This is a genomic window from Streptomyces sp. NPDC111507, assembly GCF_055638955.1.
Genome location: NZ_JBVKBU010000005.1, coordinates 1 through 226068, shown reverse-complemented (window position 1 = coordinate 226068; position 226068 = coordinate 1). Strand labels below are relative to the sequence as shown.

The 226068-nt window shown below is 70.3% G+C and carries 200 protein-coding genes, 1 tRNA gene, 13 pseudogenes and 1 riboswitch (1 of these 215 only partly in view); of the genes and pseudogenes, 115 read left to right on the top strand and 99 right to left on the bottom strand.

Annotation, left to right across the window (positions count from 1 at the left end):
* Positions 1-1262 carry the 5' portion of an aa3-type cytochrome oxidase subunit I gene (gene ctaD / locus ACZ7M2_RS22220; RefSeq protein ID WP_471596709.1) on the bottom strand. 424 nt of this gene lie to the left of the window's left edge, so the window shows 1262 of its 1686 coding nt (coding positions 1-1262); the start codon lies at positions 1260-1262; its stop codon lies off the left edge, out of view.
* Positions 1263-1367: 105 nt separating this feature from the next.
* Here ctaD and ACZ7M2_RS22215 point away from each other — a divergent pair, with 105 nt between their 5' ends.
* Positions 1368-1931: an RNA polymerase sigma factor gene (locus ACZ7M2_RS22215; protein ID WP_471596708.1), complete on the top strand. Its 564-nt coding sequence runs from the start codon at positions 1368-1370 to the stop codon at positions 1929-1931.
* A complete protein-coding gene (locus tag ACZ7M2_RS22210) occupies positions 1924-2910 on the top strand; it encodes a CU044_5270 family protein (RefSeq protein ID WP_471596707.1) in 987 nt (328 codons plus the stop codon). Before ACZ7M2_RS22215 ends, ACZ7M2_RS22210 begins: the two co-directional genes overlap by 8 nt.
* A 75-nt stretch (positions 2911-2985) precedes the next feature.
* Here the strand turns inward: ACZ7M2_RS22210 and ACZ7M2_RS22205 are convergent, their stop codons facing one another.
* Both ACZ7M2_RS22205 and ACZ7M2_RS22200 read right to left on the bottom strand, forming a co-directional pair.
* Positions 2986-3837, bottom strand: a complete 852-nt coding sequence (locus tag ACZ7M2_RS22205; RefSeq protein WP_471596706.1) for a bifunctional 5,10-methylenetetrahydrofolate dehydrogenase/5,10-methenyltetrahydrofolate cyclohydrolase — start codon at positions 3835-3837, stop codon at positions 2986-2988.
* A 23-nt stretch (positions 3838-3860) separates the two neighbouring features.
* Positions 3861-3947: riboswitch (ZMP/ZTP riboswitch) on the bottom strand.
* A gap of 17 nt (positions 3948-3964) precedes the next feature.
* On the bottom strand, positions 3965-4918 hold the full coding sequence (locus tag ACZ7M2_RS22200) for a hypothetical protein (RefSeq protein ID WP_471596705.1): 954 nt from the start codon (positions 4916-4918) through the stop codon (positions 3965-3967).
* Positions 4919-4977: 59 nt separating this feature from the next.
* Here ACZ7M2_RS22200 and ACZ7M2_RS22195 point away from each other — a divergent pair, with 59 nt between their 5' ends.
* Positions 4978-5592, top strand: coding sequence for a MarR family winged helix-turn-helix transcriptional regulator (locus ACZ7M2_RS22195; protein WP_471596704.1), 615 nt, complete (start codon positions 4978-4980; stop codon positions 5590-5592).
* A 24-nt stretch (positions 5593-5616) separates the two neighbouring features.
* Here the strand turns inward: ACZ7M2_RS22195 and ACZ7M2_RS22190 are convergent, their stop codons facing one another.
* On the bottom strand, positions 5617-5982 hold the full coding sequence (locus tag ACZ7M2_RS22190; RefSeq protein WP_095850866.1) for a nuclear transport factor 2 family protein: 366 nt from the start codon (positions 5980-5982) through the stop codon (positions 5617-5619).
* Positions 5983-6154: 172 nt separating this feature from the next.
* Between ACZ7M2_RS22190 and ACZ7M2_RS22185 the strand changes: the two genes are divergently transcribed.
* The gene (locus tag ACZ7M2_RS22185; RefSeq protein ID WP_471596703.1) at positions 6155-6445 is read left to right on the top strand and encodes a hypothetical protein; all 291 of its coding nucleotides are present in this window, start codon (positions 6155-6157) and stop codon (positions 6443-6445) included.
* 134 nt (positions 6446-6579) lie between these two features.
* On the opposite strand, the gene ACZ7M2_RS22180 is transcribed toward ACZ7M2_RS22185, so the two are convergent.
* Positions 6580-8334: an ABC transporter ATP-binding protein gene (locus tag ACZ7M2_RS22180; RefSeq protein WP_471596702.1), complete on the bottom strand. Its 1755-nt coding sequence runs from the start codon at positions 8332-8334 to the stop codon at positions 6580-6582.
* A 511-nt stretch (positions 8335-8845) separates the two neighbouring features.
* Here ACZ7M2_RS22180 and ACZ7M2_RS22175 point away from each other — a divergent pair.
* Together ACZ7M2_RS22175 and chvE are read left to right on the top strand one after the other, a co-directional pair.
* Positions 8846-9047, top strand: a pseudogene (locus tag ACZ7M2_RS22175) (hypothetical protein); the annotation flags it as partial.
* Between the two features lie 93 nt (positions 9048-9140).
* Entirely contained in the window at positions 9141-10229 is a 1089-nt protein-coding gene (gene chvE / locus ACZ7M2_RS22170) for a multiple monosaccharide ABC transporter substrate-binding protein (RefSeq protein ID WP_352045188.1), read from the top strand.
* 261 nt (positions 10230-10490) lie between these two features.
* Here the strand turns inward: chvE and ACZ7M2_RS22165 are convergent, their stop codons facing one another.
* The 4 genes from ACZ7M2_RS22165 to ACZ7M2_RS22150 form a co-directional block, all read right to left on the bottom strand.
* Positions 10491-13268 carry an alpha/beta hydrolase gene (locus tag ACZ7M2_RS22165; protein ID WP_471596701.1) on the bottom strand — a complete coding sequence of 926 codons (2778 nt, stop codon included), beginning with the start codon at positions 13266-13268 and terminating at the stop codon, positions 10491-10493.
* A 367-nt stretch (positions 13269-13635) separates the two neighbouring features.
* On the bottom strand, positions 13636-15549 hold the full coding sequence (locus tag ACZ7M2_RS22160) for an SMI1/KNR4 family protein (RefSeq protein WP_471596700.1): 1914 nt from the start codon (positions 15547-15549) through the stop codon (positions 13636-13638).
* 106 nt (positions 15550-15655) lie between these two features.
* Positions 15656-15892 carry a hypothetical protein gene (locus ACZ7M2_RS22155; protein WP_471596699.1) on the bottom strand — a complete coding sequence of 79 codons (237 nt, stop codon included), beginning with the start codon at positions 15890-15892 and terminating at the stop codon, positions 15656-15658.
* Between the two features lie 44 nt (positions 15893-15936).
* Positions 15937-17076: an inorganic phosphate transporter gene (locus ACZ7M2_RS22150; protein WP_471596698.1), complete on the bottom strand. Its 1140-nt coding sequence runs from the start codon at positions 17074-17076 to the stop codon at positions 15937-15939.
* A 771-nt stretch (positions 17077-17847) separates the two neighbouring features.
* On the opposite strand from ACZ7M2_RS22150, the gene ACZ7M2_RS22145 reads away from it, so the two are divergent.
* The 4 genes from ACZ7M2_RS22145 (at position 17848) to ACZ7M2_RS22130 (ending at position 20822) form a co-directional block, all read left to right on the top strand.
* Positions 17848-18039: a hypothetical protein gene (locus tag ACZ7M2_RS22145; protein ID WP_471596697.1), complete on the top strand. Its 192-nt coding sequence runs from the start codon at positions 17848-17850 to the stop codon at positions 18037-18039.
* A gap of 31 nt (positions 18040-18070) precedes the next feature.
* The gene (locus tag ACZ7M2_RS22140; protein ID WP_352045195.1) at positions 18071-19156 is read left to right on the top strand and encodes an S-(hydroxymethyl)mycothiol dehydrogenase; all 1086 of its coding nucleotides are present in this window, start codon (positions 18071-18073) and stop codon (positions 19154-19156) included.
* Entirely contained in the window at positions 19156-19785 is a 630-nt protein-coding gene (locus ACZ7M2_RS22135) for an MBL fold metallo-hydrolase (RefSeq protein WP_352045196.1), read from the top strand. Before ACZ7M2_RS22140 ends, ACZ7M2_RS22135 begins: the two co-directional genes overlap by 1 nt.
* A 122-nt stretch (positions 19786-19907) precedes the next feature.
* Entirely contained in the window at positions 19908-20822 is a 915-nt protein-coding gene (locus tag ACZ7M2_RS22130; protein ID WP_471596696.1) for an SDR family oxidoreductase, read from the top strand.
* 2 nt (positions 20823-20824) lie between these two features.
* On the opposite strand, the gene ACZ7M2_RS22125 is transcribed toward ACZ7M2_RS22130, so the two are convergent.
* Positions 20825-21361, bottom strand: a complete 537-nt coding sequence (locus ACZ7M2_RS22125) for a hypothetical protein (protein WP_471596695.1) — start codon at positions 21359-21361, stop codon at positions 20825-20827.
* Between the two features lie 18 nt (positions 21362-21379).
* Between ACZ7M2_RS22125 and ACZ7M2_RS22120 the strand changes: the two genes are divergently transcribed.
* A complete protein-coding gene (locus ACZ7M2_RS22120) occupies positions 21380-22156 on the top strand; it encodes an SDR family NAD(P)-dependent oxidoreductase (protein WP_471596694.1) in 777 nt (258 codons plus the stop codon).
* Here the strand turns inward: ACZ7M2_RS22120 and ACZ7M2_RS22115 are convergent.
* Positions 22122-23540, bottom strand: coding sequence for a pyridoxal phosphate-dependent decarboxylase family protein (locus ACZ7M2_RS22115; protein ID WP_471596693.1), 1419 nt, complete (start codon positions 23538-23540; stop codon positions 22122-22124). The two genes, ACZ7M2_RS22120 and ACZ7M2_RS22115, sit on opposite strands and share 35 nt — an antisense overlap.
* A 180-nt stretch (positions 23541-23720) precedes the next feature.
* On the opposite strand from ACZ7M2_RS22115, the gene ACZ7M2_RS22110 reads away from it, so the two are divergent.
* Positions 23721-24416: a L,D-transpeptidase family protein gene (locus ACZ7M2_RS22110; protein ID WP_075028209.1), complete on the top strand. Its 696-nt coding sequence runs from the start codon at positions 23721-23723 to the stop codon at positions 24414-24416.
* Positions 24417-24444: 28 nt separating this feature from the next.
* Here ACZ7M2_RS22110 and ACZ7M2_RS22105 read toward each other — a convergent pair whose 3' ends face one another.
* Entirely contained in the window at positions 24445-25647 is a 1203-nt protein-coding gene (locus ACZ7M2_RS22105) for a Gfo/Idh/MocA family protein (RefSeq protein ID WP_471596692.1), read from the bottom strand.
* A gap of 184 nt (positions 25648-25831) precedes the next feature.
* On the opposite strand from ACZ7M2_RS22105, the gene ACZ7M2_RS22100 reads away from it, so the two are divergent.
* Positions 25832-27004 (top strand): ROK family protein, encoded by a 1173-nt coding sequence (locus tag ACZ7M2_RS22100; protein WP_471596691.1) that lies wholly within the window; start codon positions 25832-25834, stop codon positions 27002-27004.
* A gap of 103 nt (positions 27005-27107) precedes the next feature.
* On the top strand, positions 27108-27296 hold the full coding sequence (locus tag ACZ7M2_RS22095; protein ID WP_060896602.1) for a hypothetical protein: 189 nt from the start codon (positions 27108-27110) through the stop codon (positions 27294-27296).
* A gap of 119 nt (positions 27297-27415) precedes the next feature.
* On the opposite strand, the gene ACZ7M2_RS22090 is transcribed toward ACZ7M2_RS22095, so the two are convergent.
* Positions 27416-28798 carry a S1 family peptidase gene (locus tag ACZ7M2_RS22090; protein WP_352045204.1) on the bottom strand — a complete coding sequence of 461 codons (1383 nt, stop codon included), beginning with the start codon at positions 28796-28798 and terminating at the stop codon, positions 27416-27418.
* 115 nt (positions 28799-28913) lie between these two features.
* On the bottom strand, positions 28914-29744 hold the full coding sequence (locus tag ACZ7M2_RS22085; RefSeq protein WP_471596690.1) for an SAM-dependent methyltransferase: 831 nt from the start codon (positions 29742-29744) through the stop codon (positions 28914-28916).
* Positions 29745-29881: 137 nt separating this feature from the next.
* Between ACZ7M2_RS22085 and ACZ7M2_RS22080 the strand changes: the two genes are divergently transcribed.
* A complete protein-coding gene (locus ACZ7M2_RS22080; protein ID WP_471596689.1) occupies positions 29882-30643 on the top strand; it encodes a type 1 glutamine amidotransferase domain-containing protein in 762 nt (253 codons plus the stop codon).
* Positions 30644-30658: 15 nt separating this feature from the next.
* Here ACZ7M2_RS22080 and ACZ7M2_RS22075 read toward each other — a convergent pair whose 3' ends face one another.
* Positions 30659-32005 (bottom strand): NAD(P)/FAD-dependent oxidoreductase, encoded by a 1347-nt coding sequence (locus ACZ7M2_RS22075; protein WP_471596688.1) that lies wholly within the window; start codon positions 32003-32005, stop codon positions 30659-30661.
* 229 nt (positions 32006-32234) lie between these two features.
* Between ACZ7M2_RS22075 and ACZ7M2_RS22070 the strand changes: the two genes are divergently transcribed.
* Both ACZ7M2_RS22070 and ACZ7M2_RS22065 read left to right on the top strand, forming a co-directional pair.
* Positions 32235-32873, top strand: coding sequence for an HAD family acid phosphatase (locus tag ACZ7M2_RS22070; protein ID WP_403704356.1), 639 nt, complete (start codon positions 32235-32237; stop codon positions 32871-32873).
* Between the two features lie 44 nt (positions 32874-32917).
* Positions 32918-33304: a PPOX class F420-dependent oxidoreductase gene (locus tag ACZ7M2_RS22065; RefSeq protein WP_471596687.1), complete on the top strand. Its 387-nt coding sequence runs from the start codon at positions 32918-32920 to the stop codon at positions 33302-33304.
* A gap of 194 nt (positions 33305-33498) precedes the next feature.
* On the opposite strand, the gene sigJ is transcribed toward ACZ7M2_RS22065, so the two are convergent.
* The 3 genes from sigJ to ACZ7M2_RS22050 are packed head-to-tail and all read right to left on the bottom strand — an operon-like array spanning position 33499 to position 35685.
* Complete coding sequence (gene sigJ / locus ACZ7M2_RS22060; RefSeq protein WP_471596686.1) at positions 33499-34431, bottom strand: RNA polymerase sigma factor SigJ; 933 nt, start codon at positions 34429-34431, stop codon at positions 33499-33501.
* A 7-nt stretch (positions 34432-34438) separates the two neighbouring features.
* Positions 34439-35263 carry an SDR family oxidoreductase gene (locus ACZ7M2_RS22055; protein WP_471596685.1) on the bottom strand — a complete coding sequence of 275 codons (825 nt, stop codon included), beginning with the start codon at positions 35261-35263 and terminating at the stop codon, positions 34439-34441.
* On the bottom strand, positions 35260-35685 hold the full coding sequence (locus tag ACZ7M2_RS22050; protein ID WP_471596684.1) for a hypothetical protein: 426 nt from the start codon (positions 35683-35685) through the stop codon (positions 35260-35262). The genes ACZ7M2_RS22055 and ACZ7M2_RS22050 overlap by 4 nt, the downstream gene beginning before the upstream one ends.
* 303 nt (positions 35686-35988) lie before the next feature.
* On the opposite strand from ACZ7M2_RS22050, the gene ACZ7M2_RS22045 reads away from it, so the two are divergent.
* From ACZ7M2_RS22045 to ACZ7M2_RS22035, 3 genes are all read left to right on the top strand, one after another.
* Complete coding sequence (locus ACZ7M2_RS22045) at positions 35989-36513, top strand: hypothetical protein (protein ID WP_403704365.1); 525 nt, start codon at positions 35989-35991, stop codon at positions 36511-36513.
* A 356-nt stretch (positions 36514-36869) separates the two neighbouring features.
* Positions 36870-37850, top strand: a complete 981-nt coding sequence (locus ACZ7M2_RS22040; protein ID WP_471596683.1) for a pectate lyase family protein — start codon at positions 36870-36872, stop codon at positions 37848-37850.
* 36 nt (positions 37851-37886) lie between these two features.
* A complete protein-coding gene (locus tag ACZ7M2_RS22035; protein ID WP_471596682.1) occupies positions 37887-38693 on the top strand; it encodes a pectate lyase in 807 nt (268 codons plus the stop codon).
* A 62-nt stretch (positions 38694-38755) separates the two neighbouring features.
* Here the strand turns inward: ACZ7M2_RS22035 and ACZ7M2_RS22030 are convergent, their stop codons facing one another.
* The gene (locus ACZ7M2_RS22030; RefSeq protein WP_107096582.1) at positions 38756-39184 is read right to left on the bottom strand and encodes a Zn-ribbon domain-containing OB-fold protein; all 429 of its coding nucleotides are present in this window, start codon (positions 39182-39184) and stop codon (positions 38756-38758) included.
* A gap of 132 nt (positions 39185-39316) precedes the next feature.
* Complete coding sequence (locus ACZ7M2_RS22025; RefSeq protein ID WP_471597009.1) at positions 39317-39991, bottom strand: TetR family transcriptional regulator; 675 nt, start codon at positions 39989-39991, stop codon at positions 39317-39319.
* 482 nt (positions 39992-40473) lie between these two features.
* Here ACZ7M2_RS22025 and ACZ7M2_RS22020 point away from each other — a divergent pair, with 482 nt between their 5' ends.
* Complete coding sequence (locus tag ACZ7M2_RS22020) at positions 40474-41415, top strand: LAETG motif-containing sortase-dependent surface protein (protein WP_471596681.1); 942 nt, start codon at positions 40474-40476, stop codon at positions 41413-41415.
* A gap of 258 nt (positions 41416-41673) precedes the next feature.
* Positions 41674-42930, top strand: a complete 1257-nt coding sequence (locus tag ACZ7M2_RS22015; RefSeq protein ID WP_471596680.1) for a glucarate dehydratase family protein — start codon at positions 41674-41676, stop codon at positions 42928-42930.
* Between the two features lie 30 nt (positions 42931-42960).
* Here the strand turns inward: ACZ7M2_RS22015 and ACZ7M2_RS22010 are convergent.
* A pseudogene (locus ACZ7M2_RS22010) lies at positions 42961-43380 on the bottom strand (SDR family NAD(P)-dependent oxidoreductase); the annotation flags it as partial.
* Position 43381: 1 nt separating this feature from the next.
* Between ACZ7M2_RS22010 and ACZ7M2_RS22005 the strand changes: the two are divergent.
* Positions 43382-43609 (top strand): annotated as a pseudogene (locus ACZ7M2_RS22005) (LysR family transcriptional regulator); the annotation flags it as partial.
* Positions 43610-43670: 61 nt separating this feature from the next.
* On the opposite strand, the gene ACZ7M2_RS22000 reads toward ACZ7M2_RS22005, so the two are convergent.
* Together ACZ7M2_RS22000 and ACZ7M2_RS21995 are read right to left on the bottom strand one after the other, a co-directional pair.
* A complete protein-coding gene (locus tag ACZ7M2_RS22000) occupies positions 43671-44240 on the bottom strand; it encodes a GNAT family N-acetyltransferase (protein WP_471596679.1) in 570 nt (189 codons plus the stop codon).
* A gap of 231 nt (positions 44241-44471) precedes the next feature.
* The gene (locus ACZ7M2_RS21995) at positions 44472-45464 is read right to left on the bottom strand and encodes a phospholipase D-like domain-containing protein (protein WP_471596678.1); all 993 of its coding nucleotides are present in this window, start codon (positions 45462-45464) and stop codon (positions 44472-44474) included.
* Between the two features lie 368 nt (positions 45465-45832).
* On the opposite strand from ACZ7M2_RS21995, the gene ACZ7M2_RS21990 reads away from it, so the two are divergent.
* The 4 genes and pseudogenes from ACZ7M2_RS21990 to ACZ7M2_RS21975 all read left to right on the top strand — a co-directional run bounded on the left by ACZ7M2_RS21990 (position 45833) and on the right by ACZ7M2_RS21975 (position 49432).
* Positions 45833-46618, top strand: a complete 786-nt coding sequence (locus tag ACZ7M2_RS21990) for a hypothetical protein (protein WP_471596677.1) — start codon at positions 45833-45835, stop codon at positions 46616-46618.
* 43 nt (positions 46619-46661) lie between these two features.
* Positions 46662-46964: pseudogene (locus ACZ7M2_RS21985) on the top strand (bifunctional serine/threonine-protein kinase/ABC transporter substrate-binding protein); the annotation flags it as partial.
* A gap of 464 nt (positions 46965-47428) precedes the next feature.
* A complete protein-coding gene (locus tag ACZ7M2_RS21980) occupies positions 47429-48274 on the top strand; it encodes an MIP/aquaporin family protein (protein WP_471596676.1) in 846 nt (281 codons plus the stop codon).
* Between the two features lie 35 nt (positions 48275-48309).
* Positions 48310-49432, top strand: a pseudogene (locus ACZ7M2_RS21975) (FGGY family carbohydrate kinase).
* A gap of 136 nt (positions 49433-49568) precedes the next feature.
* Here the strand turns inward: ACZ7M2_RS21975 and ACZ7M2_RS21970 are convergent.
* Both ACZ7M2_RS21970 and ACZ7M2_RS21965 read right to left on the bottom strand, forming a co-directional pair.
* Positions 49569-49883 (bottom strand): hypothetical protein, encoded by a 315-nt coding sequence (locus ACZ7M2_RS21970; protein WP_471596675.1) that lies wholly within the window; start codon positions 49881-49883, stop codon positions 49569-49571.
* Positions 49884-50232: 349 nt separating this feature from the next.
* Entirely contained in the window at positions 50233-52473 is a 2241-nt protein-coding gene (locus tag ACZ7M2_RS21965; protein ID WP_471596674.1) for an MMPL family transporter, read from the bottom strand.
* Positions 52474-52677: 204 nt separating this feature from the next.
* On the opposite strand from ACZ7M2_RS21965, the gene ACZ7M2_RS21960 reads away from it, so the two are divergent.
* Positions 52678-53337 (top strand): TetR/AcrR family transcriptional regulator, encoded by a 660-nt coding sequence (locus tag ACZ7M2_RS21960; protein WP_471596673.1) that lies wholly within the window; start codon positions 52678-52680, stop codon positions 53335-53337.
* Here the strand turns inward: ACZ7M2_RS21960 and ACZ7M2_RS21955 are convergent.
* The 7 genes from ACZ7M2_RS21955 to ACZ7M2_RS21925 all read right to left on the bottom strand — a co-directional run bounded on the left by ACZ7M2_RS21955 (position 53289) and on the right by ACZ7M2_RS21925 (position 59281).
* Positions 53289-53723 (bottom strand): hypothetical protein, encoded by a 435-nt coding sequence (locus tag ACZ7M2_RS21955; RefSeq protein ID WP_471596672.1) that lies wholly within the window; start codon positions 53721-53723, stop codon positions 53289-53291. The genes ACZ7M2_RS21960 and ACZ7M2_RS21955 overlap by 49 nt on opposite strands.
* Positions 53724-54006: 283 nt before the next feature.
* Positions 54007-54819, bottom strand: a complete 813-nt coding sequence (locus ACZ7M2_RS21950; RefSeq protein ID WP_471596671.1) for an acyl carrier protein — start codon at positions 54817-54819, stop codon at positions 54007-54009.
* Between the two features lie 303 nt (positions 54820-55122).
* Positions 55123-56871: a bifunctional phosphatase PAP2/diacylglycerol kinase family protein gene (locus tag ACZ7M2_RS21945; RefSeq protein ID WP_471596670.1), complete on the bottom strand. Its 1749-nt coding sequence runs from the start codon at positions 56869-56871 to the stop codon at positions 55123-55125.
* A 505-nt stretch (positions 56872-57376) separates the two neighbouring features.
* Complete coding sequence (locus ACZ7M2_RS21940; protein ID WP_471596669.1) at positions 57377-57766, bottom strand: luciferase domain-containing protein; 390 nt, start codon at positions 57764-57766, stop codon at positions 57377-57379.
* A gap of 166 nt (positions 57767-57932) precedes the next feature.
* The gene (locus ACZ7M2_RS21935) at positions 57933-58070 is read right to left on the bottom strand and encodes a hypothetical protein (RefSeq protein ID WP_471596668.1); all 138 of its coding nucleotides are present in this window, start codon (positions 58068-58070) and stop codon (positions 57933-57935) included.
* Positions 58071-58130: 60 nt separating this feature from the next.
* Positions 58131-58583 carry a hypothetical protein gene (locus ACZ7M2_RS21930; protein WP_471596667.1) on the bottom strand — a complete coding sequence of 151 codons (453 nt, stop codon included), beginning with the start codon at positions 58581-58583 and terminating at the stop codon, positions 58131-58133.
* 17 nt (positions 58584-58600) lie between these two features.
* Positions 58601-59281: a DUF6445 family protein gene (locus ACZ7M2_RS21925; protein ID WP_097289449.1), complete on the bottom strand. Its 681-nt coding sequence runs from the start codon at positions 59279-59281 to the stop codon at positions 58601-58603.
* Between the two features lie 208 nt (positions 59282-59489).
* Between ACZ7M2_RS21925 and rpmF the strand changes: the two genes are divergently transcribed.
* The 3 genes from rpmF to ACZ7M2_RS21910 all read left to right on the top strand — a co-directional run bounded on the left by rpmF (position 59490) and on the right by ACZ7M2_RS21910 (position 61085).
* Positions 59490-59660, top strand: coding sequence for a 50S ribosomal protein L32 (gene rpmF / locus ACZ7M2_RS21920; protein WP_352045231.1), 171 nt, complete (start codon positions 59490-59492; stop codon positions 59658-59660).
* 1 nt (position 59661) lies between these two features.
* The gene (locus ACZ7M2_RS21915) at positions 59662-60624 is read left to right on the top strand and encodes an ATP-binding protein (RefSeq protein WP_471596666.1); all 963 of its coding nucleotides are present in this window, start codon (positions 59662-59664) and stop codon (positions 60622-60624) included.
* Between the two features lie 68 nt (positions 60625-60692).
* Positions 60693-61085: an SCO5389 family protein gene (locus tag ACZ7M2_RS21910; RefSeq protein WP_352045233.1), complete on the top strand. Its 393-nt coding sequence runs from the start codon at positions 60693-60695 to the stop codon at positions 61083-61085.
* Between the two features lie 24 nt (positions 61086-61109).
* Here ACZ7M2_RS21910 and ACZ7M2_RS21905 read toward each other — a convergent pair whose 3' ends face one another.
* Complete coding sequence (locus ACZ7M2_RS21905) at positions 61110-63527, bottom strand: SpoIIE family protein phosphatase (protein WP_471597008.1); 2418 nt, start codon at positions 63525-63527, stop codon at positions 61110-61112.
* Between the two features lie 220 nt (positions 63528-63747).
* Between ACZ7M2_RS21905 and ACZ7M2_RS21900 the strand changes: the two genes are divergently transcribed.
* On the top strand, positions 63748-64506 hold the full coding sequence (locus ACZ7M2_RS21900; protein WP_471596665.1) for a peptidoglycan-binding domain-containing protein: 759 nt from the start codon (positions 63748-63750) through the stop codon (positions 64504-64506).
* Positions 64507-64572: 66 nt separating this feature from the next.
* Here ACZ7M2_RS21900 and ACZ7M2_RS21895 read toward each other — a convergent pair whose 3' ends face one another.
* Both ACZ7M2_RS21895 and ACZ7M2_RS21890 read right to left on the bottom strand, forming a co-directional pair.
* Positions 64573-65427: an alpha/beta fold hydrolase gene (locus ACZ7M2_RS21895; protein WP_471596664.1), complete on the bottom strand. Its 855-nt coding sequence runs from the start codon at positions 65425-65427 to the stop codon at positions 64573-64575.
* Positions 65424-66377 (bottom strand): alpha/beta hydrolase, encoded by a 954-nt coding sequence (locus ACZ7M2_RS21890; RefSeq protein WP_471596663.1) that lies wholly within the window; start codon positions 66375-66377, stop codon positions 65424-65426. Before ACZ7M2_RS21890 ends, ACZ7M2_RS21895 begins: the two co-directional genes overlap by 4 nt.
* Before the next feature lie 266 nt (positions 66378-66643).
* Here ACZ7M2_RS21890 and ACZ7M2_RS21885 point away from each other — a divergent pair, with 266 nt between their 5' ends.
* Together ACZ7M2_RS21885 and ACZ7M2_RS21880 are read left to right on the top strand one after the other, a co-directional pair.
* Positions 66644-67366 carry a hypothetical protein gene (locus ACZ7M2_RS21885; RefSeq protein ID WP_471596662.1) on the top strand — a complete coding sequence of 241 codons (723 nt, stop codon included), beginning with the start codon at positions 66644-66646 and terminating at the stop codon, positions 67364-67366.
* A gap of 196 nt (positions 67367-67562) precedes the next feature.
* Positions 67563-67916 (top strand): annotated as a pseudogene (locus ACZ7M2_RS21880) (hypothetical protein); the annotation flags it as partial.
* A gap of 363 nt (positions 67917-68279) precedes the next feature.
* Here ACZ7M2_RS21880 and ACZ7M2_RS21875 read toward each other — a convergent pair.
* Complete coding sequence (locus ACZ7M2_RS21875) at positions 68280-68945, bottom strand: nitroreductase (RefSeq protein WP_471596661.1); 666 nt, start codon at positions 68943-68945, stop codon at positions 68280-68282.
* Between the two features lie 134 nt (positions 68946-69079).
* Here ACZ7M2_RS21875 and ACZ7M2_RS21870 point away from each other — a divergent pair.
* A pseudogene (locus ACZ7M2_RS21870) lies at positions 69080-69555 on the top strand (SDR family NAD(P)-dependent oxidoreductase); the annotation flags it as partial.
* Between the two features lie 83 nt (positions 69556-69638).
* Here the strand turns inward: ACZ7M2_RS21870 and ACZ7M2_RS21865 are convergent.
* Positions 69639-70319 (bottom strand): GntR family transcriptional regulator, encoded by a 681-nt coding sequence (locus tag ACZ7M2_RS21865; RefSeq protein WP_471596660.1) that lies wholly within the window; start codon positions 70317-70319, stop codon positions 69639-69641.
* Between the two features lie 92 nt (positions 70320-70411).
* Between ACZ7M2_RS21865 and ACZ7M2_RS21860 the strand changes: the two genes are divergently transcribed.
* The 3 genes from ACZ7M2_RS21860 to ACZ7M2_RS21850 all read left to right on the top strand — a co-directional run bounded on the left by ACZ7M2_RS21860 (position 70412) and on the right by ACZ7M2_RS21850 (position 72514).
* Positions 70412-70948, top strand: coding sequence for a YbhB/YbcL family Raf kinase inhibitor-like protein (locus tag ACZ7M2_RS21860; RefSeq protein WP_471596659.1), 537 nt, complete (start codon positions 70412-70414; stop codon positions 70946-70948).
* A gap of 58 nt (positions 70949-71006) precedes the next feature.
* A complete protein-coding gene (locus ACZ7M2_RS21855; protein ID WP_471596658.1) occupies positions 71007-71870 on the top strand; it encodes an SCO6745 family protein in 864 nt (287 codons plus the stop codon).
* A gap of 239 nt (positions 71871-72109) precedes the next feature.
* Positions 72110-72514 (top strand): actin-binding ADF family protein, encoded by a 405-nt coding sequence (locus ACZ7M2_RS21850; protein WP_471596657.1) that lies wholly within the window; start codon positions 72110-72112, stop codon positions 72512-72514.
* Between the two features lie 118 nt (positions 72515-72632).
* Here the strand turns inward: ACZ7M2_RS21850 and ACZ7M2_RS21845 are convergent, their stop codons facing one another.
* Together ACZ7M2_RS21845 and ACZ7M2_RS21840 are read right to left on the bottom strand one after the other, a co-directional pair.
* A complete protein-coding gene (locus tag ACZ7M2_RS21845; protein WP_471596656.1) occupies positions 72633-73157 on the bottom strand; it encodes a P-loop nucleotide/nucleoside kinase family protein in 525 nt (174 codons plus the stop codon).
* Between the two features lie 246 nt (positions 73158-73403).
* Positions 73404-73856: an Lrp/AsnC family transcriptional regulator gene (locus ACZ7M2_RS21840; protein ID WP_352045244.1), complete on the bottom strand. Its 453-nt coding sequence runs from the start codon at positions 73854-73856 to the stop codon at positions 73404-73406.
* A 146-nt stretch (positions 73857-74002) separates the two neighbouring features.
* Here ACZ7M2_RS21840 and ACZ7M2_RS21835 point away from each other — a divergent pair, with 146 nt between their 5' ends.
* Entirely contained in the window at positions 74003-74938 is a 936-nt protein-coding gene (locus tag ACZ7M2_RS21835; protein ID WP_471596655.1) for a DMT family transporter, read from the top strand.
* Between the two features lie 316 nt (positions 74939-75254).
* Positions 75255-76184: a helix-turn-helix domain-containing protein gene (locus ACZ7M2_RS21830; protein ID WP_471596654.1), complete on the top strand. Its 930-nt coding sequence runs from the start codon at positions 75255-75257 to the stop codon at positions 76182-76184.
* Here ACZ7M2_RS21830 and ACZ7M2_RS21825 read toward each other — a convergent pair.
* Entirely contained in the window at positions 76159-76656 is a 498-nt protein-coding gene (locus ACZ7M2_RS21825) for a peptidoglycan-binding domain-containing protein (RefSeq protein ID WP_471596653.1), read from the bottom strand. The genes ACZ7M2_RS21830 and ACZ7M2_RS21825 overlap by 26 nt on opposite strands.
* A gap of 231 nt (positions 76657-76887) precedes the next feature.
* Here ACZ7M2_RS21825 and ACZ7M2_RS21820 point away from each other — a divergent pair, with 231 nt between their 5' ends.
* Positions 76888-77895 carry a helix-turn-helix domain-containing protein gene (locus tag ACZ7M2_RS21820; RefSeq protein ID WP_471596652.1) on the top strand — a complete coding sequence of 336 codons (1008 nt, stop codon included), beginning with the start codon at positions 76888-76890 and terminating at the stop codon, positions 77893-77895.
* Here the strand turns inward: ACZ7M2_RS21820 and ACZ7M2_RS21815 are convergent.
* Complete coding sequence (locus ACZ7M2_RS21815) at positions 77796-78218, bottom strand: hypothetical protein (protein ID WP_471596651.1); 423 nt, start codon at positions 78216-78218, stop codon at positions 77796-77798. The two genes, ACZ7M2_RS21820 and ACZ7M2_RS21815, sit on opposite strands and share 100 nt — an antisense overlap.
* A 409-nt stretch (positions 78219-78627) precedes the next feature.
* On the opposite strand from ACZ7M2_RS21815, the gene ACZ7M2_RS21810 reads away from it, so the two are divergent.
* From ACZ7M2_RS21810 to ACZ7M2_RS21785, 6 genes are all read left to right on the top strand, one after another.
* Positions 78628-79191 (top strand): hypothetical protein, encoded by a 564-nt coding sequence (locus tag ACZ7M2_RS21810; RefSeq protein ID WP_471596650.1) that lies wholly within the window; start codon positions 78628-78630, stop codon positions 79189-79191.
* 464 nt (positions 79192-79655) lie between these two features.
* Positions 79656-80579: a hypothetical protein gene (locus tag ACZ7M2_RS21805; RefSeq protein ID WP_471597007.1), complete on the top strand. Its 924-nt coding sequence runs from the start codon at positions 79656-79658 to the stop codon at positions 80577-80579.
* Positions 80580-80861: 282 nt separating this feature from the next.
* Positions 80862-82121, top strand: a complete 1260-nt coding sequence (locus ACZ7M2_RS21800) for a TolB family protein (RefSeq protein ID WP_471596649.1) — start codon at positions 80862-80864, stop codon at positions 82119-82121.
* Between the two features lie 112 nt (positions 82122-82233).
* Positions 82234-83526, top strand: coding sequence for a TolB family protein (locus ACZ7M2_RS21795; protein ID WP_471596648.1), 1293 nt, complete (start codon positions 82234-82236; stop codon positions 83524-83526).
* Between the two features lie 21 nt (positions 83527-83547).
* Positions 83548-84042: a hypothetical protein gene (locus tag ACZ7M2_RS21790; protein WP_471596647.1), complete on the top strand. Its 495-nt coding sequence runs from the start codon at positions 83548-83550 to the stop codon at positions 84040-84042.
* Between the two features lie 330 nt (positions 84043-84372).
* Entirely contained in the window at positions 84373-84594 is a 222-nt protein-coding gene (locus tag ACZ7M2_RS21785) for a hypothetical protein (protein WP_471596646.1), read from the top strand.
* Between the two features lie 114 nt (positions 84595-84708).
* Here ACZ7M2_RS21785 and ACZ7M2_RS21780 read toward each other — a convergent pair whose 3' ends face one another.
* Positions 84709-85248, bottom strand: a complete 540-nt coding sequence (locus ACZ7M2_RS21780; RefSeq protein ID WP_471596645.1) for an HAD domain-containing protein — start codon at positions 85246-85248, stop codon at positions 84709-84711.
* A gap of 23 nt (positions 85249-85271) precedes the next feature.
* On the bottom strand, positions 85272-86171 hold the full coding sequence (locus ACZ7M2_RS21775) for a LysR substrate-binding domain-containing protein (RefSeq protein ID WP_471596644.1): 900 nt from the start codon (positions 86169-86171) through the stop codon (positions 85272-85274).
* A gap of 147 nt (positions 86172-86318) precedes the next feature.
* Here ACZ7M2_RS21775 and ACZ7M2_RS21770 point away from each other — a divergent pair, with 147 nt between their 5' ends.
* Together ACZ7M2_RS21770 and ACZ7M2_RS21765 are read left to right on the top strand one after the other, a co-directional pair.
* The gene (locus ACZ7M2_RS21770) at positions 86319-87329 is read left to right on the top strand and encodes an aldo/keto reductase (protein WP_471596643.1); all 1011 of its coding nucleotides are present in this window, start codon (positions 86319-86321) and stop codon (positions 87327-87329) included.
* A 29-nt stretch (positions 87330-87358) separates the two neighbouring features.
* On the top strand, positions 87359-87772 hold the full coding sequence (locus ACZ7M2_RS21765; RefSeq protein ID WP_471596642.1) for an SRPBCC family protein: 414 nt from the start codon (positions 87359-87361) through the stop codon (positions 87770-87772).
* 254 nt (positions 87773-88026) lie between these two features.
* On the opposite strand, the gene ACZ7M2_RS21760 is transcribed toward ACZ7M2_RS21765, so the two are convergent.
* Positions 88027-88767: an SDR family NAD(P)-dependent oxidoreductase gene (locus ACZ7M2_RS21760; RefSeq protein WP_471596641.1), complete on the bottom strand. Its 741-nt coding sequence runs from the start codon at positions 88765-88767 to the stop codon at positions 88027-88029.
* Between ACZ7M2_RS21760 and ACZ7M2_RS21755 the strand changes: the two genes are divergently transcribed.
* Positions 88766-88909 carry a hypothetical protein gene (locus ACZ7M2_RS21755; RefSeq protein WP_471596640.1) on the top strand — a complete coding sequence of 48 codons (144 nt, stop codon included), beginning with the start codon at positions 88766-88768 and terminating at the stop codon, positions 88907-88909. The two genes, ACZ7M2_RS21760 and ACZ7M2_RS21755, sit on opposite strands and share 2 nt — an antisense overlap.
* 42 nt (positions 88910-88951) lie before the next feature.
* Positions 88952-89566, top strand: coding sequence for a dihydrofolate reductase family protein (locus ACZ7M2_RS21750; protein WP_471596639.1), 615 nt, complete (start codon positions 88952-88954; stop codon positions 89564-89566).
* Between the two features lie 63 nt (positions 89567-89629).
* On the opposite strand, the gene ACZ7M2_RS21745 is transcribed toward ACZ7M2_RS21750, so the two are convergent.
* On the bottom strand, positions 89630-90628 hold the full coding sequence (locus tag ACZ7M2_RS21745; RefSeq protein WP_471596638.1) for a trypsin-like serine peptidase: 999 nt from the start codon (positions 90626-90628) through the stop codon (positions 89630-89632).
* A gap of 326 nt (positions 90629-90954) precedes the next feature.
* On the opposite strand from ACZ7M2_RS21745, the gene ACZ7M2_RS21740 reads away from it, so the two are divergent.
* Positions 90955-91863: a hypothetical protein gene (locus ACZ7M2_RS21740; RefSeq protein WP_471596637.1), complete on the top strand. Its 909-nt coding sequence runs from the start codon at positions 90955-90957 to the stop codon at positions 91861-91863.
* A gap of 541 nt (positions 91864-92404) precedes the next feature.
* On the opposite strand, the gene ACZ7M2_RS21735 is transcribed toward ACZ7M2_RS21740, so the two are convergent.
* The 4 genes from ACZ7M2_RS21735 to ACZ7M2_RS21720 form a co-directional block, all read right to left on the bottom strand.
* Positions 92405-92602, bottom strand: coding sequence for an MmyB family transcriptional regulator (locus ACZ7M2_RS21735; RefSeq protein WP_471596636.1), 198 nt, complete (start codon positions 92600-92602; stop codon positions 92405-92407).
* 149 nt (positions 92603-92751) lie between these two features.
* Entirely contained in the window at positions 92752-93150 is a 399-nt protein-coding gene (locus ACZ7M2_RS21730; protein WP_471596635.1) for a VOC family protein, read from the bottom strand.
* Between the two features lie 271 nt (positions 93151-93421).
* Positions 93422-93495 (bottom strand) — tRNA-Met (locus ACZ7M2_RS21725).
* Positions 93496-93886: 391 nt separating this feature from the next.
* Entirely contained in the window at positions 93887-94507 is a 621-nt protein-coding gene (locus ACZ7M2_RS21720; protein ID WP_471596634.1) for a LysE family translocator, read from the bottom strand.
* 230 nt (positions 94508-94737) lie between these two features.
* On the opposite strand from ACZ7M2_RS21720, the gene ACZ7M2_RS21715 reads away from it, so the two are divergent.
* From ACZ7M2_RS21715 to ACZ7M2_RS21700, 4 genes and pseudogenes are all read left to right on the top strand, one after another.
* Positions 94738-94947: a hypothetical protein gene (locus ACZ7M2_RS21715; RefSeq protein WP_075030206.1), complete on the top strand. Its 210-nt coding sequence runs from the start codon at positions 94738-94740 to the stop codon at positions 94945-94947.
* Positions 94948-95364: 417 nt separating this feature from the next.
* Positions 95365-95475: pseudogene (locus ACZ7M2_RS21710) on the top strand (3-oxoacyl-ACP reductase); the annotation flags it as partial.
* Between the two features lie 541 nt (positions 95476-96016).
* Positions 96017-96220 carry a cold-shock protein gene (locus ACZ7M2_RS21705; RefSeq protein WP_060899524.1) on the top strand — a complete coding sequence of 68 codons (204 nt, stop codon included), beginning with the start codon at positions 96017-96019 and terminating at the stop codon, positions 96218-96220.
* A 103-nt stretch (positions 96221-96323) separates the two neighbouring features.
* On the top strand, positions 96324-96827 hold the full coding sequence (locus ACZ7M2_RS21700; RefSeq protein ID WP_471596633.1) for a hypothetical protein: 504 nt from the start codon (positions 96324-96326) through the stop codon (positions 96825-96827).
* A gap of 33 nt (positions 96828-96860) precedes the next feature.
* Here the strand turns inward: ACZ7M2_RS21700 and ACZ7M2_RS21695 are convergent, their stop codons facing one another.
* From ACZ7M2_RS21695 to ACZ7M2_RS21680, 4 genes are all read right to left on the bottom strand, one after another.
* Positions 96861-98132 carry an IS110 family RNA-guided transposase gene (locus ACZ7M2_RS21695; RefSeq protein ID WP_471596632.1) on the bottom strand — a complete coding sequence of 424 codons (1272 nt, stop codon included), beginning with the start codon at positions 98130-98132 and terminating at the stop codon, positions 96861-96863.
* Between the two features lie 295 nt (positions 98133-98427).
* Positions 98428-98712: a hypothetical protein gene (locus ACZ7M2_RS21690; protein WP_471596631.1), complete on the bottom strand. Its 285-nt coding sequence runs from the start codon at positions 98710-98712 to the stop codon at positions 98428-98430.
* A gap of 26 nt (positions 98713-98738) precedes the next feature.
* Positions 98739-99308 carry a hypothetical protein gene (locus ACZ7M2_RS21685; protein ID WP_471596630.1) on the bottom strand — a complete coding sequence of 190 codons (570 nt, stop codon included), beginning with the start codon at positions 99306-99308 and terminating at the stop codon, positions 98739-98741.
* A 322-nt stretch (positions 99309-99630) separates the two neighbouring features.
* Positions 99631-100299, bottom strand: a complete 669-nt coding sequence (locus tag ACZ7M2_RS21680; protein WP_471596629.1) for a Type 1 glutamine amidotransferase-like domain-containing protein — start codon at positions 100297-100299, stop codon at positions 99631-99633.
* A 225-nt stretch (positions 100300-100524) separates the two neighbouring features.
* Here ACZ7M2_RS21680 and ACZ7M2_RS21675 point away from each other — a divergent pair, with 225 nt between their 5' ends.
* The 5 genes from ACZ7M2_RS21675 to ACZ7M2_RS21655 are packed head-to-tail and all read left to right on the top strand — an operon-like array spanning position 100525 to position 107918.
* Entirely contained in the window at positions 100525-101028 is a 504-nt protein-coding gene (locus ACZ7M2_RS21675) for a hypothetical protein (RefSeq protein ID WP_471596628.1), read from the top strand.
* Positions 100998-102416 (top strand): hypothetical protein, encoded by a 1419-nt coding sequence (locus tag ACZ7M2_RS21670; RefSeq protein ID WP_471596627.1) that lies wholly within the window; start codon positions 100998-101000, stop codon positions 102414-102416. The genes ACZ7M2_RS21675 and ACZ7M2_RS21670 overlap by 31 nt, the downstream gene beginning before the upstream one ends.
* Positions 102413-103864, top strand: a complete 1452-nt coding sequence (locus ACZ7M2_RS21665) for a vWA domain-containing protein (protein ID WP_471596626.1) — start codon at positions 102413-102415, stop codon at positions 103862-103864. Before ACZ7M2_RS21670 ends, ACZ7M2_RS21665 begins: the two co-directional genes overlap by 4 nt.
* A gap of 59 nt (positions 103865-103923) precedes the next feature.
* A complete protein-coding gene (locus tag ACZ7M2_RS21660; RefSeq protein ID WP_352050774.1) occupies positions 103924-105036 on the top strand; it encodes an ATP-binding protein in 1113 nt (370 codons plus the stop codon).
* A 32-nt stretch (positions 105037-105068) separates the two neighbouring features.
* Positions 105069-107918: a DUF5682 family protein gene (locus tag ACZ7M2_RS21655; protein ID WP_471596625.1), complete on the top strand. Its 2850-nt coding sequence runs from the start codon at positions 105069-105071 to the stop codon at positions 107916-107918.
* 40 nt (positions 107919-107958) lie between these two features.
* Here ACZ7M2_RS21655 and ACZ7M2_RS21650 read toward each other — a convergent pair whose 3' ends face one another.
* Positions 107959-109311, bottom strand: a complete 1353-nt coding sequence (locus ACZ7M2_RS21650; protein WP_471596624.1) for an SGNH/GDSL hydrolase family protein — start codon at positions 109309-109311, stop codon at positions 107959-107961.
* Between the two features lie 322 nt (positions 109312-109633).
* Between ACZ7M2_RS21650 and ACZ7M2_RS21645 the strand changes: the two genes are divergently transcribed.
* The gene (locus tag ACZ7M2_RS21645; RefSeq protein ID WP_471596623.1) at positions 109634-112609 is read left to right on the top strand and encodes an aminotransferase; all 2976 of its coding nucleotides are present in this window, start codon (positions 109634-109636) and stop codon (positions 112607-112609) included.
* Positions 112610-112617: 8 nt separating this feature from the next.
* Positions 112618-113649: a LacI family DNA-binding transcriptional regulator gene (locus ACZ7M2_RS21640; protein WP_471596622.1), complete on the top strand. Its 1032-nt coding sequence runs from the start codon at positions 112618-112620 to the stop codon at positions 113647-113649.
* A 194-nt stretch (positions 113650-113843) separates the two neighbouring features.
* On the opposite strand, the gene ACZ7M2_RS21635 is transcribed toward ACZ7M2_RS21640, so the two are convergent.
* The 7 genes from ACZ7M2_RS21635 to ACZ7M2_RS21605 form a co-directional block, all read right to left on the bottom strand.
* Entirely contained in the window at positions 113844-114758 is a 915-nt protein-coding gene (locus tag ACZ7M2_RS21635) for an aminoglycoside phosphotransferase family protein (protein ID WP_471596621.1), read from the bottom strand.
* A gap of 363 nt (positions 114759-115121) precedes the next feature.
* Complete coding sequence (locus ACZ7M2_RS21630; RefSeq protein ID WP_471596620.1) at positions 115122-116111, bottom strand: alpha/beta fold hydrolase; 990 nt, start codon at positions 116109-116111, stop codon at positions 115122-115124.
* Positions 116112-116298: 187 nt separating this feature from the next.
* A complete protein-coding gene (locus ACZ7M2_RS21625) occupies positions 116299-116655 on the bottom strand; it encodes a DUF6204 family protein (protein WP_471596619.1) in 357 nt (118 codons plus the stop codon).
* A gap of 158 nt (positions 116656-116813) precedes the next feature.
* Positions 116814-117545: a 2OG-Fe(II) oxygenase gene (locus tag ACZ7M2_RS21620; RefSeq protein WP_471597006.1), complete on the bottom strand. Its 732-nt coding sequence runs from the start codon at positions 117543-117545 to the stop codon at positions 116814-116816.
* A gap of 20 nt (positions 117546-117565) precedes the next feature.
* Positions 117566-118075 (bottom strand): methylated-DNA--[protein]-cysteine S-methyltransferase, encoded by a 510-nt coding sequence (locus tag ACZ7M2_RS21615; protein ID WP_471596618.1) that lies wholly within the window; start codon positions 118073-118075, stop codon positions 117566-117568.
* Positions 118076-118314: 239 nt separating this feature from the next.
* Positions 118315-120264 carry a phosphatase PAP2 family protein gene (locus ACZ7M2_RS21610; protein ID WP_471596617.1) on the bottom strand — a complete coding sequence of 650 codons (1950 nt, stop codon included), beginning with the start codon at positions 120262-120264 and terminating at the stop codon, positions 118315-118317.
* A gap of 298 nt (positions 120265-120562) precedes the next feature.
* The gene (locus tag ACZ7M2_RS21605; protein WP_471596616.1) at positions 120563-121468 is read right to left on the bottom strand and encodes an N-acetylglucosamine kinase; all 906 of its coding nucleotides are present in this window, start codon (positions 121466-121468) and stop codon (positions 120563-120565) included.
* A gap of 331 nt (positions 121469-121799) precedes the next feature.
* Between ACZ7M2_RS21605 and ACZ7M2_RS21600 the strand changes: the two genes are divergently transcribed.
* The 6 genes from ACZ7M2_RS21600 to ACZ7M2_RS21575 all read left to right on the top strand — a co-directional run bounded on the left by ACZ7M2_RS21600 (position 121800) and on the right by ACZ7M2_RS21575 (position 130068).
* Positions 121800-122933, top strand: coding sequence for an ROK family transcriptional regulator (locus tag ACZ7M2_RS21600; protein ID WP_471596615.1), 1134 nt, complete (start codon positions 121800-121802; stop codon positions 122931-122933).
* 274 nt (positions 122934-123207) lie between these two features.
* Entirely contained in the window at positions 123208-124536 is a 1329-nt protein-coding gene (locus tag ACZ7M2_RS21595; RefSeq protein ID WP_471596614.1) for an ABC transporter substrate-binding protein, read from the top strand.
* Positions 124537-124652: 116 nt separating this feature from the next.
* Positions 124653-125564: a carbohydrate ABC transporter permease gene (locus ACZ7M2_RS21590; protein ID WP_471596613.1), complete on the top strand. Its 912-nt coding sequence runs from the start codon at positions 124653-124655 to the stop codon at positions 125562-125564.
* A complete protein-coding gene (locus ACZ7M2_RS21585; protein WP_471596612.1) occupies positions 125561-126463 on the top strand; it encodes a carbohydrate ABC transporter permease in 903 nt (300 codons plus the stop codon). Before ACZ7M2_RS21590 ends, ACZ7M2_RS21585 begins: the two co-directional genes overlap by 4 nt.
* 2 nt (positions 126464-126465) lie before the next feature.
* Complete coding sequence (locus ACZ7M2_RS21580) at positions 126466-128184, top strand: hypothetical protein (RefSeq protein ID WP_471596611.1); 1719 nt, start codon at positions 126466-126468, stop codon at positions 128182-128184.
* A 51-nt stretch (positions 128185-128235) separates the two neighbouring features.
* Positions 128236-130068, top strand: coding sequence for a hypothetical protein (locus ACZ7M2_RS21575; RefSeq protein ID WP_471596610.1), 1833 nt, complete (start codon positions 128236-128238; stop codon positions 130066-130068).
* Here ACZ7M2_RS21575 and ACZ7M2_RS21570 read toward each other — a convergent pair.
* The gene (locus tag ACZ7M2_RS21570) at positions 129998-130696 is read right to left on the bottom strand and encodes a nucleoside/nucleotide kinase family protein (protein WP_471596609.1); all 699 of its coding nucleotides are present in this window, start codon (positions 130694-130696) and stop codon (positions 129998-130000) included. The genes ACZ7M2_RS21575 and ACZ7M2_RS21570 overlap by 71 nt on opposite strands.
* On the bottom strand, positions 130693-131007 hold the full coding sequence (locus tag ACZ7M2_RS21565; protein ID WP_471596608.1) for a DUF6191 domain-containing protein: 315 nt from the start codon (positions 131005-131007) through the stop codon (positions 130693-130695). Before ACZ7M2_RS21565 ends, ACZ7M2_RS21570 begins: the two co-directional genes overlap by 4 nt.
* 145 nt (positions 131008-131152) lie before the next feature.
* Here ACZ7M2_RS21565 and ACZ7M2_RS21560 point away from each other — a divergent pair, with 145 nt between their 5' ends.
* The gene (locus ACZ7M2_RS21560) at positions 131153-131305 is read left to right on the top strand and encodes a hypothetical protein (RefSeq protein ID WP_164331877.1); all 153 of its coding nucleotides are present in this window, start codon (positions 131153-131155) and stop codon (positions 131303-131305) included.
* Positions 131306-131372: 67 nt separating this feature from the next.
* Here the strand turns inward: ACZ7M2_RS21560 and ACZ7M2_RS21555 are convergent, their stop codons facing one another.
* The 7 genes from ACZ7M2_RS21555 to ACZ7M2_RS21525 all read right to left on the bottom strand — a co-directional run bounded on the left by ACZ7M2_RS21555 (position 131373) and on the right by ACZ7M2_RS21525 (position 137564).
* Positions 131373-132593 (bottom strand): serine hydrolase domain-containing protein, encoded by a 1221-nt coding sequence (locus ACZ7M2_RS21555; RefSeq protein ID WP_471596607.1) that lies wholly within the window; start codon positions 132591-132593, stop codon positions 131373-131375.
* A gap of 121 nt (positions 132594-132714) precedes the next feature.
* On the bottom strand, positions 132715-134007 hold the full coding sequence (locus ACZ7M2_RS21550) for a CAP domain-containing protein (RefSeq protein WP_471596606.1): 1293 nt from the start codon (positions 134005-134007) through the stop codon (positions 132715-132717).
* Positions 134008-134081: 74 nt separating this feature from the next.
* Entirely contained in the window at positions 134082-134402 is a 321-nt protein-coding gene (locus ACZ7M2_RS21545) for a DUF1232 domain-containing protein (protein WP_471596605.1), read from the bottom strand.
* 88 nt (positions 134403-134490) lie between these two features.
* A complete protein-coding gene (locus ACZ7M2_RS21540; RefSeq protein WP_471596604.1) occupies positions 134491-134925 on the bottom strand; it encodes a VOC family protein in 435 nt (144 codons plus the stop codon).
* 45 nt (positions 134926-134970) lie between these two features.
* Positions 134971-135876 (bottom strand): MBL fold metallo-hydrolase, encoded by a 906-nt coding sequence (locus ACZ7M2_RS21535; RefSeq protein WP_471596603.1) that lies wholly within the window; start codon positions 135874-135876, stop codon positions 134971-134973.
* 50 nt (positions 135877-135926) lie between these two features.
* Complete coding sequence (locus ACZ7M2_RS21530) at positions 135927-136307, bottom strand: hypothetical protein (protein WP_471597005.1); 381 nt, start codon at positions 136305-136307, stop codon at positions 135927-135929.
* 333 nt (positions 136308-136640) lie between these two features.
* Entirely contained in the window at positions 136641-137564 is a 924-nt protein-coding gene (locus tag ACZ7M2_RS21525; protein WP_403698795.1) for a MurR/RpiR family transcriptional regulator, read from the bottom strand.
* 290 nt (positions 137565-137854) lie between these two features.
* On the opposite strand from ACZ7M2_RS21525, the gene ACZ7M2_RS21520 reads away from it, so the two are divergent.
* Positions 137855-139006 carry a glycoside hydrolase family 88 protein gene (locus ACZ7M2_RS21520; RefSeq protein ID WP_471596602.1) on the top strand — a complete coding sequence of 384 codons (1152 nt, stop codon included), beginning with the start codon at positions 137855-137857 and terminating at the stop codon, positions 139004-139006.
* 53 nt (positions 139007-139059) lie between these two features.
* On the opposite strand, the gene ACZ7M2_RS21515 is transcribed toward ACZ7M2_RS21520, so the two are convergent.
* The 4 genes from ACZ7M2_RS21515 to ACZ7M2_RS21500 all read right to left on the bottom strand — a co-directional run bounded on the left by ACZ7M2_RS21515 (position 139060) and on the right by ACZ7M2_RS21500 (position 144844).
* On the bottom strand, positions 139060-140352 hold the full coding sequence (locus ACZ7M2_RS21515; protein WP_471596601.1) for a ThuA domain-containing protein: 1293 nt from the start codon (positions 140350-140352) through the stop codon (positions 139060-139062).
* Positions 140353-140378: 26 nt separating this feature from the next.
* Positions 140379-142613, bottom strand: coding sequence for an RICIN domain-containing protein (locus ACZ7M2_RS21510; protein WP_471596600.1), 2235 nt, complete (start codon positions 142611-142613; stop codon positions 140379-140381).
* A gap of 49 nt (positions 142614-142662) precedes the next feature.
* A complete protein-coding gene (locus ACZ7M2_RS21505) occupies positions 142663-144051 on the bottom strand; it encodes a ricin-type beta-trefoil lectin domain protein (RefSeq protein ID WP_471596599.1) in 1389 nt (462 codons plus the stop codon).
* 274 nt (positions 144052-144325) lie between these two features.
* On the bottom strand, positions 144326-144844 hold the full coding sequence (locus ACZ7M2_RS21500; RefSeq protein ID WP_471596598.1) for a DUF2231 domain-containing protein: 519 nt from the start codon (positions 144842-144844) through the stop codon (positions 144326-144328).
* A 206-nt stretch (positions 144845-145050) separates the two neighbouring features.
* Between ACZ7M2_RS21500 and ACZ7M2_RS21495 the strand changes: the two genes are divergently transcribed.
* A complete protein-coding gene (locus ACZ7M2_RS21495; RefSeq protein ID WP_471596597.1) occupies positions 145051-145707 on the top strand; it encodes a TMEM175 family protein in 657 nt (218 codons plus the stop codon).
* Between the two features lie 133 nt (positions 145708-145840).
* Here the strand turns inward: ACZ7M2_RS21495 and ACZ7M2_RS21490 are convergent.
* Positions 145841-146107, bottom strand: a pseudogene (locus ACZ7M2_RS21490) (cholesterol oxidase substrate-binding domain-containing protein); the annotation flags it as partial.
* 239 nt (positions 146108-146346) lie between these two features.
* On the opposite strand from ACZ7M2_RS21490, the gene ACZ7M2_RS21485 reads away from it, so the two are divergent.
* From ACZ7M2_RS21485 to ACZ7M2_RS21475, 3 genes are all read left to right on the top strand, one after another.
* Complete coding sequence (locus ACZ7M2_RS21485) at positions 146347-147330, top strand: aldo/keto reductase (RefSeq protein ID WP_471596596.1); 984 nt, start codon at positions 146347-146349, stop codon at positions 147328-147330.
* Between the two features lie 535 nt (positions 147331-147865).
* Entirely contained in the window at positions 147866-149038 is a 1173-nt protein-coding gene (locus tag ACZ7M2_RS21480) for an FAD-dependent oxidoreductase (protein ID WP_471596595.1), read from the top strand.
* Positions 149039-149287: 249 nt separating this feature from the next.
* On the top strand, positions 149288-151729 hold the full coding sequence (locus ACZ7M2_RS21475; RefSeq protein ID WP_471596594.1) for a GH92 family glycosyl hydrolase: 2442 nt from the start codon (positions 149288-149290) through the stop codon (positions 151727-151729).
* A gap of 51 nt (positions 151730-151780) precedes the next feature.
* Here the strand turns inward: ACZ7M2_RS21475 and ACZ7M2_RS21470 are convergent, their stop codons facing one another.
* A complete protein-coding gene (locus ACZ7M2_RS21470; RefSeq protein ID WP_471597004.1) occupies positions 151781-152770 on the bottom strand; it encodes a hypothetical protein in 990 nt (329 codons plus the stop codon).
* Between the two features lie 277 nt (positions 152771-153047).
* Between ACZ7M2_RS21470 and tgmA the strand changes: the two genes are divergently transcribed.
* Both tgmA and tgmB read left to right on the top strand, forming a co-directional pair.
* Complete coding sequence (gene tgmA, locus ACZ7M2_RS21465; RefSeq protein ID WP_060896220.1) at positions 153048-153239, top strand: putative ATP-grasp-modified RiPP; 192 nt, start codon at positions 153048-153050, stop codon at positions 153237-153239.
* A 15-nt stretch (positions 153240-153254) separates the two neighbouring features.
* On the top strand, positions 153255-154199 hold the full coding sequence (gene tgmB, locus ACZ7M2_RS21460; protein ID WP_107424559.1) for an ATP-grasp ribosomal peptide maturase: 945 nt from the start codon (positions 153255-153257) through the stop codon (positions 154197-154199).
* Positions 154200-154302: 103 nt separating this feature from the next.
* On the opposite strand, the gene ACZ7M2_RS21455 is transcribed toward tgmB, so the two are convergent.
* From ACZ7M2_RS21455 to ACZ7M2_RS21435, 5 genes are all read right to left on the bottom strand, one after another.
* Positions 154303-155511 (bottom strand): ABC transporter substrate-binding protein, encoded by a 1209-nt coding sequence (locus ACZ7M2_RS21455; protein ID WP_471596593.1) that lies wholly within the window; start codon positions 155509-155511, stop codon positions 154303-154305.
* A gap of 103 nt (positions 155512-155614) precedes the next feature.
* On the bottom strand, positions 155615-158152 hold the full coding sequence (locus tag ACZ7M2_RS21450; protein WP_471596592.1) for a branched-chain amino acid ABC transporter ATP-binding protein/permease: 2538 nt from the start codon (positions 158150-158152) through the stop codon (positions 155615-155617).
* A 30-nt stretch (positions 158153-158182) separates the two neighbouring features.
* The gene (locus tag ACZ7M2_RS21445) at positions 158183-159052 is read right to left on the bottom strand and encodes a branched-chain amino acid ABC transporter permease (RefSeq protein WP_352050810.1); all 870 of its coding nucleotides are present in this window, start codon (positions 159050-159052) and stop codon (positions 158183-158185) included.
* Between the two features lie 70 nt (positions 159053-159122).
* The gene (locus ACZ7M2_RS21440) at positions 159123-160502 is read right to left on the bottom strand and encodes an FAD-dependent oxidoreductase (protein WP_471596591.1); all 1380 of its coding nucleotides are present in this window, start codon (positions 160500-160502) and stop codon (positions 159123-159125) included.
* Between the two features lie 184 nt (positions 160503-160686).
* Positions 160687-161724, bottom strand: a complete 1038-nt coding sequence (locus ACZ7M2_RS21435; protein WP_471596590.1) for an NAD(P)-dependent alcohol dehydrogenase — start codon at positions 161722-161724, stop codon at positions 160687-160689.
* Between the two features lie 126 nt (positions 161725-161850).
* Between ACZ7M2_RS21435 and ACZ7M2_RS21430 the strand changes: the two genes are divergently transcribed.
* The 17 genes from ACZ7M2_RS21430 to ACZ7M2_RS21350 all read left to right on the top strand — a co-directional run bounded on the left by ACZ7M2_RS21430 (position 161851) and on the right by ACZ7M2_RS21350 (position 176759).
* Positions 161851-162651 (top strand): SDR family NAD(P)-dependent oxidoreductase, encoded by an 801-nt coding sequence (locus ACZ7M2_RS21430; RefSeq protein ID WP_471596589.1) that lies wholly within the window; start codon positions 161851-161853, stop codon positions 162649-162651.
* A 10-nt stretch (positions 162652-162661) separates the two neighbouring features.
* A complete protein-coding gene (locus tag ACZ7M2_RS21425; RefSeq protein ID WP_471596588.1) occupies positions 162662-163852 on the top strand; it encodes an acyl-CoA dehydrogenase family protein in 1191 nt (396 codons plus the stop codon).
* Positions 163853-163949: 97 nt separating this feature from the next.
* Entirely contained in the window at positions 163950-164738 is a 789-nt protein-coding gene (locus ACZ7M2_RS21420) for an enoyl-CoA hydratase/isomerase family protein (RefSeq protein WP_060896214.1), read from the top strand.
* A complete protein-coding gene (locus ACZ7M2_RS21415; RefSeq protein ID WP_471596587.1) occupies positions 164723-165094 on the top strand; it encodes a Zn-ribbon domain-containing OB-fold protein in 372 nt (123 codons plus the stop codon). Before ACZ7M2_RS21420 ends, ACZ7M2_RS21415 begins: the two co-directional genes overlap by 16 nt.
* Positions 165091-166239, top strand: coding sequence for a thiolase family protein (locus ACZ7M2_RS21410; protein ID WP_471596586.1), 1149 nt, complete (start codon positions 165091-165093; stop codon positions 166237-166239). The genes ACZ7M2_RS21415 and ACZ7M2_RS21410 overlap by 4 nt, the downstream gene beginning before the upstream one ends.
* A 22-nt stretch (positions 166240-166261) precedes the next feature.
* Positions 166262-167473 (top strand): acyl-CoA dehydrogenase family protein, encoded by a 1212-nt coding sequence (locus ACZ7M2_RS21405; RefSeq protein WP_471596585.1) that lies wholly within the window; start codon positions 166262-166264, stop codon positions 167471-167473.
* Positions 167470-168438, top strand: a complete 969-nt coding sequence (locus ACZ7M2_RS21400; protein ID WP_471596584.1) for a phosphotransferase family protein — start codon at positions 167470-167472, stop codon at positions 168436-168438. Before ACZ7M2_RS21405 ends, ACZ7M2_RS21400 begins: the two co-directional genes overlap by 4 nt.
* Before the next feature lie 12 nt (positions 168439-168450).
* Positions 168451-169665 carry an acyl-CoA dehydrogenase family protein gene (locus tag ACZ7M2_RS21395; protein WP_471596583.1) on the top strand — a complete coding sequence of 405 codons (1215 nt, stop codon included), beginning with the start codon at positions 168451-168453 and terminating at the stop codon, positions 169663-169665.
* Complete coding sequence (locus tag ACZ7M2_RS21390; protein ID WP_471596582.1) at positions 169662-170438, top strand: SDR family oxidoreductase; 777 nt, start codon at positions 169662-169664, stop codon at positions 170436-170438. Before ACZ7M2_RS21395 ends, ACZ7M2_RS21390 begins: the two co-directional genes overlap by 4 nt.
* The gene (locus ACZ7M2_RS21385) at positions 170435-171214 is read left to right on the top strand and encodes an SDR family NAD(P)-dependent oxidoreductase (protein ID WP_352050820.1); all 780 of its coding nucleotides are present in this window, start codon (positions 170435-170437) and stop codon (positions 171212-171214) included. The genes ACZ7M2_RS21390 and ACZ7M2_RS21385 overlap by 4 nt, the downstream gene beginning before the upstream one ends.
* On the top strand, positions 171211-172029 hold the full coding sequence (locus tag ACZ7M2_RS21380; protein WP_471596581.1) for an enoyl-CoA hydratase-related protein: 819 nt from the start codon (positions 171211-171213) through the stop codon (positions 172027-172029). Before ACZ7M2_RS21385 ends, ACZ7M2_RS21380 begins: the two co-directional genes overlap by 4 nt.
* Positions 172030-172145: 116 nt before the next feature.
* Entirely contained in the window at positions 172146-172772 is a 627-nt protein-coding gene (locus tag ACZ7M2_RS21375) for a TetR/AcrR family transcriptional regulator (protein ID WP_471596580.1), read from the top strand.
* Between the two features lie 111 nt (positions 172773-172883).
* A complete protein-coding gene (locus tag ACZ7M2_RS21370) occupies positions 172884-173234 on the top strand; it encodes a nuclear transport factor 2 family protein (protein WP_352050823.1) in 351 nt (116 codons plus the stop codon).
* A complete protein-coding gene (locus ACZ7M2_RS21365) occupies positions 173231-173605 on the top strand; it encodes a nuclear transport factor 2 family protein (protein ID WP_471596579.1) in 375 nt (124 codons plus the stop codon). Before ACZ7M2_RS21370 ends, ACZ7M2_RS21365 begins: the two co-directional genes overlap by 4 nt.
* Before the next feature lie 10 nt (positions 173606-173615).
* Positions 173616-173936, top strand: coding sequence for an EthD family reductase (locus ACZ7M2_RS21360; RefSeq protein ID WP_471596578.1), 321 nt, complete (start codon positions 173616-173618; stop codon positions 173934-173936).
* A gap of 94 nt (positions 173937-174030) precedes the next feature.
* Complete coding sequence (locus tag ACZ7M2_RS21355) at positions 174031-175707, top strand: class I adenylate-forming enzyme family protein (RefSeq protein ID WP_471596577.1); 1677 nt, start codon at positions 174031-174033, stop codon at positions 175705-175707.
* Positions 175704-176759, top strand: coding sequence for an MBL fold metallo-hydrolase (locus ACZ7M2_RS21350; protein WP_471596576.1), 1056 nt, complete (start codon positions 175704-175706; stop codon positions 176757-176759). The genes ACZ7M2_RS21355 and ACZ7M2_RS21350 overlap by 4 nt, the downstream gene beginning before the upstream one ends.
* An 11-nt stretch (positions 176760-176770) precedes the next feature.
* Here the strand turns inward: ACZ7M2_RS21350 and ACZ7M2_RS21345 are convergent, their stop codons facing one another.
* Together ACZ7M2_RS21345 and ACZ7M2_RS21340 are read right to left on the bottom strand one after the other, a co-directional pair.
* Positions 176771-177520: an SDR family NAD(P)-dependent oxidoreductase gene (locus ACZ7M2_RS21345; protein WP_471596575.1), complete on the bottom strand. Its 750-nt coding sequence runs from the start codon at positions 177518-177520 to the stop codon at positions 176771-176773.
* A gap of 23 nt (positions 177521-177543) precedes the next feature.
* Positions 177544-178347, bottom strand: coding sequence for an SDR family NAD(P)-dependent oxidoreductase (locus ACZ7M2_RS21340; protein ID WP_471596574.1), 804 nt, complete (start codon positions 178345-178347; stop codon positions 177544-177546).
* A 187-nt stretch (positions 178348-178534) separates the two neighbouring features.
* On the opposite strand from ACZ7M2_RS21340, the gene ACZ7M2_RS21335 reads away from it, so the two are divergent.
* Entirely contained in the window at positions 178535-181807 is a 3273-nt protein-coding gene (locus ACZ7M2_RS21335) for an amidohydrolase family protein (RefSeq protein WP_471596573.1), read from the top strand.
* Here the strand turns inward: ACZ7M2_RS21335 and ACZ7M2_RS21330 are convergent.
* From ACZ7M2_RS21330 to ACZ7M2_RS21320, 3 genes are all read right to left on the bottom strand, one after another.
* Complete coding sequence (locus tag ACZ7M2_RS21330) at positions 181799-183433, bottom strand: serine/threonine protein kinase (RefSeq protein WP_471596572.1); 1635 nt, start codon at positions 183431-183433, stop codon at positions 181799-181801. The two genes, ACZ7M2_RS21335 and ACZ7M2_RS21330, sit on opposite strands and share 9 nt — an antisense overlap.
* A gap of 164 nt (positions 183434-183597) precedes the next feature.
* Positions 183598-184833, bottom strand: a complete 1236-nt coding sequence (locus tag ACZ7M2_RS21325; RefSeq protein WP_471596571.1) for a 4-hydroxybenzoate 3-monooxygenase — start codon at positions 184831-184833, stop codon at positions 183598-183600.
* A 121-nt stretch (positions 184834-184954) separates the two neighbouring features.
* Positions 184955-188230, bottom strand: a complete 3276-nt coding sequence (locus tag ACZ7M2_RS21320; RefSeq protein WP_471596570.1) for a family 78 glycoside hydrolase catalytic domain — start codon at positions 188228-188230, stop codon at positions 184955-184957.
* Positions 188231-188443: 213 nt separating this feature from the next.
* On the opposite strand from ACZ7M2_RS21320, the gene ACZ7M2_RS21315 reads away from it, so the two are divergent.
* Together ACZ7M2_RS21315 and ACZ7M2_RS21310 are read left to right on the top strand one after the other, a co-directional pair.
* Complete coding sequence (locus tag ACZ7M2_RS21315; RefSeq protein WP_471596569.1) at positions 188444-189928, top strand: serine hydrolase domain-containing protein; 1485 nt, start codon at positions 188444-188446, stop codon at positions 189926-189928.
* A 470-nt stretch (positions 189929-190398) separates the two neighbouring features.
* Positions 190399-191424, top strand: a complete 1026-nt coding sequence (locus tag ACZ7M2_RS21310) for an alcohol dehydrogenase (protein WP_471596568.1) — start codon at positions 190399-190401, stop codon at positions 191422-191424.
* Between the two features lie 9 nt (positions 191425-191433).
* Here the strand turns inward: ACZ7M2_RS21310 and ACZ7M2_RS21305 are convergent, their stop codons facing one another.
* Entirely contained in the window at positions 191434-191637 is a 204-nt protein-coding gene (locus ACZ7M2_RS21305) for a hypothetical protein (RefSeq protein WP_471596567.1), read from the bottom strand.
* Between the two features lie 352 nt (positions 191638-191989).
* Between ACZ7M2_RS21305 and ACZ7M2_RS21300 the strand changes: the two genes are divergently transcribed.
* The 4 genes from ACZ7M2_RS21300 (at position 191990) to ACZ7M2_RS21285 (ending at position 196125) form a co-directional block, all read left to right on the top strand.
* Positions 191990-193219: an NAD(P)/FAD-dependent oxidoreductase gene (locus ACZ7M2_RS21300; RefSeq protein ID WP_471596566.1), complete on the top strand. Its 1230-nt coding sequence runs from the start codon at positions 191990-191992 to the stop codon at positions 193217-193219.
* Between the two features lie 161 nt (positions 193220-193380).
* Positions 193381-194754, top strand: coding sequence for a rhodanese-like domain-containing protein (locus ACZ7M2_RS21295; RefSeq protein ID WP_471596565.1), 1374 nt, complete (start codon positions 193381-193383; stop codon positions 194752-194754).
* Between the two features lie 262 nt (positions 194755-195016).
* Entirely contained in the window at positions 195017-195376 is a 360-nt protein-coding gene (locus ACZ7M2_RS21290; RefSeq protein WP_471596564.1) for a rhodanese-like domain-containing protein, read from the top strand.
* The gene (locus ACZ7M2_RS21285; protein WP_471596563.1) at positions 195373-196125 is read left to right on the top strand and encodes a sulfite exporter TauE/SafE family protein; all 753 of its coding nucleotides are present in this window, start codon (positions 195373-195375) and stop codon (positions 196123-196125) included. Before ACZ7M2_RS21290 ends, ACZ7M2_RS21285 begins: the two co-directional genes overlap by 4 nt.
* Before the next feature lie 25 nt (positions 196126-196150).
* On the opposite strand, the gene ACZ7M2_RS21280 is transcribed toward ACZ7M2_RS21285, so the two are convergent.
* Complete coding sequence (locus ACZ7M2_RS21280) at positions 196151-196432, bottom strand: metal-sensitive transcriptional regulator (protein ID WP_060900068.1); 282 nt, start codon at positions 196430-196432, stop codon at positions 196151-196153.
* A gap of 73 nt (positions 196433-196505) precedes the next feature.
* Between ACZ7M2_RS21280 and ACZ7M2_RS21275 the strand changes: the two genes are divergently transcribed.
* From ACZ7M2_RS21275 to ACZ7M2_RS21265, 3 genes are all read left to right on the top strand, one after another.
* Positions 196506-197078, top strand: a complete 573-nt coding sequence (locus ACZ7M2_RS21275; protein WP_471596562.1) for a rhodanese-like domain-containing protein — start codon at positions 196506-196508, stop codon at positions 197076-197078.
* Positions 197079-197236: 158 nt separating this feature from the next.
* A complete protein-coding gene (locus tag ACZ7M2_RS21270; protein ID WP_352050186.1) occupies positions 197237-197611 on the top strand; it encodes a roadblock/LC7 domain-containing protein in 375 nt (124 codons plus the stop codon).
* A 200-nt stretch (positions 197612-197811) separates the two neighbouring features.
* The gene (locus ACZ7M2_RS21265; protein ID WP_471596561.1) at positions 197812-198171 is read left to right on the top strand and encodes an ArsR/SmtB family transcription factor; all 360 of its coding nucleotides are present in this window, start codon (positions 197812-197814) and stop codon (positions 198169-198171) included.
* A 33-nt stretch (positions 198172-198204) separates the two neighbouring features.
* On the opposite strand, the gene ACZ7M2_RS21260 is transcribed toward ACZ7M2_RS21265, so the two are convergent.
* The gene (locus ACZ7M2_RS21260) at positions 198205-198765 is read right to left on the bottom strand and encodes a TetR/AcrR family transcriptional regulator (RefSeq protein ID WP_471596560.1); all 561 of its coding nucleotides are present in this window, start codon (positions 198763-198765) and stop codon (positions 198205-198207) included.
* 210 nt (positions 198766-198975) lie between these two features.
* Here ACZ7M2_RS21260 and ACZ7M2_RS21255 point away from each other — a divergent pair, with 210 nt between their 5' ends.
* The gene (locus ACZ7M2_RS21255; RefSeq protein ID WP_471596559.1) at positions 198976-199410 is read left to right on the top strand and encodes a carboxymuconolactone decarboxylase family protein; all 435 of its coding nucleotides are present in this window, start codon (positions 198976-198978) and stop codon (positions 199408-199410) included.
* 162 nt (positions 199411-199572) lie between these two features.
* Here ACZ7M2_RS21255 and ACZ7M2_RS21250 read toward each other — a convergent pair whose 3' ends face one another.
* The 3 genes from ACZ7M2_RS21250 to ACZ7M2_RS21240 all read right to left on the bottom strand — a co-directional run bounded on the left by ACZ7M2_RS21250 (position 199573) and on the right by ACZ7M2_RS21240 (position 204020).
* A complete protein-coding gene (locus ACZ7M2_RS21250; RefSeq protein WP_471596558.1) occupies positions 199573-199926 on the bottom strand; it encodes a VOC family protein in 354 nt (117 codons plus the stop codon).
* Between the two features lie 725 nt (positions 199927-200651).
* Positions 200652-203762, bottom strand: coding sequence for an alpha-N-acetylglucosaminidase TIM-barrel domain-containing protein (locus ACZ7M2_RS21245; RefSeq protein WP_471596557.1), 3111 nt, complete (start codon positions 203760-203762; stop codon positions 200652-200654).
* 33 nt (positions 203763-203795) lie between these two features.
* Positions 203796-204020: a hypothetical protein gene (locus tag ACZ7M2_RS21240; RefSeq protein WP_471596556.1), complete on the bottom strand. Its 225-nt coding sequence runs from the start codon at positions 204018-204020 to the stop codon at positions 203796-203798.
* Positions 204021-204256: 236 nt separating this feature from the next.
* On the opposite strand from ACZ7M2_RS21240, the pseudogene ACZ7M2_RS21235 reads away from it, so the two are divergent.
* Positions 204257-204544: pseudogene (locus tag ACZ7M2_RS21235) on the top strand (zinc ribbon domain-containing protein); the annotation flags it as partial.
* Between the two features lie 21 nt (positions 204545-204565).
* On the opposite strand, the gene ACZ7M2_RS21230 reads toward ACZ7M2_RS21235, so the two are convergent.
* The 3 genes and pseudogenes from ACZ7M2_RS21230 to ACZ7M2_RS21220 form a co-directional block, all read right to left on the bottom strand.
* On the bottom strand, positions 204566-206431 hold the full coding sequence (locus ACZ7M2_RS21230) for a DUF4091 domain-containing protein (RefSeq protein ID WP_471596555.1): 1866 nt from the start codon (positions 206429-206431) through the stop codon (positions 204566-204568).
* A 15-nt stretch (positions 206432-206446) separates the two neighbouring features.
* Positions 206447-209464, bottom strand: a complete 3018-nt coding sequence (locus ACZ7M2_RS21225) for a TIM-barrel domain-containing protein (RefSeq protein WP_471596554.1) — start codon at positions 209462-209464, stop codon at positions 206447-206449.
* Between the two features lie 320 nt (positions 209465-209784).
* Positions 209785-210147, bottom strand: a pseudogene (locus ACZ7M2_RS21220) (SIS domain-containing protein); the annotation flags it as partial.
* A gap of 340 nt (positions 210148-210487) precedes the next feature.
* Between ACZ7M2_RS21220 and ACZ7M2_RS21215 the strand changes: the two are divergent.
* Together ACZ7M2_RS21215 and ACZ7M2_RS21210 are read left to right on the top strand one after the other, a co-directional pair.
* A complete protein-coding gene (locus tag ACZ7M2_RS21215) occupies positions 210488-210712 on the top strand; it encodes a hypothetical protein (RefSeq protein ID WP_471596553.1) in 225 nt (74 codons plus the stop codon).
* Positions 210625-210807 (top strand): ABC transporter permease subunit, encoded by a 183-nt coding sequence (locus tag ACZ7M2_RS21210; protein ID WP_471597003.1) that lies wholly within the window; start codon positions 210625-210627, stop codon positions 210805-210807. The genes ACZ7M2_RS21215 and ACZ7M2_RS21210 overlap by 88 nt, the downstream gene beginning before the upstream one ends.
* Positions 210808-210876: 69 nt before the next feature.
* Here ACZ7M2_RS21210 and ACZ7M2_RS21205 read toward each other — a convergent pair whose 3' ends face one another.
* On the bottom strand, positions 210877-211665 hold the full coding sequence (locus ACZ7M2_RS21205; protein ID WP_471596552.1) for a DeoR/GlpR family DNA-binding transcription regulator: 789 nt from the start codon (positions 211663-211665) through the stop codon (positions 210877-210879).
* Positions 211666-211843: 178 nt separating this feature from the next.
* Between ACZ7M2_RS21205 and ACZ7M2_RS21200 the strand changes: the two are divergent.
* From ACZ7M2_RS21200 to ACZ7M2_RS21170, 7 genes and pseudogenes are all read left to right on the top strand, one after another.
* Positions 211844-212496 (top strand): annotated as a pseudogene (locus ACZ7M2_RS21200) (class II fructose-bisphosphate aldolase).
* Between the two features lie 159 nt (positions 212497-212655).
* Positions 212656-215346 carry a SpoIIE family protein phosphatase gene (locus ACZ7M2_RS21195; protein ID WP_471597002.1) on the top strand — a complete coding sequence of 897 codons (2691 nt, stop codon included), beginning with the start codon at positions 212656-212658 and terminating at the stop codon, positions 215344-215346.
* 778 nt (positions 215347-216124) lie between these two features.
* Entirely contained in the window at positions 216125-216814 is a 690-nt protein-coding gene (locus ACZ7M2_RS21190; protein WP_471596551.1) for a hypothetical protein, read from the top strand.
* A 399-nt stretch (positions 216815-217213) separates the two neighbouring features.
* Positions 217214-217378, top strand: coding sequence for a hypothetical protein (locus ACZ7M2_RS21185; protein ID WP_471596550.1), 165 nt, complete (start codon positions 217214-217216; stop codon positions 217376-217378).
* Positions 217379-217930: 552 nt separating this feature from the next.
* Complete coding sequence (locus ACZ7M2_RS21180; RefSeq protein WP_471596549.1) at positions 217931-220021, top strand: ATP-binding SpoIIE family protein phosphatase; 2091 nt, start codon at positions 217931-217933, stop codon at positions 220019-220021.
* A 619-nt stretch (positions 220022-220640) separates the two neighbouring features.
* Positions 220641-221462: pseudogene (locus tag ACZ7M2_RS21175) on the top strand (FAD-dependent oxidoreductase).
* A gap of 38 nt (positions 221463-221500) precedes the next feature.
* A complete protein-coding gene (locus tag ACZ7M2_RS21170; protein ID WP_471596548.1) occupies positions 221501-222706 on the top strand; it encodes a cytochrome P450 in 1206 nt (401 codons plus the stop codon).
* A 617-nt stretch (positions 222707-223323) separates the two neighbouring features.
* Here the strand turns inward: ACZ7M2_RS21170 and ACZ7M2_RS21165 are convergent.
* From ACZ7M2_RS21165 to ACZ7M2_RS21155, 3 genes are all read right to left on the bottom strand, one after another.
* On the bottom strand, positions 223324-223722 hold the full coding sequence (locus ACZ7M2_RS21165) for a hypothetical protein (RefSeq protein ID WP_471596547.1): 399 nt from the start codon (positions 223720-223722) through the stop codon (positions 223324-223326).
* Positions 223723-224649: 927 nt separating this feature from the next.
* Positions 224650-225420, bottom strand: a complete 771-nt coding sequence (locus ACZ7M2_RS21160; RefSeq protein ID WP_471596546.1) for a polysaccharide deacetylase family protein — start codon at positions 225418-225420, stop codon at positions 224650-224652.
* Entirely contained in the window at positions 225329-225919 is a 591-nt protein-coding gene (locus ACZ7M2_RS21155) for a BP74-related protein (RefSeq protein WP_471596545.1), read from the bottom strand. The genes ACZ7M2_RS21160 and ACZ7M2_RS21155 overlap by 92 nt, the downstream gene beginning before the upstream one ends.
* Positions 225920-226068: the final 149 nt, after the last annotated feature.

Genomic DNA, 226068 nt, shown 5'->3' with positions numbered 1-226068 from the left:
ATCTTGCCGGTGAACTTCGGCCACCAGAAGTGGAATCCGGAGAACATCGCGAACACGACCGTACCGAAGATCACGTAGTGGAAGTGCGCCACCACGAAGTACGAGTCCGAGACCGGAAAGTCCATCGGCGGCGAGGCGAGCATCACACCCGTCAGACCGCCGAAGACGAAGGTGATCAGAAAGCCGGTCGCCCACAGCATCGGGGTCTCGAAACTCAGCGACCCCTTCCACATCGTGCCGATCCAGTTGAAGAACTTCACGCCTGTCGGTACGGCGATGAGGAACGTCATGAAGGAGAAGAACGGGAGCAGCACGCCACCGGTGACGTACATGTGGTGCGCCCACACGGTCACGGACAGACCGGCGATGGAGATCGTCGCGGCGATCAGGCCCATGTAGCCGAACATCGGCTTGCGGGAGAACACCGGGACGACTTCGGAGATGATGCCGAAGAACGGCAGGGCGATGATGTACACCTCCGGATGGCCGAAGAACCAGAAGAGGTGTTGCCAGAGCAGGGCACCACCGTTGGCCGCGTCGAAGACGTGGGCACCGAACTTGCGGTCCGCCTCCAGCGCGAACAGGGCGGCGGCCAGCACGGGGAAGGCCAGCAGCACCAGCACCGCGGTGAGCAGCACGTTCCACACGAAGATCGGCATGCGGAACATCGTCATGCCGGGAGCGCGCATGCAGATGATGGTCGTGATGAAGTTGACCGAGCCGAGGATCGTGCCGAAGCCCGAGAGCGCCAGACCCATGATCCACATGTCGGCGCCGACACCGGGCGAGCGGACCGCGTCCGACAACGGCGCGTAGGCGAACCAGCCGAAGTCGGCCGCTCCTTGAGGCGTCAGGAACCCGCCCACAGCGATCAGCGAGCCGAGGAGATAGAGCCAGTACGCCAGCATGTTCAGCCGCGGGAACGCCACGTCGGGTGCGCCGATCTGCAGCGGCATGATCCAGTTCGCGAAACCGGCGAACAGCGGCGTCGCGAACATCAGCAGCATGATCGTGCCGTGCATCGTGAACGCCTGGTTGAACTGCTCGTTCGACATGATCTGAAGCCCCGGCCGGGCGAGTTCGGCGCGCATCAGCAGCGCCATCACCCCGCCGACGCAGAAGAAGCCGAACGCCGTGACCAGATACAGCGTGCCGATCGTCTTGTGATCCGTGGTGGTCAGCCACTTCACCGCGGCGGGTCCAGGACGCCGCGCACGCGCGGGAAGCGCTGTGGGCGGCGTCGTCACTGTGGTGCTTTCCATGCCCCGCCTGTGTCCGTCGTCGGCCCCGCCGTCACACTTGAAGGAAGCGACGAGCGTCACACCCGCACCTGTGACGATCGCGCACCTGCCGGACACCTACGGATCATGAGCAACGACGAGACCTTCGCCGCTGCCTATCGCGAGCACTACTGGGCGGTCAGCCGCTACGTGGCGAGGCGACTGGACGGCCGGAGCAGTGATGTCGAGGAGGTGGTGGCGGAGGTCTTCACCGTCGCCTGGCGGCGCCGGTCCGACCTCCCGCCGTCCCCGCTTCCCTGGCTGTACGGGGTGGCACGCCACTGCCTGGCCAACGCCGTACGCGGCTACGGGCGCCGCCGCAGGCTCCTCGACCGGATCGGCAACGACGAGAGCGCGCACGGCAGACAGGTCGTCGACAGCCCCGACTCCGCGTCGCCGGGCGACTGGGTGCACGAGGCGCTGGCCCGGCTCTCCCCGGCCGACCAGGAGGTACTGCGCCTCACCGCCTGGGAGGAACTCGGCATCGACGAGGTCGCCGTCGCCCTCGGCTGCGGCAGCCGCGCCGCGGCCATGCGCCTGCACCGAGCCCGCCGCCGGCTCAGAGCCGAGATCGACCGTACGCACATCACCGTGGCCGGCGGCACCGCTTCGCCCCGCCGCGACGCCCCGAAGGAGCACGGCCATGGCTGACGAACTCGACATCCTGCGCCGCGCCAACCCGGTGCCGGTCACCGACCCCCGCTTTCACGACCGCCCCCTCGACCAGCACGCGCAGCGCCGCCTCAACCACCTGCTGCACGGGGAACGGCAGCGCACGAGCCCCCGTCCGCTGCGCCGCTGGGTCTGGAGCGTCGGCACCGCGGCCGCCGTCGGTGTCGTCGTCCTGACGCTCACGCTGTCGGGATCGACCACCACCCCGGCCGTGGCCGCACCCCGCCCGCTGCTCGTCGAGGCGGGCTCCACCCCGGTACCCCTGGACCGGCTCGCCGACCGAGTGGCCGCGTCCGCGGGCTCGCAGCGGCTCGTCCAGGGCACCCACGTACAGACCTGGAGCATGAGTCTGACCTCCGGGCCGGGGGCCCGGCCGCCGATCACCCTCCCCGAGGAACGCGTGGTCCGCTGGAAGGCCGACGCCAGTCACACGGAACTCGTCGTGGCGACCGACCCCCGTCATCCGGGCAGACCGGTCGTCACCGACGCCGACCCCGTCCCCCGCACGGTCGAGGACGGGCACGTCCTCAGCCGGCGGACCTACCCGCCGAGCTGGAGCGACGCCCCGCCGGTGGCCCGGCCGCCGCACGACGCCGAGCGGCTGCGCGCCTACCTCGAGGAGACCGACCGCATCGAGGCCATGGGTACGTCCCAACTTCTCGACGCCGTCGCCGAGTTGCTGAACAACTGGACGCTGGGCGCCCGTGAGGACGCCGCGCTCGTCCGCGTCCTCGCCGACGCGAAGGGCCTGCGCCCGGCCGGAGCGGTCACCGACCGGCTGGGCAGGCAGGGACAGGCGTACGTGTACGAGGACACCGCGCACTCCGTGCGCCGGATGCTGGTCCTCGACCCGAGGAGCGGCACCGTACTCGGGATCGAGGACACCGTCACCAAGGACGATCCCGAGTACGGCGTCAAGGCCGGGGACGTGATGTCGTACAGCGCGTGGATGCGTTGAGCGGACCGAAGTCCTGTGAGCGAACCCAGAACGCTGTAGCGGAATCCCCAACGCGGTAGGCGAGGCCGAAGCGCTCTACCGGAGGCCGAGTTGGCGCTCGGCCCCGGTCACGGTCTGCTCCAGCAGGACCGCGATCGTCATCGGGCCGACACCGCCCGGCACCGGCGTGATCAGCCGGGCCCGCTCGCGGGCGGTGTCGAAGTCGACGTCGCCGACGTTCCCGGCGTTGTAACCCGCGTCGATCACGACGGCTCCCGGCTTGATGTCCTCACCGCGGATCAGCCGGGGCCGGCCCACGGCGGCCACCACAATGTCCGCCTCGCGGACGACCGACGAGAGACCGGTCGTCCGCGAGTGGCAGTACGTCACCGTCGCGTCGCGTCCGAGCAGCAGCATCCCGACCGGCTTGCCGAGGATCGCGCTGCGGCCCACCACGACGGCGCGCCGGCCCGCCGGGTCGACGTCGTACGCGTCGAGGAGCCGCATGATGCCGCCGGGGGTGCAGGACACGAACCCCGGCAGCCCGAAGCTCATCGCCGCGTACGAGCTGAGCGTCACCCCGTCGACGTCCTTCTCCGGCGAGATGGCCTCGAACGCCGCCCGCTCGTCGATGTGCGGTCCGACGGGGTGCTGGAGCAGGATGCCGTGCACGGTCGGGTCGCCCGACAGCGCCTTCAGCGTGTCGACCAGCTCGGCGGTGGTGGTGTCGGCGGGCAGGGCGACGTGCCGGGACTCGATGCCGGCCTTGCGGCTGCGGTTCTGCTTCATCCGGACGTAGGTGACCGAGGCGGGATCCTCGCCGACCAGCACCGTCGCGAGACACGGCGACATCCCCGTGCGTCCGGAGAGTGCGGCCGAGCGCTGCGCGGTCTCCTCGACGACGCGGCGCGCGAGACCCGCGCCGTCCATGAGCTGGGCCTGGGACATGAGCTACTCCTGAGCGTCGTTGACACAATCGCCCAGGCGCGCGGCAAAGACCCGTTCGTCAGGCCGCTCCCCGGTGGTATTCCACCTCAGCGCCAGTCACGGCCCGCGACCAGGGTAGCTCGTACGATCAGCTGCCCGACTCGGCGGGAGCGGGCGGCGCCGTCGGGTCGACGCCGGCCAGGAACCCCCTGGCCTGTGCCTCGGTGGTCACGGCGCCGATGGCCCCGGCCCAGCGGGCGATCTCGCGGACCAGCGCGACGGCCCCGGCCTCATCGCCCGCGTCGCGCGCCATCACCGCCAGGAGCAGTTGCTGCGAGAGAGTGCCCGGGACGGTCCCGGCCCGGGCGCCGAGCTCGGTCGCCCTGCTCCAGCGCTCCCGTGCCCGTGCGTGGTCACCGTGATCGTGGTCGTGATCGCCGAGGTGCCGCAGCGCTTCACGGACGAGTAGATCGTCACCGCAGTCGTGTGAGCCGCCGGCTTCACCTGCCGCATCCGTTGCACCTGCCTCACCCGCTTCACCGGCGCGCAGCGCGGCTTCGTAGTGGCCGGGCGCGACGTCGCGCTCGGCGCAGAGATGGTCGGCGACGAGGCCCAGATACATCTCGGCCCAGCCCCGGCGCACCTCGTCCGGGGCCCGGCCGCGGAGCCGCTCGGCGTGTGTGCGGAGGGCGGTCGGCGCGTCCGGGTCCTTGCCTTCGGGTCCGACACGGAAGGCACCGTCGACGCGCACCTGCCCGAGGTAGCCGTGGCGCAGCCGGAGGAAGTCCAGATCCCAGCGGATGCCGGAGTGCGCCTCATCTGCGGGTTTCCCGCCGAGGCTCGCGATGAGGACCTCGACGCATTCCTCGGCGGCGGCGAGTCGTGGCCCCGCCAGGGCGGTCCCGCCGAACCAGTCGCTCTCCAGGGCGACTTCGGCGGCGGCCACGGCGAGGCGGGCACGGGACCTCGGATCGTTCGCCTCGGCCGAGTCGAGCAGGCGCGTAGCGCGTTCCCAACGAGCGCCGATCCTCAACTCCCTTGCTACGGCGATGAGTTCACCGAGCGGTACGGCCGTACGAAGGGTACTTGCGGTGTTCGTCATGGCAGGGAAAGTAGTAATCAGAAAAACTATCCACAAGAAAACTATCTACGGAGTGGCGCATGGAAGACGTGAAGGCGGGAGATGTGAAGGCGGAAGAGTCGAAGTCCGCGCGGGGGCAGGCGTCCGCGGCGGACTCGGTCGACCGGCACGTCGCGGTCTGGGCGAAGGAACTCGACTGGATGGACCCGGTCAAGGAGGAGATCTTCGTCCGGCTCGCGATCCTGGCCCGGCACGCGGCTCAGGCCCGCCGGGACGTGCTCGACTCCGACGGCCTGCAGCACTGGCAGTTCAAGGTGCTGCTGATGCTGCGCAGACTCGGCCCGCCCTACGCGGCGAGCCCCTCGCAGCTCGCCGACATGCTCGGGCTGACCCGCGGCGCACTGTCGGCGCGGCTGGGGCCGATGGAGGACGACGGGCTGATCGCCCGTACCCACCACACGGCCGACCGGCGTCGCGTGGAGGTGCGGCTCACCGACGCCGGATACGCCGCCTTCGAACAGCACGCGGTGTCGGAGGACCGGGGTGAGAACGCGCTGCTCGCAGTACTGACCCCAGCAGAGAAGCGGACGCTCGCAGACCTGCTGCGGAAACTGGTCGTGGCAGCAGAGGCCGCTGCGAGCGCGAGCGGCCCATCGCGGCCTTCGCCGAAAAGGTCCAGGTCAGGCGAGAGTTGATCTGGACCTTCGGCCAGTTCCTTCCTACTCGTCCCATGCCTGGAGCAGCGTGTGTTCGACGATCTTGCCGTCCCGCAGCGAGATCATCGAGCTGGCGAGTACCCGCACGCCGTCCGGGTACTGGCAGGACTCGGTGAACGCGACGTGGTCGCCCTGGACGACACACTCTTCCAACTTGTGGGTCATGTCGCGGCTGTAGACGTCGTTGAGCATCTCGGCGATCTCGCCGCGACCGTGTTTGATCATCGGGTGGCTTGGCTGGGTGTTGCGGTCGACGATGGTCATTTCCGCGTCGTCCGCGTAGAGCGACAGGAGATCCGCCGCACTGTGTCCTTCTATGCCCCGGCGTAGCGCTTCGGTGTCGAAGGCGGGGCCTGCCATGGTGCCCATGTCGACCTCCTCGGAAGGCCGCGGTCCACCAAGGGGGGGACCGCGAAGGGCCTCTCTACCGAGCCTCCTCCGCCCCATGGCCCACGGCAAGCCCAGCCGGTGGGATGCGCCTCTCGGGTGAGGAGCGGGGGACGGCCGTGACCGCGCGCCGTCCGGGACCGTTGCTGCAAGCATGATCTCAACACGACGTATGGTCGCCGCCGTTGGTCTCGCCGTCGGTGTCACGGGTCTTGCCGCGCCGATGGCGTCCGCGGCCGAGGCCCCGGACGCGGGGAAGCTGAACCCGGTCACCCAGCTCGACGCGCTCGCCGTCAGCGACATCCCCGCGGAGCACCAGGCCGACATCCCGCGCGTCTCCCAGCAACTGGGCGGGCTCAACCGCCTGAACGACCTCAACCAGTTGCACCAGGTCACCGACCTGGTCGCACCCGTCACCGGAGTCCTCCCGGGCCTCCAGGCCTAGGGCCTGTCCTTCGGGTCGGGCCTCGGCCTGTCCGCCCGTGTCTGCCCCCGGCACCCCGTGCCGGGGGCAGACACTTGTGTCCCGGGCCGAGCGAAGGAAACTTCGTACGGAGAACGCGCGGCGATCCGCTCGCCTCAGCCCGCCGTCGCGAGGAACTGGGTCGCGGCCAGCTCCGCGTAGAGCGGGTCCCCGGCCACCAGTTCCCGGTGGGTGCCCACCGCGCGTACGCGGCCCGCGTCCATGACGACGATCCGGTCGGCCATCGTCACGGTGGACAGCCGGTGCGCGACCACCAGGACCGTGGTCGTGCGGGCCACGTCGGCGACCGTGTCGCGCAGCGCGGCCTCGTTCACCGCGTCGAGCTGCGAGGTCGCCTCGTCCAGGAGCAGCAGGCGGGGGTGGCGCAGCAGCGCGCGGGCGATCGCGACCCGCTGGCGTTCGCCGCCGGACAGCTTGGTGCCGCGGTGCCCGACGAGTGTGTCCAGGCCGCGCGGCAGCCGGGCGACCAGCCCGTCGAGCCGCGTCGTCTTCAGCACACGCGTGACATCGGCGTCGTCGGCCTCCGGGTTGCCCAGCAGCAGGTTGTCGCGCAGGGAGCCGGACAGGACCGGCGCGTCCTGCTCCACGTACCCGATGGCCGACCGGAGCCGGGGCAGGTCCCACTGCTCCAGGGAACGGCCGTCGACCGTGATGACGCCCGCCTCGGGGTCGTAGAACCGCTCGATCAGCGAGAACACGGTGGTCTTGCCGGCACCGGAGGGGCCGACGAAGGCGGTCATGCCGCGGGCCGGGACGGAGAAGGTGACGCCGTGGTGGACGTACGGCAGGTCGTCGGCGTACCGGAAGCGGACGTCGTCGAAGGTGAGCGCGGCCGGCGCGGCGCCGGGGGTCGGCAGTGGCGCGGGCAGCGCGTCCGGTTCGGCGGGCAGCCGCAGCGCCTCCTGGATGCGGGCGAGCGCGGCGGCGCCGGTCTGGTACTGGGTGATCGCGCCCACGACCTGCTGGATCGGCGACATCAGATAGAAGACGTAGAGCAGGAAGGCGACCAGCGTGCCGACTTCGATCGCGCCGGTCGCGACCCGTGCGCCGCCCACCGCGAGGACCGTGATGAAGGCGATCTGCATCGCGAGACCGGCCGTGTTGCCCGCGGCCGCCGACCACTTGGCGGCCCGTACGCTCTGCCGCCAGGACTCCTCGGCCGCCGCGTGGATGGTCTGCTCCTCCCGGTGCTCGGCACCCGACGCCTTGACCGTGCGCAGCGCGCCCAGGACCCGCTCCAGCGAGGCGCCCATCACGCCCACGGCGTCCTGCGCCTGCTTGCTGGCCCGGTTGATGCGGGGCACGATCACGCCGAGCACCGTGCCCGCGCACAGGATCACCCCCAGGGTGACGCCGAGCAGCACCACGTCGACCAGGCCCATCATCACCACCGTCGCCACCAGGGTGAGACCGCCGGTGCCGATGCCCACCAGCGAATCGGTGGTGACCTCGCGCAGCAGCGTGGTGTCGGAGGTGATGCGGGCCATGAGGTCGCCCGGTTCGCTGCGGTCCACGGCCGGTATCCGCAGCCGCAGCAGATACGAGGACAGGGCGCGCCGCGCGCCGAGCACCACCGACTCGGCGGTGCGCCGCAGTACGTACGAACCCAGCGCTCCCACCGCGGCGTTGGTGACCACCAGCGCCGCCATGCCGATGAGCGCCCGCCCGATGGGCCGGTCGTGCGACAGGTCGTCGATGAGCCCCCGCGCCACGAGCGGCAGCACCAGACCGGTGGCGCCGGTCGTCAGCGCCAGCAACGCGCCCGCCAGCAGCGCCCATCGATGCGGTCGTACGTACCCGAGAAGCAGCCGCCAGGCGGGCGGTCCGGCGTGCGGCTCTGCGATGCTCACGGTGCTCCTAGCGGGAGTTCGGCGCGGAGCATTCAGGCTACGTCGGAGGGGCCCCCGGAGGGGAACGGCCACCCGGTGCCAGAGGCTGCTTCGCCTGCCTCACCAGTGGCGCAGTCCTGCGAGGGAGGCCAGGTCCGAGCGTTCCGGCAGCGAATCTCCCACACCTTTCCGGAATCCTTACCGGTCCTCCCCCGTTGACACCCCCGCGCTCGCCCTCCTAGGGTCACGCCTACGTTCCGAACGTGTGACGACATTTCGAACGGTTGAAAGGCAAGTGCCCTGTGCATCACCGGAGTTGGAACACGTGTGGACGTAACCCCGCGGCGCGGCCCGGCATGCGTTCAGGTGCACGCCGGCAGAGGGGCCACGCGGATCGGCAAGACCCGGATGCCTGGGCCGCGACGCGTCGATCGGCGATCCGCGAGGCACCGAGGCTCCTGAGTCCCGACTCCACAATGTTGCGGAGAACCTGACCGTCGGTCACCTCGTCAGGGAATACTGATGGCTCACTCCCATGGAGATGTGCACCAAAGACCCCGACGACCTCGGCGGCCGCGTGCGGATCTGCAAGGTCGCCGAGCTGATCCGCCGCGGCGCACCGCTCCACCTCAGGTTCGGGCTGTTCAGGGCGCCCGGGATCCACCCGTACGGCACCCATACGCGGGGACCTCATTCCGGCTGCGGCACGGCAGCGACTCGCGCTCGGCCTGCTCCTCGCCGCCCGGCTCACTCCACCGCCGCCTTCTCACAGACATCTGATACGCCGTCATCTTTCTCAACGACGAGAAGAACTAGGAACGATCACCATGCGCAATCGCAGAGCCGCCTTCGCCGCCATCGCCGGAACTGCCTCCGTCGCCCTCACCATGTCAGCCTGCGGCGGCCAGAACAGCACGGGCAGCTCCAAGGGCGGCACGATCGGCATCGCCATGCCGACCCAGGCCTCCGAGCGCTGGATCACCGACGGCAAGAGCGTCGTCAAGGACCTGCAGGCCAATGGGTACAAGACCAAACTGGTCTACGGCGAGAACGACCCGGCGACCCAGGTCTCGCAGATCGAGAACCTGATCACGCAAGGCGTCAGCGCACTGATCATCGCGGCCATCGACAACAAGTCGCTGAACAAGGTGCTCCAGCAGGCCGCCGACGCGAAGATCCCGGTGATCTCCTACGACCGGCTCATCCTCGGCACCAAGAACGTCACCTACTACGCCTCCTTCGACAACGAGCAGGTCGGCCGGCTCCAGGCCCGCTACATCATCGACAAGCTCGGCCTGGAGAACGGCAAGGGCCCGTTCAACATCGAGCTGTTCGCCGGCTCCAGCGACGACAACAACACCAAGTACTTCTTCAGCGGCGCGTTGCACCTCTTGCAGCCGTTCCTGGACAGCAAGCAACTGGTCGTCCAGTCCGGCGAGACCGCGCTCAACCAGGTCACCACCCTGCGCTGGGACGGTGCCACCGCGCAGAAGCGCATGAACAACATCCTCGCCACGTCGTACAAGACCAAGAAGGTGGACGCGGTCCTGTCGCCGTACGACGGCATATCCATCGGCGTCCTGGCAGCGCTGAGGGCGGACGACTACGGCTCCCTCAGCAAGCCCCTCCCGGTCATCACGGGGCAGGACGCCGAACTGGCCTCGGTCAAGTCGATCGTTGCGGGTCAGCAGGCGCAGACCGTCTACAAGGACAGCCGACTGCTCGCCGATGTCGCCGCAAACATGGTCGACGACGTGCTCAACAAAAGGAAGCCGCAGCTCAACGACACCAGGACCTACGACAACGGCGCCAAGGTCGTGCCCGCCTACCTGCTGCAGCCCATCAGCGTCGACAAGACCAACTACGACAGTGTTCTGGTCGCGGGCGGCTACTACACCGACGCCGAACTCAAGTAGCCGAACGGCCATGGCCTGTCATGCCGCGGCCTCGGCACCGTAGCGCAGGCCGTCGAAGAGGAGTGCGGTGCCGCGTACCGCGCCGTCTCGCCGGCCCTCCTCCCTCCCGGTTGCGCCGTGTGCCGGCGCGCCATGGACATGGGGCACTTCCTTCGGATCGACGGATCCCAGGTGTTCGTGATCCAGCGGGCTCCCCGCCGATCCCGTGGCGACACATAGGGGGCATGGACCACCCTGTCCATGCCCCCTGCGCGGAGCGGTTTACGGTGCGTCCACCACCGTGCCCGTCAGTACGGGATGGCCGGGAAGGGGTTCGGCGTTGTCGTCGGTCAGCGCGAGGCGTAGCGACTCGGCCGGCTCGGCCAGTTGGTCCGTCACCGTCGGCACGGTGAAGTCGGCTGTGGTGGTCCCGGCCGGGATGTCCGTCCCCAACCACAGGTCCGCCCGGGAGAGTGCGCGCTCCGGGTCGGGGAGCTCACCGGCGCGGTCCATCAGCCACTGCGGGTCCACGTCCTTGGTGGACAGTTCGGCGCCCTCGGTGACCGGAAGCACCCGCATCGGCTGCATGATGTCCACCTCGGCGGGCTCGGAGAGCGAGATCCGCCACGTCAGCGTCCCTCCCTCGGTCACCCGGTCCGTGACCGGCGTCAGGGTGACCGCGGGCGCGGGGTCGTCGTTCACCGCGGTGACCCCGCCCCGGTACGAGCCGATGACGGCGCCGCGCACGGCCTTCGCGACCACGTCGTACTGCTCGTCGTAGCCGAAGCGTGTGTCGCCCTTCACCTTCACGGGCACGTCGATGGGGGCGCTGCCCGGCCATACCGTGACCAGCTTGTCCTCGGCCTGTCCGGTGTCCGGGTCGAGGACGGAGAAGCGGACCGTGCCGCTGCCGTGCCCGGAGACCTGGACCGGGATGTGGTAGCTGAGGGTGCCCGAGTCGCCCTCCTTGACGGTGAGTCGGCCGATGTCGACGCGCGGCAGTGTCGCGGTCCTGGCCGCCGGGGTGCCGGGGGCCCAGCCCCAGGCATCCATCAGCCAGGCCTGTCCTGACGGTGAACGCGGGCTCAGTTCAAGGGACTTGACGTGCCTCAGGTCGAGGCCGGCGCGGGTGGCCGCGGTCAGCGGGACGCGCAGCTCGCGCGCCCAGTAGGAGGCGGTGCGGTCGGTGCCCGGCAGTCCGTCGACCTGGACCTGGCCGAGCTCGGCCCGGCGGCCGTCGGAGTCGGTGACGGCCACGTCCAGCTCGGTGCCGGTCGTGTTCGGCGGCACGAACACACGAAGCGCAAGGCTCTTGGCGCCCGCGAGGGACACCGGAGCGGCGGGGCGGACCTTTGTCGCCGCGCCCGGCGCCGACCACTTCAGCGCGACCGCGCCGCGACCGGCCTCCTTCTCCGTCCACCACCGCGCGAAGTGCGGCGACCTCCCCGCGGCGTCGGGGTCGAGGCATGCCACGGCCGGGTCGGGGTCGAGCGCCGAGCACAGCCTGCCGCCGGTCACCTGCACGGGGGCGTCGGGCAGGAAGCCGCCCGTGCGGCGCGCGCCGACCGCGTGGGTCAGCACGCGGGCCGGGTCGGCCGAGGGGGCGCGTCGGCCCGAGCCGTCGAGCAGCGGGCGCACCCGGTCGTCGCCGGTGACGAACAGCCGCGCCGCGGCGGCGATGTAGGTGGCGCCCGCCTGGTGCTGCTGGTCGGCGGTCAGCCGGGTGCGGGCGCCCGTGGAGCACACGGGGTCGGGCCGCTGTTCCGGGTCGTCCCAGAAGTCGTCGAAGGAGGGTGCCTCGGACTTGCCCGGCGTCCACTCGGTGTTGAAGAAGTTGTGGTTGGCGCCGACCACGTAGACGGCGCTGTGCAGGGCGGTGCCCCGGCTGACCCCGCGCGTCCCGTCGACGTACACCTCGCCCTGGAGGTCGGAGACGTCACCGTCGCAGCCGGGGAGGATCGTCGTGGACGGCACGTCGGCCACCGGATTCTGGCCGAAGATCGTCGGTCCGATGAGGACGGTCCCGCGGATCTTCCAGCGCACCGGGCCGCGGTAGCCGTCCTGCGCGGCGGGCGGCGGGTAGAGGCTGTCCATGGCGGCCCGGTTGACGCCCTCGCCGCCGCGCGAGTGGCCGACGAGCAGCACGCGGGACAGGTCGGCCTGGGCCGCGTCGGGCACGGCCGCCGGGGCGGTGCCCGGGTGGGCGGCCCAGCCGGCCCACTTGGCCAGGTGCCGGCGCACCAGCGAGGAGCGCGCCTGCGCACCGCCGTCCTCGACGTCCCCGTCCTGGCCGTTGATGCCGTTCGCCGAGATCGACACCGTCACATAGCCCTGCGAGGCCAGCAGTCTCTGGTCCTTCAGGTAGCCCTTGTGGCTCGGGATCGGCTGGGTGCCGGCCGAGCAGGGCCACTCAAGGGTCACGTCGTCCTCGGACCCGCCCGGTTTGAAGCAGGTGGCGTGGCGGCCGTGGAGGAACAGGGCGAGCGGTCGCCTGCCGGTGGCGCCGGTGGGCGCGACGACGACGGCCTGCATCTCGACCGGCTGGGCGAAGCCGGGGAGCTTCACCGGGTCGAGGTGGTACTCGCCGGTGACCGTGCGGTACCCGCCCGGCCTGCCCGGGTCCACGGAGTTCGCCGGGAGTGGGGCCGGGGGCTGGGCGGCCTTGAGGGAGTTCTTCGGTTTCTTGCCGGTGTTGTCGGCGGGCGCGTCCAACCGGCGCCCGGCCGCCAGGACTTGAAGGTCCTTGAGCGGGGTGGCTCCGTGGAGAGCGAGCCGGAACGTGTGGCCGTCCTTGGCCGCCTTCGGTATGCCGAGCAGTTGGCCGGCCGCGCGGAACTCGACACGGGCGTCGCCCACGGGCACGGGCCTGTCCGACCGCCAGACCAGCTCACGCGCCACGCCCTTCCCGGTGACGCGCCAGCCCGGCGGCAGTGGGCTGTCCACCTTCTGCGTCAACGGCTGTACCTTCGTCGGATGTTGGGCCTGGGCCAGTCCCGGTGAGCCCGCCAGGGCCGCGAGAACGGCCACGACGGTGACCGCTGTGCGCCGCGTACGGTTCAAGGATCCCCTCCTCACACTTCGAGCGCGGGCGCCCCGTCGATACCGGGAGCCCCTCGCGCCTCGAAGGAAGAGAAACGGGACCTGTGGGTTGCCTGTGCCAGGGAAGTGTGCCCGCGCAGGACAAGAATCGGGTCACCGGAGACTCCCCCCTCGCGGTTGCCGGAAAGCGCCCCCTCCATGGGTCGAACTCCCCCTCTCCGCACGGCCGTCGTCGGCACCGGCCACCGCGCCCGCATCCCCGGCACTGCCCGGGGGCACCGGCGACTCCCTCACCGTCTCCCTTGCCCACCGCTTCAACCCCGGCCGCGTGCGCACCGCCCCTTGGCCTCACGGACCGGCATCCCGCCACGGCGGCCGGCGGATGGCGTCAGGGCCGCGCGCGGACCACGCCCAGCGTCACATAGCCCTCGCCGGGTCCCGGCGGCCGGTTCCACGGCCGGGTCCGGAAGCTGTGGAGACGTCCGCGACTGAGGGCGAACCGGGGCAGCAGCACGCCGAACTCGGCGGCAAGGGCCTCCAGGGCACGGCGCTCGCCCAGCCGCTCGGCGTGCGCGTCGTCCTGCGGGAAGAGACGGTCCGGGTCCAGCGCGATCGGCACGGACCCCCGTCTGCTCACCGAGGTCCCCCGGACGGTGAACGCGTACCGCTCCTCGCCGTTGTCCGTGACGGACAGATGGAAGACACCGGGACGGTGAAGGCGGCCCGGCTCGCTCCACACCGTCACCGCACGGGTGCCCCGGGAAGCGGCGATGCCCGGGGAGACGAACCACCGCTCGTCGAAGGACCCGCCCGGCCGTGGCTCGAAGGCGAAGCTCCAGCCGGGGCCCGCCCGGCCGACGGCGGCCAGCGCCTCGTCCTCCCAGGTCACGGCGCGGTTGCCGGGGAAACGCGTGCGCGAGTCCCACAAAGTCACCGGCGCGTTCAGTACGGCGTTGTCGGGGGCGCCGATACGACCGGGCAACTCGGCCGGCTCCACTGACTCCACGAGGACGAAGCGGTAGGACACCAGGAAGTTGCCGGGATCGCCGTCCGCCAGCCACGCCAGGCCCGGCGGATCCAGGTCGGCCGCGGGAGCCGGTGCGTCGCCCCGCTGCCCGGCCCGGGGTGTGGCCAGCAGTTCCCGGCCCCGCTCCGGGGTGATCAAGGGGCCGAGGAGCGGGTCGGCGCACAGGCCGACCGGCGCGAGGTGCTCGGGGCCGATCGGCCGCCACTCGGGCAGCGCGGCGCGCAGGGTGCGCCAGGCCGCGTCCCCGTCGCCCCAGCGTGCCAGCTCCCGCGCCTCCTCCACGGCACGGCCGAAGGGGCCTTCGGCCGTGTAGCGGAAGGTGCCGTCCCCCACCTGCCGCAGGATCTCGCCCGCCGCCTCGCGCACCTCGTCGGAGGTACCCCTCAGGTGGTGGGCCGACGACGGGCGGTCCCGGTGGTGCCGTACGTCCTCGGCCGCCAGCACGGCCAGAAACTCGGGCGCGTACAGCGGGTCGGCCGTGAGCGCCGGGAAATACACCATGTAGGTCTCCCCGAGCAGCCGACGGATCTGGTCGCGCAGCCCCGTCGCCCAGGGCCTGCCGTACGCGATCGCCTCCGCCAGGGATGCCGAGGCCCGCTCGTACCTCCCGCCCAGCGCGTCCAGCCGCGCGGCCTCGACGGACGCGTCCAGGGCCCTCGTCGTCGCGTTGACGAACTCCGCCCCCGCCCGCTCCGAGCGGCTCACCTGCAGGCGGTGGAACTCGCGGTACATCGCCTCCATGAACGCGCCGAACGACGCGTACCGTTGCGGAGGACTCGCGTGCCACGACGCGTAGCAGTACACCGCCCACTCGCCGGCGTCGCCCACGTCCCCCGGGTCCAGCAGCACGTAGACCGCGTCCGACTCCACTTCCAGCTGCAGCGCGCGCTCCCACATCCCGGCGAGCAACACGTCCTCGGGCGTGGGGTCCTCGTCCAGATCCCCGGGAAAGTACTCGGCCAGGCCCGCCGCGTCCTCGTGCCGGCGCACCGCGTCGATGCCGGCGAGCAGCCAGACGAAGCCGCCCGCGTGCCGCCAGCCGTCGCTCACCGCCAGAAACGTCCGGTACGAGGGCGGCAGCCGGTGCCCGAGCCGCTCCTCCAGGGCGCGGATGCGCTCCTCGGACGCGGGCGGGAACCCCAGCCAGCGCGTACGCAGAGGCTCCTCGTCCCACACGTGTCGCTCGCTCGCCGGTGCGCCGGGGTCCTGTGCGTCCGCCCATTCCTGGCTCCAGCGCACCAGGAAGGACCGCCAGTCGTCCATGAGGTCCGTCATGTCGGCGATCCTGCCAGCCGCCACTGACAACGCCCCGGCTGTCTCAGGCAGTTCGGGTCAGCAGGCCAGGCCTCGGGCCTGGAGGAGGCCTCGGGTACGGCGGATGTCAGCCACCGATGATCAGGGTGAGCCCGTAGACGGCGACCGCCAGGCACGCGCCGAAGCACAGCACCGCTGCCACGGTGGCCGTCCGGTTGGCACCGCGGGAGCGTTCCCCGCCGTGGCCTCCGCCGTCGCCACGGGGCTGGGCGGCGACACCGAGGGAGAACAGCACCACGGTGAGCAGCGTGATCCCGAGGCTCACACCGAACACGCCGCCGAGGGCGGCCCAGTCGATGTCCATCGTGGTGCCTCCTTTCGCTGCCGGACGGGATGGGCGGCCGGCTCTCACGCCGCAGGCTGTTGCACGCACTCGGCCGGCCGGGCGGGCAGTTCGTTGACGTTGTCCGGAGTCACGGGCCGGTGGCGCGACAGGGCCCAGAACCCGGCCGCCGCCGCGGCCGCGACGGCGGCCACCAGGGCCACGCCCGCGGTGCCGTGGCCGGCGGTCCAGGCCGCCGCGCCGCCCACGGCCGCCGCCGCGGGCAGCGTGAGCAGCCAGGACAGTGCGATGCGCCCGGCCACACCCCACCGCACCTGGGCCAGCCTGCGGCCCAGGCCCGCGCCCAGGATGCTGCCGGTGCACACCTGCGTGGTCGACAGGGGGAATCCCATGTGGGACGAGGCGAGAATCACGGCCGTCGCGCTGGTCTCGGCCGCGAAGCCCTGCGGCGCCTCGATGTCGGTGAGCCCCTTGCCCATGGTGCGGATGATGCGCCACCCGCCCGTGTACGTGCCGAGCGCGATCGCCGTTCCGGAGATGAGTACCACCCACCAGGGCGGCGCGGAGTCGTGGGCGAGCGCCCCGGTCGAGATGAGGGCCAGGGTGATGACCCCCATGGTCTTCTGCGCGTCGTTGGTGCCGTGGGCCAGCGCCACCAGCGACGCCGAACCGACCTGCCCCCGGCGGAATCCTCGCCGCGCCTGGTCGGGGGCCGTCCGCCGGGTGATGACGTAGGCGAAGTAGGTCGCCAGCAGGGCCACGACACAGGCGACGAGCGGCGAGACGACGGCGGGGATCAGGATCTTCTCGACGATCGCTCCGAACTGCACCGCGGATGTGCCGGCGCCCACCCACACCGCGCCGATCAGCCCGCCGAACAGCGCGTGCGACGAACTCGACGGCAGCCCGGCGAGCCAGGTCAGCAGGTTCCACAGGAGAGCGCCGACCAGCCCGGCGAAGATCATCACCAGGGAGACCTTGGCGTCGTCCACGATGCCGCCGGAGATGGTCCTGGCAACCTCCGTGGACAGGAACGCGCCCGCCAGATTCAGCGCTCCCGCGACGGCGACGGCCACGCGTGGTCTCAGGGCCCCGGTGGCGATCGACGTCGCCATCGAGTTGGCCGTGTCGTGGAACCCGTTGGTGAAGTCGAAGGCCAGGGCCGTCAGGACGACCACGACGAGGAGGAACGAGACGGTACCCACGGGGGGACCTCCGAAGACAGGACGGCCCCCACGTCCGCCGTGCCGCCCCCCGCCCGGACGTCTTCCACGCTAGGCGGCTCCTCCCGGGCCCGCGACCGGGGGCCCGGCCGGGGGCCCGGCTCACGTCGGCCCCGGCGCCGCTCACGCGGTCGCCGAAGGCCGGTCGCCGGGCGAAGCGCCGCCACCCTTCCGATCAGCGCGAGTTCGGCCGCCGCGCCGTGCGTCCGTCGCCGCCCTGACCGGTCTCCAGGGCACGGCCTCGACGAGGTGGGGCCGCCGGTCCTGGACGTCGTGGCCCACGGCGACCGGGCGTACCTCCACATGTCCCACCCGTCCGAGCCGCGCGCGGCGACGGGCGGCTTCGCGGTCGTCCGCGAGGCCGGCCGTCGTGGTGCTCGCCGTCGGCGCGAGCCTCGACCCGGTGCCGCGCCCCACCGGGGGGTGCCACCACGGGGCAGGATCTCGCGGATGTCGTGCTCGCCGAGCCCTCCTGGCGCGGCACATCCGCCCAGCACGTCGCCGAGACGCTCGTCCATGTCCGGGACCGCCCGTCCTGCTCCCGTGAACCGCTGTCCGGTGGCCGTCGTCGGCCGGGGGCCAGGCGGGGCTGTCGGTCGGCTACTGCCTGCACGAGCGCGGTATCGAACACGTCGTCCAGGCGCACCGGGTCGGCCACGCGTGGCGCGAGCGCCGCTGGGACTCGTTCTGCCTGGTCACCCCCAACTGGCAGTGCAAACGGCCCGGTCACCCCCGCGCGCCGCGCGTCCCGATGTGCGGCTGGTGATCGCGGGCGGCGAGACCCTCTTCGACTACCGGACGAGGCGGGAGGCCCGGGCCGCCGGACTCGGCGTCCAGCCGGTCGTCCGTGATCTGCCCGTCCTGCGTGAGGTCTTCGGGTCCGCCGCCCGTCACCTGGCGTTCTACCGTCAGGTTACCGGCGGGTCACACCGTAGGGTCGGTTGACGAACGTCGATCTACGGAAGGGTTCACCACCATGGCGCAGGAAGTACGTGGCGTGATCGCCCCGGGCAAGAACGAACCGGTGCGGGTCGAGACCATCGTCGTGCCGGATCCGGGGCCGGGAGAGGCCGTGGTGAAGATCCAGGCGTGCGGGGTCTGCCACACCGACCTGCACTACAAGCAGGGCGGCATCAACGACGACTTCCCCTTCCTGCTCGGCCACGAGGCGGCCGGGATCGTGGAGTCGGTCGGCGACGACGTCACGGACGTGGCTCCCGGCGACTTCGTCGTCCTCAACTGGCGTGCGGTGTGCGGGCAGTGCCGGGCCTGTCTGCGCGGGCGGCCCTGGTACTGCTTCAACACGCACAACGCCAAGCAGAAGATGACGCTCAAGGACGGCACCGAACTGTCCCCGGCCCTGGGCATCGGCGCCTTCGCGGACAAGACCCTGGTCGCCGCCGGACAGTGCACCAAGGTCGACCCCGCGGTCTCCCCGGCGGTCGCCGGTCTGCTCGGCTGCGGGGTGATGGCGGGCATCGGCGCCGCCATCAACACCGGCAACGTCGGCCGCGGGGACTCCGTCGCCGTCATCGGCTGCGGTGGCGTCGGCAACGCCGCGATCGCCGGAGCCCGGCTGGCCGGCGCCGCGAAGATCATCGCCGTCGACATCGACGACCGGAAGCTCACCACCGCCTCGAAGCTCGGCGCGACCCACACCGTCAACTCCACCTCGGCCGACCCCGTCGAGGCGATCCAGGGACTCACCGGCGGCTTCGGGGCCGACGTCGTCATCGACGCGGTCGGCCGCCCGGAGACGTACCAGCAGGCCTTCTACGCCCGCGACCTCGCCGGCACGGTCGTCCTCGTCGGCGTGCCCACCCCCGAGATGAAGCTCGAACTGCCGCTCCTCGACGTCTTCGGACGCGGTGGCGCCCTCAAGTCGTCCTGGTACGGCGACTGCCTGCCCTCGCGCGACTTCCCGATGCTCATCGACCTGCACCTCCAGGGGCGGCTGGACCTGGACGCGTTCGTGAGCGAGACGATCGCCCTCGACGGGATCGAGGCCGCCTTCGAGCGGATGCACCACGGTGACGTGCTGCGTTCGGTGGTGGTGCTGTGATGAGCGCCAGGATCGAGCACCTTGTCACCTCGGGCACGTTCTCGCTCGACGGCGGCACCTGGGACGTCGAGAACAACGTGTGGATCGTCGGCGACGACCACGAGGCGATCGTCATCGACGCCGCACACGACGCCGACGCCATCGCCGCGGCGGTGGGCGACCGGCGGCTGCTGGCCATCGTGTGCACCCACGCCCACAACGACCACATCGACGCCGCGCCCGCCCTCGCCGAGCGCACCGGCGCCACCATCTGGCTGCACCCCGACGATCTGCAGCTGTGGAAGCAGACCCACCCCGACCGGCTCCCCGACGCCTGGCTGCAGGACGGGCAGGTGATCGAGGCGGCCGGCGCGGACCTGACCGTCCTGCACACACCCGGCCACGCCCCGGGCGCGGTCTGCCTCCACGACCCGGGCCTGGGCACCGTCTTCACCGGTGACACGCTCTTCCAGGGCGGGCCCGGAGCCACCGGGCGCTCCTTCTCCCACTTCCCGACGATCGTCGAGTCGATCCGCGAGCGCCTGCTCACCCTCCCGGCCGACACGGTCGTCCGCACCGGGCACGGGGACTCGACCACGATCGGTGCCGAGGCCCCGCATCTGGAGGAGTGGATCAAGCGCGGTCACTGACCGGGCGGGCCCGTCGCGACACACCAGCGAATCACGACAGGAGATGTCCGGCTTCCGAGGGACGCTCGTGGGGACAGACGGGCGAAGGCAGCCCGTGATCGCCACGAGCACGGAGGTCGGACATGCCAGGGCCGTTGGACGGCAGGGTCGCGCTGGTCGCGGGAGCGACCCGAGGAGCCGGCCGGGGAATCGCGGTGGAGCTCGGCGCGGCCGGCGCCACCGTCTACGTCACCGGACGCAGCACGCGCGAACGGCGCTCCGAGTACGACCGCCCCGAGACGATCGAGGACACGGCGGACCTGGTCACCGCGGCCGGAGGCGTCGGCATCGCGGTGCCCACCGACCATCTGGTCCCCGCTGAGGTCGCGGCCCTGATCGCCCGCATCGCGGACGACCAGGGCCGCCTCGACGTCCTCGTCAACGACGTCTGGGGCGGCGAGAAACACTTCGAGTGGGACACCCCGCTCTGGGAGACCGACCTCGACCAGGGCCTCGGGCTGCTGCGCCGGGCCGTCGAGACGCACGCGATCACCAGCCACCACGCACTGCCCCTGCTGCTGCGCACCCCCGGCGGCCTTGTCGTCGAGATGACGGACGGCACCGCCGAGTACAACCGGGACACCTACCGGGTCTCCTTCTTCTACGACCTCGCCAAGGCGTCCGTCCTGCGCATGGCGTTCTCCCTCGGCCACGAACTCGGCCCGCGCGGTGCCACCGCCCTCGCGCTCACCCCCGGCTGGCTGCGCTCGGAGATGATGCTCGACACCTTCGACGTCCGCGAGGAGAACTGGCGGGACGCCCTCGAGCGCGTCCCGCACTTCGCCATCTCCGAGACGCCCTTCTACGTCGGCCGCGCCGTGGCCGCGCTGGCCGCCGACCCGGACGTCGCGCGCTGGAACGGCCGCTCGCTCTCCAGCGGGCAGCTCGCCCAGGAGTACGGCTTCACCGACCGCGACGGCAGCAGGCCCGACGCCTGGCGTTATCTCGTCGAGGTCCAGGACGTGGGCGGGCCGGCGGACGCGACGGGGTACCGGTGAACTCAGGTGGGGCGCACCGGCACCAGCGGCCAGCGCGCGGAGTGGCCCGGGGGCAGCGTCAGATCGTTCCGCACGGCCGCGTAGTAGCCCTCGCGCCCGGCACGCTGGCGCTCCAACAGGGTCTGCCATGCCTGCGGGTCACGCGTCCCGTCGCGCAGGAACTGCTCCATCTCCATCACCCTGACCACCCACGTCCGGGCCCGCTCCACCACCTCCGGACTGCCCAGGAGGATCAGCGTCTCCCCGGACGGATCCCGCGCGAGGGTGGCCTCGGCCAGCAGCGGCTCGGCCTCCTGCGGGGACAAGGGGTGCGGGTGCGGGTCGTTGCCCAGGTAGGACGCCACCCGGTAGGTCAGAGTGACGCTCTTCTTGAGCGACCGCGCGTAGTCGGCGTACACCGCGAGCCGCCGTTCCTCCCAGCGGGCCGTCTGCTCCCGACGGAAGCGGGCCCGATCGCCTCGCACGATCGCCAGATACGAGCCGAGGGCACCGATGACCACGCCGATCAGTGCCGGAAGTTGTTGTATGAACGCGGACATGGGCGCACGGTATCCGTCATGAGGCGCTTTGAAGGATACGGAGTTCTGATCACGGGCGCGGCCCGCGGCATCGGCGCGGCCACCGCCCGCCGGCTGGCCGAGGAGGGCGCCCGGGTGCTCGTCACGGACGTCGACCGGGCCGAGGCGGAGAAGACGGCCGCCTCGATCCGTGAACTGGGGGCGCAGGCCGAGGAGTTGGCGTGTGACGTGGGGGACCGGGCGGCGGTGGAGACGGCCGTCGCGTACGCCGTGGACTCCTTCGGCTCGCTCGACGTCCTGGTCAACAACGCGTACGGGTGCTCTCCCGACGCCCCGCTCTTCGAGAACGAGCCGGACGAGGTGTGGGCCCGTGACCTCGACCTCACCCTGACCGGCGCATACCGCTGCAGCCGCGCGACCCTCCCGCACCTGGTGGCCTCGGGCCGGGGCGCCATCGTCAACATCGGTTCGGTGAACGGCATCCAGGACTTCGGCAACCATGCCTACAGCGCGGCCAAGGCGGGCCTCATGTCCCTCACCCGCACCCTCGCGGGGCACGCGGCGTCCCGTGGTGTGCGGGTCAACCTGGTCGCACCGGGCACGGTCCGCACCCCGGCGTGGGAGGGCCGCGACGGCGATCTCGCCCAGGCGTCGGGGATCTATCCGCTCGGACGGGTCGGTGAACCGGACGACATCGCGGCCGCCGTCGCCTTCCTCGCCTCCCGGGACGCGGCATGGATCACCGGGACCACGCTGTGCGTGGACGGCGGCCTCACCGCGGTCAACACGGGTTTCCGTAGCGCGGTGAGGCCGTGAGAGCGGCCGACCGCAGGACGGAGAACACCCTCTCGGTGTCGGCCTTCGTCGTACGCCAGTTGCTGAAGGCGGCCCGCAGTCCCTGAGTCCCCGCGTACACGGTCGGCGTCACGTAGGCCTCGCCCGAGGCCGCGACCGCCGCCGCCAGCGCGTGCACCCGCTCCGGCGTGGGGTCGTCCGCGAGGGTGAAGCAGACGACGTTGAGCCGGACGGGCGCCAGGAGCCGCAACTCCGGTACGTCCGTGATGCGTTCGCCCAGCAGCCGGGCGAGCGCGATGTTCCGCTCGACGATCTCGCGATGCCCCTCGCGTCCGTACGCCATCAGCGAGAACCACGCCGGAAGCGCCCGCAGCCGACGCGAGTTCTCCGGTGTGAGGTGCAGGAAGTCGGGGTCGCCGGTCGGCAGGCCCAGGTACGGGGACTCGTTGTGGAAGACCCGGACCTGGAGATCCCGGCGGCGCGTGAACTGCACGGCCGCGTCGTAAGGGACGTTGAGCCACTTGTGCAGGTCGACACAGACGGAGTCGGCCGCGTCGAGCCCGTCGACGAGATGCGCGTACGACGGTGACAGCGCGGCGAAGCCACCGAACGCCGCGTCCACGTGCAGCCAGAAGTCGTACCGCTCCTTGAGCGCGACGATGGCCCGCAGATCGTCGAAGTCGACGGTGTTCACGGTTCCGGCGTTCGCCACGACGACCGCCGGGCGCCCGTCGAGCGCCTCGAGGGCGGCGGCCAGCCGCTCGACGTCGACGGCCTCACGGTTCCCGGGCAGCACCGGCACCGTGCGCAGCCGGTCCCGGCCGATGCCGAGCACGGACAGCGCCTTGGTGACACTGGAGTGGGGGGAGCCGGACAGCACGTCGACCGGTCCGAGCGCGGCGGCGCCCTCCCGTGACACGGACACGCCCAGCCGCTCGCCGAGCCACTCCCGCGCGATCGCCAGACCGACCGTGTTCGAGACGCTCGCGCCGGTCACGAACGCCCCGCTGTGTGCCTCGCCCAGTCCGAACAGCTCGCGCAGCCAGCCCACCGTCTCTTGCTCCAGCGCGCTCGCCGACGATCCGCCGCCGCCGGACACGTTCTGGTCGTACGCACCGGTCAGCCAGTCCCCGGTGAGCGAGGCGGGCGTCGCGCCGCCGGTGACGAAGCCGAGGTAGCGGGGCCCCGCGGAACCGGAGAATCCGGGCGCCCAGCGCTCGGCGAACCGGCTCAGCGCCCCCTGCGCGCCGTGCCCCTCGGCGGGCAGGGGCTCGGGGTCGGGCACCTTTCCGGGGTGAGCGACGGGACGCCCGTCGAGTCCGTCCACCTCCCCGGCGGCGAAGTCACGGGCGGACTGCAGGAGCTCGGGAAGCCGGGAGAGATCGTTCGCGAGTGTGCGGTGCATGGCGGCAGCGTAGATCGGGCGGCGCACCCGGAGCCTGGTCCAATCCGGGGTAACTGGACTGCTCCCGATGTCACCGTTTCGTCGCAGACCGGACAGCCGTACAACGCCTGCGCCCCCACGCGGGTCTAGCAGGCGGAGAACGAGGGAAACACCCGGAAAACGCAGACAGAAGGGCCTGACATGGGGGACATACGCAGACGGGGAGCCGTCGCTCTGGGGATCACCGGACTGGTGGCGCCGCTGACGCTCGCGCTGGGCACGGCGCCCGCGCAGGCCGCGAGCTGTACGACACAGACCGGCCCGTACCAGAAGCAGGTGGAGAAGTTCCTCGGCCGACCGGTCGACGGCCGGCAGTCCACCGCCGACTGCAAGGCGATCCAGGCCTTCCAGACCAAGCACGGCATCACCCCGAACGCGGGCTACGCCGGGTCCGTCACCTGGGGCGTGATGGACCTGATGAACAAGCAGAAGGCCGTCGGCAACAAGCCCAACAAGGACGGCAAGTGCCCCGTCAACAAGGGCCGCATCGCCTGCGTCAACCTGACCCTCCAGCTCAGCTGGATCCAGGACGGCAGCAGGCTCGTCTACGGTCCGGTGCCGGTCCGCACGGGACGCGACGGGTACGAGACCCGCACCGGTCTGAAGAAGATCTACTGGCGGGACATCGACCACGTCTCGAACATCTACAACGTGCCCATGCCCTACAGCCAGTTCTTCGACGGCGGCCAGGCCTTCCACTCGGTCGGCCTGAGCATGTGGAACCCGCCCGGCTCGCACGGCTGCGTCAACATGACCACGACGACCGCCAAGAAGTACTGGTCGCTGCTGAAGAACGGCGACGACGTCTTCGTGTACGGCCGCAAGCCGGGCACCTGACGGCACCCGGCCCCGCCCGGGGACGTCATCACGCCTCGGGCGCGTCCCCGAAGTCCGGGATCTCCAGCCTGACCCCGCCCTGCCGCGCGGACTCGTGCGCGACGATGCCCGGCAGGGTGTAGCGGGCCGCGACCCACGCGTTCACCGACGGCAGCGTCCGGGTGTTGACCGCGGTCACGAAGTCGTCCACCAGGAAGTGGTGGCTGCCCTCGTGACCGTTGTGCAGGTGGTCGAACTCCCGGGGGAGCCGCGCCCGGTCGTGCACGGGCGCCGACCCGGACGTGAACGCGGCCCGCAGCGCCGGCGCGATGTGCTGGAGCGAGGGATCGTCCGGCGCCAGCGTCGGCTTCGGCTCGAGCAGCTCCGTGATGTCCCGCACCCCCTTCTTGTCCTGCCAGCAGCTCACCGTGGCGAGCTGCTCCATGCTGGCGTCGGTCCCGAAGAACCGGAAGCGGGACTCCCGGATGTGCGAGGGATATCCGACCCGCCGGAACTCGTTCGTGCGGAACGAGCCGCCGCCCGCCACCTCGAACAGCGCCGTCGCGTTGGAGAAGTCGTTGCCGAACTGGCTGACCTCCTTGTCGAACACCCCGTCCCCGCGCTCGTCGCGCACCCCGATCGCCGACACACTCACCGCGTGCGTCCGCCAGGCGCCGAGCACCCCGCCCACCGAGTGCGTCGGGTACAGGAGCGGCGGATAGCTGGCGGTCGCCTTCCAGTTCTCGCCGCCGCTGTACTGGTACGCCTCGTAGAACCCGAGATCCATGTCGTGGACGTAGTCGCCCTCGGCGTAGAACAGCCGCCCGAAGGCGCCCTCGGCGATCTGGTTGCGGGCGTGGACCGTCGCCGGGTTGTACTGGCTGGTCTCGCCCATCATGTACGTCAGTCCGGTCGCCCGTACCTCGTCGATGATCGCGGCGATCTCGTCCCGGGTGATGGCCATCGGCACCGCGGAGTAGACATGCTTGCCCGCCCGGAGTCCCTGGAGCACCAGCGGCCCGTGGGTCCAGCGCTGGGTGAAGATCGCGACGGCGTCCACCGCCTGCGACTCCAGCATCGCCTCGTACGAGGGGAAGGTGCCCGACAGCCCTTCGGCGGACGCCAGTTCCTCCGCCCGTTCGGGGAGCAGATCGGTGACGTGGACATCGGCGACGCCTGGGTGGGCGAGGAACAGCTTCGCGAACTGGCCGGAGAACTGGCCGGCGCCGACGATGCCGAGAGAGAACGTCATCTGAGCAACATCCTTCACTGGTGGAGACTTCACGGGTCGGGCTCGTCCTGGACTCATTTACTTTTGATGCGGAACAATCAAGGCGTCAAGAGTCCAGTACGCATCTTTTCCGGCGAACTGTCGCGCCATAGAGTGATGTCATTAATTCCGAGGCAAAATAAAACCTTGTGGGAGTCCCACCCTCATGACCACACGTGCCGCCGCCGGCTGGCTGCCGCTGAGTCCGGGTGAGCGTGCGGTGGCGATCGAGGTGCTCGTGCACGGGCCGCTGTCGCGCAGCGAGATCGCGCGCCGCCTGAACCTGTCGGCGGGCAGTCTCACCCGGCTGACCAAACCGCTGATCGAGTCCGGCCTGCTGATCGAGGCCGCCGAGTCGGGGGAGGGGGAGAGCGCCGAGGTACGGCAGGGGCGTCCCTCGCAGCCCCTGGACATCGTCGCCGAGTCCCGTTCCTTCATCGGATTCAAGATCACCGAAGACATGGTCTACGGCGTCGTCACCACCCTGCGCAGCGACATCGTGGCGCGTCACGACCGCCCGCTCACCACCCACACCCCGGCCGAAGTCGCCGACCTGCTGGCGGAGATGACCGAGGAACTCACCCGGTCCTTTCCCGCGCCGGCCGGCATCGGCATCGGGGTCGGCGGCCGTGTCGAGAAACGATCGGTCGTCGCCGAGTCGGCCTTCCTCGGCTGGACGGACGTCCCGCTGGCCGAACTCGTCGCATCGCGCACCGGGTTGCCGGTGGTCGTCGAGAACGACGTCGCCGCTCTCGTGGAGGCCGAGACCTGGTTCGGCGCCGGCCGTGGACTCGACCGCTTCGTGGTCCTCACCATCGGCGCCGGGATCGGCTACGGCCTCGTCCTCGGCGGCAGCCGGGTCGCCTCCGTCGAGGACGGGCGGGGCGTGGGCCGCCGCTGGATCGTGAACCCGTACGGCCCCCTCACCCCCGAAGGGGAACGCGGCAGCGCCATCTCCCTGCTGACCATCCCCAGCATCCGCTACCAGGTCAGTGCCGCCACCGGTGAGGACCTGACCTATGAGGAGATCCTCGCCCGTGCCGCGGCGGGTGACCCGCTGCCGGCCCGCGTCCTCGACGAGGCGGCCCGCGCGCTCGGCACCCTCGTCGCACAGATCGCCAACTTCGCCATGCCGCAGAAGATCCTGCTCGCCGGAGAGGGTGTCGGACTCGTCGACGTGGCGGGCCCGGTTGTCGAGGAGACGATCCTCACACACCGGCACCCGCAGGCCGATCCGGTCAATATGGAGACGAAGGTCTCCGACTTCCACGACTGGTCGCGCGGGGCCGCGGTGCTGGCCATTCAGGTGCTGGTGCTGGGGACGCGGGAGAGACGGTGAGCAGGTGCGGAGGGTGATCCCACGTCGGACGAGTGATCAGGTTCACGGTCCGTATTGTCGTAAGGCGCACCTTTACTCACAGCGCCTTCACGCCAAGGCCCGTATGCTTCACACCATGTCCACCACTCCTGAAACCGACTCCGTGCGGTCCGCCGCCGATGTCAACGAGGAGATCCGGGCCCTGTGGTTCCGGGCCGGTGGGACGCTGAGCATGGAGGAGCGGCGGGAGTACCAGCGGCTCGTCCTGGAGTGGGCGGAAGCCGCCCCCCAGTCGCCCACTCAGGCGGCGTGAGCCCGCTCGGCCGCCCCGCGGTCCCGTGACGAACGGGGCGTGACTCCTGACTGCGAGTCTCCGCCCCGTCCCCTCGTTCGGCCCGGCCTCAGCCCCAACTCTGCTCGTTCGGCCCCGCCTCAGCCCCAACTCTGCGAGTACTGCCGCCGGTAGCGGTTGCGATCCTGTTCCGTACGGATGTACCGCGTGGCGACCAGCGCGATGATGCTGCCGGCGATGACCAGCAGCCCCGGACCGATGTTCTGCGGGTCCGTGAGGCGGGTGAGGAGCGGCTCGGAGGCGCCCGACCCGACCGCCTGGACCGAGCCGGGCGCGGCGGATCCCGGCACGACGGCCGCGCCCTGCGAGGACGCGGGGGCGGGGGAGGACTGGGCGGTGGCTCCCGCCGCGCCCTGGGCGGCCGCACCCGGTCCGGTCAGTTTCACCCCGAGCGCCGTGAGTGCTTTGGTGATCGGCTGGAAGAACGTCGTACCGCCCGCGGTGCAGTCCCCGTTGCCCCCCGAGGTCACGCCGAGCGCGATGCCCTCCGAGAACAACGGACCGCCGCTGTCGCCCGGTTCGGCGCACACGTTGGTCTCGATCAGACCGGTCACGGTGCCCTCGGGGTAGTTGACCGTCGCGTTGAGCGCCTTCACCTCACCGTCGTGGAGTCCACTGGTGCTGCCGCTGCGGAAGACCCGCTGGCCGACCGTCGGATCGGCGGTGCCGATGATCTGGACGCCCTTGCCGCCCCCGATCGACACGACGTTGTTCCCGGTGTCGTTCTGGCCGTTGTTGTACTGGATGAGGGAGAAGTCGCTGCCGGGGAACGCCGTGGTGACCGTCTGCCCCAACTGCTTGGCGCCCTGGTTGTCCCCGAACCAGACGGACCCGGCCGGCCCGCAGTGCCCGGCCGTCAGGATGAACTCGTTGCGCCCGTTGGTCACGTTGTAGCCCGCCGAACACCGCCCGCCGGTCGAGAACATCGGCAGGGCGGCGTTGAGCCGCGTGGTGAACGTGCCCTCGGTCCGCTCCATGCGGACCGAACTGCCCATGCTCGCGGCGAGCTTCTTCATTTGGGACCAGTCGGAGGCGGACACGGTGCGGTCGGCCTGCACCACCACCTCGTTGTGGACGTAGTCCATGGCCCAGGCGGTGCCCGCGACTCGTGGCGCCGCCTTCAGCGCCTTCGTCACGGACTTGAGGTCCTCCATGCTGTGACTCACGACCTTGGGCCGGGCACCCGCCTTCTTCACCTCGGCCGCCGCGGCCGAGTCGGTCACCGCGACCACGGGGTGTCCGTCGGCGGCGATCCAACTGCCCGCCGTACGCGAGGTGCCGAGGGTCGACACCAGACCCGCGCCCTTGCCCGCGGCGGCCAGGGTGGCGCTCTGGGGGGCACGTGACGCGGCGGACGGCTCGCTCGCCATGGCGTGCGTCACCATCAACCCTCCGCAGAGGACCCCGCCGACGGCCGCGAGTCGCGTCCCTCGTCGGACGATCCGTCGTCGTGCGTGCCTCATGCATGGGCTCCCGAAGCCGTACGGTGCGGCGTCGACGCCGCCGGGGCTCCGGTCGTGAGCCCTCCTTCCATACGTGCGCCCGTGCCCTCGCGTTCACCCCCGGCCGCTCTCCGGTTCAGGGTTTGCGGCCCACCCCGCCGAACATGGCCACTTCCACCGGTTCGTCCCCGTCCGTCGGCTGCGGACGCCAGCGCGAACAGGAGACGACACCTGGCTCCAGGAGATCGAGACCGTCGAAGAACCGGGCGACCGCCTCGGGAGTGCGCTGGGTGATCCAGGGCGTGCCGTGCTGGTTCCAGTAGGAGACGGCGGCGTCCACGTCAGGCATCACCGGGCTGGTGATCGTGTGCGAGAGGACCAGATGGCTCCCCGAGGGCAGCCCGTCCAGCAGCCGGCGCACGATGTCGTACGCCTCCGCGTCGTCGGCGATGAAGATGACGACGCCGAGCAGCATCAGCCCGACCGGCTCGCTCAGGTCCAGTGTCCTCGCGGCGCGTTCGAGGATGGCGTCCACATTGCGGAGGTCCTCGTCGAGATGGTCGGTGCGGCCCTCGGGGGCACTGGTGAGCAGGGCGCGGGCGTGCGTGAGGACCAGCGGGTCGTTGTCGACGTAGACGATCCGGGCGTCCGGTGCGAGCCGCTGCGCCACCTCGTGCGTGTTGTCCGCGGTCGGCAGGCCGGTGCCTATGTCGAGGAACTGGCGTATTCCGCACGCGGTGACCAGATGGCGTACGGCGCGTCCCAGGAACAGCCGGTCCGCCCGCGCGTAGTCGCCGATCCCCGGGTGCAGTTGGCGGATCCGCTCTCCGGCCGCCCGGTCGACCTCGTAGTAGTCGCCGCCGCCGAGCCAGTAGTTCCAGATCCGGGCCGTGTGCGGGCGGGTCGTGATGATCCGGCTGAGCACCCCCTCGGCGGGGAGTTCCGAGGCGGCCGGGTTCTCGGGCACGGAATCAGCTCCTGGGCATTTCCTGTGATGATCTGTCAACGGGCAATGTAGGCGTCAACAAGCCATCGGAAAAGGGGAGTTGTCACTCTCCTGCCGGCCGCGCCATCGGCAACCCCGAGGCCTGCCATGATGGGCGCATGCGCGTGCTGATGCCGGTCCCCGACCGCGACTTCGACGTCACCGAAGTGGCCGTTCCCTGGCGGATCCTCACCGATGCGGGGCACGAAGTGGTGCTCGCCACCGAGCGCGCGGGCACCCGGCCGGCGGCGGACCCACGGCTGCTGAGAGGGGTGCTTTTCGGACAACTGGGCGCCGCCGAGGAACCCCATCGGTTCTACGAGCAGCTCACGAAGTCACCGGAGTTCACCTCCACCGTCTCCTGGACCGAGGCCGACGTCGAGCGGTACGACGGCCTGTTGCTGCCCGGCGGGCACGCACCCGGCATGCGGCAGTACCTCGGCTCGACGGCGCTTCACCAGCAGATCGCCCGCTTCTGGGCCCTCGGGCGGCCCGTCGGCGCGATCTGCCACGGCGTCCTGGTGCTCGCCCGCGCCCGCGACCTCACCACCGGCCGGGGCGTCCTGGCAGACCGGCGCACGACCTGCCTGCCCAAATACATGGAACGCACGGCCTACTTCACCACCGCCTGGCGCCTCGGCCGCTACTACCGCACCTATCCCGCCTACGTCGAGGACGAGGTCAGGGCGGCCCTCGCCGACCCGGGAACGCAGTTCGTACGCGGCCCCCGCACCCTGACCCGGCGCGGCACCGCCACCGACGACACGGACGCCTTCGTCGTCGAGGACGGCCGCTACCTCTCGGCCCGCTGGCCGGGCGACGCCTACCTCTTCGCCCGCCGCTACCTCGCCCTCCTGAACAGCCCCGCGTCTGCGGCGTGATCCGCCGGAGCGGCCCTAACGGCTCAGGCGGGCGGCGACCTCCTCCGGCGTCAGGTAGTTGTCGGTGTGCTCGAATTCCCGCAGGGTCCCCTTCCGGTCGGCGAGGAAGCCGGTGCGCACGAAGTCGTCGCCCGCGACCGCGTTGAGGAACCAGTTGGCGGCCGTACGGAACCGGGCCGTACCCGTGCGCAGCGCGTACAGGTGGTATCCACGGGCCACGACCTGCGCGGACACGCCCTTGAGGGCGATACCGAGCGGCTTGGACACCGCGTCGTGGCCGCCGAGGTCGACGACCAGGCCGAGGTCCTTGTGCTTGTACGGTGTCATGGGCTGCCCCCGCAGCAGCGCCGCCAGGTTCTTCGCCGCGTGCCGGCCCTGCCGGGCGGCGTGCTGGGCGGTCGGCGGACAGTAGGAACCGTCGGCCCTGGCCAGGTCGGGCACGGCGGCCGCGTCACCCAGCGCGAACACCCCGTCCAGGCCCGGCACCTTGAAGTCCGTCTCGGCGAGGACCCGGCCGCGTACGGTCTCCGCGCCCAGCGAGTCGACCAGTGGGCTCGCCGCGACACCGGCCGTCCACACCAGTGTCCGTGACGGCAGTACCCGGCCGTCCGTGAGGGTGATCTTGCCTTCCGTGACCGAGGCGACGGTCGTCTTGAGCGAGATCTCCACACCGCGCTCGCTCAGCAGACGCAGCGCACTCGCCCCGAGCTTGTCACCGAGCTCCGGGAGGAGCTTGGGGGCGACGTCCACCAGGTGCCACTTGATGAGCCCCGGATCCAGGCGAGGGTGGTAGCGCTTCGACGCGGCGGTGGTCAGGCGCTGCAGACAGGCCGCGGTCTCGGCGCCCGCGTATCCGCCGCCGACCACGACGAACTGCAGTCGCGCCGCCCGCTCGTCCTCGTCCGACGTGGCCGCGGCCAGGTCGAGTTGGGCGATCACATGGTCACGCAGATACACCGCCTGGGCGAGCGTCTTCATCCCGCGCGCCTCGTCGAGGAGACCGGGGATGTCGAAGGTGCGGGTCACGCTGCCCGGCGTGAGCAGCAAGTAGTCGTACGACAGATCGACGAACTCCCCCGTGATCTTGCGTACGACGCACCTCTTGGACGCGGGGTCCACGCCGATCACCCCGCCCGGCAGGAACGTCGTACGGCGCAGGATCCGGCGCAGCGAGGGGGCCACGGACTGCGGGGTGACGACACCGGCGGCGACGTGCGGCAGCAGCGGCAGATAGAGCTGGTAGTCGGTGGGGCTGACGAGGGTGATCCGGGCGTCACCCGGCTGAAGGGCGTGCTCGAGTCCGCGTGCGCACTCGACGCCGGCGAACCCGCCGCCGACGATCACGATGTTCGGTGCGTCCATCCCAGCTACCTCTCTCCGTGTGCCGACATCGTGGCCCGCCACCCGCGAGCCCAGGCTCACACGGGATGACCCTCAGTGCCACCCCGCGCCGGAGCGGAGGACGGCGGCCACAAGTTCTTCTACCGATCAGTAACTTCGTCTTCCCTTCTTGTACATCCTCAGGCACGATCATCTGTCCAGCGGCGACGGTCGAGGCACCTCGCCGCTCCGACGTGAAAAGGGGACGAGCATGACAGGACGCGGTGTGGGGCGCCGGATCGGCGCGGTCTCGGCGGTCGTGGCGCTGGGCATCGGGGGGACGGTCACCGCTGCGGGGACCGCCGCCGCGGCTCCGGCCCAGACGACGGTGAGCGCGACGGCGACGACGGCCGCGGTCGACTACGCCACCTGGCAGAGCGACGTCAAGGCGGTCATCGACCAGGCACGGCCCTACGTCGAGCAGCGCACCGCGAACGCCGCCGGGCAGAAGCTGGCCCTCGTCTTCGACATCGACAACACCACGCTGGAGACGGACTTCCACCCGTGGTACGAACTGCCGACCCCGGCGGTCAAGCCCTCGCTCGACCTCGCCCGCTACGCGCGCTCCCGCGGTGTCGACATCTTCTTCATCAGCGCACGCCCGGGCATCATCTCCTCCTTGACGCAGTGGAACCTGACGACCGTCGGCTACCCGGTCTCCGGTCTCTACACGCGCGACCTGCCCGATCTGTTCGACGAGGTCAGCGCCTACAAGACCAGCAAGCGCGCGGAGATCGAGTCGCGGGGCTACACGATCATCGCCAACGTCGGCAACAACGACTCCGACCTCGTCGGCGGCCACGCCGAGCGCACGTTCAAGCTGCCGGACTACAACGGGCAGCTGTCCTGAACGGACGGCGTGGACTCCCGGCCGTGACTGCTTAGACTCCCCGCATGGACGAGACGAAACTGGACGCGCTCGCTTCAAGCAAGTTCCTGCTGATCACGAGCTACCGCAAGAACGGTACGGGGGTGGCGACGCCGGTGTGGGTGGTCCGGGACGGTGCGGCGCTCGGCGCCTGGACCAGCGCGGACTCCTGGAAGGTGAAGCGGATCCGCAACCGGGCCGACGTCCTGGTGGGTCCGTGCGACGCGCGGGGCAATCCGACCGGGGAGCAAGTCCCGGCCACGGCGGAGATCCTCGATCAGGCCGGCTCCGCGCGCTACCGGCAGCTGATCGCCGGCAAGTACGGCATCCTCGGCCGTCTCACCCTCTTCGGCAGCCGTCTGCGGCGGGGCACGGACGGCACGGTCGGGATTCGCATCTCCCTGACCACGTGAGGCCCGACTATGTGAGGAGGGGGTGAGGGTCCGGCCACCGCCGGGCCCTCACCCCCTCCCTTCTGTGTCCCTGTCCGTGTCACCCGCAGCACGGCCCCGGAGGGCAACTCACCTGAACGGGCGGGAAGTTCACGGAGAACTTCGACCCCTCGTCCGACGTAACTCGTACGGTGGCCGGACAACGGCTCCGCTCCTCAGGGGGTTTCGTAGCCGGTCCAGGCATGGAGCTTGTCGGGGTTGAGGACCATCCACACGTCGGTGACCAGACCGTCGTGGATGTCCAGGGCGACGACGGCGATCGTGGTACCGGAGATGCGGACGCTGACACCGGGGGTGCCGTTGACGTCCTCCTCGACGAGTTCGACTCCGGGTTCGTTGCGCATGAGGCCGAGGAAGAGGCGGGCGACCTTGTCCCGGCCGATGACCGGGCGCAGGGCGGCGCGGACCCTGCCGCCTCCGTCGCTGCGAGACTCGACGGCGGGGTCGAGGAGCGCGACGAGCGTGTCGAGGTCGCCGGTCTGGCAGGCGTGGCGGAACGCGGTGACGATCCGCCGGTGCTCTTGCGCGGTGCTGCTGCCGGGACGTCGGTCGGCGATGCGCCGGCGGGCGGAGGAGGCGAGCCGGCGGCAGGCGGCGGGGGTGCGGCCCACGGTGTCGGCGATCTCGGTGAACGGCATGCCGAAGATGTCGTGGAGGACGAAGGCCACGCGCTCCGCGGGAGTGAACGAGTCCAGGACCACCAGCATGCCCATGCTGACCGACTCGTCGAGGGTGATCCGGTCGGCCGGATCGGCCCCGCCCTCATCACCCGTGCTGGTCCACGTGGCACTGTGCCGGACGGGCTCGGGCAGCCACTCACCGGTGTAGTGCTCGCGCCGGACGCGGGCCGAGGTGAGGTGGTCGAGGCAGATCCGCGAGGCGACCCGCGTCAGCCAGGCCAACGGTACGCCGATCGCCTGCTGTTCCTCCTCGGGCAGGCTGTACCAGCGGGCGTAGGTCTCCTGGACCACGTCCTCGGCGTCCTGCAGCGATCCGAGCATGCGGTAGCCGACGTTGAGCAGACGGCGGCGTTCGGCCATGAGCGTGCCGAGGGTGGGGTCCTGGGCGGGTCCCGGGGGTGTGGACACGGGGCCGTCATCCTCCCTGGTGGGCGTGGTGAGCGGTGTGCAGGGTGAGCCATTCGTCGAAGGTCTGGCTGCCGCGGGGGCCGGGCCCGGCGGGGAGCAGGCCCTCGCCGGTCATGGCCGTGCCGGTGGCGCCGGGCATTTTCACGGGCACCAGCAGCCGGTGCCGGCGACGGGCCCGCAGGAGTCGGCCTGTCATGTCGACGAGCTGTTCGACACGGGGTCCGGCCAGTTCGGGGGCCATGCCCTGCGCCGGGGCGGAGACGAGTTGGACGAGGCGGTGGGCGACCTCGCGGGCGGCGACGGGCTGGGTCCGCATCCGGGGTACCACCGCGAGTGGTCCAGGGACGCGGTCGAGGATCTGCTGGGCGAACTCGTGGAACTGGGTGGCGCGCAGCACCGTCCACGCCGTCCGCCCGCTCTTGAGCACGTCTTCCTGGCGCAGTTTTCCCTGGTAGTAGCCGAGGCCGACCCGGTCGATCCCGACGATCGACAGCAGGACGTGGTGGCGAACCCCAGCCCGTTCACCGGCGTCCTGGAGGGTGTGGGCGACGCGGTCGAAGAACGCGATGGCTTTCTTGGCGCTCGTGGTCGTCACGTTCGTGACGTCGATGACCGCGTCCACGCCGGCCAGGGCTCCGTCGAGTCCGGTGCCGGTCACGAGGTCCACACCCGTGGAACGGGCCAGTACCACCGGGTGGTGCCCGGCCGCCGTCAGCTCCTCGACCACATGTCGTCCCACCAGTCCGGTTCCGCCCGCCACCGCCACCCGCATGCCGGGCTCCTCCTTCGTGCTCACGCTGCCCGTGTCGCCGTTGTCGCCGTTGTGGGTCATCGTGTGCGGTCCTGTCGTGCGGGGAGGGCGGGGAGCAGCAGGAGGGCCGCGAGCAGGATGAGTGCGGCGAGGAGGACTACGTTGAGGATCTGGTCGCGTGTGTTGTACATGTCGAGGTGCTGGACGTGGTAGCTGAAGTGCAGCACGTTGAAGAGCAACCACACGGCACCTGCCGTCTGGACCAGCCGGGTGTTGTGCACGTCGCGCAGGGCGATGACGGCCAGCACGGCCAGGGCCAGGAACATGGCTCCGGCGTCCTTGGCGAGGTGTTCGTTGTACGGGCCCAGCTGGGGCAGCCAGCTCAGTCCGAGGCCGGGGAAGTTCGCGTACCAGCTCGTCGGGGAGCAGTAGGCCCAGATGCCTGTGTACAGCCCGGTCACGGCCAGGAGGCCGAGACTGGCGTACCTGATTTTCGAGTTCATACCTCTATGACGAGACAGCCCCCTCGAATGTGAGGCGCGTTGCCCCGACCGTGTGAGGCCGGCCGCCACGCGCCTCCTTGGTGGGGACGTGTCCGGAGTGATGGAGCCCGCCGTTCGGCCGTACCGCGTTGAACAACCAAGCCGAGACCATGACTTCATCCGATGCTGTCAGGTCATCGACAAACCTTCAATCAAGGGTCTCCCGGTCCGGTCAAAGGGTCTACCCGCATAGACGCTTCTGGTGCTGTCATGCGCACGACCGCCCGGAACTTCTGCCGGGCACCACGTCGGGAGACCCCCACGATGTCCCGCATATCCCGCCCCCTCGTCACCTCCCTGTCCGCCCTCGCCCTCGCCGCCGCCGGCATCACCGTCGCTACCGGCAGCGCCCACGCCGCGACGTGCAGCCAGGCGTACCTTCCCCTGCCGGACCCCAGCTGCCAGCCCGGCGCCCTCAACCCGGACGTCACCCAGTCCACCATCGACTCCACGATCTGCGTCTCCGGCTGGACCGCGACCGTACGGCCCTCCAGCTCGTACACCACCGCCCTGAAGAAGAAGCAGATCGTCGAGTACGGCTACACCGACACCAGTACCTCGGACTACGAGGAAGACCACTTCGTGCCCCTGGAGCTCGGCGGTGCGCCGAAGAGCGAGCTCAACCTCTGGCCCGAGCCGCAGTACGGCACGAAGACCGCGGCCAACAAGGACACCGTCGAGAACAAGCTCAAGAAGGCCGTCTGCGCGGGTACGGTCTCGCTCTCCGACGCCCAGGACGCCATCATCAACGACTGGACCACCGCCCTCTCCGACCTCGGCCTCAGCTGACGCGCCACCGGTCGCGACGCGGCCGAACCACCTCGCCGGGCCCGATCCCTCCGCGGATCGGGCCCGGCTTCCTTGTGTCCACCGACCGGGCTGGGCGCGCGAGTTGGCCGGATGTGTGCTGCGCGAAGCGTTGACTAGAAAGCGCTTGCCCCTTACGTTTCCCGTTCAGCAGCCTGACCCGCGCATGGCATCTCATATGCGAGACATCAGATCTCCGAGCCGCATCACCTGGGAATGTGCGCCCTCCCTGGAGTTGACGATTCTCGGAGAAGGTGACGTGGGCGCCTCACGCTGTTCGCCATGGTGTACATCGTTCGCGTACATGACCTACGGCACTCCCGAAGGGACGCACCCGCATGCGTACTCGCCCCCCACGGACACGCACTCGCAGACTGGTCCTGGCCACGGCCACCGCCGCCACACTGGCCGTCACCACCGCTCTCGTCCTTCCGTCGTCCGCCTCGGCCGCCGACACCTCGCCGGTCGGCTTCGGAGCCGGGACCACCGGCGGCGGGGGAGCCACCGCCGTCACGGTCTCGACCCTCGACGCGTTCAAGGCGGCGGTCACCGGCGATGCCGCCAAGGTGGTGCGCGTGACCGGTCTGATCACGCTCAGCGGCCAGGTCGACATCGGCTCCAACAGCACCGTTCTCGGCGTGGGTTCGGCGTCCGGCTTCACCGGCGGCGGACTGCGGCTGAAGAAGGTGACCAACGTGGTCGTCCGCAACCTGAACATCAGCAAACCGCTCAAGCCGGCCGACGGCATCACCGTGCAGGCGTCCACGAAGGTGTGGATCGACCACAACGCCTTCTCGTCCGACCGTGACCACGGAAAGGACTACTACGACGGTCTGCTCGACATCAATCACGGCTCCGACCACGTCACCGTGTCCTGGAACACCTTCAAGGACCACTACAAGGGCTCGCTCGTCGGCCACAGCGACAACAACGCGAGCGAGGACACCGGGCATCTGCGGGTGACGTACCACCACAACTGGTTCGACAACGTCAACTCCCGCATCCCCAGCCTGCGCTTCGGCACCGGCCACTTCTACGACAACTACGTCGTCGGGGCCGACACCGCCGTGCACTCCCGCATGGGCGCCCAGATGCTCGTCGAGAACAACGTCTTCCGCACCACGACGGTCGCCGTCACGACCAACCGTGACAGCGACGCCGACGGATACGCCAACCTGCGCGGCAACGACCTCGGGGGAGCCGCCACCGAGATCTCGCAGGTGGGCACCTTCACCACCCCGCCCTACAGCTACACCGCCGAGCCCGCCTCGAGTGTCGTCGCCTCGGTGACGTCCGGCGCGGGCGCCGGAAAGCTCTGACCGCCCCCACGTTCGTTCAGAAGGAGGAATCGGGACATGACCTCGTCAGCACGCCCGCGCGCCCGACGGCGCGCCCTCACCGGCTCCCTGGCCGCAGTCGGCCTGTCGGCTGTCATGATCATGGCAGAAGGTGGCCTGTCTCCTGCGAGTGCCGCCACCTGGCCCACCGCGAACGGCAGTCAGGCCGTCTCCGCCACCATCTCGGTCTCCGGTACCAAGGACTACGGGATGAAGCGGCTCTACGGCACCGGTGACCTGGGCTCCGGCAGCCAGGACGAGGACCAGGGACCGATCCTGGAGCTGGCCGCCGGCACCGTTCTGAAGAACGTCATCATCGGCGCCCCCGCCGCGGACGGCATCCACTGCCTGGGCGGCTGCACGCTGCAGAACGTCTGGTGGGAGGACGTCGGCGAGGACGCGGCGACGTTCCTGGGTTCGTCGTCGTCCAACGTCTACACCGTGTCGGGCGGCGGCGCGAAGGCAGTCAGTGACAAGGTGTTCCAGTTCAACGGCGCCGGAACGCTGAACGTCTCGAACTTCGCGGTGCAGACCTTCGGCACGTTCGTCCGCTCGTGCGGCAATTGCAAGACGCAGTACAAGCGGGCGATCAACCTCAACGGGATCGAGGCCACCTACAAGGGAAGCAAGCTCGTCGGCATCAACACCAACTACGGCGACAGCGCGACCCTCAAGGCCATCAGGATCGTCGGGGACTCCAGCAAGAAGATCATCCCCTGCCAGAAGTACATCGGCAACAACACGGGGGCCGAACCGACCACGAACGGGACCGGCCCCGACAGCACCTCCTGCAAGTACGCGACGTCCGACATCACGTACGGCTGAGGGTTCTCTCCCGGTGGCTGGGCGAACTGGCGGCCCGGGCCGGTTCGTCCAGCCGGCCCATGTCAACTCCAGCCGCGATAGGGGCCGTCGATGAGCTGGAACACGGGCTGGCTGCGCACCGGGTCCTGAGCGGTGGAGAGTTGGACCCGGTCGCCGCTGTGGACGTCGGCGGGCGCGCCCATCACCCGGCCGCGCACGGTGAACCCCTCCGCCATCTCGATGAGGGAGACGTTACGAGCCGCCGGGGTGTTGCGGTGGACGATGGTGGAGTGGCGCACGACGCCGGCTCCCGCGCTCGTCTCCGTTCGCAGGTCGCTGCCCGCGCAGACCGGGCAGAGAAGGCGGTGGTACATCGCCGTCCCGCACCAGCGGCACCGCTGGAAGAGGAGAGCGTCCGAGGACGACGTCCCGTTCGGCGCGGAGTCGCTGCCGAGTATGTCCGTCGCGGGTCCGACGCCCGGATGAAGGGCGATTCCTGAGGGGTACACGATGTCATCTCCCTGCACTGGGCCGGAGTCTGAGGTGCCCGGAATGCCGCGCACGAGCCACAGGGTATGGCACTGAGTGCCACTCGTAAAGGCACTCGGTACCCTCACCTGAGGAAGTGGGTGTGATTCGGCGTCTCACTCCCGGCCGAACGCGGACTCGATCTCCCGTACGACGCGCCACATCGGTGCCCCGCGCCGGGAGATCACGACGACCACGTCCTCCTCTTCCTCGCCCGGCGCGCCACCGTCTCCGGGGGAGCCGCCGAACGAGGTCTGTACATATCCCAGCGCGTGGTCCACCGCGGTGTCGGGGTCGCTCTGTCCGTCCGAACGTAGCCAGGAGCGCAGGGCGTTGTTGTGCGCGGCGACCACCGCCGCGGCGATGACGTCGGCCTGCAGGGTGCCGTCGGGCCGGCCGGCGAAGCGGCCGCGCAGATACTCCGCGAGCGCGCGCTCGTAACGCCAGACGACCGACAGTTCGTACGCGCGCAGGCCGGGGACCTTCTTGGTGAGGCGGTAGCGCTGCACGGAGAAGGTCGGGTTCTCGGCGTACATGCGCAGCACCAGCCGGGCGGCGTCGCACACCCTGCGTACCGGCTCCTCCTCGCCGGTGCCGGCACCCAGGAACGCCGTCATGTCGGTCAGGCAGCGCTCGTGGTCCGGGAAGACCACGTCCTCCTTGGACGGGAAGTAGCGGAAGAAGGACCGTCGGCCGACACCGGCGAGCGTGACGATGTCGTCAACCGTGGTCTGCTCGTACCCGCGCTCCAGGAACAGCTGGAAGGCCGCCGCGACCAGCGCGTCCCGCATGGGCGGCTTCGCCGTCGTCGTGTCTGCGGTGTCGCCGCCACGGGGTTCCTCGCTCATGGACGGAACCTAGCATCGCGCGGGAAGTGTGGCACTCAGTGCACATGATCGAGGGAACTGAGTGCTCCCGATGAAGGTGCAGGTCGATCGCGTGCCCCGTCGGTGAAGGCGTCGGCGTCGGCGTCGGAGCTCGGAGCTCGGCGCTCGGCGCTCGGTCCGACGCGGGCGACCGTGGACCGGCCGCCGTCGAGTCGCCGCGGAACAACTGATTCCCTATGTGTCGGAAATGTGGCAACGTGTGAACTCATTGTGTTTTCAAGGAGGTTGACAGCCCCTGCACAGTGATCGACTATGTGGTCGAGCTGTGGCCCATGTGACCAGTGGGCCCAGCGTTCTTCGACCACTCATCCCCGGTGCGGCCCCCGGCTGCTTTGTGCTGCCCTGCCGCCGACGACCGGGTCTTGGATCATCGAGATGGGATCTGCATGTCCATAGCGAGACGTGTCACCCTTCGCTGCCTGCTGGGGACGGGCGCGGCGGCCCTCGCCCTCTCCGCGGCCACCACCAGCGCCTGGGCCACGGGTACCCCCGGCGGAGACGGCTGGGACAGCGGCAACAGCGCCTACAAGCCAGGCCAGGGCGCCGGTACGGTGACCGCAGCGGATCGCTGCGAGTTCTCCCTGGACGGGACGAACTTCGCCGACTGGGTCCGCGTCGACGACCAGAACCTGAAGCCCACCGAAGACGGCAAGGCGCACATCAAGGTGCGCGCGGCGGGCGACGCCGGGTCCTGCACCGCTTCCCTCGCGGCGTACCGCACCCACGGGGCCACCTTCAAGACCTCCGGTGAGCAGGTCTTCCACGATTTCGACAGCGTCAAGGTCAAGCCGGGCGAGACCGACTCCCTCGACATCGCGGTGCCCGACGCCGGCTGCTACGCGCAGATCGACCTCTACCGCGGCGCCGTGAAGTTCGACGGCAAGTTCGACGCCAACGACGGCTTCGAGCACGGCGACCTGCCCAAGGGGCCGGACCGCGCGGTCATCAAGGACAAGCTGATCATGGCGTGGAACGGCGGCAAGAAGGACTGCACGGCGCAGCCGCCGAGCACGCCCGAGACCACGCCTCCCGCCTCGACTCCGCCGGCCTCCACGCCGCCCGCGGAGACCCCCGGCAGCCCCACCCCGACGACGCCCGACGAGCCGTCGACCCCGGAGACGACGCCGGTCATCCCGGCGGCCTCCGACTCGACCACGCCGCCGGCTCCCTCGCCGAACGGTGGCCAGTCGACGCCGCCCGGGGACCTCGCGGAGACGGGCGGTGGCAACACGCTGCCGATCGCGGGCGGCGCCGCGGCTCTGCTCGTGGCCGGTGGAGCGATCACCGTCGTCACCCGGCGTCGACGCTCGACGCGCACCAGTTCGTGACGGCTGTCGTTGGGCGTCTGATGTTTGACGTCTGACAGGTGTTTTTGAAATCTGAAATCTGAAATCTGTCATCTGTCAGTTGTCATCTGTCGGTTGTCAGCTGTCATCTGAAGTCATCGGATCGCGACGACTCTTCAACGGGCCCCGGCACTCACCGAGTACGTGAGCGCCGGGGCCCGTTGCATGATTCAGATTGATGAAGCGAGCTCACGGACATGAACACAGTGCGATCGACCCCGACCTGGAGGCAGTCCGCACATGAACTCGACCGACAGTCGCATCCGTCAGCTCATCGTCACACCGATCGCCTTCAGCGATCCGCCGCTCCTCAACTCCAGCGGAGTGCACGAGCCCCTCGCGCTGCGCTGTGTCCTGCAACTCGTTCTGGAGGACGGCACCGTGGGCCTGGGCGAGACCCCCGGCGGCGACGACCGGCTCGAACGTCTGCTGGCCGCAGGGAAGGTGATCGTCGGCATGGACGTCTTCGACACCACGGCCGTCGCCGCCGCCATCGACGCCACCCTGCTGCCCACCGTGCCCGGCTCCCACGAGCGTGGCTGGATCACCTCCGCCGTAGAGGTGGCCTGCCTCGACGCGCAGGGCAGGCTCACCGGACGCCCGGTCAGCGATCTGCTGGGCGGCAGGGTCCGCGACTCCGTGCCCTTCGCCGCGTACCTCTTCTACAAATGGGCCGAACACCCCGCACTCGACGGCCGCCCGGCGATCGGCGACGGCTGGGGCGAGGCCCTCGACCCGGCGGGCATCGTCGAGCAGGCCAGGGTGATGCGACAGCGGTACGGATTCGACTCGTTCAAGCTGAAGGGCGGAGTCTTCCCGCCGGACGAGGAGATCGCCGCGATGAAGGCCCTCGCCGAGGCCTTCCCCGGTAGCCCGCTCCGCCTGGACCCCAACACGGCCTGGACCGTGCAGACCTCGCGGTACGTCGCGCACGAACTGGAGGGCGTGGTCGAGTACTTGGAGGACCCCACCCCCACCATCGCCGGTATGGCCGAGGTCGCCGAGACCTCGCCCATGCCGCTGGCCACCAACATGTGCGTGATCGCCTGGGAACACCTGCGCCCGGCCGTGGAACAGAACGCGATCCAGGTCCTCCTCACCGACCACCACTACTGGGGCGGGCTGCGCCGCACCCGTGAACTGGCGGCCGTCTGCGAGGCGTTCGGCATCGGTCTCTCGATGCACTCCAACTCCCACCTCGGCATCAGCCTCGCCGCGATGACCCACGTGGCCGCGACCCTCCCGAACCTCGACCACTCCTGCGACACCCACTACCCGTGGAATTTCGCGGACGACGTGATCGTCCCCGGCCCGCTGGAGCTGCGGGACGGCGCGGTCGAGGTTCCCACCGGTCCCGGCCTCGGCGTCGAGCTGGACCACGACGCCCTGGAGCGCCTCCATCGCCGCTACCTGGACTCGGGCCTGCGCGGCCGCGACGACACCGGCTATATGCGGCGATTCCATCCCGAGTACGAGCTCCGACTTCCACGCTGGTGATCCGGAGGCCGTGGACAACACATCGGAAGATCACCACGGTACGACTCCCTTGTCGTCGAACAGCCGGCCGGTAGGGCCGTCGTCGGGCAGAGGCGCCAACCGGATGGCGATCACCGCGCCCTGCTCAGGGGTCTGAGTGCCGCTGAACCCATTGAGGTCGGTGGCCACGTGTCCGGGGCAGGCGTTGTTGATCAAGATGTTGGTGTCGCTCAACTCCTTGGCGTACTGGATGGTGACGGCGTTGAGGTAGATCTCCGTCGGCGCGTACGCCCCGCTGATGCCTCCGAGGTCGACACCGGGCGTGGTCTGCAGGGCCAGAGAGCCGACATGGCTGGACTGGTTGACGATCCGCGGGTGCGCCGAGTGGCGCAGCAACGGCAGCATCGCGTTGGTGACCCGGATGACGCCGATGACGTTGGTCTCCACCAGCCGCCGCACGGTCTGGAGGTCTCCGGAGGGACCAGGGGCAGAGGTACGGAACCTGACACAGCTCTACCAGTTGATCGCGCTCGGCCGTACCACCGTGATCGTGCCCGAGTCCGCCGGCACCGACCTGCGCCGGGATCTCGCCGCCGTGCCGGTCCTGGATGCTCCGCCCGTGACAACGGTGATCGCCTGGCCGTCGGAGAGCCGACTGCGCGCGGTCGCCGACCTGATCCGGGTAATGACACGTCTTTGACCGGCTGTTCTCCCCATGGCGGAGCCGTCAGCAGCAGTGCCAGGGCGGCGGCCCGGCTGGGTCAGCGGTCGCGCTCCCGTACGTGCACGTGGGCGGCGAGGGGGTAGGCGGGTGGTGCCGCGGGCAGGAGCGTGATCAGTTCGTACCCGCACTTCTGCGCGACGCGGCATGACGCCGTGTTGTCCATTTGATGCAAGAGTTCAAGGCGCTTTGGTCCGTCATCGGGGAAGGCGGTGAAGGCCCAGTGCGTCAGCGCCCGCAGTGCTCGGGGCGCCACTTCCCGGCCGCGCGCATGTGCCGCGGTCCAGTAGCCGACCTCGGCGGACGAAGTGCCCGGGGCGACGTTCTTGAGGATCACGTGGCCCACCAACTGTCCCTCCACGTCTACGGCTTGGGCTTCCGTGATGGCAAATCCGAAGCGGTCTCCCGTCTCCCATCCCTGTCGCTGGTCCTGAATCCACCGTGCCGCGCTGGCCTCGTCGGTCACGGCTGAGCTCGTCCATCGGCGCATGGCGTCGTCCTGATACAGCTCGACCAGGTCGGCAGCGTCCGCCGGGCTCCAGGGGCGCAGGATGAGAGCGGGGGCTGACGGAGTGGCGTCCGCCTTCAGCCGTACAGTGATCTTGTCCATCGGTCGAGGGTATGTGGCCGCGGTGGCCTTCGGCGCTGCATCTGGCCGTACAGCGCGAGCAGTTGGACGTACCGGTCCCTGCGCGGCCCGGGGCGAATCCGGGCCGATGCCGCATGCCTCGGCCGGTCTTACGCGTCTGCGCCCCACCTCACCGCCGTGAACGGCGACGAGCCGCCCCTGCTGGTCGCAGTACGCGAAGCGTCGCTGTGACCAGCGCTCTCCTGGCGGGTTCTAGGCGGTGGTGCCGCCCGAGTAGTCGCTGGTGAAGGTGGTCTCGATGGTGGTGGCAACGGCTTGGGCCACGCCGGTGCCCGTGAGGATGATGCCCAGTTCCCGGTTGTTGCTCAGCGAGTTGCTGCTGATGTTCATGGAACCCGCTTCCACCTTCTGGGTGGACAGGCCGTAGTCGGCGACCATCGCCTTGGCGTGGATGTAGAAGCCGTTGGGGTCGGAGTAGCCGACGACGGCGCCACCGGCCGCCTTGATCGCGGACACCTCGCTGGAGTAGCTGGAGGGGCTCTCCAGGACCACCCGTACGGTGACGCCCGACTGCGCCCTGGCCACGATGGCGTTGACCACCGCGCTGTCGCTCAGTTCCAGTTCCTCGACGTCGAGCGTCGTGGTGGCGCCGTTGATCAGGGACAGCAGGCGGTTGCGGGAGTCGGTGGGGGACCAGAGCAGGTGATCGCCGTCGGTCGGGGTGATCGCGGTGCCTGTGTAGTCCGCGTTGAAGACCTTCTCGATCGAGGCGACATCGCGGCTGTCGTCGTCGAACACGCCGTAGTCACGACCGGTCGGGTAGTACTGGGAGGTGAGGTTGCCGGTGAGGATCAGCGACTTGGCGCCGTCCACCGTGACGGTCTTCTGGTGGGTGTACACGAAGGTGGACGAGGACCAGACCACGCCCGCGCCCGCGCTCGTCAGGGCGTTGTACGCCGACTGGTTGGCGGACTTGTGCGCGCCATCCAGGATCACCCGTACCGTGACGCCCTTGTTCTTCAGGGCTATGAGGTCGTTGACGGCGGTGGTGTCCTCCAGCTCGTACATGGTCATGTCGAGGGAGACGGTGGCCGAGTTGATGAAGTCGTAGATGGCCGGCTGGCTGCTGCTCTGCGAGAAGGCGAACGCGGAGTAGCTAGCGGCGTTCGCCGGGACGGCGGTGGCGAGCACGGCGGCGCCGGCGGCCAGTGTGACACCCGCGCGGCCGAGGACCTTCCACAACATGCGTGGCTCCTAGTCGAGTTGATGTCCACCCGGGGGTCGGTGGGCACGTGCATGACAGCACGCGCGTAGAACGGTGAGGAAGAGAAGCTTGGTGAACGCGGAGTTACCGGCCGACCGTACATAGAGACAAAGGGGACTTCATGCAGGTGGGAAGCGGTTCATGCGATCCTCGCGCGATCGCAAAATCTTCGTACGTGGAGTGCTGGGAGTACGCGGAGTGCTGGGAGTACTCGGGGCCCGAACCGGCCGACGCCGGCGGCTGACCGAAAACGACTACGTATATCCAGTGGACGGTCACAGCCGTAGTCCCGTCGCGGCACAGTCGATACGCTCCCTGCGGGGAACGGGTGTGCGTATGGGGGACGGCGATGGAGTATCGGAGGCGGGTGCGGCTGTGCTGCTGCGGCACCTTGACCACCGGGCTGTTATTGGCGGGCTGTTCGGGAGGGGGCGGTGGCGAGGCCGCCGAGCCCCCCGGTTCCAAGAACGCGACCGCGAGCAGCGGCACACGCTCCAGCCCGGCCCCGAGCCCCAGCGCCACAGGCCTGGGCTTCACCCCCGATCTCGGCCGCGCGCCGAAGACCCGCGCAGAGGCCGAACGCCTGGCCCGCGCCGTCGCGGCGGCCCCCGCCAACTGGGGCCCCGGCTTCGTGAAGCGCGATCCGTACGAGAGTGACCCCGGCTTCTGGCCCGCGCTCGCCGCGAACTGCGTCTGGCAGCGCGATCCACTGCCCGCGACGGTACTCGCCACCCTCACCCGCTACAGCGAACTGCCCACGCAGGACGGCAAGGGCCCGATCCGCGTCGCCGCCGTCGTCACCGTGCACCGAACGGCGAAGGACGCCGACTGGGAGATGGCCGAGACCCTCGAAGAGGTGCTGCGCTGTCCCGACCAGCAGCTCCGCCAGAGCGAGCGGATCACCGGACTGCTCTCCCAGGGATCTGCCTTCGGTCTGCTGGGCAACTCCACCGCCGAGGACACACTCTCCGAGGGCGGCCAGTACTACAGCGACGAACTCGGCGGCCCCTATTACTACTACTGGATCCAGAGCCGTCTGGGCCAGGTCACGGTGGCCGTCTCCGGCAGGGGTTCCAGGGCCGGTCCGGGACTCAGGTCGATGCCGCGCTGCAGCAGGGAGTGGGGCAGATGCTGACTCTCACCGAGAGCGAACTGGAGGGGCCGGGATGAGCGGGCGTCTGCTCCCCACCGACCCCGCCACGATCGGCGGACACCGGCTGCTGGCCCGGCTCGGCACGGGCGGCATGGGTGTGGTCTACCTCGGCCGTACGGAGGCGGGGACACTGGCCGCCGTCAAGGTCATCCAGGCCGAGTACGCGGACGAGCCGGACTTCCGCGCCCGGTTCCGCCGTGAGGTCGAGGCGGCCCGCCGGGTGACCAGCCCCTGGGCCGTGCCGGTCACCGGCGCCGACCCGGACGCGGCGGCGCCTTGGCTGGCCACCGCCTTCGTGCCCGGCCCCTCGCTGGAGGAGGTGGTCGCCCCCCGCTTCCTCGGCCGCTACGACCAGCTCAAGAAGACCTGATCCGGGGCCTCTTGCCCACGGCAGCATGAGGGCACCGGCGTTGCGCAGCCCGTGAAGACGCAGCAGCGCCGGAGACGGCGAAGACCGGGGTGACGGGGAGCCCCGTCACCGTGGGAGACGCCGATGCCGACCACCCGTTCAGCGGCTGGTCCACTTCTGGTTGTCCTGGCCGTTGCAGCTCCACCGTTTCCGGCGCGGTCACAGAGTGTCGCGGTCCGCGGGAAGCGTTCCACTGGCGATGTCGATTTGTCCTGTTATTATCACTACGTAGAGTTACGACTCATCGCGTGGCTGTGAGCGTTCCAGGTTCGAGTGCATGACATTTCACTGTTTGTACGGTTATTTCTTGATCGCCCTATGCTGATGCCCTGCGGACCCGGGCAGTCGACGGCCGGTCCTGAGCCGGCGGGAAGCGGGCTTCCATGAGTGAGCGGTTCAGCAGGTCCGGGTTGGTGGGCGAGATGTCGGCCGAATTCGCGGGCACCATGATTCTCATCCTCTTCGGTTGCGGCGTGGTGGCCCAGGTGGTCGCCGGCGGAGCGCTCACGACTCCACCGGGTGGCCTCGGAAACCACGACAGCATCTCCTGGGCGTGGGGCCTCGGCGTCACCCTGGGTGTCTACGTCGCGGCACGGCTGAGCGGTGCGCATCTCAACCCCGCGGTGACCCTCGCCCTGGCCGCGTTCAAGGGTTTTCCGTGGAGCAAGGTGGTGCCCTACGCGCTGGCGCAGACGGCCGGCGCCTTCGTGGCGGCCCTCCTCGTGCGATGGAACTACACCGAGGCACTGGCGAAGGCCGACCCCGGACACACCCTCAAGACGCAGTTCGTGTTCTCCACGCTCCCCGCCAACGGCAACACGAACCTGCCTGTCTACGAGTGGGGCGCGTTTCGCGACCAGGTCATGGGCACCGCCATCCTGCTGCTGTTGATCCTGGCCATCACGGACCTGCTCAACACACCCCCCGGTGCCAACATGGGCCCGTTCATCATCGGCCTGGTCGTCGTGGCCATCGGCATGGCCTGGGGCACCAATGCCGGCTACGCGATCAATCCGGCCCGTGACTTCGGTCCCCGTCTGGCCAGTTTCCTCACGGGGTACGGCGGAGCATGGCGAGATCAGTACGGGAACTTCTACTTCTGGGTGCCGATCCTCGGTCCCCTGGTCGGTGGTCTGGTCGGCGCGGCCCTGTACAAGTTCTTCGTCGGCCAGTTCCTCCCGACAGCGGAGCCTGAGCCCCCGGGCCGCATCCCCGCTCCCAAGGACTGACACCAAGGACGGACACCTACGAAAAGGTGGCGCTCATGGCTGACTTCGTCGGCGCGGTGGACCAAGGGACGACCAGTACCCGATTCGTGATCTTCGATCATGCGGGCAACGAGGTCGCCAAGCACCAGCTGGAGCACGCCCAGATCCCTCCGCGCTCCGGGTGGGTCGAGCACGACCCGGTGGAGATCTGGGAGCGCACCGACTCCGTGATGCACAACGCCCTGCGGCACGGGAACCCGTCCCCGACCGACCTGGCCGCGATCGGCATCACCAACCAGCGGGAGACCACGGTCGTCTGGGACCCGCGCAACGGCCGCCCCTAGGAACGCTCGGGCCAGGGAGACGTCATCTGCCACAAGGCAGGCTTGCCACCGGCGATCTAGTTCTCCGGCGGCAAGATCCAGTGGATCCTCGAGAACGTCGACGGCGTCCGCGAAGCGGCCGAGCAGGGACACGCGCTCTTCGGCAACACGGACTGCTGGGTCCTGTGGAACCTGACCGGCGGCCCCGACGGCGGCATCCACGCGACCGGCGTGACCAACGCCAGCCGCACCATGCTGATGGACCTGGAAACCCTCGACTGGGACGACGAACTGCTGGGCTTCTTCCACATCCCCCGGGAGATGCTGCCCACCATCAACCCCCCCTCCCACCGCGAGGCGTTCGGCGCGACGCGCACATACCGGCCGCTGCGCGCCGCCATCCCCATCAGCGGGGTGCGCCCAAATGAAGATCATCAGTAGCGCGGCCGAGAGCGAGACGCTGGCCCGCACCGTCGAGGACAACGGCGGCATGTACTTCGTCCCGGCGTTCTCGGGCCTGTTCGCCCTGTACTGGCGCTCCGACGCCCGGGGCGCGATCGTCGGCCTCGCCCGGTACAACGACAACGGCCACCTGGCCCGGGCGACCCTGGAAGCCATCTGCTACCAGAGCCGCGATGTCGTCGAGGCCATGGAGCAGGACTCTGGAGTCCACCTCGACGTACTCAAGGTCGACGGCGGCGTCACCGCCAACGACCTGTGCATGCAGATCCAGGCCGACGTCCTCGGCGTACCGGTCAGCCGTCCGGTCGTCGCCGAGACCACCGCGCTCGGCGCCGCCTACGCGGGCTGGAGGCAGGCAGTGGACCGCACGCTCAACTGGGTCAAGGTCGAGTAGACCGGCCCCGGCACTTAGGTGTCGCCGTCGTGGTGCGCGCGGTCAGGGCGGCACCGGCGATCTTCAGGAGCGCGCGGTCATGCTGCTGGTCGGGTCCGGGAGTCGCAGTGCCGCAGACGTGGCGATGCCGGGAGCCTCAGGTCGGCTGAACCGGCCGCGGCACGTCACGAACCCGCCCCGGAGCCAGATCGTTCAGGTCGTGGTTGTCCCGGCGGATGGTGTCCACAAGGTCCGGTGCGAAGTCCTCCCAGGCATGGTCGCCGCCCTGGGTGGTCTTTGCGTACGGCCAGGCCGCGGCGGCCGGTCCGATGAGGCCGAGGCATGCGCGCTTGGCGGCTTCAGGGGCGGGACCGCCTTCGGGTGTCCGGTGGCTGCCGGCGAGCCCAACGCCCAAGGGGGTAGGCGGAACTCCGCCCACCGCTTCCGTATCGACACCACCACTGGACCGCATCGGACACCCTCCTTCTTCACCCGGGCGCCGAACGGTTCTCCGAGCGAGAGCCGGGCCGCCACCGAGTCGGCCCACGGAGGCGGTCCCGGGTCTCTTCCATCCCGACCGCGGCGCACCGGGCCAGGACCGTTCGCCGTACGTACAGGATCTGCTCCCGGTCCAGCGGCGGCAGGGTCAGCGGCCCGGTGCCGTCGGCCGGCCGGCCCACACCACTGGGACGACCTGCAATGGGGTGTTCGGGTAAAGACCGGCACGCATGGTGTGGCGGCCCGGGCTCACTACCCTCGACGCTTCAGCGCCGCGAGCAGTGAGCCCGGGCCGCCACTCAGTGCGGCGCGGTGTCGGGTGGTCAGGCTCCCGCCGCGTCCTTCACGTACGGCGACGTTGCCGTTGCGGGTTCCGACACGGGTGTGGGTTCGGGGCCGCCTTCGCTGAGGCCGAACCGGTCGTGCAGCTTGCGGAGGAAGCCGGGTGCGTACCAGGCCGAGTGGCCGAGCAGGCGCATGGCGGCGGGGACGAGTACCCCGCGTACGGCGAGGGCGTCGATGAGGACGGCCAGTCCGCTGCCCAGGCCGAACATCTGCATGAAGCTGATTTTGGCGGTGCCGAAGGCGAAGAAGCTCACCGCGAGGAGGAAGGCCGCCGCGCTGACGATGCGTCCGGTGTGGCCGAGGCCGTCGGCCACGGCGGTCTCGTTGTCCTTGCCCAGATCGTGGAGTTCCTTGATCCGGCTGGTGACGAACACCTCGTAGTCCATCGAAAGGCCGAAGGCGATGCAGAACATCAGCACCGTCATCGACATTTCCATCGGCTGCGCCGTGAAGCCGAGCAGGGAGGAGAGGTTGCCGTCCTGGAAGATCCAGGTCATGACGCCGAGGGTCGCCGCCAGGCTGATCACGTTGAGGACCAGTGCGCGCAGCGGCTGCACGACGCTGCCGGTGAAGAGGAAGAGCAGGACGAAGGTGGTGAGGGCGACCAGGGCCACGGCGATCGGGAGCCGGCCGCCGATGGAGTCCTTGGAGTCGACCAGTACGGCGTCGGTTCCGCCCACGAGGGCGTGTGTCCCGGCGGGCGGGGTGAGTGCCCTCACCTCTTTGACCAGGTTCTGGGCCGCGTCCGACTTCGGTGTCAGGGAGCTCACCAGACTGATGCGCTGCGCGTCCGGCCGACCGAGGGCGGTGTTGCCGGGAGCGGTCGTCGTGGATTGTCCCTCGGCGTAGGTTCCCGTGCTGGTCTCGACGCGTACGACGCCCTTGAGTCCTGACAGTTCGACCGCGTACGACTGCAGCGGAGCCTTGTTCACGGGCTGGTCGATGACGATGTTGACGGGCGAGTCCTCGCTGCCGTCGAAGTTCGCCCGCAGTGCTGTGGAGACCTGGCGGCTGGCGGCGTCCTTGGGCAGAACGCGTTCGTCCGGTGTGCCGAAGGTGATGCCCAGCAGCGGGCTCGCCGCCGCCAGCAGTACGGCGAGTACAGGGAGCGCGGTGAGCGCGGGCCGCCGCATGACGGTGCGGGCCAGCCGTCCCCACATCGGTGCCCGGGCGCCGGAGTGCCCCGGCTTCGCCCACGGCAGCCGCCCGCTGTTGACCCGGTGACCCAGGACGGCCAGCAGGGCCGGCATCACGAACAGGGTGCCGAGGGCGGCGATGGCGACGACACCGACTCCGGCGAAGCCGAACGAACGCAGGAAGTACTGCGGGAACACCAGGAGCGCCGCGAGCGCCGCCGCGACGGTCGCGGCGGAGAACGCGACGGTGCGGCCGGCCGTGCGCACCGTGCGCCGTACGGCGTCCTCCACGCTCGCCCCCGCCGCGAGCTGCTCCCGGAAGCGGCTGGTCATCAGCAGGGCGTAGTCGATGCCCAGTCCGAGGCCCAGGGCGGTGGTGAGGTTGGTCGCGGTGTCGGCGACGTCGGTGACGCTGCCGAGGAGGGAGAGCTGGGCGAACGAACCGATGACGGCGATGACGGCGATGGCCAACGGCAGCAGGGCCGCGACCACGCTGCCGAAGACGAACAGGAGCAGCACGAGGGTGAGCGGTATGGCGATGGTCTCGGCCAGGACCAGATCGTCGACCACCTGTTTCGACAGGTCGTTGCCCACCGCTGCGCCGCCTCCGGCCCGGACCGTGAGTGCGCCCTTGTGGGTTCCGGTGTAGGCGTCGAGGATTTTCCGGGCGTTTTCCCGCTGCTGTGTCTCGTCGCCTGTCACATGGGCGAGCACCATGGCTTCGCGGCCGTCCCGGGAGCGCAGGTCGGGGCTGCCCGTGTCCCAGTACGAGACGACGTTGGTGAGCTCCTTCTCTTTCCTGAGGTCGGCCACCAGGTTGTGTCCGCTCTGGGTGGCGGCGGGGGTGTCGATGTGGCCGTCGGGGGCTTGGACGAGCAGGACCAGGTTCGTCTCTCCGCCGAACTTCTCGTCGATGACCTTCGCGGCCCGGGTGGACGGGGAGGCGGGGTCGTCGAAGCCGCCTCCGCGCAGCTTTTCGAATGCGCCGGCTCCCAACACGCCCATGAGGGCCACGGCCACGACGGCGATGACGAGGACCAGCCGGGACCGGCGAATCGCAAGTTCGGCCAAGCGTTCAAACACGTGCGTTCTCCTTTGCGTTCTTACGGTGGAAGTGGCCTGAAACAGCCGGATGTACGGCGGCGCCGGCGCAGTGCCCCGCCAGGCCTGAATGCTCCGCGGTGAGTTACTCACTCTCTGGTTCGTTAGAAGTTGTAACTCACTCGCGGAGGGAGTGTCAATAACCATCGTGATAGCCTCTAACTAGACGGTGAGGGAGGGCAGGTCATGGACGGAGCAGAGGTGACGACGCCACGCGAGCGCTACCGCACCCAGGTGCGTGCGGAGATCAAGGAGCGTGCGTGGGAACAGATCGCCACGGCGGGGGCGTCCGCTCTCTCCCTCAACGCGATCGCCAAGCGAATGGGCATGAGCGGGCCCGCGCTGTACCGGTACTTCGCCAGCCGTGACGAACTGATCACCGAGCTGGTCAGGGACGCGTACCGCAGCCTCGCCGACACCTTCCGCGCGGCGCGCACCGCGGGTGCCGACCCCATCGGCCTCGCGCACGCGCTGCGCGGCTGGGCCCTGGCCGACCCCCAGCGGTACTTCCTCGTCTACGGCACCCCCGTACCCGGCTACCACGCGCCCGACGACATCACCGCGATCGCCTCCGAGATGATGGCGGCCCTGCTCGACGCGTGCGCCGAACTGTCCGCGGACGGCCCGGTGACCCCGTTCGATGCCCACCTCGCCGAACACCGGGACTGGGCGGGTAGCCACCCCGCCCCGCCCGCCACGCTCCACCGGGCCCTGGCCTTCTGGACCCGCCTGCACGGCGTCCTGTCCCTGGAACTCGCCGGCCACTTCACCGGGATGGGGTTCGACCCCGCACGGTTCTACGACGCCGAGCTGGCCGACCTGCTGCGGATGCCCACGAAGTCCTGAACGGCGCCTTGTTCCGCCGCCAACTCAGCTCTCGTCGGTGTTGCGCGTCGGCAGCGGCCGCCGCGCAAGCGCGCCAGAAGGGCGGCGGGCTCGGTGAGCGGCAGGTGCAGCCGGTCTCGCGCCTGCGCGGTCGCGGTCCCGCGGAGCCGGGTGTCCGGGGTCGTCAGGGCTCGCTCGGCGTTCCAGGTGCTGGGGTCCCCGAAGACGAACTCGCCCCCCGTGCTTGGGTGGCCGGCGCCCTTGGGGTCGTAGACCACCCTCGGCAGCCAAGGCCCGGTCGGGGCCCGGGGCGGTCGGCCGACGTCGATCCTGTTCTGGTTGAGCCCGCCGTGCGGAGCTCCGTGACCGCGACGGTGTTCGGGAGCGAGCGCGAGGTCGACCGGCATCCGCACCGGATCGTCCGTCTCCGTGCGCCGCGCCGCGCCGCGCCGCCCCGCGAGGTCTTGCGCGCGTACACCTCTGACCGGAAGTGGGACACTCCCGCGAACGCATCCCTCGGGATGCCCTGATGCACCAGACTCACACCCACGGCCTTCGCGCTGTTCCTGTGCCTCGGTAACCGAGCGCAGGATCAGACGAAGGCCGTTTCTGCGTCAGAGAGGTCCCTTCTCGGTGATCAAGTCCGAGGGATCAACCGACTGAACCCAAGAACTGCGCCTCCTGTGGAGGCTACGTGCGGGGGAGCGAGGTGTTGGTGATCGGGAGCGACTGGTTCACGCCCGACACGTAGAGGTCCTTCGGGGCCGTGCGCAGCACGAACGTGTCGTCGTCGCGCGAGACGCGCACGGTCAGCACGAAGAAGCCGTGGTCCTCGGCGGTCGTCTTCACGTGGTACTCGTTCTCCCAGTAGGTCTGCAGGAAGACCTCGGTGCCCTTGGGCTCGACCCCCTTGGGGAGGGTGACCTTGCCAAGGATGGTGAGGGTGTCGCCCGCCTTCACCTTCTTCTTGTTGACCTGGTAACTGACGGAGCTGGACGTGGCGTTGGCGGCCACGGTGGTGTCCGCGAAGTAGCCGTCCTGCGGGGTGTTGAGGTCGCCGTCCTCGTCGTAGAGAGCGGTGATCTGTACCCCGTGCTGGACGTTGAGCAGGCTGCTGCCGGTCACGTGGTCGATGTCGACGTCGGGGACGGTGAACTTCCCGCCGGCGTCGGTGACCGGCGTGCCCAGGTCACGCGGTTCGTAGTACGTGGGGTCGATCGGGTCGCCCCACGGATTCCAGGTGGTGAATTGGACGACCTCCTGGATGGTGACGGGGATGTGGGGCGCCGGGGTGCCGTCGGCCTTCGTGACGGTGCCGATGACGTCGACGTGGCGGTTGTCGTAGTCGGTGCTCGTCGGGTTGGTGGTCACGGTCAGCACGTAGGCGTCGCCGGGGGAGGCGTCCGAGGGCTTTGCTGAGGCGGCGGGCGCGGACAGCGCGCCTGCGGTGAGCAGGAGCGCGGCGGTGGCGGCAAGCCGCGTCGGTAGGGACTTCCTGGACACAGGGCAGCTCCAACTTCGGTCAGGAGTAAAGGAGTTACGCCGGGCGGCACCGGTTCCGCCGCGGCGCAGGTGTGCGACGCAGCAGGTTCGACCGGCGGGGTGGGGCGGGAGTTGTGCCCTGGTCGGCCGCTGTTACGCGGCTGTGGCAGGAGGCGGATTTGTCCGGGTTGCGCGTTCACCTGGACGTCGGCCGCAGGCCGCCCCGTATTGGGAGTCGCGCAGCAGCGGCGCCAGTGCCTCGGCGGCCGAGAGTTCGGCGCCAGTCATGTCGCGGGTCCCGGGGGCCTCGGTGGCGGTGCCCATTCACTTCTCCCGGGTGGGCAGCAGGACGGTCAGCGCGCCGGGCCTGACCTCGGCGGTGAGACGTCGGCCGTGGGACACCGGGTCCCCGTCGAGTTCACGCGACTGCGGTGCGGCGAAGGTGAGTTCGGCCCGCCGGAAGGTGAGGAACTCCACCGGTACGCCCTTAGTGCCGGTGTCCTTGGGGACGAGCGTGTCCATGGTCGTGGGGCGCGCGTTCCATCTGCGGCCGCGCATCAGGACGCCCAGGGCACGCATCCAGCCACCGGGGCCGCGCGGGTCGAGGATCAGCAGATCGAGCAGTCCGTCGTCGGGACGGGCCGCCGGGAGGAGCTTGAGACCGCCTTGTACGGTGCCGACGTTGGCGACGAGCACCATCCGGGCCGTACGGTGCAGGACGGGCGCGTCGTCGAGCCGGACCGCCAACCGCATCCGAGGCGTGCCCAGTGAGCGGATGATGGCGAATACGTAGGCAGGCCAGCCGACGGCGGACTTGGCGCGGTCGTCGGTGTGTTCCAGCATCGCGGCGTCGAGCCCGGCCCCGGACATCGCGACGAAGTGGGTGGGGGCGAGGCCGTCGCCCTCGATGCGGCCGAGGTCGAGGCGGTGGGGGGTACCGGACAGCGCGGCGTCGAGCGCGGTGGCGGGGGCGAGCGGCAGACCGAGGTTGCGGGCCAGCAGGTTGCCGGTGCCGCACGGCACCACGACGAGCGGTACCCCGCTGCCGGCCAGGGCGTCCGCGGCCGCCCTGACGGTTCCGTCGCCGCCGCAGACCACGAGCAGTGTCGCTCCGTCACGGATCGCGTCGGCCGCGTGGCCGGTGCCGGGGTCGTCGGCGGTGGTCTCGATGAACGCCGGTGCGCGGTGGCCGTGTTGTTCGAGGATCCGTCGCAGCTTCTCGCGGGTCGCTTCGCCGGTCACCGTGGGGTTGAAGATCACGGCAGTGCTGCCGGGCTCGCGCTCCTCGGCCCCGGCGGGCGCGCCGGTGTGGCCGGTCCGTGGCGAGGGGACGGCGGTCATGGACCTGTCGGTGAACAGGGCACGGCCGACGATCAGCAGGGACAGGGCGCCGTTGGCCATCCCGCCGATCACGTCCGTGGGGTGATGCATGCCCCGGTAGAGGCGGGCGACGCCGACGGCCAGCGGCACGAGGAACAGCAGCCCGGCCAGCGGCCGGCGCCACGGCCTGCGGACCCGGGACAGCACGAGCACCGCGAGCCCGGCATACAGCGCGGTGGCCGCGCCGGTGTGGCCCGAGGGGTAACTGGACGTGGGCGGGGAGGCGTCGAGGCGGTGCACGTTGGGGCGGGTGCGGTCCACCGACTCGGTGATGACCAGGAACACCAGGGACTGGAGCGAGACGGTGACGGCCAGGAAGACCGCCTGACGCCACATCGACAGCCGGGGTATGAGCAGCAGGGCCGCACAGCTCAGCAGGGTGAGGGCGATCACTGTGAGGGTGTTGCCCGCCTCCGAGCCGAGGTACGACAGAGTGGTGAGCGGACCCGTACGGATCCGCGCGAGTCCCTCGTTGACGTTGTCCTCGACCGTCAGCGGCCACACGTTCCGGGCGGGGCCCGTGATCAGGACCCCGAGGCCCACCATCAGGGCGGCCTGGCAGACGGTCAGTACGCCGACGCGCGCGGCGGTCCTGCCGGTACCGCGGGGCAGGACGGACGAGCGGCCCGGGCGGACCGCTTCGGGTCCTTCCCCAGTCCCTCCTGCGGCTCTCTCCGGCACGGCGGTCGGCATCGGGACTCCCACGGGTCGGCGCCTCGCGGCGGTCTTCGACCGGGTGACGTTCGCACCCGATCCACCGTCGTGTGCCCCCGAAGCGGAGGCACAGACGCTCCGTGACGTGGGACTCCACGAATCCGCGCCGAATCCGCGCCCTGGACGCGCACGGAAGGTGCGTCTTGGCCAGTTGCGTTGCGCACCAGCGGCGGCGCATCGCGCCACGCGGCGAACAACTCCCGTTGGCGCTCGCTGCGACGGCGGAACTCGCGGTCCGAAGTCCCCCGGTGCCCAGGCCGGTGGAACGGGTCGACCGGCGCCTCCACGGCCGCCCCGAGCGGACGGTGGATTTTCCCGGCGTACCGCTGCCCAGAAGGCGCTGAGACAGGCCGCTTCGGAGCCGGGCGACATCGATCTGCGGCGTGCCCGCCTTCCACTGCACGGGGAACATGGGAGCCGCCGCTCGTGATGCTGATCAAGTGGTCAGCCCCGCCGCCCGCCCCCGACCGACGTCGGTGACGTCTCAGCCGACGCTGTCGCGCGGAAGCACCATGCTGTGGAGGTCGTTGCAGCCCGCCGACGGAGAGTCGCCCGGAACCGGCCATGTCTGGTGGGACTGAAGAGCGAGGCTCACCAGGGTGAGGAGCAGGCCGATGTCGGCGTCCACCTCGAGGCGTATGGTCACCCACCGCGATCCGGGCACCATCCGGACCGCGGTGGCGCCCCGGAGATGATCCTGGAAACGGTGAATGGCACGAGCTGTGAGGTGCAGGTCGACATCGTGATCCGAATGGAAGTGCACGATCTCGCCCTGCGCCGAACTCAGCGCCCGCCCTGTGCCGCAGCTCGGCCGGGCCTCCGCGAGGTCCGGCCAGCCCGCCAGTTGCGTCATGGCACGCGAGGCCAACGTCATGCGCCCATCATGACGAGCTCACCGTCCGGACACCAGGACTTGAGGAAGCTGTAACGGAGCCGTAGCCCCCGCATGTCCGGAAATGGCGGGTGGAAGTCAGGGGCGTTTCTCCCCGAGCGGGCAGCGTTCCCCGAGGTCGAGGGCGAGGTCGTACGGGACGGGTGGGTCAGGCGGGGCCGCGTACCTCGAGCTGGGGGGCGAGGACGAGCCTGATGCCGGGATCGGCGAGATTGACACCGACGGTCTGTTCGATCTGCGTCAGTCGGCAGCGCAGGGTGTTCGCATAACCCGGTCCCGACGTCAAGCAGGTCCCGCAGCCAGTCCCGGACCGTTGCCGCGGAGTTCTCCTGGGGACGGCCGACGGTCAGGACGAGGTACCAGAGGTGGGGACAAGTGCCCTGCGTGCACGGTCAGATCCCGGGACCGCTGCATCGGCCGGCGCGGCGACCCAGTGGGTGCCGCGCGGGAGTCCGATGGAGTCGCCGGAGCCGGTGACGGTGGGAGCGCCGTGCGGCAGAACGGCGAACTGTTCCCTCTCGACCCGGTGGGTGCGGTAGTCCTCGGTCCCGCGCCGCATCAGGTGCACCGCAAACCGGTGGGCGATCCGCGCGAACACCGTCACCTGCCGCCGCTCGGCCCCCGACACCACCGCCCACATCGACCCGAGGCCGAAGCTCCCGGCGCGCAGCCCCACGGCGAGCCGGTCGGCGGCGCCCGCCGCCACCCCGCGCACCAGCTCGTGCACCACCGCCCCGCACAGCCGAGCGGCCCCGGACTCCAAGGTCCGGGGCCGCTCGGCATCGGTGTGCGGACTCACGCCATCCGCACGCGGGCTCACGCCATCCAGAAGAAGACCGCGGTCATCCGCTTGTCCTCCATCGTGCTGCCCCAGTAGCCGGTGGCGCTGTGCATCAGGTTGGCGTGGTAGAGGAGCAGCCGGTTGTAGCGGTGCGGGACCTCGAGGTCCTCGACGAAGGAGTCCGGCGCCACGAACCGCGTACCCAGCGCGTCGACCAGGTTGTTGTGCGGAGCCGCCACCACGTTCCCGCCGAGCCGGCCGCCGGGCAGGCTCTGCCGGTAGAAGCTCGTTCCGCAGCTCTTGGGTACGACCGGGTTGAGATAGAGCACGGCGGCGTACCGGCACAGCGCACGGGAGTCGGTGTGCGGGCGCGGTTGGCCCTCGTCCTTGCCGACCACCTGGACGCAGTTGTGGTTGAGCGTGCCCCCGGAGGGCGTGCTCTGCACCCACAGCTCCTTCGCGCCGGTGGCCTTCTTCACCAGCCGTTCCACACGGGCCAGTTCGCCCGGTTCGAGCCCCGGCATCGTCCGCAGGCCCGGCCAGCTCTCCGAGGTGTACGGGTAGCCCTTGGCCCACTCGTCCTTGGCGAGACAGCGCGCCCGGACGGCGTCCACGTCGGGCAGCACATCGTCGAAGACCCAGTAGTCCCGGTCACGGGTCGGTTTCCGGTAGGGGAGGACAGGGAGGGCCGGAGTCCGTGGGGGGTGTGAGGACATGCGGCCGACCATAGTGGCGGCCTCGGTCACCACTCGCCTGGGAATTGGTCAACAATCTGTCAACTCCGCTTGGCGTCACGGCTGTCCGCGCGCCCTCTGTGTCGCGCGCATGCCCCGTGCGCTTCCCGCACGCGCCCCGCGCGCCAGCTTGGAAATGAGATCCATTTTCAGATAGCGTCGCTCGTGTCCACCTACCTTGGAGACCGACATGGCCGTGCCCAAACGCAAGATGTCCCGCAGCAACACCCGCCACCGCCGCGCCCAGTGGAAGGCCGCCACGGCGCGGCTCGTTCCGATCACCGTCGACGGCGCCTCCCACCTCGTACCCCAGCGACTGGCCAAGGCGTACGAGCGCGGCCTGCTCCTCCCGGAGCGCTGAGATGCGCGCGGCCTTCGTCGGAAAGGGCGGCAGCGGCAAGACCACGCTGTCGGCCCTCTTCTCCCGCGAGCTGGCGCACTCCGGCGCGCCCGTCGTCGCCATCGACGGCGACATCAATCAGCACCTGGCCCACGCCCTCGGCCTCGGCGACGACGAGACCTTCGCCGCCCCGCCCCTCAGTGCGCGACTCGGCGAGATCAAGGCCTACCTGCGCGGCAGCAACCCGCGCATCACCTCGCCCGAGGCCATGATCAAGACCACTCCGCCGGGCCGCGGCTCACGCCTGTTGCGCCTCCTCGGCGACGACCCGGTGCACACTTCGCACCTCCAGCGGGTCGGCGGCGTACCGCTGATGGTCACCGGTGAGTTCGACGAGAGCGATCTCGGCGTCGCCTGCTACCACTCCAAACTCGGAGCGGTGGAGCTGTACCTCAACCATCTCGTCGACGGGCCCGGCGAGTACGTCGTCGTCGACATGACCGCCGGTGCCGACGCCTTCGCCTCCGGACTGTTCACCCGCTTCGACATGACCTTCCTGGTCGCCGAACCCACCCGCAAGGGTGTCTCCGTCTACCGCCAGTACCGCGACCACGCCGAGGAGTTCGGCGTCCCGATCGCGGTGATCGGCAACAAGGTCACCGCCGAGGACGACCTGCTCTTCCTCAAGGAACACGTCGGCGACGACCTCCTGGCGTACGTCCGGCACTCCTCCTGGGTGCGCGCCCAGGAGCAGGGCAGACCCCACGGCGACCTCGAACCGCACAACATCCACGCGCTGCGCCACATGCGGACGGCCCTGGACGCCCGTACCAAGGACTGGACGGCCTTCCAGGAAAACGCCGTCGCCTTCCACCTCCGCAACGCCGCCGCCTGGGCCGACCGGGCCACCGGCACCGACCTCTCCGCACAGATCGACCCCGACTTCCGGTACGGCCCCACCGCCCTCGAACCGTCCGCCGACTGATCCCCCGCGCACGGCCGGAGCGCGACCGGCGCACCACCGAACCACCTAGCGACAGGACTGCCACTCTCATGTCACTCGACGTCTCCCCGAAACTGCTCGCCGAAGCCGAACGCGGTCCGGTCCGCGAAGCGGACTTCGTGGACACCGTCCGTACGTCCCTGCCGTACGCGTACGGCCTCATCGCCGACCTGGCTCGTCAACTCCGGGACGGTACGGCTGAGTTCGCCGACAACCACACTCCGCCGCCGTCCGAGAAGGAACGCGGCCAGCTACTGAGGGCGCTCGCCAGCGACGCGATCCGCGGCAGCCTGGAGCGGCACTTCGGCGTCACCCTCGCCTTCATGAACTGCCACCGCGTCGCGGTCTTCCGCCCCGAGGGCCGGGGCGGCGCGACCCACTCCCGGTTCACCTCACAGCGTTCGCAGATCCTCAACCAGTCACCCGAGTTCCGCGACTGCTGAACCCCGCGGCCACACGTCCGTCCGTCACGTCGTGGGCTGGGTGGTCAGCGACTGCTCGGCCCAGATGACCTTCCCCTCGGGGGTGTAGCGGGTGCCCCAGCGCCGGGTGAACTGGGAGATCAGGAACAGCCCGCGGCCACCCTCGTCGGTGGTCTTCGGATGCCGCAGATGCGGGGCGGTCGCGGCGCCGTCGGAGACCTCGCAGATCAGCGCCCGCTCGGTGATCAGGCGCAGCCGGATCGGCCCCGAGGCGTACCGGATCGCGTTGGTGACGAGCTCGCTCACGACCAGCTCGGTGGTGAAGACCAGCTCGTCCAGGCCCCATGCACTCAGCTGCTGCGTCGCCACCTTCCTGGCCTCGGCGACCATGGCCGGATTGGTGGACAGGTCCCAGGTCGCGACCTGCTCGGCGCCGAGCCGGCGGGTGCGCGCCATCAGCAGCGCCACGTCGTCGTACGGCCGCGACGGCACGAGATCGTCCACGATCGTGCGGCACATGCCGTCCAACGGCTGACGGTGCGAGGCCAATGCGCCCCGCAGCCGCTCCCGGCCCGCGTCCGGATCCCGTCCCGTGCGGGGCGTGGCGATCAGCCCGTCGGTGTGCAGGGCGAGCACACTGCCTTCCTCGAGGGTGAACTCCACCGATTCGAAGGGCAGTCCGGCGACACCCAGTGCGGGACCGCGGGGAAGGTCCGCGAACGTGACGGTGCCGTCGGGCGTGATGACCGCGGGTGCGGGATGCCCCGCGTCCGCCATCGCGCACTGCCCGCTCACCGGGTCGTACACGACGTACAGACAGCTGGCTCCGACGGCCTGCATCCCGCTGGTGAGGGTGTCCGCGCCGCTGCCCTCCTCCCGGGCGGCCCGGCTGACCAGGTCGTCCAGGTGCGCGAGCACCTCCTCGGGCGACAGGTCCAGATCGGCGAGGGTCTGCACGGCGGCCCGCAGCCGCCCCATCGCGGCGGCGCCGTCGATGCCGTGACCGGTCACCTCGCCCACGACCAGGGCCACCCGCGCCCCGGACAGCGGAATGACGTCGAACCAGTCCCCGGCGAGGCCCGTGAGCTCGTCCGCGGGCCGGTAGCAGGCCGAGACCTCCACCGCGTTCTGCTCGGGGAAGCGGTGCGGGAGCAGATTGCGCTGGAGGACGAGCGCCGCGTCGCGCTCACGGGTGTAGCGACGGGCGTTGTCCAGGCACAGCGCCGCCCTGCCGACGAACTCCTCCGCCAGGCTCAGATCGTCCTCGTCGAAGGGGTCCTCGCGGTCGCGCCGGAAGAATGTGGTGATCCCCAGCGTGACGCCACGGGCCCGGACGGGCACGATCATCGCGCTGTGCAGCCCGAGGTCGAGGAAGGAGGCGGCCGGGCCCTCGCGGGCGCTCGTGCTCCACTTCCTGGCCTGCGGGTCGAGCCGCGCCTCACGCCAGGACCGGCCCTCGGCCAGAGCGCGGACCGGGGGAGAGGTCGTCTGGTAGGTCGCGGCCTCACCCACCTCGACAGCGGTTTCCGGGATACCGGCCCGGACCGACTGCTGTCCGGCACGCCGCAGCGACACCACGTCCGTGTCCCTCAGCGGGCCGGGCACCGGCTCCGCTCCCCTGAGTACGGACTCCAGCAGGTCCACGGTGACGAAGTCGGCCAGCCCCGGTACGGCGACATCGGCCAGCTCCTGTGCGGTGCGCAGGACGTCCAGACTGCGACCGATGTGCTCGCCGGCCCGGTCGAGCAGCGCCAGCCGCCGTCGCGCACGGTAGCGATCGGTGACGTCGACGACGGTGTAGTAGACCCCGATCGGGTGGCCGTGGTCGTCCTCCAGCCGAATGAACGACAGGGAGTGCGCGGACTCGCGATGCGGCGCGGACTGTATGCGGCCCACGTGCTCGTACCCGACGACCGGCCGGCCGCTCTCCAGCACCCGGCGCATCTGGGCCTCGAGCGTCTCGGCGTCCAGGCCCGGCTGGATGTCGGCGAGCCTGCGCCCCAGCCGCCGGTGCGGCGGCCCCCCGCCGAACTGCTCCAGCGCGGCGTTCGACCACACATAGCGCAGGTCCGTGTCCACGATGGCGATGCCCACCGGCGAGCGGGCGTTCATCCGCTCCAGCACCGACCGGCTCATGTCCCAGCCGGGGCCACCGGCCAGATCCGCGAGCAGCACCACCCAGCGCGTCGGCCCGCCGCTCTCGCGTATCGGGACGGCCCGGACCATCACCCGGACCGCGTGCCCGTCCCGGTGCAGCGCGGACAGCAGTCCCGCCCAGCCGCCGCCGTCGCTGCACCGCGCCGCAAGGTCCGGGATCCGGGCCGCGTCCTCCGGAAGCAGCAGGTCGGCGGCGCGGCGACCCAGGACCTCGGAGGGCGCGTACCCCAGCAGGCGCTCGGCGTCCGCGGTCCAGCTGGTCACCGTCATCCGGGCGTCGAGCAGCAATGGCGCGGCGTCCGCCATGTCGAAACGCCGGCGGGCGGCCGACACGTCTGGTTCCTCGCTCGCAGCCACGGCGACCCTCTCCGCTCCCCGAAGGTGGTCCTACCCGTTATTTGCCCATTCTTCACGTTGTACGACCACGTCGGCTCGGGGGCCTGCGGCTCCGTTGAACCCCGGGGCCGCCGGCCACGTATCACTCCACGGGGATGGCGTGAAACCGCGCGCACGGAAGGAGAGCAGTGTGCCGACACCGCCCGAACCAGGGCAGCCCGGGGGGCGACGGGCGATCGAACCCACCTATGTTCAGCGGCGCCGCCGGACGGAGGCACTTGCGCAACTTCTGAAGGAGGTGCGGGAGGAACAGCACGGGCCCGACTCGGACGAGAACTACGAGGTCATCGCCGTACCGGCCACGACGGTCGCCGTGTCGCCGCCGGTGGCCGAGGACGCGACCGAGGAACTGCCACCCGTCCTCGTGGGCGAGGACTACACCCGGGGCGAGAGACCGGTGGGGGCTCGCGGGCCTTCCTCCGCTCCCGGAGTCCACCGCGAGCGCGGGCGCGCGGGCGGGCGGACGGCCGGGTGGGGTACGGGGCACCGCCGGGCGGCGGTCGTCATCGGGGTCACGGGTGCGGCCCTCGTCGGCTTCGCCCTCGCGCTCCTGCTGCCCGGCGGTGAGCAGGAGGCCGGAGCGCAGGCCGGGCGAGCCCCGACCGGCGCGTCCACGACGGCCGCCGTTCAGGCCCCGTCCGCGAGCGCCGACCCGGACGGTGCGGGCACCCTGCGCGAGGGGGACAGCGGCCCCGCGGTCAAGGACCTGCAGCAGCGGCTGCTGCGGATCCCGAACGTCTACGACCACGGCTCCACGAACGGCGCCTACGACGCCACGCTCACGGCCGCGGTCGCGCGCTTCCAGCTCTGGTACGGGATCCGGGGCGACGAGACGGGTGTCTACGGCAACGACACCCGCGCCGACCTCGAATCCCGTACGACGCTGTGACCCCGTACGGCTCTGCGGCTCTATGGCGGTATGGCCGGCGAACGGGTGCCGAGCGCGCCAGGACCGTCAGGCGGTCGCGGACGACCGGGTGAACTCCCTTATGGCCCGGGCGAGTTCCGTCGGCCGGTCCAACGGGACGAGCGTGTAGCTGTCGTCGATCTCGACCAGCCGTCCCCGCGGGAGCAGCGCGGCGAGGCGCCGGCCGTGCTCGGGCGGCATCACACGGTCGCCGCGCGCCCAGACGACAAGGGCGGGGCGGTCGAAGTGCGGCAGTCGTTCGGCCGCGGCGAGCAGCAGACCGGTGTCCGCCGCCGCCGCGCGCAGTGTGCGTACGGCGTCGCGGCGGATCTCCGGCCGTTCGAGGACCGGCCTGATCCACCGAGCGGTGGCGGCGTCGCCCCGGAGCGTCAGCCACCCGAAGGCGACCGGCATGCGGCGCAGCGGCCGTAGCCGCATCTGTTGCATGAACATCCCGAACAGCCGAGGTGGGAGCCTGCCACTGAGGACGAGCGTCCGGCCCGTCAGCCCGGGCGGGAAGTTGTCGAAGGCGTCGCACGACACGAGCACCACCCCCGCCACCCGTGCCGCACCGTCGCCCATCATGAGCTGGACGAGCGCACCGCCGGTGTCATTGCCGACCAGGACGACGTCCCGCAGATCGAGGCGTTCGAGGAACTCCGCGACCAGCCGGGCCACCCCGGGCAGCGACAGGTCGGCGTCGGCCCGCATTCCGTGCCGATGCGCCCCGAGCGGCAGGGTCGGCGCGACGCACCGGTGGTCGGCGGCGAGCTCGGTGATCGTCTCGTCCCACAGCGAGGCGTCCATCATCAGCCCATGCAGCAGCACCAGCACCGGACCGTCGCCACCCGTGTCCCGGTACGCGACCGTCCCCGCCGACAGCTCGATCTCCCCCGTCGTCATCCGCGCTCCACGGAGGCGACGGAGGCCACCGGGGAATCGAGCACATGTCGGCGCAGGAACGACAACTCGGCGTCGACCGCCCGTTCGTGCGCGTCCAGGAACGGCGCGTAGTGCCCGCCGGGCAACCACACCAGCTCCGCGCGGGGCGCCTGTCGCGTCGCGCGCACGGCCGCCGTGGGCGAGGCGGACTGGTCCTGCTCGCATACGACGACGAGCAGTGGACACCGTACGCGGGAGGCGTCGCGGCCAGGACGGTAGAACCCGAGGCCGAGCGCTGAGCGGGCCGCGACCTCCTGCCGCCAGTGCGGATACCGGTCGCCGGGATTGAGCGCGCGCGGGACGTCGGCCGTGTCCGGCGTGGTGAGGACGGCGACGGTGCCGGGCTCGCCGCTGAGCGGCACCAGCAGCGGCGGACGGCCGAGGAGGCCGCCGGCCGCGTCGAGGACACCCCTGCCGAACAGGCGCAGCAGGGCGAGTGGCTTCTGGTGGCGCGCCGCGAGGCGTGCGGCGGCCAGGCCCCCGACGTTCGGCGTCTGGGCGATCACCGCGGCGAGGTGCGGGGTGCGCGCCGCGACCCGCAGGAGGTGACCGGCGGATGCGGAGAACCCCCAGACGGCCAGCCTGTTCCGGTCGACTCCCGGCAGGGTCGCCGCGCACGCGACAGCGGCTCGCCAGTCCGCCAACTGCCCGCTGACCGAGGCGACTTGACGCGGCCGACCACCGCTCTCACCGAATCCGCGATAGTCGAAGGCCAGCACGCCGAACCCGGCGTCGTGGAACCGCCGCGCGAACAGGTCGGTGGCCGGTTCCTTCGTCACGGCGAACCCGCCCGCCATGATCACACAGGAGCCGTCGCTCCCCGGATAGTGCCAGGCGGCGCACTCGCTGCCGCCGCTGCTGAAACGGACCTTCTGCCGCTCCCCGGACACCGGATCGGTCACGTCGTTCATAAGAGCCTCCTGTCCTAAGTCCTGTCATAACGGCCTCCCGCGCGCGTCTGCCGCTTCCTTGCCGAACCTCCGCGTCCAAGAGGGGTCATGAGGACCCCGGTGTGACATCGCCGCGACACCTCGTCGCACTTCCCGCCGGGGACACACGTGTACGGGCCGCGGGAGTACCGCGGTGGAAAACCGAACGCGCACAGAGGTGAGCGGCCTGGCTTGGAGGCGAGCGAAACCCGGCGTCACGGTATGGGGAGCCATGCGAACATCAGCGGGTGACCGACGATGAGGAGCTGTTCGCCGCCGACCTGATCGGTAAGCGGCTGCTGCGGGTGACCACGGCTTGGCACCACTACGCCGATGGCGAGCCGTCGCTGGTGCATCTGTGGCTCCATCTCGAAGGGCTCGGCCCGGTCCACTTCCACACACCCAGCACTGGCCTGTCGCTGACGATCGACCAGCCGCACGAGCCGTACTCGATGGAGCAGTACGGCAGTGTCGTGGTCGTCGAGGATCCACCTGGCCTGTCGGTGACCCGGTTCATCGGCGAGCCGGTCCGCTCGGTCCGAGAGATCAACTATCGGGACGTGCGCGTCGACTTCGGGGCCGGACTCACGCTCCAGTTCCCCGGCGGGAGCATCCGCCTACTCGCTCTCGACGACGACCTCGTCCTCGCCCACGACCAGCACCTGGGGCCGGTCGAGAGCCACTTGCACGAGGACGTGGCCCTCGCCCGGGTGGTGCAGACCTGCGGCGGCTTCCCGTCGCAGTGGGACGCGTGGACGACCGGCGGTCAGTACCTGTATCTGCGGTACCGGCACGGGGAGGGGACCGTCGAGCAGCATCCGAGTGAGGACACCGACACGTGGGACGGTGAGGAGTCCAGGCTCTGGACGATGTGGGACGACGGGACCGACGGTGGCCACATCGAACTCACCGATTTCCTCGCCCTGGCCGGCCTACGGCTGGCCTCCACCGCCGAGATCTCTCGCCGATGATGACGCGGACCTGAGTATCAGCCGCTCTTGCCCTGGGTGACGGCCCGCCCCCGTCGCGCTCGCGGACGCCCTCGCCCCCTGACCGGCGGACGAACCGCCGACGTGGCCGGACCTGCTCATTTTCTTCCGCCCTCGCTCCGGACGAGCACTGGCGATACAGGGATGCGATGCTCTGCCTGACGCGAGAGCGACACTGTTCACGCCCAGGCGTCTTGTCTGCCGAAACTGCGGGCTGTCACGGGTGTCGACCGCCCGTCGCGTCTCGTTCAGCCGGGGTACGGCTCAGCCCGCGACGGACCCGTTCTTCGGCACGCCACTGTGGCTCCAGCGCGAGACCCGTCATGGGTGGTTGTGGGCATACAACCTGGACCATCTGGACCTGCTCCAGCGCTTCGTCCAAGCGCCGCTGCGTGAACGAGCACCCTGGTACGACACCAGACGGAAGATGACACTGGTGGCGCGTCTGCCGCTATGGATCAAGCGGGCGAGGAACCGGGACGAGATCCTGCGCGCTGTCACCCGGATCCGTGCCTCACTGACGTCCGGCTGATCGGTATCTGCCGACCTGGAACGGCGAGCGCCGACTGGTAGTGATCTGGGACCTGTCGGGCACCGGTGAAGCACGTCAGCAACGCGCACTGCGGCTGATCGGCGACGGATTCGCGGCGCTCGCGGTCCACCTGCGGGTGCGGTCCACCTGGGTGCCGGCCGCCGGCTCCCCCCTCCCGCCATGCGCCGCCGGGCATCGGGTGGACCGCGGTCACCGCCGTCGGCTGGTGGTGGGCCGACCCGGCGGTCGGCTACGCGCTGGTCCGCTACGCGGTCCGCGAAGTCCGCGAAATCTTCACCGCCAGCTGCTGGCTGACGACCCGTCTGTCGAGAGGATCACTGGTCAGACGGCGGTTCATACTCGTCATCCTCCGATGAAGCTCACTGTTTCTGTCATGTCCGCCCGCCCGGTGCGCAGCCGTGGCACGCCCTCCTTCTCGAACCCCACAGCGACACCGCAGAACAGCACGAGCCCGTCATCGGCTCCCACCGCCTTGCTGACAGTCTCGCGAAACATCGTCCACATCACCTGGGGGCAGCTGTGCAGTCCTTCCGCCCTCAGCAACAGCATGACCGTCTGCAAGTACATCCCCGCGTCCCCCCACTGCCCGGGCCCCATCGTCCGGTCGAGGTAGCAGAACAGTACGACCGGCGCCCCGAACGCGTCCGAGTTCACAGCGGCGATCTTCGTGGGCCTGTCGGGGTCGTCGCGCTCGATTCCCAGCGCTTGGTACCGCTGGGCAGCCGCGGCGGAGAAACGGTCCAGGTACGGTGAGGTCAGTTCGGCCGGGTACATCGGATACTCCCGCTCATCACCCGGGTCTCCCGCCAGTGCCCTGGCCGTCGCGCGTCTCTTCAGTTCGGCCAAGGGCTCACCGGTCACGACATACACATGCCAAGGCTGGAGATTCCCACTCGACGGGGCCCGCGTCGCCGCGGCCAGCACTCGTTCGAGCACCTCTTTGGGTATCGGCTCACCGCTGAACGCCCGCACGGCCCTGCGACTGTCCACGGCTTCATACACATCCACGTCTTCTCGTCCTCTCACTCACTCCCTGGCGGGCAGCGAAGACACGAGGATGATCGTCGCATCAGGCGAGCGGACCGGGCGGAGGTCAGCGGCTGCACGAGGTACTGCGAGCCGAACTCGACGCGGCCTCACGCCTGGACCGGCCCCGCCGCGCGATCGACCCAGCTGCTGCCCCGGACTTGCTGGCCGACAAGGTCGCCTTCATCATCGGCGCCGGACGCGGCATCGGAGCCGCCGCGGCTCGGCTCTTCGCCCGGGTAAGCGCCCGAGTGCTTCTCGCGGACGGGGGCGGAGGCCCAGTTGAAGGCGGTGGCCGAGGAGATTCGGGTCGGCGGTCGGCGGGCGGCTCCGCGAGTACGTGGTGTGCGAACTGGCGGACGCGACCGGCGTGCGCGCCGCCGTGGACCGCGCCGTGAACCTGTACGGCCGGTTCGACATCGCCGCCATCCGAACCACCGCCGGGACGGGCGCTGTCGTCAACAACTCATCCGTCGGGGGCCTGATGGGGCAACCCCGAGCTGCCCGCCCATGCGTGATGAAACGGGCGGTCAACAGCCTCGCCGAGTCGGCCGCCATCACCTACGGCCCGGAAGGCATCCGCGTCAACGCGCACGTGTTGACGGCCGCTACGAGGACTGTCGCCTCTGGCGGACGGCCGCTGCACGCCACATCGCCGCGATCCTCACCCGCGCATCACGCGTGCGGCTCGGTGTCCAGGATCATGCCTGACGTGGAGCTGATCATGCGGCGCAGGACGGCGTCGGCCCGCTCGCTGTCGCGGGCCATGACCGCGTCGAGCAGGTCGCGGTGTTCTTTGTGGACGGCCTGGTCGGTCCAGTGGTTCGTCTCCGCCGGTGTGGGTCGGCTCCACCGCCGGTACAGTTCGGCCTCTTCCCTCAGGGAGGCGGCCAGTTCGCGTAGCCGGGGGTTGGCGCAGCCGGCCAGGAGCGCGGTGTGGAAGTCGGCGTGGGCGATCAGCCAGTCCTCGCCCGGCTGGTCACCGTCGCCGCGCGGGGTCTGCTCGAAGGTGTGGTGGGCGGCCAGCACCTGAGCCTGCCACGCGAGGCCGCCCTCGCTGATGGCGCGGCTCAGGGTGAGGGACTCGATCTCGGTGCGGGTGTCGGTCAGGTCGGCCAGCCCGCGAGCGGTGACGTCGGTGACCTGGAAGCCGTGGTGCGCCTCGGAGCTGACCAGGTTCTTGGCGACCAGTTTGAGCAGGGCTTCGCGTACGGCGCCGGTGCTCACCCCGTACTGCTCGCTGAGCTCGGGGAACTTCAACCGCTGGCCAGGCCGGAGCCGGCCGCCCAGGATGTCGGCCCGGATGCGGTCTTGCACCACCTCACTGCGGGTCTGCTGCCCGGCTCCTCTCGCCACGGGACGGATCCTACAACATTTGACAGCTGGCAGTATTTTTAAAAGTGTGGTTGATTATTGAAAGTAAGCAACCTGGCTCGATGGGAGACCCGATGAGCAGTCCGTACGACACCATGCCCGCCGTTCCCGAGTTCGCCGTCACGAGCGCGGACGTCACCGACGGAGGCCCGTTGCCGGTGGCGCAGTTCGCCGCCATGAGCGGCGCCGCCGGAGCCGAGGACCGCTCCCCTCAGCTGTCGTGGCGCGGCTTCCCGGCCGCTACCCGCAGCTTCGTCGTCACGATGTACGACCCGGACGCCCCGACCCCGTCCGGTTTCTGGCACTGGGCGGTGGCCGACATCGCCGCCGACATGACGTCCCTCGACGCCGGCGTCGGCACGCCCGGCAACGGCGGTCTGCCGGACGGCGCTTTCCACGTCTCGAACGATGTTCGCGCGACCGCCTACGTCGGCGCCGCGCCACCGCCGGGAACCGGCAAGCACCGCTACTACATCGCCGTCAACGCACTCGACATACCGTCTGTGACGACCCTCGGCATCACCCCGGAGTCGACCCCGGCCGCCCTCAGCTTCTTCATCCTCCAGCACACGCTCGCCCGAGCCGTCCTCGTGCCGTGGGCCGGCGAGTGAGGCCCGGGTGCGGCCGGCAGATCCTTCCGGGCGGCTCGTCCTGATGACTTCATTCGAGATGACTGCAGGCGAGGCGAGCGCGGGACGCCGCTGCCACAACGTCGTCAATCCCGTGCACACATCCGTGTACTTCGCGCCCGAGCAGCAGGACGAACTCGCGGCGCTCGGGCTGGAGCGCGGCGCCATGGCCTATTTCGCGGGCCGCGCGGCCCCGCTCGGAGAGGTCGGCGCGGGCACCGTCACAGCGACGTTCTACAACTTCAACCACGAGCACGTGGCCCGGTACATCCCCGCCGCGTGGTCCGTCACCACGCCGGAGGCGGTGCTCGCGGCCCGGCTGCGTGGCGCGGACGGGACGCTGCGGCGACTGCTCGGGGAGGAAGCCCTCACGTCGAAGGAGATGGCCGAGGCGGCCGAGCTGGCGCTGCGCGCCACCGAGGCGTGCCGCCGCGAGGCGCGGCCGCTGTACGCCGCCAACGCCGGCCTTCCCGTACCCGAGGAACCGCACCTGGCCCTGTGGCACGCCGCGACGCTGCTGCGCGAGCACCGGGGTGACGGTCACCTCGCCGCTCTGGCGGTGGCCGGCCTGTCCGGGATCGAGGCCCTCGTCCTGCACAACGCCACCGGTACGGCGCCGACGTCGGCGTTGTTCATGCGGACACGCGGGTGGTCCGCGGAGCAGTGGGCCGCCGCCCGGGACCGACTGTGCGAGCGCGGGCTGCTGGACGGAGCGGGCGACCTCACGGAGGCGGGCGCGGCCCTGCGTGGTGAGGCCGAGGCGCTCACCGACCGCCTCGACGCCGCTCCGTACGACCACCTCGGCGCTGCCGCCACCGCACGCCTCACCGAGCTGGCCGGCGGCTTCACCAGAACCCTCAGGGCAGCCGGCGCCTTCCCCACGGAGCACTTCGGCAAGGGCTGAGGCCGAGGGGGGCGTACAGCAGGGGGCGTACAGCCGAAGAAGCCGCTGACGCCGGGACTTCACGCCGCCGAAGCCGTCCACCGGCTCCGCTCCGTGGCGGCCCGACCAGGGGGGATACGGCCTGTCCGCCTGATCACGACCTTTCCTCGCGACGAAGCGGGCAAGCGGCCCAGAACCTCCCGGGGAGCCGGTTCGTTGAGCCGCTTGGCCTGCTCTCCCAATGATCAGAAGGACTCGTCGTGAGCGGTGGTACCCCAGTGGACGACAGCTGTATCAGCGCCTTTCAGGAGCTGAAAAGCAGGCGGGACATCAACACAGTGATCTTCCGGCTCAGCGACAACCTGGAGACCGTCATCCCCGACGCCAAGGGGAACCTGACACACGACGAACTACTGAAGGCCCTGCCGGCCGACGAGCCCCGGTACGTCGTCCACGACCTCCTCTTCGCCACCGCGGACGGGACCCGTCAGGAGAAGATCGTGCTGATCTCCTGGTGCCCGGCGGGCACGAACGCCGAGGAGAGGGTCGCGCACTCCTCCGGCTACGGCACACTCCGGAACCTGCTCGACGGCGTCCAGCTCCACGTACAGGCCACAGACCTGTCCGATGTGGAGTACAAGGCGCTTGTCTCCCAGGCCTGTTGACCCACTTTCCTCCTGGCTGTGGCGGGGACTGGATCGGCGACGGGCTGACCCGCCGAGTTCACCGATCCCGACGGCGATGCGTGGGCGCTGCGGGAGCGTGGTCTTCGTCCCTCGTGAGTCATGTGAAGGACGGCCACCGATCGGCGGCCCACTCGAGCCAGCCCGGCCACCCAGGAGGCGGACCGCCGATTTCCTGCCCGTCGAGTTCCGTGGCATCGGGCTCCTCGAACAGCGTCCTCCACTGCGAGAGGTCCGCCTCGCTCATCGGGAAGGTCTGATCCGGAGCAGTCGACTGGCGGTGGGCGATCCGGGCGCGCTGGGTCTCCTGGTCCACCGGCATGTACACGAGGTGGTAGGACGCGCCCACGGCCTCGACCAACCAGCGGATCGCGGACCTCTCGTCACGAGACCAGCATCCGAAATCCAGGACCACGTTGGTTCCAAGCCTCAGTGCCTCCAGAGCGAGTGAGAGCAGCCGTCCTTCCAGGACATCGCGCTTCCCGTCCGACTCCGACTCGCCGAACAGCGGAATCATCCACTCGTCCGGCGTCAGCCGCAGAGCGCCGTGCTCTTTGGCCAGTTGCCGAGCCCTCGTGGTCTTGCCGGCCCCCGGCAGGCCGACCGTCAGAAACAACGTGGTCACACCCGGATCGTTCATGGAAACCACACGGAGGACAACTGCTTTCAGCTCCCCGTTCCGCGTGAGTCGCGCAAAGAGCCGGAACAGCAGGCGCCGCCGTGCCGGCCTGGTTGTAGGTGGTGGCCAGCAGCCCGGTGACCGGTGCCGCGGCCTGCGGCACCTGCCGTGTCAGTCCGGTGGCGCGCGCAACCACCGTTCCCGACCGTGGGGAGCCCCGAGGCGAACGGCCTGCTGAGGTCCGCATCGGTGTCACGTCGGACCGATGACCTTCTTGCGCATGTGCCCGTAGACCACCGATGTCCGTACGTCGGCGAGTTCAGGGCGCTTCGTCAGCTTGTCCAGGACCACTGCGTGCAGATGATCGGTGTCCCGGACGGCGACGTGTACGAGGAAGTCGTCGTTCCCGGTGAGGACGAAGATCGAGATGACTTCGGGCATCCCCTCCAGGAAGGCCTGGAAGGCCTCGATCGCCGCACGTGACGGCGGGCGGACCCGTACGGCGATCACCGCCTGCAGCCCGCGGCCGATCGCCGCGAGATCTGCCTCCGCATGAAATCCCGTCAGGATGCCGCTCCTGCGCAGCGACCGGATTCGCTCCAGACACGTGGACGGGGCGATACCGAGTTCCTGGGCCATGTCCCGGTTGGTGCGCCGACCGTCCTCCTGGAGCATCCGCACCAACGCCGAATCAAGTTCGTCCATGCTCGCCTCAACTCGCCGGATTCTGAAGGTAATTCGGACACTTCACATCATATTCGATGATCTTGTTAGCCTCCAGCCTAGTTGGCTGACGTTCGTTCGGTCGTCGTGCGTCGGCGCCGACGAGTGGTGGGAAGGGGCGACTTGGTATGCGTGAACGAGGACCCACGGTGTGGGCGGTGTGTGCGGTCATGGCGGCCGCGCTGTTGTGGAGCAGTTCGTACGCGGTGACCAAGCAGGTGCTGGAAGATGTCGGCCCGCTCAGTATCGGTGCCATCAGGTTCACCCTCGCGGCGTTACTCCTGGCCGTGATGGTACGGCTGAGCCGGCACCGCCCGGCCCGGCCGGACCCTCGACAGCGACGGCAGCTCTACCTGAGCGGGTTCCTCGGCATCACGGTGTACTTCATCCTGGAGAACGTCGGCGTCGACCTGTCCACGGCATCCGACGCGTCGCTGATCGTGGCCACGTACCCGCTGATGACGATGCTGGTGGAACTGGTCGTCCTGCGCTCCCGGATGCCGCTGCTGAGGGTGACGGGCGTGCTGCTGGCAGCCGTCGGCGCCTTCCTCGTCGTACGCAACGGGGCCGAGGTGGGCGGAAGTTCGCGCTGGCTGGGGGACGTCCTGCTGCTGCTCGGCGGCCTGGCCTGGGCCGGCTACAACGTGCTCGGCAAGCGCGCGAGCGCCGGGCAGGACTCCGCGAGCGTCACCTACTACCAGACCCTGGCGGGCGCGGCCGGCTTCCTGCTCGTGTCCCTGCTGGAGGCCGACGACTGGCGGATGCCGGGCGCGACCGCCTCGTCGCTGCTGGTCTACCTGGCCATGGCGTGCTCGGTCGGCGGCTTCCTGCTCTACAACTACGGTCTGCGCAGGATGGCGTCGAGCGTCGCGGTCAACATCCTCAACCTGGTCCCGGTCTTCGGCGTCATCGGCGCCGTCGTGATCAACGGGGAGTCGATCCGGCTCGCCCAGGTGACGGGCGGCGCGATCATCATCGTCGGGGTGGTGCTGGGCATGATCGAGCGGGGACAGGGGGCGACGGCCCGAAGCGGTGCCTGGCGGCGACCGAGCCCCGTCGATTGACTCACCCTCACGGCCTTCGTCGTGGTGACGTGCATCCTTGGTCGGAGCACACGATCAGCCGAAGGCCGCCCGGACGTCCGGCGAACGCCCAGGTGAGCGGCCTGGTTCGAGGAGCATGTCGACTCGCCGACAACCAGTGTCGGGGGTGCCATGTCAGGTGCTCCTGGCTTCTTGGACTGAGTTCCGGCACATTCGCGGGAACGCATGCCGCGGACGCTTCCGAGCGCTTCGTGGCAGCGGACGGCAATGGCTCGGCGCGCTCGTACGATGGCGCGGTGGGGCAGGCCCGCTGCCCTTGTGGGGGCGGGAGGAGCGGATGGCAACCCGTCGGCGGCGCGAGCGCGACGACGTACCGGTGGAATTGCAGCGGCTGGTGGGGGAGTTGCGGCAGTGCAAGGACCGGTGTGAGCTGAGCCTGACGTCGCTCGCCGCCAAGACCGGATTCAGCGTCAGCTCCTGGCAGCGTTACCTCGGTGGCCGCTCGCTGCCTCCCTGGGAAGCCGTCGACGCGCTGGGCCGGCTGGGGCAAGCGGAACGTGGCAGGTTACGGGTGGTCTGGGAAGCGGCTGCCGATGTCTGGGCGGATACCGACCGACCCCGTACGGCGCTGGACCGGGGCCCGTCGCCGAAGGCCGAAGCGGGGCACGAAGCGGCCGGCCCGGAGGGTGAGCAAGGGACCGGCCCGGCGGGGCAGGAAGCGGCGTCGCATTCGACGGCGCGTTCACGCGGCCGAAGGTATGCCGCGGCCACGGCGGCCGGGGCGTGTGCGCTGGCGGCCGTTCTGGCATGGCATTCCTGGGGTGGAGACCACGTGCCGGTTCCGCAGGGTGCGCCGGCCGGCGCACCGGCCTGGCCCTGGCCGCTGCACTCGACGGCGCCCCGGTCGGGTACGCCGTGCGGGCCGGGCGGTTGCCAGGGACTCGATCCGTATCGGCAGCGGTGCGACCAGGACGCGGTCACGGTGCACCGTCTCCGGGCGCTCGGGCGGACCCTGGCGCTGCGCTGGAGCCCGGCCTGTCACGCCGGCTGGGCCGAGGTCCAGCCGGCCCAGGGAACCTCGGGGCTGCTGGTCGCCGGGGACGACGGAGCCCGGCAGACCGCGCCCGCGGGTGCCGCGTGGACGGCGATGATCCCCGGCGGACCCGATGCGACGCGAGCCGCCGTGGTCGTGGCCCACTACCAGCTGGGGGTGTCGGAGTCCGACAGCTGGGCCGACGCCGTCACCGGCGGCACTGGGCCAGGGTGACCGCGTCCAGGCGCAGTTCACGGAACCGCCCGACGTCCCAGACCTCGTAGACACCGTCCCGGTTTCGGCGCAGCGGCAGGTCGAAGCGGTCTCCGTGGTACACCGTCCAGGGCAGGACGACGGCGAGACGACGGCTTGCCGCGCCGTACGTGGCCGGGCCGACGATGCCGTCCGCGGACAGACGGTGGTTGCTCTGCCAGACGCGGGTCGCCGCCACCGTCGCGGCATCGTAGGAGCAAGTGACGCTGGTGCGCGGCAGGTAGCCGTCCGCCCACAAGATCCCCTGCCACAGCCCCACCAGATCACTGGGCGGAGTGTGCCGCTCCTCCAGGCGCGGAGCGGCCTGCCAGTCGTCGGCCGGCGGTCCCTCCCCGTGCAGGCGGCTCCCGTCGGCCGACGGGGTTCCGCCGGCGCACACCGCCGCGAGCGCCACCGCGCACACGACCGCCCTGGCCGCCTCGACAAAGCCCACCCCTCAGTCTTAGCGGCCCGTGGCAGGTCGGCGCACGCCCCCGGCGGACCTCGTACGGCATTGACCGAATACCGACCGCAGGCAGGGTGAAAAACACATCGACGCCGGAGATATCACCCGCGGGGCGGTCTAATCTTCTGCCCGACGGCTGTTCCAGCAAAACATTCAGCACATTCGCTTGTATGCACCGTGCCAAGTGCCGGACGGTGCGTTGGCCGCTGGGGGACATCAATGCGGGAGTGGGTTCCCTTACCCGACGCTCTGACATCGGATGCCCGGCGGCTGGCCACGGAGCTCAGGCGCCTCAAGGACCACAGTGGCCTGAGTCTGACCGCGCTGGCCGGGCAGACCTCGTACAGCAAGTCCTCCTGGGAGCGCTACCTCAACGGTAAGGCGCTGCCGCCCCGGCAGGCCGTACTGGCCCTCGGTGAACTCGTCGGAGCCGAGCCGGCACGGCTGACCGCTTTGTGGGAAGACGCCACGATCGCATGGAAGAACCGCGGCGCTGCGGAACGGCCCGCCGCCACGGCACCAGCCGACTCCGTGGCCGATGAACCCGGCAGCGCACCGGCGCCCGTCGCTCGCCCGCCCCGGCCCGCGTTCCGCCGTCCGGGACGGGTCGCGATCGCCGCGGCGTCACTGCTCGCCTGCGTGGGCGCCGGTGTGTTCATCGCCCTCGACCAAGGCTCCGGCCCCCAGGACCGTACCGGCCGGGGGATCACGGCGAGTTCACCGACGCGGCAGCTGGAGACCAGCTGTTTCAGCGACAGCTGCACTGCGAAGGACCCCAAGCAGACGGGCTGCGCCGGTGACGCGTGGACCGCGGCCCTCACCAGGATCCAGGGTGTGTACGTGGAACTGCGGTACAGCGACGCCTGTAAAGCCGCGTGGGCCCGGATCAGCTGGGGACGCCCCGGCGACGTCGCCCAGGTCATCGCCGACCACGGCCGAACCTTGCAGGCGAAGGTCCACTACGACACCGACGTCTACACCGCGATGACGGTGGCGATGACCCCGTCCGGAGCCAGGGCCTGCACCACCTTGACCGCCGGCGGCCACGGCTGCACGCAGCCGGGCGGTACCGAGCGGCTCACGGAACCCCCGAATCCCCCGACGACCCCGTCGGGGGCGCGCGTCGGTCAGCCGCGGACCGCCTTGAGCAGGACCTCGACGTCGTTCCCGGAGTGCCAGCCCGTCTCGTACTTGGGGCTGTGGTGGCGGGTGCTCGTCCAGGAGTAGTAGCGGAACCACGTCTGGTCGAGGCCGTTCCAGTGGGCGTACCCCGTGGCCACGTTCACCCGGGCGTACTTACCGTCCGTCTTGTTGTCCCAGATATAGAGGGCGGCGCTGGTCTGCTGCTTTCCGCCGACCTTCCGGTCGCACTCCATGTACCGCACGCCGACGGAGTTGTGGTCCGCGGTGATGGACTTCCACTTGGAGCAGGTGACGGCACTGGCAGCGGAGTTCGGCGAGGTGGTGGCCGCCACGGCGGAGGTCGCGGCGATCCCGGTGACCGCGGCGAGCGTCGCACAGGAGACCGCGATGCGGATGCGTACGTTCATGATCGTTTCGAATTCCTTCGTCCTGGGTCCGGGGCAGCGAGTCCTTGTGTGCCGCCCTTTTGCTCCTCCGACGGTGGCGGCCGCGCCCCCGAGGCCGCGAGGGACAGCCGGGAAGTGACCGTTTCCCGGGAAACGTCGGATGCTGACCTGCGGGAACTCCACTCGCCAAGACAGGGTGGGGGGACGGCTGGGACGGTGGAACCTCGCGACGGCCTCGACGACGTCCGGAGCCTTCTGCACCTCTGGTGAGGCGAAATGATGGAGCGGCGGATCGTGCTGCCCTGCTCGGTGTGGCCGGCGTGGTCGGTGCCGTGGCCCGTCGTGATCACGCAGGGTGAAGATGCTGTGTGACTGGGGCGAATATTGCGAGGTCGTTCCCTGCCACTGTGCGACCTTCTAATCTCGGCTCATGGACTGGTTGATGGCCGCGTGGGTGGGGGTGGCTGGTGGTGCCACCATGGAGGCCGTCGACGTCATCAAGTCCGTCAAATGGCACCACAAAATGCCATGGAACGTGCAGCCGGACACGATCGATCCTCCTCGGCGCCGGCCCGATGTACGGCCCGGCGAGGAGCAGTTGCCCGCGCCCGGCTGGCCGGGTTATTGCGTTGCCGCGGTGCTGCGGTTGTTCGTGAGTGGGGCCCCGACGGGCGCCCTCGCCGCGACCTACCCGCACAGTGTGAACCCGCTCGTGGCCTACATGGTCGGCTTAGGGGCCCTGTCAGCCGTTCAACAACTCGCCACGCTGGTGCCACTGGCGGTCAAGAGCGCCGGCCGGGCCGCCTTGGGCGGTGTGGCCGAGGAGGCACAGCAACAAGCCCTTCAGGGGCAACCGCAGCCGGCTTACGGTTACGGCCACCCCAACGGTGTTCCTCTCCGGCCACAGGCAGCAGGTCCTCCCGCAGGCAGCGCGCAGCCGGACCCAGGCATCACCGCGCCACAGGGATCGTCAGACGCAGGGGGGCAGGTATGACGCCGGCCGCTGAATCCTTCGCCGGCCGGGTCCTGGCCGTCATCTCGCGCCGGTCGCCAGGCTTTCGGCCGCCCACCGGGTCGTTCAGGCCGGTCGTCACTGGGGTGCGGACCGTCGTCTCGCCAATTCCTTCACCCTCCAGTGCTTCCGAACCGCCCGAAGGAATCCCCACCGACACGCACCGCGCTGCGACAAAGCCGAGTGGCGTCGCGAGCCCGCGCCGACCTCTCCTCGCGCGCCGTCTGCTGACTTCGGTCCTGGGCATCCGGGTGCACCCGGCGAAGGTGTCCGACGCATCCGTGCGGAATGAGTCGGACGGGGAGACGAAAGCACGGTTCACCGACCGCACGAGCAGCCCCGTCCTGCCGCCGCACACACCGGGCGAGCGACCAGGGGCGCAAGAGGAGGGACGCCCCGGGGACAAGGGTGGCGGCGTGCCGCACCGCGAGCCGGGCAAGGGCCGTCTGGAACGCGGCTCGCGGTGGGAGGATCCGGCTCCGCGGTACCTGCTGAGCGAGGACCGCCAGGAATACGAGCGGATCCTCGATGAGGCGCTGCGCTCCGCCCCACGCCGCCCGGAACTCGCCGCTGTCGGTCGGCGGCTCAATGCCGAACAGCTGCGCACCATGGCGCTCAACGCCACCGCACTCATCACGGCGGCCGCGGCGACCGAGTACCAGCACTATGCCGATGTCCGCGAGGAACTGCGCCGCCCGGCGCCGCCCGCCCCGTGGTCCGCCGATGCGTCCGGCTCCGGGGAGCCGGACGCGGGCGCGATGGGGCTCGCCGCCACGAGGGGCGAGGTCACCGAGCCCGCCGGAGCCGGCGCGATCGCCGTCGTCGCGGTGCTTGCGCCCGTCCTCGCCGGAACAGCCGCGGCGATCTTCCTGCTCGTGGGGTTCGTCCTGAAGGTCTTCAGCCCTCGGCTGGCGTTCGCCCAGACCCTGCTGACCACCGGGTGGGTCTTCGGCGCGGTCACGGCGGCCGCAATCCTGGTCGCCGCGGTCGGGCTGCTGCTCACCGCTCTGCGCAACGGCTCGTCCTCGCTCCAGGCCGGAGCACCCGGCGAGCTCAACGCGGAGGTGGCCCGGGCCAGGGAAGCCTGGCGCGAGGCCCTGCTGGAGCGCGGCATCATGCCGTTCCTCCGGGAGGCCCTCACCGATGCGGGCACGGCGGCACTGACCCGTCCGTCACCGACACCGACCACCGGCCGCATGCCGCACCTCGGCTACAACCGGCCGGGGTTCAGCAGCCCCGACGGCGACCCCGCGGCGGGTCCGCGCCCGAGCTTCACCAGCCCGGACTTCACCAGCCCGGACTTCACCAGCCCGGACTTCGGGGGGCCAGCCGAAAGCACCCCGTCCACGGGGCCCGAACAGTCCGACTGACCAACGCCGGACTTGGGTGTCAGCGGTATGCCGCCGCCTGGGCGTGTTCGGACTCGTGGCGGGCGACATCGTGACCGGGCGTAGGTTTTCGGCCAATTACGGGACGCCCCGGACGAGGTCGCCTCGCGGACGCCTGATGTTGTGCCCGAGTTGTACTCAATTCTAGGGATTGACCCTGTGTATGGCGGTGCGCTTGCCTCGAAGGGAGCCCTCGGCGCGGGGCCGGGGGAGATGCGTCCACGGGGAAGCACAGGGGGAATCGTGTTCAGAACCATGCGTGGGGTGTCCGTCGCGACGCTCGCGGGGGCGATGGTCGCGCTGTCGGCGTCATCGGCCACGTCGGCGCCGAAGCCGCAGACCGAGCGGATCACAGGGTCGGCGACGGGGGAGCAGGGCAACGACGACTCGTACGGACCGCAGTTCAGTGCCGACGGCCGCTTCGCGGTCTTCACGGCGTACGCGTCCAACCTGGTGCCCGGCGACACCAACGGTTTCGGTGACGTCTTCGTGCGTGATCTGCGCAAGGGGACAGTCGAGCGGGTCAGCGTCAGTTCGGACGGCGCACAGGCCGACAGCGAGTCGTCCGCGCAGGCCGTCAGTGCCGACGGGCGGTACATCCTGTTCCGCTCCCATGCCAGGAACCTGGTCCGCTGGGACAATCCGCCCACGAACGCCGCGGCCGACGACATCTACCTGCACGACCGGCGCACCGGCAGCACGGAGCGGATCAGCGTCGCCCTCGACGGAGGTTCCGCGTTCGCGGCCGGCGCCACCATGTCGGCGGACGCCCGCTACATCGCCTTCAATGCCAAGGCCGACCGGATGGAGACCGACCCCGGCGACCTCTTCGGAGTCGTGTACGTCCTCGACCGCCGCACCGGCGTCGTGGAGCGGATCACCAACCGGAACCGCCCGGACAACCCCGCGCTCCTGCAGGGTCTGAGCGCCGACGGCCGCTACGTGGCGTACACGCAGCTGGTGCCGCGCAGCTCGTACGGTCGCACGTGGGTGCACGACCGCCGCACCGGCACCGAGGAACAGGTCAACGTCAAGCCGGACGGCACCCCGGCACAGCGGTACGCGATGCCCGCCTCGCTTTCCGCGGACGGCCGGACGATCGCATTCGACTACTGGGGTGATGAGGAACTGGTCCCGGGTGAACCCCCCAGTGCCGCCTCCACCGTGTACGTCCGCGACCTGCGCAAGGACGTCACCCGGCGCGTCAACGCCGGTCCCGCCGACGAGAACGGGGTGCGCGAGCCCCGGCTCAGCCCGGACGGCCGGTACCTGACCTATCAGGCGGATCCCCGTCTGGCGGACGGACGGCTCGGGCCGGCCAACGTCTACCTCCGCGACCTGCGCACCGGCACCACTCGTCTGGTCAGCGAGTCCGTCACCGGTGAGCCCGTCACGGACGTCTCCGTGGCGGTGTACTCGGTGAGCGCCGGGGCCCGGCGCATCGGCCTGGGCAGCGAATCAGCCCAACTCGCCCTCGACGACACGAACGGTCACTACGACGGCTTCGTGCGTCGTCTCCGCTGAACTCCCCCCGTCCTCCACGGGACTTGCGGGGAACAGCAAGGAACTCGCACGGAACAACCAAGGCATGTGCCCGGCCGACATGGCACTCGCACGGAACAACAGGGGGTCTTCCATGCATGTCGCACGCCGCACCACTCTGAGCGCCGCCGTGGTGGCCGCGCTCGCCGGCACCGTGTTGCCGGCCGCCGCCCAGCACTCCTCGCCCGGCCCCGCCCGGGCCAGCGTCGCCACCGACGGGCGGCAGGCCGACGGCGCCTCCGCAGAACCCGCGCTCAGCGCGAACGGTCGCTACATCGCCTTCGTCTCGGCCGCCGCCAACTTGGTCCGAGGGGACACGAACGGCGTCGCCGACGTCTTCGTGCACGACCTGCGCACCGGTCGCACCCAGCGCGTCGCCGAGGGCCCGGCGACGGGTGTGGCACTCAGCGGCGACGGCCGTGACGTCGTTTTCGCCACCACGGCCGCGCTCACCGAGGACGACGACAACGGCCTCGACGACATCTACCTCTACGACCGCCGCACCCACCGGACCGAGCGCATCAGCCACGGCCACCCCGACGCCCCGCCGCGCAGCCGCCTGAACTATTCGCCCGCCATCAGCGCGAACGGACGGATCGTCGCCTACACCACGGCGACCCCGGACGCCGCCCCCGGCGACACCAACGGCCGGGACGACGTGATCGTCCACGACCGGCGCACGGGGAAGAACGAACTGGTCCAGTACCGCACCGACGGCGCTCTCGGGGACGGCGACTCCCTCTCGGCGTCGCTCAGCGCCGACGGACGCCAGGTCGCGTTCGAGACGGCGGACCAGCTGGACCCGAACCACGACTGGACGCACGCCAGGAACGTCTACGTCCGCGACCGGCTGAAGGGCACGACGGAGCAGATCAGCCGGCCCACCCGCTTTGTCTACAAGGAGAGTTCGTTCGACTCGTCGATCAGCGCGAACGGCCGGATGTTCGCCTTCTCCTCCAACGTCGCCTCCCTGGTGCCCGACGACACCAACAAGGTCACCGACGTGTTCGCCTTCGACCGGAAGACGCAGACGACCGTACGTGTCAGCACCGCGGCCGACGGTACCCAGGCCGACGGGGTGAGCTCCGCCGCGAGCCTGAGCGGGGACGGCCGCCGCGTCGCCTTCGTCTCCGCGGCCACCAACCTCGTCCCTGGTGACACCAACGGCCTTGCCGACGTCTTCGTCAAGGATCTGAGGACCGGCGCCGTCGAGCGGGTGAGCTTGGCGGCCGACGGCACTGAGGCGGACCGGCCCGCGGTGGGCTCCACGTCGCTCAGCGACCACCGGATCGCCTTCTCCTCGGCGGCCACGAACCTCGTCCGTGGCGACAGCAACGACACCGTCGACGTCTTCGTCGGCCGAGATCATGAGACACATTCAGACTGACCCAGGAGTGAGACGGACCTGATGCCTCCGCGCCACACTGCCGACGAGAGTACGACGGGGCTGTCGCCGCGCGAGGGCGGCGGTGACTCCTGGCCCGGATCGACGGCGGTGGACGCCCGCTTCCTGGCCGAACTGGAGAGGGAGTTCGGCATCACGGACGCGGAGCTGACGAGCGGCCTGCTCCTGCCCGTGCTGGAGGACGTCAGCAGGGCCGCCGGCCAGTACGTCGGCACGGTCCGGAACTTCGACCTGGCCGCACTGATCGAACGGACACGGCCTGCCCGGCTGCGTACGGCGATGGCCGCTCAGTTGAGGCGACTGGCGGCGGAGACCCGGTTCGACGTGTACGACGAGGTGAGCGACGCGCCGGCCCGCACCGCCCGCGGCGAGACGGTCGGCCTCACCCTGGACAGCCTCCTTGACCTGCGTATTCGTACACTCACCGCCGAGGCATGGGCGGCCCGGCAGAGGGTGAGCGGGCAGCGCGCCTGGCGCGACGACGACCCCGTGGGGTGAGATCCCTGCCGATGCCGGCGCAGGACCGACTTGGCGAGGCTTGAGCGGGGCGCCTCTGCGGAGACGCCCCGCGGTCCTGCTGGACCCTTACTGATACGGGGATTGCGGTGGCCACGTGTGGGAACGGCCGCAGTCGGCGGTACCACAGCGAGCCGGACGGGGATGTTTGCGTGCCTGCCGGCCACTTCGGGCGTTGGGCCGGGCATGAAGATCACTCGCTTCGGACTCATCCTCGCAGCGGCGCTTTCCGTCGCTCCCCTTGCAGCCGCCGTGCCGGCCGACGCCGCGGCGCGCGGAGTCGATTCCCACTGCGGCAAGTACATCTGCGTCATGACCGCACATCACAACAAGTTCGTCCAGGACATCACCGTCTACACCAAGGACGGCCTGCGTGGGACCCTGCGTGCCTATTGGGGCGAATTCCGCTCACCTCGAGTCAGCGCCGCATCCCACAAGTGGACGGTGGGCTACGAGCAGTCCAACCGTCTCGTCTGCGGCGGCCTGGAGCGCGACCACCGCACCATCGAGGACAACATCTGCGTCACCATCTAACTAAGCGCCTGGGCGCGGGGTCGGGGCCACGGCGGGCCCGGCCCGGCGCCTCCGTCTGCTCGGACGCGACTCGTGGCGCGGGTGGTGCGTGCAGAGCCCGTTCTCTCCCCGCTCCTATCCCTGCTCCTGCTCCCGTTGCTGAGCCTGAGTACGCCGGTCTCGCAGCCAGTCGTCGATGACGACAAAGTCCGTATCGATCAGGCCGATCGTGGAATCGACACGATGGAGGAGCCCGTGCCCGCGATGGTGCGTCGACACCCATGCCTGATGGAGATCGGTGATCGAGTCGTCGACCCAGATGAACGGGCGTCCGGCCGCGGCTCGGACGACGGCTTGGGTCTTCCAGTTCAGCACGCCGACCTCGTACTCCTCCGGCGCGTCCGGCAAGTCGGCCACCGGAAGCTCAGGCAGCCCGAGCAGCGGACCTATCACCTCGTTGGTACTTTCCATCCATGCGGTGGCCCACATCAGAACGCAGGGCAGCGCCAGCAGACGCGGACCGTGTCCGAGGTCGATCTTCGCCAGCTGAGGATTCGATACGTCCTGCCACTCCTCCCATCCTCGAGGGGTCGAGGGGAGCCGCGCTCCGCCATAGGGCAGGAGCGTTCCATCGACGTCCAGGAAGAGAAGCGGGCGCTCTGCGTGGTCGGGCATGGCCGCACGGTATCGGGCAGGCCCTAGGCGGCGCTGCTGGCGCTCAGGACTGTGGCGCGGAACGATGTCACCAGGGGTCGTAGGTCGACTCGGTGCCATGCGGCCCACAGCTGGATGCATGTGTCGTGCCAGGGAAGCTCGCGCACCGCGACATCCTCGGTGGTGGCGTGCACCATGCTTTTCTGCACGAGTGCGAGTCCGAGCCCGGAGGCGACCAGGCCGAGCGCGGTCAGTGGCTCGGCAGCGTCGAGGCGGATGTCGGGGGTGAAGCCGGCTGCCGTGCAGGTGGCGACGAAGGTGTCCCGCCAGGCGGGGTCCTGGGCATTCTCGACTGCGATCCATGGCTGACCATCGAGGTCCCCGGGAGTCACCTTTTCCTGGTCGGCGAGTGGATGCCCCGCGGGCAGGGCCAGGAGCAGCGGGTCCTCGAGCAGGGGTGCGGCCAGTAGGTCAGGGTCATCCGCGGTCGGAGGTTCATGGACGAGCGCGATGTCGAGGCTGCGCTGCCGCAGGCCTTCGAACTGTTCGGTGGGCGGCAGGTTGTAGAGGGCGATGTGGATGCCGGGGCGTTCGTTGTGCAGAGCGCGTAGTGCGCCGGGCAGGATGCCGGTGTGCATGGCGTCGGCGACGTAGCCGATGCACAGTCCGCCCTCTTCTCCGCGGCCCAGCCGTCGGCCCAGGTTCTCCAGACGATCAGCATGCCGCAGTAGCGCACGGGCTTCGGCCAGGAAAACCTGGCCGTCCCGGGTGAGCCGGATTCTCTGCTGGCCGCGTTCGAACAGGGTGAGGCCCAGGTTCTGCTCGAGTTGCGCGATCTGCCGGCTGAGCGGTGACTGGGACATGTGCAGCCGCTCGGCGGCCTGGCCGACGTGTTCGGTCTCGGCGACGGCGACGAAGTAGCGGAGTTGCCGCAGGTCAAGCATGTCAGACCTCTAGGGACTCAAGTATGTCCAAGTAAGTCTTGGACAGTCTCAAGTCTAGATCCTAGCCTCGAACGTGTCAGACCGACGGATTGCGCGAACGGCGCATCAGGCATATCCGTCGCCACTTGTACAGCAAGGATCCGCACCATGGCCATCAAGTCCTTCCTGCCCGGCCGCCTGGGCTTCGGCACCGCACCGCTGGGCAACATGTTCCGGGCCATCCCCGACGAGGAGGCCGCGGCCACCGTGGACGCCGCCTGGGACAACGGCATCCGCTACTTCGACACCGCGCCCTTCTACGGCGCGGGCCTGTCCGAGATCCGGCTCGGTGAAGCCCTGGCCGGACGCCCCCGCGACGAGTTCGTCCTGAGCACGAAGGTCGGCCGCGTCATCCTCGACGAGATCGAGGATCCCGCCGCCCGCGACCTGGGCGAGAAGGGCGGACTGTTCGAACACGGACGCCCCAACAAGATCGTCAACGACTACTCGGCCGACGCCACGCTGCGCTCCATCGAGGACAGCCTCAAGCGACTGAAGACAGACCGCCTCGACATCGTGTGGGTGCACGATGTCGCGCAGGACTTCTACGGCGACGAGTGGCTGGCCGCTTACGAGACCGCCCGTACCGGCGCATTCCGGGTGCTGCAGAGGCTGCGCGGCGAAGGCGTGATCAGGGCCTGGGGCCTTGGGGTCAACCGGGTCGAGCCCCTGGAGCTGACGCTGGACCTCGACGAGCCGAAGCCGGACGCGTTCCTCCTCGCCGGCCGCTACACGCTGCTCGACCACGAGCGCGCCTTGCAGCGGCTGCTGCCGGCCGCGAAGGCCCAGAACGTCGACATCGTCGTCGGCGGACCGTACAGCTCCGGCATCCTGGCCGGCGGGCAGCACTTCGAGTACCAGAAGGCCCCCGCCCCGGTCATCGTCAAGGTGGAGCGCATCAAGGCACTCGCAGGCCAGCGCGGCGTCGGCATCAAGGCGGCAGCGCTGCAGTTCTCCCTTGCTCACCCCGCGGTCGCCGCCGCCATCCCCGGCGCCTCCCGGCCGAGCCGCATCGCAGAGGACGCCGCCGCACTCGGCGAGAGGGTCCCGGCGGCCTTCTGGACGGCTCTGCGCACGGAAGGGCTGATCGCTCAGGACGCCCCCGTACCCAGCGCCTGACCTCCACCTCACCTGTTCAGGAGACGACCATGGCCACCACGACCGCAACCATCGACATCCCCGTGCCCGCCGCGCGCGTCTGGCAGCTCATCGGCGGCTTCGACTCCCTGCCCGACTGGCTGCCCTACATTCCCGCGAGCACGCTCAGTGAGGGTGGTCGTGTCCGTAGCCTCGCGAACGAGGAAGGCGGCGTCATCGTCGAACGCCTCGAAGCGTTCGACAACCAGGCGCGCACGTACAGCTACTCCATTCTCCAGGCCCCGTTCCCTGTCACCGACTACCGCTCGACCCTCACCGTGCATGAAGTGTCCGGCGGGCAGAGCCGTGTGGAGTGGTCCGGCACCTTCACACCGGCAGGGACAAGCGACGACGAAGCGATCACCCTGTTCCATGGCATCTACGCCGAGGGCCTGGCCGCGCTGAAGAAGACTCTCGACGCGTGAACACGGACACGGGATGTCCTGGCGTGGGGCGCGGGCCCGCTTCATCGAAGGAAACAGAGAGGGTGAAACAACATGAGCGGACCTGCCAAGGTGTATCTGCTGTGGCACGTACACCACCAGGCCGAAGAAGACGGAACTCTGACCGTGCTAGCAACGGCCTCCGCATTGAGCCGAGTTGTCGGTGGGTGATGAGGCGGCAGGCCCGTTCGTGGCTGCGGCCGGCGAAGAGTTGGTGGTGGAGTGGAGCTCGTTCGTCACGCGGTGAAGCCGCCGTCGACGTGGATCGAGGCTCCGGTGATGTACGCGCCGTCCGCACTGGCCAGGTGGGCGACGGTGGCCGCAATCTCGGCCGCTTCCGCATAGCGGCCCACCGCGGTGAAGCCGGCGATCATCTCGGCATTCGGCCCGTCGGCGGGGTTGGTGTCCGTATCGGTGGGGCCGGGGTGCACGAGATTGACGGTGACTCCACGCGGACCGAGTTCCCGGGCCAGGCCCTTCGTCATCCCGACCAGAGCCGTCTTGCTCATCGAGTACAGCGCCAGTCCGGGAAAGACCGCACGCTCGGCGACATTGCTGCCGATGCTGATGATCCGGCCGCCCTGGTCCATATGACGCACTGCCGCCTGGGACGCTGCGAACGGCGCCCGGACGTTCACCGCCAGAGTGCGGTCGATCTCTGCCGGTCCCAGGTCTTCAAGTGGGCCGACGAGGAAGACCCCGGCGTTGTTGACCAGGATGTCGAGTCTGCCGAACGTCGCGGCGGCCTCGTCCACCGCGGCGGTGAGTGCCTCAGGGACCGCGCTGTCGGCTTGGACGGCAAGGGCCCGGCGCCCCCTGGCCTTGATCTGCTCCACGACCTCGCCGGCGCGTTCGGCGTTGTTCTCATAGGTCAGGACGAGGTCGGCGCCTTCTTCGGCCAGTCGTAATGCCACGGCGGCACCGATACCCCGGCTTCCGCCCGTGATCAAGGCCACGTTTCCTTCAAGTCGATTCATGACGTTGAGCATTGCCGACGCCAGTGCCGGAAGCTGGCGGGAATCCGACCTGGCGTTCAACCGCCGGGAAGGCACGCTCTGGTGGGCGGGTCTGTCGAGTGTCACCGGGCATGTCGAATACGCCGGCTCCCGATCGACGTGAGAGTAAAGGCAGCACATCCCAGGACTTCAGGAGCAACCCATCGTGACCGTAACCGCGGACATGGCCCTCTCCCTCGACGGGTGCATCGCCGGTACCAACGTCGCCATCGACAACCCGGGAGGCGACGGCGCCGAGCCGCTCTTCGAGTGGATCCACAACCTGGCGAGCTGGCGGCAGCGTCAGGGCATGACCGGCGGGGAGGAGAACCGCGACTCCGCGCTGATGCGCGAGTGGTTCGATGCCACCGGAGCGGTGGTCATGGGGCGGATGATGTACGACACGGGCGAGGAGTTCTGGGGTGACAACCCGCCGTTCAGGGCCCCGGTCTTCGTGCTCACGCACCGTCCCCGGCCGGCCCTGGTCAAGGAGGGCGGCACCACCTTCACCTTCGTCACCGACGGCATCCACAGCGCCCTCGACCAGGCGAAGGCCGCCGCCGGGGACCGGAACGTCGACATCGCGGGCGGGGCGAGCACGGTGCAGCAGTACCTCAGGGAGGGGCTCATCGACGAGCTTCAGCTGCACGTGGTGCCCGTGCTCCTCGGAGAGGGTCTGCGGCTCTTCGAGGGACTGGGCGCCGGGCGGCAGAACCTTGAGCCGGTCAGGGTGGTCGACACACCCCTTGCCACCCACCTGAAGTACCGCTTCGTGAAGTGATCCGGCACGGTCAGTGGATGACGAGATCGTCGATGGCCCCGTTTCCGGTGCAGTTGCCGGTGGTCATCGCCAGTTCGTGCGTCCAGGTGCCCGCCGGGCCGGGCAGAACCGGGCGTCCGTCGACGGTTGGTAGGGCGGTCTCGCGCCCACCGTGCGATGGGCGGCGGCGTCGTTGAACAGGTTCTTGGCGTCCTTGCCGTAGATGGGCGCGTACGTCACCCAGTCGTCGTTGGCGTCGTTGCCACCTCCGTTGTACCCGCCGGTGTTGCCGACGACCTTGCCGGTACCGGTGGCGCGGTTGTAGTCCTCGATCCAGGGGCCGCCGGAGACCCCTCCGTAGAAGCCGGTGCAGGTCATGCGCACCTGCCGGTAACCGGGCAGGCGCGAGGTGGTGACGGGGCAGCGGATCGCCTGGTGCCTCACATTGACACTCTCGGAGCTGGGATACCCGATCACCGTGACCTTGTGGGTGTATTTGGTGGTGGGAGTGAACGTCAGAGCGCCCGTCACGTCCTCCACTTTGCCCCGGCTGTTGGGATCGACCTGCGCGAAGGCCAGGTCCAGGTCGGAGGTGGGCTTCTTGGTGTTGGCCACGTAGCGCGGATCGATGTACATCTGCGACACCGCGAAAACGCCGCGCGGCTGGTTCGCGGCGGACAGCCCGTCGCGGTACTGCGGCACGAAGATGCGGTGGGTGGCCCTCTGCAGACCGCGGCCGCAGTGCCCGGCGGTCAGGACGATGTCATGGGCGGCCGTGTGCACCACGCTGCCCGTGCAGTACGTGCTCTTGCCGCCCAAGGGCTTTCCGTCGTAGAAGAACGTGCCCACCATCGGGTGGCCGCCGAAGTGCTCGGGACGGGGCGTGCCGGCCGGCGGCCTGCTGCGCGTTCCGATGTGAGGCGCCGACGCCAGAGGGGCCCGGCCGGGTGCGCTGTCGAGCGGCACCGCGTTGTCCATGCGGTTGGCTGTCCAGTACTTCTCCTCCTCGCTCAGGCCGGGGCCGCCGGAGGAGGCCGGGGAGACAGGCGGGTGGCTGGGCTGCGCGGATGTCGGCGTCGCCAAGGGGACAGGCGACACTGCCGCCGCCCCGGGACCTGTCGGACGGGCCGTCGGTGCAGCGAGGACCGACGGCACCGGAGTACGGGACGGCACCGGAGTGCCGGTGGCGGCAAGCGACTGGCTCGTGCCGAGTATGCCCGCGCACAGACCCAGCGCCAGGGCCGGAATCCATCTGGAACTGGAACTCAACGAGGTGTCTTTCCGTCTTGGAGGAAGCCGAACGGCGGGCGATACAGATCCACATAATCGCACACGTGTTCGGCGTGACGGTTGTTAGCGTAGCGTCACATGCGGTTTGACGTGGCGTCATAAGGCAGACAGGCGAGGCAATGGACCGATTCCACACCGCCGCGGTGGTGGCACTGCCGCTCCTCCTGCCCCTCCTGGCCGCCGGCCCGGCCTCCGCCGCCGAACCGGCACCGCTGCCGCTCGGCAGCGTCCGGTCCGTGCATCCCGGCGACACGCTGGACGTCACCGCAGCGAGCGGACAGGCTGTGAACGGCGACACCATTACCTCCCCGGTATTGCTGAAGGCCGGGCGGATGCGGATGACGGCACCCCGGCTGACGGCCGCCGTCACCATCGCCTGCGACGCCCGGCCCGGCACCTACCCGGTCGCGCTGACCAGTGCCGGAGCCTCACGCCCGGCCGAGCACGCGGCCCCGTGGGCACACGTACGCGTTGAACCGGACGACGAGGCCGCGCGTCGCGCCTGTCGGGACAAGGTCAAGAAGATGCCCCCGCCCGACCGGGAGGAACACTGGGCGGCGAACACCACCTGGCCCCAGTCGGAATGGGATGTCAGGTCCTTCCGTGCCGGCATCCGCATCACGATCACCGACAACGACGACGAGGGACTGGACGGGGTCATCGCCCTCTCGTCCCCCGCCTTCGCCGACCGGCCCGTTCTGCGCGGCGCTCGAGCGGTCCTGACCGCCACCGCCACCCTCAGATGCGACGCTACGCCCGGCCTCTACCCCGTCTACCGGCACACTCCCGACCTGGACAAGAACCACCCGAACCAGCCCTGGGCCCGGCTGCGCGTCGCCCCCGCCTCCAGAACAACCACCTGCCCCGCGCAGCAGGCGGCGCATCCCTCCGGGGGATTCCGCACCGAAGTGGTGGCCTGGGCCGCGGGTGCCGTACTACTCGCTGCTGCGGGCACGGCGCTCCTCCTCAAGCGCTTCCGGTCCCGCCGTGTGAACATCCCGGGGACACCGCCACACTCAAGCAGCTGACGCCGCAACAGATGTCGGCCTCGGAAGCGGGTTCGCAGACTCTGGCGGCAGCTTGACGTCGGGCGGGCCCCAGCTCATCGCGCCGACTGCGGCGGCGCTGGCGCATCGTGACCCGGCGGCCGCGTTCGTTGGTTGCGGAGCAGCGGACGAAGTACGCCTGTAGGACACGCTGTTCGGCCCTGTCGCGAACCAGCGTCAGATCCACCGCCACTCGGTCTCACGAGCGTGGCATTTCTCTGTGATCTCGGCCGACCGGACGGAGTCGGCTGTGACTGTGAGCGGTATGTGGAACCACTCGTGTTGTGCAGTTAAGACCCTGGTTCCTGCATGACCGACGAACCTCCGGATCGGGTCCAACTGCGCATGAGACCGGTTTGTTCGTCGAGATGCGGGACGGTGCGGGCACAGCCCGGCGAGAACGCCGTCACGAGAGTGTCGACTCCCGGTGCGCTGGACGGGTCCAGGCCGATTGCTCAGGCCTCGTCGACAGTGGGAACCGCCCGTTGCTGATCGCGGGTGGACAGTTCACCGATCAGGGCGGTCAGGTCCGTGTCGAAGGGATTCCGGCCGGCCTGGGTGTGCGGCAGGGCCACGGCGTCGTCCGCGTCGTGGTGTCGTGGGGCGGCGCGAACAAGGCTCGGCCTAGTGCGTTGCTCGCCAGTACGTCCGTGCGGCCGTTGATCACCAGTGCCGGGGTGTCGGTCATCGCGTCGAGGAGCCGCTGAACGTTGGGGCGCACTCCCTGCGGGGCTGCCGGTCTGCGGCGTCGGCGCGGACTTGTTCCGGCGGCGCGGGCCAGGTCGTAGAGGTGAGCGGTGGTGACGTTCAGTAGTTGATGACTGACAGAGGCACACGATCTTCCGTTGGGATTTCTGTGCCGTACCTCTGTCACTCCTGCAGGTTCAGCTGCCAGGAGACGCCGAAGCGGTCGTTCACCCAGCCGAACTTGGCACTGAAGCCGTACGAGCCCAGCGGCATCAGCTCCGTGCCCTGTCCGGCGAGGGCACCATAGAGGCGGTCGAGCTCGGCCTCGGTGTCGCACTCGACGAAGAGCGACACCGCCGGGGTGAACCCGAAGGCGTGCTTGACGTGGCTGTCGATGCACATGAACCGCTGTCCGGCGAGCGAGAACGTGGCGCGCTGGACCGTGCCCGCCTCGCCGGGGCCGTCGGCGCCGTAGCGGGAGATGTCGATGATCTCGGCGTCGTCGAACAACGACATATAGAAGGTCAGCGCCTCCTCCGCCCTGCCCTCGAACATGAGGAAAGTGGTGATCTTCTGTGGCATCGAGGCCATGGTGCTGCCCTCCGGTTACAGGCGTTGGTCCTTCGAGGACGAGGCTAGGACCTGCCACCCACCGTGACCAACCGCACGGAGGGAAGGCCCCTCAGTGCTGCGGAACATCCCGTGTGTTGTGTCCGCGGTGAGCTCGCAGCCGTACCTGGCCCGCGCACCCGTTTCGCAGTAGGACGTGCGACGCGTGTGTGGCAATGCCGCGCGTCCTGGGGCTGGACACGCCTGAGGGGCCCGCACATCGTGCCGGCCCCTCAGACATCAGTAGCGGGGACAGGATTTGAACCTGCGACCTCTGGGTTATGAGCCCAGCGAGCTACCGAGCTGCTCCACCCCGCGTCGGATTCCTCCACCCTACGCCAATTATCCCGGCCCCGAGACCATGATCGCCGTGGACCAGTCGGCTTACCGAGGTCGGCTGTATCTGACGTAGGAGCGGATGGGGTCGGCGGCGTACGGGCTGTGGCTGCACCGGATGACGGGCTCCGCCGCGGAGGCCAACCGCTTCGGCCGAGCTGTCCCACGCTGCCGCGCCGCCTCCTTCGATTCTCGGAGCAGGACGGCGCCCCACCTGTTGGCGTCCGGACAGGAGGCCCACATCTTGCAGCGGAGCCCGGGCACTTCGGCGAACGCGGGCACCGACTCCTCGCGCTGATGGGCACGCAGGGATTCGACGGTCCGGCCGGAAGCGGACAGGTCGAGCGGACGGGACAGGACCGGCTTCGACTGCCTACGACTCGACCGCCAGGCGCAGCCCCAGCCCGACCAGGACGGCTCCGGAAATCTGCTCCATCCGGCGCTGAATCGACCGCCGCCGGAGCACACCGCGGACCCGTCCCGCCAGCCAGATCAGCGGAAGGTACCAGAACAGGTCGATCACGGCCCAGATCACCGAGAAGGCGAGCAAGGTCGGCAGTACGGGAGCTCCCTGCGGCACGAACTGCGGCAGGAAGGACACGGCGAACACGCCCGCCTTGGGATTGGCGAAGTTGGTGACCAACCCCTGCCAGTACGCCCTCCGGTGCGATACCGCCGCCGTTTCCGCCGGTTCCTCACCCGGCCCGCCAGGCCGCCGCGCCCGCCACAACGCGCGCGCCCCCATCCACACCAGGAGCGCGGCGCCGAAGATCCGCATCGCGTCGTAGGCGACCTGCGAGGCCAGCAGGAGGGCGGAGAGCCCCAACGCCGCCGCGAGGCCCCACAGCAGCACCCCGCACTCATTGCCCAGGACCGTGGCGATGCCGCTTCTGCGGCCATTCATCACCGCACGGCGCAGGATCACGGCCGTACTCGGCCCCGGGACCATCGCGATCAGAAAAGCCGCACCGGCGAACGCAATCACGGAACTCATCATTGGGTCAGCCTGCCGAGCGATCGGGTACGTCACAACCCAGTGCGATGAGGACGCGGGCGTCGTCCAGGTCGTTGGCGTAGGGATCGTGTTCCTTGGCCGTCCAGGTGAAGGCCCGCTGTCCTGGACACCTGACGTTGCTGTGCCGTCAAGTCAGTTGCGTTTGTGCCGTGTAGCGTGGCCCGTCCATTCGAACGGGCGGGGGAGCATTGGTCGACGTGGTGCGTGTCATGGAGGCGCTGGCAGAGCAGGGCGTCACGGTGCTGTTCAAGGCGGATGCGGAGCGCATGCGTGACGGAGTGCGGCCGTGGACCTTCGTTGCGAACGGTCTCCCCTTCCACGAAGACCTGCTCGTGCGTACTGATGCCGCCTCGGTGGAAGCCTGCCTGAAAGTCTGCCTGCCGCAGCTGCGTGCCCGCGGTCTGGTCATCCCTGAGTAAGGGCGACTCGCCGGCCGTGTTCTCTGCGGCGGCTGATTCTCCAGAGGCGGCCGGTGTGGTTGAGCCGGTCGTTCTTCACCCAGGAGCACCTGGAAGCGCATCCTCACCCGAGTTCGGACCGGGGCCGATAAGCAGGGCCTGATCCCCCGGGACGTGACCGTGCTTCACAGTCACCCGTGCCCACCGGCACGCAGCCGGGGCTCGAAAAGGGGCCCTGGAGGCGGGACAGCCCCGGACAGCATCAGCGCCGTCCAGCTCCACCAGGCGGTGCCCGGTGGCAACTTCTGCGTCGCGCGGCTCGCGTGCATTCTGAAGAACACCATCGCCCATGTCGTCCAGCCGCGTTCGACGATGGCGCACCTGGTGCGAGCACGGCCCCGGGTCTACCGCGTCCTCGCGGTGGTCGGCCGCAGGTCACCCTCGAGTGTCGAGGAGAGTGTCCAGCTGTTGGTGGACGTCCTGCTGTCCAGGCTGGGCACGCCCGGTCTGGCGTATCTGGACGGCTCGGGTCGGACCGTGCCCTGGTAAGCCTCGCAAACCGACCATTGCGGACGACCTGACGGCCATCGGGGGCCTTGTCACTCGCCATGCAGGCCGATCACGTGCGCCTCGTACAGGCGGACTTCGACGCGGCGGCGTGGCCCGACCTCGGTACGCCGGATCTGGAGTGGGCATCGCATCGGCTTCCATGCCCCACATGTCCGACCCCGACCCCGACCCCGACCCGACCCCGACCCGACCCAGACCCCGACCGCACTCTGCGCCAGGTCCACGACCTCCTGCCCAGCGGGCTGTTCGCCGCTGTAGTGCATCCTGGACCTGCGCCGGCCACTCGGCTCGCAGTGCGCCGGCCATGGGTCTGCGGCGGGGTTCCGTGCGACCCGTGCGGATCATGACTGTTGCTCTCTGGCGGTGAGCAGTTTCGCCGTGTAGCGTCGCTCTCAGATGTCGTGGTTCGCAGTATCTGCCCGCGCTCCGGCGTGGGCGCTTTGCTGTGCAGTGCAGGACCAGGGCGATCACCTCCGGGTCCGCGCGGTGCGGAACCCGATATCGACTGGAAGGCACCAGCATGGCCAGCGGAACCGTCAAGTGGTTCAACGCAGAAAAGGGCTTCGGCTTCATCTCCCAGGACGGTGGCGGACCTGACGTGTTCGCGCACTACTCCAACATCAACGCCAGCGGTTTCCGCGAGCTCCAGGAAGGCCAGGCGGTGACCTTCGACGTCACCCAGGGCCAGAAGGGCCCGCAGGCGGAGAACATCACGCCCGCCTGACCTCGCGGTCAGGACGTATGTCAGGGTCCCGGAGCACGTGCTCCGGGACCCTGGTGTGGCTCTTACGGTTACTTGCCGATCCGCGCGGGTCCGCCGGGACGCGGTGAACACACCCCGCCTGGTTTCCTCGGTCCGGTCCTGTGCATGCTTCGAGCCCGCCGAGCACCGGCGCTTCGCCCGCTACTCGCAGGCCCTCGAGGCCGTCGCCGAGGCAGACGAGGCCGACCTGGTGGCTGCCGTCCTGCGTGACCAGGACACGACGATGGCGGACAGCGCAGTGGGCCGCCATCTGGATCGACGGGCTGCCGATTTGCTGACCGGTCCTGCGTTCACGGCGTGGGCCCGGGCCATGACCGGGGTGATCGTGGATCGCGACTTTCTCACCCTCCGTCTGCGCGAGTGGACCCTGCTCAGAACTATCGCCCTGGGCGAGCCGTGGACCGCGGAGGATCTGAGCAGCGCATCCGACTGGTTCCAGCGCAGGGCCACAACCATGCAGATCGTGGCCTCGCCCGCGGCCCTCAGGCTGCTGGCCGAACGCGGACGAACCCGCCGCGTACGCGTCGCAGCGAGCCGTCAGCTGCAACACCGGGATCAGCCCAATTGACGTGATCCACAGACATCCGAGCTTCGTAAGAAGTCAAGTAGCGGCAGGTCCGGTCACCGTTGTGAGCGCCGGAAACGCCTTAGCGGGGTCGAACTTCTGGCCGGTGGCCAGGCAGTGATGCAGGCAGCCCAGGAGCCGGTTGAACGGATTCCGCATCGCGGCGGTGTGTCTGTCCGCGCGGGCTCTGCGCCGGTCGTAGTGCTCCTTGACCTGCGGTACCGGCAGCGCCCCGAAGATCCAGACATAGCCAGCGGCGGCCAGGCGCTGGTTCTTCACGCGCCGGTGGTGGACGGCGTGGCTCTTTCCGCTGGCGATGGTGATCGGTGCGGCTCCGGCGTATGCCTTGAGCGCGCGTGCGTCGCGGAAGCGGGAGCGGTCATCGCCGATCTCACCGAGGACGCGGGCGCCGGTGAGCGGTCCGATTCCCGGGAAGCTGCTGAGGACCTCGGAGTCGGGATGCTGAGCGAACGCCTCGGCCGCCGCGGCGGCGAGGTCGTCAGCAGCCCGACATGCGGCATCCAACTGATTTACCAGCGCCATGGTTTGGCGTCCCATGGCCTGCTCGACCAGGGGCAGCTGGTGGAGGCAGTCGCCGGTGAAAACTGTCCGTAGCCGTTCGGCCCAGGTGTTGATGTTGCGTTGCCGTCCGGACTTGCGCAGCAGGGATCGCAGCTGGGCGCCGGTCAGTCTCGCGGCCGTCGTGGGGTCCGGCGCCGCAGTGAGTACGGCCCGCGCCTCTCGGGAGTCCAGGCCGATGCCTCGGACCTGGAAGGCCGCCAGTGCGGCCGGGAAGTACTGCTTGAGGTGGGAGCGGAGCTGGTTGTTCAGCTGGGCCCGGTTCCACACGGCGTCCTGCTGGGCTCGTGCGAGGACCGAGATGGCCTGGGCCAGTTCGGAATCGGCCGGCAGCGGCCGGTGAACGTCGGCGTCCGTGCGCAGGATGTTGGCCAGTGCAACGGCGTCGGCGTGATCGGACTTCGCCCGGGCGACGCGATACCGCTCGCGGTATCGCGCCACGGCCATCGGGTTGATCGAGTACACCTTCCTGCCGGTGGCGCGCAGGCATGCGAACAACAGGCCGCGTGCGGTCTCGACGGCGACGGGGATGGGGTTCTGTGGGGTGTCCCCGGCGTCGGCCAACAGGCCGAGCAGCTGCTGGTAGCCCTCGGCATCGTCGTTGATATGCCGCTTGGCGACGAGCTGTCCGGTCTCGTCGACCAGGGCCACGTCGTGATGGTTCTCTGCCCAGTCGATTCCGCAGGTGATTTTCAACCCTGCCCCTCTCTCCCGGTGTTCGCCCAGCATGTGAGCCTGTGCGGGGACACGCAGCGACCTAATAGGAGGGCTCAGTGGCCCGACATCCGATTAGCTGTTCGTGGCCCCAGCTGGCCGCACGGCCCCGGTCTTCGGACAGAGCTCCATGGCTCGCGTGTTGAGGAGCGGGTGGTCGAACGGACGGCTCGGGTCACGATCATGAATGCCCCGGTGCAAGTGATCGATGCTCACTCGCACGAGTGCACGGCGACGGAGCCCTCTGCCTGTGGACAGGAGTCAGTGCTCGGAGTCTTGACTAGGAGTCATCCGACGCCGTGCGCTGCTATTAGGTCTCGACGATTCCTCGTGCCGGTGCAGAGCGGCCCTCGGGGAGGCGCTCACCGTCCCGATGCGGCGGGGCGAGGCCACGCTCGGACGGCCTTGCGACGGCGGACAGCCGGCGCAGGTGGTCGGTGGTCAAGGTGGCGACACCGAGGGCCTCCAGGGCGTCGCAGGCACCTGTCGGGTCGGCTTCCTGCTCGGCGGACCGCAGGACGGCCGCGGCGAGCGCCGTGCGGTCCAGCGAGGTGGGTTCCGCCACGGCCGTGAGGGCCAGTACCGCGGCCGGCACCTGCGCGGGATGGTCCAGCAGGGTCTTCAGGCGGGAGGCGAGCGGCCGCCCCGCCGGGCCGAGGAGTGCCGTCGTACGAGCGGCCCGCACCGCCGGCCACTGGGACCAGGAGTTCTGTTCGGCCCGGGCGAAGACCGGGCCACCGCCGCCATCGCCCTTGACAGCGCGCCTGGCGAACGCGCCGGAGCGGTCACGGTGTTGCGGGCGGCGGCCGGGGAGGGCTTGCTCCGGGCGGCGAAGGCCTTGTACGACCTCGTCGGCGTGCACGAGCCGTCCGCCGGACGCAGGAACCCGGCCGCGGCGTCGAGCGCCCGCGGCCGTCGTCCGAGCCCGCCTGCCAGGAACGGCGAGGCCTGGGTGGGCGCGACCGAGGCCTGGGCGGGCGCGACAAGGACGAGCGCGGCCAGTGCGCGGTCCGCGTGGTCATCCGCCTGCTCCGGGTTCCGGCCGACGAGCGGGGCCAGGACGTCCGCGGCCGCTGCGGCGGCGGTGCCCGGGCGGCCCAGCGGCGACGCCATCGCGACCACGGCCTCCTCGTCGACGGCCGCAGCGCGCAGGCCGGCCAGCAACCGCCGTGGCGCGCTGCGGGAGAGCATGCAGGCGCGGTCGGCCGTCCACACGGCCTCCGCCCCGCACCTCGCCCCGGCCGCCGCGCAGGACCACGTCGACCAGCGCGAACTCCGCCTCTCGGTCCGCGAGGCGGTCCCTGTTCATCAGTGCCTCCACGACGGCCTTCAGCGGAGGCGGCCGTCACCTTGGTGACGAGGCGCCTGACCCGCTGCAAGTCCCGTCCTGCGAACGGCGCGATGTCAGCCCGTACTACCTCGCGCAAGCCGCCTGACGCGGGCGCTCACCCCAGCAGCTCCGCGCCTCTGAGCGCCGCACTGCACCCTCCGGGGCTCGCCACCACGCGTTGAGTCACGGATGGAACCGCCACCGACCTTCGGAAATGACATCCACCTTGTCGTCCCGGACGCGAATGGCCGTCTCGTCGTCGATGAAGTAGATCGGGAAATCCGCCCGCGCGGCGATACGGGCAGCCCAGGCGTCGTCCCGCTCGGGGAAATCCGGCGAGTACAGGTGGGGCTTGAGATACCAGTCGAAGAGGCCGAACGGCGGTTCCACGGTCGTCGCGCCGAGCACGTTCAGGTCCATGGTGTCCCCGATGACGTCGGCGGAGTGCCCGGTCAGGTTCCGGCTGAAGATCATTGATCCGGCGCTCACCCCCACATAGACCCGGCTCTCCAGCGCCTCCAGGAAGCCGTCGGCCAGGTCGTTGCCGGTGATGCTGCGCGCGAGGTGGTAGTGGCTGCCGCCCTCGACATAGATGACGTCGGCGTGGAGCAGCCGGTCGAGCACCATCTGCCGGGGCAGGCCGTTCAGCTCCAGGACATCGAACTCCCGCCAGCCGAGGCCGTGCAGCCGGTTCATGTCCTCGACGACCCACCCGTGGTCCCCGGGCTCGGCGACTGACGCCGTGGGAACGAACACGACGTTCGCCGATCCGAACGGCTTTCCCAGCATGTCCCGCAGCGCGTCCCGCAGTGTCTCGTTGCGCAGGCCGCTCGCCGTCAACAGAAGGTTCATCGGGCGAGCCAAGCACGGTCAACGGGCGCGCGCAACGAACCCCAGAACCCGCCCCTACCGTCATGGCATGGCCGCATCAGGAACAAGCGCTGACGGCGTCGCGCACCGACCCTGCCCGCCTCGGAGGTCGTCCGCGAAACGGCGTTGTCAGTGGTCGCCACTATGTTCAGTCGTGTCCCGCCGAAGTGGCGCGGAAGTCCCCTCTGATGCATAGGAGATGGTGCGTTGTCGGATTGGGAGAGGTCGAGCACGGCACGGGTGACAGTGCCCGCGCGGCCGCGGAAGCTCGCCAAGGTGCCCTTCGTCGAGCTGGCCGACGGACGCCTCCAGGGTGTGGTGTCCAGCGGCTCGGACATCGAGCGGGTCTACGTCTCGTCGGTCGCGGCCGGCACCTACGCGTTCGCCTGCAGCACCAACAACAACCGCCCCTGCGGCGGCGCGCGGGGTATGTTCTGCAATCACATTCGGGCCCTGATCAACGAGGCGGTGCTTCAGTACGGCGCCGAGCGCGTCGCCCGCTATCTGAGGGTCGAGCTCGCGGACGGTGAGCCGAGCGGACCGGCCATCGCCCACGTCATGGACCACACACGACCGGCGCAGGGAGACACCAAGGCCGCCGCGCCCGTCTTCAGCCGGTTCCTGCGCCACCTGGCCTATCTCGAACTCGTCCCGACCACCGCGCCGTTGCCGGAGATGCAGTGGTTCCCGCCGACCAGGGCGGTGGCGTGATGCGCGCGGATCTGCTCTCCGACCCCATCGCCGGGCTCGACGAAGCGCTGGCGGCCGTCGACGCCTTCGACCAGACTCTTGTCGCGGGCCTGCTCCGTCCGCAACCCGCCCAGGCCGCCGGTCTGACCGAGCTCGCGCACGCCGTCGCGGGGACACCGCTGGCCGCCCGGGTCTCCGAGGCGGCGGCGAAGGCGGCGGCCGGAGCAGCGGGCGAAGACCACTTCGTCGCCCTCGCCGCCGCCCGCACCGCACTGCTCGGCTCCGTCCACGACGCACTGATGACCCGCGTCACCGAGGCGACCGGTCGCCCCCGCGGCGAGGAGACCGTCCCGGCAACCGGTGGGCGGCAGGCGGCGAACCTGCTCGCCGCCGCCCGCGCCTGGCTCTGCGATCTCGCACGCGCCGGATGGCAGGGCATCGACCACGAAGTGGTCTCCGGGGCGGCGCAGGTCGTCTCCGCGATGCTTCCGGACCCGTCCCTGCGCCGACCGGCGACGCTCCTCGACGGCTTCGCCGCCGAACTCGCCGCGTCCTGCCCGGGCTCCGCCCTGGAGCGGATCCCGGCACGCCGCTGGGGCGACCTCTGGTCACGCGGGATACTGCTGACGCTGCCCGGTGCCGCCGACGTGCCCGCGCCGGGTACCGCCACCGGTCGTCTGCTGCCCCTGGGAGTCGACCTCCAGGAACACGCGACCGCGGCACAGGCCCAGGTCCACGCGGTGTTCGAACCGGCCGACGGCTCCGCGCCCGGCCTGGTGCGCGCCACCGTGTCGGTGCCGAAGCCCGACACGGTCGTCGGAGCCGGCCTCTGGCAGCTGCTGCGGCCGCACATGTCGCTTCTGGCAGCCGTCGGCGAAGGCCGCTCGATGGAGCTCACCGACATGCCGGTCACCGCCGAGGGCGACCTGATCTGGAGCGACGAGCACGCCCGCCCGAGCGAGCCCGCCGACGCCTTCACCACCGCCCGCGTCGCCCTGCCCACCGCCACCGACCCGGCGACCGCACCGCTGGACCGGCACCCGACGCGCATCGTCGTCCCCGTGTTCCTGGAGGGCTACGCCGCCCAGCAGGAGGACGAGACAGTGACGTTCACGGTCGCCGGACACCCTCTCGCCGTCGACACCGACCGCGTTCCGACCGCCGGCCCGCTCACCCCCGAGTCCGTCGCGACATCGAACGCCTGCATAGGGCTGCTCCGCTGGGACGCCGGAACGTATCGCGTCCAGCCCCTGGCCGTCGAGACGACCGTGCGGAAGAAGCCCGTCGCGCTCCACGCCGGGGCATGGGCCGGGGGCACGACCGACAAGGTCGGCGTCAAGGCCGAGAAGGCCGCGACCGATGCCGTGGCCGTGCTGCGGGAGCGCGCCGGAAGGCTGCTGCGGAAATGACCGACGCGACGACCTCACCCCAACCCCACCCCGAAGCGGACCTTCACGACCCTCACCACTCTCACGACAACCGCCGTCAGGTTCTGTACTGGCGGCTCCTCGCCCGGCTCTTCGACCACGAGGAGCAGGCGACGCTGGAGTCGGCGAGCCTCGCCGTCGTCGAGGACATCGGCCTGCCGTCCGCGCTGCTGGACCCGGGCGCCTCCGTCGACTCGATCGTGCAGCGCCACCCGGACCTGGCCGAGGAGTTCGACGGTCTGATGGTGCCCGAGGCCGACGACGAGGCCCGGGACCGGGCCGCCGAAGTGCGGCGCGCGGCACTGGTGTCGAAGGTGCTGCTCAACGTCTTCGCCGCCGGCACCGGCACGGTCACCGCCGGACAGCTGGCACGCTGGCAGTCCGACGCGGGCTGGCTGGAGCGCGCAGTCGGCTGCAAGCCGGGCGAACTGCGCGGTGGCCGCGCCGGCGCGGGGTCCGGGGCAGGCACCGCGGGACCCGGGGTCAGCCCGACCGGTACCGGCGGCCCGGGCACGACCCCCGACCTCAGCCGGCTGATTCCGGCGATCGGCCCGGAACTCGGCGCGATCGAGGCCGATCTCGTCAAGCGCATGCGCCTGCGCGAGGTGCTGGCCGATCCCCGGCTCGCCGCGCAGCTGACCCCGAGCATGTCGCTGATCGAGCAGTTGCTGCGGGACAAGAACAACCTGTCTGGCGTGGCCCTGGCCAACGCCAAGGCCCTGATCCGCCGATTCGTCGACGAGGTCGCCCAAGTGCTGCGCACCCAGGTGGAGAAGACCACGGTGGGCGCGCTCGACCGCTCGGTCCCGCCCAAGCGGGTGTTCCGCAACCTCGACCTCGACCGCACGATCTGGAAGAACCTCACCAACTGGAGCCCGGAGGAGGAGCGGCTGTACGTCGACCGCCTCTACTACCGGCACACCGCACGCAAGACGACGCCGCAACGGCTGATCGTCGTCGTGGACCAGTCGGGCTCGATGGTCGACTCGATGGTGAACTGCACCATCCTGGCCTCCATATTCGCCGGGCTGCCCAAGGTGGACGTCCACCTGATCGCGTACGACACCCAGGCGCTCGATCTCACCGCATGGGTGCACGACCCCTTCGAGACCCTGCTGCGCACCAACCTCGGGGGCGGCACCGACGGCACGGTCGCCATGGCCCTGGCCCAGCCGAAGATCGCCGAGCCCCGCAACACCGTCGTGGTGTGGATCTCCGACTTCTTCGAATGGCGGTCCGAGCCGCTGTTCGACAGCATGGCCGCCATCCACCGCTCGGGAGCCAAGTTCATTCCGGTCGGCTCGGTGACCAGCTCCGGCCGCGGCAGTGTCAACCCGTGGTTCCGGGAGCGCTTCAAGGACCTCGGTACGCCGGTGCTCTCCGGCCACATCCGCAAGCTCGTCCACGAGCTGAAGACGTTCCTCGCCTAGGCATCCCGCCCGCTCAGACACTCCTCGCTCATCATTTCTCCGTTCAGAAAGGCCCTGTGATGTCCGACCTGTTGCGCGCCCCCGCCGAGATCAAGTTCGCCGAGGAACTGGACTGGCTGGAGTCGATCGACGACAACCCCAAGCCCTTCTCCTGGCGGCTGTCGCCGAAGATGGTCCGTCTGTTCATCCTGGGTTCCGAGCGTTCCGACGGCCTGGACCGGGAGATCTCGCAGAAGTGGTTCGGTGACCGCAGCTTCGTCGAGCGCTCTATCGTCACGCTCGCCTCCGACCGTGGTCTGCTGCTCATCGGCGACCCCGGCACCGGCAAGAGCTGGCTGGCCGAGCTGCTGTCCGCCGCGATCTCCCGCAACTCCACGCTGGTGGTGCAGGGTACGGCCGGCACCACCGAGGACCACATCAAGTACTCCTGGAACGTGTCCATGGTCATCGCCAAGGGGCAGTCGCGGGACTCGATGATCCCGTCGCCGATCATGACCGCGATGGAGACCGGCGCGATCGGCCGTTTCGAGGAACTCACCCGCTCCACCAGTGACGTCCAGGACGCGCTGATCTCGATCCTGTCCGAGAAGTACATCTCGGTCCCGGAGCTGGACAGCGACAACATCGTCTTCGCCCAGCCCGGCTTCTCGATCATCGCCACCGCCAACAGCCGTGACCGGGGGGTCAACGACCTGTCCTCGGCGCTCAAGCGCCGCTTCAACTTCGTACGCATCCCCGTGGTGACGAACAAGAAGAGCGAGGCGGAGATCGTCCGCTTCCGCACCGAGGAACTGCTGGGCCGTCACCAGATCGAGCTGGACGTGCCGCCGACCCTGCTCGACGTGCTGCTGCAGAGCTTCGCCGACCTGCGCGCCTCCGCGGCCGCGGCCGGCAGCGACGACGAGAAGCTGGAGTCCGCGCTGTCCACCGCCGAGCAGATCGGCGTGCTCGAGGACGCGATCCTGCACAGCAACTTCTTCGGCGAACGCGCCCTGACCGCCCACACCCTGGCCTCCTCGCTCGTCGGGTCACTGGCCCGGCGCGAGCCCGAGGACCTGGCCATCCTCAACAAGTACCTGCACGGCGTGGTCGAGCCGCGCAGCAAGGAAGAGGGCGGATCCTGGCCGGAGTTCCTGGAGGGCGGCCGCGACGCGATCGCCACCCTGTCATGAGCGGCACGCACGAGAGCACGCGGGACGGGACCATGAGCGGCGCACACAAGAGCACGGACAGGACCACGCACAGAACCACGCACGAGTCCACGCACGAAGGCACCTTCGAAGCGCTGCGCGCGCAGTTGCAGGGGGCCGCCGCGACGCTGGCCGACGGGCCCGACGCCCTGGAGGGCATCCTCCTCGGCATCGTCGAGGACGTCGACCGCGCGGTACGCGAGCCCCTGGAGATCTTCCCCGTCTGCCACCACTCGCCCGCCTCCGCGCTGGCCATGGCACGCCGCCTGCGGGAGAAGCAGCCGAAGGTCGTGTACCTGGAGCTGTGTGAGGACATGGCGCCGCTGCTGACCGAACTGCGCAACTGCAGGCTCCCGGTGGCGGTTCAGGCCTTCGCGTCCGAGATCGACGGCTTCCCGGCGGAGTGGGCTCCGCTGTCGGTGGTCGCGCCGATCACCGAGGCCTCGGCCGAGTACCAGGCGATCGCCTACGCACTGGACACGCCCGGTGTCGAACTCGTCCTCGTCGACCGTTCCTCGGACCACGTCTTCCAGTGGGACGCACGCGGGACGCAGGCCGGCGAGCCCGCCGACCCCGACGCCCCGCCCGTCGAGGAGGAGGCCGCACTGCACGGCGACGCGGTCGGCGTGGAGATCGGCGACCTGCGCCCGCGCTTCGCCGAACTGGAGGAACACCTGCTGCGGCACGGCAGGGTGCGGCACTGGTCGGAGTGGTGGCACCAGTACGTCGAACTGCCGCTCGGCGACAGCGACCACGACACCTACCGCCAGGTGATGCTGCTGATCGGCAGCCTCTTCCGGCGCCTCGCGCCCGGCGACCCGCACCGGGTGCGGGTGGACGAGGACCGCGAGCGCTACATGTGGACCAGGATGCGCGAGCACCTGGCCACGACCGGCACCGATCCCGACGACTGCCTCTATGTCTGCGGAGCCTTCCACGCGGCCAGCCGGGTCGAGGAGTTCGGCGTCCACGGCACCGACACCTTCGAGATCACCCCGCGCAGCGCGACCAAGTGGCAGCACGGCCTGATCCCGTCCAGCCACGCGGCGATCGAGGCGCAGTTCGGACTCGCCGCCGGTTCGGTGTCGATCGCCGCGACCGTCTGGGCGAAGAACGTCAGCCGTACCCGTGTGCGGCCCTACCGCCTGGCGGGACAGGCGGGCGCGAAGAAGTCGAGGGCGAAGAAGACCGTGGCCGCGGCGGCTCCGGTACCGGCGCTCCCACCCGCGGACAAGCTGACCGGCTTCCTGCGGCGACCACCCGTCCTCGACCGGCTGGACGAGGACGAACTGCTCGGCTGGTCCGTGGAGATCGTGCGCGCAGCGCGCCGCAACGGCTACCTCGCCTCCACCGCCGACGCCATCGCCGTGTTCGAGACGTCGATCCTGCTGGCCGGGATGCGCGACCGGGCCAGGCCGACGCCGTACGACTTCCAGGACGCCGCCGTCACCTGCATCGAGAAGGATGCCGTGCCGGGCCGGCGCGATGTGCGCCGGCTCGTGGAGATCATGATGGGCGGCGACCGGGTCGGCCAGGTCGGCTACGACGCGCTGCCACCGCTGGCGCGCGACGTGCACGACCGGCTCGCGCCGCTGAACCTCAAGCTCCAACAGCGCGGCGTGCAGAGGGCGTTGCTGAACACAGCCGCCCAGCCGGAACTGGAGCGTTGCTCCGACGTGCTGTGGATGCTCCGCCATCTGCTGCCCCAGGGTGCCGCGCGGCCGATCATGGGCGAGCGGACGCTGGGGGAGCGGTCGATCCAGGAGTCGTGGGACCTGGCGCTGGGCACCCACCAGCGTGCGCTCATCGAGCTCGGCTACGAGGGCGTCAGCATCGAACAGGTCCTTGAACAGCGTCTGCGCCGGACGGCGTACGGCCCGCAGGCCACCACGGCGACCGTTCTGGGAACCGTCGAGGACGCGACGCTGTATCTGCGCAGCCGCCGCCTCGCGGACGAACTGGGCACCCGCGCGCTGGAGGTGCTGGCGACCGAACGCAGCGTCGACGGCGCGCCGGAGGTGCTGCGCCGGGTGCGCCGGCTGCTGGCGTACTACCGCACCAGCGAGCCGACGCTGCCGCCATGGATCGAGTCCTTCGTCAAGACCGGGTACGCGCACTACTGCACGCTGCTGCCCACGGCGTTCACCGACGAGGACGCCACCGTCGGTCACGTGGCGGCGATGCTGGGCTTCCTGTTCAGCATGGAGAGCCTGGCGCTGTCGCTGGGCTGTGACCGTACCCAACTGGAACTGGCCGTCGGCCAGTCGCATCCGGCGGACCCCTCGAAGACGGCGCTGCTGTGGGCGGCGCAGACACAGCTCGGGAACCTCTCCCGGGCCGACCTTCGGGCGAGGTGCGACGAGTTGCTCGGCAACCCTCTGGTGGTGCCCGCCTATCCGCGCTACCTCAGTGGCTTCGTACACGCCCTGGAGCCGGTCCCTGCCCTCACCGACTTCGTCGTGGAAGCAGTGTCGAACGCGTTCGGGCGGCTGCCGGACCCGGTGCTCCTGCCCTGGCTGCCCACACTGATCACTACTTTGCGTGCGAGCGGCACAGAGCTGGCCCCGCTGCTGATCCGGGAGGCCGGACGGATCTTCCCCGGCCGGCTGGCGGCGCTGGACGCGTGGGTGCCGCCGTGGCGGGCGCAGTCGGTGCCGGAGGCCGCGCCCTCGGCGCGCGGCGCGGACGACGGCCCCGGCGCCGCGCTGCTCGCCGCCCACCCCGCGACCTGCGAAGCGGTGGCGAGCCTACTGGGCTGTGAGGGTACGTGGCGGACGGCGGCCCCCGGCCCGTCCGGGGCGGCGCTGCTCGGTCTTCATCCCGATACGGCGCTGGCATGGGAGGCGCTGCTGGCCGGCCCCTGACATCGGGCCCGAGAAGGCTCGTCCGTATGCCAACCGGGTGCTAATCGAGGCCGAAGTCCCCAGGAAGGGGAGCGAGTCGGAAGAGTCGCGCGGGGACGGCGTCGGCGAGGAGCTGGTAACCGGCCGGATTGAGGTGGAGGTGGTCGCCGACGTCGATCGCGGTCCGCAGACGGGCCGGTTGCCGGGGGTCTCGGGCCGCCCGGTCGAAGTCGACGACGGCGTCGAAGCGGCCGCTCGTGCGGATCCACCGGTTGACCGCCTGCCGGGAGGCCTCCCGGTACCCGGCCGCGTCGTCGTACCCGGTGTTGCCCCCGAAGGGCGTCAAGGTCGCTCCGTACACCCGGATGCCCTGTGCGTGCGCCCTCACGACGATCTGTTCGTAGGCCGCGATCAGATCCGCCGTGACCTGTTTCTGGGCGGCTTCGGTGGGCTCGGCGGTGCCGATGTCGTTGACGCCCTCGAAGACCAGCAGCCACGCGACACCACTCTGCGCGAGGACGTCACGGTCGAGTCGGGCGAGAGCATTGGGCCCGAGACCGTCGTGGAGCACGCGGTTGCCGCCGGCCGCCTGGTTGAGGATCGCGACCCCGGCCGAACCCTCCTCGGCCTGCAACCGCCTGAGCAACTCGTCCGGCCAGCGGTTGTTGAGGTTGGTCGTGGAACCGCGGCCGTCGGTCAGCGAGTCGCCCAGCATCACGGCCGCCGCCCCGGTGCGAGGCGACCAGGTCTCGACGCCGCTGAGGAAGTACCAGTGGTCGGTGGGGGTGGCTCCGGGCAGGTCCTCGTCCCCGGCGTGGTTGCCGGCCAGGAGGTAGGAGGTGGTCCGGGATCCGGGGTGGGAGGTGATGCTGGTGGACGCCTGACCCTCGGCCAGGTAGGCCGTCACGGTGAGGTTGGCCCCCGGGGCGAGGTCGAAGTCCAGGGGGTCGGAGACCATGGGGGCTCCCACCGGAACCACCACCGAGGAGCGGCCGCCGAAGGTCACCGGCCGAGAGGTGCCGGGCCGGATCGCGCTGACGCCCGCCTGCCCGTCGAGGGGCAGCGCCACGGAGACCGAGGTGATCGGCAGCTCCGCGCCGCCGAACGCGTTGGAGAAGCGCAGCCGCAGATGCCGTCCGCCGACCGACACATGGATGGTCTGCCGCAGGGTCGCGTCGGCGAGCACCCGGCCGTCCCGCGTGAACGGTGCGGGCGGCATGTTGGCGGGTTCGGTGAGCTGAGGCATGGAGACCCAGGTGTTCACCCAATGCCCGTTCGACGGCTGATGCGTTTCAGCGGGGCGAGACGACCCGAGGCCGGCGTCCGCCGCCCGCACGGCGGACGAGGCGACCACGAAGGCGGCCGCGAGTAACCCCGCGACCACCAGGCTGACGATCGACGATCTTCGATTCATGGATGTGCGCCCTCCCTGTTCCCCGTGCTGCGGGGTTTTCAGTGATGCCGGTGAGGAAGCTGAACCGGTTCAGTGGCGCACGCTAAGGCATCCCGCCGGGAGGCCGGGCTACGCTTCCCGGCCGTTCTGCACGGGGCGGCTGCCGGGCGGCTGCGGAGCAGCTATGGGGGGCGCCTGCGGGGGTCTGCGGGGCGGTTGTGGGATCGCCCACGGGGCCGTTGACACACCTCAGCGGGCGAATCTACGGTTGCCGGAACGTTCCGGCACGCCTTGCGCAGGGCCCCGCGCACGTGCGGCGTGCCGAACGGAAGCGAGCGACCCCATGGGCATCCCGTCCGCCGACTGGCTGGTGCGGCCGATCGGTCCTGTCGACGAAGCCGCGGTGTCGGCGCTGCTCGCGGAGCGGTTCGGGGTGACAGGAACTGTCCACGACCTGGGCAGCCAGCAGGACCGCAACTACCGCGTGCGTACGGGGACGGGGGACTACGTCCTCAAGATCGCGAACCCCGCCTCGGACCCGTCCGCACTGCGCGCCCAGTGTGCGGCCGTGGAACGCCTGTCCGACGCGATGTCCGGGCTGAGGCTGCCGCGAGCCCACGCCGGCGTCGACGGCGAGGTGGTGCAGCGGCTCAGCGCGGGCGGTGCGGATCTCGTATGCCGTCTGCTGGACTACGTGCCCGGTGAGCCGATCATGGACAGCCGCTTTCTCGCACCACCGGTCGTGGCCAGGCTCGGCGAACTCGCCGGACGGGTCGTGGCCGGGCTCGCCGACTTCGCGGGCGTGGAGCAGGAGCGGCCCCTGCTGTGGGATCTGCGCAACGCGCTCACCGTCGTCGAGACGCTCGCTCCCCACCTGCCCGACCAGGAACGGGCCGCGTGCGTACTGCGCGCGTCCCGGGCCGCGCACACCCTGCTGGAGCCGTTCGTGGACCGCCTGCCGGTGCAGGTGATCCACGGTGACGTCACCGACAACAACGTGGTCTGCGAACCGGCTGCGGACGGTCGCCGGATGCCGGTCGGCGTGATCGACTTCGGTGACCTCGGTCTCGGCTGGACGGTGGCCGAACTGGCGGTCACCTGCGCCTCCGTGCTCCACCATCACGGGGCCGGGCCGGCGTCGGTGCTGCCCGCCGTGCACGCCTTCCACGCGGTGCGACCTCTCGCGAACGAGGAAGTGGACGCGCTGTGGCCGCTGGTCGTGCTGCGGACCTCCGTCATGGTGGTGAGCGGCCAGTACGACACCCTGCTGGACCCCGGCAACGGTTACGCCTCGGTGGCGCTGGACCGCGAGTGGGCGATGTTCGAGGCCGCGGTGTCCGTCCCGGCCGAGGTGATGACGGCCCAGCTGCGGTATGCCCTCGGCCGCCCGTCGGCGCAGCTCCTGCCGGTGGCCGAACATACGCTGCTGCCTGGCCTGCCGGACGACGTGGCGAGCCTCGACCTGTCCGTGTCGAGCGAGGAGCTGCACACGGGACGCTGGCTGGCGCCCGACGCCGAAACCTCCCTGGCCCGGGCCGCCCTGACGGCCGGACACACGGCGGCACGGACCCGGCACGGTGAATTCCGGCTGACCCGCACCACCGTCGACGACTCCGTCCCCGCCGCGACCTGCGCACTCGGCGTGGAGCTCCACCTCGGCGGTCCGGCGGAGATACGGGCACCCTGGGCGGGCACAGTCACCCGGCACGGCGACACCGGCGTGACGCTGCACACCGGAGGCCTGGACCTGCTGCTGGACGGAGTCGACGCGGAGGTCCAGCCGGGCCCCGTGGACTCCGGGCAGCAGCTCGGGACGGTGGCCGCCCGCGAGGGCGTACGGGTGCTGCGCGTCCAACTCTTCCGGCCGTGCGCCACCGGGGGCCGACCGCCACGGTTCGCGCCGCCGGAACTGGCCGCCGGATGGCTGGAGGTGTGCCCCGACCCGACCCGCCTCCTCGCCCCTGACGCCCCTGACGCGCCGTCCTCCGCTCCCGACGACGCGCCGTTCTCCGCCCGTGACGCCCAACAGGCCATCACGGAAGCGGAGTTGCTGGAGCGGCGTGAGCACTCCTTCGCCACCGTCCAGGAGCACTACTTCGAGACGCCGCCCCAGATCGAACGCGGCTGGCGGCACCACCTGGTGGACACCCGGGGCCGCGGCTACCTCGACATGCTGAACAACGTGACCATCATCGGCCACGGCCACCCCGGGCTCGGTGAAGCCGTGCATCGGCAGTGGCAGCGGCTGAACACCAACTCCCGTTTCCACTACGCCTCGGTGGTCGAGTTCTCCGAGCGACTCACCGGACTCCTCCCGGCCGAGCTGGACACCGTGTTCCTGGTCAACAGCGGTTCCGAGGCCGTGGACCTCGCGCTCCGGCTCGCCTGGGCGGCGACCGGACGACGGGACGTGGTCGCGGTGGAGGAGGCGTACCACGGCTGGACCTACGCGAGCGACGCGGTGTCGACCTCGATCGCCGACAACCCGAACGCGCTCGCCTCACGACCGCCGTGGGTGCACACCGTCGCGGCGCCCAACTCCTACCGGGGCCGCCACCGGGGACCGCAGTCGCGGCGGTACGCCCCCGAAGCCGCCGCCAGGATCCGCGAACTGGCCGCCCAGGGGCACCCCTTGGCCGCCTTCGTGTGCGAGCCGTACTACGGCAACGCGGGCGGCATGGCCCTCCCCGACGGATATCTCCGGCAGGTGTACGAGGCCACCCGCGACGTCGGCGGCCTGTGCGTCGCCGACGAGGTCCAGGTCGGTTACGGCCGGCTCGGCTCGCACTTCTGGGGATTCGAACAGCAGGGTGTGGTGCCGGACATCGTCACCGTCGCCAAGGCGATGGGCAACGGGCATCCGCTGGGCGCGGTGATCACCCGACGCGAGATCGCCGACGCCTACCGTACGCAGGGCTACTTCTTCTCCTCCGCGGGCGGCAGCCCGGTCAGTTCGGTGGTCGGGCTCACCGTCCTGGACGCACTGCGCGACGAGGACCTTCAGACCAACGCCCGTGAGATCGGCACCTACCTGAAGGACCGGCTCCTCGAACTGGCCGAGCGGCACGCGCTGATCGGCGCGGTGCACGGCTCGGGGCTGTATCTGGGCGTCGAGTTCGTCCGGGACCGCGAGAGCCTGGAACCGGCGACCGAGGAGACGGCCGCGATCTGCGACCGGCTGCGGGAACTCGGCGTGATCGTCCAGCCGACCTCGGACCGGCAGTGCGTGCTGAAGATCAAGCCGCCGCTGTGTCTGACCCGGCGGAGCGCCGACGTGTTCGCCGACGCGCTGGACGACGTGCTGACGCACGGCTGGTGACACGGGAGATGCCGACCCCCGGATCCGCGGCCGTGCCCTCGCCCCGCTCCGGCACCCCGCCCACGATCGCCGACGTGGCACGTGCGGCCGCGGTCTCCAAGACCACGGCCTCGGACGCCCTGCGCGGTCACGGCCGGGTGTCGGGACCGACCCGCGAGGCCGTGCTGGAGGCGGCCCGGCGGCTGGGCTACGCGCCCAACCGCAGCGCCCGCAGCCTGCGCACCTCCGTCACGGACACCGTCGCGCTCTACTTCCCGGAGTTCCTGACCAGCGCCGAGTACTCCATGGCGTTCGTGTTCGGAGTGGCCGAGCGTGCCGCGGGCGCGGGTCTGAACGTCACCCTGCTGTCCTCGGGTCATCTGCCGCAGCACGGTACGGCGCCGCCCCAGGTGGACGGGCTGGTGCTGTGCGACCCGGCCCCCGAGGACCCGGTGGTCCGGCACCTGATGAACACCGGGCTGCCGGTCGTGACGGCCGAGCGGTACGCCGGTGACCCGCAGCCGACCGGGGTGGTCCGTTCCGACCACGAGGCGTCGATGACCGAACTGCTCGGCCATCTGCGCGACTCCGGCGCCCGGCGGCCCGCGCTCATCGCCTCCGAGGCCACCTCCGACTGGTCCCTCACCCTCCAACGGACCCACGCCCGTTGGTGCGCGGACCACGGCATACCCCTCGTCCTGCGCAAGGCGCCCGTCGGTGCCACCCCCGAGGTACTGCGAGGTATCGCGCGGGACCTGCTCGCACAGGAACCCGGGACCGACGCCGTCGTGTGCGCTCCCGACGGCGCCGCCGCGGCCGTGCTGCCCGAACTGCGCGCGGCGGGCCGCACGGTGGGCGGGGACCTGCTGCTGGCGTCCTGCGTGGACTGCTCGGCGATGCGCACGGCGGAGCCGGCGATCACCGCGATCGACCTGCGCCCCCGCTCGATGGGATCCGAATGCGCCCGCCTACTCTGCGAGATCCTGGCCGGCCGGACGCCACCAGGAACCGTGCGCACCCTGCCCGTCGCACTGAACGTCAGGGCATCGACCCGCACCTGAGCGCTCCGCTGGAAGTGCCGGGATGTGCCGTCGATCGTCTGTGGCGCCCTCGTGGCCGGTCGCGCGGTTTCCCGCGCCCCTTCAGGGCGCTGCCGAACCGCAGCGGACTTCACCCGACCCGCTTAGCGACACCGCGCTCGGCGCACTCGCCACCTCACCTCTCCGCTCGGGGCCGTTACCTGGAGGGGGCTCGCTCACGCGGCATCCCCCCGTTCCAGCCGGGCCAGGGTCGCGCGGCCGCGGGCGACGATCTCGGGATCGTGGTGGGGGACACCCCAGGAGATGGCGCTCACGGCGTCGAGCGCGGCCAGGCACCGCAGGGAGCGCTGCTCCTTGTCGGTGAGCTCGCGGCCGTAGCCCTCGAAGAACGCGGCGCGCAGGTCGGGCCGGCCCACCCACGGGCCGCAGGCGAGGCGGACGATGTCGAAGACCACGGCATGCGGCCGGGCCCGCTCCAGATCGACCACCGCCAGCGTGCCGGGCCCGGTGTCGAACAGCCAATTGCGTTCCTGGAAGTCGCCGTGCACGTAGCCGTGGGGCAGCGGGTCCAGCCGCGTCAGCTCGGCGGCGTGGCGGCGTACGGTCTCCCGTTCGCGCTCGCCGATCAGTCCTTCGGCACTGTCCAGGTGCCGTTCGGCGCTGTGGACCGCACGGGCCACCTCGGCCACCGCTTCGGCGTGGTCCTGGGGGCTGAGATCGCGCGGGCCGCCGTGGAAGCGGCTCAGCCAGACACCGGCCTGCCGGTGTACGGCGCGCTGCCGCGCCGGAGTGAGCGGGAGCGACGTCACTCCCTGCCCGGGCACGGCGGTCAGAAGCAGTGCCTGCCACTGGGGGTTCGTCTCCACGAGCCGGGGCACCGATCCCCGCCCCAAGGCGGGAGCGGTCTGCCGATAGGCCCGGGTCTCGCGGGCGAAGAACTTCGGTGTGGGCGAGATCTTCACGAAATGACGGGCGCCATCGCGCTGGTGGGTCACTTCCCACACCTGGGACCCGGGCCGGGGGTGTGAGGCATCGCGTACGACGGTGAGAGGGCCGAGGACGCTCTCGGCCCACGCGTGCACGGCGTCGGGAAGCGTCTTCGAGCCTGTCAGTGGATTCGAGTCGGTCATGCCCCCCACCTCGGTGCCCTGCCTGAGGTATCCGCGACGGAGACGGCCACGGCGTCAACACCGTGCACGGTGGGCGTCACCGCGGTCCGGGGCGCGGTGGCGGGCTGTTCGAAAGCGGGCTGGGCAAGGGCGGGAGCGGGGATGGGATTCACGGTTCCTCCTACGGTGACGACGATGAGTGGGTGCCTCAAGAACGCACCTGATCAAGAAGCCGTCACGGGTGTAGGAGGGCGAATCCTCAGACGAAGGTTCGAGTGGTCGTGCTGGACCTAGGGGGCGTTGGGTGATGCGGTCGTGATGTGGCGTTCGATCCACTCGCCCGAGGTGAGTCACCCGATCGAGGGATTGCCCCGGTGGGGAGCGTCACTTGTCGCTCGTGACCCGGGCGAGCCAGTCGATCAGGATGCGGTTGACGTCCTCGGGCCGTTCCTGCTGGATCCAGTGGCCGCAGTCGTCGAGGAGGTGGGAGGAGAGCAGACCCGGCAGGGTGGTGGGGTAGGCCGCGATCGCGTCGGCCAGCCAGGTGGTGGACGCGTCCCGACCGCCCCCGATGAACAGCGAGGGCTGGGTGAGGGGCGCACCGTCGTGGTCGGCCAGGTCCTCCCAGTCCCGGTCCATGTTCCGGTAGCGGTTCAGGGCCCCCGTCATTCCGGTCCGCTCGAACTCTCCGGCGTAGAGATCGAGGTCGTGCTCGTCGAGCCAGTGGGGGAGCCGCCCCGTGGGAAAGCGGTCGCGCTGCGCGCCGCCGGGGCTCACGAAGTGCGGGTCCGGCGCGCCGGGTGCGGGCATGGTGTCGGCGGACAGCGCCGCGTACAGACCCGCGAGCCAGCCGCGGACGTCGGGCTCGATCTCGGCCTCGGCCCGGCCGGCCTCCTGGAAGTAGGAGACGTAGAACTCCTCGTCCCCGCCCATCTGCGGGAAGATCTCACTGGGGCGCGGGCCGCCGCGCGGGGCGTAGGGCACGCTGAGCAGTCCGACCGCGCGGAACACGTCGGGGCGGACGAGGGCGGAGACGGCGGCGATGTTCGCACCCCAGTCGTGCCCGACGACGATCGCGGACTCCTCACCCAGGGCTTTCACCACCGCGACGTTGTCCTCCACCAGCTCGAGGATCCGGTACGCGGTGGGCGCCTCGGGCCTGGAGGAGCGGCCGTAGCCGCGGACGTCGACGGCGACCGCCCGGTAGCCGGCCGCGGCGAGTGCCGGAAGCTGGTGGCGCCAGGAGTACCAGGACTCCGGAAAACCGTGGACGAGCAGGACCAGGGGGCCCGTCCCCTGCTCCACCAGGTGTATCCGCCCGGCGGGCGAGGGGACAAGACGATGGACGCGGTCTGTTGTGGACGGCTGCGGCACGAATCCTCCCAGGGGGCTCGACGCGTGGCCGGTGCGGTGAAGGGGCCGGAGCGGCCCGTTCGTCGTGCGGCCTCCGGTACTACCGACGATCATGCGGCGGTCGGTGTGGCGCGAGCCAAGCCTGTTGCCGGTTCGGCAAATCCGGCCCCGTGGTCACAGGGCGCGTCGAAGTTCGGCCGAACGCGCCCTAGGAGCCGTGCGCGGCGGCGCGGCGCTGCCGTTTGCCGAGTGGGGCCTGGGACAGGTCCTCGGCCTTCGACCTGAGGTTCTTGTATCCGTAGCCGCGCTCGGTCAGCCACGCCCGCGCGGCGGCCTCGGCGCGCTCGGTCGCCTCCAGGATGTCCTCCTCCGCCTCTCCCGAGTCCAGGAACCGGAACGTGAAGGCGGGCCGGGCCGCGAGGTCGTAGCTGAGGTGCCCCTCGGGGGTGAAGGCGGCGCGCAGCACGTCGTGCTCGGACGCGCGGGCCAGGAGCTCGGCGCGTTGCTCCGCGCCGAGCCCGTCGAAGACGCCGCGGACGGTGACGCGGAAGGTACGTGTGCTCATCCGGCGACCCTAACCAGCGGGCTCGGTGGGACACCACCGCGTTTTTTCGCGGGACGGCCATCGGCTGAACATCACGCCGTGCGCAGTGGGCTCGCCGAAAGCGTGCCTCTCGCCGGGTGCCGGCCCGGTCACCCGCCACCGCCGCTTCGGTGCGGAGGTCACGCGGCGTCGTGGAAGACCAGGCCCAGTGTGTGACGCCGCCCGGAACGGACGGTGCTCACGCCGTGCCGCATCGGTCCGGTCGACCAGCCGCGCCGGGAGGCGACGGGCCGGTCGCGGGTGGTGAAGATCAGCCCGTGCCCCTGCGGGAGGGTCGTGGACGATCCACGCGACTGCGCCCGGGGCCGCTGCTCGGTCATGATGAACTCGCCGCCGGTGAAGTCGACTCCGGGTGCGTCGAGGCCGATGACGACCTGGAGCGGGAACATCATCGCGCCGAACACATCGCGGTGCAGCGCGTTCCAGTCGCCGGGCCCGTAACGCAGCAGGATCTGAGCGGACTTGGCCTGCCCGGCCGCGTGGCACATCGCCAGCCACTCCTCCAGGTCCTCGGGCCAGGGTGCGGGCTGCCGGAGCTTGTCGGCCCAGTCCCGGGCGACGGGCAGCAGCCGCGGATAGAACGCCTCGCGCAACTCCCTTATCGGATCGGGCAGTTCATGGGTGAAGTAGCGGTACTGGCCGGAACCGAAGCGGTGGCGGGCCATGTCGACGGTGGTGCGGAAGCGGTCGGTCTCGTCGTAGAGCGCCCTGATTCCGTGGCATTCGTCGGGGGTCAGCAGCCGAGCGGTCAGTGCGTGTCCGTGCTCGTTCAGCTCGTCGGTCAGTGCGGTCCAGTCGTCGGCCGCGACGCGGTCGGCGACCGGACCCGCCAGGTGGGTGGTGTCGAGCATGTTCATGATGGTGGCGATCCTCAGGTGGCCGGACCTGCGTGCTCCAGGTCAAGGAGCTGCTGCTTGCGCTCCAGACCGGCGGCGTACCCCGTGAGGGAGCCACTGGCGCCGATCACGCGATGGCAGGGGCGCACGAGCAGCAGCGGGTTCGCGCCGATCGCCGTGCCCACGGCGCGCACGGCGGCCCTCGACGCGCCGATCCGCGCGGCGATCTCTCCGTAGCTGACGGTCGTGCCGTACGGGACGGTCTCCACCGCCTTCCACACCCGCTGCTGGAAGTCGCTGCCCGCGCCGCTCACGTATTCGATGTCGAAGTCGGTCAGCGCCCCGTCGAAGTACGCGCGCAGCTGCGAGACGATCTCGGTGAACGCCTTCTCGTCCCTGGTCCAGCCGTCCCGGACGACGGTTGCGGACTTCTGGCCGGGCATGGACAGCGAGACCAGCGCCGTGCCGCCCTTCGCGGTGACCGACTCCTCGCCCACCAGCAGCAGCTCGCCCAGAGGGCTGTCGATCGTTGTGTACACCGGCATCGGTCGTGTCCTTTCGAAGTGTGTCTCCGCTGTCCACTCTGCGCCATGACCGCCGCCTTGGCTGGCGGAAATCGGACGCGGCGCACGGGGCCGAAAGGGCACGGGAACGAGGAGGCACGGGAACGAGGACGCACGGGAACGAAGGCGCACGGAACAAGGCGCACGGAATGAAGAGGACCCGTGGACCGTTCACGCACGGTCCACGGGTCCTGTCACTCAGCTCGTCCCCAGGGCGGGGATCAGCGCTGTACGAGTCGTACGGACAGCCCGTCCACCGAGTACACGGGCACGGCCCGGTATCCGTCCGCCTGGACCGTGATACGGGCGAACTGGCCTCGCAGCGACGACGTCCTGAGCACCGGGACGGTGGTGCCGTGGACCGGCGGGTGGTCGGCGTCCAGCCGCAGCGTGAGCGCGCTGTCCCGGCTCAGTACCACCCGTCGCTCCACCGTCAGCGCGGGCACGCGGCCGGCACGGAGCGTCGCCTCCAGGCTCGCGCCGGACGCCTGCGTGTAGCTGCCGCGCACGCGCGGGGACGACGCCGCACTCACCCGCAGGGTCCCGCCGTCCACCCGCACGTCGCCGCACCCCAGCGCACCCGACGAACCGGCCGTCAGCACGCCCTCCTCCAGCACGGTGCCGCCCGTGTGGGCGTTGTGGCCCGTCAGGGTCAGCGCACCGGTGCCGCGCTTGACCAGTCGGCCGCACCCGGAGATGTCGTTGCGCCAGGTGTCGGCCGCGCTGAAGCCCCCGTCCGCGGCGTTCATGGTGACGTTCACGTCGGATTCGAAGGCCCCGTACCCGTCCGCCGCAGCGAACAGGTTGAGCCGGCCCCACTGCTCGAAGCCGTCGAGGAGCACGTACCCGGAGGGCAGGGCGGTCGTGCGGAGCACCTCGCGGCGCTGGGCGGCGTCGAGGTAGGGCAGCCGCGTCTCCAGCAGGACCTCGGCGCCCTTGGGCACGGTCATGCCCTCGGAGCGGCCGTGCCGGGTGAGGACGTACGTCAGCCGGGGCGTGAGCGCGCGGGCGTTGGCGGCCCGGTCGGCGTACGGGTCGGTGGCGGCGCTCGCGGAGTGCGCGTAGGCGTACAGGGTGTCCGCCGTCGAACCGGTCTGCTGCTGGAAGTACGCGGAAGCCTGGGCGCGTGCCGCTGCCTTGAGGGCGGCGTTGGCCGGGTCGGCCAGCGTGGCGGCGGCCAGGGCCGTGGCCATGATCCGGCCGCCGATGACGTCGACGGTGGAGTGCATGCCCGCCATGATCCGGGTGTGGCTCAGCTCGTAGGCGCGCGCCACCAGCTCCTGGAAGCGCTCGGGCACCGCGTACGCGTACGCCAGCCCCGCCAGGTGGAAGGCATTGGTGTGGCCGCTGGGGAAGCCGCCGTCGTCGACCGCGGTCGTGCCGCGCTGCCACAGCAGCTGCGAAGCGACGATCACCTCGGAGTCGTAGACCGGGAAGCCGAGGGCGTCGACCTTCCCCGTGTCGACGACCTCGCTGTTCTCGTTCATACGCCACGGACGCGGGTACTGGAAGGCGTACTTGCCAGGGTTGCCCGAGGCGTACGGGCCGCGCACCGTGTCCACCAGCTCGGCGACCTTGCCGAGCGCCGAGTCGTGCGAACCGGCGCCCTGCGCGGAGCCCGCCGGAGCGTCGGCCGGCACCGCGTCGTTGATCTTGCCGGCAGGAGTGCCGTCAGGAGCGCTGGTGATGGAGGTGACCGCCTTGGCACCCGTCTTGTACAGGTCGGCCAGCGGGCCCAGTGCGGCGATCATCGCGTAACTCTGGTGCTGCCGGTCGTAGATGAACGCCTCCTTCGCCTGTACGTCGGTGCGGGCGTGCGTGATGTGGGCGCAGTAACGCATGTTGGCGCGCAGCACCTCGGGCATGAGCGGCGTGCCCGTGTTCCAGGCACCGCCGGTCTTCCACACCTTGCTCATGCCGCCGAGGATCCGGACCACCGCGTTGGTCTCGGGCGTCAGGTTGGCGAGGACGTTGGTGGTGTAGTCGTCCACGAAGGCGGCGGGGCGCGTCGCGGCCTTCGCGTCCGCGGCGGCGAGCCAGGTGACGACGGTCGGAGCGGCCAGCAGCCCCGCCGAGGCGCCGAGCGAGTTGCGCAGGAACACCCGTCGGTTCAGGGCGCGTTCACGGACGGGGGCCGAAGGGGTGGACTGCTGCCCGGCTGATGACGGCATGGATGTGCCTCTCCTGAGTGGATTGGGTCCTCCGACAGCCGGGTGAAGTCGTGAAGCGACTGTGCCCCTGTGGTGAGGACGAGTCATACGAGCGAAGATCTACGGCCGATTCATGTCACGCTTGCGAAGCGTGGGGGGCGGCAAAGTGTCGTACGGACGAATGCGCCGACCCTGTGCACCCGCTGTGCGGGCGAACGCGCCTCCAGCGCACGTTACTTGTCAGGCGCCCGCACCGCGGCAACGCATGCTGGCCCGCGGGGCGGCGGTCGCCCCGCGAGCGTCGCGCCACCCCGTCCCCTCACATGAGGGCATGCGCCAACGCCAACGCCCCCTCGACGGGCGCCGCCCGCAGTGGCCTGGGTCGTGCCCCGGGTAGGGACTTGGCGAGTGATGTCGTGAAGGAGGTGTACAGGGCGGGTTGGGAGAGCACAGTGCCGCCGGCGACCACCACGTCGTCGACGGCGACCCCGCGCTCGGCGAGCCGCACGACGAGCGCGGCGAGGGACCGGCCCCCGTCCGCGATCACTGACCGCGCGATCAGGGAACCCCGCTCGGCGGCCGCGAACACGACGGGCGCGTGCCGACCCCACTCGGCCGACACGTCCGTGGCACTCTCCAGCGCGGCGCCCAGGGCGGGCACCTCGCTCACCCCGAACGCCGTGATGAGCCCCTGGGCGAGTTCGTCCGGGGCTTCACCACGGTCGTGCGCCGCCCACACGGCGCGCGCCGCTTCCCGTACGAGACCGGCGGAGCCGCCCTCGTCACCGAGCGCCGCGCCCCAGCCGCCGACCTGAACGGGGCTGCCGTCGGCCAGTCGCCCCACCGCCACCGAACCGGTGCCGGCCACGAGACCGACACCCTTGTCCAGCCCTGCGGCGGGAACGAGGAGTTCGGCGTCGCCCACCACCAGGACGGGCATGTCGAGGACCTCTCGCAGCGCGGCGGCGATGCCGGCGCACTGGCGGGGGGTCTCACAGGCGTGTCCGCCGACGGCCAGTGCGGCTGGGCGGGTGCCGACGGGCAGGGCCTCGTGGACCAGTGCCGTGAGCCAGCGGGCGGCGGCGGCCGGTTCGTGCGGCCGCCAGCCGCTGCTCGGCCGGACGTGATCGGCGACCGGGTCCGCGCCGACGAGCGCGCGCAGATGGGTCTTGGTGCCACCCACGTCGATACCGACCAGGAGCGGGGAGGAAGAAAGGTCCTGCACGGATCCTCTTTCGTCGTCTGGGCGAAGAGCGCCGAAGAGCATGGCACTGTGCCGGGACGGCGGGCGAACCGTATCTGGCAGAACCGAGGTTGCGGGAGCCGAACAAGTCGGGAAGCCCCGGGACGGGCTTCTTGCGGAGCACGGCAGGCGAGTACCGTGGACTTAGTTAGGAAGTTAACTAACTAAGTACAGTGCGTCAAGAGTTGTCACGCAGTCGATCAACGGGACGCCGCCGCAGGGCGGGACCGCGCGGCACGAGGGCATCGCATCGCCGCATCCCGTCACCCGGGGAGTGCGGCCCCTGACCCATGGGGGAACTGTGGAACACGTCGTGGCTGAGGCTCCCCGCCTCACCGAGAGCGCCGGTGCGGTGTTCGCCGTGCTGGCCGAGGCCGGCCGTGCCACCCGGCCGCAGCTCGCGAGCCTCGCGGGCCTGTCCAAGCCGACGGTCTCCGCCGCCGTCGCGGAACTGGAGAGCGCCCGGCTGGCCGCCTGTTCCGGCACCGCGTCCAGCGGTACCGGCCGCTCGGCCGCCGTCTACGGGCTCGGGCCCGCCTCCGGCTCGGTCCTCGCCGTGGACCTCGGCCCGGCCCGCACCCGGGTGCGCGGCTGCGCCCTGGACGGCACCCTGCTCGCCGAGGCAACCACCCCCCGGACCAGGGCCCCCGACGCCGTGCGCGAGGCGCTGGCCGCGCTGCCCGCCGGCGCCCCGCTGCGGGCCATCGTGGTCGCCGTCGGTGACGTCACCGAGCCCGACCGCGCGGGCACCGGCATGCGCCCGGCGACCGCCAAGGCCGGGCCCGCCTTCGACGCCGTGTCCGTCGCGCTGCCGGCGGGCGTGCCGGTCCACCTGGAGAACAACGTCAACTGCGCGGCCCTCGCCGAACTGCATGAGGGCGCCGCCCGGGGCCGTCGTACCTTCGGCTATCTGCGGATCGGTGTCGGTGTCGGTCTCGGCATCGTCATCGGCGGCCAGGTGCTGCGCGGGGCGAATGGCGCGGCCGGTGAGCTGGCCCGGCTGCCGTATCCCTGGGACGACGACCGGGAGCCCCGTCAGGAGGCCCTGGAGGCCTACGTCGGCTCGCACGCCCTGCTGCGCCGGGCCGCCGAGGCCTGGCGGGATACCGACGGCCCCCGCCCCCGTACCGTCGAGCGGCTCTTCGCGCTGGCCGCGGCGGGTCGGGAACCCGCCCGTGGGCTCGTCGCCCGGCACGCCGCCGACGTGGGCCGGCTGGCCGCCGCGGTGGCAGCCGTACTGGATCCGGGACTGATCGTCCTCGGCGGCAGCACCGGCGCGGATCCCCAGCTCCTGCCCGGGGTACGGGCCGAACTGGGCCGGCTCAGCTGGCCCACCGAGGTGGTCAGCAGCCAGATCGGCGATCTCGGTACCGTGGTGGGTGCCGCCCGGCTCGCGGTGGCCAAGGGAGTCCAAACCGTGACCGAAGGCGCGCAGATGAAGGATTGACGGCTTCCTTATCGGTCTGCCAATGTCCGGACAAGCGCTTTCTAAGTCGGCCGGGACGCCGACTCCGGGTGAGCCTTCAGCCCGTACGCGAAGTACGGCAGCCGCACGAGGGCGTGCTTGTGCGACGTCGGCCTTCATGGCCGGGGACCCCACCCGTCAAGGCGACACGGCCGGGCGAGGCCGTGCCCCCGGAAAGCGAAATCCCCCGCAAAATGCACCCGTGCCGCCTCGGCTGGCGCCGTGCTTCTTCCGCTACGACGAAAAGGGATTGAAGATGACCACTGTGGGTGTGCGGCACTCTCGCCGACTCGGCCGCGGCGGCATGCGCCGCCTGGTTCCTCTCGCTGCCGTGGCCACGGCAGGAGCCCTGCTGCTCTCCGCCTGCGGGTCGGGGTCCGGCTCGGGCGGGAACGCGAAGTCCCTGACGTTCTGGATCTCCACGGTTCCGGGGCAGGACGCGGGCTGGAAGAAGATGGTCGCGGAGTACAAGAAGGAAACCGGCGTCAACGTCAAGCTCGTCAACATCCCCTACGACGGCTACGCGACGAAGCTGCACAACGCCGCGCAGGCGAATTCCCTGCCCGACGTGGCGGCCGTGCCGGCGCTGGACCCGATCTGGTCGAGCAAGCTGATCGACCTCAGCTCCATCGCCAACAACAAGACCAACAAGATCAACGCCAACTTCCTCGCCAAGGACTCGTCCGGGAAGGTGCTGTCCATCCCCTCGGACGTCACCGCGTCCGGCCTGTTCATCAACGAGACGCTGTTCAAGAAGGCCGGGGTCGACGTCCCGACCTCGCCCTCGAAGACCTGGACCTGGACCGACTTCATCGCCGCGGCGAACAAGGTCCGGGAGAAGACCGGCGCCAAGTACTCCCTGACGTTCGACCAGTCGCCGTCCCGGCTGCGCGCCATGGTGTACGAGATGGGCGGGCAGTACGTCCACGCGGACTCCTCCGGCAAGTTCTCGGTGGACGCGGCGACCAAGAAGGCCGTGAACTACTTCGTCGGACTGAACGACGACAAGACCATGCCGAAGTCGGTGTGGACCAGCGGCGCCGACCCGTCGGCCATGTTCCAGAGCGGTGACGTGGTCGCCTACTGGTCCGGCGTGTGGCAGGTTCCCGCCTTCGCGGAGAGCATCAAGAAGTTCGAGTGGGCGAGCGTCCCGACTCCCGCCCAGCCGGTGCAGGCCAGCGACGTCAACAGCGGCGGCATGACGGTGGGCTTCAACAACAACGGTGACGCGGCCAAGGCCGCGACGAAGTTCCTGTCCTGGCTGTACGAGCCGGCCCACTACCAGGCGCTGTGTGAGGCGTCCGGGTTCCTGCCGGTCGAGAGCGGCCTGACCCCGAAGTACCCCTTCACCTCCGACGCGGCGCAGGCGGCGTTCAAGCTGTACAACGAGGAGATCCCGCTCTACGCCCCGATCTCGGGTTACTTCAACGGCGCGCAGACGAACTGGGTGCTGAAGGGCAAGAGCCTCACCGAGGACCCGACCAAGACGGAGCTCGGCAAGGCGATCAACGGCCAGCAGTCGGCCGACAAGGCCCTGGAGAACATCGTGGCCGGCTACAACCAGCAGGTCGGCAGCGGATCGTAGGCCAGAGGGCCGGGCGGCGGGGTCGAGACACCGCCGCCCGGCCTGGGCGCCCAGCCAATGCCGGGCCCATGGCGTGAGCCCACAGGAATCCATTCCACCAGCACGGAGTCAGGAAGATGACAAAACGCGCCTCGGACGTGTCCGCGAGCCCGCCCAGGAGACGCAGTAAGTACACCCTTGCGCCGCTCGTCCTCATCGCGGCCAATGTCGTGCTCTTCGCGCTGTTCTTCGTCTGGCCGGCGGTGATCGGGCTCCTCTACTCCTTCACGAACTACACGGGTGTGGGGGCGTTCCAGTTCATCGGACTGGACAACTACCACCACCTGTTCGGGGACTCCACCTTCTACGACGCGCTGAGCCGGACGCTGCTGTACGCCGTGCTCTTCGTACCGTTGAACTTCGCGGTCTCGCTGCTCACCGCCAACCTGCTGGTGAGCAAGCACGCGAAGGGCGCGTCGGTCGCCCGCGTCATCTTCTTCATCCCATGGCTTCTGTCGCCCATCGTCGTGGGTGTCCTGTGGCGGTGGCTGTTCGGTGAGAACTTCGGGCTGGTCAACTACGTCATCGAGAAGCTCGGCGGAAGTGCCGTTCCGTGGCAGTCGAACGCGGACCTGTCGTTGATCGTGGTGGTGATGGCGGCATCCTGGGCCTGGACGGGTTTCTCGATGCTGCTGTTCATCGCGGCGATCAAGAACGTACCGGTGTCGTACTACGAGGCGGCCTCGCTCGACGGCGCCGGCCCATGGCGCCAGTTCATCAGCATCACGCTGCCGAGCATCGCGCCCACCTCGTTCATCGTCATCCTGCTCAACACGATCAACGCGATGAAGGAATACCCGGTGTTCGTCGCCCTCAACAACGGCGGACCCGGCACGTCGAACAACCTGCTTGTCCAGTACATCTATGAGACCGGTTTCAAACGGGGCCAGATCGGCTACGCGAGCGCCGCGTCATTCGTGCTCATGCTCATCCTGATGGCCGTCGCGATCATCCAGCTGATCGTCAACCGGCGGGTGGAGAACCGATGACAACCACAGACATGCCACGCCCGGTCGACTCCGATCCCGGACGGCCCGTCTCCAAGAAGCGGCCCCGCGGCGCAGGCGGTGGCGGGTTCCGGCGGGCGGTACCCGCGACGACACTGCTGTGGATCCTGGCGTGCCTCTACGGGCTGCCGGTGCTGTGGTTCATCCTCAGCTCCCTCAAGCCGGCCAGCGACCTGTTCTCCTATCCGCTGACGCTGGTTCCGCACAACCCCACGCTGTCGGGTTACCTGACCGCGTGGCGCAGTGCCAACTTCTCCCAGTACTTCATCAACACGGCCATCGTGTGCGTGATCACGACGATCCTCACGGTGGGAGTCAGCTGCTGCACCGGGTACGCGCTGGCCAAGTACGACAACAAGTGGCTCAAAGTCTTCTTCATCTGCATCCTGGCCACCACGATGCTGCCGTCCGAGGTCATGCTCGCCCCGGAATTCCTGGTGGTCCGCAACCTCGGCCTCTACAACTCGTTTGCCGGCATCATCCTCCCGGCCGTGCTCACCGCCACCGGATGCTTCATGTTCCGCCAGTTCTTCCTGACGGTTCCCGACGAACTCGTGGAAGCCGCACGCATCGACGGCGCCCGCGAACTGTCGATCTTCCTGCGGATCATGGTGCCGCTCTCCCGGCCCATCATGCTGACCCTCGCCATCCTGTCCTTCCAGTGGCGGTGGAACGACTACATCTGGCCGCTTCTGATGCTGAACGACCCCAACAAGTTCACCGTGCAGATCGGCATCCAGAGCATCGTCGGCGCTCAGAACATCAACTGGTCGGTACTGCTCGGCGCATCGGTCATCTCCATGATCCCGCTGATCGCCATCTTCCTGGTCTTCCAGCGCTACGTCATGGGCGCCGACATCAATGCCGGCCTGAAGGACTGACCGTGTCCGCCCCGCTCGACCACGAGTTCGTCCGCGCGGTGGCCGGCGCAGCCGACCGGCTGGCCGCCCCGCTGGCGGCCGGCCCCGACGAGGAAGCCGCCGGTGTGACCCACCGCGCTCTGGCACGCCGGGTGAAGACTCTGGTCGCGGCGTACCGTTCCACGGACTCGGCACTGCACGGCAGCGGGCGGGCCGTCGCCGCCGCGATGGCCCACCTCGGTGCCCTCCGGGCCGCGCAGACCAGCACCGGCCTCTTCGCCGGCGGTGACAACGTGCAGTCACCGCCGGACTCCGCGTTCACCGTCAACGACGTGTGCGACGCGCACGTCCTCGCCGCGGGCGCGGGGCCGGAACTGCGCGACGTCACGGCCGCGCTCGCCGAGATCGCCGGCGCCGCCTCCGGCGGTCTCCTGACCGGTGGGGTGCACACCCCGAACCACCGCTGGGAGCTGTGCGCGGCGCTGGCCCGGCTGCACCGGTCGTTCCCGGACAGTCGGCTGCTCGACCGCGTCGACGCGTGGCTCGCCGAGGGCGTCGACATCGACGCGGAGGGTCTGTACTCGGAGCGGAGCGCCAACTACGCGGCCCATGTGTCCAACCCGTCGCTGCTGCTCCTGGCCGACGTCCTCGGCCGCACCGACCTGTGGGACACCGTCGAACGCAACCTCGCCGCGACCCTGGACCTCATCAGACCGGACGGCACGGTGGAAACCGTCCACTCGCGGCGGCAGGACCAGAACCACCCGTTCCCACTGGCGCCCTACCTGCCGTACTACCGGCTGCTCGCGATCCGTACCGGCCGGGGCGACTTCAGCCGGGCGACGAGGTGGGCGGCGGCCGGCGGTGTCGACGACCCCAACCTGCTCGCCGAGACCATTCTCACCCCCGACCTGTGCCGCGTGCTGCCGGCGCCGGCGCCGGAACCCCTTCCCCGCGACCGGTACATCACCACGGCGCGCCTTGCCTCGCGTGCCTCCGCCACCGTGCACAGCGTCCTGTACGGCGGCTCGGACGTGCCCGAGCACCGGCGCATCCGCTCGGGCCTGGCCTGCAATCCCACCTTCCTGCGCCTGTTCGCCGGCGACGCCGTCCTCGACGCGGTCCGCCTCTCACGGGGATTCTTCGACCTGGGCCCGTTCCGCGCCGCCGGCATGCAACGGCTCGCCGACAACCGTTACCTGCTCACCGAAACCCTCACGGCCGCCTACTATCAGCCGCTCCCGACGGACCGGAGGCGGGACGACGGCGTCTACCGGATGGCGGACGAGGGACGCTTCTCGGCCGCGATGGCCTTCCCGGACCGGCCTCGGGACGAGGTCTCGCACACGACCCGAGTCGAGGCGGACCTGAGGGACGACGGTGCCGACCTGCGGATCGACATCAGCGGACCACGGGTGCCCTGGGCCCTCGAACTGACCTTCCGGCCGGGCGGCGTGCCGGAGGGCGCCGTACCGATCGGCGACGGACGCTGGTGCCTGACGACCGCGCCGATGACGTACCGGGTCGGTGACGACGAGATCCGGGTCGAGGTCGACGTCGACGCAGGCGAACCGCTCGCCGGGCCGGACCTGAGCGACGTACTGCGGTACGACCCGGGGCAGGACTACACCGTGGCGGGCGGCACCGACGCGACAACCGGGAACCGCGTCTACATCGGTGGACACGGCTCTCACACACTGAGCGTCACACTCCGCGCCCGCCACCCCGCACCCGTCTTCTGACCCCGACGACCCACGCCATGGCCACCTCCGGCATGAAGGGCTGATCCACCCGTGCACCTCCTCCACCAGCGCGGCCCGCTGCACCACCTCCCGGACACCCAGGAGGCGTACGACGCGGTCCTCGCCGACGTCGTCGAACAGGCCCTGGCCCGCCTCACCCCCGAGGGCAGCCTCGAACACCCCGACGCCGCCGACGACATCGGCGACACCTCCCTCGGCGTCACCTCCCTGCTGGCCCTGGCCTGGCAGCGCGGCAGGGACCCGCGGCTGCCTGAGGCGGTCCGCCGCAGCCTCGCCTTCCATCTGGGCGAGCGCGTCCACACCGAGGACAACCCCGGCTACCCGAACCTCACGATCCGCGACTCGGGCCTCCCGCACGCCCGTTACGTCCTGGCGCCGGGCGCGCACCCGATCGGCGACTGGCCCAGCACGGTGTGGGCGCTGCTCCAGGCGGTCAACGTCCTGGACCTCTCGGACGGCCTGGTCGACCACGAACAACGGGCCGCGGTCGTCGAGTTGGCGAAGGGCTACTGGCGCTGGCTGACCGAAGCCACCTTCTTCAACCCGCAGGAGGCCGGCAACCAGGCGATCGGGTGTGTGGCCGGCGGGCTGATGCTGGCACGGCACCTCCCACCCGAGGAGGGGGAGCCGGTCCGCGAGCGGGCGCTCGCCCTGTACACCGACAGGATCCGCGCCCACCGCGTCCTCGACCGGGGCGCCCTGCTGCCGCCCGAGCACGGCGGCGCCTACGACAACAACTACGGCCCGATCTCCCTGTCCTTCCTCGCCCAGGCCCATCGGATCAGCGGCGAGGAGATGTTCGCCGAGGACGGGGACGCGCTCGCCCGCTACATCGACGCCCGGCTGCCGAACGGCGGCTTCGACAACGGCGGCCCCCGCTACAGCGAACAGCACTCCGGTTTCGAGTCCGTCCTGGGACTGCGCTACTTCGGCGCCAGGATCGGTGCCGACCTCGGCCGCTATCGGGGCGACACCCGCTGGGGCCGGCACGCGGTCGGGCCGGACGGCGCGGTCGACGGCCACTTCGCGTTCATGCTGGTCTGGCAGATCCAGGACGCCACGCGCTGGCACCGCACGCCGTCGAAGAACCCCGCACGGCATCAGCTGCGCGCGGGCACGGTCTCGGTGGCCTTCGACCAGCGGATGACCCCTTCGCTGGTCGAGGCGGCGGGCACGTACTACCTGCCCGCCGCGGTCAACCGCCAGCACGGCTTCGGTCCGGTCGTCGACGGCTTCCTGCTGAGCCGCCCCATGGGCGAGGTACGGGTGCGCGATCTGGAGAGCGACGGCCTGAGCGCCAAGCTCGTCACCAAGCCGGTCGTCGGCCGCGACCACGTCCTGCGCCATGTCCGGTCCCTGTACGTCACGGACGGCACGAGCCTGTGGAGCACGGTCGCCGTCGAACGCCTCGACGGGACGCCGTACCTGCTCGCCGGACTGCCGTACGCCACCGACGACGGGGACCGGGTGCGCAGGACCGCCGAGGCCGCCGTGACCTCTGCCGGCCCGCTCACGCTGACACATCCACGAGCGGACGGCGTGGACCACTTCGACGCCCGCTCCGAGACGACCCAGGAGCTGGCGGCGTTCGCCCTGGCCGCCGACCCGCGCGGCTACGGCAACCCGGACGAGGGCTGGCGCCACCTCGTCGCCTCCACGGCACTCGAAGCCGGACCGGCTCCCGGCGCCCCGCGGGACCTGCACGTCTTCGCCGTGCGCTACGGCTCCCCGGGCCCTCTCGCCCCCACCTTCGCGGACACACCGGCGGGCCTGACGATCCGCACCGAGGCGTTCACCGCACTGATCGGGGATCCCGCGGGTGATGACCGAGGGGAACCCGCGCTGGAACTGCGGCGGCGGTGACCTCCGCGCCCACCACCAGGTCGGCACGGTGCCGCGTCGCGGCGACCAGGTCGGCGTTGCGCTGGTCCGTGCCGAGCACCCAGGCCACTGCCGTGTCGTGGTCCTTGCCGAACTCCTCGTGGCGGGCGACGAGACGCCGTACACGCTCTTCCTCGTCGAGCTCGCAGAACCACACCTCGTCCAGCCGTGACCGTACGCGCGCCCACGCCCCGTCCCCCAGAAGGAGGTAGTTGCCCTCGGTGATGATCAGACGGGCGCTGCGGAAGACCGGGACGGCGCCCGCGATCGGCTGCTCCAGAGTCCGCTCGAAGCCCGGCGCGTAGACGATGTCGTCCTCGTCCTCGTCACGCAGCCTGCCCAACAGCGCCGCGTACCCCGCCGCGTCGAAGGTGTCCGGAGCGCCCTTGCGGTCCCGGCGGCCCAGCCGGTCCAGCTCGATGTCCGCGAGATGGAAACCGTCCATCGGCACCTGCGCGACCCGGCCGGGCGCCTCGCCGTTCAGCTCCCGGACCAGACGCTCGGCCAGCGTCGTCTTGCCCGCGCCAGGGCTTCCCGCGATCCCGAGAATCGCACGCCGACCGGGGCGCACCAGCGCCGCGGCCCGCTCCACGAGGTCGTCGAAGGTCATGAGCGGGGCCTGCGCACGATCGCAGTCCCGCCCGCCAGGTCGATCGTCGTACGGTGCGGGGGTGCCCCGTCCTCCTCGTCGTCCCGCAGCACCAGGGCCGACTGCCGCTCCTTGAGCTCGTTGTGCTTGCCCGGTGAGAGACTCGCGTGCAACTGCTCGAAGCCGGTCGCGGATATCTGGCCCTGGCGCACGCCGTTCCGCCACGGCAGAAGCCCGGCCCGTCCGGCGCGCAGCAACAGCTGGTCCGCGAAGGCCGCTAGAGTCAGCAGGATGACCAGTCCCGGCAGGGTCATGAAGACGGCGAATCCCATGCCACCAGTATCAGGGTGTGTGCGTGGGATTCGGCCAGGGTCCGGCGACCTCGGGTCTGGGACCGGTCATTCCGCCTATGCTCATCAAGCTGTTGAATATTGGTCAATAACGGGCGTCGCGGTCGCCGTCCACGGGGAGAACGTCATGTCGCAGCAACGCCCTACGCTCGCCCCCCACAGCTACCGGGCGTATTTCGACCACCTGCTCGCCTGCCAGAAGTGCAGCGAGCCCCCGAGGCGCTGCGGCGACGGCAGCGCCCTGTACCGGACCTACCGGTCCGACCTGAAGAAGTCATGAGCCCGTCCCGGGGCCTGCCCGGCGGAGGGGTACGGCCGGACGGGTGGTCCGGCCGCACCTTCGCGCGTCAGTCGCGGGCGATGCCCGGCGCGATGTCCTCGTGGCGCTCCACGGTGGTCGCCGAGGAGGTCGCGCTGCGCAGCTTCGCGGTCGTCGGCTTGCCGCAGAACGCGGATTCCAGCGTGCGGGCCATCGTGTTCAGCACGTTCACGTTGTTCGAGGTGTTGGCGAGCGCGGTGACGCTGCGCTTGCCGTCCTTCGAGGCGAAGGCGTACGTGTAGTAGCCCTGCACGGTGCCCGTGTGCCCGTACACCGAGATGCCGCAGGACAGGTCACGGCGGCGCAGGCCGAGGCCGTACCCCTGGGTGCTGTTGACCGTCGTCCACTGCTGCATCTGCGTGAGCTGCGCGGCGGACATGAGCTGCCCGCTCATCAGCGCGGAGAAGAACGTGTCCAGGTCCCGCGTGCTGGAGATGACCGCGCCCGCGCTCTGCGCCCAGGACACCGTCTGTTCGGTGGAGTCGACCAGGGCCCCACCGGCCTCGTCCGGCGTGAGGTAGCCGTTGGCGTGCGTGCCCGGGATGACGGTGTCGGGGTGCACGTAGAAGGTGTCGGTCAGGTTCAGCGGCGTGAAGATGCGGTTCTGGTACTCCGTGGCCACGGCGTGGCCGGTGAGCTTCTCGATGAGCATGCCCGCGACGACGAAGTTCGTGTTGGAGTACGAATAGGCCGCGCCCGGTGCGTTGGTGACCCCGTGCTTGAGGGACAGGGTGACCAGGTCCTGGTAGCTGAAGACCTTGTTGCGGACGGACTCGAAGCCCGGGACCGTCTGCGCGAACATGTCGTTGGTGTAGTCGTACAGCCCGCTGCGGTGGCTCATCACCTGGCGCACCGTGATCCGGTCGTCGGGCAGCAGTCCGGGCAGATAGGTGTTCACCGAAGCGTCCAGGTCGAGCTTGCCCTCGTCCACCAGTTGCAGCAGGACCACGGCGGAGAAGCTCTTGGTGACGCTGCCGACGCGGAACCGGTCGGTCGTGGTGATCGCGCGCCCGGTGGCCCGGTCGGCGACTCCCTCCGACAGCCGGTGGACCGTGCCGTTGTCGTCGACCCGCACCATCGCACCGGGGGCTCCCTGGGACAGGGCCGTGTGCAACACCGCCTGCAGACCGGCGTCGTCGGGTGTCGGCAGATCCGCGGCCGCGGCGGTGCCGGCCTGTACGGGGACTGCGAGGAGGGCCAACAGCACCGCGCCCAGCGCCGTACCTCTGCCCACCGTTCCTGAGACCATCTGATTCTTCTCCCGAGTTCCCTCTGTGTACCGCGCCGCGGATGCGAACGCCGGCACCATCTCTACGCGCAGGAGGGGCAGATGGGTTGCATGTGACGCGAAGGAAAGCGGAAAAGATCCTTCAGCGGCCGAAAAGCTGCGTCCAGTACGTGCCCGCCGTGCCGCCGCCCGCGAAGCCGATGCCTATGTGGGTGAAGTCGGGCTTGAGGATGTTGGCGCGGTGGCCCGGGCTGTTCATCCAGCCGCGGACGACCTCGGCGGGGGAGCGCTGGCCGCACGCGATGTTCTCCCCGATGGTGCGGCGTTCGGAGCCCGCGGCGGCGGCCCGGTCCCACGGCTGGCTGCCGTCGGGGGAGGTGTGGGAGTAGAAGGCGCGGGCGACCATGTCGTCGCTGTGCGCCTGGGCCGCGGTGGTGAGCAGGGCGTCGACTGCGAGGGGCGCCAGGCCCTCCGCGGCCCGCTCGGCGTTGGTCAGCGCGACCACCTCGTCCGCCGTCTGCCGCAGACCCCCGCGGCTGAAGGGCCTGGCCCACAGCGCCGTCCAGTAGATGTCGCCAGAACGACGGCCGGGGACGTACGCCAGCCCCGCCTGGCTGTATGCCGGGTTGTACAGCGTGTCGCGGGACTTCTCGGTGGTGAGGCAGTACTCCACGAACTCGCCCGGGGTGCGCGGGCCGGAGACGAGGTGCTCGCCGACGGTCAGATACGCGTATCCGGCGGACGTGATGCGCTGGTAGACGGAGATCCCCTGGGCGCTCTCGGAGCTGAGGAGTCCGCGTGCCGCCATGTCGGAGGCGTGGGCCCGGGCCGCGGTCGCGAGCCGCGCGTCGAGGGAGACGGGTGGGGAACCGGCCGCGCCGCGCACCGAGTTGACCAGGTCGAGGAAGCCGTCCGGGTCGGGAGCCGCCACCGGCGCCGGCTCGTCCCCGGTGGCATCCTCGGCGACCTCGACCCCGAAGTCCCGTGCGATGCCGGCCAGTCCGTCCGCGTATCCCTGGCCCAGTGCGCGCAGCTTCCACGCCGTGCCGCGCCGGTAGATCTCGGCGAGCAGCAGTACGGTCTCCCGCTGTGGGCGCGGGGGTGTGAACCGGGCGAGGGTGTGGCCGCCCGGACCGCTGACGTGCAGGGTGGGGGCGGGCAGTCGGCCGAGCGGCGTACCGGGATCGGCCGGACTGACGACCACGGTGACGCGGCTCGCGCCGGACCGCAGGCGCGGCGGGTCGACGGTGAGGTGCTCCCCGGTGAGCCGGGCGCCCGGTGCCGTCGGCTGGTTGTAGAACACGAAGTCGGCGTCGCCGCGCACCTTGCCGCTGTCGTCGGTGATGAGCGCGGAGACGTCGAAGGGACCCGGCACCCGGATCGTCAGGGTGCCGCCCGGCAGGGGCACATTGCCCCCGGGAACCAACTCGCTCATCGTGCCGCCCGTCGAAGTGACGGTCCTCGCGGACCACCGACACGGGCGCACCCGCTTCCCGCCCGCTCACCCCGTCAACGTCCCGTTCGCTCCCGAGGGTTCCCGCGCTCCGCGGCACCGCGTGCGTCGATCGTCTCGGGCGGGCGCAACGACCGCAGCGCGAGCAGGAGTACGCCGATGTCGTCGAGGTAGATCGGGTCGGGCAGCAGGTCGGTCGGCAGCAGGAGATAGGCGACCGCACCCCAGAAGACCCAGCGGGACCCGGTCGGAAGCCCGGCGCGCCTGAGGTCGCGGCGGGTGCGCACGAGCCGTACCAGGACCGCGATCGCCACCCCGAGCGCGGCGGCACCCAGGATCGCGACGATGAGGACCACCGTCCATGCCGTGGAGTCCATGAGTTCCGTCCTGTGCTCTCGTAGGGCAGTTCCTCCCCTTCGTGTTCCCGCTCGCCCGGTTCGTATCGCCCCCGGAACACCGGCCGATTCAGGCCGGGCCGGCGGCGACGCAGAACTCGTTGCCCTCCGGGTCGGCCATCACCACGTGGTGCCCGTCGAACTCCTCCAGGACGGAGCCGCCAGCCGTCACGAGCCGCGCGGACTCCGTCCTGATCCGCGCCCACCGCTCTTGGGGACCGCCGTGTCCCGGCACGCGCACGTCGATGTGAAGGCGGTTCTTCGCCGTCTTCGGCTCGGGAACCTTGAGGATGGACAGGCGGGGGCCGACGCCGTCGGGATCGCAGAGCCACGCGCCGTCGTCCTCGGAGTCGTCCTCCGGAAGGTCGAACTGCGCGAGCCACTCCTCACGGGTGGTGAAGGGAGCGGGCGGAGGCTCGTCGATGTACCCGAGTGCCGTCTTCCAGAACTCGGCGAGGAGTTTCGCGTCCGCACAGTCAAGGGTCAGATCGATTCTGGCTGCCATGACAGGACCGTACTGTGCGCCTCTGACAATCCGGCCGTACGGCTCCTACCGGCCGTCGGGAACATCACGGCGGCAGAGAACGAAGTCGTCGAAGACGTGCCGTCCGGGGCGGTCGCCGACGGTGTCGATCGCCGCGCGGATGTCGTGCAGTTGGCCCGTCGTCATCTGCAGGGGCGGCTCGTCGGGCTGGTAGGTGGTGCGGACGGGATAGTCCACACCCGGTTGCCGGGACATCTCGATGTGGCAGCCGAGCACGTGCGTGACCGGCCGTTCGGCACAGAAGTCGAGCAGGCGGTCGACGGTGCGAGTGAACGCGGCCCAGTCCTCGACGTATAGACGGCCGGGGTAGACCGTGTCACCGGTGAGGAGGAAGCCGGTCCAGGGGTCGAAGTACGTCACCGCGGCCGCGTGGTGGCCCGGCGTGGCCAGGCACTCCAGGACCCGGCCCCCGAGATCGACGCGGGCGACGCCCTCGGGGTCGTCGTCGAAGCCGAAGAACGGCCAGGCCTTGTCGAGGGCCGCGTCGACGACCGTGGTGCCCGGACGGTCGGCGAACTGTCCGTCCCCCGCGACGTGGTCGCCGTGGGGGTGGGTGTGCAACACCAACAGCTCGTAACCCGCCCGGGGTCGGGCGGCCAGCCGGCTCTCCATCAGCTCGTCCACCACCCGGCGCAGCGGGAAGAAGTCGGCCGAGGCCGTGGCGCCGGTGTCGATCAGCACGGCCCGTGTCTCGCCGAACAGCAGGAAAAGGAACGGCGCTTCGTAGTCGACGGCCATGTTCTGCCGCAGGATCACCGTGTGCGCGTCGTGGGCGTGGACCTGGATGTCGGGATCGGTGTTGTGCTTGGCCGACGGCGATCCGTGGATCCACCGCACGTCCAGCGCCCGCGAGCCCGCGGCTTTCTCCGCTGCTCCAGCGGTCTGTTCGGTCCTCGGCCTCTGGGTGTCCACGATGTCTCCAGGTGATGATCCCGCCGGGACCACCACCTGGACCCGGGACCTCAGTTTCGCCCGGCGCTGTGGTCGACGAGCGCCTGGGTCACCGCTCGGACGCTACGGGCGATGTGATTGAGCTGCAGCACTTCGGCGGCGTACATCTTGATGGTGTGCTCGATGACCGATTCGTGCAGGCCGAGAGCGGGGAGTTCGGCCCGGGCGGTCTGCAGGGCGGTCCGGGCGACCCGGATCTCGTGCTGCACCTGGATCTGGGCGTGGCGGCCGAGCAGCACGGGGTGCTTCATGAGCGCTGGGTAGCTCGCGTAGCGGGACGGCACCAGATCGCGCAGCCACTTGGTCGCGGAGCGCTCCCAGTCGAAGCTGCCGGGGGTCTTGACCTGGCACGGCCAGTCCGAGGTGATCGGTGAGTACGTCGTCAGGGCCATGTTCATCGCTTCCGGGTTACGTCGGCGGCAAGGGTCTGCGGTTATGGGGCGGCCCCGGTCTAGGGGATGGCCGGGGCCGCCGCCACGGGCACCCGCTCACGCGGGGCCCGTCCGAACATCCGGGGCCCCATGCGGGTAGGAGCGGACGGCCCCGGATGGCCGTAGGACGTGACCCGGAGGCCTCCTGGTCTCATCCGCGAGAAGTATTTATATATACCGCCGGATGCGCAAGGACATGAAAAAATTCATCCGCGATATGGGCGAATGATCCCGTGATGCGGTGATGGCAGGGGGCGTACGGGGTGTAGGGGGGAGGGAGAGAGCCCCGCGGGGTCAGTCCTTGAGGAAGAACTGGTGCTGCTCCGCGATCTGCTCGTACTCCTCCAGCCGGGCCTGAGTCCGCTCCGGATCGGCGTCGGACATGGCCTGGAGGAGCGCCGCCGACATCATGACGGGCGCGGCGTAGGAGTCGAAGACGAGACGGGCCCCGGTGCCCACGGTGAAGGTGGCATCGGCCTCGTCCGCGAGTGGCCCGAGCGCCAGGTCGGTGATCAGGGCGACCTTCAGCCCCGCGCTGCGCGCGACCCGCACCGCGGTCAGCGTCTCCTGGGCATGACGGGGCATCCCGAAGGCGAGCAGCCAGGTTCCGCCCGCCTCGCGCGACTGGAGCAGCGCGTCGTAGGCGACGCTCCCGCCGCGCGTCACCAGCCGCACATCGGGGTGGATGCGGCGGGCGGCGTACGCGAAGTACTCGGCCAGCGACACCGAGATGCGCAGACCGAGAACGGTGAGCGGCGTCGACTGCGACAGCGCGCGGCCGATGGTGATCACCTGGTCCGGATCGCCGAAGTCGCGGCGCAGGTTCTCCAGGTTCTCGATCTCGGCGTCCACCGCCAACTGCAGTTCGTTGCCGTGGTCCTCCGCGGGTGCGCCCGGGGTGCTGGAGAGTGTGCTGAGCGCGATGGCCTGCAGTTTCTCCCGCAGCGCGGGGTAGCCGCTGAAGCCGACCGCCGCGGCGAACCGGGTCACCGACGGCTGGCTGACCCCGACGCGCTCGGCGAGATCGGTGATCGACAGGAACGCCGCCTCGGTGATGTGCTCGATCAGGTACTGGGCGATACGGCGCTGTCCGGGCGAGAGCCGGGGGCCGTCGAACAATTCCCTGAGCTGGGACGTGGGTGCCGCGCCCACCTCCGGAGCCGTCTTGCCCGAGGTGATCGCAGACGCCTGAGCGCGTGCCTGCTGCGGCGATGGCACCGATGTGCCTCCTTCGTGTCCCACGAGAACTCAACATAGCTCACGGACCGTGCTGACCAGGGCATGGATGACCACACGCCGTAGCTCTGCGGGCGTGGAACGTGAGGTCGGGGGCCTGGTGGGCGACATGGCCCGCTGTGAGCGGGAGGCCGTACGGCCTGGGTTCTGCTCCATGAAGATCGCATCAGGATGTGAACCTGGTCTGATTCGCGACAAGTTGACGACGGGCCATGGACAGCGGCTGAGACGGGTGTTGAGGATGAGAGTCCCCATCCGTAGGAGTTGTTCATATGCGTAGACGACGCCTGCTGACCGGTGGTGCCGCCCTCGCGGCCGCCGCCTCGCTCCAGCCCGCCCTCACGGGCACCGCGCAAGCCGCTCCGCCCGCCGCGCCGCTGCCCTCGAGAGCCGCGGTCGTCGCCGTCCTGCGGCGCGTGGCCGATCAGTGGATCGGCGCGCACACGGACCCCGGCGACAACGGCTGGGCCAACGCCACCTTCTTCAGCGGACTGCTCGCCCTCCAGCGCCTCACCGGCAGCCCCCGCTATCTGGCGTACGCCAAGAACTGGGCCGAGAAGTACGCGTACGGCCTCAACGGCGGGGTCACCACGCGCCATGCCGACAACCACAACGCCGGGCAGGCCTACCTCGACCTGTACGAGATCGAGCCGGAGGAGAGCAAGATCTCCGCCATCGAGGAGTCGCTCCACCGCATGGTCTACACCGACCAGCCGGACAAGAACGACGACTGGTGGTGGGACGACGCCCTGCACATGGCGATGCCTCCGTTCGCCAGGATCGGAGCGCTCCGCGGCGACCCGCGGTACTGGCAGAAGCTGTACGCCCTCTACGACCACACCAAGCGTGTGGAGGGCGGACCCGGCCTGTACGAAGCCGAGACGGGGCTCTGGTATCGGGACAAGCGGTTCCTCCCCGGGATCGCCGGCGGGATCCTCTCGCCCGCGGGCAAGCCGGTGGTCTGGTCGCGCGGCAACGGCTGGGTGGCGGGCGGACACACCAAGACGCTCAAGGCGCTGCCGCCCGCTGAGCGGCACACCGGTGAGTACCGCGACACCCTTGCACGTCTGGTGACGGCCGTCGCCGGGATCCAGCGCACCGACGGCTTCTGGAACGTCAACCTCGCCGACGCCACCCATCTGCCCGGCCCCGAGACGAGCGGCACCTCCTTCTTCCTCTACGGCACCTCCTACGCGATCCGGGCCTGCCTGGTCGACCGGCGTACCCACCTCCCGGTCGTGGCCCGCGCCTGGAACGGCCTCGTCAGCACGGCCGTACACCCCGACGGCTTCCTCGGCTATGTGCAGAACGTCGGCGACCGCCCCGAATCCAGCCAGCCCGTCACCTACGACAGCACCGCGAACTTCGGCGTGGGCGCCTTCCTGCTCGCCGGCACCGAACTCGCCCGCCTGGCCGGACCTTGACGTGACGCACCGGTGCCCCCGCCCTGTGCGGCGGGGGCACCGGCCTGTCGCTGTCAGGGCTGCGCGGTGAGCGTGAAGCTCTGTGCCGCGGAGCCGTCGCAGGTGCGCTGGGTGAGCTGGACGCTGTTCGTCGAGGCGCTCGCCGCGGTCAGGCATTTGCCGCTGTGGCGGGCCGTGAAGTGGTAGCGCCCGGTGCTCTCCTTCACCGGCAGCCACTGCTGGTTCTGTCCGCCCGAGTAACTCCACAACTGGAGTGGAGCGTTGTCGGCCGTCGAGACACCGGTCACGTCGATGACCTGCTGTGGATTGACACGGATGGCGGCCCGCCGGTACCCGCTGTCGGTCGAGCGGAACTGGAACTGCTGGGCCTGGGTGCCGTTGCAGGCGTACTGCTGGATCACGGTCCCGTTCGCCGTGGCGGCCGAACGGGCGTCCACACAGGTGCCGTTGCCGGCGTTCGTCAGTGAGTACCAGGCGGTCTCGGAGGGGGAGTCGGCCGGGGGCGTGCCGGTGTCGGCCCCTCCCAGCCACTTCAGGCCGTCCAGCAGGAACTGATTCTGTGTCGCGCTCGCGAACGTCGACGACAGGCGCGTGTTGGTCGTGTAGTTCATCGCGTTGTGGCCGAAGTTCGCGTACAGCATCTTGTACCGCGTGTTGGTCCACAGGATCGGGTAATAGCCGCTGTACCAGGACTGGTTGGGATCGGTGCCGACCGGGAAGCTGCTCGGGTCGATCGACGCGAGGATCTTGATGTCCGGGTTCTGCCGCAGATCGTTGGACCAGCTGTACCACTCGCTGACCGACGAGGTGAACGTGGCCGGCAGGTTCACGGTAGCCGGGTTCGTATGGTCCTCCACCTTCAGGGTCACCGCGGTCGGACCCCAGGTGTTCGACACGAAGTTCCCCGAGCCGAGGAACGTGTTGTGGTACCAGGACCAGCTCGCCGCATCGGTCGTGAACGCGGAGACGTGGAAGCCCATGAAGCCGCCGCCACCCCTCATGTACGTCTCGAAACCGGTGCGTTGGGCGGCGGTCTGCGGCAGGTCGTCGAGGAACAGGACGACCTGGTAGGCGTTGACCCCGCCGTTGGCGAGCAGGTCCCAGTTGGTGCTGGCCGTGTAGGTGAAGCCGTTCGCCGCGGCCTGCTGCGGAAACCAGACGTTGGCCTCTTTGTCGAAGTCGATGTGCGCCGCGTCGTAGGTGCCGCTGTAGAGCGCGAGCACCTTGAACGGGGTCGCCGCGGTGCTCGCGTGGGCGGCGGGCGGTACCGCGAGGCCGAGCAGCGCCGCCAGCAGGAGGAGGACTCTCAGGGCCGCGCGGGCGGAGCCAGATCTGATGGTGTGCATCTGCTGATCGATCCTTTCCGTGCGGTTTACGGGTAGTTGGTGAGGTAGGCGACGTTGGTGCTGGAGTTGGACGGGCCGCCGGTGCTGTTGATGATGTGGCTGATGGTGCCGACACCGCCCAGCGAGACGGTCACCATGTCGTGGAACTTGACCCCCGACACGCTCGGCACCTCGAAGGCGTGATCGGCGACCACGCTGGAATTGCCGCTGAAGTAGCAGTAGCTGCCAAGTCCCCATGCCTCGTGGCTGGTTACGGAGGCGGCGACCTTGTAGGCGGGATAGCCCTTCCCGGTGCCGTTCATCCAGGAGGCCTGGTTCGGCGGGTCGTAGGGCATCTCGTTCTGGAAGAAGTACGTGCGGCCACCGTTGCCGTTCCAGGTGACCTGGGTCTTCTGGTAGTGCTCGACGAACAGGCCGTACGCGGTCACGTTGTTGCCGTTGACGGTCAGGCCGTTGTCCGCCGTGTTGGTCGTCCAGCCGACCGTGCCGGAGTTGCCGTGGTCGGCCCGCCAGATCCAGGTGTGATCGATGATCGTGTTGGCGCTGTTGATCACCAGCGAGTTGGTCGCCTTGCCGACGGTGGCGCCACCGATCCGGATGAAGACGTCGGACAGCTGTGTCGGGTCGGCCGCGTGGGTGGCGGACGAGCCGGACGGGCCGATCTGCATCAGGGTCGTCGAGTTGGTGGTACCCGCGTCGATGAGCAGGCCCGCCAGCTGGATGCCGTCCACGTCGGCGGTGGTGACGGCGGTGATCCCGCCGTCCGGCACGAAGGTGGCCAGCCCCATGCCCAGCACCACCGTGTCGGGCCGCGTGATGTTGATCGTCTGGTTGAGGTGGTAGACGCCAGGGGTGACCAGCAGGTTCTTGCCCGCCGCGAGGGCCGCGTTCATGTCGGCCGCGGTGGCGCCCGGCTTGACGATGGAGAACTGGTCGATCGGCAGGGACTTGCCCGCCGGGGTCTTCCCGCTCCACGTGGTGCCGACGGCGTTGGACTGCAGACCGGGCACGAACACCTGGTAGGCGCCCGCGCTGTCGACGTACAGGAACGGTTTCTCGCGGATCGTCGGCGAGCTGGCGACGTTGGTGTACGTCGGGAAGGACTGGGCGGGTGCGCCCTGGTCGCCGACGAAGACCATGTTCCAGTTGGAGCCGGACCAGCTGCCCATCTGCGAGTTACGGGTGAGGAACTGCTGCTGGGAGCCGGACTGGATCTGTCCGTCGACCTTGGTGTCGGAGATGAAGCCGCCGCTGGACCAGCCGCCGTCGTCGAGCGCGAGGTTGCCGCGCACGTGCATGCGCCGGTACGGGGCGGCCTGGGAGACGGCCCAACGGTCCGTGCCACCGGTCGGGTTGACCGACAGGTTCTCGGCGTCGCGCCAGAAGTTCTGGGTGGCGTTGCCCTGGAACCAGTCGGCCTCCGCGTGCACGGATCCGTTGATGGTCACGTCGTCCGGCGAGAAGCCCAGGCCGGCGACCTGGGTGTAGAAGCCCACGTTGGCGTTCGCGCTGTACGTACCCGGCTTGAACAGCAGGGCCTGGCGGGCCGAGCCGAACTGGTTGGTCTCCTGCTGGGAGAAGACCGAGTCCAGCTTGGACTGGATGCTGGACGCCGACATCGACGGGTCGAACACCGTCACGTTGGGACCGAAGTCCGGAGTGCCCGGCGGGTTCGTCGTGCCGCCGCCCAGAGTGAAGGACTGTGCGGCGGTGCCGTTGCAGGTGTACTGCGCCAGTTGCACGCTGTCCGCGGTGGAGGCGCTCGGGACGTCCAGACACTTCCCGCTGTTGCGGTTGACGAAGTGGTAGGTGCCGCCGGCCTCGGCGACGGGCAGCCACTGCTGGTTGTTGCCGCTGGAGTACGTCCACAGCTGGACGGGCGCGGAGTCGGCGGTGGAGACGTCGGTGACGTCCCACGCCTTTGTGGCGTCCAGGTTGCTGTTGACGCGGTAGTAGCCGCCGCTGGTGGCCACCAACTGCCAGTTCTGCGCGGTGCTTCCGTTGCACGCGTACTGCTGGACGGCGGTGCCGTCGGCACTCGCGGCCGAGCGGGCGTCGACGCACTTGCCGCTGCCCTTGTTGACCACGGTGGTGTAGCCGGTCGGCAGGGCGGCGGCCGCCGCGGTCTGCGCGCTTGCTGCGTCCTGTGAGGCGAACTCGATGCCGGACGCGGTGGTCGCCACGAGCGCGAACACGGTCAGAACCTTCGGTATCCGGTGGCGGCCGGACAGTCCCTTCAGTCTGGGCACGGGTCTGGGCACGGATCTCTCCTGTGGTGATGGGGGGGTGGGGGAGTGCGGAGTGTGTCCGTCAGCCGGTGTACTTGGCGAAGATGCTGGTGAACTGCCAGTTGCTCTGGGCCACTCCGGAGCAGGTGTCGTCGTTCGGGTAGCTGCCCGGGCAGGGACGGTCACGGTTGGCCGACCAGAACGTCAGCCGCGCGAGGTGGTGCGTCTGCGCGTAGCCGAGGATGGTCTGGAAGTCGGCGGTGGTGACGGTCTCGTTGTCGTCGGTGATGCCGTTCATGGAGGAGATGCCCATGTCCCGGTACGCCTGGTCGTCGCTGTAGCCGTACGCGTTCTTGAGGGCCGCCTTCAGGCCCTCCGCGGCCCTCTGGGTCAGCGTGCCCATGTTCTGGCCGGCGCCGCCGAAGTCGAACGGCATGATGGTCCAGGCGTCCACGGTCAGCCCGGACGCCGCGGCCCGGTTGATCAGGCCGGTGTCGGGTCCGCTCTGCCCGGTGCCGATGGTGACGTACACCTTGATGCCCGGGTTGTTGGCCTTGACGGTCTTGAGCGCGTCCACGGTGCGCTGCTGGACCGTCGTGCTGCTGTAGGCGTCGGCCTCGATGTCGATGTCGATCGCCTTGAGCCCGTACGCGTTGATGACCTTCTGGTACGCGGCGGCCAGTTCTCCGGCGCTGGAGCAGGAGCTCTCCAGCTTGTTGCCGCTGTATCCGCCGAAGGACGGGACGACGTCACCGCCGCCTGCCCGCACGGTGTTGACGGTCTGCTGGTCGACGCCGCCGGTCAGCCCGCGGCTGCCGTCCCACTGCGGGTTGCAGTAGCCGTTGCTCAGGACGAACGCGAGCGTGAACCACTTGACCCCGGTCGCGTTCATGACAGTCGTGGGGCTGGGCGGGTTCCCCCAGCCGTTGTAGAGGTACGGGGCGACGGCCATCGGCGCGGAGGGAGGGGTACCTCCGCCGTCGGTGGCGGGCGCGGTCCACTTCTGGTTGGCGGTGCCGGTGCAGGTCCAGAGCTGGATCGGCGTGCCGTTGGCCGAGGTGTTGCCGGTGACGTCGGCGCACTTGTTCGCCTGCGGATTGACGAGGTCGCGGGCGGCGGAGACCGTCCACTTCTGGTTGGCGCCGCCCGTACAGTCCCACAGCTGGAGCTTGGCCCCGTCCGCGGTCGAGTTGCCGGTGACGTCAAGACACTTGCCGAGGGCCCGTACGGTTCCGTCGGAGCCGACGGTCCACTGCTGGGCGGCGGTGCCGTTGCAGTCGTAGAGCTGAACGGCCGTGCCGTTCGCGGAGTTCGCGCCGGCCACGTCGAGGCACTTGCCCGCGAGTCCGGTGATGGTCCCGGTGGCGGCGGATGCGGGGGAGACGCTCAGGGCGCCGGCGGAGAGAGCGAACACCGCCGTGGTGAGAGTGGCGCGCAACGCGGTGGAGCGCGCGAGGGATCGTCTTGCCATCAGAGGGTCACAGCCCTTCGGGGAGGCTGACAGTGGGGGGACGTTCATGTCCGTGAACGTTGAGTGCATTCATGGAGCTGTAGTGATCGGTGAACCTAAAGGTCTGAACCAAACTCGTCAAGAGATGAAGCAAAGTGGGCTCTGAATTGACCTGGGCTCACAAGGAGTTGAACGCATCGACCGTCCTGAGGACGGCAAACAGCCGAGGTTCCGCCGTGCGGAACCTCGGCTGTGCGACAAGCGGTTGCGTGGGGCCCGCTGGTGGCGGCCTCGGTCAGTTGCCCTGGCTCTGAGCGGTCTTCGAGTAGGCGTCGTGCCACGCGGCCTTGGCGCCGGAGTCGCCGATGCGGTAGACGTCCACCACGGCGCCTATCGCCACGACGAGGGACAGCACGACCGCGGCGGCCCGTACCGGTGCGGACGTCAGACGGACCGCCGGACCCTGGGTGTCCCCCTGACCGGGGGCGGTGCGGCGGGCCGCCCACCACAGCGCCGTGGACAGCACGAACAGGCCGAGGGCCCATGGCAGCAGACCGTCGCCGAGCTCGGCGTGTCGCTGTACCAGGGACGAGCTGTCGACGTGCTTCTCCAGCCACTCTCCCGCCTGCGTGGTGAGGGGAACGCTCACCAGCGCCACGAGCGCGAGTACCGGCGGCAGGACGCCGAGCCGCCGCGCGAGGTGCGGCCAGATCGCGCAGACGACGAGCGCCAGTGCGCTCAGCGGTACGAGGACGACGACGAAGTGCACGAACAGGACGTGCGCGGGCAGGCCGTTGACAATGCTGGGGCTCATCAGGCTGGTCTCCTGGAGACGCTCGGTCGCGAAGTGGGGGGTGTTCAGGGGCGGCGGTGATGATCGCCCGCCGCCTCGCAGCCTGGCACAGGAACTTCTCAGCTACTTCTGAGGCGGGAGTGCACGGGAGTGGTCGCCGGTACTCTGACCGCTTGCCGTCCCCATCGACGCCAACAGGCGTTCCTCACACCCCTGGTGCCCTCCTGATGACCAACCGTGTCCCGCGTCTTCCCCGCCGCGACGCCATGATGGATCCCGATCGCCTCGTCACCTTCGGCGACGCGGTGATCGCGATCGCCATCACGCTGCTCGCGCTCGACATCACCGTTCCCGAGGGACTGGCCGACGGCGAGGTCGGAGCCGCGCTGAGGGACGCCCTGCCCAAGTTCGGGGCGTATCTGCTGAGTTTCGTCGTCATCGGCGCCCTGTGGCTGGGCCAGCACGCGCTCTTCCGGCAGATCGCCGCGCTCGACAACTGGCTGCTCCGCCTCTATCTCGCTCTGCTGGCGGTCGTGGCCGCGCTCCCGTTCCCCACGCGCCTCATCAGCGAGTACGGCGACACCGCCGTGGCCACCTCGGTCTACGCGGCGACGATCGCCCTCGCCGTCGGGCTGCTCACGGCCATGTCCGCCCGAATGTGGGCCAGCCCATCCCTTGCCAGGCCGACCGTGCCACCCGCGCAGATGAGGCAGTCGGTCCTCAGGGGTCTGCTGACCGTCCTCGTCTTCGCCACCTCGATTCCGGTGTCGCTGGCCTCGCCGACGGCCGCCAAGTACTGGTGGCTCCTCACGGTTCCCGCGCGCCTGCTGTTCCGCGAGACGAGTACGCCCGACCACGAGCCACTGACCACTGCCGTCGAGTGAGACCACCGCGCTTCTCGGGACCGGACATCCTTCGCGGGACCGGACCAGGCGGTGAGACGCTTGCGGAAGGAGGCCGTGAACTCGGCGACGACGCGCTGCACTTCGGCACGGTGGAGATGTTGTCCGAGAAGGGGAGGAGCGCCGCACCGCCGGGGTCGTCCCTTTCGTGCCTCCGAAGGGAATCGGCGTCACCGTCCGCGTCCCACGCCACCGCCGTGAGGGACAGGGCGAGATTGCTGAGCGAGCCGTAGGCGTGGCCGGGCAGTCCGCTCTCGCCGTGGGCCGGAACGGCCTTGCCGTGCGCGTCGATGGCCAGGGCACCGCCGAGCGTCAGGTCGCCGGGCGCGGGCGTCGCCGTGAGGCCGAGGCCATCGTCCTCCAGATGACCGAGCTGCGCTTCCCGGTTTCCCCGAGAGCTGGGCCGCGCTCAGCAGGAGCCCCCGACGGGACCAGGGGGTGCGCCCTTCACTTTCTGAATGGTCGCTCACGCGGTTCACGGTAGGTGACGGTTGACACGCATCACCTACCCGTCAAAAGGCCGCACCCAGGTGAGTGAGTGACACGCTGTTGCGTCCGCCCGGGGAGACGCGGGCGGGGTGGGCGTCCCGCGTGGGCGGGTGGAGGTGTCAGACTGACGGCATGGACGAGCGTGAATTCGGCAGGTCAGGCCAGAAGGCATCGGTCATCGGTCTCGGTACGTGGCAGCTCGGCGCCGACTGGGGTGACGTGAGCGCCGCGGACGCCGAGGCGGTGCTGGAGACGGCGGCGGAGTCCGGGGTGACGTTCTTCGACACCGCGGACGTGTACGGCGACGGGCGCAGTGAGCAGGCGATCGCGTCCTTCCTCAGTGCCCGCCCCGACCTGCACGTGATGGTGGCGACGAAGATGGGCCGCCGGGTCGAGCAGATTCCGCAGAACTACGTCCTCGACAACTTCCGCGCGTGGAACGACCGTTCCCGGCGCAACCTCGGCGTCGACCGCATCGACCTGGTGCAGCTGCACTGCCCGCCGACCCCCGTCTACTCGGCGGACGAGGTGTTCGACGCGCTGGACACGCTGGTCGAGGAGGAGCGGATCGCCGCGTACGGGGTGAGCGTCGAGACGTGTGAGGAGGCGCTGACCGCGATCGCGCGGCCGAACGTGGCGAGCGTGCAGATCATTCTGAACCCGTTCCGCATGAAGCCCCTGCGGCAGGTCCTGCCGGCGGCGCGGGAGGCGGGCGTCGCGATCATCGCCCGCGTTCCGCTGGCCTCCGGGCTGCTCTCCGGCAAGTACACGAAGGACACGGTGTTCGCGGCGGACGACCACCGGACGTACAACCGTCACGGAGAGTCCTTCGACCAGGGCGAGACCTTCTCCGGCGTCGACTTCGTGACCGGCGTGGAGGCGGCGGCCGAGTTCTCCGCGCTCGCCCCGGGGGGCGTCACCCCGGCCCAGCTGGCGCTGCGCTGGATCATCCAGCAGCCCGGAGTGACCACGGTGATCCCCGGCGCCCGCTCGCCCGAACAGGCCCACTCCAACGCGACCGCCGCGAAGCTGTCGGCGCTGCCGGTGGAGACGCTGGGTGCGATCGACGAACTCTACGACCGACGGATCAAGGAGCAGGTGGAGGGCCGCTGGTAGCACCCCTCCGGGGGCCGGCCGCGCGACGGTGCCGTCGATGGCCCCGGCTTGTCGGGTCGGTGGCCAGGCTCGTCGGGCCGGCCCCGGGGGAGTGCCGTTTGTGGCCTCGGCCCCGCGCCGGTGACTTTCGGGGCGGCTACCGTCCGCGGCCTCGGCTTTCCGGCGGGGCAGGGGGGCGGCTTCGGTGCAGCTCCCACCGGATCGGGCCCGCGCGAACCTGGTCCGTAGCCCTCGGCCGCCCACGAGATCTACTCCGCGGCGATGTGCTGTCGCGCGGCCTGTCCGCCCCCCGGCGGAGCCTCCGGCGACGCTGCCCCTCGCCGGTTCCCCGGCGGGCCCGCCCGCCCTCCTGGTTCGCGCTCCTGGTCCGCCCTCCTGGCGACAGCCTCACCCACCGACACAACCCGCCCGCACACCGAGCAGCCACGCCCAAGGAGAACGAACGCGATCGCAACGTACTTGTTCATAACGAACATGTTCGCTACTTTTGAGGTGTGACAGCGACCCGCGTCACCCCTCCCGAAGGAGCGACACCTTGTCCACTCATCACCCCATCGCGGTCGTCGGCGCCGGTCTCGGCGGCCTCACCCTCGCCCGCGTACTGCACCTGAACGGCATCGAGTCCGCCGTCTTCGACCTGGACGCCTCACCCGCCGCCCGCACGCAGGGCGGCATGCTGGACATACACGAGGAATCCGGTCAGGCCGCTCTGCTGGCCGCCGGACTCCACGAGGAGTTCCGGGCGGTCATCCACGCCGGTGGCGAGGCCATGCGCATCCTCGACCGGGAGGCCACCCTCCGGATGGCGGACGACGGCGAGGGTGGCACACGGCCCGAGGTGGACCGGGGAGTGCTGCGCGACCTCCTCCTCGGCTCCCTGCCCGACGGCACCATCCGCTGGGGCGTCAAGGTCACCGGCGTACGGACGCTGGAGGACGGCCGCCACGAGGTGACGTTCGCCGACGGGCGGACGATCACCGCCGGTCTGCTGATCGGTGCCGACGGCGCCTGGTCGAAGGTGCGGCCGCTCGTCTCGGACGCCACCCCCGCCTACCTCGACCTCTCCTTCGTCGAGGCGCACCTCCTCGACGCCGACACCCGGCACCCGGAGAGTGCTGCCGTCGTGGGCAACGGCATGATGTTCGCGCTCGCCGAGGGGCATGGCTTCCTCGCCCACCGCACCCCCGACGGCTCGCTGCACGTCTACGCCGCGCTGCGCACGCCGGCCGACTGGGCCACGTCCGGCCCCATCGACTTCACGGACGTCGAAGCGGCCAAGGCGAGTCTCCTGGAGCACTTCGACGGCTGGGACGAGCGGCTGCGGGCACTGATCGCCGACGCGGACGGGGTTCTCGTCGCCCGCCCGGTCCACGCCCTCCCGGTCGGGCACCGCTGGGACCGCGTTCCGGGCGTCACCCTGCTCGGAGACGCCGCGCACCTGATGTCCCCGTTCGCCGGTGAAGGCGCCAACCTCGCCATGCTCGACGGCGCCGAACTCGCGACGGCCATCGCCGCCCACCCGGACGACACCGAGAAGGCCCTGGCCGCGTACGAGCAGGCGCTCTTCCCACGCAGCGAGGCCGCGGCGGCCGCATCGGCGGAGAACCTCGACCTCTGCTTCGCCCCGCACGCACCCCAGCCGCTCGTCGACCAGATGGCCTTCTACCGTGCGGCGGCCGAGACGGCGATGGCGAACGCGACCGACTGAGGCCATCCGCGAGCCCCGCACGCCCGGACTCCGCACGCCTGAGCTCCGCACCCTCGTCCCGCCCGCACTCCCGTCCCCGCCCACACCCTTCACCACCCCGTAACCAGCAGTCCGCACACGCCACTTCCGGCGCTCCCGGCCGCCTTCTATCCTCGCGCCCGGACCGGCGCCCGAGGCGGCCAGTCGTCGGGGACAGTCCGGTCCGACCCGTCATCGCACCTCCTCGTCCAACGGAAGGTGACACCACGTATGCGCCCCCAATGGCTGCGCACAGCAAGACGGTTCGGCAGTCGCACCGCGAGCAGGTCCGCCGCGGTGGTCGTGACCACGGCGGTCGTCCTCGCCCTTCCCGCCCCGGTGGACGCGGCCGGCCCTCCGCCCCAGCGGCCCGTCTCCGCCGTGGACCCACTGATCGGATCGGCGAACGGCGGCAACACCTACCCCGGCGCCACTCTCCCTTACGGGATGATCGCCTGGTCCCCGACCAGCACCACCGGTGATCAGACCAGCACGGGAGCCGCCAACGGCTACCAGTACAACACCACCCGCATCCGGGGGCTGAGTCTCACCCACGTCAACGGCGCCGGCTGCAACCCGGGGGCCGCCGGGGACGTACCGATCATGCCGTTCGTGGGTGACGTGACGTCCTCGCCCTCGGCGGACACCAAGGACGCGGTCTACGCCGCGAACTTCACGCACGCCGAGGAGAAGGCCGTACCCGGGCGCTACACCCTCGGTCTCAAGACGGGCGCCACCGCCGACCTGGCCGTCAGTGAGCGTGCCGGTGTCGCCGACTTCAGCTTCCCGAGCGACCGCCCCGCCAACCTGCTCTTCCGCGTGTCCAACTCCCTCAACGGCAGCCAGGACGCGCACGTCGACATCGACACCGTGCACCGCAAGGTGACCGGCTGGGTCCTCACCGGCGCCTTCTGCGGACGCCGCGCCAACGGCGGCACGAACAACCGCAAGAGCTACTACAAGCTGTACTTCAGCGCCTCCTTCGACCGTGCCTTCTCCGACTTCGGCACGTGGCGGGACGGCACGCTGTCGGCGGGTTCGGCGTCCGCCTCGGGAGGCGAGGGGTACGCCACCGGGCCCGACCGCGCGGGCCGAGGTTCCGGCGGATACGTCGGCTTCGACACCAGCTCTGACAACGATGTCCACATGCGTATCGGCATCTCGTACGTCAGTCTCGGCGGCGCCGAGGCCAACCTCCGCGGGGAGATCCCGTCGCACGCGAGCGTCGCTGAGGTGGCCGACGCGGGTGCCCGCGCCTGGGACCGTGAACTGAGCACCGTACGCGTCGGGGGCGGTACTTCCGCCCAGCGCACCACCTTTTACACCGCGCTCTACCACGCGTTGATGCAGCCCGACCTGATCAGCGACGCCGACGGCCGGTACTACGGCATGGACGGCTCGGTGCACCGCCTCGCCCGCGGCCAGCGCGCGCAGTACAGCAACTTCTCGGGCTGGGACCAGTACCGCGCCCAGATACAGCTGCTCGCCCTGCTCAAACCGAGGATCGCGGGCGACTTCGCACAGTCCCTCTACAACTTCGCGCAGCAGAACAACGGGGTCTGGGACCGCTGGGTGCACATCAGCGGCGCCACCCACGTCATGACCGGCGATCCCTCAGCGGCCACCCTGGCCACCTTCTATGCCATGGGCGTGCGCAACTTCGACTACGAGGGCGCCTTCGACTCGCTGGTCCGGCAGGCCACCGTGCCGAACGCCGACGGTCTCTCGGACGCGGGCTGCCCCGGACAGTGCGTGGGCCAACGGCCCAATCTCGCCCAGTACTTGAACTCGCACTACGCCGCGCAGGACGTCTGCCACTGCTGGGGCGGCGCCGCCGAGACCCTGGAGGACGCCGTCGCCGACTCCGCGCTCGGGCGGTGGGCGAAGCTGCTCGGCCGTGACCAGGAGGCCGCGGTGTTCGCCGAGCGCGGCGCCTACTGGCGCAATGTCTTCAACCCCGCCGCCACCGCCGACGCCGGCTACATCCAGGCCCGCAGGCTCGACGGCTCCTGGGTGGGCCCGTTCAACCCGGGCAGCGACCTCGGCTTCGCCCAGGGCACCAGCGCCACGTACACCTGGATGGTGCCGCAGGACGTCCAGGGTCTGGCGGCGGCGATGGGCGGCCGAGAGAAGGCCGCCGCCCGCCTCGACGGCTTCTTCCACGCGGCGGACGGCTCCTGGTCGGTGCGCGGCGGCGACCCGCTGCGCTACGACCCGACCAACGAACCCGGCATCCACGCGCCCTGGCTGTACAACGCCCTCGGAGAGCCCTGGAAGACCCAGGCGACGGTACGGCAGATCCTCGACACCGTGTACGGCACCGGTCCTTCGGGGCTGCCCGGGAACGACGACCTGGGCACCATGTCCGCCTGGTACGTCTTCTCCGCCCTCGGTCTGTATCCCCAGAGCCCGGGCAGCGCGTCGATGCTGCTGGGCGCCCCGCTCTTCCCGAGCGCGGTCGTGGACCGTCCGGGCGGCGCCGACCTCACCATCGCCGCGCCCGGCGCGGACGCCGCACACCCCTACATCGATTCCGTACGCGTCAACGGGCGGCCCACGCAACGCTCCTGGACGGATGCCGGCCTGACGACGAAGGGCGGCAGGATCGCCTTCCGGCTCGCCGAACAGCCCAACACCCGATGGGCGACCGACCCGTCCGGTCTTCCTCGGTGAAACCGGTGGTCTCCCGGGAACAGGCCGTTCCCGGGAGACCACCGGCACGGTTCACGGGCGGGGAGCCGCGCTGCGAAGTGCCGTGATGCAGGAGCCGATCGCCTGCTGGAGCTCCTCCAGGCGCTGCACCATGTCGTCCTCGTAGATGTCGTCGGCATCGTCGAAGGTCAGCTCCTCGAAGACCTTCGTGGCCTTCTGCAGGCTGCTGTAGAACTTCGTGCGGCGCTCCTGGACGCGCAGTTCGGGGTTCGCCTCGACGGTCTCGACGACGAGGTTCTTCATGGTGTCGTACGCCTCGGTCGCCCACTCGCCGGTGTCCTCGCCCTCGTCCAGCTCGTCGAGGAGGGAGAGGTGGCGCTCGGCCTCGGAGCGCAGTTCGGCCGGGGCATCGAGGGTCTGTCCGGCCGGTGTCCTGATCTGGCCCTTCTCCGCGATCTGGCGGACGTAGCCGATCCGGTCGGCCGCCCTGGTCTCGGTGGCGACCGCCTTCTTCAGCTCGTCGGTGCGGGCGATGTCACGGGCCAGCTCGGCCTGCAGCGCCGGGTCCTCCTTCACCCGGTCGAGGAGCGCGGCCCGGGCCGCCTGGGCCGTGGAGGGGTCGGCGAGGATCGCCGCCCGCAGCGCGGTGGGGTTCTCGGCGACCTCCAGGGCCTTGGTGGGGCGGATGCCCTCGGCCGCGGCGGCTTCGGTGATGGCGCTGCCGCGCTCGGAGGAGGCGCTGGAGCGGGACACGTAGTACGTCTGCCACGCCTCGGCGTCCGGCAGCTCGATGTCCTGGCCCGGGACGAGGACTTCGAAGTGCGGGACGAGACCCTCGTCGGCGGCCCTGTCCCACGCCTTGTAATAGCGCATCACCCGTTCGGGGGAGCACTCGGCCAGCTCGGCGAACTCCTTCGCGGACACCTTCGGCGTCTCGTCCGCGGACTGCCCACCGGGGCGCACGCTCCTCGCCACCTTCAGGGCGAAGGTCCAGCCGCCGGTTCGCGCATAGGCGCCGAAGTCGCGTGCGTCACACGAAATGGGGTCCAACACGCCCTGGATCGGGGCGGATTGGGCACTCGGATCGAGAACTACGGTCACCGGGAACTCTCCTGGGTGGGACGGCGTCTAGATTACAGAGAATGAAGCCTTGGCCGAAGCTTTCGGCCTGGGTCAAGCAGACAACCAAGCACACACACGTGCAATACGGAAACAAGCAAGCCTGAAACGACGCGATGTGATGCCCTTCACCCCGATGTGGCGGAAAGTGATGAATTCCTTACGGTCGCGACACGTAGGGAAGGGGGCAGAGCATCGTGAGATGGCGGGAGGAATCTTCGTGCGACCGTTCACCCTCAACTACGCCTTGCCCACAGGGCATTCGGCCGCAATACCCCCGTACCACTTCGACGTGTCCCTGCAACTGAACGTGCTGCCGGACGGCCGCCCGGCCGTCAGCGACCACGCCCTTCTCATGGCCACCGGCACGACCACCTCCACCGCCGGTTCCCAGACGCACTTCGACGACTGACGGTCCCTCACTCACATGACGGTACTCATTCTCACGGCGGAGCAGGACGTCACCGCCGACATGGTCGTGGCCAGGCTGCACGAACAGGGCGTGCCGATGGTGCGACTGGACCCGGCAGACCTGCCGGGCAAGGCGGTGCTGTCCGCGGACTACGCGCACGGCGACTTCGACGGCTACCTCTCGGTCAACGGCCATGTGCTCAGCATGGGCGGCCTGCGTTCCGTGTGGGTACGCCGTCCGGGTGAACCCGCGGCGCACGCGGCGGAGCCCTCGCCGTGGCTCACCGCGGAGACCAAGCAGGCGCTGTTCGGCATGCTCTACTCCGCCTCCACCCGCTGGATGAACCACCCGCGCCGGGCCGAGCAGGCCCGGCACAAACCCTGGCAGCTTCGGGTCGCCCACAGCAGTGGCTTCGCGGTCCCTCCGACCGTGATCACCACCGCTCCCCGGGTGGCCCAGCAGTTCGTGGAGGAGTACCGGCAGGTGGTGGTGAAGTCCGCCTCGGGGCCGCCACCCGGCGAACCCCCGGTGGCCCTGCCGACCACCCTGATCGGCCCCGACGCGGACTTCTCCGGCGTCGCGGCCGGTCCCGCGCTGCTTCAGCAGTACATCCCCAAGCGGGCCGACATCCGGCTCACCTGTATCGGCAACCAGCTGTTCGCCGCACGGAAGGTCGCCGAAGCCGGGCAGGTCGACGGGCGCTTCGGCGAGACCGGACACGGCTGGGAGCCCACCCCGGTGCCCGGCCGCATCTCCCGCTCGGTCCAGGAGTACACCGCGTTCACCGGACTCGCGTACGCCGCCTTCGACTTCGCCGAGGACGAGGACGGCGTCTGGTGGTTCCTTGAGGGCAACCAGGGCGGGCAGTTCGGCTTCATCGAACTGGAGACCGGCCAACCCATCTCGGAGGCGGTCGCCCTGTGGCTCTCCCAACGAAGGCCGACTGCCAAGGGCCATTGACGCGCGTCGACCTGGCTCGGTCTTCAACCTGTGCGGCGGGGCCCGGCCTCGCCCACGAGGCGGGCACCGCGTCGAGGTGGCGCTCCCGTACGCCGTATGGGACTCAGTCGCGCGCCGGAGGTGTGTAGAAGTCGCCGCTGGAGACCCAGACCCCCTTCTTCACGACCACTCGCTGCACGCTCCGGGTTCCGAGGTGATCGTTCGCGCTGAACCGCATCACGGGCGAGACGCCGGGATCCACCGCGGTGGCCTTCTCGTACGCCTTGGTGAGCGCGGCTGAGGTGACGGGTCCCTTGATGGTCTTCGCGATCTGCGCGAACACCTTGGCGTTGCTCCACCCCCACAGCGCGAGGAATCCGGCGTCCTGACCGGGTTCGTACTTGGCCATCGCGGTCCTGAACTCCTGCACCGCCGGGTCGGCGTCGGAGGGAGCCTTCACCAGCTGTACGGCCTTGAGCCCCTCGGCGGCGTCCTTCGCCAGGGCGATGGTCGACTCCGCGGCGACGGGTGCGTAGGCGTAGGTGGCCTGCTTCAGCCCTTGGAGCTTGGCCTCCTTGAGATAGGCCGCCGCCTCGGGCGAGGTGAGGATCAGCACCACCGCGTCGGGATTCTTGGCCTTCACCTTGCTGATCACCGGTGTGTAGTCCGTCGTCGCGAACTTGACCGTCAGCCGGTCCACCTCCACCGACGGGTTCACCTTCTTCGCGACGGGCTCCACCTGCTTGGCCACATTGACGAACGCGGCCGGGTCGCTGTGGACGACGAGGATCTTCTTCGCGCCGTCCTGGACCGCCCAGGCGGCGACCGCCGACGCCTGGTCCTCGTACAGGGTCTGGGTGCCGAAGAGCCCGGGGCGCGGCGGCTTGTACCAGGCCTCGCTGCCGCCCACCTCGTTGAGGATCGGAACCTTCGACTGCTGCAGCACGAAGGGGAAGGAAGCCTCGGCCTGCGCGGTGCCATTGGCGTTGACGATGGCGACGACCTTGTCCTGGCCGACCAGTTCACGCGCGATCTGCACGGTCTGCTGCGGATCGGCGGCGTTGTCCTTGACGGTCCAGTTGACCTTGCGGCCGTTGATCCCGCCCTGGGCGTTGAGCATCTTGAAGTACGCCTCCGCGCCCGCCTTCTCCGGCACGCCGTAGGAGGCCGTAGGTCCGGTCAGCGGCACCCACGCGCCGATGTTGATCTCCGATGGGTTGCCGCCGGCCCCTGCGGAATCCTGGCCCGCGCAAGCGTTGGCCGCCAGGGTCACGGTGGCGAGGACGGCTATCGTCCCCGCCGTACGGCGGAGTCTTGTCGTTCTCCGGAACACGGTCCACCTCATTTTCCGAGCTGAGTTCATTTCATGTGGAGCGAGCGGGGTAGTCCCGCGGTGCGTCGTGCGCGAGGGGGCTGGGCTGAGGGGGAGAGGTTTCCTAGGCGGTACTCACCGCGGTCTCCCGGTCCCCGCTGAAGTACGCCGCCTCGGCCAGGGCGGCGAACGGCGGGTCGCCGGGCCTTCCCTGGGCGGCGACGACGCCCTCGTGGAGCACGACCACCTCGTGGCACACGGACATCGCCCGGCTGAGCAGTTGCTCCAGCAGCACGACCGTCAGTCCGTCGTGGGCCAGCCGGACCAGCCGGTCGTAGACCTCGTCGACCAGCGCGGGAGCCAGACCGAGCGCCGGTTCGTCCACGATCAGGACGTCCGGCCGGACGATCAGCGCGCGGGAGATGGCGAGCATCTGCTGCTCGCCTCCCGACAGCGCGGCGGCGGAGGTGGACATCCGGTCGCGCAGCCGGGGCGGCAGCCACTCGGTCGTCTCCTCGAGACGCTCGCGCAGCGGCGCACCGGTGATACCGGCCGCGTAGGCCGCGACCTCCAGGTTCTCCCGCAGCGAGAGCGTCTTGAACAGGGCCCGCCCCTCGGGCGCCAGACTGGTGCGGGCGGTCCCGCCCCCGCCGATGTCCGTCACCCTGCTGCCCCGGGCGGGGTGCAACGAGCCGTGCAGGACACCGGCGAGCGTGCTCTTGCCCGCGCCGTTGGCGCCCGTGACGCCGAGCACGACCCCTTCCCGGACGTCCAGGTCGACATCCCGCAGCGCGACCACGCCGCCGTACGTGTGGCCGACCCCGCGGAGCCGGATCACCGACCGCTCGCCGACCCGCTCGGGCAGTTCCGCCTTGCCGCCGACCGTACCCAGGTACGACGAACGCACCTCGGGATCCTCCAGCACGGTGTCCGGTGTGCCCTCGCCGATCGTGCGGCCGAAGTCGAAGGCGAGCACCCGGTGGGCGACGGAGAAGAGGTCGTCCAGCACGTGGTCGATGACCACGACGGCGGTGCCGCGGGCCTGCAGCCGCCTGATGTGGTCGGCCAGCAGCGCCCGTTCGCCTGCGTCCAGGCCTCCGAACGGCTCGTCCAGCACCAGCAGCCTCGGCTCCTCGGCCATCGCGCGGGCGAGGTCGAGGCGCTTTTGCAGACCGAACGGGAGCTCGGCCGGGCGGCGGTCCGCCACGTCGGCGAGACCGACGGCGTCGAGCAGCCGCGCGACGGAGGCCCGGTGCCCGGCCGTGATCCGGCGCCGGGTGCACAACACGTTCTCGGCGACGGTGAGTTCGGAGAAGACCTCCGCATGCTGGAAGGTGCGGCCGATGCCGAGCCGGCGCCGTGCGGTCGCCCTCGTCCTCAGCAGCGGCTTGCCCGCGAAGTCGGCGCTACCGTTGACCCGGCCGTTGCCGGTGAGCCCCGACAGGACGTTCAACAGGGTCGTCTTGCCCGCTCCGTTGGGCCCGATGACGGCCAGGATCTCGCCCTGGCGCACCGACAGCGAGGCGTCTTCCAGGGCCTTCAGTCCGCCGTACGCGACGGACAGATGCTCCAGCCGCAGCAGTGCCGGGGAGTCCGCACCGGCCGCCCGCACCGGTGGCGGGGTGTCGCCGGGCAGGTCGGCGGCGGGACTGACGAGAGGAAGCGCCGCCGCCTGCCGCCGTTCCTCCCACCGGGGCAGGGCACGCCGGAGCAGGGCCCGCACGGGCCGCGCCAGGAAGGGCACGGCCCCTCCGGGAAGGAAGAGAAGGACACCGATCAGCACGAGGCCCTGCACGACCGGCTGCGGCAGCCCGACGGCGGACGAGAGCGAGGGGTTCCACGTCAGGTAGGCACCACCGGCCACCGCACCGAGGACGGTCCCCACCCCGCCGAGGACACAGGCCGCGACGAGCGCGATGCCGAAGCCGAGCGAGAACGGGTCGGGGCTGACGAAGCCGGTGATCAGACCGAGCAGCACGCCCGCGAAGCTGGTGCACGCGGCGCTCGCCGCGAATGCCAGGGCCGACTGCGCCTCGGGCGCGATCCCGATCGTACGGGCCGCCAGCGGATGCGACTTGGCGGCGACCAGCCGCATCCGCAGTCCCGACGCGGCCGCGGGCACGGCCAGCGCGAGCACCACGGCGGCGGCCCCCACCGCGAGGTACTGCGGTTCGGTGCCGCCGCCCGCGAGGGTGCCGAAGCCAAGGACGCTGCGCAGTTGCAGCACCGGCGCTCCCTGGTCACCGCCGGTCACGCTGCTCCAGCGATTGATCAGTTCCAGCGCCACCATCGTGAACGCGAGGGTCAGCAGGGCGATGTAGAGCGTCGAGAACCGGGCGCCCGCGTAGCCGAGGAAGGTGCCGAGGACGGCGCCGGTGACGACCGCCCCGAGCACCACCGCCTCCAGCGGCCAGTCGTGACCGCTGCCATAGGCGGCGAAGTAGGCGCCGATGGCGAAGAACGCCGGATGCCCCACCGACCAGATGCCCGACCAGCCGGCCAGCAGGCCGACCGACAGCACCACGATCGAGTAGACCGCCGCGAGCGCCACCGAGTACATCTGGTACGCCGGGATCGCACCGGACGCCATGAAGGCCATGAGCACCGCGCCGGCGGCCGGCCCGAGTGCCGCCTTCGCCAGGACGGAACGGTTGAAGACCATGGATGCGACTCCTCAGATCCCTCGGATCTCTCAGACCCGTTGGAAGGTGCGGGTGCCGAACATGCCCTGCGGTCGGACGAGCAGCACCAGAACAGTGAACGAGAACACGAACGTGTCCCGGAGGCTGGCGGAGACGTAGTTCGCCGCCAGGTTGTCCAGCACGCCGACGGTCAGTCCGCCGATGACAGCCCCGTACATGCTCGTCAGACCCCCCAGGAAGATCCCGGCGAAGGCACGGAAGAGCGGTGCGCTGAGCATGGTGGGCACCAGCCCGGCCCGCGGCGCGTACAGACAGGCGCCCAGCGCGGCGAGGCCGAGGCCCAGGGCCCAGGCGATCCGCGCGAGACGCTGCGCGCCCAGCCCCACGACCCGCGCGGTGTCCGCGCTCTCGGCCACGGCACGCATGGCCGAGCCGAGGGTGGTCCGTCCGAACAGATAGCCGACCAGTGCCATCGCCACGGCGGCCACGGCGATCGTCAGCAGGCTCTGGGCCGGCAGCGCCGCACCCGACCAGCGCACCGTTCCGTCGACCAGGCTGGGGAAGGCCTTCGGCTGGTCGCCCCAGATCGAACCGGCCGCGCTCTCGGCCACCAGCGAGACGCCCATCGTCAGGACGAGCGCCGAGAACAACTGCCCCTGGCCGAGCGGCCTGATCACCGTTTCGCGGACCAGCAGGCCCGCCACGACGGTGATGGTGATCGCCGCCAGCACGCCGAGCACCGTGGCCACACCGCGGTCCCGGAGCGAGACCGCCACGTACAGGCCCAGGGTCGCCAGGGAGGCCATCGCGAAGTTCACGACGTCGGTGGCCCGGTAGATGATGACCAGCCCGAGTCCGATGAGCCCGTACACGGCTCCGCCGGCCACACCGCTGACCAGGACAAGCAGGAACTGACTCACAGCCCCTCCCTCTTCAGGAAGCGGGTTCGTGCCACGAACCGCTTAGGTAAATTGAACTCAATTCGGTAAGCTAGACACTCGGACGGCGACCGGGCAAGACCGCTGCACCGGATTTGTCGGAGTGCGTGTCACTGCCTCGGCCGAGCGCTGTCCGGGCGGCCGCGAGGCCGAACACCAGTGCAGGGGCGAGGCCGCCGGCGTAGGCGCGCCGGTACAGTCCGCCCGCGTCCGCACCGGCCACCAGCAGGCCGGGGACCGTCCGCCGCCCGTCCGCGGACAGGGCGTGCGCCTCGGCGTCGATCAGCAGACCGCCGAAGGTGAACGTGATCGCGGGGGCGGCCTCGATCACATAGAAAGGTGGCTCGTCGAGCGGCTGACGGTCGAGCAGCCGCCCGGGAACCGTCTCGCCGCCGCCGCGCACGGCGGAGTTGAACTCCTCGACGCGGTCCCGGATCAGGGCGCCCGGATAGCCCCATTCCTCGGGCATCCAGGCGAACTCCTCCAGGCTCTCCGCGACCGCGCTCCGAGCACCGGCGCGGTGGCACAGCTGGAACTTGTCCACGCGCGGGATCCCCTCCACGTACGAGGCCGAGATCCACTCCCTGTGCACTCGCGCGTCGGCGACCAACAGCCCCCGGGCCCCCGGTCGTTCCAGGAGCGCCATGGTGGTCAGATGGTCCCCGACGGTCTCGTCGACGAATCGCTCGCCCGTGAGGTCGAAGAGCAGGGAGTGCTCGCTGAAGTAGAGGGCGAGGTCGACGAAGCACGCCGGGTCGGACAGGGATACGCCCGCCGGCATCAGGTGTCCGTAGAAGCCCGCGTCCTTCTCGCCGAACGCCGCCCCCGCGGCGAGGCCGAGCGCGAGCCCGCCGCCACGGCTGTGCGGGTTGGCGCGCAGTTCGATGGCGCGGGCCTGGTCGTGGACGTGCTCGGCGCGCAGCTCCGGGTCACCCTGGAAGCCGCCGGTCGCGAGCAGGGTCCAGGCGGCGTCGATCCGCCGCACGGATTCGTCCGGCAGTACGCACTCCGCACCCTTGACCACGCCGTCCTCGGTCACCAGCGTGCGGGTTTCGGTGCCTGTCAGTACTTCCCCGCCCCGGTCGCGGACCAGCCGCTCGCAGGTGTCGAGATAGTGGTGGGTGTCGATCTGGTGTCCCCGGCCGAAGCCGAGTACGGGGACGGGCGGGCGGCACTCCACACCGAGCGAGCCGATCCAGGCCACCCCCTCCGCGAACCCCTCCAACAGCGCCCGCGCGAGCTCCGGATCGCCGTCCGGGTTGACGCGGCGCAACTCGTCGAGGGTGGGGGCCGTCCAGACGAAACCGGCCAGGCGCGCCGAGCCTCCGGGGCGCTCCGCCCGTTCCACCAGGACGACGGAGCCGCCCTCGTGCGCCACCCTGGCGGCGGCCGTGAGGCCGGCCATGCCACCGCCGATCACCAGCAGATCCACTTTTCGAGCGTGCACAGCGGCCCACCGCCTTGTCGCGTCGTTGCGTGGAACCAGACCCTAATTGAACTCACTTCTGTAGTCGAGAGTCCGGACAGCAGATGATTGCGGCCGTGCTCGCCGAGGGCGGGGAGCGAAGGCGTAGGCGGGGAGCGAGAGCGAGGTTGAGGGCTGGCAGGTGCCGGGCTCAGTCGGGTACGAGTACCGCGCGCCCACGCAGGTTGCCGGAGCGGAGCCTGTCGATCGCCTCCATCGCTCCCGCCAGCGGGAATTGCTCTGTCTCCACCGTCAACACCCCCTGGCGCGCCAGGTCCACGACCTCCTCCAGTTCCGGCCGCGTCCCCCAGAAGGGCAGCGAGATCCGCAGCCCCGGAGGAAGAGCGCCGGACTTGCGGACGGTCAGCTCACCGCCACCGCTTCCCACGACGGCCAGCTCTCCGCCCGCGCGCAGGACGCCGGTCGCGAGCTCCAGGCTGGACCGGCTGCCGACGAAGTCCAGCACGGCGTCGGCCCCGGTTCCGCCGACCTGCCGTCGCAGGACCTCCGCCGTGCGGGGGCCCAGGAGCGTGCCGAAGTGCGCACCGCACGTGTCGGCCAGGGCGAGTGCCTCTTCGCGTACGTCCACGGCGAGGACGTGCGCGGACGTGGTGGCGCGCAGGATCCGTACCGCCAGATGCCCCAGCCCGCCGACCCCGAGGACGACCGCGCTCGCGCCCTCCCCGAGCGCCGGACGGACGCCGGCCACAGCGTGGTAGGAGGTGAGTCCGGCGTCGGACAGGGGCGCGGCCTGCACGGGGTCCAGGTCGCCCACCGGAACCAGCAGCCGCCCGGACGGCACGAGCAGGTGGTCGGACATTCCGCCGTCGCGCCCGAGCCCCGCCCCCGTACCGGCGCGGGCCGCGTCCAGAGCGGGGCGCGCGTCGCAGTGGTTCTCCGCCCCGGCCGAGCAGCGGGCGCAACGCCCGCAGCCCCAGGGGCCGTAGACGACCACGCGCTCGCCGATCGCGGGGCCGGAGGCCTCGGGGCCGCGCGCGGCCACTCGGCCCGCGACCTCGTGGCCGAGGGTGAACGGCGTCCGGTACGGCAGGGCGCCCGGTGCCGCGTCCAGGACATGGAGGTCGGAGCGGCACAGCCCGGCCGCCTCGACCCGCACCAGGACCTCTTCGCCGCGGGGTACCGGCCGTGCCACCTCGGCGAGCACCGGTGGGCCGCCCCATCGCGTCATTCGGATCGCTCTCGTCCCGCCTGTTGACATACGTGAGAGGTTAACAAAAATGAAGTCAGTTCAGTAACTGGTCCCGTGGCCGAGTGCGACAACCCGGCACGGCAACCGAGTGGGGCGGTGGATCTCATGGACGGCGAGGGTCCGGCACACGAAGACTTCACGGGCAGGATCGCGCTGGTGACCGGCGCGGGCTCCGGCATCGGGGCCGCGGTCGCCCGGCGGCTCGCCACGCAGGGCGCCCTGGTGCTGGTGGCGGACATCGACGCCGCCGCGGCCCGGGCAGTCACGAAGGAACTGCCCGGAGCGCGGCCGGTGACCGTGGACGTCGGGGACGGCGCGCAGGTCGACCGGGTCTTCGACGAGGCCGTGCGCGCGTACGGACGTCTGGACGTCGTGGTGCACGCCGCCGGAGTCGACGACCCCGGGGCGAAGCAGTGGATCGCCGAAGCTCTGCTGGCCGACCGGCCGCCCGAGGTGACCACACGGCTCGGCGAGGCCGCGTGGCGGCGCGTCATGCGGGTCAATCTCGACGGCACCTTCCATGTCCTGCGCGCCGCGCTGCGGGCGATGGCGCCGAACCGTTCCGGTGCGGTCGTCACCGTCGGCTCCTCCTCGGCCTTCGACACCCAGGCCGGCTATCCGCACTACGCGGCGTCCAAGGCCGGAGCGCACGCACTGAGCCAGTCCGTCGCCAAGGAGGCGATCGCGTTCGGAGTCCGCGTCAACACGGTGGCACCCGGGCCGACCGAGACGGGGATGGCCGCCAGGACGCCCGAGGCGCTGCGCCAGGGCTTCGCCGACCCGCGTGTACGCCCCTACGCGACACCCGAGGAGATCGCGGACGTCGCGCTGTTCCTGGCCGGCGACGCGGCGGCCAATCTCGTCGGCGCGGTGCTGCTTGCCAACGGCGGACGCTTCACGGTCTAGGGAGGCTCGTATGTTCCGGCTCGACACCGATCCGACGCTGCTGCTGGAGAGTGAGGAGCGGCGCCAACTCCGCGAGGTGCTGCGAGAACTGCTGAAGGAAACCTGCGGGCCCGAGGAGGTCCGCAAGCAGGCGGCGGGGCCCCGCGGTCACGACCGGCTGCTGTGGGAACGGCTCGCGGGCGAGATCGGGGTGCAGGCGCTGGCCTTCCCCGAGGAGTTCGGTGGCGCCGGCTATACCTTCGCCGAACTCGCCGTGGCTCTGGAGGAGACCGGGCGCGTGCTGTGCCCGGCGCCGCTGCTGCCGACCGTCGTACTGGCCGGGCACACGCTCCTGCGAAGCGGTGACCGGCAGGCCTGTCAGCGCTGGCTGCCGGGGATCGCGGACGGCTCGCTCACCGCGACGGTGGCCGGGTTCCCGCAGGCGGCGAACGTGACCGCCGAGCGCGGCGCCGGCGGCTGGGTGCTGCGCGGCGAGGCCGACTTCGTACTCGACGGGGAGGGGGCCGATCTGATCCTGGTCGCGGCCGAAGCGCCGGACGGTACGCGGCTGTTCGCCTGTGAACCGGGCCGCGGGACCGGGACCGGGCCGGGTGTCGGTTCCGGGAGCTGCGAGCGGGTGGCCCGGCGCGTCCTCGATCCCACGCGTCGGCAGGCGCTCGTACGTTTCCGGGGGGCGCCCGCCGAGCCGGTCGGTGCGGCCGGGCAGGCCGCCGCGATCGTGGCGGCGGTCCTGGACGCGGGGCGGGTGGCGCTGGCCGCCGAGCATGTGGGCGGATCGGCGCACGCGCTGGACGCCGTCCTCGAGTACGTCAGGCACCGAACCCAGTTCGGGCGCCCCATCGGGTCCTTTCAGGTGGTCAAGCACCGGCTCGCCGACCTCCTGGTCGACCTCGAAGGAGCGCGGTCCGCCTCGGCGTACGCGACGGCCTGCCTCGCGGGCGGGCGCGCGGAGCTGCCGGTGGCGGCGAGTTCGGCGGCCGTCGCCTGCTCCGGTGCCTATCGGCTGGCGACGGCGGAATACGTGCAGCTCCACGGAGGGATCGGTTTCACGTGGGAGCACCCCGCCCACCTCTTTGTGCGCCGGGCCAGGGCCGACGAGGCGCTGTTCGGCACCGCCGACGACCATCGTCTACGGCTGGCCGGGCTGCTGGGCCTCACCGGCCGTATGAGCCCGGCGAGCCGAGCGAGCCGTACGGACTGAGCGCCCGACCGTTTCGGGAATCGCTTCCCCGTCCATTGACAGGGGCATCTAAACGCCCACAGAATCAATCTGAATTCAGTTCAGTTTGGAGGAACTCATGGCAGTCGAAGACGAGATCCAGTTCGAGCGGGACGGCCACGTCGCACGGGTCTGGCTGAACCGGCCGCACAAGAAGAACTGCGTGACAGTGCCGATCCTCGACCGGCTGGACGAGATCATCACCGAGGTCGACGCCGACCCCGAGCTGCGCGTACTGGTGCTGCGCGGCCGGGGCAACACCTTCTGCTCCGGGTTCGACCTGGACAGCCTCAAGGCCGACTTCGTCGGCAGGTCCAACGCGATCGACGTCGCCGTGAAGTCGGCGAAGGTCTGTGACCGGCTGTACTCGATGAAGACCCCGTCGATCGCGGTCCTCGAAGGCCATGTCACGGCGGGCGGCTTCGAGTTGATGATCTCCTGCGACTTCGCGATCGCCGCGGACGACGCCCTGATCGGCGACTTCCACATCCGCCGAGCCCTGTTCGGCGGGGCCGGGCCGATCTACCGGGTGCCGCGCATGATCGGCGTCCGCAAGACGAAGGAGCTGATGCTCACCGGAAAGCTGCTGACCGGGGTCGAGGCCGCCGAGTTCGGTCTCATCAACTCCTCGGCGCCGGCCGACAAGCTGGATGCGACGGTCGAGGAGTTCGCCGACCAGCTCGTCGACAAGAGCCCGTTCACCATGTGGATCACCAAGATGACCATCGACCGGAGCCTGGACGCCGACATCCAGTCGCTCATGGTCATGGAGCACCTCGCGGTCGGTGTGATGCTCAACTCCGAGGACGCGGCGGAGGGTGTGTCGGCGTTCCTGGAGAAGCGGGAGCCGCAGTGGAAGGGGCGCTGAGCCCCCTGCCGGAGCCCGGGGGCCCGCTGCGTGGCTCCCGGTGCGCCGGCTGCGCGGTGGCCGTCCACCCCGCCGATCCGTCGTGCCCGCGCTGCGGTGGACCGGCCGAGCCGGTCGTCCTCTCCGGTACGGGCACGCTGTGGACGTGGACCGTGCAGCGCCACGCGCCCAAGTCGCCGCCGTACGTCCAGCCCGCCGCCGGGTTCGAGCCGTTTGCCGTCGGCTATGTCGAACTGCCGGAAGGAGCGCGGGTGTTGGCCGTGCTCGACCTGCGCGCCGAGGACCTGAAGGTCGGCATGCCGGTGACCATCGCGGCGGCGGACGGCGTACCACGGGCCGGGGGAGTCGCCGTATGACGACCGAAGAGGTGCTCGTGTGCGGTGCCGGAATCACCTCCTTCGCCCGCACGGAGGCGAGCGGCCGGCAGCTCGCCGTGCGGGCCGTGCGCGCCGCCCTGGCCGACGCGGGACTGCCCTGGTCCCGCGTCCGGGCGGCGTACGGCGGCAGTGACGCGGCCGGCAACGCCGACACGCTGGTGACCGAACTCGGCCTGACCGGCGTGCCGTTCGTCAACGTCCGCAACGGCTGCGCGACCGGCGGCAGCGCCCTTGTCTCGGCGGTCAACGCGATCCGCTCCGGGGCGGCGGACGTGACCCTCGCCGTCGGCTTCGACAAGCACCCGCGCGGCGCCTTCGACCCACGTCCCGCCGACTGGGGGCTCGACGAGGCGTACGGACGCGACGGGCTGATGGTGACCACCCAGTTCTTCGCCATGAAGATCCAGCGGTACATGTACGACCACGGCATCACCGCCCGGACGCTGGCCCTGGTCGCGGAGAAGGCGTACGCGAACGGGGCCCGCAACCCCCACGCCTGGCGGCGCACACCGCTCGAAGCGGACGAGATCCTGGCCTCCGGCATGGTCAACGACCCGTTGACCCGGTACATGTTCTGCTCGCCCGGCCAGGGCGCCGTGGCGCTCGTCCTGTGCAGCCGCGCGGTCGCCCGCGAACTGGACGCGACCCCGGTCACGCTGCGGGCGGCCGTCGTCCGCACCCGGCGGTTCGGCTCCTTCGAGGTGTTCAGCCCCTGGGCGCCCGTCGGCGCCCCGACCAGTGTCAGCGCCGACGCCGCGCGACTCGCCTTCGAGGAAGCCGGGCTGGGGCCGTCGGACATCGACGTGTGCCAGCTCCAGGACACCGAGAGCGGTGCCGAGGTGATGCACCTGGCCGAGTGCGGGTTCTGCGAGCACGGCGAGCAGGAGCGGCTGATCCCCGCCGGCGCGACCGCGCCCGGCGGCGCCCTGCCGGTCAACACCGACGGCGGCTGCATCGCCAACGGCGAACCCATCGGCGCCTCCGGCCTGCGTCAGGTCCACGAGATCGTCCAACAACTGCGTGGCCGTGCGGGCGAACGGCAGCTGCCGGACCGCCCGTCGACAGGCTTCACCCATGTGTACGGCGCGCCGGGCGTCAGCGCCTGCACCGTACTGACCCGCTGAGACCCCGTCCGGAAGGAGGACCATGAGCGGTATCCCCGAGCCCGAGGAGTTCCGCGCCGCGGCCCGGCAATGGCTGACCGGTGTGGCTGCGGCGCGCGCCGACCACCGGGAGTGGGGCGTCGGCGACGACTCGGTGGCCGTCTTCGAGAACTGGAGAGAGGCGGAGGAACGCGAACACACCGACCGGATACGGGACTGGGAGCGCACCCGCTTCGACCACGACTGGGGCGCGCTGGACTGGCCATCGGAGCACGGTGGGCGTGAACTCCCGCCGTACTACGAGCAGTTGTACCGCACCGAGGAATCCCGTTTCGACGTGCCCCGGCGCACCGAGGTCTTCCCGGTCACTCAGCAGCTCGTGGCCCCGGCGATCCGGATCTGGGGCACCGAGGAACAGCGGAGGCGCTGGCTGCGGCCCATGCTCCGTACCGACGAACTCGCCTGCCAGCTCTTCTCCGAGACCGAAGCCGGCTCCGATCTCGCCGCCGTCCGCACCCGGGCCGTCCGTCAGGATGACGGCTGGATCCTGAGCGGTCACAAGATCTGGACCTCCGGCGCCCGCGTCGCCACCTGGGGCGTGGCCGTCTGCCGCAGCGACCCGGACGCGCCCAAGCACGCCGGCATCACCGTCTTCCTGGTCCGGATGGACGCGCCGGGCGTGGTAGTGCGGCCCATCCGGCAGATGACCGGCGGCTCCAGCTTCAACGAGGTCTATCTGGACGACGTGTTCGTGCCGGACACCGACCGGCTCGGCCCGGTCGGCGAGGGCTGGCGGGTGACGCTGACCGTCCTCGCCGCCGAACGCCTCGACTCCGGCGGCCTCGGCCTGGACAACGCCGACCGGGCCCTCGACCTCGCCCGGCAGCTGCCCCGCCCGCTGACCGGCGGCGAACAGCAGCGGTCCGCCGACCTCTTCGTCCGCAGCCTGGTCCAGCGGCTCATCGGCCTGCGGGTCACGGCGGCGCTGGCCGCCGGACGCGAACCGGGCGCCGAAGCCTCGGTCGGCAAGCTCCACGCCACCGCCACCCTGCGCGCCACCACCGACCTCGTCCAACAGCTCCTCGGACCGCGCCTCGCCGCCGACACGGGGGAGTGGGGCACCTTCGCCTGGACCGAGCACCTGCTCGGCGCACCCGGCTACCGCATCGCGGGCGGCAGCGACGAGATCCAGCGGAACATCCTGGCCGAACGCGTGCTGGGACTGCCCAAGGAACCGAAGGGGGCCGGGCGTTGAGCACCGCGACCGAGGTGACACGACTCGCGGACCGCGTCCGCGCCGGGCTCGCCGCCCGGCACCCGAACGAGCCCTTCGGTGATCTGCGCACCCTGCCCGGCGGCCACTCGGGACTCACCTACTCGATCACCGCGGGCACCGGGGCGTACGTCGTCAAAGCCGTGCCTGAGGGGCAGCGGCCCGTCGGGCGCAACGACGTACTGCGCCAGGCCCGGATCCTGCGCGCCCTCGCCGGATCGCCGGTTCCCGTACCGGAGGTCTTCGCCGTCGACGAACGCGAACCGGCCTGGTTCGCCATGGAGTTCGTGACCGGAGAGGCGATCGAGCCCGTCCTCGACGAGCACCGCCTGGACCCGGAGCTGTGCCGCACGCGGATGCTGGCGCTGGCCGGTGTCCTGCGCGACCTGCACCGTACGCACCTCGACGGCGCCGAACCTCTGGATCCGGCGGCCGAGCTGGAGCGTTGGGCGCGGACCATGCGTGCCGTACCGGCCCCACTGCGGCCGGGTGCCGAGGAGGTATTGGGCCTGCTGGCCGCCGGGATCCCCGAGAGCCTGCCGCCCGTGCTGATCCACGGCGACTTCAGGCTCGGCAACGTGCTCTGCCGGGGCGAGCGTCCGTCCGCGGTCGTCGACTGGGAGATCTGGGGCCTCGGCGATCCGCGCGTCGACCTCGGCTGGTTCCTGCTCTTCGCCGACCACCGGAACTTCCCCCGGCTCGGCCGTGCCGTACCGGGCCTGCCCACCGAGGACGAACTGCTGGCCCGCTATCTCGACGGCCGTCCCCTACCCCCCGCCTTCGACTGGTTCCGCGCCCTGGCCCGCACCAAAATGGCCGCGATCATGGGCCACAACCTGCGCAGACACCGTGAGGGCAAGCACCACGACCCCGACCAGGAGCGGCTGCCGCCGACCATCGCGGCGATGATCCGCACGGCACGCGACATCCTCGCCCCACGGTCCTGAAGGAGCGCCACCATGGATTTCGGACTCTCCCCGCGGACCGACGAACTCCGCACGCGCATGGCCGCGTTCATGGAGGAGTACGTCATGCCCGCCGAGGCCGTCTACGAGCGGCAGCTCGCCGAGGCCGACAACCCGCACGAACTACCGCCGGTCATGCGCGAGTTGAAGGAGAAGGCACGGGCGGAAGGCCTGTGGAACCTCTTCCTCGCCCACGGCGCATGGGGCGCAGGGCTCACCAACCTGGAGTACGCACCGCTCGCCGAGCTGGCCGGACGCTCGGTCATCGGCCCCGAGGTCTTCAACTGCTCCGCCCCCGACACCGGCAACATGGAACTGCTCGCCCTGTTCGGCACGCCCGAGCAGCAGGACCGCTGGCTGCGCCCCCTCCTCGCGGCCGAGATCCGGTCGTGCTTCGCCATGACCGAGCCGGAGGTCGCCAGCTCCGACGCGCGCAACATCCGTACCCGGATCACCCGTGAACGAGACGCCTATGTCGTCAACGGCCACAAGTGGTACACCTCCGGAATCCTCGACCCGGACTGCCGGCTGATCATCCTGATGGGCGTCACCGACCCGGACGCCCCCTCCTACCGGCAGCAGAGCATGCTGCTGATTCCACGCGAGACCCCGGGCATCACCGTCCTGCGCGATCTGCCGATGTTCGGCTACACCGACCGCTGCGGCCACGGCGACGTGCTCTTCGAGGATGTACGGGTGCCGGTGTCGTCGCTTCTCGGCGGCGAAGGGGAGGGATTCGCCCTGGCTCAGGGGCGGCTGGGGCCCGGGCGCATGCACTACGCCATGCGCGCGGTCGGGTTCGCCGAACGGGCGCTGGAGCTGATGTGCCGCCGGACCCTGACACGTACGGCCTTCGGCGGCACGCTCGCCGAACAGGGCGTCGTCCGCGAGTGGATCGCCCGCAGCCGCATCGAGATCGAGCAACTGCGGCTGCTCGTCCTCAAGTCGGCCTGGCTGATGGACACCTCGGGCAACTTCGCCGCCCGTACCGAGGTCGCCGCCATCAAGGTGGCCGCTCTGGAGGTCGCCCACCGGGTGGTCGACCGCGCGGTCCAGGCCCACGGCGCGGCCGGGGTCAGCGACGACACCGTACTCGCCAGGCTGTACGCCATCACCCGGGCGCTGCGGATTGCGGACGGGCCCGACGAAGTGCATCTGCGTACGGTCGCCCGGCGTGAACTGGCCAAATATCCCGAGGAGTCGGCATGAGCGCACGCGTACTGGACGGCAGGGTGGCCGTGATCACCGGGGGCTCGCGAGGGATCGGCCTCGGCATCGCCAAGGCCTGTCGTGAGGCGGGCGCCCATGTGGTGATCGCCGCGCGAAAGGCGGACGGACTCTCCGCGGCCCGCGCGGAGCTGCTGCGTGTCAAGGGCGACGGCGAGGTCCACGAGCTGGTCGCGAACGCGGGGGAGCCCGAGCAGGCCGAGCGGTGCGTCGCCGAGACCATGGCCCGCCTCGGACGGCTCGACGTCATGGTCAACAACGCGGCCACCAACCCGTACATGGGCGACCTGCTCGATCTCGACCTGGCGCGCGCGGAGAAGACCGTCCGGGTCAACCAGTACGGCATGATCGCCTGGACCCGCTGCGCCTGGCGGGCGTGGATGAGCGAGCACGGCGGATCGGTGGTCAACATCGCGTCCGTCGGCGGACTGGTCGTCGACCCGCACATCGGCTGGTACAACGCCACCAAGGCGGCGATGCTGCACATGACCCGGCAGCTCGCTTACGAACTCGGGCCGCGCGTCCGGGTCAACGCGATCGCGCCCGGGCTGATCAAGACCGAGCTGGCCAGGGCCGTCTGGGAGCCGAGGGAACCGATCCTCACCGCGCGGCTGCCGCTGCGCAGGCTCGGCACGGTGGAGGACGTGGCCAACGCGGCGGTGTTCCTCGCCTCGGAGGCGTCGGCGTGGATGACCGGACAGACGCTGGTCCTGGACGGCGGGGCGACCGCGCTGCCGATCGGAGTGGAGGCATGACCACCACGGCCGCCCCGGACCCCGCCACGGACCTGTTCTCGTTGCACGGCAGGACCGCCCTGGTGACCGGCGCCTCCTCGGGTCTGGGCGCCCGGTTCGCCGCCGTGCTGGCCGCGGCCGGTGCCACCGTGTTCGCCGCGGCGCGCCGCCCGGACCGGCTCAAGGAACTGGCCGGCGGCGATCCCCGTATCCGCCCGGTCGTCTGTGACGTCTCCCGGGACGCGGACCGGGTGCGGCTGGTCGAGACCGTCCTGGAGCACGGCGGAGGCTTCGACGTGCTGGTCAACAACGCGGGCACCCCCGGATCCGTACGCGCCGAGGACGAGAGCCCGGAGGACTTCGCCCACGTCCTCGACGTCAACCTCGTCGCTCCGTTCCACCTGGCCCGACTGCTGGCCCAGGCACCCTCAGCCCGTAAGAAGTCGGTCGTGAACGTGTCGTCCGTCCTCGGGCTCGTCTCCGGCGCCCCGCTGGGGGGTGCGGCCTACGCCGCCTCCAAGGCCGGCCTCGTCGGACTCACCCGTGAACTGGCCGGGCAGTGGGGCGGATCGGGGATACGGGTCAACGCGCTCGCCCCGGGCTGGTTCCGCTCCGAGATGACCGAAGGGCTGTTCGCCGACGAGCGGTCCCGGCGCTGGGTCGAGCGCGGCACGATGCTCGGCCGGGGCGGCGAAGCGGGGGAACTGGACGGGGCACTGCTCTTCCTGGCCTCGGACGCCTCCTCGTACTGCACCGGACAGGTGCTGACCGTGGACGGCGGGTGGACGGCACGATGAGGGTCACGACCGAGGTCGACGGCGACGCGGTGGCCCACGTGGAGATGTGCCGCGGGGACGGCAACGCCATCGACCTCGCGATGGCCCGGGGGCTGCTGGACGCCGCCCGGCAGTGCGAGACCTCGCGGGTCCGGGCGGTGCTGCTCACCGGGCGGGGCCGGTCCTTCTGCGTCGGCGGCGACCTGAGGGAGTTCGCGGCGGTGCCCGGGGACCGGCTGGCCGGGCACCTCACGGACGTCACCGACGCCCTGCACGGCGCGCTGCGGATCCTCGCCGGGCTCGACGCGCCGCTGGTGGTGGCCGTGCAGGGCGCTGTCGCCGGGGCCGGACTGGGGCTGACGGCCGCCGCCGACCTCGCCTTCGCCGCGTCCGACGCCGGTTTCACGGCGGCCTACACCGGGATCGGGTACTCGCCCGACGCCGGGGTCACCTGGTCGCTGCCCCGGCTCGTGGGCCCCGGGCGGGCACGGGACCTGTTGCTGACCAACCGCCGGATCACGGCCGCCGAGGCGCTCGCGATAGGACTGGTCGGCAGGGTCGTCGCACCGGAGCGCCTCGCGGCGGAGGCCGCGGCGGCGGCGAGGGGACTGGCACGCGGGGCGACGGGGGCGTACGGCGTGACACGGCGGCTGGTCTGCGGGGCTCTGTCGGCGTCCTTCGACGAGCAGTTGGACGCCGAGGCCCGCGGGCTGGCCGCCGCCGCTGTCTCGGCGGAGGGTCGCGAAGGTGTCAGCGCCTTCGTCGCCAAGCGCCGACCGGACTTCTTTCACTCGCCGCCGCCCGGTGACCATGGCGGCCACGGTGACCCGAGCTGAACTAGGGTCTACTCTCGGACGACCGAGCGGTGATCGACACCGGGCAGTGATCGACCCCGAGCGGTGATCGGTACCGGGCGGCGATCGACAGCGGTCGTGGAGCAGAGGGAGAGACGATGGCGAGGGCACGGATCGTGGATCCGCAGGAGGGGCCCAGGTCCAAGCGCGCGGCCATTCTCGTGGCCGCCGTGGAGCGGTTCGGGGAGGACGGCTACGAGAGCACGAAGTGGTCCGAGGTCGCCGACCGGGTCGGGATCGGGCAGACCGCCCTGTACCACTACTTCGAGTCCAAGGCCCACTGCCTTCTCACCATCATGCGCCTGGAACTCCAGCGCTCCCACGACATGTTCGCGGAGGCGACGGCCGACGCGGTGGATCCCGTCGAGGAGCTGCGCGCGGCGGTTCGCTCGGCCTTCGCGGTCAGTGAGCAGGAGATTCGCCAGATGCGCATCCTGCAGGCCAACATGTCGCTGCTCGCCAATCAGCGCAAGTCCAAGCGCGAGGAGACCGAGCGCGTCGCGGCCCGTCAGCTGGTGCAGATGGTCGAGCGGGACTGGACGAACCTGCTGATGCGCGGCATGGCGAAGGGTGCCTTCCCGGTCCGGGACGCGCACACCCTCGGCCTCGCCGTCCTCGGCATGATCGTCAGTGTCTGGCGCTGGTACCGCCCGACCGGAGCGATCCCGCTCACCGAGATCAGCGAGATGATCGAGCAGTGCGTGGTGCGCATGGTCGCCGGATAGTTCCGGCACTCCGGGTGCGTCCCGCCCCTTGTCGGGGTCGGGGCATCCGGATTACAGTCAAACTGAACTGAACTCAGGTTGTTTCTCGGCGCTGAGGGAGAGCGATCAGCAATGGTGCTTCGCGACTACATGGCCAGAATGGACAGCCAGGAACCGGACAAGGTCCTGGAACTCCTGGAACCCGGCTTCCGATTCCTCATCGCCCTGCCCGGCGGGCAGCGCACGGGGGAGTCCCGAGAGGACTTCGCCGCGTACCTCGCCGGACGCGAGGCGGTGGACCGTACGCACGAGATCAGGCGGTACGCGGCCGACGGTGATGTCGAGACGGCGTACGGCTTCGTGGTCGAGAAGGGCGTCACCACCGGCGCGTTCCTCTCCGCCGTGCGGCTGTCGCCCGACGGGCTGATGGCGCGCTACCAGTCCTTCTTCACCACCGACTTCGACCTCGTGGACCGGCCATGACCACACAGTCCACCGCCTCTTTCCTGACCACCTGGTTCGCGACCCTGGACAGCGCCGACGCCGAGCGGATCCTCGACATGATCAGCGAGGACTTCTCGTTCTCCATCCTCTTCTCCACCGGCGGCGACGGCGCCACCGACTTCCACGGCGGCCGGCCCGAGCTGGAGGGTTACCTCGACCAGCGCGAGGTGGGCGTCCGCACCCACCATCTGCTGGCCGCGAGCACCGTCGGCGGGGACGAGCTGTTCCTCGGCGAGGTACGGCGCCTCGGCGAGCCGGAGGCGAGCTTCGTGGCCTCGGCACGGCTCGACGGCTCGGGCCGGGTGCGGCGGCTGCTCATCGGGCGTTCGCCCGCAGTGTTGTTCACCTGAGGAGGGCGCTATGTACAACCTCGTCCTGCTGGCCGCCCGGCCGCCCGACTGGACCCATGAGCGGTTCATCGACTGGTGGCGCGGCGAGCACGCCGAACTCACCCGCCTACTGCCCGGACTGAGGTCCTGGCGGCACACCGACCTCGACGCGGCGCTCGAACCACGTTCGGAGGGCTGGGACGGCCTCTCCGTCCTCGGTTTCGACACCCCCGAGGACCTGCGCAAGGCTCTCGACAGCCCGGAGTGGGCGGCCGCCGTCGCCCAGGTCGGCGACATGCGGGGACGCCGTATCGCCGTCATGGGCGGCGAGCAGCAGATGTACGCGGGCTGAGCACGCCCCGCCCGCCGCCCGCGGGCCGAACACGGGCCTGACACGGCCGAAACACCGGGGCTCCACCACCCTTCGCGAAAAGGCGGGGAAGCGGATGCGACAGACAGTACGGGAGTTCTACGAGCGGGCCGAACGCGCCGACTTCACGGCCGTCGTCGACGACCATGGCCTGCACACCGCGCGCGACCTCCTGGACCGCGCGGCCGAGCTGGCCGAGGCGATGACACCGGACGGCACGCCGGGCGGGACGGTGCTGCTGCAGGCCGACAACTCCTGGCGCACCGTCGCGGCGACCCTCGCCGCCGGGATGACCGGCGGGGTCCTGGCCCTCGTCAACCGGCACACGACCCGGGCGGAGTTCGCCGCCGCCCTGGAGGACATCCGTCCGGACGCGGTGATCGCCGAACCCTCCGCCCTCGACGAGTGGCACGCGCCGGGCAGCGGCACCTCACCCCTGCCCGGCGCACGGCCCGCCGAGGCGCTGGACGGCTGGACGGTCCTCGCGGGCCGCGGCCCGCGAGACGCCTCCCGCTGGTCGGGCGGCACCCTCATCGGCCTCACCTCCGGCTCCACCGGGCGCCCCAAGGGGGTCGTCCAGTCCGAGAGCGCGCTGCGGTACGCGTGCACGTGCACCATCGACGTCAACGGACTGCGCGCCGGGGACGCGGTGGCCGCCGTCGTCCCGCTCTCCTCGACCGCCGCCTACTGTTTCGGGGTGTGCCTCGCCCTCATGCTCGGCGGACCGCTCGTTCTGAGCGGCCGCTGGGACCGCGAAGAGGCGCTCGCGCGGATGGCCGCCCACGACGTCCGGTGGACCATGTGCGTCCCGACGATGGCCCTCCAGATGGGCTCCGCGGCGGCCGGATCACGCGTCCTCGACGGGGTCCGCTCGATCACGGTCGGCGGCGGACCCATGGACCGCGGGGCTCTCGCCCGCGCCGAACGCTCCCTCGGCACCCGGATCCTGCGGGTCTTCGGCATGTCCGAGTGCCTCGGGCACACCTCGCCGCGGCCCGACGACCCCGAGGAGATCCGGCTCGGCCGCGACGGCCGCCCGTTCCCCGGCACCGAACTGCGCGCCGTGGACGCCGACGGCACCGCCCTGGGGCCGGGCCGGGCCGGTCGCGCCCAGGTCCGGGGGCCCTCGCTCTTCCTCGGTTACGCCCACGACGGCAAGGTCGAGTCGCCGGCCCTGACCCCGGACGGCTTCTTCCCCACCGGGGATCTGCTCATGACCGGCGACGACGGCACGGTCACCGTGATGGGCCGGGAGAAGGACGTCATCATCCGCGGTGGCCGCAATCTCGACGTCACGGAGATCGAGCGTGCCGTCGCCAGCCATCCGGGAGTCGCCCGGGTCTGCGTGGCACCCGTACCGGATCCGCTGCTCGGCGAACGCGCCGCCGTCCTCGTCGTGGCGGAGGCGGAGGCGGGGGCTCACGGAGAGGAAGCCGGGGCCGGAGGCGGCACCGGCATCGGACTGGACGAGATCACCGAACACCTCGCCCGCACCGGCCTGTCCAAGGCCAAGTGGCCCGAATTCGCCTTCTCCGTCAGCGAGTTGCCGCAGACCACCGTCGGCAAGCTCGACCGGTCCGCAGCCCGCAGACTCGCCCACGAACTGCACGCGCGGCTCGCCGCGCATCAGGAACCACACCGACCCACGGATCGCGATCCACATCGGCAAGCGGATCACGACCGGCACGCGCGACCGGATCACGAACAGCACGGACAACCGGATCACGAACAGCACCGGCAAGGAGATGCATGACCACCCCCACGGCTCACACCGCCCGCTTCGACCGAGGCCGCTGGGCGGACGCCGGCGCCGAGACCGTACGAGCCGGCGTTCACCGCATCCCGCTTCCGCTGCCGGACGACGGGCTGCGGGCCGTCAACGTGTACGCGCTGGAAGGGCTGACGGAGGGCCTGGTCCTGATCGACGGGGGTTGGTCGATCCCCGAGTCCCGCAAGGCGCTGGAGGACGCGCTGGCCACCATCGGTCACGACCTCGGCGAGATCACCCATGTCCTGGTCACCCACATCCACCGGGACCACTACACCCAGGCCGTCGAACTGCGCAGGCTGCTCGGCTCCCGCGTCTACCTCGGCTCGGGCGAGCGACGCAGCCTGGAACTGCTCGGAGAAACGGGCACGGACCGGCCGTCCGGCTCGCTGCACACGCTGCGCCGGGCCGGGGCCCACGAACTCGCCGAGCGGGTCGCCGCGATGGATCACGGAGGCTTCGACCCGAGCGTGTGGGAGGCCCCGGACCGCTGGCTGGGGGACGAGGAGCTCCGCTTCGCCGACACGCGGTTGCGGGTCGTCCCGACGCCGGGACACACCCGGGGACATGTCGTCTACCTCGACGAGGCGCGCGGGCTGCTCTTCTCCGGGGACCACGTGCTGCCGCACATCACCCCGTCCATCGGCTTCGAACTCGGCTCCACCGCACTGCCGTTGGGCGACTACCTCGACTCGCTGCGCCTCCTGACCACCCTCGCCGACGCCCGGCTCCTGCCCGCCCACGGCCCGGTCGGCCCCAGCGTCCACACGCGCGTCGGCGAGCTGCTCGACCACCACGACGACCGACTCGCGCAGGCCCTGGCGGTCCTCGGCGACCGTACGCTCACGGCCTACGCGGTGGCCCAGGAGCTGGGGTGGACCCGGCGGCATCTGCCCTTCGCGGGCCTCGGCGCCTTCAACCAGATGCTGGCCGTGAACGAGACGGCCGCCCACCTGGACGTGCTGGTGGCCCGCGGCCGGGTCGCGCGCACGGAGACCGAGGGCGTCCTGCGCTACACCGCCGCCGCGATGTCGTAGCCCTGGCCCGCTCAGCGCGCCGTCCAGCCTCCGTCGACGTACAGCTCCGAACCCGTCATGAAGCTCGCGTCGTCGGAGGCGAGGAACGCGACCGCGGCCGCCACCTCGTCGGGTGTGCCGAGCCGGCCGAGTGGGGTGCCGTCGAGCATTGCGGTCAACCGGGGCGTACCGCGCCACAGTTCACGGGAGCGGGGCGTCTCGATGAAGCCGGGGTGCAGCGAGTTGACACGTACGCCCCGCCGCGCCCAGTGCAGCGCGGCGTTCTTGGTCATCAGACGGACCGCGCCCTTGGCCGCGTGGTACGAGAACTGGGCGCCGAACCCGCCCACCGTGCCGAAGATCGACGCGACGTTGACCACGGACCCGCCCCCGGAGCGCTCGATGGCCGCGCCACCGTGCTTCATGCCGAGCCAGACGCCGGTCTGGGTGACCGCGAGCACCTGGTCCCAGGTCTCCTTGGTCTCCGTCTCCACGGTGCCCATCGCGGCGATCCCCGCGTTGTTGACCAGTACGGCCAGACCGCCGAGCGCGGCCGTCGCCCTGGCGACGACCTCCTGCCAGGCCGACTCGTCCGAGACGTCCAGAGCCAGGCCCAGGGCACCGCCCCCGACCTCCTCGGCGAGCTTCTCGCAGCGGTCGGCGTCCAGATCGGTCACCACGACCGCGGCGCCCTCGGCCGCGAGCCGCCGGACGACCGCCTCGCCGATGCCTCCCGTGGCGCCCGTCACCAGCGCCGTCCTCCCTGCCAGTCTCGCTTCCATCGCGACCACTCCCGCTTCCGTCGTCAGCCCCTGACGCCGCGCCAGGCGAGCGCGCCGCCGTCGATCACATACGCGGCACCCGTGATGAACGCCGCACTGTCGGACGCCAGGAAGCAGGCCAGTCGCGCGACCTCCTCCGGGCGCCCCAACCGGTTCACCAACTGCGGTGCGGTCAACTCCCGTTCCATTGCGTCCCGGTCCTCGGCCGCGGCGAAGAAGTCCTGGGCCAGGGGTGTGTCGATGACGCCGGGGCAGAAGCAGTTGCAGCGCACCGGGGCGAGATCGACGGCGGTGACCTTGGTGAGATGGATGACCCCGGCCTTGGTGACTCCGTAGGCGGGGGCGTTGGGGAAGCCGGTGAGGCCCGAGACGGACGCGGCGTTGACGATGGCGGGGCCGCGCCGTGAGCGGCGCAGATACGGCGCCGCGAACTTGGTCGTCAGCCACACGGCCTTGAGATTGACCTCGTAGACCGCGTCCCAGACCTCCTCGGAGAGCGAGTCGACGGCGCGGTCGTGGTCCGTCGTGACCGTGCTCTCGATCACCCCGGCGTTGTTGACCAGCACGTCCAGTCCGTCGAACCGCTCCGCCGCGTGCGTCACCATCATCTCGATGTCGTCGCGGACCCGCAGATCGCAGACGATCACCTCGGACTTCGCCCCGGCGGCGCGTACCAACTCGGCCGTGAGAGCGGCGGTCTGCGCGTTCCGGTCGGCTACGGCCACCGCCGACGCCCCCTGGCGGGCCATCTCCACGGCGATGGCCTGCCCGATGCCCTGGCCCGCGCCGGTGACGAGGGCGGCCTTGCCACCGAGTGAATCCAGCATGCGGTCTGCTCCCGTCCGTGGCACGAGACACTTATTGAACCAACTTCAGTTCAGAGAGGAGTCTAGGTCGGCGGTGAGGCCCCGACAAGAGGTGCGTCGGGAGGAAGGCCTCGCGTACGGGAGGTACTCGTTTGGCGTGAATGGCGTTATTGCTCCCGGGCTTCGAGATGAGTAAGCGTTCTCTGTCATGGAACGTGACCGGAGTCCCGAAGCCCTCCCCACCTCCCGTCCCTCCCCGCTTTCCCCGCGCTCCCCTCTCTCTCGTCCTTCCCGTCGTCAACTCCTCGCCGCGGCAGGCGCCGCGAGTGTCGTGGGCGTTTCCTCCACCGCCCTCAGCACGGTTCCGGCCGCGGCGAGCGGCCGCGCCGCGCTCTCCCTGTCGTTCTCGGAGGCCACCAACGGCGCGGCCACACTCTCGCCGGCCGGCGACCGGCTGATCGTCGAGATCCAGCATGTGCTGTGGTCGCTCCCGCGCACCGGCGGCCGTGCCGTGCCCCTCACCCCGGCCGGCCTCGAACCCGACCGGCCCACGTACTCCCCGGACGGCAAGCTCATCGCGTTCTGCGCGTACCGGGGCGGCGGCTACCACCTGTGGACCATGCGCCCCGACGGCTCGGACGTACGGCAGCGCACCGACGGCCCCTGGGACGACCGCGCCCCGGCCTGGTCCCCTGACGGCACCCGGATCGCCTTCGCCTCCGAGCGCGGCGGCGACCCGGTCGAGGGCAGCCCGTACCGCATCCACGTCCTGGATCTGGCGAGCGGCGAACCGACCCGCGTCACCGGGCTCACCGGTCAGGACGGTCCGCTGCAGGACGGCGCCTGGGAGGACTTCGACCCCACCTGGTCGCCGGACGGCAGGCGCGTCCTCTTCGTCCGTGCGACGGCCGTCACCCTGCCTACGGGGCCCGGCCTCGAAGCACGCACCATCGCGGCGGTACCGGCCGGCGCCGCGGGCCCGGTCGTCGTCGAGCACACGGAGACCACGGCCGCACAGGTCATGACCCCGGCGCTCGCCCCCGACGGCCGCCGCCTCGCGTACCTGCGCGTCACCGCTGCCCCGAGCGCCTCCTGCACCCTCGTCGTCGACGGCACGCCCGTCGCGCTGGCCGGAGACCTCGCACCCGTGCCGCCACGCTGGACCGCGGCGGGGGAACTGCTCCTCACCGTGGACGGCCACTTCACCCTCGTACGACCGGAGAAGCCGGCGCGGACCGAGCCGATCCGCTTCGACGGCGAACTGCCGGTGGACCGGCCGCGGTACCGGACCAAGCAGTACGACCTCGGCGAGGAGCGGGTGCGCCCGGTGCGGGGCATCCACCTGCCCGCGCTGTCCCCCGACGGACGGCGGATCGCCTTCGCCGCCCTCAACTCGCTCTGGCTGGCCGGAACCTCGGGCGGGCGCCCACCCGAGCGGCTGCGGACGTCCGGGCCCACCCGCTATCTGCTCGCACCGGTCTGGGCGCGCGATGGACGGTCCCTCGTGTACGCCGACGACCGCGACGGACTGCTCGGCGTGTACCGGCGCGATCTCGCCACCGGCGAGGAGAGCGCGCTCGCCACGGGCGGGCGGGTCCATCCCGCGCTCTCGCCCGACGGGAAGCGGCTCGCCTGTGTCGACATGACCGGACGGCTCGTCCTGCGCGATCTGGCCAGCGGTGAGGAACGCGTCCTGGTGACCCCGCTCGGCGGTGGCGGGCTGCCCGGCCGCCCCAGTTGGTCGCCCGACGGCAGATACCTCGCGTTGTGCGACCGCAACCGCCTCAACCTCCGCTTCCGCGAGGGCTACAACGTCATCCGGATCGTCGACACCACGACCGGCACCGACCGCCTCCACGCTGTCGCACCCCACGTCTGCATCGCGGACCGCTACGACTCCGGACCCGTCTGGTCACCCGACGGACGCTGGATGGCGGTCGTCGTCGAGTCCGCGCTGTGCCTGCTGCCCGTCGCCCCCGACGGCACCCCGACCGGCGCCCCGCGCACCCTCGCCACCGAACCCGCCGACCACCCCTCCTGGTCCGGCGACTCGAAAACCCTCCTGTACCTCTCGGCGGGCCGCCTGCGGCTCATCGGCATCGACGGGCACGGCCGTCGCACCGTCCGGGTCCCGCTCGACCAGCACCGGCCCGCCCCCGCCGACACGGTGGTGCACGCCGGGCGCCTGTGGGACGGCACCGGCGAGTCGCTCAGGGACGACGTGGACATCGTCGTACGCGGCGGACGCGTCGTCGAGGTCGCGCCGCACCGGGCCCGCGGCCATGGCGCCCTCCGCAGGATCGACGCCTCGAACCGCACGGTGATCCCCGGGCTGTGGGACACCCACACCCACCCCTGGCAGAGCACCTACGGAGGCCGCCAGACCGTCGGACAACTGACCTACGGGATCACGACGGCCGTCTCCCTGGGCGGATTCGCCTACGAGCAGGCCCGCATCCGCGAGGCGGTGGCCGTCGGTCAGCTCGCCGGACCCCGCCTGCTGACGACCGGCGAACTGCTCGACGGCTCGCGGGTCGCCTACAGCATGGGGCGCGCCCACCGCACGAGGGACGGACTGCGCAGGTCGCTGGAGCGGGGTGCAGCCCTCGACTGGGACTTCGTCAAGACCTATGTGCGGGCACCGAGTTGGGTGATGGAGGAAGCGGCGCGATTCGCGCACGAACGGCTCGGGGTGCGCTCGGGGAGCCATCTTCTGTCACCCGGTGTCCAGAGCGGACAGGACCTGACGACCCATCTGCTGGCGACTCAGCGCGGGGAGTTCGGACACGCCCTGACCGCGACCGGGCGGGCGTACGAGGACGTCGTGGAGATCTACACCGGCAAGGGCGTTGACTTCGCCCTCATCGCCACGCCGTTCACCTCAGCGCCGCTGCTCGGCGCCGATCCGGGGCTCGCCGACGACCCCCGCGTCACCGTCGTCATGCCCCCGTGGGACTCCGCCGCCGTACGGCGGTCCGCGGGTGTGCCGCCCACCACGGCCCAACTGGCCACCCTGCGCACCGAGACGGACGTCTACCGTCGGATACTGGCCGCGGGCGGTCTCGTCGCGCTCGGCACGGACCAGCCGCTCGTACCGGTCGGGCTCTCCCTGCACCTGGGCCTGCGCGCCCTGCACCGCGGCGGGCTGTCCCCGGCCGGGGCGCTGCGCACCGCGACCGTGCTGCCGGCCCGCCTCTTCGGCCTCGACGGCGACCTCGGGACCGTACAGCCGGGGAAACTCGCCGATCTCACGGTGGTGGACGGCGATCCCTTCGAGGACTTCGACACCCTCGTCCGCACGGTGTCGGTGATGAGGGGCGGAACGCCGTACGTGACGCAGGACCTGGTGGCTGAGTTCGATCCGCCGTCGAAGGTCTCGGCGTCGGCGTCGGAGCGGTGGCGCGCCGCGACCGAGGACGACTGGCTCGAAGTGGGGCGGCTGATGCGCAGGGACGGCTGTTGCCATACGGGTTCACTGTGAGCCGCCCTTGAAGGTCCGCAGGAAGGTGGTCAGGGCGGCCTGGTTGGCGGCGGTGTCCCAGTCGGCGGCCGGGGTCGTCCACCTGAGCGAGAACCCCTCGTGGTCACCGATGAGGTAACCGCGCCCGAACGTGCGCTCACGGACCCCGTCGTTCGTCGAAAGCCACTCCATGTCCGCACTCTTGTAGCCCTGGTAGGTGACGGCGCGGATGTCACCCAGCCGTTCATAGGCGATGGAGTCGCCGCGCAGCGAGGCGTCCACCTCGCGCCAGACCGCGACGGGGTCCGAGGTGAGCTGGGTGCTGTAGGTGACGACCAGCGTGCGCGGGTCCCCGCTCGCGCCGAGCGTGACCCGATAGGAGCCGTCGGCGGAATTCTCGGTCCGCACCGGCTGCCAGCCCTTGGGCAGCTCGACGGAGAAGCCCTGGAGCGCGGTGTAGCGGAAGAAACCGGTCGGCGGATCCTGGGTGACGGTGTGGGACGGAGAAGGGGAGGTGGAAGCGGATGAGGAAGAAGAGGGGGAGGGGGACGTCGACGGGGCCTGCTGGGGAACGGTGCTGCTGGGCGAGACGCTCGGCGCGGGGGACGGTGTGGCGGAAACGCTGGGGGACAGCGCGGGACCGGACGCGGAGGCGCCGCGCTCGGACAGCCCGCCCGCCGCGGTGAGCCCGGCGAAGCAGACGACCGTCACGGCCAGTGCCCCGCCCAGCAGCACCGGGCGGCTGAGCGGCACCTTGCCCCACATCCGCCTCGCCGGCGGGGCGTCGAGGTCCCGGAAGATCGGCAGGGTCTCGGTGGGCATCGAGTCCTCGTCGGGCTCCGCCTTGAGAATGCGCGTGAGCGCCTCCCGCACGACCGACTCGGGCACCCGCTCCACCGGATCCCTGCGCAGGAGCCCCTGAATGGCCGGACTGAGCGGCCCGGCGCTCAACGGGGCCCGGATGGGCAGCCGTTCCACGGCGCGGAACGTCGCCTCGAGCCCTCCCCGGTCCCGGATGGCCGGCCGGCCCTCGACCATCTCGTACATGATCGCGCCCAGCGACCACAGGTCCGTGGCCGGTCCACCGCCCTCACCACGGGCCTGCTCGGGAGAGGCGTACGACGGTGCCGTGACGCGCGGGGACGCGCTGGCCCCCATCAGCCCGAAGCCGGCCACCGTGACCCCGCCCCGCTCCTCCACCCACACCTGGCCGGGGCTGAGGTCGCCGTGTGTGATCCCTTCCCGATGGGCCGCGCCCAGGACGTCGAGGACGCCGAGCCCGATCCGGGCCGCGCGGACGTAGTCCACCGGGCCGTGCCCGAGGAGCGCGCTGAGCGGAACGCCCTCCGGCCGTGCGGTGACCGTCCACAGGAAATCCTTGTCCTCGACGACGTCGACGACGACGGACACCCGGCCGGGGCAGACCAGCCCCAGGGCCTCGGACTCCCGGGTGATCCGGACGGCGGTGCGCAGCTCCGCCTCCTCTCGGAGATGGGCCGGGAGCCGGGAGCGCGTCAGGGTGACCAGCCGCTCGGACTCGACGTCCTGACCGTGCCAGGCCTCACGCCCCTCCTCGTGGTGGACGCCCTCCAGCAGTCGGAATCTTCCGGCGACCAACTCATCCGTGGAGACTTGCACCTTGACCATGGTCATCCCTCGCTGCGCACCGGACTCTCACCTTTCCCGGTTGTACGGCGGGTGTGACGTTGTGTGTTCAAAGGCGGGCGATTCCGGGGCCCCGTTTTCTGGAATTCTTTGCGCGTAGCGCACCCGTGCGAAGAATTCAGGCCTCGCCCCCTCCGCGGTTCATCTCACGGTGTCGTCGTGGACATCGGACCGGTGTCCTTGCCGATGTACGACTCGGCGAAGGTGGCCGCCGCCGCGGGTGAGCCGAGGAGCCGTCGGAGACGGGCTCGCGCGGAACCCGCACGGAAGGGATCGCCCGAGGACGGTCCGTGCAGCAACTCCGCGAACCACCGGGAGAATTCCTGGTACTCCCACACCCGCCGCAGACAGGCCGCCGAGTAGCCGCGCAGCCCGTCGGCGTCCCCCCTGAGGTAGTAGGCGACGAGCGCGTCGGCCAGCAGCAGGGCGTCGTGCAGCGCGAGGTTCATGCCCTTCGCGGCGATCGGTGCGACGAGGTGCGCGGAGTCTCCGGCCAGGAACAGCCGCCCGTACGTCATCGGCTCCACGACGTAGCTGTGCATGTCGAGGACGCGTTTCTCGATCAGCGGTCCCTCGGTGAGCGCCGGGACTCCGGAGGCCGACAGCCGGGCGTGCAGCTCCGACCACACGCGGTCGTGCGACCAGTTCTCCGGGTCCTCACCGGGCGCCACCTCCAGGTAGTAGCGGGTGACTTCGGGGCTGCGGGCCATATGGGCGCCGAATCCGCGCGGGTGGACACCGAAGACGACGCAGTCGCTGGACGGCGGTGCCTCGGCGAGCAGCGCCAGCCAGCCGACCCCGCAGTCGTACCGGGCCACCGTGCCCCGGTCCGGGGTCACATGGGCGCGGGTCACTCCGCGCGCGCCGTCGCAGCCGGCGACGATGTCGCAGTCGATCCGACGGCGCTCACCCGTCTGCGGATCGGTGAAGAGCACCGTCGGGCGGTCGCCGTCGATGCCATGGAGGGCGACGTCCCGCACACCGAAAAGGATCTCGCTGCCCTGCACGTCGGCGTACTCGCGCACCAGGTCCGTCACCAGCAGCGGCTGCGGATAGACGAAGTGCCGGTCCCCGGTCAGCGCGGCGTACCGGAAGCGGTGCTGCTCGCCGTCGATCCGGAACTCGCACTCGCTGTGCGCCTGCGCCCGCTCCACCAGCCGGTCGGCCAGCCCCCGTCGACGCAGCGCCCGCACCGCCCACTCCTCGATGAATCCGGCGCGGGGCCGCTGTTCGACGAACTCCCGGCTCTCGGCCTCGAGGACCACGCAGTCGACGGACGCGGCCCGCAGGATGTTGGCGACGGTGAGCCCGGCCGGTCCCGCACCGATGATGACGACGGGGACGCGCGACGCCGGCGCGGATGTGGGGGAGGGGTTGATCATCCCGGCATTATGGCCGCGATCCGACAAGCCCTCACAGCTCCTGCGCAACCCTCTGACACGGCTCGCACAACCCCTCCCGCACCTGCCCGCGCCGACCTGCCGCGGCGTCCCCGGGCGCGACTCAGACGCGCGCCACGAACTCCCAACTCCCGTGCGGTACCGCGTACACGACGAACCCCGGCTCCGAGCGCACCCACTTCGCACCGGCAGACGACGCGACGGCAGAGCGGTCGGTCGCCGGCACGTGCACCTCCGCCGTCGCCCCGACCGGCACTCCCACCGACAGCCGGATCGTCCCGTCCACGAAGGACCACGCGGCCGCCGCCGGGCCGCGCACGGTCCGCACCGAGGTACGGGCCCAGTCCACGCCCGTTCGGCCGTCCGGGCGGACCGTGAAGGTGCGGTAGCCCGCGTCGCCGGGGCGCAGGCCCGCCACGTTCTCGTAGAGCCACTGCACCACGGTGCCCAGGAAGTAGTGGTCCCGGGAGCGGGAGTCGAGCGACCACATCTCCCACATGGTGTCGGCGCCGTTGTCGAACCAGTACCCCCAACCGGGGTAGGTGCGCTGGGTGGCGAGGGCGTGGGCCACCTCGGGATGCCCCTGGGCCGAGAGCTCGCGCAGCAGCACGCTGGTGCCCAGCGCCCCCGTGTTGAGGTGGTTGCCACGCCGTGCGATGTCGGCCAGGAGCGAGTCGACCACGCTCGCCCGGGCGCCGGGCGGCACGAGCCCGAAGGACAGCGGGAGGCAGTTGCTGGTCTGGCGGTAGTCGGGGTCCTTCGCCGTGCGGTAGTGGCCGTCCGCGCCGAGGAACGCCGCGTTGAACGCCTCCTTCAACGCGTCGGCCGTCTTGCGGTAGCGGGTCGCCACCTCGGTGTCGCCCAGCAGGTCGCCCAGTTCCGCGGTCCCGGTGAGCGCGCGGTGCAGATAGGCCGTGGCGGTCAGCCTGGTGTCCTCGGGCGGGTTGCCGCCGTAGCCCGGCGGCAGCCAGTCGCCGAGGGCGGTCACCGCAAGGCCGTCCTGGAGACGCCCGATCTCCCAGTCCAGGTAGCGGACGAGCGGCGCCCAGTGGTCACGGGCGAGCCGCTCGTCCCCGTACACGCGGTACATCTCCCGCAGCAGGAAGGGGTACACCGTCGTCCACTCGGGAGCGGGGGCAAGATCGTGGTAGCCCCAGCCGCCGCTCGGCACGATCACCGGCAGCTGTCCTTCGGCGTTCTGACTGTCCCTCAGGTCACCGAGCCACTTCGTCAGGAAGCGGTGCACACCGAAGGCGTACGCCATCACGGGCGCCCCCAGCTGCGCGTCGCCGGTCCAGCCGTTCTTCTCGTACACGGGAGTGTCCGTCGGAATGCCGTGGAGGTTGTTGAGGACGGTGCGGCGCATCGCCCGGTCCAACTGCTCGTAGAACGGTTCGGAGCAGGAGAACGTGCTCGTCGACGCCACCCGCGTGTGCACGACCCGCCCGAGCACCTGCTCGGGCCCCGGCTTCGCGGGCAGCCCGCTGACCTGGACATAACGGAAGCCCTTGTACGAGAACTTGGGCTCCCACACCTCGTCCGCGCCGCCGCCCGCACACACGTACTCGTCCGTCTGGCAGCGGCCCGGCACCAGGTCGTTGCGGGCGAGCACACTCCCGTCGGGGTTCAGCCGCTCCCCGTGGACCAGCCGGACGGTCGTCCCCGCCTCCGCGCGCACGGTCAGCCGGGTCCAGCCCGCGAGCGTTCGCCCCATGTCGACGACGTGTACACCCTGGCTCACCTCACGGATGTCCACCGGGCGCACGGTCTCCGCCACCTCGATCGGGTCGTGCCCCTGAGCGCGCAGGGTGCCCTTGGGCGCGGTCTGCCGCTGGGCCTCCTGCCAGGAGTGGTCGTCGAAGCCGGGGCGCGTCCAGTCCCGGGGCGCCTTGCGGGCGTCGTAGGTCTCGCCCGCGTAGAGGGAGTTGGAGAGGGTCGGCCCGACGGTGATCCGCCAGGTGCCGTCCGTGGCGACGGTGGTGCGCGAGCCGTCCGGATGGTCGATCTCCAGTTGCGCCAGCAGTCGGGGTTCACCGTGCCAGGGCGCTCGGTTCCAGTTCCACGCGGTGGGGCTGGTCAGACCGAAGAAGCCGCGCCCGAGCGTCACCCCGATCGCGTTGGCACCGCGCCGGACGCGGTCCGTGACGTCGTGCACCGCGTAGAGCACCGTCTCCTCGTAGTCCGTGAAGCCGGGGTCGAGGACCTGACGGCCGACGCGGACTCCGTTGATCTCGGCCTCGTAGTAGGCGAGTCCGCTGATGTGCAGGCGGGCGCGCACGACGTCCTTCGGGACGCTGAACGTCCGGCGCAGCAGGGGAGCGGGCTGTTCGGCGACGCCGACGGACACGCCGGTGCCCCAGGGGCCCTGTCCCCAGAGTGCGAGCACGGCGGCCCCGGACCAGCCCGTGTCGTCGAAGTCGGGCCGCTGCCAGCCCTGTTGCTCGCTGTCGACGCAGCGCCAGCCGTCGCCGGTGACGAGTTCGACCGTGTCGCCGGACGTGGTCTCCACGATCAGGCGGAGCAGGAGCCCGCCCGGATTGGCGGACCCGTTGTCGCGGTTGGTCGCGACGGCGGCGACCACGATCCGCCCGCCGCTCGCCCCGCGCACCTGCTCGGTGACGTCGGCGAGATGCCCGGTGCGCCAGGCGTCCGTCTGCTGGGGCTGATACAGGACCTGCTGTCCGTCGACGTAGAGCGTGAAGTCGTCGTCGGCCGTGGCCACCAGTCTCGCCCTGCGCACCTCACTGTCGGCGGGGAGGGTGGTCGCGGTACGGAACCAACGGGGCCCGACAGGGGCGGAACCGGTGGTCGAACCTGGCGACCAGATCCAGGACGCCCCTTCGAAGCCGGGCGGTTCGGGGAGGGCAGCAGCCCCGATCCAGAATCCCTGCCAGCCGTCCTTTGGCAACGTTGTCTCCCACCAGCGCGGGGCGCTCCACGCCGACGGGCGGCCGTCGCCGTCCCAGACCCTGACCTGCCAGTGGTAACGGCTACGGGGCCGCAGCGCGAGCCCCGCGTAGGCGATGCCGACGCTGCGGTCCGACTCGACCCGCCCCGAGTCCCAGACCAGGCGTCGCCCCTCGCGCAGGTCCTTCTCGGTGAGCGCCACCCGCACCTGGTACGCGGACTGTCGCGCTCCCCGGCCCGGGGCGGTCAACTCCCAGGTGAGTCGGGGGTGTTCGACCTCGGTGCCGAGCAGCGTCTCGGCGTACTCGACGGTGGTGCGGTCGATGCGCAGACCGCCCTCCCACGGGGCGTCGGCGCTCGATCCGGGAGTCGCGGAGGCGGTGTGGGCGCCCCCGGACCCGAGTGCGACGGTGGCGCCCGCTCCGACGACGGAGCTGCGCAGGAAGACGCGGCGGTTCCAATCCTTGGCCATGTGTCGCCCCTCGATGGTGAAGTCGACGGTGAAGTGGATGGTGTCGCATTGAAACGTTTCATTCCGTTGCCAACGATCCTACGCATCACGTCTCTTCAGCCTCAAGAGTCCTGCACGCACCTCGTGGACAGACGGTGTCCGGCGACGGAAAGATGCGAAATGTACACAGTGCCCCGCTCCCGTCACCGCCAGAGCCGCCCGGAGGCAGCCGTCATGAGCGCCCGTCCCCTGCCCGCCAGCACCCCCGCCGCCCAGGGGGTGGACGCCGCGGGCATCCACGCCTTCCTCGACGCCGTCGAGGCGGCGCCGGACATCGAACCGCACAGCCTGATGATCCTGCGCCACGGGCACCTCGTGGCCTCCGGCTGGTGGGCGCCCTACACACCCGACCGCCGCCACCTGCTCTACTCGCTGAGCAAGAGCTTCACGTCCACGGCCGCCGGATTCGCCGTCGCCGAAGGGCTGTTGCGCCTGGACGACCCCGTGATCTCGTACTTCCCCGAGTTCGAGGCCGACATCACCGACCCGCGCAGCCGCGCCATGCTCGTACGCCATGTGGCCGCCATGGCCAGCGGCCACCTCGAAGAGACCTACGCGACCTCGATCCGACGCGACCGCGACGAGATCGTACGGGGGTTCCTGCTCTTCGCGCCGGACCGGGATCCCGGGACCGTCTTCGCGTACAACCAGCCCTGCACGTACACACTCGCCGCGATCATCCAGCGCGTGAGCGGCCAGTCGCTGACGGAGTATCTGCGGCCCCGGCTGTTCGACCCGCTGGGCATCGGCGAGACGGCCTGGCTCCAACGGCCGCCCGGGCGTGATCTCGGCTTCAGCGGTCTGCACGCCACGACGGACGCGATCGCCCGACTCGGCCAGTTCTATTTGCAGGACGGTGTCTGGGAGGGGCGGCGGCTGCTTCCGTCCTCATGGATCGCGGAAGCGACCCGCGCGCACATCTCCACCGCGGACGGCACGCAGGAGGGCGCGCAGTCGGACTGGCAGCAGGGTTACGGGTACCAGTTCTGGAGGAGCAGGCACGGGTACCGTGGCGACGGCGCGTTCGGGCAGTTCTGTCTCGTCCTGCCCGAGCACGACGCGGTGATCGTGACGACCGCGGCGACCGAGGAGATGCAGGGTCTGCTGAATCTGGTGTGGCGCCACCTCCTTCCGGCGTTCGGCGCCGAACGGCTTCCCGGCGGACCGCTCCGGGCCGAACCGCTCCCGGCCGAACCGCTCCCGGGCGCGGCGGACGAGGGACTGCGCCGCCGCCTCGCGGAGCTGGCCCTGCCGCTCGTCGAGGCGAGCCCCGAGCCGCCCGCGCGGGGCGACGACTGGAAGAGCGCCGTGTTCGCACCGGAGGACGGTGAGTGCCCGCAGCAGCGGACCTTGACGGGTGTCACGGTCACCGCCGATGCGGACGGGAAGGGCTGGGGCGTGTCGCTCGCGGAGGACGACGAGCTCATCGAGTTGCGGCTCGACGCGACCGGTTGGAGCGTCGACGCTGGCGGCCCGCCCACGGCGGTCAGCGGTGGCTGGGCGGACCAGGACACCCTGCGCCTCGACGTGCTGTTCCTGGAGACCCCGCACCGGCTGACCGTGACGTGTTCGCTGCCGGACGGCACCTTCACCGTGCGCTGGCACACGACACCGATCCATGGCGGTCGGCTGGGCTCACTCCGGGCGCCCGTGGGGTGACAGTCGGGACGGCTGGGTTCGGGGAACGGTGTGCCGCCCTCCTCGACGCCGAGGGGGGCGTTTCGGCGACGGGCGTGACGGGACACCGTGGCCGCGGTGTACCGGGACCGCGGTGTCCCGGGACCGCGGTGTCCCGGGACCGCGCGGCTCGCGCCGTTCGCGAGTAGCGGCCCGCACGGGCCCAGGGTGCGTGGTGGACGGCGAACTCGCCGAGCGTCCCGCTGTGACCTGAAGTAGCGTGAGGCTACCCGCGCCCGTCCGTCCGTGGCCTGCCGAGGCCCGCCAGACGGAGCCCGCCCGGCCACCGACCGACAACACCACCACCGGTGTGAATCAAGCCGGTCGGGCTCGCGTGCCGGTCGGGCTCGCGTGCGGTCCGTGTGCCGCCCGCGCGCCTGTCACCAGCCCCCGTGACCACCTGCGGGCGGAGCGCTTCGAGATCAGACCGACTCTCCAAGGCAGGGATCCGGATGACCAGCTATCGCGTCGCGCAGGTGACCGCCCCCGGCGGTTCGTTCGAGGTCGTCGAGCGTGAGGTACCGCACCCGGGCCCCCGACACGTACGGGTCACCGTTGACGCCTGCGGGGTGTGCCACAGCGACACCTTCTTCGTGAACGCCGGCGTTCCCGGCGTGACGTTCCCGGTGGTCCCCGGGCACGAGATCGCCGGGCGGATCGCTGAACTCGGCGAGGGGACGGGGGACTGGGGCTGGCAGGTGGGCGACCGGGTGGCGGTGGGCTGGTTCGGCGGCGCGTGCGGCCACTGCAAGCCCTGTCGGCAGGGCGACTTCATCGTGTGCGAGAACCTGCAGGTCCCCGGATGGGCGTACGACGGTGGATACGCGGAGACGGCCGTCGTGCCCGTGGACGCGCTGGCCCGGATCCCCGACGCACTGGCGGCCACTGACGCGGGGCCCCTGGCCTGCGCGGGCGTGACCGTGTACAACGGCCTGCGGCGCAGCTCGGCGCGGCCGGGTGACCTGGTCGCCGTTCTCGGCATCGGCGGCCTCGGACACCTGGCGGTGAAGTACGCGGCCGCGATGGGTTTCGAGACCGTGGCCATCGCCCGCGGTGCCGACAAGGCCGACTTCGCCAAGCAGCTCGGCGCGCACCACTACATCGACAGCACGGCCGGCACTCCGGTCGCCGAGGCGCTTCAGTCGCTCGGGGGTGCACAGGTCGTCCTGGCCACCGCCTCGAACTCCGCCGCCATCACCGCGACCGTGGACGGTCTGCGTCCCCGTGGTGAGCTGGTGGTCATCGGCGTGGACGCGGAGCCGCTCGGCATCAGCCCGGCCCAGCTGCTGATGGCGGGCAAGGTCGTCAGCGGCCACCCGAGCGGCACCTCCCAGGACATCCAGGACACCATGGAGTTCAGCGCCCTGCACGGCATCCGTCCCATGACCGAGGTCGTGACGCTGGGCGAGACCGACGAGGCGTACCAGAAGATGCTCTCCGGTGCCGCCCGCTTCCGGATGGTGCTCACCATGGGCTGACACGGCGGCTCAGCGGACCGGGCGGCGTCCGACGAATCGGTCCAGGACCTCCGGGGACGGCCGCGCCAGACCGTCGCAGCGGGCGCGGGCGGTGGCCTCGGCGGGGGAGGGCGGTGCCCGTCCTGCCGAGCAGGCGCTCGCCAGGACCGCGTCCCGTCCGACGGCGGCCGGGCGGCGTGGTGCCCGCGGTACCCGTCGCGCTGCACCTGCCACGGCGGCCGCGACCGTAGCGGATCAGGCCGATACGAGGGCGCGTCGGCGTCCGTGGACGTAGTGGATGGCGACCTGCTGTCCGTCGACTTCCACCACGTCACCTCGGTCGAGGTCGGCGGGGCGGTGTTCGACGGGCCTGCATCGGATGGGCGGATCGTCTTCGTGCGCGGGACACGCCCACGGCCGATCCCCTCACCGTCTGGACCTACTCGACAGTCGTCATGTACGTCAACTGCCCTTGCCTGGCTGGCAATTAATCGACCGGGCATTGGTCCCGTCGTCCGGCGTGGCCTAGCATCGGGCTCACCCAATACCTCCGGGGGTATATCCCGAGGATTGCGAGGAGCCCTCCATGCCCTCCACCCACTCCGCCTCCGGCGTCGCCCGCGCCCACTTCCAGGTGTTGATCATCGGAGGTGGAACCGCGGGCATCACCGTCGCGGCCCGGCTGCGGCGCGCCGGTGTCCGCGACATCGCGGTACTCGAACCGGCCGACGTCCACTGGTATCAGCCACTGTGGACTCTGGTCGGCGGCGGCGAAGCCCCACTCGGTGTCACCCACCGCCCCGAGGCCTCCGTCATGCCCAGGCGGGTGCACTGGATCCGCGAGGCCGCCACCGCCGTCGACCCCGAGGCGCGGACCGTCACCACCTCCGCGCACCGCACCATCGGCTACGACCACCTCGTGATGGCCCCCGGTCTGCAACTGGACTGGGACGCGATCCCAGGCCTGGACGCCTCCGTCGGGCACGGTGCCGTATCCAGCAACTACGCCTTCGAGCACGCCCCCTACACCTGGGAGCTCATCCGTGGCCTGCGCTCGGGCACCGCGGTCTTCACTCAGCCGAGCGGCCCGGTGAAGTGCGGTGGCGCCCCGCAGAAGATCGCCTATCTGGCCGCCGACCACTGGCGCAGGCAGGGGGTCCTGGACCGTATCCGGGTGATCCTTGTGCTGCCCGCCGACTCCATGTTCGGCGTACCGGTCTGGCGCAGGGGCCTTGAACGCGTCGCCGAGCGTTACGGCATCGAGGTCCGGCTGAACTCCGAGATGACCGCCGTCGACGGCGCGGCCCGTCGGCTGACGGTGGCCGACCACTCCACCGGCTGCGAGGACGGCCTCGCGTTCGACCTGCTCCATGCCGTACCGCCGCAGAGCGCCCCGGGCTGGGTCGAGCGCGGCCCGCTGGCCGATCCCGCGAGCCCCTATGGCTATGTCGAAGTGGACAAGCACACCCTGCAGCACCCGCGGCACCGCAATGTCTTCGCCCTCGGCGACGTCGCCAACCTGCCCACCTCCAAGACCGGCGCTGCCGTCCGCAAGCAGGCCCCAGTACTGGTGGCCAACCTGCTGGCCGAGATCAACGGCGGGCACCGTGAACAGCGCCGCTACGACGGTTACACGTCCTGCCCGCTGGTCACGGCCCGCGGCAAGGTCCTGCTCGCCGAGTTCGACTACGACCAGCGCCCCGCACCCAGCATCCCCCTGCTGGACACCACCAAGGAGCGCCGCGACATGTGGCTGCTCAAGCGGTACGGCCTGCCCGCCCTGTACTGGCGCGGCATGCTCAAGGGCCTCGTCTAGGGCGTCCTGGCCCTCGCCCTCGTCGTCGCTCACGGTCGTCGGCCGGTCGCCGTCGCTGAGACACCTCCGCGCATATCTCCCGGGATACCCCCAGGGGTATTTCTGTTACGGTGGATGCCAGATACCCCCCGGGGTACTTTCATCCGGAAGGAGCCGTACCCGTGTTCTTCGTCGACACCCTGGAGTTCGAGGGCCTGGGCAACCGCAGCTACCTGGCCGGCGGCCCTGGCGAGGCGGTCGTGGTCGATCCCCCGCGGGACATCGATCAGGTGATCGTCGCGGCCGCCCGGCGAGGCGTGCGGATCGCGTACGTGGCCGAGACGCACCTGCACAACGACTACGTGAGCGGCGGGCTCGAACTGGCCCGGGTCACCGGTGCCCGCTATCTGGTCCCGGCCGGGGCCTCGGTGTCCTTCGCCCGCACCCCGGTCGCCGACGGCGACACCGTCACAGTGGACCGGGGCCTGGTCCTGAGGGCACTGGCCACCCCGGGCCACACCCCGCACCACACGTCCTACGTCCTGGAAGAGGACGGGCACGGCGTGGCCGCCTTTACCGGCGGATCACTGCTGATCGGTACGGTGGGTCGGCCGGACCTGGTCGAACCGCGGCTGACCGAGCAGTTGGCCCGCGCCCAGCACGCCTCCGCCCACCGTCTTGCCGAGGAGCTGGACGACGAGGTGCCGGTGCTGCCCACGCACGGGTTCGGCAGTTTCTGCTCCGGATCCCAGGCCGAGGGGGACACCTCCACGATCGGGGGGGAACGCAAGACGAACGAAGCCCTCACCCGCGACGTGGACACCTTCGTCGCCGACCTGCTCGCCGGTCTGGACGACGTCCCGGCGTACTACGCGCACATGGGTCCGGCCAACGCCGCGGGCCCCCAGCCCGTCGACCTCACCCCGCCACGTCCGGCCGACGCCGCACAGATCGCCCAGCGGCTGGCGGCCGGTGAATGGGTGGTCGACCTGCGCAACCGTGTCGCGTTCGCCCAGGGGCACGTCGCCGGCTCCTTCAACTTCGAGGGCGACGGCAAGCCGGCCACCTACCTGGCCTGGCTGATCCCGTGGGGCAAGCCCGTCACGCTGCTCGCCGACACACCGGAGCGGATCGCCGCGGCACAGCGGGAGCTGGCCCGGGTCGGCATCGACCGGCCGGTCGCCGCCGCCACCGGCGGCCCGTGGGACTGGGTGCCCGGGGGAGTGGAGCCGCGGTCCTTCCCGCGTGCGACCTTCGCCGATCTCGCCGCCCGCCGCGGTCGCGGCGAGGACGTGGTGGTGCTGGATGTGCGGCGCGACTCCGAGCGCGCGGGCGGCTCCGTGGCGGGCTCGGTGCACATCCCCCTCCATGAGCTGCCCGGTCGTCTCGGGGAGGTGCCCGCGGGGGAGGTGTGGGTGCACTGTGCGGGCGGGATGCGCGCGGCGATCGCCGCCTCGTTCCTGGACGCCACGGGACGCGGCGTGGTCGCCGTGGACGACAGCTTCGACGCCGCCGTCGAGGCCGGACTGACTCTCACCGGGTCCAGTACGGGCTGAGTCTCACCGGGTCCAGCACGGGCTGACTCTCACCGGGTCCAGCACCGGCTGACCCTCACCAGTTCAGTACGGGCTGACTTCCACTTGGTCGGGCATGGACCGACCCGCACCTGGTCCGGCACGGACCGACCCTCGGCCGGTCTTGCGCGGACCGACCCGCACCGGTCCCGACCGCACTCGGGCCCGTACGGACCACCGCACCTCGGTCGGTCCCGCACGGACCCCGGCCCCCGCCGCAACACCCCTTCGGAGTGATGAACCCATGTTCTTCCGCAGCCGCCCCTCCCGTCGGCTCGACCCTGTCCAGGCCCACCAGCGGGCCGCCCACGGCCAGGCCGTCCTGCTCGACGTCCGAGAAACCGCCGAGTGGGAGGCGGGACACGCACCGGATGCGCTGCACCTGCCCCTGTCCCGGCTGGTGGCGGGGGAAGCCCTGCCACCAGCCGCCCAGGGCAGGCCCGTCGTGGCGATCTGCCGCTCCGGCCGGCGTTCCCGGCAGGCCGTCGGGATCCTGACCGGCCGTGGGACGAAGGCCACCGATGTCACCGGCGGCATGGTCGCCTGGGCGCGGGCCGGTCTGCCGGTGGTCGGCCCGGGCGGAGACGACGGTGCCATAGCGTGAGCGCGTTCGTTCTTGCGCTCGTCGCGGGGGCTCTGGTCGGACTCGCGCTGGGCGCGCTGGGCGGGGGAGGCAGCGTTCTCGCCGTGCCCGCCCTGATCTACCTGCTCGGTTTCACCCCGGCGGCAGCCACCACCGCAAGCCTCCTGATCGTCACCGCGACCTCGCTCACGGCCCTGTTCGGCTACGCCCGCAGCGGCCATGTGCGGTGGCGGGCCGGCACCCTGTTCGCGGCCGCCGGCATCCTCCCGGCCGTGGCGGCCGGAGCGGCGTCGGCCCGGCTGCCGCAGCCGCTGCTGATCGCCGCGTTCGCCGCCGTCGCCGCCCTGGCGGCCACGCGCATGCTGCGCCCCTCAAGGGCGACGTCCGCAACGGAGCCCGGCGCTGTTCGGCCGGCCAGGGCCCTCGGCACCGGAGCGGGGCTGGGCGCACTGACCGGACTGCTGGGGGTGGGCGGCGGGTTCCTCGCCGTGCCGGCCCTGGTCACCGTCCTGGCCTTCGAGATGCAGGCCGCCATCGGCACCAGCCTGCTGATCATCTCGGTCAACTCGCTGGCCTCGCTGCTCACCCGCGGTGCCACGACGTCGGGCCTGGACTGGACGTTGATCGCGCCCTTCACGGGGACCGCGATCCTGGGCGCCTGGGACGGCAAACGCCTGGCCGGCAAGGTCTCGGGCCCCCTCCTTCAGCGCACCTTCGCCGTGGTCCTGCTGGCGGTCGCCGCGCTCATGCTCGTAGACGCCCTGACCTGACCTGCCTCGGCTGGTCCCGGCGGATTCACGCCAGGGACAGGAACAGCTTCTCCAGACGGGCCCGCATCCGCTCACGGTCGCCGTCGGCGGCCAGGTCGGCATCGGTCAGACAGTGCTGCAGACCGGTCGCGATGATCGCGAATCCGGCCTTGTCCAGCGCCCGGGAGGCCGCGGCGAGCTGGGTGACCACGTCCTCGCAGTCCCGCCCCTCCTCGATCATCTTGATCACTCCGGCGATCTGCCCCTGCGCCCGCCGCAGCCGGTTGACCACCGTCTTCAGTTCCTCGGCTGCCATCGCAAGTTCCACAAGCACTCCCTCGATATACCCCCGCGGGTATCCTGTCTGTGGGGTGAAGCACCAGAAAGAGAAGGAAATTCCCGTGCCTCTCACTTCCCTCGATCCCGACCAGGTCCACGCCCGGCTCCACGAGCTGACCGTCATCGATGTGCGCACCCCCGGCGAGTACGCCTCGGGTCACATCACGGGCGCCCACAACATCCCCCTGGACCGTCTCGACGCGGCCGTGCCCGTCCTGAAGCCCGCCGCCGAGCGCGGTGACCTCGTCATGGTGTGCGCCTCCGGCGCCCGCTCCGCGCAGGCCTGCGCCACCCTCACCGCACACGGCGTCTCCGCCGCCACCCTCGTCGGTGGCACCACCGCCTGGAGCCGGCACGGACACGACCTGCACCGTTCCGCCGACGCCCGCGGCGTCTGGCCCATGGACCGTCAGGTGCGCTTCGTCGCCGGGTCCCTGGTCCTCGTCGGACTCGCGGTCGGACAACGCCGTTCGGCCGCCCGCTGGTTGTCCGCCGGCGTCGCCGGAGGCCTGGTCTACTCGGCCGTCAGTGGCAGTTGCGGCATGGCCCGTGTTCTGGCCAAGCTCCCGCTCAACCAGCCCCGTGCCACCGATCTCGACGCCACCCTCGCCGCACTGGCCACAATGGGGCGGTAGTAGTCGAGAAACGATGCCATTGCACTCATCTCCGATCGCCGGATGTCAGCCTCGGAGATACTCCCTTCGGCGCCTCGGTCGTCCGCATACGGTGCGGTCACGCGGCGGGACGGGCATCGCCGATCCCGCCGTACAGCCGACAACCAAGGGGAGGCGCTATGGCGAGTGTGGATGTGTCGCTGAAGGAAATGATGACCGCGGCCGAGGGGGCGTTAGGGGCGGCCGTCGTCGACTACACCAGCGGCATGGCGCTGGGCACGCTGGGCGGGGGCAAGGACCTCGACCTCACGATCGCTGCCGCCGGAAACACGGATGTCGTCCGCGCGAAGGTGCGGACCATGGAGCAACTGGGGCTCAAGAGCCGGATCGAAGACATCCTGATCACTCTCGAATCGCAGTACCACCTCATCCGACCGGTCGCCGGACGCAACGGCAACGGTCTGTTCCTCTACCTCGTGCTCGACAAGGCGCGTTCGAACCTGGCGATGGCCCGCCATCAACTCAAGCGTGTCGAGGAGCAGTTGGAAGTCTAGGACGGCCGGATCCTCGGACTGACGTGCGCCCACGATGTGAAGACTTCTTCAAGTCACCACATCAGCATCATCCCAACAGGTGGATGCGTGCGGCCGTGAGCGAGAAGGATCGGCAGCGACGGGCACGTGGTGCGGCGGCGCCTTCCGGGCGTCACCGCACCAGGTGACGACCATCCCCACGCGGCAGGGAGCGAGCACCGATGCGGGTCCCCCTCTACCAGGCCAAGGCAGAGTTCTTCCGCATGCTAGGACACCCCGTGCGCATCAGGGTCCTCGAGCTGCTGCAACACGGTCCCGTCCCGGTGCGGGACCTGCTCGCCGACCTCGACATCGAGCCGTCGAGCCTGTCGCAGCAACTGGCCGTCCTGCGTCGTTCCGGCATCGTGGTGTCCATCCGTGAGGGCTCCACCGTCAGCTACGTGCTGGCCGGCGGTGACGTCGCGGAGCTCCTGCGCGCGGCCCGCCGCATCCTCACGGAGTTACTGGCCGGGCAGAACGAACTGTTGGTCGAACTACGACAGAACGACACGTCCCTGCCACCGGTGTCCTCCGGCGGCTGAGCCTGTGCGGGGCCGGTGGGCCGCGCCGCTCCGTCACCCTTTCGCAGGCGGCACACTGACCAGTTTCGTCAGGAAGCGATCGACCTGCTCCTCCAACGGGGGCCGGGGCAGCGCGGGTTGGTTGACGCGCAGTGACACCGTGCTGTGGACGGCCGTCCGCAGATCCAGGGATACGGTCTCGGCGTCGCCCCGCGGCGCCTGCCCGGCGTCCACGCAGCGACGGATCGCCGCTGTCGTGCGCCCGGCCATCTCCTCCTTGAAGGACATGTCCGTGCGCCGGTTGAGCGTGCTCTCGTGCAGCACCTTGTACAGCCCCGGGTGCTCGCGGGACCACGGCCCGAGCAGCGTGGTGCGGGCGCGCGACGCGGCCACCGGGTCGGTGGCGCCCGACTCCGCCTCGTCCACCGCGCGCAGCAGGTCCGTGTGGCAGCGCTCCAGAGCGGCGAGCACCAGCGCGTCGCGGTCGGCGAAGTGGATGTAGACGGACGTCGCGGCGATGCCCACCTCCCGAGCGACGGCGCGCAGCGACAGGGCCTCGTCGTCGGCGAGCTCGTCCAGCAGCCGCAGCGTCGCGTCGACGATCCCGGCGCGCAACCGCTCGCCCTGGCCCCGCGGGTTGCGGCCGCGTGAGGTTCGCGGCAGCCATCTCGGCGAACGCCGGGTCCAAGCTTTCGACTGGCGGGCGAGGGCCCGGAGCTGACGCCACGCGAGCGCATCCTGCTCAGCCTCGTCGCCGACGACCTGCGCGAACTGCTCCGCTTCATCTCCTGCGACAGCGGATACCCGGGGGCGCTGGCAGCGCTGGTGCGGCTGGCCGGGATCGAGCGCGAGCACGGCCTGCCCGGACCGACCGGCAAGGGCCACGAGGTGAACGCGGACGGCACGGGCAGCCCGCTTCCCGAGGCGATGCGCGCCCAGGTCCAGGCTCTCGACCCGGGCCTGGCCGACTACATGGACCTGCAGTCGCGCATGCGGTCCGGCATGTCCCGCATCAGCGTCCGCGAACGGGCGTTCGCCACCATGACGGTGGACGTCCTCTACCAGACCCTCCAGGAAGGCTTCCGCGCCCACGTCGGTCGCGCACTGGGCGCGGGGGCGACACCGGATGAGGTCCGCGCCGCCGTCCGCGTCACCGCGCCATTCGGAATGACACGGACCTGGCGCGCCTCGAACGTCCTCGACGCGGTGCTCGCCGAGCGGGAGGAACGGGAGGGGAAGCGGACGCCCGGCGCCGCCTGACCTTCCTCGCCCGCGCCAAGGCCGTCGCAACTCCCGGCTCTGGACGGTGTCCTCATCGGCCCGCACGAGCCTCGCAGTCGCCGGGACGGTGTTCTCGCCCGCTGAGGCCGACAGCATCACCGACGGTGCCGTCCCGCCTCGCGTGCCTGCGCGAAGACGTGGTCAGGCGGGCTGCCACAGCTCGACCCGATTGCCCTCGGGATCGGTGACCCAGCCGAATCGACCGACACCTTCCATGTCCTGCGTCTCTTCAGCCACGTCCGCTCCCTTGGTGCGCAATTGCGCGAGCATCGCATCCAGGTCGCGGACCCGGAAGTTGAGCATGGCCTGCTGGGCGCGGGACCCGAAGTAGTCGGTCTCGGACTCGAACGTCGCGAACACCGTCGGCCCGGTCTCCTGACGCCACAGTCCGTTCTCCTCGGCGTCCAGGCCCAGGCAGTCGCGATACCACGCGTTCAGGGCCGCGGGGTCGGCGGCCCGCATGAAGTACCCACCGATTCCAAGCACATGTTCCATGCCGCCATCTTGCCAGGACGGCGATCAGGCGGGCCGGCACCACACCATCGCCCGCGACGGTGCTCGCGGCTCTGATGCCCACGCACTTCTCGTCGGTCACGTGGATCAGACAGGTCCGGCCGAAGGCCTGCCCGGAGACGTGGTCGGGTCGGCACCAGGACCGGTCCGCCCGTCACACACAGGCCGGGGGACCGGGGCGGCTTGATGAGGACCTGGTCGCGCGGCAGCTGCGTGGACGCGGACGTCGGTGCGGACCCGGACGTCCCCGAGCCGCCGGAGTCACGCAGGGCAGCCCAGGAGGCGGCCGTGACCAGCGCGACGACGACGGACACGGCGACGAGGCGCGTGCTGCGGGGGTCCGTGAGTCACCGGACCGTGCCAGGGGCGTTCGCTCCATGGCCCGGGACTACCTCGGAGACCCCGCCGCACCTCTGGCCGGCCCCGCCTTCGCCGACCTCACCGGACTGCCCCCGCTGCTCATCCACTGCGGCTCACACGAGATCCTGCTCGAAAACGCCGTCCGCCTCGCCTCCCGCGCCGCCGAGCACGGGTGCGTGGAGGGATCCCAGCGCTGTTGCGGCGCGCTCTCCCAAGTCTCTGTCAGATCGGGCAGAAGGCCCCGAACTCAGGTTCGCGCGTGGCTCGGATCGGGTGCCGACGGCATCGGCGCTCCGCCCTGAAAGCCTGCTGGCGTGCAGCCCAGCAGAGTGCGACGCCCTCCCGCGTCAGCCGACCGTGAACCCGTCGAACGAGGCGAGGCCCCTGACGCCGGTCCACCCGTTGGCCGCCGTCATGAAGACGCCCACGTCCTGGCCGGCCGTCGGCCCGCCCGGGACGGCGGTGCCGACGGTCGTCCAGGTCACGCCGTCCGCGCTGCACTCACCGGTGTACGAACCGCCCGACCGCGTCAGCCGCAGCCGCACCGGCGCGGTGAACGAACCGGACAGCGCGATCGCGTCGAATGTGCCGTTGCCGTCGGAGTCCCAGGACAGCGCACATCCGTTGGACGGCGTCACCGCCAGGTTCACGTACCCGGCGGAGCCGTTCGCCGAGAGGTCGTTGCGGACGATGATCCCGGCGCGCGCCCAGCCGCCGCCGGCCTCCTGGGAGGTGACCGTCACCGTCGCGACCGACCTGTCGGCGAAGACACCCGCTTCGTAGGCCGTGCCGAACTCGTTGGTGGCGCCCCACAGGTCGGCCCCGGCGCCCTCGATGGCCAGCGCGCCCGACGCCGACTCGCCGAACACCGCGTCGTTGAACGAGGCCGTACGGTACGGCGTCCGGACCCCCGTGGCCGCCAGCAGCTTCACGGCAGCCACCGCGGAGCCCGCGGTGCCGCCCGTCCGGAAGGCCGCCGTCACCGGTATCCGGGACACCAGGTCACCGGCGGCCGTCCCGGCCAGGGTGACGGTGAAGGCCGCCGAGAACGACTCGCCGGGTGCGACGGATGGCGTGGTCACCGCGCCGGCCGGCCGCGCCGTCATGCCGTCCGGCGGATCGACCGACAGTGTCACGCCGGTCGCGGAGGCGAAGCCGTTGCGGTTGGTGAACGTCACGGTGACGGTGGCCGGCCGCCCGTCCGCCACCGCACCCCGGTCGGCGGACGCGGTGAGGGCCACCTGGTTCGGGTCGGCGGCCAGCGTGTCGCGGACCAGCCGGGCGAGCCCGTACGCGTCCCCGCGCGGGGTCACCGGGTACGCGGTGTGTTCGTGCGCCCAGTCGTCCTCCAGCCGGAACCAGTCGACGCTCCGCGGATCGCGCCCTTGCTTCAACGCCTGTGACAGCGTGCCGAAGTACGTCTGCCAGCGGGTCAGGTACAAGCCGCCGACCAGCCCCGACCACTCGCGGTTGGCGTAGTCGTGCAGACCCTCCTGGCTGCTCTCCTGCCCGCCCCAGGTGGTGATGATCGACCGCGCGTCGTACTCCAGGCGGTCCTTCTCCTCCCTGGTCGCTCCCCAGGAGCGCGCGTCGGCAAGCCACCGTCCCAGCAGGCGCTGCTCGCTGGTGCCCACCACCTTGTCCATCAGCCGCATCCAGTCCAGCCACACGGAGCACAGCCGGTCGAGGAGGTGGCGGTCCCCGGCCTCGTAGGCCGCCTTGATCCGGGGCAGCAGCACCCGGCTGCGGTTGGACAGCACCTGCCGGGCGACGTCGGCCAGGTCGAAGCGGTAGGCCGAGCTGCCGCGCAACGCGGGTGCGACGCACAGGAGTTCGGTGAGTGCGGTGTCGAAGACCGTGGTGTCGTAGCGGTCGGCCGACGGTCCCCAGGCGGCGGCCTTGTCGGCGCCCAGGCTCGGTCGGGCGCCGAACAGTCCGTCGGGTGCCTCGCTCCAGGAGTCGGTGCGGCTCATGCCGTACGCGGTGTCGCGGATCGTCCGCCAGGCCGCTACGGCGTGCGTGTCGGCGGCGCCGTACCGGGAGACGGCGTACGCGGTGAACCACTCATCCAGGTCGATGCTGCCGGGTGTCCACGCCAGGTCGGTGAGGAGGGCCAGCGCCGCCGCATTGTTGTCGGCGCCTTCCGGCATCGCCGCGATCCCGGCGAGCTTGCTGCCCTTCTTGTCGCGCCACTTCGGGTAGAGGTCCACCCAGTCCGGGGCGTTGGCGCCGATCGGGGTGTGTCCGCCGAAGTTCCAGATGCTGCCGAAGGCGTAGGGGGTGCCGTCCCAGTCGCTCTCCCGGTCGGTGACGGTGGGGTAGCGGTCCGACAGGCCGTCGACGATGAGCATGCCGCTGCGGTCGACCGCCTTCAGCAGTTCGGTGGACGGGTTGTTCTGCCAGCCCAGGATCGCCCAGACGGCTTTCGGGTGGGCCCGGCGCAGGGCGGTTTCGACGGCCTTGGCGGCCTCGCCGACCGGCACGTCGCCGGGGTTGCCGCCCTCGTGCAGCAGGTCCATCTTGTACATGCCGCTGTCACCGAACCGGTGTGACTGGCTGCGGTAGAAGGCCCCCGCGACCTCGGTGAACGCGTCCGTGCGGGGGTCGAGCCAGTCCGGGCGCTTGAAGGCACCCCAGGTGCCCTGGGCGACGACCGACGCGTCACCGCCGTACCTGGCGGCGAAGCCGTCGGGCACGGTGCCGTAGTAGCCCGGCAGCACCGGCGTCATGCCGAGCTCGCGCACCCGCTCGACGATCTTCCGGGCGAGGCCGGCGCGCCGCTCGATGAGGCGCCGGGACACCGGGCCGCCGAATCCCGACATGTTCTGCAGCAGCCACCAGGGCTGGTGGGCCGGGGCGGGGATCCAGGCCCGCAGTTCGGCGTCGGAGTAGCCGAACTGCCGGAAGGTGTCGTAGGAGACGGCGTCGCCGCCGATGTAGATCAGCACCGCGTTGACGCCGTGCAGCGCGAGGACGTCGAGCTCCCGCTCCCACGCGTCCCAGTGCCGGTACGGCCCGGTGTAGCCCTCGTTGGTGTCGTTGAACGCGAAGCGGTGCGGAACGTTCGCGGAGCCGCTGATCTCTTCGGCGGGCGCGGGCAGCAGTCGGGGGAGGTCCAGTTGCTCGCCGTTCCAGGAGACGGAGGCGGACGCGACCTTGCGCAGGTACGTGTGGAAGCCGGTGAGCAGGACCGCCGGGCTGGTGCCCTCCACCGTGATCCGTCCCGCCTTGCCGGTGACCCGGTACCGGTCGGGGCCGCCTGTGGTGCCGGCCGCGCGCAGGTCGATCTGCGCGTGGTGTTCGGGCACCAGCCGCCGCAGCGCGGCGGTCGCGGGTGCGGTGTCGAACGGGGCGCCGGCGGCGTAGGCCACCGGTGGGCGGGTGAGCCGGGCGGCGCCGCCCAGCGCGACCGCGCCCGTGAGTACCCGTCTGCGCGTGATGTCTCGCTTGTCGTTCATCGACGTCCTTCCTGACGCACGGTCACACGACCGTCATGGCGAATACGTGCAGGGCGGGAGTTCCGGGGTCGGTCCGGTCCCGTCGGCGTAGACCTCCGTGCCGTCCCCCGTGCCTTGGCCCCAGGTGCTCGTGCCGAGGAAGACCAGCCGGAAGCCGGAGCCGGTCAGCAGGACCGTCTGGCCGGAGCGGACGACGTTGTCGTGGTCGCCGGGCACGGCGTCCGGCCAGGTGAAGTCCACACCGTCGTACGTCACCACCGCTGCAGCGCGACGACGTCGGCGCCGCCCGCCCGTCGGCCGATGGTGGCGTGACCGATCGTCAGCGGGTCGGTGGTGAAGCCGTTGGTGAGCCGGATCCGCACGCTCGTCCCGCCCGCGCTGACGTGTACGGGGATGCGGACGGTGACCTCGGAGGTGCCGGGGTCGTACGAGGCGCGCTGGGCGGTCGCCCAGGTGCCGGTCCAGCCCGGCGAGGGGTGCGCCTGAGCCAGAGCGCCTGGTACGGGCGTGAACTCGTCGTGATCGACCGCTTCTTCCCTAGCAGCAAACTGTGCGGGAACTGCGGCTCGGTCCGCGGGAAGCTGCCACTCAACGTCCGCGTGTGGACGTGCGACGAGTGTGGGGCCGTGCATGACCGCGGCGTGAACGCGGCACGCAACATCCTGGCCGCCGGGCTGGCGGCCTCTGCCTGTGGAGACGGTGCAAGACCTCAACGGGAGTCCTCCCGGACGGGGCGGTCGTCGATGAAGCAGGAACCCCAGCGGGCGACCGCTGGAATCCCCGCCTTTAGGCGGGGGAGGAAGTCAAGACGTCAGCTCCTTCACGACGGCAGCCCGCGCGGTCTCGATGTCGCTGACGTTCTTCGTCCGGCCGTCCAGCTCGCGCGTCGCCGTGGTGAGGGCCTCGGTCAGGGCCGCGCTGTCGCCGCCGCCCCCCTTCTTGCGCAGCTCGCTGACGAGCTCGAAGTCCTCGATGCCCTCCTTGAGCTGCTCCCAGCGGATGCTGGACATCGGGCCGTTCTTGCCGGGGTAGACCAGGTACTCGTCGCCCTGGCTGAAGATGTACACGGGCTGGGTGAAGGGGTCGGACGTCCAGCTGTTGTAGGACCAGCGCAGGAAGCCGTCGAGGTGGCGTTGCGCGGAGATCCACGGGATCATCCGTGCCTCGATGGCGGGGGAGTAGGACAGTGTGTTGGGATGGGCCGGCGAGCCGTAGACGTAGAAGGTGGTGATCTTGCCCGCCTTGCGGCGGTCCTCGGCCTTCTCGGCCGTCATCTGGTCGATGCCGCCCCAGTCGACCGAGAGGTCGGAGGCGATGCTCTCGGTGTTGATCGAACCGGCGACCGAGATGCGGTCGTCGAACGCCGGCGCCACCTCGTGGACGAAGTTCTTGACCACCGTCATGGTGTCCACCGGCCGCTCGTCGAACGACAGCCAGGTGTGGTCAAGCCAGCCCTTCGCCTTCACATGCTGCTCGAAGGCGGGCAGGAATGTTCCCCACGCCGCGCGCCAGCGGTCGCCGCCCAGGTCGACGTTCTCGTAGACGGTCTTCCCGGTGCGGGTGTCGGTGTAGGTGAGGTGTTCGCCGTCCTGGAAGGCCAGCATCGAGAAGGCCCCGATGTCCGGTCCGAGGCCGGCCTTCAGCGCCGTACGGACGTACTCGTCCCAGCGTGAGAAGTCGAAGGAGAACCGGCTGCCGTTCCACTTCCAGGCGACCATGCTGGAGTACGGGGTGGCGGTCTGCGACTGGCGGGTGCCCAGCGACCACTGGTGGTGCCAGGGATTGTCGACGACGGTCGTGTTGACGACCTTCTGGCCCCGGCTCGCCAAGTCCTTGTCGTACGCCTCGATCAGCTTCCAGTGCCGGTCCGACCAGAGTTCCACGCCGCTGCCGCGCGCCATGGTCTCGGGCTGGGCCCAGACGTCGAGGAAGAAGCCGTAGTCCTTCGGGTCCGGTACGGCGGCGTCGGCGACCTGGACCGAGAGCGGGTAGGCGACCCTCGTGCCGTCGTCGGCGGTGACCCGGACCGTGCCGGTGTAGGCGCCGGGCTTCGCGGTCTTCGGGATGTGGAAGGTGAACCACAGCGGCTGGGCCGCGTAGGCGGGCACGTCGACCGAGGAGCCCTCTTGCAGGGCGTCGCCGACGACGTCCGGGTCACGGTCGCCGGAGACCTCGGCCACGGAGGAGACCTGGTCGATGGTGGCCGACCAGTCCATCTCGCTCTTGGAACGCTGCACCGGCACGTACTTCACGAACCGCACCTGGGTGCCGCTGCCGGAGATCCGCGCCCCGCCGGGGCCGGTGAGATCACCGACGCTCGCCCGCACGTCGTGCAGGTCGTGCCCGGAGGCGATGGCGAGTTGCGCGGACACCTGCTCGTTGCGGACGGCGGACAGGGCGAGGTCCTTGGCGTCCTTGCCCTGGATGGCGGTGGTCGGGTACCGGGGGACCCGTAATTCGGCGGAGGAGGCGAAGGATCCGGTGGGCACCCAGGTGATCGTGTCCCTGGTGCCCATGGCGTCGGCGACCTTGACGGTCAGCCAGGTGGTCGTCCGTCTGGAGTTGACGTCACTGCTGCCGCCGCCGGAGCCGGCGATGGCGGTGGTGGTGGCGGCCACGACGGTTCCCGCGACGAAAGCGGCGGCAGCGACCAAGGAAGTGCGTGCCATGGATGTCTGACCCTCTCAGGAGGTGACGGAGAAACCGTTGAAGACCGCTTCGAGCGTCTCGCCGGGGTAGTACGCGTTGACGGCGCTGGCGACCATGCCGGCGTCCTCGGTGCCCGACGCCGAGGGGACGTCGGCGGTGCCGACGGTGGTCCAGGTGGCACCGTCCTTGCTGGAGTACGCGGTGTACGTGGTGCCGTCGCGGACCAGCTTCAGATAGGCGGGGTGGTAGGTGGAGCCGCCACCGGCCCATGTGTCGAGCACGCCGTCGCCGTTGCTGTCGGTCATGAACTCCAGGCCGTAGCTGTTGCTCATGGTGAGCACCGCGTAGCCGCCCTTGGCCGGGTCGGTCAGGTCGTCGGCGAGGGCGATACCGGCCTTCCCAGCAGGCGTCGTTCCCGTCTGCGAGACCAACTCGGTCTGGACCGTGGCCTGTTCACCGGCGGCGTCCGGCAGGTAGACCGTGCCCTTCTCGTCCTTCCAGCCGGACAGGTCCTGGCCGCCCGCCCAGATGGCGAACTGGTCGCCGCCCTGGGCGTATTGGGCGTCGTGCGTCGTCTGCGTCGTCCGGTACGGTTCCGCGACGCCACCCGGTGCGGGTTGCACGGTCGCCCGGACGGTGTCGGCGACCTCGGCCGTACGGTCGTAGGTCACCGTTCCGGTGAGATCGTGACCGCCCCACTTCGCGTCGGCGGCCGGTGTGACCCGCCAGGTGGTGGTGACTGAGGCGCCCGGCTTCAGGGTCCTGGCGGTGTTCTTGGCGGTGGCCGTGGCGGTCCAGCCGCCGGGCACACCGAGGGTGGCGGTGACGCCACTGATGGCGCGGCTGCTCCAGTTGGTCGCGGTCGTGGTGACCTGGAAGGGTGTGCCGGAGCCGGTGCTCGGCGCGTCGGGGCCGATCAGGACGGATGCGGCAGGGACGTCGTCGCGCTTCAGCGCCCTGATCGCCTTCAGGGCACCCTTGGCGCCGAGTTTCACGAACGCGGGGGTCACACCGAGGGGGGAGGAGTAGCCCTTGAGCGTGGCCGGCCCGTGGATGACCGTGCCGTGGTTGACGTCGTACCAGTCGCCGGACGGCAGGTACACGGTCCGGGTCGCGCCGGAGCCGAGCTTGGGCGCGGCCAGCACAGCGGGGCCCAGCATCCACTCGTCGGCCACCGTGTAACTCGCCTGGTCCTTGGGGAAGTCGAAGAACAGCGGGCGCATGAGGGGGTCGCCGGTCTTCAGGGTCGACTGGACCTGGTCCCAGATGTACGGGGCCAGCCGTTCGTGCGCCTTGACCGCCGCCGCGTACAGGTCGATGGTCTGCTGGTCGTAGGTCACCTTCTGGCCAGTGGTGACGTCGTTGGTCTCCACGGGCGAGGTGGAGGAGTACATCAGCGGCATCAGCGACGCCGACTGCGCCCACCGGATCAGGACGTCCTTGCTCGGGGCGGGCTGCGAGCCGGAGCCGCCGATCATGTCGGACTCGACGAACGGGTAGCCGATGGTGGAGATCGCCAGGTTCTGGCTGACCGACGCCTTCAGCGACTCCCAGCCGGTGCCCTTGTCGACCTGCCGCGTGACGAAGCCGGCCTGATGGGCGGTGGAGCTCCAGTGGACCCGGATGCCCGCGCCCTGGAGGTTGTACTCGTCGGCGAGTTCGGTGCCGAGCTTCTGGTAGTCGGTGGCCTGGTATCCGTCGTGCGGGGCGCACTTCTCGTCGAAGAAACGAGTGTCGAACTTCAGACCGTCGATGTCATAGGCATCCATCAGCTTCTTCAGGTTGCCCTGGTACCAGGCCTTGGCCTCGGGGTTGGCGAGGTCCACGATCCCGGCGGTGCCGTTCCACCAGGTCACCTGGCAGGGCTTGGTGGTGTCGGAGGCGTCCTTGAGGAGATAGCCGTGGTCGGCGGCGTACTGGTAGTTGTCGGAGTCGAGATTGATCCAGAGGGTGACCCAGATGCCGAAGTCGAACCCCATGTCGTGGATCTTCTGCGACATGGCCTTGGGGTCGGGGAAGGTGGTGGAGTCGAAGGTGAGGTTGCCGTACTCGGACTCCCACTTGTCGTCCAGCTGGATGGTGTGCCCGTCGAGTCCGCTGTTGTGCAACTCGGTGGCGTAGTCGAGCAGTTTCCGCTGGTCGACCTTGGTGTAGAACTGCGCCCAGGAGTTCCACAGCGGCTTCTCGTACTGCTCGTAGCCGGCGTCGCTCTGCGTCGGCTTGCCGACGATGCCGATGTAGTCGCGGTAGACGGCGAGCGGGGTCGACTCGACGAAGACGGTGGCCTTGTAGGTGTCGGCCGAGTCGACGGTGAAGCGGCCGAGGCCGTCCTTGGCTGAGTTGATGCCGACGTCCATGGTGTGGCCGGTGTCGACCCGCAGCCCGGTGGACGAGGACGTGTACCAGAACGGGTCGATCATGTTGTACGAGGCGGGGCCGAAGCCGGTGTGTTCCACCTGGCCGCTGTCCAGGGGCCAGGGCTGGTCGGTGCCGGGGCCGCCAGACGGGGTCTCGGCCTCGCCGTGGCCGTACCAGTGGCCCGCCGACTTCAGGTCGTAGGCGAGGCCCAGCCGCTTCGGGCTGCTGTTTCCCTTGACGTCCCAGTCGAGTTGGTAGCGGTCGGCTTTCGGGGTGATCCGGGCCTCCACCGTGGCGCCGTCGAGAGTGGTGTCGGCCGTGACGGTCAGGACGCCGTTCTTCCAGTTCCAGGCGGTCGTCTTGGTGGCGTGCTGCCAGGTGCCGTCGGCCGAGGCGAAGCGCAGGGCGCCGGTGGCGCCGGAGGCGGTGGCGAGCAAGGTCTTGCCGGCGCGGTGCGTGGTCAGCGACAGCTCATCGGTGGCCACGTCGAGGGTGTAGCCGGGGGCGTCCGCGGAGGCCGGCACAGAGACGGTGACGGTGTCCGTGCCGCGGGTCACCTTCGGCGCCGTGCCGGTGGCGACAGCGCCGGGGCGGGCCGTCGCAGCGGTCGCCGGGCCGGTGCCGGGTGCCAGCAAGGCAGTGGTCAGGGCGGCGGCGAGCAGGATGCCGCCGGGGCTGCTCAGTCGGGCATGCACTCGTGTCCTCCTACAGACAGGACGGTGGCTCAGTGAGCGGCGGTGCGTGAAAGGTGTGCGGATCGCGCGTGTGCGGATGGCGCGGTTCCTCAAAGGCGCTGGATGAAGATGCGCGTTAGTGCAAGTTTGGAAGCGATTTCGCTCATGTTCTTGCGGGACGCTTTCCCTGTCAACAGCCGGTGCACCAGGTGTCGAAGGGTGCCCGAGGGGCGTCACGGAGAGGCTGCGCCGCTGGTGGCGGAGGATCGCCGGGCCCGCGGAAACGCTCTGATGGGCCCGGGAGCGAACGAAGCGGACGGTAAAATCTGTGTGAACGGGCGTCAGGTGAGGATCACCGAACGGGTCGGATGGCGAGGATTGTCCGGGTCGAGCCCGCGCCCTCCGAGGGTGACGGCCAGTCGCCGTACCACGACCAGGTCCGCCAGAGGGGCGCGGCCGAGCGCCACCAACCGCCCGCCCGTGCGCGCGATTTTGTCGGCGAGCCCGGACGGCACGGACGCCGGGTCCCCGAACCACCACGCCACGCGGCCCGGCCCGCTGATGCCGATCGGATCGTGCCGGTACTCCATCACCGGGCAGGCCTCCGTCCAGGCGCACGCCGCCTCGCGCATCTTCAGCGCCGCCTCCTGGGCGATCCCGTACGCCCGACCACGCCCCAGGAACCTGAACTGCTCCGCCGTTGTCGGGTCGGGCGGCAGCGGGGTCTGAGTAGTGACAATTGACGATTGATATCACTGGTATTAGCGCATGAAAAATCATGACGATGCGCATGAGTGCCTGCATCACTGCACACAGAGGAGGTACACCGGGAGACGGCACCTCGTGGGCGTCGCCGGCGGTCTGCCCCTGGCCCTCACCGGATGCGGCAGCGGCAGCGCGGACATCCTTGCGGTTCGTGATCTACGGGTTGGGCCCCGAACTGTCCGTCCATCCGCCGCCGTTGTTCATCGCCCAGATCCGGAACTCGGCCCGAGCTTCCTCTGCCCCGAGCGGTCGCTGCCGGCCCTGGTACTCGGACTCCCCGTGAATACCGGAAGGAAGTCGACGGTCGGTCTCGACCTGACCGACACCGCCGAGGGGCTCATTCTGGTCAACGCGGCTTTCAACCTCCCGTTCTGCGTCTGGATCCTGAACGCGTACTTCGCGGGCATCCCCAAGGAATCGAAGAGGCCGCCTGGCTCGACGGCACCGGGCGGTTCGGCGCACCGACCCGGATCACCCTGCCGTTCGCGCTCCCCGGCGTGGTGACCGTGGTCGTTTCCACCTTCATCGGCGCTTGGAACGAGTACGTGGTGGCGCTCGCCATCACGTCGTCGGGCAACCGGCCCTCATCAGCGGCCTGACCGCCAGCGGGGTCCGAGGACGAGACGGTGAGGCGTACCGTCGTGGGGACGACCACGTGGGAAGTCGCGTCAGGCGCGGATCACTTCCACACCGGCCGCCGAGAACGGGTCGGTGAGCGTGTCGGACGCGGCCCTGTCCGTCACGAGCACATGGATGTCCGTCACCGGGCAGATCCGGGCGAAGGTCCGCCGGGCCAGCTTGGAGGAGTCGGCGACCACGACGACCTGCTGGGCGCGGCGGGCCAGCGCGCGGTTTATGCTCGCCTCGCCCTCGTGGTGCGCGGTGGCCCCGTGGACCACGTCGATGGCGTCCACACCGATGAAGACCTGGTCCAGCGCGATCTCGGCCAGCAGTTCGGTGGCCAGCGGTCCGATCAGCTCGTACGACGCCGGGCGGGCCACCCCGCCGGTCACCACGAGCTTGACATGGCGTCGTACGACCAGCTCGTTGGCGATGTTCAGCGCGTTGGTGACCACGGTGACGGCGGTCTCCGGGCCGTCGGAGCCCAGATCGGCGCGGGTGGCCAGTGCCCGGGCCACCTCGGTGGTGGTTGTGCCCCCGTTCAGCCCCACCACCGCCCCGGCCTTCACCAGACCGGCCGCCGCACGGGCGATGCGTTCCTTCTCCGGGGCGTTGCGGGCGGCCTTGTAGCGGAGCGGGAGGTCGTAGGCGATCGCGTTGATCGTCGCTCCGCCGTGTGTACGAGTGACCATCTGCTGCCGGGCCAGCTCGTCCAGGTCGCGCCGGATGGTGGCGGCGGAGACTCCCAGTTCGGCGGCGGCCGGCTCCACCTCGATCCGCCCGTCGCGCGTCAGCATCTCCAGCAGCGCGCTCCACCTGGCCTGCGGTGCCGCCATGTTCGTCGCTCCCCTGTCGGTGGCGAGCGCGGGTGAACGCACGCCGAGGTACGCGCGCCGGACACGCGCCTGTGTGCGAAGCCATGAAATTCCGTGGCGTCTATGAGCATTTTATGGGCCTCAAACGAGCAATTTCATGCACTGTGAATGTTCGCCAGTGAGAGAGCGGCAGCTTCCCATGCCTCTGGTTCCCACCGCCGAACTGGTCCGCTCCGCCCGCCTCGCCGGACATGCCGTCGGCGCCTTCGACGTGATCACCCTGGCGCACGCCGAGGCGGTCGTCGGGGGGCGCCGAAGCCACGGGCTTCATGTTCGACATCTCAGCGCTGCCGCACTCAGCCAACATCGTGGCCACGCGTGCCGCGGTGGACTCGGCGCATGCCAGGAACCTCTGACTGGAAGCCGAGTGGGGCGAGATCGGTGGCAAGGACGGGGTGCGTGCGCCGGGCGCCCGCACGGATCCCGATCGGGCCCGCGAGCTCGTGGCCGCCACGAGGGCGGACGCGCCGGCGGTGGCCGTCGGCAGCTCGCACGCGATGGCCCCCCGGACCGCCCAGCTGGACCACGTCCTGATCACCCGGCTGGTGAAGACTGTTCCGGTGCCCTTGGTGCTGCACGGCTCGACCGGTGCCCCGGACGCCGAGCTGCGACGTGCCGTGGCAGGAGGCATGGTGAAGGTCAACATCGGGACGGGCGCTGTCCGCCGCGCTCACCGGGGCGGTCCGCCAGACCCTGGCGGCGGACGTCGCGGCGGTCGATCCGCGCCCCGTACGGAATGCGGCGCGCCAGGCGATGGCAGACGCCGTCACGCACGCGCTGGGTGTCACATGAGCGACAAAGAGAGATCCAGGTGCTCACCTGGGCTGACAGCGAGATCGGCCATGACTCGCACTCACCGTGCGTACACATCCGGGTACGTTTCGAACCGCCGGTGAGGTCGCGCGCTCTCTGGGGGGTGATATTGGTATATCCGCGATGTTATATGGGCATATGCACCAGCTGATCGGACGCCTGCGGTCCTGGCGTGGGCTGCCCACCGTCGCCGGCCAGGTCTTCCTCCTGCAGGCCATTTTGATCCTGGCCCTTGCGGCAGCGGCGGTCGCCACCCTGATGTTCCAGTACCGGGCCGACGCCGAGCGCGAGGCCCGTACCCGGTCACTGGCCGTTGCCTCGGCAGTCGCCGCTTCCCCCACTGTGCGACAGGCGCTGTCCAGCGCCAATCCGACCGCCGTGCTTCAGCCGCAGGCCGAAGAAACCCGCCGCCGCACCGCCGTGGACTTCGTCGTCGTGATGAGTCCCACCGGCATCCGCTACACCCATCCGAACCCCGCGCAGATCGGCCAGCACTACATCGGCAGCATCGCGGCAGCGCAGCACGGCGGGATCGTCACGGAGACCACTGCCGGGACGCTGGGCCCCTCGGTCCGCACCGTCGTTCCCGTCACCACGGGTGGCGGGAAGGTCATCGGTCTCGTCGCCGCGGGCATCACGGTCAAGCAGGTGAGCCTGGCAGCCGGGCGGCAGGTGCCACTCGTCCTGGCGGCGACCGGCGTGGTGCTCTCGGCGGCCACCGGAGGAACAGCACTGATCAGCAGGCGCCTGCGCCGTCAGACGCACGGCCTCGGCCCGACGCAGATGACCCGTATGTACGAGCACCACGATGCTGTTCTGCACTCGGTACGGGAAGGCGTTCTGATCGTCGATTCCCAGGGTCGTCTGTTGCTGGCCAATGACGAAGCGCGGCGCCTGCTCCGGCTGAGGGCCGACGGGGACGGCCGGCCCGTCACGGATCTGGGACTCGAACCAAAGGCTGAGCAGCTTCTCCTGTCGGGCAGGGCGACCACGGACGAGGTCATCGAGGTAGGCGACCGGCTCCTGGCCGTCAGCCAACGCCCCATGGCGCAGCAGCCCGGGCTGGGAGGCTGGGTCGCCACGCTGCGCGACACGACCGAACTCAGCGCACTGATGGGCCGGGTGGAAGTCGTCCAGGAACGGCTCAAACTGCTGTACGACGCCGGTATACGCATCGGCACCACCCTCGACGTGACGCACACGGCTCAGGAACTGGCGGCCTTCGCCGTGCCCAGGTTCGCCGACTACGTCACCGTCGACATGGTCGATGCCGTGCTGCGCGGCGACGAACCGAACCCATTGCGTGCAGCCGAACTACGTCGTGTGGCAGTGGACGGCATACGCAAGGACGCACCGCTCTACCCTCTCGGTGAGCTCATCCATTTCGACCCGTCAACACCACAGGCATCCGGCTTCGGTTCCGGGCAGATCGTGCTGGAGGCCGACCTGACAGCCTTCTCCGGCTGGCAGGCGCAGGACCCCGACCGAGCTCGCAGACTGGTGGCATACGGGATCCACTCCATGATCGCTGCTCCCCTGCGGGCCCGCGGAGTGATCCTCGGCATGGCAACGTTCTGGCGTTCGAAGGAGCCGACACCGTTTACTCAGGAAGACCTCTCGCTCGCAGAGGAACTGGTCGCCCGCGCGGCGGTGAGTATCGAGAACGCCCGTCGCTTCACCCGCGAGCACACCATGGCGGTCACGTTGCAACGCAGCCTTCTGCCGCACGCGCTCCCCGAGCAGAGCGCGGTCCACGTGGCTCACCGCTATCTTCCGGCAGGGGCAGGACTCGGTGGCGTCGGCGGTGACTGGTTCGACGTCATACCCCTCCCTGGAGCCCGCGTCGCCATCGTGGTGGGCGACGTCGTGGGGCACGGATTGCATGCCGCCGCCACCATGGGACAACTGCGCACCGCCGTCCACAACTTCTCCATGCTCGACCTGCCACCTGACGAACTGCTCTGTCACCTGGACGAACTCGTCACCCGCATCGACCAGGACCGGGACGGTGACGATGAGGCACCGACACTCACGGGCGCCACCTGCCTGTACGTGATCTACGACCCGGTCTCCCGTCACTGCACGATGGCCAGGGCGGGCCACCTGGAACCGATCATCGTGCGCCCGGACGGGCATGCGGACCTGCCCGGCGTACCGGCCGGCCCGCCGTTGGGGCTGGGAGGACTGCCCTACGAAAAGACAGAGATACTTCTGCCCGAGGGCAGCGCCATCGTCCTCTACACCGACGGCCTGATCGAAGACCGGCAGCATGACATCGATCAAGGCATCGAGCGCCTGCGTCGCGCTGTCGCACACGCCGGGCAAACGTCGGACCAGGTGTGCCGGGCAGCGATGAATGCCATGGTCCGCGCAGCGCCACGCGACGACGTAGCCCTGCTTGTCGCCAGCACTCGGCTGCTCGACGGCAATCGCACCGCGTCCTGGGACGTACCGTCCGACCCCTCGGCGGTTGCCGGCGTGCGTGCTGCCGCCGCCCGGCTCCTGAGCGACTGGGATATGGAAGAGGAGGCGTTCACCCTGGAGTTGATCCTCAGCGAGCTGGTCACCAATGCCATCCGGCACGCAGCCGGCCCCATCGGCGTGCGCTTGATCCGCGACCGCAGCCTCATCTGCGAGGTCTCCGACGGCAGCAGCGTCTCTCCGCATCTGCGCCGAGCCACCACCATGGACGAGGGCGGCAGGGGCCTCTTCCTGGTAGCCCAGTTCGCCGACCGCTGGGGTACTCGCTACACATCCGGCGGAAAGGTCATCTGGACGGAACAACAGCTCTCCGCAATCGACCAGCCCAACGGCCCGTCGCCCGCCTGATCCGGCCCGCCTTGCGGCTGCCCGCGACCTCCTCTGCGTCCCGACCGTGCCACCGGGGCCGCGAGTGCAACGCTGTAGGCGACACCGGGGCTCTTGGGCGGACTTTCTGGAGCAGCTCCTGCTTCCACTCGCTGTCCGGCTTGCCGCTTCCTTCTCGGTCGGCGGCCCAGCACGGGATCTCGGCGGCTTGCTGTGACCGGAAATATTGGACCCACTGCCGTGCTGACACGTGGCAGACTGCCGGCATGACGATCCAAAGGGGCGATGCCGCGTAGGCCGCCCAGCGCCGTGCGCGCCGGCCGGCGTCCTCGCGACAGGGTTCGAGGGGGCAAGCAGATTCCCGGCCTTGCGCGGAGCTCGCAGGCAGCCGTGGCGCGGCTGGAGACCGAGCGCTTGAGGCCTGGGGCTGTTTTCGGTGCGTTTACCGTAGTTGTCGAGTTCCTGAAGCGTCCGGGAAGGCTGCTCTATGTCTCGCGGGCGGACTGCCCGTGCTGCGACGTGGTCGGGGCGCGTGACACGCTCCAAGCCGCTTTGACCGGGCTGCCGCCTCGGGCGCGTGCTGATCTGCGCGTGATCGTCGAAACGCTGGATACCCAGCTTCTGCGCCGGACTCTGCCGGATCCGTTGTCTCCCGCCGGACCTTGGTGGCATCGGCGGCTTCGCGAGCGATGACGGAGTGGGTGTCGCCCGTCCTCTTCGTTGTGGCGATGTTCGGACCCGTCACCGGCCGACGGGCCCATCATCCGTCGGTGTCAGTAGGAGCCGATCGAATGCACCCATGACTGTCTATGAGGTGACCGCCCAGCTGCCGGAGACAGCGGTCGTTCAAGAACGAGCGCGGGCCATGGCCATGCTGGACGTGATCATGTGCGGGGAGCCTTCGCTGCGCTACTACTCCTTCGATCCGGTCTGGTCCGAGGGGGAGAGTGTGGCGTCCATGGCCGACGGCTCGGGGAACGCCTACTCGGTGGTGTTCTCGTCGGCTGGAGCGTTCGCGCGCGGCTTCGACCACGAGTCGCCGATGACACCTTGGGCTGAGGAACCGCTCCGTCTGTGGCCTGGTCTGGTGGACTCCGTACCCGAGGTGTTCCGCCCGCTCCTGAGCGAGCCGGCCTTCTGCGAGCATGACGGGACCCTGAGAGCAACGGTGTGCTTCTGGCGCGAGGCCTCGGATGCCGGCTGGAAGAGAGGGGTCGTGGACCTTCCGGAGGAGAACGACGGAGACGTGGACGGCGCGAGCCGGCTGTTCGACGTCCTCGTGGCGGGGACCGCCGAGGCGTATCGGGAGTTCGCCGAGGAGTACTACGAGATGGCGCCAGATCTGACGGCGATCCAGCACATCCTGGACCATAAGCCGCTGACTCAAGCCGTCGTCGGGCTGCTGAACGCCGAGCGCCGCCTGGACGACCTTCACGCTGAGATGGCCCAGATTGGATATCCCCAGAACGGTCACACCGAGCGTGACTGATCGTCCCACTTGGCCATTCTGAGCACCGCCGTTGGCCGCACCGTCCAACCGCACATCGGCCCTCCTCTCACGGAGTCGGCAGGCGGTGCGCGACTTCAGCCGGGCAGTCCCCAGCGGATCCGTGCAGGCCGACCCGGGCGAAGTGGGTGGAGGCGGGTCGCGGCGGGTGCAGCTCGCGACCGGTGGCGTAAAGACCTTGCGCACCACAAACGAACTGCACAAACGACCCGCACAATGACGTGCACGAGCGACCTGATAGCCGCTCAAGTCCGCTTCGTTTCCAACGGTCCGCACCCGATGCGTAGGTGCCGGTGGCAGCCTTCGGCCGGCAACACAGGTACGCCCGGCCGTAGGGGACTTGGCGCTGCACGACAGCCGGGCGCGGACGGAAGGACACGCATGTCCTTCATGACCATGGTGGCTCTGTCTCGGGTCGGCATCGCGGCATTCGCGGCCTACCGCAACGAGCGGGAGGCGCCGCAGGCTTCCCCCGCGCCCCGACTGCGCATGCCCCGGCCGCGCGGCCCGGGTCGCAGGTTCTCGACCACGGATCCAGAGACCTGAGGCACGCCCAGTGACCGAGGCCGTCACCCATTCCAGCGACACTGGCAGGCCCTGTCGCGCCCGGGCCCCAGCCTGCCGGGCCAGGCCGGCCGCGGCCTCGATACGACACGCCGCCTGTCGTCCTCAGGTGCGAAGTGAGTTGCCGAGATGCTGAACCCGCGTCGCACAGCTCCTCCGCGCGCAGCGTGATGGCGCCGACCCAGCCTCAGGCGAGGCCAGGACCGATGCTTGGGCTGCAACGCATCGCAGGCGGGGCCGCACTACGTCGCGCACCTTGCGAACGAACGAGTTCGTTGACGAGGCCGTTGCCGAGCTGGAGATGATCGTCGGACGTGAGGACAGCCTCGCAGCCGGGGCTGCCAGACCAAGAACCGGCCGACGCGGTCCGCCTCGCTCCCGACGCTGATGTGCGCCTATGTGGCAATACGCCGACAAGCGTTCCACAACCGCGCGCTGGGGCCCGCAACGAAGGCGGCACGTCCGGGACCTCTCGGGAGACGGGGAGCGGCGTATCGGGGCCAGGTGCAGGCTGGATGGTGGAGGTGGGTCGCCGTGGTCCAAAACGAAGCCGTCTCGCCGGGCGCGGGCGCTGCAGTACTGGAAGCTCTGTTCCACCAGTCGACTACAGGCCTGCTGATCTTGGACACGGAGCTGCGCATCCTACGGATCAACCTCACCAGGCCGGTTCTGCACGAAGCGCCCGTGGAACAGATCGTGGGCCGACACATCACCGACGTTTATGACCTTTCCGCACCAGGTGAGGTGGAAGCCCTGCTGTACGGCGTACTGGAGAGCGGCGCGCCCGTACGGGAGCGACTCGTGGGGGTGCGTCCGAAGGGCGCACCGGGACCGGAGTACCTGTTCTCCGTCTCGGCATCTCGTCTGGAGGACTCGCAGGGGAGGGTCTGGGGGGTGCTGACGGAGATGCTCGATGTCACCGAATACGAAAGGGTGGGCGCCCGCATGCGAGTCCTCGGCGCGGTGCGCGAGCACGTGGGACAGACCCTCGACGTGGTGGCCACCTGCGAGGAACTGGTGCAGGCAGTGGTGCCGGATCTCGCCGACATCGCCGTGGTGGAAGTGGTGGACGCCGTGGTACGTGGCGAGGAACCTCCCCTGAGTCCTCTGGGACCGGAGGTACCGCTGCGCCGTGCCGCCTTCGGTCACAGCGGCGGCGAGGAGCAGATCCAGGCACATCCGGTGGGCGACGTGCGTGCTCTGCCGTTCCCCACGCCTTACGCCCGGACGCTGGCCGACCTCAAGCCCCGCCTCGTCGCCCTGGGACCCGAAACGCCCTGGTTGGCAGCCGACCCGCCACGCGCCGAGGCGATCCGCGCTTCTGGTGCCCGCTCTCTCATCACGGCACCTTTGACACTGCGTGGAACCGTGCTGGGACTGCTGAGCCTGTACCGGACCGACCAGGTCGACGTCTACGACAAGGACGACGTCGCCCTCGCCCTCGCAGTGACCGCTCACACGGCGCTGTGCATCGACAACGCCCGCCGCTACACCCGCGAACACACCATCGCCCTGACAGTCCAGCGTCACCTGCTGCTGCCCCACCCTGCGACGCGGACCACCGTCGAAACCGCGCACATGCACGTGCCCTCCGAGGTGGGAGGCGGCGGCGGGTTCGACACCTTCGCCCTGTCCGGCGCCCGCACCGCACTGGTGGTCGGCGAAGCCGCCGGCCAAGGCATCCACGCGGCCACCACGATGGGACAGATCCGGACCGCCTCCCACTCCCTGGCCGCTCTTGACCTGGACCCCGACGAGCTCCTCGCCCGCCTCAACGACACCGCCATAAGCCTCGCAGAGGAACGCGCGGCTCTGCCGCCCGGCGATCCCATGCCACTCACAGGAAGCTGCGTGTACGCGGTCTACGACCCGCTCGCCGAGACCTGCACCATCGCCCTGGCCGGCCATCCCCCACCCGTCATCGCCCACCCCGACGGGAGCACCGAGATCCCCGACCTGCCGGCCGGACCTCCACTGGGCACTGCCGAGGGACCCTCCTTCGCCGCTACCACCATCTCTGTCGCCGACGGCAGCGTCCTCGGCTTCTACACCGCGTCCCTGCTGCACACCTCACCGTCCCCGGACGCCCTTCAACGGGTGCTGGCCCACCCTGAGCGGCCACTGCAGGATCTGTGCGATGACATGCTCTACCGGCTGCGGAACGACACCCACCACGGCGACGTCATCCTCCTCCTCGCCCGCACCCACCCGTTCCCCGCCGACCAGGTCGCCACGTGGCATCTCGACCCCCATCCCAAAGCTGTCGCCACGGCGCGTACCCACACCCGCCGCCAGCTCGTCCTTTGGAGAGTCGATGAGGAAACCGCCTACACCACCGAAATGATCGTCAGTGAACTGGTCACCAACGCCGTCAGCTACGGCACCCCGCCTGTCCAGTTGCAGCTCATGAAGGACCGCACGCTCACCTGCGAAGTCCACGACGGCAATTCTCTCGCGCCGCGGCTGCGCCACGCGAAGACCATCGACGAAGGCGGGCGCGGCTTGTTCATCGTCGCCCAACTCGCGCAGAGCTGGGGCGTCCGCTACACGTTCGACGGCAAGACCGTCTGGGCCGAGCAGACTCTCCCGCCACCCACCCCAGCCCGCCCCCAGCAGCGGCCATAGGCGTGTCACGACCCGCACCACTCCGCGCCTGGCTCGGGTTCCCGCCGGACCGCCCATTGAGATGCTGATCACCGGCCACTCCAGGGTGGGCCGGGCTGGTGGTTGCGAAGGTCCACCACACGTGGCAGGCATCGGGTCCGGAGCCGCGCCGGATGTGACGGGCGTCGCGGCGGCCCGGAGGGGGCAGGACTGACGGCCGTCCGACGTTCAGGCGGCCGGCAGCGCCTCGTCTCCCATGCGGTTGGCCGGTCGGGTGCGCATCGGCTTGCCCGGCAGCCTTCGCCTTGCGAGCGCCCTGCGCAGAGGCCCATCCTGAGAGAGGCATGCCGACCACCGTATGGACCGAGCGCAGATGGCTGCGGAGCCTACGGGGACCGCGGCCCGCGCAGGGAGCGGGTTCCAGATGAGGCCTGTCGTCGATCTCAACCGGCGCCAGGGATCGCGCAGCGCGTCTTGCTCGCGCCGGACGTCTTCGCCCTGCACGGCGACGAGACGCCGCTGTTCTCCCCTCGCTTCGCCGAGGCACAGCGTGACTTGGTGGGAAGGGCTGCAGCCGCCCGACCGGTCCAGGCCATCCTCGTCGACTGCTCCGATGAGCCGACGAAGGGGGCGGAGCCCCATGCCGGCTGACACGGACGTCGAGGTCCTGCGGCGCCAGGGCCGCATCGTCGTCGCCAGTGCCTCGCCGGCCGGTCTGCGCACGGCGGAGACATTGCGCGACCAGGGCTTCACCGGATCGCTGACCATGATCGGCGTCGAGCCGTACGAGCCCTGCGGCCGGCCACCGCTGTCCAAGCAGGCACGGCCCGAGGACACCGCGCTGCCGCGGCGGCGCGGCATCGACGCCGAATGGCGTCTGGGCCTCGCCGCCCAGGGCCTGGACCGGGACGCCAAGCAGATACGCCTGGCGAACGGCGACACCGTCCGCTACGACCGCCTGCTGATCACCACCGGGACCGGAGCGCGGCCTGTCGCTGGACCACTGGGGCAATGTGGTCGAACAGGCCGAGATCGCCGCCCACACCATCTTCTGCGCAAGTCCCGATCGCCGTCCGCACCTGTGGCTGCCGATGTCCTGGTCCTCCCAGTTCGGTGTCGACATCAAGTCGGTGGGCGTTCCCTCGGCTGGGGCGACGATGTGGTCGTCGCCCAGGGGGCGCTCGACGAGGAGCGGTTCGTCGCGGTGTACGGGTTCCGCGGCCGTGTCATCGACACGGCGTCCTTCGACCGTGCCAAGTGGCTGGGGTGCTACGAGCGGCAGATCGCCGCCGGCGCGCCGTTCCCGCCGGAGTACCGCACGGGCGACCGCCGCATCGAAACGCTGCAGCCGGTCGACCCGGCCTTCCCCGACCCCCACCTGCCCACCCACGGGCCCACCGTCACGCTGACGGGTCACCCACCGAGCGAGGGGCGTGTCGAGTTCGTCCCGTCGCATGCCTGATCACCGGCCCTGTGCCGCCCAGACCCCGAGGAGACACCATGACGCCCGGCCCCATCTCCGCGCAGATCAGCGACTACGCCAATCGAGCCGATCCGTACCCGCTCTACGCGGAGCTGCGGAAGACACCGGTCAGACGGGAGGACGACGGCACCTACCTGGTCAGCACCTACTACGAGGTGCGGAGCCTGGCCAACGACCCGCGGCTGAGCAATGACACACGCAACCGTCTACCCGGCTACGCCCGCGTCGGGCAACCGGCGGAGGAGAGCGGCCTGCCGCCCAGCTTCATCTTCACCGACCCGCCCGTGCACGACCGGCTGCGCAACACCATCAACCGGCCGTTCGGTCCCCCGCACAGCCCCAGATTCCTCGACGGCCTGCGCGGAGACCTGGCCGAGCTCGTCACCGAACTGCTCGACGCCTTCGAAGGCAAGGACCAGATCGACATCGTCGAGGACTTCGCCTACCCCCTTCCCGTCACGGCCATCTGCAGGGTCCTGGGCGTGCCGCGCGAGGACGAACCACGCTTCCACGGCTGGGCCGATGCCCTGGCGTCGTCACTCGATCCCCACTCCGGCGACGACGGCCGGGACAAGGCACAGCAGGCTCGCCAGGAGCTGGGCACCTACCTCTCCGACCTGATCGAGACCAAGCGCCGCCACCCTGGCCCCGGGATGCTCAGCGCGCTCGCTCCCGACATGACACCGGCAGACCTGGAGGCCACCGCGGTGCTGCTCTTGGTCGCCGGACACGAGACCACCGTCAACGCGATCACCAATACGACCCTCACCCTGCTGCGTCACCCCGACGTCCTTGAGCGGTTCCAGAAGGATCCGGATCTGGCCGTCCCGCTCATCGAGGAAGTGCTGCGGTACGAGCCCCCGGTCCAGTTCGTCCCGTGGACCACTGCCCTGGCCGACATCGACGTCGCCGGCACCACGATCCCCAAGGGCTCGCCGATCTGGCTCATGGTGGCCGCGGCCAACCGCGACCCCAAACGGTTCAAGGACCCCGACCGGTTCGATCCCGACCGCAAGGACAACGAGCACCTGGGCTTCTACACCGGCATCCACTACTGCTTCGGCGCCCCTCTCGCCCGTATGGAACTCCATGCGGCTGTGCCCGAACTGTTCCGCCGGGTCAAGGGCTTCAGCCTGATCGAGGACCCACCGCCGTACCGTGCCAACGCGGTGCTGCGTGGCCCCCGCCACCTTCCCGTGACGATCGAGGGACTCAAGGCCTGACCGTAGCCTCGTGTCCCGGCTCGTCTACCGACTCGCAGCCTGACCAACGCGTTCGAATTCAGCAACGGAGTCAGACCGGCGACCGGGGCAGCGCCTGGCGAAAGAGCCGACGGTTCGGAGACAAGGCCGACGGTGGTGAGACAAGAGGGCCCGTCCTCGCAGGACAGCGCAACTCCACGTACACCGGGAGCTTTTCCCGCCATGGGCCAGTCGATCTCGGTGACCGCGTTGTGCGGGGTCAGTCTGGCCTGCGCGGCGGTCACCTGCGCGTAGACGCCCAGGAAGCGGTCCCATGTGCCCTCGCCCATCGTGTGGTGCATCCTCACGCCGCGATCGATGGACTTGAGCGGTATCGATCCGCAGATACAGACCACCGGCACCTGCTCACTGCAGGAGCCGGCGACTCGCCCCGGCGAATCCGAACCGTGCCTCGTCGTCATCATCCGCATTCCAGGCGGGCGCGATCACCCCAACCGGATCACGTCCTCTGTCACCCGAAGGGGCGTTTGACGTAGAACCCAGCCATTTCGTCGTGCGGGGAGCGGTGCCGCCTTCCCCGGAACGACCCTTTCGTTCCGGGGAAGGCGGTCGATCAGCGTGCGGTGCTCTTGCGTCGGCTAGCGGACGACGTGGACGGTAACTGGCGTGGAGGTGCGGTCCGTCTTCGCGTGCTGGTGGTGCCTGTCGGTCGAGTACAGCACTGAACGGAACTGCAGCTCGCCCGTGCGCGTGGCCTTGACGTTTGCGCGCGCGTCGCCGTCGAAGCTCCGCGCGACGGCGTGCCAGTGGCTCCAGTGGCCGGGTTTGCCGGACCGCTCCTGTATGACGAGCACGGTGTACTGCTCAGCGTCGTCGTCACCCTGGCCGTGCACTTTCACCACGTGGCCGGCATGCGCGGTGTGGGGGGTGGCCTGAATCGAGATGTCGCTCTTCGCGAACGCCGGGGATACCGCCAGTGCTGCAGAGGCCACACCCAGCGCGCCGACTACCGCGAGCCGCTTCATACCAAGTTTCATGCTCAGGTCTCCTTGGATTTCTTCGTTCCCCTTGCGCCAACTAGGGGTTCATAGCTGCATAATTGGCGCGCTTTCACCGAAGAAGAGCATTCGGTGCGCCAAGAAGTTGGCCCTCGATTGTCACTACCTCGTAACTGGTGTTCGGATGACCATCGCGCTACCTGACCGTGCACATACCGAGCTGAACTGTCTGACAGTCAATCCAGTCGTCAGCAGCTGCTGAGCATCACCCGGTGAAGTATCCGCAAGCTCGCCGACTACCTCACCACACACGCCGCCCACCCGATCGAGATCGGGCGGGAACGGCTGCGGCAGATCCTGTACCGGCACGACGTCACCTTCCGGCGGACCAAGTCGCGGAAGAGGCCATCGGACCGAACTGTGCTTCACCCCGACCTACGCGTTCTCGGCCAACCCGATCGAGGCCCGGCTCGGGCCGTTCTTTGTGCGTGCCCACGTGGGAGCACAGGGCGGCTTCAGAGGGCACGTCTGGGCGATGAACGGACGTTGTTAGCAGGGTTGGGGACTGGCGCGTCGTAGGCGTCGAAGAGTTCGTGAAGAGTGCCTGCGGAAGCGGGTGGAGCTGGCGCGGGTCGCTCATCTTGGCTGGGACTGAGGCGGAGATCTCTTTAATCGGCGAGTTTTAGAACGCGATGATGGCGTCGTCGGCCTACGACGACACGCGTCGGCCGTAGGACTGCAGCCAACTCACACCCGGGCATAACCTTGCGCCGGGCAGAGTCACCTGATCTCCCAAGCTTGAAGCTGCCTGCGGCTTCGCTGCCCGGTCTTGCTCGTCGGACGGTCAGGTGATCTGTCCCGGCCGTCGGTGAACGCTGGGTTCGTGGCCTACGTCACACACATGCTCACGACGTAAAGCCGCAGTTCAACACGTCAAACTCGCCGAGTGCGTTTGGGAAAGCCGACTCATCCTGCCGGTTGTTGAATGTAGTCCTCCAGGCGCGCCACTGCGAACCCCTGCTCGTGGATGCGTTGGAGCAGATTGCCGAACATCTTCGTCATCGTGGTGCCGTTGAGTTCTTTGGGCCCGCGGAAGTGAGCGAGGATGATGTCGCCGGGGTGCAGCTTCTTGTCGGCCCCCTGGTACCGCATGTCGGTGATCTGCATGGACTCCCGCCAGCAGATGATCGCCCGGGGCCCACACTCACTCACTGCGACCTTGGTGTTCTTGTCGTACGTGCCGTAGGGCGGGCGGAACAGCAGTGGCGCGGTGCCGTATTGCTTGGTGAGGACGTTCTGGTCGCCGCACACTTCTTCCCTCTGCCGGGTCAGCGGGATGGTGTTCATCGCGGGGTGGTGCAGGGTGTGGTTCTGGATGTGGTTGCCCATCGCCTGCAGCGGTTTGAAGTACTCGTAGTCCGACTTGATTGCGTCGTTCATCAGGAACATCGTGATGGGAATCTTCAAGTCCCGCATCATCTCGATGAACTTGGGATCTTTCTCCGTCCCGTCATCGATGGTGATGAACACGACCTTGCGCGTCGTTGGCATGCCTGCGAAGACCGGGACTGATCCGGTGGCGAAAAGTCTGACGGGCTTGTCGGCTGGGGCTTCCGGAGGTGCTGGCAGCGGAGTCAGGCCCCACTTATGCCAGGCGGCAGCGTCGGCGGTGACGCTCCGCGCGGTGCCGGGACCGTCGCCGGTGGCGGTCGGACCGATTCCGCTGCCACCGCCCACGCCGCAGCTGCCGACTGTCAGAGCCACCGCGACCGCGCCCGTCAGTGACGTGTCGAACCTGCTCCGCCTGCTGTGTCGCTTCACTGCGCCGGTCTCCCGTACCTGCCCTACCTGACCCTATTTCAGGCTGCTTCCCTGCAACCGGCGGACACGCCCTCGGCCACGCGGCTGCCGCAGTGGCCCTCAAGGATCCTCCCCGTGGCCGAGCTGGGCGTGGGGTTACGGTGCGGGGACTTCGGCGGTCCGGCGACCGGTCCAGAAGCATCAGTACAGACCGGGCAGGCACGGGCCGCCGGTCGCGGACCTCGATGGTGAGGTCGGCGAAGGAGACCGTGTAGGGGTTGTAGTGGAAGTCCCACTGCGTGTTGTAGCTCGTGGACCTCTTGACGATCCGCCCGATACGATCTTGCGCTGCCCGGCGGCGATGATCTCGCGGGCTTTCTAGACCTTCGCGGCGTCGTTGAGCATGAGCGGGAAGTCCGACCCCTCGACGTCCCACAGGTTGAAGTACTCGGCGTTCGCGCCGTCACGGATAGTGGCCGAATATCGCTTAAGAGATCATCTCAATTGGTGGGTTGGGTAGTCTGTCGGTGTGCTGATGGTGGAGCGTCTGGTGCCGGACGGGTTGTGGGAGTTGTTCCAGCGTGT

Coding starts and splice junctions, on each gene's coding strand:
- ACZ7M2_RS21550 (WP_471596606.1), bottom strand. CDS start 134,007: ATGAGCGAGTTGGTTCCCGGGGGCAATGTGCCCCTGCCGGGCGGCACC.
- ACZ7M2_RS21555 (WP_471596607.1), bottom strand. CDS start 132,593: ATGGTCTCAGGAACGGTGGGCAGAGGTACGGCGCTGGGCGCGGTGCTG.
- ACZ7M2_RS22200 (WP_471596705.1), bottom strand. CDS start 4,918: ATGACGAACACCGCAAGTACCCTTCGTACGGCCGTACCGCTCGGTGAA.
- ACZ7M2_RS21355 (WP_471596577.1), top strand. CDS start 174,031: ATGCGACAGACAGTACGGGAGTTCTACGAGCGGGCCGAACGCGCCGAC.
- ACZ7M2_RS22020 (WP_471596681.1), top strand. CDS start 40,474: ATGTCCATAGCGAGACGTGTCACCCTTCGCTGCCTGCTGGGGACGGGC.
- ACZ7M2_RS21590 (WP_471596613.1), top strand. CDS start 124,653: ATGACAAAACGCGCCTCGGACGTGTCCGCGAGCCCGCCCAGGAGACGC.
- ACZ7M2_RS21595 (WP_471596614.1), top strand. CDS start 123,208: ATGACCACTGTGGGTGTGCGGCACTCTCGCCGACTCGGCCGCGGCGGC.
- ACZ7M2_RS22035 (WP_471596682.1), top strand. CDS start 37,887: ATGACCTCGTCAGCACGCCCGCGCGCCCGACGGCGCGCCCTCACCGGC.
- ACZ7M2_RS21610 (WP_471596617.1), bottom strand. CDS start 120,264: ATGCCGTCATCAGCCGGGCAGCAGTCCACCCCTTCGGCCCCCGTCCGT.
- ACZ7M2_RS21835 (WP_471596655.1), top strand. CDS start 74,003: ATGCGTGAACGAGGACCCACGGTGTGGGCGGTGTGTGCGGTCATGGCG.
- ACZ7M2_RS21265 (WP_471596561.1), top strand. CDS start 197,812: ATGCGGGTCCCCCTCTACCAGGCCAAGGCAGAGTTCTTCCGCATGCTA.
- ACZ7M2_RS21395 (WP_471596583.1), top strand. CDS start 168,451: ATGGATTTCGGACTCTCCCCGCGGACCGACGAACTCCGCACGCGCATG.
- ACZ7M2_RS21895 (WP_471596664.1), bottom strand. CDS start 65,427: ATGACGACGGGGGAGATCGAGCTGTCGGCGGGGACGGTCGCGTACCGG.
- ACZ7M2_RS21940 (WP_471596669.1), bottom strand. CDS start 57,766: ATGACGTTGGCCTCGCGTGCCATGACGCAACTGGCGGGCTGGCCGGAC.
- ACZ7M2_RS22110 (WP_075028209.1), top strand. CDS start 23,721: ATGGGGGACATACGCAGACGGGGAGCCGTCGCTCTGGGGATCACCGGA.
- ACZ7M2_RS21695 (WP_471596632.1), bottom strand. CDS start 98,132: ATGCTGGGCGAACACCGGGAGAGAGGGGCAGGGTTGAAAATCACCTGC.
- ACZ7M2_RS21960 (WP_471596673.1), top strand. CDS start 52,678: ATGGACGGAGCAGAGGTGACGACGCCACGCGAGCGCTACCGCACCCAG.
- ACZ7M2_RS22025 (WP_471597009.1), bottom strand. CDS start 39,991: ATGCGGGACGCGCTGGTCGCGGCGGCCTTCCAGCTGTTCCTGGAGCGC.
- ACZ7M2_RS21980 (WP_471596676.1), top strand. CDS start 47,429: ATGAGTGAGCGGTTCAGCAGGTCCGGGTTGGTGGGCGAGATGTCGGCC.
- ACZ7M2_RS22155 (WP_471596699.1), bottom strand. CDS start 15,892: ATGGACATCGACTGGGCCGCCCTCGGCGGCGTGTTCGGTGTGAGCCTC.
- ACZ7M2_RS22045 (WP_403704365.1), top strand. CDS start 35,989: ATGTCCCGCATATCCCGCCCCCTCGTCACCTCCCTGTCCGCCCTCGCC.
- ACZ7M2_RS22100 (WP_471596691.1), top strand. CDS start 25,832: ATGACCACACGTGCCGCCGCCGGCTGGCTGCCGCTGAGTCCGGGTGAG.
- ACZ7M2_RS21165 (WP_471596547.1), bottom strand. CDS start 223,722: ATGAAACTTGGTATGAAGCGGCTCGCGGTAGTCGGCGCGCTGGGTGTG.
- ACZ7M2_RS21370 (WP_352050823.1), top strand. CDS start 172,884: ATGGTGCTTCGCGACTACATGGCCAGAATGGACAGCCAGGAACCGGAC.
- ACZ7M2_RS21545 (WP_471596605.1), bottom strand. CDS start 134,402: ATGGACTCCACGGCATGGACGGTGGTCCTCATCGTCGCGATCCTGGGT.
- ACZ7M2_RS22160 (WP_471596700.1), bottom strand. CDS start 15,549: ATGACGGACCTCATGGACGACTGGCGGTCCTTCCTGGTGCGCTGGAGC.
- ACZ7M2_RS21645 (WP_471596623.1), top strand. CDS start 109,634: ATGGGCATCCCGTCCGCCGACTGGCTGGTGCGGCCGATCGGTCCTGTC.
- ACZ7M2_RS21815 (WP_471596651.1), bottom strand. CDS start 78,218: ATGAACGTACGCATCCGCATCGCGGTCTCCTGTGCGACGCTCGCCGCG.
- ACZ7M2_RS21195 (WP_471597002.1), top strand. CDS start 212,656: ATGCACCAGCTGATCGGACGCCTGCGGTCCTGGCGTGGGCTGCCCACC.
- ACZ7M2_RS21360 (WP_471596578.1), top strand. CDS start 173,616: ATGTACAACCTCGTCCTGCTGGCCGCCCGGCCGCCCGACTGGACCCAT.
- ACZ7M2_RS21730 (WP_471596635.1), bottom strand. CDS start 93,150: ATGCCACAGAAGATCACCACTTTCCTCATGTTCGAGGGCAGGGCGGAG.
- ACZ7M2_RS21705 (WP_060899524.1), top strand. CDS start 96,017: ATGGCCAGCGGAACCGTCAAGTGGTTCAACGCAGAAAAGGGCTTCGGC.
- ACZ7M2_RS22135 (WP_352045196.1), top strand. CDS start 19,156: ATGAGCGCCAGGATCGAGCACCTTGTCACCTCGGGCACGTTCTCGCTC.
- ACZ7M2_RS21540 (WP_471596604.1), bottom strand. CDS start 134,925: ATGGCAGCCAGAATCGATCTGACCCTTGACTGTGCGGACGCGAAACTC.
- ACZ7M2_RS21205 (WP_471596552.1), bottom strand. CDS start 211,665: ATGGCGGCACCGCAGGCCAGGTGGAGCGCGCTGCTGGAGATGCTGACG.
- ACZ7M2_RS21860 (WP_471596659.1), top strand. CDS start 70,412: ATGAGCAGTCCGTACGACACCATGCCCGCCGTTCCCGAGTTCGCCGTC.
- ACZ7M2_RS21345 (WP_471596575.1), bottom strand. CDS start 177,520: ATGGAAGCGAGACTGGCAGGGAGGACGGCGCTGGTGACGGGCGCCACG.
- ACZ7M2_RS21170 (WP_471596548.1), top strand. CDS start 221,501: ATGACGCCCGGCCCCATCTCCGCGCAGATCAGCGACTACGCCAATCGA.
- ACZ7M2_RS21765 (WP_471596642.1), top strand. CDS start 87,359: ATGGCCACCACGACCGCAACCATCGACATCCCCGTGCCCGCCGCGCGC.
- ACZ7M2_RS21715 (WP_075030206.1), top strand. CDS start 94,738: ATGGAGGCGCTGGCAGAGCAGGGCGTCACGGTGCTGTTCAAGGCGGAT.
- ACZ7M2_RS21820 (WP_471596652.1), top strand. CDS start 76,888: ATGCGGGAGTGGGTTCCCTTACCCGACGCTCTGACATCGGATGCCCGG.
- ACZ7M2_RS22075 (WP_471596688.1), bottom strand. CDS start 32,005: ATGGACGCACCGAACATCGTGATCGTCGGCGGCGGGTTCGCCGGCGTC.
- ACZ7M2_RS21410 (WP_471596586.1), top strand. CDS start 165,091: ATGACGACCGAAGAGGTGCTCGTGTGCGGTGCCGGAATCACCTCCTTC.
- ACZ7M2_RS21250 (WP_471596558.1), bottom strand. CDS start 199,926: ATGGAACATGTGCTTGGAATCGGTGGGTACTTCATGCGGGCCGCCGAC.
- ACZ7M2_RS21365 (WP_471596579.1), top strand. CDS start 173,231: ATGACCACACAGTCCACCGCCTCTTTCCTGACCACCTGGTTCGCGACC.
- ACZ7M2_RS21955 (WP_471596672.1), bottom strand. CDS start 53,723: ATGCCGGTCGACCTCGCGCTCGCTCCCGAACACCGTCGCGGTCACGGA.
- ACZ7M2_RS21310 (WP_471596568.1), top strand. CDS start 190,399: ATGACCAGCTATCGCGTCGCGCAGGTGACCGCCCCCGGCGGTTCGTTC.
- ACZ7M2_RS21325 (WP_471596571.1), bottom strand. CDS start 184,833: ATGATCAACCCCTCCCCCACATCCGCGCCGGCGTCGCGCGTCCCCGTC.
- ACZ7M2_RS21485 (WP_471596596.1), top strand. CDS start 146,347: ATGGACGAGCGTGAATTCGGCAGGTCAGGCCAGAAGGCATCGGTCATC.
- ACZ7M2_RS22140 (WP_352045195.1), top strand. CDS start 18,071: ATGGCGCAGGAAGTACGTGGCGTGATCGCCCCGGGCAAGAACGAACCG.
- ACZ7M2_RS21450 (WP_471596592.1), bottom strand. CDS start 158,152: ATGGTCTTCAACCGTTCCGTCCTGGCGAAGGCGGCACTCGGGCCGGCC.
- ACZ7M2_RS21970 (WP_471596675.1), bottom strand. CDS start 49,883: ATGCGGTCCAGTGGTGGTGTCGATACGGAAGCGGTGGGCGGAGTTCCG.
- ACZ7M2_RS21620 (WP_471597006.1), bottom strand. CDS start 117,545: ATGCTCGACACCACCCACCTGGCGGGTCCGGTCGCCGACCGCGTCGCG.
- ACZ7M2_RS21585 (WP_471596612.1), top strand. CDS start 125,561: ATGACAACCACAGACATGCCACGCCCGGTCGACTCCGATCCCGGACGG.
- ACZ7M2_RS21350 (WP_471596576.1), top strand. CDS start 175,704: ATGACCACCCCCACGGCTCACACCGCCCGCTTCGACCGAGGCCGCTGG.
- ACZ7M2_RS22065 (WP_471596687.1), top strand. CDS start 32,918: ATGGACGAGACGAAACTGGACGCGCTCGCTTCAAGCAAGTTCCTGCTG.
- ACZ7M2_RS21320 (WP_471596570.1), bottom strand. CDS start 188,230: ATGGCCAAGGATTGGAACCGCCGCGTCTTCCTGCGCAGCTCCGTCGTC.
- ACZ7M2_RS21405 (WP_471596585.1), top strand. CDS start 166,262: ATGAGCGGTATCCCCGAGCCCGAGGAGTTCCGCGCCGCGGCCCGGCAA.
- ACZ7M2_RS21655 (WP_471596625.1), top strand. CDS start 105,069: ATGAGCGGCGCACACAAGAGCACGGACAGGACCACGCACAGAACCACG.
- ACZ7M2_RS21840 (WP_352045244.1), bottom strand. CDS start 73,856: ATGGACGAACTTGATTCGGCGTTGGTGCGGATGCTCCAGGAGGACGGT.
- ACZ7M2_RS21910 (WP_352045233.1), top strand. CDS start 60,693: ATGTCACTCGACGTCTCCCCGAAACTGCTCGCCGAAGCCGAACGCGGT.
- ACZ7M2_RS22120 (WP_471596694.1), top strand. CDS start 21,380: ATGAGGCGCTTTGAAGGATACGGAGTTCTGATCACGGGCGCGGCCCGC.
- ACZ7M2_RS22040 (WP_471596683.1), top strand. CDS start 36,870: ATGCGTACTCGCCCCCCACGGACACGCACTCGCAGACTGGTCCTGGCC.
- ACZ7M2_RS21635 (WP_471596621.1), bottom strand. CDS start 114,758: ATGACCGACTCGAATCCACTGACAGGCTCGAAGACGCTTCCCGACGCC.
- ACZ7M2_RS21420 (WP_060896214.1), top strand. CDS start 163,950: ATGGCAGTCGAAGACGAGATCCAGTTCGAGCGGGACGGCCACGTCGCA.
- ACZ7M2_RS21290 (WP_471596564.1), top strand. CDS start 195,017: ATGTTCTTCCGCAGCCGCCCCTCCCGTCGGCTCGACCCTGTCCAGGCC.
- ACZ7M2_RS21520 (WP_471596602.1), top strand. CDS start 137,855: ATGCGTAGACGACGCCTGCTGACCGGTGGTGCCGCCCTCGCGGCCGCC.
- ACZ7M2_RS21855 (WP_471596658.1), top strand. CDS start 71,007: ATGACTGCAGGCGAGGCGAGCGCGGGACGCCGCTGCCACAACGTCGTC.
- ACZ7M2_RS22090 (WP_352045204.1), bottom strand. CDS start 28,798: ATGAGGCACGCACGACGACGGATCGTCCGACGAGGGACGCGACTCGCG.
- ACZ7M2_RS22195 (WP_471596704.1), top strand. CDS start 4,978: ATGGAAGACGTGAAGGCGGGAGATGTGAAGGCGGAAGAGTCGAAGTCC.
- ACZ7M2_RS22080 (WP_471596689.1), top strand. CDS start 29,882: ATGCGCGTGCTGATGCCGGTCCCCGACCGCGACTTCGACGTCACCGAA.
- ACZ7M2_RS21945 (WP_471596670.1), bottom strand. CDS start 56,871: ATGCCGACCGCCGTGCCGGAGAGAGCCGCAGGAGGGACTGGGGAAGGA.
- ACZ7M2_RS22125 (WP_471596695.1), bottom strand. CDS start 21,361: ATGTCCGCGTTCATACAACAACTTCCGGCACTGATCGGCGTGGTCATC.
- ACZ7M2_RS21810 (WP_471596650.1), top strand. CDS start 78,628: ATGGACTGGTTGATGGCCGCGTGGGTGGGGGTGGCTGGTGGTGCCACC.
- ACZ7M2_RS21830 (WP_471596654.1), top strand. CDS start 75,255: ATGGCAACCCGTCGGCGGCGCGAGCGCGACGACGTACCGGTGGAATTG.
- ACZ7M2_RS21495 (WP_471596597.1), top strand. CDS start 145,051: ATGACCAACCGTGTCCCGCGTCTTCCCCGCCGCGACGCCATGATGGAT.
- ACZ7M2_RS21660 (WP_352050774.1), top strand. CDS start 103,924: ATGTCCGACCTGTTGCGCGCCCCCGCCGAGATCAAGTTCGCCGAGGAA.
- ACZ7M2_RS22105 (WP_471596692.1), bottom strand. CDS start 25,647: ATGACGTTCTCTCTCGGCATCGTCGGCGCCGGCCAGTTCTCCGGCCAG.
- ACZ7M2_RS21430 (WP_471596589.1), top strand. CDS start 161,851: ATGGACGGCGAGGGTCCGGCACACGAAGACTTCACGGGCAGGATCGCG.
- ACZ7M2_RS21500 (WP_471596598.1), bottom strand. CDS start 144,844: ATGAGCCCCAGCATTGTCAACGGCCTGCCCGCGCACGTCCTGTTCGTG.
- ACZ7M2_RS22210 (WP_471596707.1), top strand. CDS start 1,924: ATGGCTGACGAACTCGACATCCTGCGCCGCGCCAACCCGGTGCCGGTC.
- ACZ7M2_RS21685 (WP_471596630.1), bottom strand. CDS start 99,308: ATGCTCTCCCGCAGCGCGCCACGGCGGTTGCTGGCCGGCCTGCGCGCT.
- ACZ7M2_RS21615 (WP_471596618.1), bottom strand. CDS start 118,075: ATGCCGGTGTACACAACGATCGACAGCCCTCTGGGCGAGCTGCTGCTG.
- ACZ7M2_RS21380 (WP_471596581.1), top strand. CDS start 171,211: ATGAGGGTCACGACCGAGGTCGACGGCGACGCGGTGGCCCACGTGGAG.
- ACZ7M2_RS22205 (WP_471596706.1), bottom strand. CDS start 3,837: ATGTCCCAGGCCCAGCTCATGGACGGCGCGGGTCTCGCGCGCCGCGTC.
- ACZ7M2_RS21315 (WP_471596569.1), top strand. CDS start 188,444: ATGAGCGCCCGTCCCCTGCCCGCCAGCACCCCCGCCGCCCAGGGGGTG.
- ACZ7M2_RS21650 (WP_471596624.1), bottom strand. CDS start 109,311: ATGAATCGAAGATCGTCGATCGTCAGCCTGGTGGTCGCGGGGTTACTC.
- ACZ7M2_RS21925 (WP_097289449.1), bottom strand. CDS start 59,281: ATGTCCTCACACCCCCCACGGACTCCGGCCCTCCCTGTCCTCCCCTAC.
- chvE (WP_352045188.1), top strand. CDS start 9,141: ATGCGCAATCGCAGAGCCGCCTTCGCCGCCATCGCCGGAACTGCCTCC.
- ACZ7M2_RS21185 (WP_471596550.1), top strand. CDS start 217,214: ATGTCCTTCATGACCATGGTGGCTCTGTCTCGGGTCGGCATCGCGGCA.
- ACZ7M2_RS21245 (WP_471596557.1), bottom strand. CDS start 203,762: ATGAACGACAAGCGAGACATCACGCGCAGACGGGTACTCACGGGCGCG.
- ACZ7M2_RS21475 (WP_471596594.1), top strand. CDS start 149,288: ATGCGCCCCCAATGGCTGCGCACAGCAAGACGGTTCGGCAGTCGCACC.
- ACZ7M2_RS22215 (WP_471596708.1), top strand. CDS start 1,368: ATGAGCAACGACGAGACCTTCGCCGCTGCCTATCGCGAGCACTACTGG.
- ACZ7M2_RS21740 (WP_471596637.1), top strand. CDS start 90,955: ATGGACCGATTCCACACCGCCGCGGTGGTGGCACTGCCGCTCCTCCTG.
- ACZ7M2_RS21505 (WP_471596599.1), bottom strand. CDS start 144,051: ATGGCAAGACGATCCCTCGCGCGCTCCACCGCGTTGCGCGCCACTCTC.
- ACZ7M2_RS21340 (WP_471596574.1), bottom strand. CDS start 178,347: ATGCTGGATTCACTCGGTGGCAAGGCCGCCCTCGTCACCGGCGCGGGC.
- ACZ7M2_RS22015 (WP_471596680.1), top strand. CDS start 41,674: ATGAACTCGACCGACAGTCGCATCCGTCAGCTCATCGTCACACCGATC.
- ACZ7M2_RS22000 (WP_471596679.1), bottom strand. CDS start 44,240: ATGGACAAGATCACTGTACGGCTGAAGGCGGACGCCACTCCGTCAGCC.
- ACZ7M2_RS21385 (WP_352050820.1), top strand. CDS start 170,435: ATGACCACCACGGCCGCCCCGGACCCCGCCACGGACCTGTTCTCGTTG.
- ACZ7M2_RS21720 (WP_471596634.1), bottom strand. CDS start 94,507: ATGAGTTCCGTGATTGCGTTCGCCGGTGCGGCTTTTCTGATCGCGATG.
- ACZ7M2_RS21435 (WP_471596590.1), bottom strand. CDS start 161,724: ATGACGCGATGGGGCGGCCCACCGGTGCTCGCCGAGGTGGCACGGCCG.
- ACZ7M2_RS21680 (WP_471596629.1), bottom strand. CDS start 100,299: ATGAACCTTCTGTTGACGGCGAGCGGCCTGCGCAACGAGACACTGCGG.
- ACZ7M2_RS21190 (WP_471596551.1), top strand. CDS start 216,125: ATGACTGTCTATGAGGTGACCGCCCAGCTGCCGGAGACAGCGGTCGTT.
- ACZ7M2_RS22095 (WP_060896602.1), top strand. CDS start 27,108: ATGCTTCACACCATGTCCACCACTCCTGAAACCGACTCCGTGCGGTCC.
- ACZ7M2_RS21300 (WP_471596566.1), top strand. CDS start 191,990: ATGCCCTCCACCCACTCCGCCTCCGGCGTCGCCCGCGCCCACTTCCAG.
- ACZ7M2_RS21230 (WP_471596555.1), bottom strand. CDS start 206,431: ATGGCACGCACTTCCTTGGTCGCTGCCGCCGCTTTCGTCGCGGGAACC.
- ACZ7M2_RS21890 (WP_471596663.1), bottom strand. CDS start 66,377: ATGAACGACGTGACCGATCCGGTGTCCGGGGAGCGGCAGAAGGTCCGT.
- tgmB (WP_107424559.1), top strand. CDS start 153,255: ATGACGGTACTCATTCTCACGGCGGAGCAGGACGTCACCGCCGACATG.
- ACZ7M2_RS21530 (WP_471597005.1), bottom strand. CDS start 136,307: ATGGCCCTGACGACGTACTCACCGATCACCTCGGACTGGCCGTGCCAG.
- ACZ7M2_RS21775 (WP_471596644.1), bottom strand. CDS start 86,171: ATGCTTGACCTGCGGCAACTCCGCTACTTCGTCGCCGTCGCCGAGACC.
- ACZ7M2_RS21425 (WP_471596588.1), top strand. CDS start 162,662: ATGTTCCGGCTCGACACCGATCCGACGCTGCTGCTGGAGAGTGAGGAG.
- ACZ7M2_RS21995 (WP_471596678.1), bottom strand. CDS start 45,464: ATGTTGTGGAAGGTCCTCGGCCGCGCGGGTGTCACACTGGCCGCCGGC.
- ACZ7M2_RS21790 (WP_471596647.1), top strand. CDS start 83,548: ATGCCTCCGCGCCACACTGCCGACGAGAGTACGACGGGGCTGTCGCCG.
- ACZ7M2_RS21780 (WP_471596645.1), bottom strand. CDS start 85,248: ATGCCCGACCACGCAGAGCGCCCGCTTCTCTTCCTGGACGTCGATGGA.
- ACZ7M2_RS22070 (WP_403704356.1), top strand. CDS start 32,235: ATGACAGGACGCGGTGTGGGGCGCCGGATCGGCGCGGTCTCGGCGGTC.
- ACZ7M2_RS21915 (WP_471596666.1), top strand. CDS start 59,662: ATGCGCGCGGCCTTCGTCGGAAAGGGCGGCAGCGGCAAGACCACGCTG.
- ACZ7M2_RS21570 (WP_471596609.1), bottom strand. CDS start 130,696: ATGACCTTCGACGACCTCGTGGAGCGGGCCGCGGCGCTGGTGCGCCCC.
- ACZ7M2_RS21335 (WP_471596573.1), top strand. CDS start 178,535: ATGGAACGTGACCGGAGTCCCGAAGCCCTCCCCACCTCCCGTCCCTCC.
- rpmF (WP_352045231.1), top strand. CDS start 59,490: ATGGCCGTGCCCAAACGCAAGATGTCCCGCAGCAACACCCGCCACCGC.
- ACZ7M2_RS21375 (WP_471596580.1), top strand. CDS start 172,146: ATGGCGAGGGCACGGATCGTGGATCCGCAGGAGGGGCCCAGGTCCAAG.
- ACZ7M2_RS21565 (WP_471596608.1), bottom strand. CDS start 131,007: ATGGGATTCGCCGTCTTCATGACCCTGCCGGGACTGGTCATCCTGCTG.
- ACZ7M2_RS21625 (WP_471596619.1), bottom strand. CDS start 116,655: ATGAGCACACGTACCTTCCGCGTCACCGTCCGCGGCGTCTTCGACGGG.
- ACZ7M2_RS21770 (WP_471596643.1), top strand. CDS start 86,319: ATGGCCATCAAGTCCTTCCTGCCCGGCCGCCTGGGCTTCGGCACCGCA.
- ACZ7M2_RS21905 (WP_471597008.1), bottom strand. CDS start 63,527: ATGGCGGACGCCGCGCCATTGCTGCTCGACGCCCGGATGACGGTGACC.
- ACZ7M2_RS21515 (WP_471596601.1), bottom strand. CDS start 140,352: ATGCACACCATCAGATCTGGCTCCGCCCGCGCGGCCCTGAGAGTCCTC.
- ACZ7M2_RS21560 (WP_164331877.1), top strand. CDS start 131,153: ATGTCGCAGCAACGCCCTACGCTCGCCCCCCACAGCTACCGGGCGTAT.
- ACZ7M2_RS21795 (WP_471596648.1), top strand. CDS start 82,234: ATGCATGTCGCACGCCGCACCACTCTGAGCGCCGCCGTGGTGGCCGCG.
- ACZ7M2_RS21270 (WP_352050186.1), top strand. CDS start 197,237: ATGGCGAGTGTGGATGTGTCGCTGAAGGAAATGATGACCGCGGCCGAG.
- ACZ7M2_RS22185 (WP_471596703.1), top strand. CDS start 6,155: ATGATCTCAACACGACGTATGGTCGCCGCCGTTGGTCTCGCCGTCGGT.
- ACZ7M2_RS22050 (WP_471596684.1), bottom strand. CDS start 35,685: ATGAACTCGAAAATCAGGTACGCCAGTCTCGGCCTCCTGGCCGTGACC.
- ACZ7M2_RS21665 (WP_471596626.1), top strand. CDS start 102,413: ATGACCGACGCGACGACCTCACCCCAACCCCACCCCGAAGCGGACCTT.
- ACZ7M2_RS21640 (WP_471596622.1), top strand. CDS start 112,618: ATGCCGACCCCCGGATCCGCGGCCGTGCCCTCGCCCCGCTCCGGCACC.
- ACZ7M2_RS21760 (WP_471596641.1), bottom strand. CDS start 88,767: ATGAATCGACTTGAAGGAAACGTGGCCTTGATCACGGGCGGAAGCCGG.
- ACZ7M2_RS21390 (WP_471596582.1), top strand. CDS start 169,662: ATGAGCGCACGCGTACTGGACGGCAGGGTGGCCGTGATCACCGGGGGC.
- ACZ7M2_RS22055 (WP_471596685.1), bottom strand. CDS start 35,263: ATGACCCACAACGGCGACAACGGCGACACGGGCAGCGTGAGCACGAAG.
- ACZ7M2_RS21330 (WP_471596572.1), bottom strand. CDS start 183,433: ATGGTCAAGGTGCAAGTCTCCACGGATGAGTTGGTCGCCGGAAGATTC.
- ACZ7M2_RS22115 (WP_471596693.1), bottom strand. CDS start 23,540: ATGCACCGCACACTCGCGAACGATCTCTCCCGGCTTCCCGAGCTCCTG.
- ACZ7M2_RS21785 (WP_471596646.1), top strand. CDS start 84,373: ATGACCGCACATCACAACAAGTTCGTCCAGGACATCACCGTCTACACC.
- ACZ7M2_RS21990 (WP_471596677.1), top strand. CDS start 45,833: ATGGAGTATCGGAGGCGGGTGCGGCTGTGCTGCTGCGGCACCTTGACC.
- ACZ7M2_RS22130 (WP_471596696.1), top strand. CDS start 19,908: ATGCCAGGGCCGTTGGACGGCAGGGTCGCGCTGGTCGCGGGAGCGACC.
- ACZ7M2_RS22190 (WP_095850866.1), bottom strand. CDS start 5,982: ATGGGCACCATGGCAGGCCCCGCCTTCGACACCGAAGCGCTACGCCGG.
- ACZ7M2_RS21755 (WP_471596640.1), top strand. CDS start 88,766: ATGACGTTGAGCATTGCCGACGCCAGTGCCGGAAGCTGGCGGGAATCC.